Raw genomic sequence first — 220774 nt, 5'->3', positions numbered from 1 at the left:
ATCGGGGTTATAGATCCACACTTCCCACACGTCAACAACCACCGTCGCAAAAACTTCAGAAAATTCGTAAGTGGCTGTATTTGCACGTTTATTAGCCACTGCATTCGATCGAAGGCGGGACATTCGCACGGATGGGAAAGCCCTTCTCCATGGCAGAGGGCCCAGAATGCAGCTGCGAAGCTCGTCATCCGTGTTGATATGTGCGGCGCTTGTCGCCATCCGACCCCACATGCGATAGAAACTTGTACATCCCCATCATCTGCCGCGGATCCTGGTCTTCGCTCTGCGGCTCTCTCTTAGAAAGTCCAGCTATCGTGTCCCTGCTTGCCGATGCCACCATTGCGGAACTGCCCAATCACTATCGCGGCAAGGTGCGCGATAATTATGACCTGCCGGACGGCCGCCGCATCATCATTGCCAGCGACCGGCTGTCGGCCTTCGACCGGATCCTCACCGTCGTGCCCGACAAGGGCCGGGTGCTGACGCAGACGGCGCGCTTCTGGTTCGAGAATACGGCCGACATCTGCCCCAACCATGTTCTCTCCTATCCCGATCCCAATGTGGTGATCGGCAAGCGGCTGGACATTCTGCCGGTCGAGATCGTCGTGCGTGGCTATCTTGCCGGCACCACCGGCACTTCGCTGCTCACGCTCTACAAGAAGGGCGAGCGCCAGCCTTACGGGCTGTCGCTGCCGGATGGACTGAAGGACAACGAGATCCTGCCGCAGCCGGTGATCACGCCGACCAGCAAGGCCTTCGACGGCGGCCATGACGAGCCGCTTTCGGCAGAAGCGATCCTCGACGCCGGTCTGTTGACCGCCGCACAGTGGGAGCAGGTGAGCGCCTATGCGCTGGCACTGTTTGCGCGCGGCCAGACGATGGCGGCCGAGCGCGGTCTCCTGCTTGTCGACACGAAATACGAGTTCGGCGTCGACGTGGACGGCACCATCATTCTTGCCGACGAGATCCACACACCCGACAGCAGCCGCTACTGGATGGCCGACAGCTATGCGGAACGGCTGCAGCGTGGCGAACGTCCCGAAAGCTTCGACAAGGATTTCGTCCGCGCCTGGGTATCCGAGCGCTGCGATCCCTATAAGGATGAGATCCCTGAAATCCCGCAGCAGCTGGTCGAGGCGACGGCAGATGTCTATCGCCAGGCTTTCCGCAGCATCACCGGCCTGCATTTTGCCCCGGTGACACCCGAGACCGACGTGCTGGCACGGGTGCGCGCCAACCTGGCGCCCTATTTCTCCGCAACAGCGGACGGACAGGTGTAAGGAGGATAAGGGTGCGCAGACCGAGGAAGCGGGCGGAAGACACCAAGGCGGAAATCCTGGCGACTGCCGAACGGCTGTTCGGCGAGCGCGGCGTGTCCGGCTGCTCGATTGCCCATATTGCCCAGGCGCTCTCCATGTCTCCCGCCAATGTCTTCAAGCACTTCCATTCCAAAGTGGCGCTCGCCGACGAGATCTGCGAACGCCAGATCGACCGGATGATGCTGCGGCTGGAAGCCTTCGACAGCGACGCTCCGGCGCCCGAACGGCTGCGCATCGTCGTCCGGCGGTTGATGGAATCACACCTCGCCTCGCTGGAAGACAGTCCCTACATGCTGGAAATGATCTTCCTTCTCTCCGGCACCGAGCTGAAGAGCGGCCATCGCTACAAGGAGATGCTCGACCAACTCTTTCTCGATCTCCTCCGCCACGGGATGGCGGCAGGCGTCTACCATTCGGCCGATCCCGAACGTGCCAGCCGGGCGGTGAGCGGCGCCTTCGCCAGCGTGCTGCATCCGGTCTTCCTTGCCAACACGCCCCTGCCGGACCTTCTGCAACGCTCCGATGAGCTTGTCGATCTGGTGAATGCCGCACTGCAAAATCCGCTTGCAAAGTGACGGTTCGTAAATTACGTCACTTTACCCGGACGCAGCCTTGCGCGCCGGCAGACCTTCAATGCTTCGGCAAGGCTTGTGGGTTTGCCGGGCTTCCGCCACTATTCCGCTCGATCTTCGACCGGCATCTGCTTCGACCGGCACTTGCTCTCAATTGGATGTGACGATGACCCCTCACCGTTTTGCTCTCCCGCTCGTTCTGCTGATCGCTCTGACGGGATGCAGCGAACAGTCTAGTTCCAGCGGTGCTGGTGGCGGCGCAGCCGGCGCACCCGGTGCCGCGCCGGCCCGCCCGCCGGCTCCGGTCAGCGTTCTGATCATGAAGCAGGACGACCGTCCGCTGACGCGCCTCCTGCCCGGCCGCGCCGTCGCCTTCCGCACGGCAGAGGTTCGCCCGCGGGTCAACGGCATGATCGAGACCATCGCCTTCAAGGAAGGCAGCGAGGTAAAGGCCGGCGATCTGCTCTACAAGATCGACGACGATACCTATACGGCGGCTTTGGAAGAGGCGAAGGCAGCCCTTGCCAAGGCGGAAGCCAGCATCCCGAGCGCGCAGGCCAATCTCACCCGCTACGAGCGACTGGTCAACAGCGGCGCGACCCAGATCGAATTCGAGAATGCCCGCGTCACGCTGCTCCAGGCGCAGGCGGACGTAGCTCAGGCCAAGGCCTCGCTGCAGGCGGCGCAGATCAATTCCGGCTATACCGAGATCCGCGCTCCCTTCGATGGTGTGACGACGATCTCCAACGTCAGCATCGGCAATATCGTCACCGCCAACCAGACGACGGCGCTGACGACCCTGCGCCAGCTTGACCCGATCTATGTCGACCTGACAGATTCGAGCGCCAATCTACTGGAACTGCGCTCGGCGATCGCCACCGGCCGGCTGAAGGGCAACGCTACCCAGGCCGATATCCGGCTGACGCTGGAAGACGGCACCGAGTATCCGAAGACCGGCAAGCTGGACATGTCGGAAATGGCCGTCAGCGAGACCACCGGCACCTACCAGATCCGTGCCGTCTTCGACAATCCGGACCGGCTGATCCTGCCGGGCGTCTATGTTCGCGCCACCGTCACCGTCGGCTACGAGAACGGTTTCCTCATTCCGCAGCGCGCCGCGACCCGCAATGCCAGCGGCCGGCTGACGGCGAACTTCGTCACCCCGGACAACAAGGTGGAAGTCCGCACTTTCGACAACAGCCAGATCTCGGGCAACAACTGGCTGGTGACCGAGGGGATCAAGGACGGCGACCGGCTGATCGTCGACGGACTGCAGCGGATCGCCGAAGGCGCGCCCGTCGCACCGGTGGAAGCAACGATTGATGAGAAGGGTTTTGTCGTCGAGAAGCCGGCGGATCCCGCAAACGCCCCTGCGGCCAAGCCTTGAGCGGCATGCCGGCAGACAAAACAGGCGCTAAGGGGTAACCAATGGCCAAGTTCTTCATCCACCGACCCATCTTCGCATGGGTGATCGCGATCATCATCATGCTCGGAGGCGGGCTGGCGATCACCACCCTGTCTATTGCCCAGTATCCCGAAATTGCCCCGACCACGGTGCGCATCAGCGCCACCTATACGGGCGCCAGCGCCGAGACGGTCGAGAAATCGGTGACGACGATCATCGAGGACGGGATGACCGGTCTCGACGACCTCACCTACATGACCTCGTCGTCGAGCACCGGCTCAGCCACCGTGACGCTAACCTTCGGCAACTCGATCGACCCCGACATCGCCCAGGTGCAGGTGCAGAACAAACTGCAGCTCGTCCAGTCTCAGCTGCCGGACATCGTCCAGACGACGGGCATCGAAGTGACGCGCTCGACGTCGAGCATCCTGCTCGTTGGCGCGCTGGTATCGACGGATGCCAAGCGCCAGCCTGTAGAGCTCGGCGATATCTTCTCGACGCAGATCGAAGACCAGATCAAGCGCCTTGAAGGCGTCGGCAGCGTGCAGGTATTCGGCACCGGTTATGCCATGCGCATCTGGCTCGATCCGCTGAAGCTCAACAAGTTCCAGCTGACGCCGAACGACATCACTTCGGCAATCCAGGCGCAGAACACCCAGATTTCGGTTGGTGCGCTCGGCGCGCAGCCGGTGGTCGCCGGACAGCAGATCAACGTCACCGTAACGGCGCAGAGCCAGTTGCAGTCGGTATCCGATTTCCGCGCCATCATCCTGAAGACGGAAACCGGCGGCGCCACGGTGCGCCTGGCCGACGTCGCCCGCATCGAGATCGGCCAGGAAAGCTATTCGACCAACACGCGCTCCAACCGCAATCCGGCGACCGGCTTTGCCGTCAACCTGGCAACCGGCGCAAACGCACTGGATACGGCAGAGCGCGTCAAGACGGCGCTCAACAGCGTTGGCCCGACGCTGCCTGAAAACGTCATCATCACCTATCCGTACGACACCTCGCCCTTCGTGCAGCTGTCGATCGAAAAGGTGGTGCACACGCTCATTGAAGCCATCATCCTGGTCTTCGTGGTCCTGCTCGTCTTCCTGCAGAATTTCCGCGCCACCCTGATCCCGATGATCGCCGTCCCGGTCGTCCTGCTCGGGACCTTCGGGATCCTCGCGGTAACCGGATATTCGATCAACACCTTGACCATGTTCGCCATGGTTCTCGCCATCGGCCTTCTGGTCGACGACGCGATCGTCGTCGTCGAGAACGTCGAGCGCATCATGTCCGAAGAGGGGCTGTCGCCGCTTGAGGCGACCGAGAAGTCGATGGGAGAGATCACCGGCGCCATCGTCGGCATCGCCCTCGTGCTCACCGCCGTCTTCATTCCAATGGCCTTCTTCGGCGGCTCCACCGGCATCATCTACCGGCAATTCTCGGTGACCATCGTCTCGGCCATGTTGCTGTCGGCCCTGGTCGCCCTGGTGCTGACGCCGGCCCTTTGCGCGACCATGCTGAAGCCGGTCAAGCACCATGGCGAGCGGCGCGGCATTGCCGGCTGGTTCAACCGCGGCTTCGACAAGACGACGGGCGGCTATGTCTCGTCGATCGGCTATCTCTTGAAGCGGCCGCTGCGCGTGATGCTGATGTTTGCAGTCATTCTCGCCGGCTGCGGCTTCCTGTTCCTGCGCCTGCCGACCTCCTTCCTGCCGCAGGAAGACCAGGGCGTTCTGTTCACCATCGTCCAGCTGCCGAACGGCGCGACCACGGCGCGCACCGAGCAGGTGATCGAGAAGATCGAGAACTACTATCTGGAGAAGGAAAAGGACGCGATCCAGGACGTCTTTGCAGTCTCCGGCTTCTCGTTCACCGGCAGTGGCCAGAACTACGCCATGGTGTTCGCCAAGCTGAAGGATTTCGATCTGCGCACGGATGCCAATCTGTCCGCCTCGGCCGTGGTCGGGCGCGCCATGGGCTATTTCATGAGCCTGCGCGACGCGACGGTCTTCCCGCTGCAGCCGCCGGCAATCCCGGGGCTGGGCAATTCCAGCGGCTTCTCGATGTATCTCGTCGACAGCGGCAAGACCGGCAACGAAGCACTGGCGAAGGCATCGCAGCAGCTCATCCAGACGGGTGGCAGCAATCCCAATGTCAGCTCGCTGCGGTCCAACAACCCGCCTTCTGAGAACCAGCTTAAACTGCTGCTGGACCAGGAGAAGATGGGCGCCATGGGCCTCGATATCGCCACCGTCAACTCGATGCTGTCGACGATCTTTGCCGGCCGCGACGTCAACGACTTCACTCTCAACAACGAGTTGAAGAAGGTCTACGTCCAGGGCGATGCCCCCTACCGCATGCAGGCCGACGCCATCAACACATGGCATGCCCGTAACGCCAACGGCGAGATGGTGCCGTTCTCTGCCTTCACCAAGTCGGAATGGATCAGCGGACCGCCGACCCTCAGCCGCTTCAACGGCGTGAGCGCCATTTCGCTGGATGGCTCGGCGGGGGCCGGCGTCAGCTCGGGCACGGCCATGGACGCGATGGAGCAGATGACGGCCGAAATGCAGGGCGGCTACACGGTCGCGTGGCAGGGCATCTCCTATCAGGAGCGGCTGTCGGGTTCGCAGGCGCCGATGCTCTACGCGCTGTCGATCCTCGTCGTCTTCCTCTGCCTTGCGGCGCTCTATGAAAGCTGGTCGATCCCGTTTTCGGTCATCATGGCCGTGCCGATCGGCGTGCTGGGTGCCGTTGCGGCGGCCCTGCTGCTTGGCCAGTCCAACGACGTCTACTTCAAGGTCGGACTGCTGACGACGATCGGGCTTGCCGCCAAGAACGCCATCCTGATCGTCGAATTCGCCAAGGACAGGCAGTTGGCAGGCATCGGCTTGATGGAAGCGACGCTGGAGGCGGCAAAGCTGCGCCTGCGGCCGATCATCATGACCTCGCTTGCCTTCATTCTCGGCGTCGTCCCGCTGGCGATCGCCACGGGTGCCGGCTCTGCGGCGCAGAACTCGATCGGCATCGGCGTGCTCGGGGGTATGCTTTCTGCAACACTGCTCGGAATTTTCTTCGTACCCTCGTTTTTTGTGGTGGTACGCCGGCTGTCACGCGGTAAAAAACCTGCGAATTAACCTTTCCGACGGCCGAATTTTAACCATTGGATTATGAGGGCCTCTCCGCCGGCCATTGCCGGCGGGGGCTCAAGCGAAGACTTCGATGAAAGAATCATCGCCAAACAGGATGCACTCATGACCTCCATTCGCGCAGCAGCTCCCCTGCTCATGCTCCTGCTTTCGGGCTGCGTGGTCGGTCCCGACCAGAAGGCTCCCGAGATCGCCCTACCGGCAAAATTTGCAGAAGGCGGCGTCAAGAGCAACGGCGACCTGTCCCTGCAGCCCTGGTGGACCGCCTTCAACGACCGCCGGCTCGACGGCTTCATCAGCCAGGGTCTTGGCCAGAACCTCGACATCCTCCAGGCGCTCGAGCGAATCAACCAGGCCCAGGCAAACGTGGTCATTTCTGGCGCCGGCGGCCTGCCGAGCCTGACGCTGTCGGCTGACGCCGGCCGCCGCGGTACGGAAGGCCTGCGCGGAACGCCTGATTCGGTTCCCTCCACCTCCGCCTCGGGAAGCCTTGACGCCTCGTGGTTCCTCGATCTGTTCGGCCGTTACCGCCGCTCGAAGGAAAGCGCGCTGGCCTCGCTCGACGCAGCCTATGCCAATGTCGACACCGCCCGCCTCTCGCTCCTGTCGTCGGTGGCCTCGGCCTATATCGACGTGCGCTACTATCAGGAGCGGATCGCCATTGCCCAGGCGAACCTCAAGTCCCGCCGCGAAACCTTGCAGCTCACCCAGCTGCAGCTCGAAGCCGGCGCGGCTTCGCGCCTCGACGTCGTCCAGTCCGAAGGTCTGGTCAATTCGACAATCGCCGACATTCCGGCCTTCGAGACCCAGTTCCGCCAGGCCGCGCATCGCATCGCGACGCTGCTCGGCATGCCGGCATCGTCACTGGTCAACGATCTGCAGCGCGGCGCACGCCAGCCGGTCGCCCGCTTCAACGCCAAGACCGGCGTACCGGCCGACCTGATTCGCAACCGTCCCGATATCCGGGCTGCGGAGCGCCAGTTCGCTTCGGCCGTTGCCGAGATCGGTGTTGCTGAATCGCAGCTCTATCCGAGCATCAGCCTGGGCGGCTCGATCACGCCGTCGTATAGCCGCCTGAACGGCGGTTCGGACAGCCATCTGCTGTCCTGGTCGTTCGGCCCGGCCCTCAGCCTGCCGATCTTCGACGGCGGCCAGTTGCGCGCCAATGTCAGCGCCAACGAATCGGCCGCACGCGAATCCTACCTCGCCTGGAAGCAGACGGTTCTCAACGCCGTCCAGGAAGTCGAAAATGCCCTGGCTGCCGTGACACGCGATGGCCGCACCGTTGCGGCTCTGCGCAACACGGTAAAGTCCTACCAGGAGTCCCTGCAGCTTGCGACGGCGAGCTACCGTGACGGCGCCTCCTCGCTGCTCGACGTTCTGGATGCGCAGCGCCAGGTCTCGACCGCCCAGGCAAGCCTTGCCCAGGCAATCCAGCAGCAGGCGCAGGACTTTGTCGCGCTGAACGTCGCCATCGGCGGCGGCTATGCATGGGGCAAGGGCCCGACAGTGGTGGCTGCGGCCAGCGCCAACCGCTAAGCAATCGCCCAACGAAAAAGCCCCGGACCTTGCATGGTCCGGGGCTTTTCTTTTGCCTTGATGTCGCTCATCGGATGCGGGCGAACCGGTGGCCGCCGCATCCGGCCGGCGTTTAGTTCTTGGCGCGCTCGACGTAGGAATTGTCTTCGGTCGCGATGACGACGCGGATGCCGGCATCGACATGCGGCGGCACCATGGTGCGGATGCCGTTCGACAGCATGGCCGGCTTGTAGGAGGACGACGCCGTCTGACCCTTGACGACCGGTTCGGTCTCGGTGATTTCCAGCGTGACATGACGCGGCAGCTGCAACGCCAGAGCGATGCCTTCGTGCATCGACAGGATGCAGGTCATGCCTTCCTGCAGATAGGCCTTCTGGTCACCCATGGTTTCGACGTCGACGACCACCTGGTCGTAATTGTCGGGGTTCATGAAGTGGAAGCCTTCGCCGTCCTGGTAGAGGAACTGGTGGTTGACGTCCTCGACGAACGCGCGTTCGACCTGCTCGGTCGTGCGCCAGCGCTCGGAAACCTTCACGCCGTCGACGATGCGGCGCATGTTGACCTGGGTGACGGGCGTGCCCTTGCCGGGATGGAAGTTTTCGGCCGTGAGAACGACGTAGAGCTTGCCATCGACATCGAGCACGTTGCCCTTGCGAACTGAAGAGGCGATTACCTTGACCATGGGATTTCCTTCGAGCCTGCCTTGGCTTGTCAGTGCGGGGATTGCGTCGTAAAGGACCGGCCTTCTGCCGTCCCAGGGAACGCGGAACCTGTCATTCCGGGCGCACCTAGCCTAAATTGGCGCAAAGTGGAAGCCTTTGGACGCAAAGGCCAGGAAGAAACCCCGAAAAGGAGCCGCCCGTGCCGCATGCCGCGCCTGCTTTGCGCCCTGCCTGGTGGCAGCCGGACGTGCATGCCGATCGCCGCCCGTTCCTCATCGGCCGCAACCGGATCCAGGCCGCCTTCCGCGGCTTCTTTGCCCAAGAAAACTTCATGGAGGTCGATCCGGCGACGCTGCAGGTCTCACCCGGCAACGAAGCGCATCTGCATGCGTTTGCGACGCAGGCGCTGACCACCGACGGGACGGCGCACCCGCTCTATCTGCACACCTCGCCTGAATTTGCCTGCAAGAAACTGCTCGCCGCCGGCGAAACCCGCATCGCCAGCTTCTCGCATGTCTATCGCAACCGCGAACGGGGACCGCTGCATCACCCGGAATTCACCATGCTGGAATGGTACCGGGTCGACGAGACCTATGAGCGGCTGATGGCCGACTGCCATGCGCTTCTGGCACTTGCCGCCGAAACCATCGGCACCGCGCGCTTCACCTATGGCGGCCGGACCTGCGATCCGCGGCTTGCGCCCGAACGGCTGAGCGTTGCAGACGCCTTTACGCGGTTCGCCGGCATCGACCTGCTGGCCTCGGTCGGCGGGGACGGCTCAACGGACGCCGATCATCTGCGCCTTCAGCTTGCCGGCGCCGGCATCCGCTCGGCCGCCGACGACACCTGGACGGACCTGTTCAGCCGCGTGCTGGTGGAGAAGATCGAGCCGCAGCTGGGCGACGGCCGGCCGACCATCCTCGACCACTACCCGATCTGCGAGGCAGCGCTCGCCCGTCCTGCCGCCGACGATCGGCGCGTTGCCGAACGCTTCGAGCTCTATGCCTGCGGCGTCGAACTGGCCAATGCCTTCGGCGAGCTGACCGATGCCGGCGAGCAACGGCTGCGCTTCGAGGCCGAGATGGCGGAAAAGCGCCGCGTCTACGGCGAGACCTATCCGCTCGACGAGGATTTCCTCGCGGCACTCGCCATAATGCCCGAGGCAAGCGGCATCGCGCTCGGCTTCGACCGGCTGGTGATGCTGGCAACCGGCGCCACCCGGATAGACCAGGTGATGTGGGCACCGGTGGCGGATGTCGGGTCATGACGCTGCATCGCGCGCTGAAGACGCCGGACGAACTGGCGGAAGCAGGCCTTGTCGATGCGGCGGGGCTCGCGGCGGCACGCCGCGTTGCCGGCCGCTATGCGCTGGCGGTGACGCCCGCCATGGCCCGGCTGATCGATCCCGCCGATCCCGCCGATCCGATCGGACGGCAGTTCCTGCCGGATCTGCGCGAGCTGGCGACCATGCCCGAGGAGCGGGCCGATCCGATCGGCGACGCCGCCCATTCGCCGGTCAAGGGCATCGTCCACCGCTATCCCGACCGGGTGCTGCTGAAGGCGGTGCATGTCTGCCCGGTCTACTGCCGATTCTGCTTCCGCCGCGAGATGGTTGGCCCCTCCGGCGACGGCACGCTGTCTTCGACAGAACTGGATGCAGCATTCGACTACATCCGCGCCCGGCCGCAGATCTGGGAGGTGATCCTGACCGGCGGCGACCCGCTGGTGCTGTCGCCGCGCCGGCTCGCCGAAATCCTGCGCCGGCTGAAGGACATCGACCACGTCAGGATCGTCCGCTTCCATAGCCGCGTGCCGGTGGTCGACCCGCAGGCGATCGATGCCGCGCTGATCGACGCCCTGAAGGAGAGCGGCAAGACCGTCTACGTTGCCCTGCACGCCAATCATCCGCGCGAGATGACGCCGCAGGCAAGAGAGGCCTGCGCGCGGCTTGCGGATGCGGGCATCGCGCTGGTCAGCCAGACGGTGCTGCTGAAGGGCATCAACGACGACGCCGGCGTGCTGGCCGATCTGATGCGCGCCTTCGTCGAATGTCGGGTCAAGCCGTACTACCTGCATCATCCGGATCTCGCGCCCGGCACCAGCCATTTCCGCCTCGAAATCGCCGAGGGCCAGAAGATCGTCGCAGCCTTGCGCGGCCGCGTCTCCGGTCTCTGCCAGCCGACCTATGTGCTCGACATTCCCGGCGGCTACGGCAAGGCGCCGATCGCGGCCGCTACCGTCCGCCAGACCGCCGACGGATGCTATGCGGTGAGCGACTACCGCGGCGACGAGCATGTCTATCCGCCGCCGCAGGATTGATCATCCCACCGCTGTGGCGGGCAGGTGGTGCGGAGCTTGCCCAGAGAACGCCCGTGGGGCTTGCCCGCAGGGCTTCCGCGTCGACTTCCAGCGGGTGCGGGAATGATTGGTGGCAGATGCAGGCTGCTTCGCATGCCCTCCGCCGTCGACCTGGGGACAAGCCTCCCGCTCTGACGCCGTCATCCTCGGGCCTATCCCGAGGATCTACTGCGCTTCGCTGTGTGTACAGACGCCGCGGACTGCCGCTCGTGGCTGACCCAACCGCCCCTGGTCTGCTGTGACGGATCCTCGGGACAGGCCCGAGGATGACGGAGTGTGCGGTTAAGGCTGGTGGCTGGTGGCTGGTGGCTGGTGGCTGAAGGCTGAAGGCTGAAGGCTGAAGGCTGAAGGCTGAAGGCTGAAGGCTGAAGGCTGAAGGCTGAAGGCAGGTAGCGAATTCTTAGGCGTTGCATCAAGCTATCCGGCCACTGGCGTCACACCGCTGACGCTCATGAGCGTCATCACGCCGATGCTGCGCAACGACGCCTAGTCAAGCAGCGGTGGAAGTGCGGACCAGCCGTCGCCCCGGCGGGTGCGGGAACGATTGGTGGCAGATGCAGGCTGCTTCGCATCCCCTCCGCCGTCGACCTCGGGAGAAGCGTCCCGCTCTGACGCCGTCATCCTCGGGCCTGTCCCGAGGATCTAACAGCGGTCGAATGTTTCCCTGAGTGTCAGGCTGACGATGCGCCTCATCGGGCGGGTGATCAATACAATCCGACCGCGCCAGATCTCACGCCGGCAGCACCGATCGCGACCCCTGCACCGCCACCACCGGCTCCCATTCCCGCGCCTGCGCCAGCGCTGGCACCCGCCCCTGCACCCCCACCCAGGTACTGGCGGAACAGCTGCACCATCCGCTGGTCGCGTGCCTTGTCGGTCGGATAACCCATCACCACGCCGACATAGCGCCGGCCGCCCTGACGCACCGAGGTCACGACATTGTAGCCCGAGGCGCTGGTATAGCCGGTCTTCAGCCCATCGACGCCGGGATAGAGGTCGAGCATGTAGTTGTGCCCCTTCAGCGGCTTGCCGCGGAACTGCGCCGTGCGGGTGGAAAACAGCGCGAACTGTCGCGGAAAATGGTGCATCAGCGCCATGCCCAGCACCGCCATGTCGCGGGCGGTGGTGAGCTGTCCGTCGGCGGTAAGCCCCGTCGCATTGCGGAAGGTGGTGTTCGGCATCTGCAGCTGGCGGGCCTTCGCCGTCATCATCTTTGCAAACGCCTCTTCGCTGCCGCCAAGCCGCTCGCCCACGGCGATTGCCGCATCATTGGCCGACAGCACGATCATTCCGGTGATCGCCTCGCGCACGCTGACCGTGCCACCCGGCGCAACGCCGAGCTTGTAGGGCACAGTGCCCGCCGCACGCGCCGAGACCGGGATCTTCTCGTCGAGGCTGAGCCTGCCCTTCGCCAGCGCCTCGAAGGCGAGGTAGAGCGTCATCATCTTCGTGAGCGAGGCTGGCCGGTTGAGGACGTCGGCATGGTCGCCCTGGATGACCGTCCCGGTCGCCGCATCCACGAGGATCGTCGCCTGACGCGCTTCGGCGATGCCGGCACCGGCAATCGACAGGATCGCCACCAGCGTCGCAAGCTTCGGCACACCGATCATCTTCTTCATCCCCGTATAGCTTGAACCAGTACCGGCCAATGCCATGCACATAGGGCGGTTTTTCGGCACGTCGCGAAGTCGAACGGGGCCTTCGCTCAAATTCGAACGAGTCCCGCTAAGACTTCTTCACCACCCTATTTAGCGCTTCCTTATGCTTTCTCGACTAAGAATTGTCCGTCAACACGAATTACAGCGGGAGAGGCCGATGAGCGAAACCATACGCGAGATCCTGAGCAAGGTCGGCGGGCTGCCGGTACCGGTGAGCGACCTGGCGGATGATGCCGATCTCTACGCGGCAGGTCTTTCGTCCTTCGCCTCCGTGCAGGTAATGCTGGCGATCGAGGAGAAGTTCGACATCGAGTTTCCCGACAACCTCCTCAACCGCAAGTCTTTTGCCAGCATTGCCGCGATCGACACGACGGTCGGCCAGATCCTCAAGGCGCAAGAGGCCGCATGATGAGCCTCGTCGCCTTCGCCCCGCAGGCCGAGAGCCTGACACAAAGGGCACAGCGTGTCGCGGCAATCGCCGCACGCTCTGCCGATGATGTGGATCGCGCCGGACGTTTCCCGCGCGAGGCGGTGGAGGCGATGAAGGCAGAGCGGCTGCTCGGCATCCAGGTTCCCGCAAGCCATGGCGGCGAAAGCGCGACCCTGGTAGAGATCGCCGAGGTCTGCACCATCCTCGGACAGGCCTGCGCCGCCTCGGCCATGGTCTTTGCCATGCATCAGATCAAGGCATCGAGCCTCGTCGAGCACGGCGAGGAGAGCGCCTGGCACGGCGCCTTCATGCGCGACGTCGCCGAGCGCCAGCTGCTGCTCGCATCGGCAACCACCGAAGGCGGGATCGGCGGCAACCTGCGCAATTCGATCTGCGCCATAGACATCGACGGCGACACCTGCCGGCTGGAAAAGGACGCCACCGTCATTTCCTATGCGACCGAGGCTGACGCCATCCTCATCACCTCGCGGGCACACGCGAATGCGGCTCCAAGCGACCAGGTGATGACGGTGTTCCTGAAGCACCAGTATACGCTGGAAAAGACCACCGACTGGGACACGATCGGCATGCGCGGCACCTGCTCGGAAGGTTTCCGGTTCCGGGGCGCAGCGCCTGCCGAGCAGATTTTCCAGAAGCCGTTCGCCGAGATTGCCGCCCAGAGCATACTCGCCACCTCGCACCTGTTGTGGAGCGGCGTGTGGTACGGCATCGCCGCCGATGCGGTGGCCCGCGCCCAGAGCTTCGTGCGCGCCGCGGCGCGCAAATCGGCCGGCACCGTTCCGCCGGGTGCCGCCCATCTTGCGGAAGCGGTGAACCTGCTGCAGCTGGTGCGCGCCAATTTGCTCTCCGGCCTGAAGACCTATGCGGATGCCCGCACCAATCCGGATCGGCTGTCATCGATGGCATTTGCGATCGCCATGAACAACGTCAAGATCGCCTCTTCCGAGACCATCCTCGACATCATCAACCGGGCGCTGATGGTGTGCGGCATCATGGGCTACAAGAACGGCACGCCGTTCTCGCTTGGCCGCCACCTGCGCGACGCGCACTCGGCGCGACTGATGATCTCCAACGACCGCATACTCGGCAATACAGCCACGATGCTCCTGGTGCAGAAACCAGAGATCAGCCTTTTGGGGTGACCGCGATGGACATGCAGACCAGCTTTCTCGACCGCCTGTTCGACACGGGCCTTCTGATCGAAACCGGCGTCGACGGTCTTTACGGCCGCAGCGGCGAGTTCGAGGACGTTATCGCCGCCTTCGAGCGGTTGATCGACCGCTTCGGCGGACAAGACGGGGCCGAGGGCATGCGCTTTCCGCCCGGCATGAACCGCGCCTTCTTCGAGACCAGCGGCTACATGAAGAGTTTTCCGCAGCTCGCCGGCACCGTGCATTCTTTCTGCGGCAACGATCTCGACCATATGAGCCTGCTGAAATGCATGGAAGTCGGCGACGACTGGACCAAGGGCCAGGAAGCCACCGATATCGTGCTGACGCCGGCGGCATGCTACCCGCTCTACCCGACGGTTGCGCGGCGGGGCGCCCTGCCGATGGGTGGCAGACTGTTCGACCTGCAGAGCTACTGCTTTCGCCACGAGCCTTCCAAGGATCCGGCCCGCCAGCAGCTGTTCCGCATGCGCGAATATGTCTGCATGGGCACTGAAAGCCACGTCACCGATTTCCGCCAGAGCTGGATGGACCGCGGCGTCGAGATGATGAAGCAGGTCGGCCTCAACGTGACGATCGACGTCGCCAATGATCCGTTCTTCGGTCGCGCCGGCAAGATGATGGCCAACAACCAGCGTGACCAGAACCTGAAGTTCGAGCTGCTGATCCCGATCACCTCGGTCGCCAACCCGACCGCCTGCATGAGCTTCAACTACCACCAGGACGCGTTCGGTACGAAATGGGGCCTGAACCTCGAAGACGGGAGCGTGGCGCATACCGCCTGCGTCGGTTTCGGGCTGGAGCGCATCGCGCTGGCGCTGTTCCACACGCACGGCCTGGACGTGAAGGAATGGCCAGAGGCAGTCCGCAAGGTGCTCTGGGGCTGACCACATGACACGCGTCTTCGACGGCCTTGAGCCGGCTATCCATGTGCCGCACGATCTGCATGCCGGCGATCGCATCTGGCCGGAGACCAACTGCTACGTCGATCTGTGGATCGAGGTTCTGAAGGCACATGGCGTGGAGCCGCTGGCGATGCTGGGTTTCACCCTGACGCAGGCGTTCGAGGGCGACCAGTTCACCTTCTTCAAGGTGCCGCTGGAGGATCTGGAAAGCCTCTACGACATCCGTGTCACCGAACTAGCGATCTTCGACCGGGTCGAGGCGCATGTGGCGACCCAGATCGCCCGCGGCCGCCTGTGCCTGGTGGAGATGGACAGCTTCCACATGCCGGACACCCGCGGCGTCGCCTACGGCATCGAACACGGCAAGACCACCATCGGCATCAACCGTCTTGATCTTGATGCCGAGGAACTCGACTATTTCCACAATGGCGGCTTCTTCCGGCTGTCGGGCGAGGATTTTCGCGGCCTGCTGCAACTCGATGCCGGTGCCGACGCCCTGCCATTCCTGCCCTATGCAGAGTTCGCCAAATTCCCGGCCGAGCGGACGAGCCAGGCGCATCAGCGCCGGATGGCGGAGACCCTGCTAGGGCGGCATTTCGGCCGCCGTCCGGACGAAAATCCGGTTCGCGCCTTCGCCGGGGTGTTTCCCGAGCAGGCGCAGAGACTGGGGGAGCGTGACTTCGCCTTCTTCCACAAATACGCCTTCAACACGCTGCGACAGCTGGGTGCCAATTTCGAGCTTCTGGCGGCGCATCTCGCCTGGCTTGGCGAGGGGAACCGTTTTGCCCTCGCCACAGCCGAGGCCTTGAAGATCGCCGAGACGGCAAAAAGCGTGCAGTTCCAGCTGGCTCGGGCGCTCACCCGCAAGAAGTTCGAGGCACTGGCGACCGCGATGGATCCGGCCATCAACGCCTGGGAGCGGTTGATGACGGAGCTTGAGAGCACATTGCAGGATATGCGGGACGCGGCGTGACCCTGATTGAAGCCATTGGCGCGGACGTTGTGAGGCTCAGTGACGGCTGGACGGTGTCGACCACGCCGCCTGGCCTTCATGCCGCTCCGCCCGATGATGACAGTGTGCGGGACGCGCTGCCGGCAATGGTGCCGGGAACGCTCGCCGGTGCCCTGGAGCGTGTCGGACGGTTCGACCGCACACGACCCGACAGCCTCGAAAATCTGGATGCCTGGTACCGCGTGACGCTGAGTGAACCGCCGGGCGCGGCGATCCTGCGCTTCGAGGGACTGGCGACCATTGCCGAGGTTTTCCTCAACGGCGAACGAATTCTCGAAAGCCAAAGCATGTTCGAGAGCCATGATGTGCCCGTCCTGCTGACCGGCGCGGATCGGCTAGCCATCTGTTTTCGCGCGATCGGACCGCATCTGGAGCGAAAGGGCCCGCGTGCCCGCTGGCGGCCGAAGATGATGCGCAGCCAGGGTCTGCGCATGCTGCGCACCACGGCGCTGGGCTTCATGCCCGGCTGGTGTCCGGATGTTGTAGCGGTCGGACCCTGGCGGCCGGTCTCGCTGATCCGGCTGGCTCCCTTTCGCATCGGTGATCTGGTTCTGCACAGCCGGCTCGACTCTGATGGAACCGGTCGGCTGTCGCTGTCCTTCAGCGCCGACCACACATCCGGCCAGCCGATGCTGCTTGCCTGCGCAGGGCAAACCGCGGAGCTGGAGCGTCATCCGGATGGCCGCTGGACGGCGGAATTGCGCCTGCCGGGCATCGCGCCCTGGTGGCCGCTCAGCCATGGCACCCCGGCGCTGCATGCGGTGACGCTGACGATCGACGGGGCGGTGCACGATCTCGGGCGCACGGGCTTTCGCCGCATCGACATCGACCGCGGCCAAGACGGCCGCGATTTCGCGCTCATCGTCAACGGCGAGCGGATCTTCTGCCGCGGCGCCGTCTGGACGACGGCCGACATCGTCGACCTGCCCGGCACCCGCGCCGCCTACGAACCGCTGCTTCGCCAGGTCGCCGAGGCGGGCATGAACATGATCCGTATCGGCGGGACGATGGCCTACGAGAGCCGGGACTTCTTCGAGCTTTGCGACGAGCTGGGCATCCTAGTCTGGCAGGACCTGATGCTTGCCAATTTTGATTATCCGGTGGCCGACGAGCCGCTGATGATTCACGTGAAAACTGAGCTAAGCCAATTGCTTGCGCGCCACGCCGCGTCGCCGTCGCTGGCGATCCTCTGCGGCGGCAGCGAGATGCACCAGCAGGCCGCCATGCTCGGCCTGCCGGAGCGGACCTGGCGCTCAGAGCTGACCCGTGACCTCCTGCCCGAGCTTTGCGCCGCCATGCTGCCGGGGCTTTCCTATGTCGAAAATTCGCCGAGCGGCGGCGCCCAGCCATTTTTCCCTGGCGAGGGCGTCGCCCACTATTACGGCGTCGGCGCCTATCTGCGACCGCTGGAGGATGCCCGCCGGGCAAACGTACGGTTTGCGGCCGAGTGCCTTGCCTTCTCCAATGTTCGTGACGGCGAAACCCTCGACGCGCATCTGCCGGTACCGGCCGTTCACGATCCGCGCTGGAAGGCGCGGGTGCCGCGCGACCCCGGCGCCAGCTGGGATTTCGAGGATGTGCGCGACCATTACCTGGCGCTGCTTTACGGCGAGGATCCGGCGCGCCTGCGCCGCGAGGACGTCGATCACTACCTTGCGTTTTCTCGAGCGGCGAGCGCCGAGGTGATGGAAGCGACGTTTAGCGAATGGCGGCGGCCGGGCTCGACCGCCAACGGCGCCCTGGTCTGGACACTCAAGGATCTGCTGCCGGGCGCAGGATGGGGCCTGATCGATGCAACGGGCCGGCCGAAATCGGTATGGTATGCGCTGAAGCGGGCATTCCGACCGCTGCAGGTGCTGCTGTCTGACGAAGGCACCAATGGCCTCGAAGTCCATGTGATCAACGAGACGGCAGTACCGAAAAGCCTGGTGCTCGACCTCGCCTGCCTGCGCGACGGGCGCACCAGTGTCGTCTCCGGCCGCCGCGAACTGACGCTTGCACCACGCACCAGCCAGACGCTTGCCGCCACCGACCTGTTCGGCGCTTTCTTCGACACGACCTACGCCTATCGGTTCGGCCCGCCGGCGCATGACGTGACCGTCGCATGGCTGAAGGATGCCGCAACCGGGGCCGTCCTTGCCGAGGCCTTCGACTTTCCCGCTGGCCGTACGGCAGCTTTCCACGATGCAGAGATCGAAGTGACGCTCGAGCGGCTGGACGCGGGATCCTGGGCGCTGGACCTCTTCACCGATCGCCTTGCCCAAAGCATATCCATCGCCTGCAATGGATACCGCAAAAGCGATGACGGCTTTCACTTGGCGCCGGGCATGAAGAAGCGGGTGGTGCTTGAGCCGATAACGCAGGATGGCACCGATCGCCTGCCCGAGGGCAGTGTCGCTAGCATCGGAAGCCGACGGAATATGCGGTTCTGATCGCGAATAGTTCCTGTTCCTCAGCCGAAGCGACGTCAGATTGTGTCGAGACTATGGACGCAGCCGGCTAACGCGCTACTCTCACAGGGAAATTCATGAGCGGGGACTGAAATGGCCGACGTCGACACCGACGAGATGCAAGAGGTAGCCAAGCCGACGGTCTGGCCGGGTGCGGACGTCTTCCTTGCCGATCACTACGGCCTGTCCGGTGATCTGGAGCCATTGGAAACAGATCCGCCGTCCTTCCTGCTGCGCTATGAGGAGGTGACGTGCCGGCTGCAATTCGGTCGTGAACCGGATGAGCTCGAACAGTTCCAGACGCGGACGGAGCTTCTCAGCCATATCCATGCCGAGTTCGGACGGGTGCAGGCACCGCGACCGCTGGAGGCCATCGACGGCTCTTCGATCGTCTTCTATGAGGCGACTGACGACCATGATGCCGGCTTTGCCATCGTCTATGCCCATCCGCCGGGCGAGGCGCCGAACCGTGGCGCCACCCGGGACACAGCAGCCCGCCAGCAGCTCGGCCTGTTTGCGGCGCGGCTCATTCGCGACCTGACGGCGGCGCAGGATGCTGTTGGCCGGGAGAAAGACGAAGAGGACGACGCCAGGGTGGAGCAGCCGCCGCTGATAGCCGCGAGCGATCTGCGGCAGGCAGGCCCGGTCGTCGTCAGGCTGTTGCGCGACGTGTCCGATCCGGCAGTGCGCGATCCGATCGCAAAGGCGATGGTGACTGCGCTGCGCCAGGTCCAGCCGATCGGGGCCGATCTGCGCGTCCAGCTGATCCACCACCACCCGGCCGGCAAGGATCTTGTCGGAGAGGCGCAGGAGGGACCCTGGGTGCCGACCGGTTTCACCGATCCTGCAGCCCTCGGTGATGGCTGGATCGTCGCCTCGCTTGCTGCACTCTGTGCCGATCTGATCGACGAAGACGGTGACGGGGCGCTGGCGATCCTGCCGGCGGTTGCAGCCTTCCATGCCGAGCTGCCGCTGCAGGAGACCGAACTCAAGGCGCTCTGGCCGCTGACAATCGTCCAGATGGGCCTGAACCTGGCGGCGATGGAGCGCTGGGAAGCGATGGCGCCCGGTGAGGCGACAAGGCAAGCCCTGCTGCAGGCCAGACGGCTGTTCGAGGTGGCGCTTGGCGTGCACCCGGCCTTCATGCATGCGGCCATTCTGGACTGCCTCGACTGGCCGCTGGCCGACGAGCCAGCGCTTGAACGGCTGCTGCCGGAGATCGATCCGGACCTCATCCGGCTCGTCGACCTGTCTGCCACCAGCAGCCTGCTGACGGAAGGCAACTGGGAAGATCCGGAGGTCGACTGGCGGCTGCTGGCGCGCATCGCCTGGGACACCAAGATGGGCGCAACGCGCTACGGCGAGTACCGGATGTCGCGCGCCTTTGCCGCCACCGGCCCGGAGGCCGACAATCTCGCTTTGCATGTCGATCTCTGCGTGCCGGCCGGAACCGTGGCAGTGGCGCCGTTCGGCGGCATGGTGCGCCATACCGGCGGCAGGCTGTTGCTGACCGGCAAGGAGGCAAGCCTGCACCTGGAGGGTCTGGACACCATTCTGGCGGACGGAACGGCACTTTTTGCCGGAGACCGGCTGGGCGTGGTGGCGGGTGCCGAGGGCTCCATCGGTGGCCTGCGCATCCGGCTCGGGCGGGAGGCGGAGCTTTTGCCGCCACTGTTTGCAACGCCGGCGACCGGCAGGCTGTGGAAGCGTCTGTCGCTGTCTCCGTCGCTAATCCTCGGGCTTGACGTCGATGCTCCGGAAGCCGGCAGCACCGCCTATGTCCGCGGCTGGCGGGAGCATGTGTTCGACCCGCTCGGTTTCGGATCCATCGATCTGTCGGGTGCCGCCGGGCTTCTGGGCCACGGCCACCCGGCGCTTGCCGAGGCGGCCTACCGGCAATGGCTGATGATCAACGGACTTTCCGGCACGCCGGCGGAAATGGAATTCCAGGCGGCGCTGCTGCAGCGCATGCCGGGCGAGCTGGATACGATCATTGCCCTCACCGACGAGGCGCAGGCGCTGGAGCTGGCGGTGCAGCTGGGCGACAGGCTGTATCCGCAGGACGAGGCGCCGATCATCGCCGACGAGCGGCGCACCGGGTTCGGCCGCACGGGCGACGCGTACTGGGCCTTCGAGCGCGACGGCGTGACGCCGGATATCGTTGTCACTGGCTCTCCTGTCGCCGACGAGCGGCTGGCAGCCGTCATTCTGCGCCGGTCGGTGCTGCCGGAAGATCTGCAGCTGCCGCGGCCGGATGCGAGTGCGGTGGCCTGCCGTATCGGCACGGCGGTGATCGATGCGCTGGAGGAGCCGCAACTGCGGGAGACCGCACGGCAAGCCTCCGCCGAGTTCATGGAGCGGCTGCGAGAGCTTCAGGCGCGGGCATCGGACGCTTTCGTCATCGAGGGCGAGGGATTGTCGCTAGATCTGGTCTTCGAGGCCGGGGATGCCCGTGCCGTGGCAGACGGGTTGGCCGGGCGCCGGGTTCTCGTTCAGTCCATCGCTGGCGATCGATTGCGGCTGACCGGGCCGCTCTGCCTGTCGTTGGCCAGCATAGACCGGGTGGCGACTGCTCTGGCGCAGGTGCTCGGGCTTCCCGAGCCGGAGCCCGAGGAACCGCCCGAGGAACCGGACGCGGCGGACGAGCCGCCGACTGCACCGTCCGACGAAGTGTCTCCCGCCGTGGTCTGACGGCAGAGGCAGAGGCGGACAACAACCGGTGCGTCGGGCGGATCGGCGGGCTCCGGCAGTCAAGCCTGGAGTGCCCGGAGATCGGATCATGTTCCCGGCTCTCCCGCCGCTCGCGATATGTTGAGCCTGGTCGGCCTAGTGAAAATTGCGACCCTTCGGCAGCACCCGGGCATTTTCCGTGAAGCCGGCCGAGCGGCTGGGTGGGCTCTGCGGCCCTGGAGGCGGTGGCGCCTCAGTCGGCGAGAAACTGGTGGGCACCGCACGGCCCTTCTGCCGCTCCTTGCGTTCGCGCGCATCGAACCCGCCTTTCAGAACCTCGTCGGCTCTTTCGCAAAGACCGAAGCGACGCTCGTCCTGCTGCAACAGCCCGAGCATCGGCGTCAGGTCCTCGATGTGATCGACGATGACGTGGATGACCTCGTTCTCGCGTTGCAGAAGGCCGCGGATGCGCACCAGGCGGGCGGCCATTACCACCGGCCGGTAGGCGGCAAACACTTTTGGCTTGACGATGGCGTTGGCAACGCCCGTCTCGTCCTCCAGCGTCATGAAGATCACCTTGGCGGTGCCCGGACGCTGGCGGATCAGCACCAGGCCGGCGATCTCCACCCTGCGGTTCTTCGGCGCCGTGCGCAGCGTTTCCGCCGTCACGATTCGCCGCGCCGCAAGCTCCTGACGCAGAAATGACAGGGGATGCGCCTTCAAGGACAGCGACAGGCTGCGGTAATCCTCGATCACCTGCTCGCCGGGCGGCATGTCCGGCAGGCTGACCGTCGGTTCCTTCTGCAGGTCGTCATGGCCCGCTCGCTCGAACATCGGCAGGCTTTCCGTTGCATTGCGGACATCCAGCGCCCGCACCTCCCAGAGCGCCTGACGCCGGTCGATGCCCATCGACCGGAAAGCATCGGCCTCCGCCAGCCGCTCGATCGCCGCCCGGTTGAGGCCTGACCGCAGCCAGAGCTCGCGGATCGACCGGTAGCCTGAGCCGCGATGGGCGACAAGTTTTTCGCGGATCTCCTTCTCCGGCAGCCCCTTGATCAGCCGGAAGCCGAGCCGCACCGACCGGTTGGAGCGGATGACGTCGCGCATCTGCCGATGCTGCCCGGACAGCGCCCGCGGGTTAAAGCCGCCCCCCGCCTCCAGCAGCGCATCCCAGTCCGACAGATTGACGTCGACCGGGAGCACCTCGACCCCATGCTCGCGCGCATCGCGCACCAGCTGCGACGGGGCATAGAAACCCATCGGCTGGGCGTTCAGGATCGCCGCCAGAAAGACATCCGGATAGAAGGCCTTGAACCAGCAGGAGGCATAGACCAGCAGCGCGAACGAGGCGGCATGGCTCTCCGGAAAGCCGTATTCGCCGAACCCTTCGATCTGGCTGAAGCAGCGTTGCGCGAATTCCGGATCGTAACCCCGTTCGATCATCGTGTTGACCATCTTGTCGCGGAAATGATGGATGGTGCCGGTGCGCCGGAAGGTCGCCATGGCCCGGCGCAGCATGTCGGCCTCGCTCGACGAGAACTTGGCGGCGGTAATGGCGATCTGCATCGCCTGTTCCTGGAACAGCGGCACGCCGAGCGTCCGCTCCAGCACCAGCTTCAGCTCCTCGCTCGGATATTCTATCTTGACGCCGTTGCGCCGCTCCTCGCGCCGCTTGAGATAAGGATGCACCATATCGCCCTGGATCGGCCCGGGACGGACGATCGCCACCTCGATCACCAGGTCGTAGAAGACCCGCGGACGCAGGCGCGGCAACATGCTCATCTGCGCCCGGCTCTCGATCTGGAAGACGCCCACCGTATCGGCCCGACAGATCATGTCGTAGACATCATCCCTATGGTCGGCGAGGATCGACGGCAGGGTCGCCTGCACCCCGTAATGCCGCTCCAGCAGGCGAAACGCCTTGGCAAGGCAGGTCAGCATGCCAAGCGCCAGGATATCCACCTTCAAGAGGCCGATGGTATCCAGATCGTCCTTGTTCCACTCGATCATGAAGCGATCGGGCATGGCCGTCGGCATGATCGGCACGATCTCGTCGAGACGATCGCGGGTGATGACGAAGCCGCCGACATGCTGCGTGAGATGGCGGGGAAAATCCATCAGCTGCTGGGCATAATCCAGCACCCGGCGGGTGAGCGGATCCTGCGTGTCGAGACCGGCCCCCTTTGCCTCACGTTCCGACAGCCCCTCCGTCGACCAGCCCCAGACGGTGCTGGACAGCGCCGATTGCACGTCTTCCGACAGGCCGAAAGCCTTCGCCACCTCGCGGCCCGAGGAGCGGGTGCGGTAGCTGGTAACGGCTGCAGCGAGGCCCGCATGCTCTTTGCCGTAAGTGCGGTAGATGAACTGGATCACCTCCTCGCGCCGCTCGTGCTCGAAATCCACGTCGATATCCGGCGGCTCGTCGCGCTCGGTCGACAGGAAGCGGGCAAACAGCAGCGAGGATTTGCGCGGATCGACATCGGTGATCCGCAGGCAGTAGCAGACGGTGGAATTGGCGGCCGAACCGCGCCCCTGACAGAGAATACCCTGGCTGCGGGCAAACTCCATGATGTTGCGCACCGTCAGGAAGTAGGCTGCGTATTCCTTCTGGCGGATCAGCTGCAGTTCCTCGACGATCTGCAGGCGCAGCTTTTCGGGAATATCATTGCCGAACCGCTCACGGGCACCGGCATAGGCCAGCCGCTCCAGCGTTTCGGATGGCGTCTCGCCGTCGACACGCTCCTCCGGGTAGTTGTGCTTCAGTTCGCGCACCGAAAACGTCAGCTGTTCGAAGAAGCGAACGGAATTTTCCACCGCCTCCGGATAGCGGCGGAAGATGCCGGCCATGCGCGAGGCGGCTTTCAGGTAGCGCTCGGCATTGGCGGCAAACCGGAAACCGGCCTGCGGCACTGTCACGTGCTCGCGGATGGCGGTCACCACATCCGAGAGCGGCCGCCGTTCCGGATGGTGGTAGAGCGGCTGGTTGGTGGCGATCAGCGGCATGCGGCATTGCCGCGCCCATTGGGAGAAACTGGCAAAGGCGAGCGAATCCCGTCCGTCATACTCAGCCGACAGCGCCAGATAGCAGGCTTTTGAAAACCGCGCCCGCAGCCGGGCGAGAAGAGCCGGAAAGGCGTCTGCCGCCGCCTGGTCGTCGAGCAGGGTGCGGCCCGGCAGGACCGCCAGCATTATGTCATCCCCCCATTCCAGCAGGTCGTCGAGGAATAGCAGGCACTGGCCCTTCTCGCTGCGCAGGTTCCCCTGGCTGAGCAGTCGGCAGAGATGCCCCCAGCCCTGGCGGTTGCGGGGATAGGCCAAGACATCGGGCGTGCCGTCGGCAAACACCAGCCGGCAGCCCGGCTGCACCTTGAGATCGGCACCGTCCTCCAGATCGCGCAGCTGCGCATGGGCACGCACCACGCCCGCCACCGTGTTGCGGTCGGCGATGCCGAGGCCCGACAGCTCGCCATGCCGCCGCAGCTCGGCCGCCGCCTGCACCATCTCCTCCGGATGCGAAGCGCCCTCAAGGAAGGAGAAGTTGGTGCGCGCGCCGATTTCGCAGAAGGGCGGCGGGGCCTTCATGCGAAGATGCCGTGCATGAACCAGCGCGGGCTAGCGAGCTGGTCGTAGAGACCCTGCCGGTAGACCCAGAAGCGCTGGCCACTTTCCGATTCCAGCCGGAAATAATCCCGGGTCGGGGCCGTCTCGCCGTCCAGCCACCATTCGGCAGCCAGCCGCTCCGGCCCCTCTGCGCGCAGAACCTTGTGGGTGAGCCGGCGCCAGCGGAAGCGGATCGGCGGCCCTTCCGGCACCTCCACGGCAAAGGTCTCCAGCGGCTCGGGATGCGAGAAGAGCCGCAAGGGACGCTCCTGCACCGCAGGCATTGCAAGCGGGGCCGCCTCCGGCATCCGCCGGCGCTCGGTGACATGATCGAGCGCCGGCATCGCCAGCACCGCCCGCTCGGGAATATGGCTTTCGCGCAGCTGATAGGTCTGCAGACAATCCGGCCCCAGACGGGCCGACACCTGGTCGACGAAATCGCTCAGCGACAGATGCTTTCGGTCGTCGCCGGTAAAATCGCCCTGCAGCGTCTCGAAGGGTTCATCGCGCAGGACGTTGAGCCGCAGGATCTCGAAGCCGAAGCCGGCCTCCAGATCGTCGTGCAGTGCCTTCAGCCGTTCGGCGAACAGGCGGGCGATCCGCCCGGCATCGCGCAACGGTCGCGAGGCACCGGCCCCGATGCGAAAGACCTTCCCGTCGACCCGGAACAACACCAGTTCGAACACCCGCCCGCCGGCGCCGCGCGCCTCAAGGCTCGGCTTCAGGGCCTCCGCCACCTGTTCGGCGAGCCCCAGAATATCCTCTTCCGCCTGGATCGGCTCGGCGAGCTTGCGCTCCGCCGACAGCGCCGCCACCGCCCGGCGCGGCGAGATCGCCTCCTCGTCGGCACCGGTGGCCTGATCGAGCCGCAGCAGCAAATGTGGCCCGAAGCGGCGGGCAAGCGGCGCCCGCGGCGCCTCCAGGAGGTCACCCACCTGCTTCAGCCCGACCTTGCGCAGCGACTGCACGACGCTCTCCTCGATCCTGAGCGCGGCGACCGGCAGCGGCGCCAGCACGCTTTCGCGCGCCTCGTCGTCGATGATGCGGCTGCCGTCGAAACGCGCCACCGCCGAAGACAGGCCGGGCGAGCCGGAGATCACGCCGCGCACCTCAAGACCCATCTGCGTCAGGCGGGCGCGGATTTCCTCCAAAAGCTTCGCCTCGCCGCCGAACAGATGGGCACAGCCGGTGATATCGAGAAACAGCCCGTCGCGGCCTTCCAGCGCCACCAGCGGCGTGAAACGGTCGCACCAGTCGGCAAGCGCCTCGAGGAACCGCCGATCGGCCGCCTGATCCTCTTCCACGACGATGACGTTCGGGCACATCGCCCGTGCCTCCGCCAGCCCCTGCCCGCATTTGAGGCCGATCGCCTCCGCCTCGGCATCCAGCGCCGTCAGGCGCATGGCATTATCGCGGCGCCCGGCGCAGACGAAGGGAGCGTCGTCAGGACGCCCGGTCGAACGCCAGGATAGACCCCATCGCCGCCGCAGGATCCGGTCCGTCGACAGCCGCGGAAAGAACAGCGCCAGGATGCGCTGCCGGCTGCCGCGCAGACTGAGCGTGGTCTGGGCGATCGGCGATGAAAAATTGGCGGTCATGGGAATTCCACTCCAGATGCAGGGAGAGCGGAGCCGGATTGCGGCTCTTCTCCAAAGTCAGACGGAAGACCGAGGAGCCGATGCTGCCGCCGAGCATGGATCCATCGGGAAGACGTCGTTCGGACGAGAGTGCCGGCTCGACGAGGAACCGGAAGAGCGCGCTGGACGCCTCTTCCTCGCCGGCATGTCTCAAAAGCAGAAGCGGCCGCCCCGCCGCCTTTGCCCTTAAGCTGAGCCGCCGGCTTTCCGTCAGGCCGAAAGCCTTCGGATTGCCACGGATTTCAAGAAGGGTGGCGGAAAAGACGCCGCTGGCAAGGGCCGCTTCCGCCAGCCACAGCGCATCCTCCAGCCGGCCCGGCAGCGCATGGTAGAAACGCCGGATATCGAGCCCGAACCCCTTCAGCCCGACCGGATAGGCAAGCCCCGCCTCCAGATGCGCCACCCTGTCGGCGATCCACAGCACCGGAAGTGGCTCGCCCGGCGAAGCCTTATGGATGCGGGCCGCCAGTGCCAGGACGAAGCCGCTGGCCGAGCCGGCATTGCGGAACCCCGGGCTGCGGATCTCGGTGATGCCGTCGAGCGGCAGTCCGCCGTCGAGCGCCGCATCGAGCGGCTCAACCCCCAGCGGCAGCAGGGCCTGCGGATCGCGGTCCTTTGCTTCCAGCGCTTGCGCCTGCGCGGCAGCCAGGGCAGGAAGCGGTTTGCCTTCCAGACGGGCAATCGTTTCGCGCAGGGCAAAAACAGTCTCCTGCGCCAAGGCAGATCGTGCCATGACGTCAGCTCCACTCGATGTTCACTTTATGTTCTTATAGATTCCCGAGCTTCCCGAAAGAGTCAACAGGGGCGGCCACCCGATTCTTGTGAGCGCGCGCCGGAGGCTTGAATCCGCACTCGAAAATTTTTGCCGAAAACCTTATATGGTCAGGAAAAAGGAGCAGACATGGCCCGTGCCGACCAGACCGATGATTGGCGGGATCGCCACGCCCCGACCATCAGCACGTTCGAATCGCTGGCGATCGAGGCCTATGGCTCATTGCCGGAGGAATTCCGTGCACTGACCGGCAATCTCACCATCGAAATCGAGGATTTTCCGGACGACGACATCTTCGAGGACATGGCGCTCGAGACCCCCTTCGACCTTCTCGGCCTGTTCGAAGGCCGCGGTATTTCCGAACGTTTCACGGTGGAAACCGGCGAACTGCCCAACCGCATCCGGCTCTACCGCCGGCCGATCCTCGATTACTGGGCCGAGAACGACGAAACGCTGGGCGACATCATTACCCATGTGCTGATCCACGAGATCGGCCACCATTTCGGCCTCAGCGACGACGACATGGAGCGCATCGAGGAAAGCGCTGAAGAGGCCACCGACCGCACCGGAGACTGACCCCACAGCCAGTCAATGCGCGCCGGTGGTCAAGCCGGCATTCAAGGCGTGGCGTTGATGAGCACGCGGAAGCGTTCGGCTTCGGCATCGGTTGCCGGATTGTAGACGATCATTCCGAGATCCGGACGGCCATCGATGGCGAAGCTCGAATATTCCAGTTCGATCGGCCCCAGGACCGAATGACGGATGCGCTTGGTGCCTTCTCCATAGCTGTTGACCGTGTTGTCGTTCCACAGTGCCGCGAAATCCGGGCTCCGGCTGCAGAGTTCATCCACCAGCTGCCGAACTTCCGACGAGGCACCGGCACGCGCCGCATCGGCCCTGAATGCACCAACGACGAAGCTTGCCACGCCATCCCAGTCGAGCTGTTTATCGCGGATGGACGGGTTGCAGAAAACCTGCCGCAGAATATTGCGCTCGCCGGGCGGCAGCTTGCCGTAATCCGTCAGGATGACGGCGGCGGCGCGGTTCCAGGCCAGCACGTCCCAGGTTGCCGTCTTCACCAGCGCCGGGCTCACCTCCAGCGCATCGATCAGCCGCTGAAGACGGGGCGTCACGCCGGTCGGTGCCTTGTATTTGACCTGCGGCGGATGGCCGAGGCTCAGCATGAACAGATGCTCGCGCTCCGGCTCGGTCAGCATCAGCCCCCGGGCGATGCGGTTCAGAACGTCGGCGGACGGCGCCCCGCCGCGCCCCTGTTCCAGCCAGGTGTACCAGGTGGCGCTGATATTGGCACGCTGTGCCACTTCCTCGCGCCGCAGACCCGGCGTGCGCCGGCGACTGGATGAAAACCCGAAACTCGCCGGATCAAGACGGCCGCGCAGGTCGCGCAGGTACCGGCCGAGCGGATTGTCTGCTTCTTTCAACATCACGGATCCTGTTAGCTGTTATACCAGGATAAGCTCACTACTTTAACAGGATAGAGCCTAGGCCTAGAAACGCCGCGAAGCAACTAGGAGAAGATCATGCGTGTGTTTCTAACCGGCGCGACCGGGTTCATCGGCTCCCACATCATCCCGGAACTTCTCGGTGCCGGCCATCAGGTTCTCGGCATGACGCGCTCTGAACGGGGAGCAGCCGCACTGGAGGCCGCCGGCGCCGAGCCTCATTACGGCGATATCGACGATCTCGACAGCCTGCATCGCGGCGCCGCCGCCTGTGACGGCATCATCCATACCGCCTTCGACCACGATTTTTCCAACTATGCGGCAAACTGCGCCCGCGACCGGTTGGCGATCGAGACGCTTGGCTCGGCGATCGAGGGATCGAACCGACCGCTGGTCATCACGTCGGTGACGGGTGCGGGAACTGTGACGGCCGGAGAACCGGCCCTGGAGGATCATCTCGATGTGAACCATCCCAATCCGCGCATCGTCTCGGAACTGACGGTTCAGGCCCTGTCGGAGCGCGGCGTGAACGTTTCGAGCGTCCGCCTTTCGCAGATCCACGACACGGTGCGGCAGGGGCTCGTGACGGAAATGATCGCGCTTGCCCGCCGGACCGGCGTTTCCGCCTATATCGGCGAAGGGCTGAACACATGGTCGGCGGCTCACGTGTCCGACACCGTGCGGCTGTACCGGCTGGCGTTGGAAACGCCGAGCTCCGGAGCGCGCTATCACGCGACGGCAGAAAGCCGCATCACGCTGCGCGACATCGCTGCGTCCGTCGGCAAACGGCTCGACCTGCCGACTGTCTCCATTCCCCAAGGCGAGGCGCCGGCGCATTTCGGCTGGCTGTCGGCTTTTGTCGCAAGAGACATGTCCGCATCGAGCGCCCTGACCCAGCAAAGGCTGGGATGGACGCCGGTCGGCCCGGGTCTGCTGGAAGACATCGAAGCGCTCGAGAGCGAGGCCGCTTGACGGAGGCGGAGGCTTCGGACGGCCGGTCGGCGGATATCCGAAGCCTTGGTTGTCATCCACCCCGAACGAAGTGTCGCGCGGGGTGGACATCGACGATTACTGTTCGCCGAGCTTCATGCTCGGATCGTAATCCTTGCCCTCGACGGTCTTCACCACCGCCTGGCCGCAATACATCTTGTTTTCGGCCGCGTTGAAGCTGTGGCTCGGCGAGCCGTGCAGGTCCCAGCCCTTGTTCAGGGCATCGGTGACGCGGTGGCAGAACGCCGAATCATCGGGTCCTGTGAGGAAACGGTAGACTTTCATGGGTTGGCCTTTCTTTCTGCGATGCGGCGCGCCTGGGCGACCAGCGCTTCAGCCTGCACGAGGTGAAGACGCTCGACCATGCGGCCATGGAGGTTGATGACGTTGAGGGAGGCCGCTTCCGGCGCCGCGAAGGCGGCGATTACCGCCTCGGCTTCGGCGAGCGCTTCGGGCTCCGGACCGAAATGGCGGTTGGCCGCGTCGATCTGCGCCGGATGGATCAGCATCTTTCCGTCGAAGCCCATGTCGCGGCCTTGGGCGCACTCGGCCTCGAACCCTTCCGCGTCGCGGAAATCGTTGAACACGCTGTCGATGACGCCGAGCCCGTAGGCGCGCGCCGCAAGCACCACCGGCATCAACAGCGGCACCAGTGTCTGGCGCCCGGCGCGCGGCGGGATACCGGTCTCCTTGCGCAGGTCGTTGAGGCCGACGACGAAGGCATCGAGGCGCGGCGCAGCACCTGCCCGGGCCGCAGCCACGGATCCTGCACTGAGCACGCCGAGGGCGCTTTCCATCATCGCCCAGATGCGCAGATCAGAGGCGGCGCCGGCTCTATCCAGAAGACCCTGGACAGCCTCCACATCGGCTGCGGTATCGACCTTGGGCAGCGCCACCGCATTCGGCGAAAGCTCCAGCACCAGGTCCAGATCCGCGCGACCGAACGCGCTGTCCAGCGGGTTGATGCGGATCACCGCCTCCCTCTCGCGCAGCGGATTGTCGCGAAACAGCGCGCGCAGATTGTCCCGCGCCCGCTGCTTGTCATCGAGCGAAACGGAGTCTTCGAGGTCGAAGATCACACCGTCGCAATCCAGCGCGTGGATCTTGTCGAGGGCCCGCTGATTGATGGAGGGAACACTGAGCAGCGAACGCCGCAGGGGCGTGACGGTCGGCAAGGGGATGGTCATCGCGACTTTGTGACAAGCTTTATGATGAGGCGCAATAGCGCAGCAAGGCAAAGCCTCTTGCAACATTCAAGAGAAAGGACCACATTTCCCACAGAAGAAAGGCACTCACATCATGCAAAACATTCGCGCGCTCTTCCTCGGCCTCATCGGCATCGCCGCAATCTCCGCCCTGGTGGTGCTGACAGCTTCGCTGACGCTGGCCTTTGCCGGCATGCTGGCTGTGTTTACCGTGGTGAAGGCGCTGACGCCGCGCCTCAAGCCGGTGCCGGTTCGTGCCAGGGCCAAGTGCGCCGGACATGGCGCCAAGCAGCAGGACATGCGCGTCTGGAACGACGGACGCGGCACGATCATCGATCTCTGAAGGTCTGACCTCCCTTTGCCAGGCGCCGGCGCGACCGCCGGCGTACCGTTTGACGGCAATGTGGACTTCAATTTTCCGAGGATCTGGTCTATTGCAGCTTCCGCAACACGTCTCGCGGAGGCAGATCATGGATAAATTCGTCAAGCTCACCGGCGTTGCCGCGCCGCTTCCGGTCGTCAACATCGACACCGACATGATCATTCCGAAGGATTACCTGAAGACGATCAAGCGCACCGGTCTCGGAAAGGGCCTGTTCGCCGAAGCCCGCTACCTCGAAGACGGCACGCCCAATCCCGATTTCGTCCTCAACAAGCCCGCCTACCAGGGCGCCAAGATCCTGGTTGCCGGCGACAATTTCGGCTGCGGCTCGTCGCGAGAGCACGCACCCTGGGCGCTTCTCGACTTCGGCATCCGCTGCGTCATCTCCACCTCGTTCGCCGACATCTTCTACAACAACTGCTTCAAGAACGGCATCCTGCCGATCGTCGTGTCCAAGGACGACCTCGACAAGCTGATGGACGACGCCTCGCGCGGCGCCAATGCCGTTCTGTCGATCGACCTGGAAGCCCAGGAGATCAGCGGTCCGGACGGCGGAACGATCACCTTCGACATCGATCCGAACCGCAAGCACATCATGCTGGAAGGCCTCGACGACATCGCAACGACGATGAAGAGCGACAGCGCGATCGCCACCTTCGAAAACAAGATGCAGACCGAGCGGCCCTGGCTCTGAGCCACGCTGCCGGAGCGCCTGACGAGATCAGGCGCGCCACCGGTCCCGACCACACCCGTCGCCGCCTCGTCCGCCGCAGGCGCGGACGTCAGGGTCTGGAGGACGCAAAGCCGCGACACGCGGTGCATGACGGCAAGCCTGCCGACGCTCAAGGATATCCAAGCACATGTCTCATTCGCTCTTCCTTCTTCCTGGTGACGGTATCGGCCCGGAAGCGATGGCCGAAGTCGTCAAGATCATCGACTACATGAACAGCGTCATGAATACCGGCTTCGTCACAGAACAGGGCCTGGTCGGCGGATGCGCCTATGACGCGCACGGCGAGGCGATCTCCGAAGACGACATGGCCAAGGCGATGAAGGCCGATGCGGTGCTGTTCGGCGCCGTCGGCGGCCCGAAATGGGATGCCGTGCCCTACGAGGTACGCCCCGAAGCCGGCCTCCTGCGCCTGCGCAAGGACCTGGAACTGTTCGCCAACCTGCGCCCGGCGATCTGCTATCCGGCGCTGGCCGACGCATCGTCGCTGAAGCCGGAACTGGTGGAAGGCCTCGACATCCTGATCGTTCGCGAACTGACCGGCGGCGTCTATTTCGGCGAACCGAAGACGATCACCGATCTCGGCAACGGCCAGAAGCGCGCCGTCGATACGCAGGTCTACGACACCTACGAGATCGAGCGCATCTCGGGCGTTGCCTTCGAACTGGCGCGCACCCGCAAGAACGCCGTCTGCTCGATGGAAAAGCGCAACGTCATGAAGTCGGGCGTGCTGTGGAACCAGGTGGTGACCGAAACGCACAAGGCGAAATATGCCGACGTGAAGCTGGAGCACATGCTGGCCGATGCCGGCGGTATGCAGCTGGTTCGTGCGCCGAAGCAGTTCGACGTCATCGTCACCGATAACCTGTTCGGCGACATGCTCTCGGACGTGGCGGCGATGCTGACCGGTTCGCTCGGCATGCTGCCGTCGGCCTCACTCGGCGCTCCCGACGGCAAGACCGGCAAGCGCAAGGCACTCTACGAGCCGGTGCACGGTTCGGCGCCCGACATCGCCGGCCAGGGCATCGCCAATCCGATCGCGATGATCGCTTCTTTCGCCATGTGCCTTCGCTACTCGTTCAACATGGTGAGCGAGGCCGACCGCCTGGAGAAGGCGATCTCCGACGTTCTGGACAAGGGCCTGCGCACCGCCGACATCATGAGCGACGGCAAGACCCGGGTCGGCACGACCGAGATGGGCGATGCGATCCTTGCGCAATTCCAGGCGCTCTCCGCCTGAACGATCCGACGCACGCAGCACGATGCCAGCGCGCCCCGCACTACGGGGCGTTTTGCTGTGTGAATGACTTGAGAGAATATCCACGGTCGGCTTGCCGGGAGCCACAGGCAATCAGGTCTCGCCCTGTTCCGCCTGCGACCCCATGCCGATGAAGCCGAACAGCACGTTGCGTGCCGCCTGCTCGTCCGCCGCCGACACCGCATCCCGCAGATCCTTGCAGGCATCGACGATGTTGTGATGGGCGATCGCGGTCGAATCGGCGCGCAGGATTTTTGGATGCTGGGTCTGCAACGCGTTTGCCATGTCGTAGAAGAGTTCCTCGAACATCTTCTCGCCCGGGCGGCTGCCGGTGACCTGGATCTCGATGCCGCCCGTCGGGTTTTCGGCATCACGCACGGTGAAGCCGGCAAGCCGGATCATGTTCTCGGCCAGATCGCCGATGCGCACCGGTTCGCCCATCTCGAGCAGGAAGATGTCGCCGCCATTCGACAGTGCGCTCGACTGGACGATCAGCTCGGCCGCTTCCTGGATCGACATGAAATAGCGGCGCATCTCGGGATTGGTGACGGTGACCGGACCGCCCTGGGCGATCTGCTGCTTGAACAGCGGCACGACCGAGCCGTTGGAGCCGAGCACATTGCCGAAGCGGACGGCGCAGAAATGCTGGCTGCGGCCGAGCCGCTGCGCCTCCAGGGCCATCTGCCGGACGATCAGCTCCGCCCAGCGCTTGGTGGCGCCCATGACGTTGGTCGGCCGCACCGCCTTGTCGGAGGAGATCAGCACGAAGTCCGAGACATTCTCCTCGAACGCCACCTTGGCAACGGTCATGGTGCCGAAGATGTTGTTCTCGATGCCTTCCAGCGCATTGGCTTCCACCAGCGGCACATGCTTGTGGGCGGCCGCATGGTAGACGACCTGCACGCCCTGCCCGCGGATCGCCTCGCGCACCCGCGCCTCGTGGGTGATCGAACCCAGAACCGGCACGATCTCGCAGCGCGCCCCCTGCAGTTCGCGGTCGATCTTGTAGAGGGCGAACTCGTTTGCCTCAAACAGCACGAGCCGCTTCGGCTTCCACTGGACGATCAGCCGGCAGAGTTCCGAGCCGATCGAACCGCCGGCACCGGTAACCATGATGACGCGGTCTTCAAGAATGCCGCCAAGCAGTTTCGGATCCGGCGGCACGAAGGAGCGGCCGAGCAGCTCGTCGATCTCGATCTCGCGGATCTGGTTGGCGAGGTACCGACCATCGACGAGGTCGCTGATATCCGGGACGGTGCGGATCTTGACGCCAAGGCCGCTGATGCTGCCGATGACACTCTGCCGGCGGTCGGCGGAAATCGAAGACAGCGACAGGATGATTTCCTGCACGCCGTATTGCTCGATCAGCCGCGGCAGGTTGGCAGGATTGTAGACGCGGTAGCCACCGACATCGCGCCCGTGGTGATCGGAATCCTCGTCGATCAGGCCAACGACAAAACGGTTACCCGTTCCCCTAAGCGCCGTCGCCAGCTGCACGGACGATGTGCTCGCACCGTAGATGAACACCGGCTGCTCGTCGCGACGCATGCCCGTGCCGTGGCTGAGAACCACCTTGGCGGCGAACCGCGAGCCGCCGATCAGCGCCGTGCCGATGGCGAAGTAGAAGAACGGCACCGACCGCGGAACGACGCCGCGCCCCGACATCTCCATCAGGAAGACGACGATGATCCAGATCATCGTGGCGATACCCATGGCCCGCAGGATGGTCCAGATGGCGGTATCGGGCAGGTAGCGGATGACCGCGCGGTAGAGGCCGAGCCGGATGAAGATCGGAATGGCGATGACCGGCGCGATCAGCGACAGAACGACGCGCTCCTCGGTGATGACCGGCATCCAAACGGCATAGCGCAGCGCGTAGCTTGCCCAGATGGCGACGATCAGCGCCAGCGCATCGAAGGCGACAAGGATGACGCGCTTCCAGAACCGTGGCAGGGTCTCGATCGTACAGCGGAGCAGGTTGATCATGTCCTGCCGGACCTAAGCCATGTGCATGGGGCCGCCGGGGCTTTCCGCCACGGGCGCGCGTCTGGTGCGAATATACCCCGATCAACCAAGCAGGCGTTCCCCATCGACGGTCCGGCGCAGTCCCGCCTCGACCGAAATCGGCGGCGTCCAGCCCAGCAGTGCGTTGTTCTTGGCTATATCCACCTGCAGATTGCTAAGCAAGCGCTGGCTATGGGACTGCCGTCCGACGAGCGCCGCAAACCGGTGCATCAGGACGGGCGGGATCGGCAGGCCGTAACCCTTTCGACCTTGCAGCCGCGCCAGCCTTGAAAACAGCGCCTGCGTCGACAGGTCTTCGCCGTCGCTGGCGAGAAAGGTCTCGCCGGCTGCCTGCGGATGGCGAGCTGCGACGATCAGCAGCTCGGCAAGGTTGTCGACGAAGACCAACGAGCGGCGGTTGTCGCAGGCACCGAACGGCGACGGCACGCCGCTGCCGGCCCAGCGCATCAGCAGCCGGAAATTGGCACCCACGCCCGGTCCATAGACGAGCGGCGGGCGAATGACGACGATCTCGAGCCCGGTCTCGCGGCCGAGCACCCGCAGGGCCGCTTCGGCTTCGGCCTTGGAGATACCATAGGCATCCTGAGGATCTGGGGCATCGTCGGGTCCAAATGCCTGCCCCGGCTCCGTCATCTCGCCGTTGACCTTCACGGAACTGACGAAGACGAAGCGCCGCACGCCGGCACGTGCTGCCTGCCGGGCAAGGTTCAGCGTCGCCTCGACATTCATCTGCCGGAAGGCGGACATCGGATCGGTGGCGCTTTCGTGCATGACATGCACCCGGGCGGCCAGATGGATGACGCAGTCGACGCCCGACAGGGCCCCCGACCAATCGGTTTGCTGCGAGATCGCGCCGATCGCGACATGGTCGGGACGTTGATCACGGCTGACGGGCCGGCACGGCAGGCCGCGGTCCTGAAGCATCCGGACCAGATGCCGCCCGACGAAGCCCGTCGATCCCGTGACCAGTATCATGCCTGCCTCGCCTAGTTTCTGCTGCGCGACAACAGCCGCCGATAGGTATTGAACGAGGCTGGCTGCTGGTCCGGCAGGCCGGCTCCGCAGGCCAGCGCCGCGCCGATGACGCAGACATAGACGACGACCACCACGAGCCAGGCCCAGACTTCCTGCGGCAGGATGAAGGCGATCGGCAGGAGCACCAGCAGGTTGACCACCGCAAATCCGCTGCTGACCGGCCGCGCCCCGTTGAAGCGCCGCGACAGCCGTTGATAGGCATGCGAGCGGTGCGCCTGCGCGACATTCTCGCCCCGCAGCAGGCGAACCAGCAGCGTTACCGTCGCATCGCCGGCGAACAGCGCTGCCAGAACCAGCCATTGTGGCAGGCTGAGCCAGCCGGCGACCAGCGACAGCATTGCCGAGGCGAACAGGGTGAAGCCGAGAAAGGTGCTGCCGGCATCGCCCATGAAGATCCGTGCCGGCGGCCAGTTGAACACGAGGAAGCCGAAGGTCGCGGCAGCCGTCGCCGCCATCATCCACCAGGTCCAGCCGCCGGTGACGCCGGGTACGGTGCCGAATGCGATCAGCATCGCCGACAGCAGCATCAGGATCGCCTGCTGCCCGGCAATGCCGTCTATGCCGTCCATAAAGTTGAAGAGGTTGATCCACCAGAGGCCGCCGACGAGCAGCAGCGCAGCAGCGCCCAGGTGAAAGGCGGCAGGAAGGCCGCCAGCGAGAGCACCGGCTGCCCCGGTGGACCAGAGGAGCGCCGCAACGACCAGGGCCTGCACCGGCAGGCGCACCCGGGCCGGCAGCGGCCGGCGGTCGTCGATCAGGCCGACGAGAGCGATCACGAGGCCAAGTGCCAGGATCAGCAAGGAGACACCGTCCGCGCCCGGTAGCGACAGTCCCGCGACCAGCGCGCCGGCGACGATGCCGATCCCGCCGCCGGTCGGCGTCGGGCGCACATGCGACGAGCGCGCCTCCGGCGCCTGGACGAGGCCAAGCTGCGCCGCCCGGCGGATGAGGACGAAGACGCAGGCGCAACTGAGCACGGCGGCCGCAGCGATGATCACCAAGTTACCGGTCATGGGCGACGAAAGATCCTGTCTTTGCCAAGCTCGTAGTGTCTCCACAGGAGCTTGTCCAGCCGCTTAACCCCAGCCTTTGGACCGGTCATTGCGCCGCTGCCGCTTGACAGTGCCACGAAATCTTCTAAGGAGTTGCGGCGAAGGGAAGCAAGAATGTATCGCCGCGAACTCAACATCGCTGCTTCATTGGGATCGGCATCGAATGCCGGCCTCCGCCTCCTCGTGCGCGTGTCTTCCAAAACCAAGGCCAAAACGACGACGAAAACCGTCTGACGTCTCTGGCCTACCGCTCTCTCCCCGGTTCGGCTGGGGACAAGGAACGACGCGGGTTCGTCCGCTGTTCCCCCTCCACACCCGAGGAGAGAAGAGAAAGAGAGCAGTGAAATGGGTTTCAAGATTGCAGTCGTCGGCGCCACCGGTAACGTCGGCCGGGAAATGCTGAACATCCTCTCCGAACGCGGGTTCCCGGCAGATGAAGTCGTGGCCCTTGCATCCGCCCGTTCGCAGGGCACCGAAGTCTCGTTCGGCGACAAGGTCCTGAAGGTTTCGAACCTCGAGCATTACGACTTTTCAGACACCGACATCTGCCTGATGTCGGCCGGTGGCACCATCTCGCAGAAGTGGTCCCCGAAGATCGGCGCCCAGGGCTGCGTCGTCATCGACAACTCCTCGGCCTGGCGCTACGACCAGGAAGTTCCGCTGATCGTTCCGGAAGTCAATGCCGACGCCATTACCGGCTTCGCCAAGAAGAACATCATCGCCAATCCGAATTGCTCGACCGCCCAGCTGGTCGTCGCCCTGAAGCCGCTGCACGATTTCGCCAAGATCAAGCGCGTCGTCGTGTCGACCTACCAGTCGGTGTCCGGCGCCGGCAAGGAAGGCATGGACGAACTGTTCACCCAGACGCGCGCCGTCTTCGTCGCCGATCCGGTGGAAGCCAAGAAGTTCACCAAGCGCATCGCCTTCAACGTCATCCCGCACATCGATAGCTTCATGGAAGACGGCTATACGAAGGAAGAGTGGAAGGTTCTGGCCGAGACCAAGAAGATGCTCGACCCGAAGATCCGCGTCACCTGCACCGCGGTTCGCGTGCCGGTATTCATCGGCCACTCGGAATCGGTCAACATCGAGTTCGAGAACGAGATCACTGCCGACCAGGCACGCGACATCCTGCGCGAAGCCCCGGGTTGCCTCGTCATCGACAAGCACGAGAACGGTGGCTACATCACCCCGATCGAATGTGCCGGTGAAGATGCCACCTACATCTCGCGTATTCGCGAGGACGCAACCGTCGAGAACGGCCTCAACATCTGGGTGGTTTCCGACAACCTGCGCAAGGGTGCAGCCCTGAACGCGATCCAGATCGCCGAGTTGCTGGTCAACCGCGGCCTCATCAAGCCGCGCAAGCAGGCCGCCTGATATCCGGCCGTCCGATACGATTTGGTAAGCATGATCGCGTAAAGCTCCGCCTGAGGGCGGGGCTTTCCGGGCCGCGGTTCACGATCATTTCATGAACGGCAAGGTTGTCGGCACCGGGATCGCCCGCCATAACCAGAACAGAAGCTGAGCCCGCCCTTTTGGAGCGGTCCGACACACATGCATGGGGTCCAAGGAATGTTGAAGAAGATCTTCGGCGGCGTCGTTACTGCCGTCATGATGTTGAGCGTCCAGCAGGCCCATGCCGCCGCCTGCGGCAATGACGGATCCGGCTTTGCCGCCTGGGTCGACGACTTCAAGCGTCAGGCACCCGCCAACGGCATCTCGCCCGCAGTGCTGCAGTCGGCCTTCGCCAACGTCCAGTACAACCGCCCGACCATCCGCGCCGACCGCGGCCAGAAGAGCTTCAAGCTTTCCTTCAGCGAATTCATGAAGAAGCGCGGCGGTCAGGCCATCATTTCCCGCGGCAAGAGCATGAAGGCGTCGAACGCCCAGCTGTTCTCCGCAATCGAGCGCCGCTATGGCGTTCCGGCCGGCCCGCTTCTGGCGATCTGGGGCATGGAGACCGGTTTCGGCAGCTTCATGGGCGACCAGCACACGCTGTCTGCCGTTGCCACCCTCTCCTACGACTGCCGCCGCTCGGCCTACTTCACCGAACAGCTGTATGCCGCCCTGAAGCTCGTCGGCCGCGGCGATCTTTCGACCTCCGCCAAGGGTGCCGCTCATGGCGAGATCGGCCAGACGCAGTTCCTGCCGTTGAACGTCATCCGCTACGGCGCCGACGGTGACGGCGACGGCCACATCGACCTCGTCCGTTCGCGCGCCGATGCACTGGCGTCGACCGCCAACTTCCTGGTCGGCCACGGCTGGCAGCGCGGCGCCGGCTACCAGCAGGGCCAGCCGAACTTTACGGCGATCCAGGGATGGAATGCCGCCAGCGTCTACCAGCAGGCGATCGCCTATATCGGCGGCGAGATCGACGGCAAGTAAGCCGTCACGGCCGCCGGAGCGGCGGCGAGAACGTCAGGCGGACGGGCGGATGAAATCGCCCGTCTTGCCATCCATGATCCACAGCTCGCCGGTCGAGATGTCGAACCAGCATCCGTGCAGGCGCATGCGCCCCTTCTCTTCGAGGATCCGCACGCAAGGGAAGGTTCGCAGGTTGGCGAGCGAACCGCGGATCGAGACGCGCTCCAGCGCCGTCTGGCGTTCCGCCTGGGTCAGCACGTCGATGCTGGGGATCTGCTCGGCGATCGGGCGCAGCATGCCCATCCACTTGCCGATGAAATCGCCGGGCGACAGCGGCTCGTCCATCGGATCGAGCGCCGCCTGGATGCCGCCGCAGCGCCCGTGGCCCATCACCACGATGTCGCGTACCTTCAGCACCTGAACGGCATATTCGAGCGCTGCCGACGTCGCGTGATACTGGCCGTCCGGCTCGTAGGGCGGCACCAGATTGGCGACATTGCGCATGACGAAAAGCTCGCCGGGGCCCGCATCGAAGATGGTTTCTGGCGCCGCGCGGCTGTCGCAGCAGGCAATGACCAGCGTATGCGGCTTCTGGCCGGTCTCGGCCAGCGTGCGGTAGCGTTCCCGCTCGCCGGTATAGCGGCCGCTCATGAAGTTGTCGTAGCCGGTAAGGAGAGAAGACGGAAATTCAGTCATGTTCTCTGATTAGCCTCGTGCTTGATGAAGATCAACTGCGGGAGTTCGGCCGGGTCCGGTCAGCGGCGACCGGACCTCAGCGGATGCATGAGGTGGCGCATCTGCACCATCGCCATGGGCGTCGAAAGGCTCGAAGCATCGGTCTCAAGGGTCAGTTCGTCGCCGCCCCGGCGTGCCGTGCGGGCAAGCACCTCGAAGACGCTGGCGGTCGCCAGTTGCAGCGCCTTCTCCTCGTCCATGCCCGACAGAAGCCGGGCGAGGAAGACGGCCGCCAGCAGGTCGCCCAGGCCGTTCGGCGGATTGTCGATCAGCCGGTGTTCGGCCAGCAGCGCGTGACGTCCGGTGAGGTAGAGATTGCCGGTGCCGCCGGCCATCATCGGCAAGGCCGAGGTGACCAGCATTTTTGGCGGCCCGAGCGCGATCGCCGCCTCCATCACCGCCGCATTGCTGTCGAGATCGGCGCCCGACAGCCAGGCGAGCTCGAAGCGGTTCGGCGTGGCAAGTGTTGCAAGCGGCAGAAGCTCGGTGCGGATGGCCTCGGCCGTCGCCTCCGGCACATAAAGGCCGGCCTGATCGCCCATCACCGGATCGCAGGCATAGAAGAGTTCCGGATCCCGCGCCCGCAGCGCCGAGATCAGCCGGCCTGCAGCGCGCGGCTGCGACGGGTGGCCGAAATAGCCGGTCAGCACCGCCTTCACCTCTCCGATCCAAGGCGCCCGGATGAGATCGTCGATCACCTGGTCGAACTGCTCCTCGGCAATCACCACGCGCGTCGACGGTCCATGGCCGGGATGCCAGGGGAGGATGACGGTGGGCAATGCCCAGACGGGATAGCCCATCGTCTCGAGGGCGAACACCGCCGCGCGATTGCCGACGGAGCCACGCACGACATGGCTGGAAATGACGATGACGGCGCTGCCTTCGGACATCGAGCGGATCCTGGTTTTGCGGCCTGTGATCGATTCTTCACACGCGTCTGTCAACAAATGGAGTGAAAAAGCATGAGAAATTGGTCGAGCAAGAGCCATATTGCCGCCAAACCCATGCTAAAGATCAGAAAACCAATGCCGGGAGGAAAGAATGGCTGCCAAGCGGAATCCGAAGCGCGAGAAGCAGATCGAACTGGCGCAGGCCGCTCTTGCAGGAGATCAGGGCGCCACGCTCGATCCGCAGATCCTGTTCGGCAGGGCCAGTAATGACGATCTGGCGGCCTATACGCCGGAGATGCTGGCCGCCTCGACCCGCCACGCGAGCGGCGAGCTGGAGGCCTGGACCGGCGAGACCGCGCGCATCTCGGTGGCTGCCGTCGACGGCGTTGCGCCGAATGGCGCAGCCGTCTCGATCCTCACCGTCATCGACCGCGACATGCCGTTCCTCTTCGATTCCGTGATGGGCGAAATCACCAGCACCTACCGCGACATCTCGCTGGCTGTGCATCCGATCCTCGACGTGCAGCCGGGCGCGCGCCCGACCCTCTATTCCTACGAGCGCAGTCAGGCCGCCGGGCGGCATGTCAGCCTGATCCAGGTGCATCTGTCGCCTCTCTCGGAAGACCAGGTGGCCGATCTCGTCGACAGGCTGCGCCAGGTGCTCGACAAGGTGCATTCGGCCATCAGCGACTGGAAGCCGATGCTGGAGCTTCTGGATGCGGCAATCGGCGAATTGCCGGCCGGCGGCGGCCGCCGCAAGACCGATCGCGACGAGGCGCTCGGCTTCCTCAGCTGGCTGCGCGACGGCAACTTCATCTTCCTTGGCATGCGCGAATACGTCTATTCCGGCGAGGGCGAGGCTGCGACCATCGAGCGCGGTCAGGGACGCGGCCTCGGCATCCTGTCCGATCCCGACGTGCGGGTGCTGCGCCAGGGCAAGGACGCCGTGACCACCACGCCGGAAATCCTGCAGTTTCTGCAGGGACCGGATTTCCTGATCGTCACCAAGGCCAATTTCAAATCCGTCGTCCACCGCCGCGCCTATATGGACTATGTCGGCGTCAAGCGCTTCGACAGCGCCGGCAGGGTGACCGGCGAACTGCGCATCGTCGGTCTTTTCACCGCCAGCGCCTATACGCATACAGTGAGCGACATTCCGTTGCTGCGCGCCAAGGCCGCCCGCGTCGAGGATCACTTCGGCTTCGATCCGCTCAGCCATTCCGGACGCATGCTGCGCAACACGCTGGAATCCTACCCGCGCGACGATCTCTTCCAGATCGATCCGGAGCTGCTGGTCCGCTACTGCGAGCAGATCATGGAGCTTGCCGAGCGGCCGCGGGTGCGTGCCCTTGCCCGCATCGACCACTTCGACCGCTTCGTCTCCGTGCTCGTCTACGTGCCGCGCGAAAACTACAATTCCATCGTCCGCGAAAAGATCGGTGCCTACCTTGCCGCGACGTTCGAGGGCCATGTCTCTGCCTATTACCCGGCATTCCCCGAGGGCGGAAACGCCCGCGTCCACTTCATCATCGGACGGCGGGTCGGCAAGACGCCGCGTATCCCGCAGCAGCGGCTGGAGGATGCCATCCGCAGCATCGCCACCCCGTGGCAGGACCGGTTCTCGGCGCTTGCCGGCCCCGACAGCCCGGCGATCGAGACCACCTTCGCCTTCCAGGAGGCGTTTTCGCCGGAAGAGACCGCAGCCGACCTGCCCGATATCCTCGCCTGCGCGGCCGGTGAGCCTATCCGTATCTCGCTCTACGAGCGTCAGGTCGAGCAGCGCTCCATCCTGTCGCTGAAGATCTTCCACGCCGACGATCACCTGGCCCTGTCGCGCCGCGTGCCGCTTCTTGAAAACCTCGGCTTCCAGGTGGTCAGCGAGCGGACCTTCGACATGGTGCTGACCGGCAGTGGCAAGCGTATCGTGCTGCACGACATGGAACTCGAGCTGCCGGATCATCGCCTCATCGACATGGAGCGCGAGGCGCCGCTGGTCGAGGAAGCCTTCCTCGGCGCGTTTGCCGGCACCGTCGACAACGACGGCTTCAACCGCCTCGTGCTGCTGACAGGGCTGTCGGTACGCGAAACGACGGTGCTGCGCGCCTATGCGCGCTATCTCCGCCAGACCGGAATCGTCTACTCGCAGTCGCACATTGCCGAGACGCTGGCCCGCTACCCGCAGATCAGCCGGCGGATCTTCGCCCTCTTCCGCGACGGGTTCGACCCGAAGCTCGGCGAGCGGCAGCGCGAACGCAAGCTGACCGAGCACCACCTGGCGATCGAGGAAGCGCTGGCGGCGGTTCCCAACCTCGACGATGACCGCACCTTCCGACGCTTCGTCAATGCAATCGATTCGACGCTTCGGACGAACTACTTCCAGACCGGCGAAGATGGCAGGCCGAAGCCGATGCTGGCCTTCAAGCTCGACCCGAAGCTTCTCGACGAATTGCCGCAGCCGCGGCCGTTCCGCGAGATCTTCGTTTATGGCACCGAGGTGGAAGGCGTCCACCTGCGCTTCGGCAAGGTGGCGCGCGGCGGCCTGCGCTGGTCCGACCGCGGTGAGGACTATCGCACCGAGGTTCTCGGCCTCGTCAAGGCGCAGCAGGTGAAGAACGCCGTCATCGTACCAGTCGGCGCCAAGGGCGGTTTCTTCCCCAAGCGGCTGCCGTCGCCCGCCCAGCGCGACGCCTTCTTCCAGGCCGGCCGCGACGCCTACATCACCTTCATCCGCACGCTGCTGTCGATTACCGACAACATCGTCGGCGGTGAGATCATCGGTCCGGCCGACACGCTGCGGCTGGACGGCGACGATCCCTACTTCGTCGTTGCCGCCGACAAGGGCACGGCGACCTTCTCCGACACCGCCAATGGCCTGGCCCAGGAAGCCGGCTTCTGGCTGGACGACGCATTTGCCTCCGGCGGATCAGCCGGTTACGACCACAAGAAGATGGGCATCACCGCGCGCGGTGCCTGGGAAGCCGTCAAGCGGCACTTCCGTGAGATGAACGTCGACATCCAGACGACGCCGTTCTCGGTCGCCGGCGTCGGCGACATGTCGGGCGACGTGTTCGGCAACGGCATGCTGCTGTCGCGTCATATCCGGCTGATCGCCGCCTTCGACCACCGCGACATCATCATCGACCCGAACCCCGATACCAAGAAGAGCTTTGCCGAGCGCAGCAGGATGTTCAAGCTGCCGCGCTCCAGCTGGCAGGACTATGACCGCGCGACGCTCTCGGATGGCGGCATGATCATCTCGCGGGCAGAAAAGTCCGTGAAGCTGACGCCGCAGGCCAAGGCGGCGATCGACATCGACAAGGATGTCGCAACCCCGTTCGAGATCATGACGGCAATCCTCAAGAGCCCGGTCGACCTTCTGTGGTTCGGCGGCATCGGCACCTATATCAAGGCGCTGTCGGAAGCCGACGCAGAGGTCGGTGACCGTGCCAACGATCCGATCCGCATCACCGCACGCGAGGTGCGTGCCAAGGTGATCGGCGAGGGCGCCAACCTCGGCGTCACCCAGAAGGGCCGCATTGCCTTTGCCCTCAACGGCGGCCGGCTGAATTCCGATGCCATCGACAACTCGGCCGGCGTCAATTCGTCCGACGTCGAGGTCAACATCAAGATCGCGCTGAGCCCGGCGATGCAGGACGGCCGCCTGCCGCGCGACAAGCGCGACAAGCTGCTCGCCTCGATGACCGACGAGGTGGCGGCGCTGGTGCTGCGAAACAATTACCTGCAGTCGCTGGCGATTTCGCTGACCACAAGGCGCGGACTGCGCAACCGCGAGGAGCTGTCGCGGTTGATGACGGCGCTCGAAGTGCGCGGCGAACTGAACCGCAAGGTTGAGACGCTACCGGACGACGCCGAGATTGCCGAGCGCTACGCAGCCGGTCGGCCGCTGACCCGGCCGGAGGTCGGCGTGCTCTTGTCCTATGCCAAGATCGTCCTCTTCGATGCGATCGTCGCAAGCGACCTGCCCGACGATCCATACTTCGACCAGTTCCTGTCGGCTTACTTCCCCAAGCAGATGCAGAAGGCCTACGCGACCGACATTGCCCAGCACCGGCTGCACCGGGAGATCGTCGCCACCATTCTCGCCAACGAGGCAATCAATCGCGGCGGCCCGGGCTTTACCCAGATGATGAGCGACATCAGCGGCCGCAGCCAGGTCGATGTGGTCAAGGCCGCCTTCATCGCCCGCGATGCCTACGACCTGCCGCGGCTGTGGGCAGCGGTCGATGCGCTCGACGGCCAGATGGACGGCGAGACACAGAACGGTCTCTACGAGCAGATCGGCGAGATCTTCATGGGCGCCACGATCTTCATCCTCCAGACGGGCATGACCGCCGTGCCGGTGGCCGATGCCGTGTCGCGTATCCGCGCCAGCATCAAGAACCTGCGCGGCGCGATCACGCCAAGGACGATTGCCGAGGACGACCTGCCGGACGGCGTGCCGGCCTCGCTGGCGGCGGAGCTGGAGATCCTCCCCAACCTGGTCCTGGTACCGGAAATCATGCTGATCTCGGAGCGCAGCGGTGCGCCCCTCGCCCGCGCGACCGAGGTCTATTTCCACGCAACGGAGACGTTCCGCGTCAATCGCTTCCTGGCGGCCGGGGAGCGCTTCAACGCCGCCGACCATTATGAGAACCTGGCGATCATCCGCGCCCTGCAGCAGATCGCAGCGGCGCGGCGCGACATGGTCACTACGGCGCTTGCGAAGCACGGCAAGGACAGGAAGCCGCTGGAAGCCTGGCTTGCCAGCGACCGCGTGCGGCTGAACCGGATCAGCAGCGAACTGCTGGGGCTCGGTGAGGCCGGCGACACGACGCTGGCCCGGATGATGGTGGCGGCGAGCCTGTTTACCGACCTTGCCCAGGGTAGCGTTCGGTGATCCACTAGCGCGTCAACCGGAGGCGCGGCGTGTCGCAAGCAGGAGAGCAGGCGGGGCCCAGACCTCGACAGCGCGGAATCTGGGGCTGGATGCTGTTCGACTGGGCAGCCCAGCCCTTCTTCACCGTGGTCACCACCTTCGTCTTCGGACCGTATTTCGTCGCCCGGCTGACCGAGGATCCGGTCTCCGCACAGGCGATGTGGAGCAACATGGCGACGATCTCGTCGATCGTCATCGCCGTGATGTCGCCGGTGCTCGGTTCGATCGCCGACCAGTCCGGACCGCGCAAGCCGTGGATCGCGGTGTTCGCCGCCATCAAGATCGGCGCGCTGTTCATGCTGTGGTTTGCGGCTCCCGGCTCCCCCATCCTGTGGCCGGTCATCTTCATGATCCTTGCCTCGATCGCTGCCGAATTTTCGATCGTCTTCAACGATTCGATGATGCCGCGGCTGGTATCGGCCGCCGATGTCGGGCGGGTTTCGAACACCGCCTGGGGCCTCGGCTATCTCGGCGGGATGATCGTGCTGATCCTCGTCGTCGGCTTCCTCGCCTCCGATCCGCAAACCGGTGTGACGCTTTTCGGCCTGCCGCCGCTGTTCGGGCTGGATCCGGCACTCGGCGAGGACGCCCGCATCACTGGTCCGCTGGCCGCGCTCTGGTACCTCCTCTTCATCCTGCCGATGTTCCTGTTCACGCCCGATGCGGCACCCGGCGCGCCCCTGCGCCCGGCCGTGTCAGCCGGCCTGCGCGAGCTGCGCAAGACGCTTTCGGAACTTTTGCATAGCCGGCGATCGATCCTTCGCTTCCTGGTCGCGCGGATGCTCTATCAAGACGGCGTCAATGGCCTGCTGATCCTCGGCGGAACCTTTGCGGCCGGCATGTTCGGCTGGGTGACGCTGGAGATCGGCCTGTTCGGCATCCTGCTGAACGTGGTGGCGATCTTCGGCTGCCTCGTCGCCGGTCGCTTCGACCGGATCGCTGGCTCCAAGACAGTGATCATCATCAGCCTGGTGCTGCTGCTCGTGGCGACGCTCGGCATCGTCTCGACCGGGCCGGGCTATGTCTTCTTCGGGCTGCTGCCGCTGTCGGAGCTGGATGCCGGCGGGCTGTTCGGCACGGCGGCGGAGAAAGCCTACCTCGCCTTCGGCCTGCTGATCGGCCTGGCCTTCGGCCCGGTGCAGGCGTCGTCGCGATCGTTCCTGGCGCGCAGCGTCGCGATCGACGAGGCGGGCCGGTTCTTCGGCATCTACGCGCTGTCAGGCCGCGCCACCAGCTTCATGGCGACGCTATCCTTCTCAGCGGTCACCTATGCGACGGGGTCGGCGCGGCTCGGCATGGCGACGCTGATCGTGTTCCTCGTCGCCGGCTTCCTGCTGCTTCTGCGGACGCCCTATCCGGCGGGCGGGGCAGAGCAGTAGGCCTATGACTGCCTACTGCCTCTTGCCATTCAGTGGCGGAAGTGGCGCATGCCGGTAAACACCATGGCCACGCCGTGCTCGTCGGCAGCGGCGATGACTTCCTCGTCACGCATCGACCCGCCCGGCTGGATAACGGCGGTGGCGCCGGCGGCGATCATCGACAACAGCCCGTCGGCAAACGGCAGGAACGCTTCCGAGGCGACTGCCGAACCGCGCGTCATCGGCTCCGCCCAGCCCATGGCGCGTGCCGCTTCCTCGGCCTTCAGGCCGGCGATGCGGGCCGAATCGACGCGGCTCATCTGGCCGGCACCGATGCCGGCAGTCTGGCCGTTCTTGGCGTAAACGACGGCGTTGGACTTGACGTGCTTGCCGACCTTGAAAGCGAACTTCATGTCGATCAGCTCCTGATCGGTCGGCGCACGCTTGGTCACGACGCGCAGATCGAGATCCTCGACCATGCCGTTATCGCGCGTCTGCACCAGCAATCCGCCCGACACCGTCTTCGCGGTGAGGCCGCGCGAGCGGGGATCCGGCAGGCCGCCGGCCACCAGCAGGCGCAGGTTCTTCTTCGACGCGATGATGGCCTTGGCCTCGTCCGAGGCATCCGGCGCGATGATGACTTCAGTGAACAGCTTGACGATCTCTTCCGCCGTCGCTGCATCAAGCGTCTGGTTGAGCGCGATGATGCCGCCGAAGGCCGAGGTGCTGTCGCAGGCAAGGGCTCGTTTGTAAGCCTCGACCAACGAGCCGCCGATGGCCACGCCGCAGGGGTTGGCGTGCTTGATGATGGCGCAGGCCGGCCCGGCTTCGGTCGGGAATTCCGCCACAAGCTCATAGGCCGCGTCGGTGTCATTGATGTTGTTGTAGGAGAGCTGCTTGCCCTGGATCAGCGTGGCCGTCGAGACGCCCGGCCGCTTGTCACCGGTCAGGTAGAAGCCGGCCGACTGGTGCGGGTTCTCGCCGTAGCGCATCTCCTGCGACAGCATTCCGCCGATCGTCCGGTAGCGCGGCATCTCGATGTCGAGCGCTTCGGCAAACCAGTTGGAGATCATCGTGTCGTAGGCTGCCGTACGGGCATAGGCCTTTGCCGCAAGCTTCTGGCGGAAGGCATAGGCGGTCTGGCCGTCGTCCGAGCGCAGCGCCTCGATCAGCTGCGGATAGTCCTGGGCATCGGTGACGACGGTGACATAGGCATGGTTCTTGGCCGCCGCGCGGATCATCGCCGGGCCGCCGATGTCGATGTTTTCGACGGTCGTCGGGTAGTCGCCGCCCGCCGCGCGGACTTCCTCGAACGGATAGAGGTTGATGACCGCAAGATCGATGGCGCCAATGCCGTGTTCCTGCATCGCCGCCTGGTGATCGGCGTCGTCACGGATGGCGAGCAGGCCGCCGTGGACGTTCGGATGCAGGGTCTTGACGCGCCCGTCCATGATTTCCGGAAAGCCGGTGACGTCGGAAACGTCGGTCACCTGAAGGCCGGCCGCTGCGAGCGACTTGAAGGTGCCGCCGGTCGACAGAAGCCGCACGCCATGCTCGGCAAGCGCGCTCGCAAGCTCCACGATGCCGGTCTTGTCGGACACCGACAGAAGCGCGGTGCGGATCTTTACCTTGTCGGGAGCGGGGATCATTTTCGAGACGACGGCCATCGGGAACTCCGTGCTGGGAATGCGCCCCTGTTGGCGGGCGCCGGATGCGGGCCGCGTTAGCACAGCTTGGCGCCGGAGGAAATCGCTAAGGCCGCTACACCTGCTGCTTCAGCATCCAGCGCAGGTCGGTCGTCTCCGGAAGCGAGATCTCGATCAGCAGCTGTTCGCTCGGCCGCATGCCGGAGACGTCGGCGAAAAACACGTCTTCGCCGATCTGCACGTGCTGGCCCGGCGCCGAGAAGAGCCAGGTCTCGCCATCCGGCGCCTCGAGAGAAACGCTGTCGACATCGACCCGCGTCAGGGTGACGGACGGGTGGATATGAAAGCGCGCGGTTGCCGTCACCCGCTGTCCCTGGGGTCCACCGGCTTCTGCGTCCGGCACGAAGAAATGATCGTAGCCCTTGATCTTGTTGCCCTTCGCCGCAAGCCCGATCTCCCGCTGGTGGACATAGCCGAAGGGCCGCACGTATCCATCATGGGCGGCGCGCAGCCAGTCGTTGCCATAGGCGTCCTCCCAGCGTTCGGAGACCAGCACGTCGACCGCCTCCAGCATCAGCGGCCCGATCAGCGCCGATGGCGTGACGCGTGCCGAGGACGTCTCGCCGAGCGTGACGGTGGAATGGGCGGCGGTTGCCCGCGACAGCTGGCGATAGGTGCGTCCGGCAAAAGTCGGCGCCCCGGCATTGACGATGAAGCGGCTGCGCCCGGCGGAAAACTCGAAGGACAGGCAGCCGGCATGGGCGCTACGCGACAGTTCGGCCGACAGTGGCTGTCCCGTATCGACGAGCAGCGTCGTGTCGCCGGCGGTCAGGCGATGGTAGTGGCTGTGCGGCAGGGCCTTGAACGGCTTTCCGCCGGTCTCGTCGTAGCGCAGCACCGACATCAGCTCGGTGGCCGGCGTTGCGCTGGCACCGTTGAACAGGGCGAGATCGCCGTCCTGGTGGCGGAAGAAGCGCAGCGCTGGGAAAATCCGGTCGATCGTCGGGATCAGCTTGGCCGGCACGTCATGGCCGAGATTGACGTAGGTCTGGCGCAGCGGCAGCAGATCGAGCAACAGGTCAAGCGCCGCCCGCGGATTGCGCGACACGTGCCCGCCATCGGCGAGGATCTGCGCCTCGAGTTCGCGGTCCAGCCGCTGGCCCTCGCGCCGCACGAGCTTTTCCGGCGACGGCATGGCAAGCGACGCCATGGCCAGCGCGATGCGGATCCGCAGCCGTGCCTCGCCCATCGGCAGGCAGTCGATCGCCCGGCGCAGGTAGCGCCGCTGGAAGGCCAGGCAGCGCATGAAGCGACGGTAGAAGCCGGCCTCGGCGCCATGCAGCACGACGGGAGAGTGCGACAGCCAGGCGATCATCCGTTCGGCGGCCACATGCGGCTCCCAGCCGTGACCCGACAGCCGGCGGCCGTGCACCTGCATCCACGATGCCATCAGCGTTCTCGCCTGGGCGCGCGCCTCGTTGGTGCGCAGCGCCCGCATATGCCGTAGCCAGGCGAAGGAATGTAGACGCTCGGCAAAGGCCCGCGACGGCAGCTGCTGCAGGAATGGGGATTCATCGCCGGCATCGAAGAGCCGGCCGGCAAGCCGGAAACGTCCGGACATGATCTCTTCCGCGACGAAGCTGTCGACAGCCCTGAGGTCAGTCGGAGCGACGACCAGCCGGTCAGGCGCCTGAAGACCGATCTTGCCGGCGAGCATGCGCACCGGCATCAGCCGACGGCAGAGGCGCCTGCGCGTCTCCGTCAGTCCCAGAGCAACAAATCGACGGCGCTCGGCCAGCTGCATGTTCGATACCGGAAATCTGGATGGACGCCTCCCGCGCCCAGCCATCCGGCTTGGCGCGCTGTCCATGACAAGATCCGAATTTGCGCTGTTATGGTGAATAAAGTCTTAGCGACGACGCAGCACGCAGGCGAAGAAGCCGTCCATGCCGCCGGCATAGCCGCCGCCCGGTGGCAGCATCGCCGGCGTCGTGCGGAACTCGCCGGCTGCGTTGATCGCCTGTTCCAGCCCCGGCCAGTCCGCTGGCGGGATCGCCACGCGCTCCACCGAAGGATCTTCCGCCACGAGCCTGGCCACCAGCTCCTCGCCTTCCAGGGGATCGAGCGAGCAGTTGGAAAACACGATCAGGCCACCCGGCTTCACCAGCGTCACGGCATGGCGCAGCATGCGCGCCTGAAGGCCGGCGAGCTTTTCAATGTCAGAGATGCCCTTGGTCCACAGCACGTCCGGATGGCGGCGGGTGGTGCCGGTGGACGAGCAAGGCGCATCGAGCAGGACGCCGTCCAGGAGTTCTTCCGGCCGGTAGTCGAAAAGGTCCGTCTCGAGGATCTCGACATCGAGATCGAGCCGGGCGAGGTTTTCCCGAAGCCGCACCGTACGGTTGGCGGATTGTTCGATGGCGACGACCTTAGCGCCCATCGCCGCGAGCTGCGCCGTCTTGCCGCCCGGTGCGGCGCAGAGATCGGCGATTCGCTTTCCGGCAATGTCGCCGAACAGCTGCGCGGGAATGGCGGCGGCGGCATCCTGGACCCACCAGGCGCCCTCGTCGAAGCCGTCGAGCGACGGGATCTTGCCGTCGAAGGCGGCAAGCCTGAGGCTGCCGGTCGGCAGGATCTTTGCCTTCAGCCGCTCCGCCCAGACCTCGCGATCCGCCTTTACCGTCAGATCGATGGGAGCCGGCGTCAGCTGCGCCTCGGCGATCTTGAACGCGTCCTCCGTGCCGTAGGCCTTGTCCAGCCGCTTGCGGTACCAGTCCGGAACCGGCGAGATCTTCGACGACTGTTCGAGGATGACGTCGCGCTCGCGCTCCAGACGTCGCAGGATGGCGTTGACCAGCTTGGCGAAGCGACGGTTGCGCGGATCGCGATTGGCCTGCTCGACGGCAAGATCGACGGCCGCATGCGCCGGAATGTCGAGATAGAGGATCTGCGCGGCGCCGATCAGCAGCACGTGCTGCAGCGCCCGCGCCCCGGCAGGCAGCGGTGTATCGAGAAGCGAGGCGATGGCGGCCTCTATGCGCGGCATGTGCCGCAGCGTGGCGTTCAGGATCGCCCGGGTCAGCGCCCGGTCGGCATCGCTGAGCACCTTGTAGGCGGGATTGCCGTGGCCGGCATCCAGCATTCCGTCGAGCGGCGTACGCTTGTCGACGACGGCGGCGAGGATCTTTGCGGCTGCAAGCCGTACGTCGAGACCAGGCTTTTCGGCGAAAGGCGAGGTTCCCGGAGCCGATTGCGGGTGATCCGCCTGCCGCGATGGTTTCGGACGGTTGTTGTTGTTCTTCTTGTCGTCAGCCTTCAAGACCAGGGACCCTTGCGCGGTTCGTCGTTCGAACGCTCCGACCCGGTGGTAGGCACGGAGCGCGATCTGCGGCTGGGTCTAGCAGCCGAAAAGCTGGCCGTCGAGGCTGTGCCAGAATGCGATGCCATGGAATGCAGGGCGGCAATCCGGTTTTCGGTGTTCGGGTGGGTGGAGAACAGATTGTCCATCCGCTCGCCCGACAGCGGATTGATGATGAACATGTGCGCGGTCGCTGGATTGCGCTCGGCATCCGGATTGTGGATCACCTGCGCCGCGCCGGCGATCTTGCCGAGCGCCGAGGCGAGCCACAGCGGATTGCCACAGATCTCGGCGCCGCGCCGGTCGGCCGAGTATTCGCGCGTCCGGCTGATCGCCATCTGCACCAGCATTGCGGCAAGCGGCGCGACGATCATCGCCACCAGCACGCCGATGAAGCCGAGCGGATTGTTGTTCTCGCGGTTGCCGCCGACGAAGAAGGCAAAGTTGCCCAGCATCGAGATCGCACCGGCAAGCGTGGCGGTGATCGTCATGGTCAGCGTGTCGCGGTTCTGGATATGCGCAAGCTCGTGGGCCATGACACCGGCGACCTCCTCCGGCGTCAACCGCTCGAGCAAACCGGTGGACGCGGCGACCGCGGCGTTCTGCGGATTGCGGCCGGTGGCGAAGGCATTCGGCTGCGGGCTTTCATATACATAGACGCGCGGCATCGGCAGGCCGGCATTGGCCGACAGGTCGCGGATCATGTGGAAGAATTCCGGCGCATTTCGCCCGTCCACCTCTTGCGCCCGGTAGGCCGACAGCACCATCTTGTCGGAATTCCAGTAGGAAAACAGGTTCATGCCGGCGGCGATGAGGAAGGCGATCATCATGCCGCCGCGGCCACCGATGAGGAAGCCGACGCCCATGAACAGGGCGGTCATGAAGGCCAGGAGCATGGCGGTGCGGATCATGTTCATCGTCATTTCTCCTAAAAATGCAGCAGCGGCGCTGGTCCCGACACTGCGATATGCCTAGGATGTGGTCAATTCACGGGCTCTTTTCAATATGACCGACAAGCAGGACGAGCAGGCCATGCAGAAGCCGGACAACGACAATCACGAGACGGCAGCGACGGTTGACGCACCGGTCGAACCCGTGGCGAAGGTTCTGACGCCGGCCGCACAGCGGGCGCTTCGGGAAGCCGAGGAGCGTCGCGCGAGCGAGAGAGGGCCGGAACTGCCAGCAGAGCTTGGCGGCCGCGGCGGCGCCGACCCGGCGCGCTTCGGCGACTGGGAGATCAACGGCAGGGCGATCGACTTCTAGAGGTGTTCGGGAGCTTCGGCTTCCGGCGGCTCTGAGCGGACCGACTCGGCTTCGTTCTGCGCGATCCATGTCTGGAGTGCGGCAATGACCGAAAGCCGCAGGCTTGCGCCACGCGCCAGTGCCCGCGTCAGCGATGCGTGGCCGCGCTCGAATCCCATCTCGAGCATGACCTCGGCAGGCGTGATCCGCCGCGCGATGATGATCCGCTCGATGCGCTGGACGGTCTGCGGCAGCAGGTAGCGGCCGTTGGCGATCGGTGGCACGTGGCCCACCCCCACATCCGGCTGCCCTTCCGCTGTCACCTGCCGCAGGAATTCCGAACGCTCGGCGGCAGTCGCCCGCGCCCAATGCTTGAGGAGCTTGTCGAGAGGAGTGCGGTCGCGCTGCTTGGCCATCCGGGATCCGATTCTGTCTAGCCCGCATGTAGCCGATCGACGCCATTACCGCGACGGAAATTCGACAGCCGGGCGGATGGCGGCGTGCTGCGGCAGATTGAAGGGTCGGATGAGGCAAACTTCCGGAAAGGCTCTATTCGTCCGGCTCGTCGGGCAGTGGCTTCAGCATCTGCTTCAGCTGGTCCGGGTGTTTGACGCCGAAAAGGTACCAGTCCACCAGTGAACGGGCGACCAGCGCCGCCTCCGGTGTTTCCACCCCGATGCCGCGTTCGACGCAGACCTCCTCAAGAACCTGCCGCAGGAATGCCAGATCGTTGGCGTCCAGTGTGTCGTAGGATGAGAATGCCATCATCCCTTTTTCCCCGTGCCCTCACGCAGGAAAGCCTAGGTGGTATATTAGGAACCGTCAAAGCAAAGCTGGATGGCGTTTCGTCTCTTTTCCAAGGTGTGATGAGACTGCAACGCAGGCGGCATCCGGGCCAGTGTCCGATTATGAATCGCCCGCCTTCGACGTTTTAGCGCTTTCTTAATGTATGCGCCCCTATTCTGGCAGAGAACGTGTCCGGCCAGGCGCGCATAGACGAGGCATCCATGCTTGCCACGCATGCGGACGCCAGTGCCGAAATGATATCGGATCAGGGATGCCCTTAATTGTTATACTCGACGATCAGGAGACCAACCGTCGCATTTTCGAGAGGTTAGCATCCTCGGTCGAAGATGGGATCGCGATCAGGATCTTCGGTGATCCGACCGTGGCCCTGCGGGCGTTCGAAGAGGGCGTCGTCCCCGACCTCATCGTTACCGACTACAAGATGCCCGTCATGGACGGCGAGGGTTTTATCCGCGCCCTGCGGGCACTGCCCGGTTTTTCGGAAATCCCGGTGATGGTCATTACCGTCTACGAGGAGCGCAGCTTCCGCATGCGCGCGCTGGAGGCCGGCGCGACCGATTTCCTGCAAAGCCCTGTCGATCACCAGGAATTCATCGTCCGCGCCCGCAATCTCCTGAAGATGCGCAAGCAGCAGCAACTGCTGGAGAACCGCGCCGAGGATCTCGCCAAGGAACTGGCGACCAGCGAACAGTCACGCGAGGCGGCCCTTCGCGATTCCAGCGAGCGCCTGGCGCAGGTCATCGATACGGTGCCGGCCATGGTCAGCGCCAGCGACTGCAACAACCGCATCCTGTTTGCCAATGCCTTCGTCGGCACCTTCTTCGGCTGCGATCCTGCCGAGCTGGTCGGCAAGACCAGCGACCTGCTGGTCGATGCGGAGCAGGCCGGCCCGAACCGGACGCTGGACCGCAAGGTGATCCGCGGCGGCGAGGCTCTGAAGAGCTTCGAGAGGACGCTGACCGATGCCAAGGGCGAGAAGCGCGTCCTGCTGACCACCAAGAGCCCCCTGCGCGACGGCAACGAGGCGATCGTCGGCGTGCTGACCAGCGCGCTGGACATCACCGAACGAAAGCGCGCCGAAGAGCACCTGCTGCACGCCGCGCGCCACGACGAACTGACCGACCTGCCCAACCGCAATTATCTCTACGACCGGCTGCGCCGCGAAGTGGCCCGCGCCCGCCGTGGTGACCGGTCGTTCGCGCTGCATTTCATCGACGTCGACGAATTCAAGAGCATCAACGACCTGCTGGGCCACGATGCGGGCGACGCCTTCCTCAGGGAAGCGGCGCGCCGGCTGTCGGCCATCGTCGGGCCGGGCGATATGCTGGCGCGGCTTGGTGCCGACGAATTCGCCATCCTGCAGATCCTCAACCAGCCGGGCGACGCAGCCGGCGACCTCGCCCAGCGCATCATCGATGAGCTTGGGGTGCCCTTCAGTCATCTGGACCGCCAGGCATCGTGCGGCGCGAGCGTCGGCGTCACCTTCTACCCGATCGACGGCACCGACGTGACGCAACTGGTGAAGAATGCAGATCTCGCCGTTCAGCAGGCAAAGAACGGCGGCGGCAACCAGTTCCGCCTCTACGACGCCAACATGACCGACCGCATCCGCAACAATGCCTTCCTCGACGGCGAGCTGCGCACGGCGATCGACCAGCAGCAGTTTATCCTGCACTACCAGCCGCAGATCTCCGCAACCACCGGCGAGATGGTCGGTGCCGAAGCGCTGCTGCGCTGGATGCATCCCGAGCGTGGCATGGTCGCGCCCGGCGAATTCCTGCTGAGGGCCGAAGAAAACGGACTGATCGTGCCGATCAACGAGTGGGTGCTGCACGAGGCCTGCCGCGAAGCGAAAACCTGGCAGCGGCTCGGGCTGGGCCATCTGCGGATCGGCGTCAATCTTTCGCCGGTGCAGTTCCGCCGGGTGAACGTCGCGGCCTTAGTTGTCCGCGCCCTCGATGCGTCCGGCCTTGATCCGCATTGCCTCGACATCGAGATCACCGAAAACATCGTCATGGAAGACACCGACGCGGTGGTCTCGTCGCTCAAACACATCGCCGAACTCGGCGTCGGCATTTCGGTAGATGATTTCGGCACCGGCTATTCGTCTCTAAACTACATCAAGCAGTTCCCGATCGACCGCATCAAGATCGATCAGTGCTTCATCCGCAACATGGTGGCGGATCCGAGCGACCATACGATCGTCCGAACCGTCGCGCATCTCGGCCACAGTCTCGGCCTGACGGTTGTCGCGGAAGGCGTCGAGACGGAAGAGCAGGCGAACCTGCTGAAGGCCGACGGATGCGACGTGATGCAGGGCTACCTGTACGGCCGCCCGATGCCGGCCAGCGACCTGATCGCACTTGCCCTGCCCGGCGGCAGGCTCGAGCGCATCGCATGACAAAATCGCGAGCCTTCCCCTTCGACAGGCTGTTCAAGCGGCCGTTCTCGGCGTCGCTGAAGGACATGCGCGCGCTGCTGCGCGACCGCCCGGACACGGAACACGAGCTGACGGCCAACCGGCTGATCCTGTCTTCGGCGATCCTCATCTATCTGGTGGTTGCCCGCGCCGCCGGCTCGGAGGCTGCCGCCGCGGCCCTCAGCGTCGCGACCATTCCCGTGCTGCTGTTCGAGATGTTCGCGGCCGGCCTGTTCATCCATATCCTCTGCTATCCCGGCGTCTCGCCGATCCGGCGGGTCGCCGGCATCATCGCCGACGTCAGCATGTTCTCTTACGGACTGCATGCCAGCGGCGAAGCCGGCGCGGCGCTGTTCCTCGTCTACTTCTGGGCCGTGCTCGGCAACGGTTTCCGGTTCGGCGTCGTCTACCTGGCAATCTCCGCCTTTGCCGCGGTCGGCGGCTTCTTCCTCGTCTACCGGACGACAGACTTCTGGCAGGAGCAGCCAACCGTGGCGCTTGGTCTCGTCGGGGCGCTGATCGTCATTCCGGCGTATTCAGCCAAGCTCATCCGCAAGCTGTCGCAGGCCAAGCGCGAGGCCGAAGAGGCAAGCCAGGCAAAAAGCCTGTTCCTCGCCAGCATGAGCCACGAGTTGCGCACCCCGCTGAATGCCATCATCGGTCTCAGCGACATGCTGACGCAGATGAAGCTGCATCCGGAACATCGCGACATGGTGCGCACCATCGGCCGCTCCGGCCGCTCCCTGCTGTCGCTGATCGAGGCGGTCCTCGACCTCTCCCGCATCGAAGCCGGACAGACGACGGTTCGGACCGAAAAGGTCGACCTGCCGCTGCTTCTGGGTGATGTGCGGTCGATGATCGGCGTCAATGCCGAGCGCAAGCAGTTGCGCATCACTCTGCACATGGAAAGCGGTACGCCACGCTTCGTGATGACGGATCGCCGGCACCTGGAAGAGATCCTGCTCAACCTCGCCAGCAATGCGGTCAAGTTCACCGAAACCGGACATGTTCGCATAGAGCTATCCTACGACCGGACGGAGACGGGCGACATGCTGCGTGTCGAAGTCGCCGATACCGGCATCGGTATCGACGCGTCCGCGCATGCCCGGATTTTCGATCGCTTCACTCAGGCGGACGGCACGATCCTCGATCGCTTCGGCGGAACCGGCCTTGGTCTGGCAATCGTCAGGCAGCTGGTGCGCGCCATGGGCGGCGACATCGGCGTCAACAGCGCGCCGGGCGAAGGCAGCACCTTCTACTTCCACCTGCCGACGGAAGCCGTCGACGAAGATCTGGTTCCCGACGTCAGACTGCCGCCATTCGTGTTCATCGGCGAGACCGCCGGCCTGCCGGAGAGCCTGCGCCGGATCGCGCTTCCTGCAGCGACGGCTGACGACGCCGTCGGAGCGGTGAGAACACTGCATGCGGAAACCGGGCAGCGGCCGCTCGTCTTCATCGACGCTCAGACGCCAGGTCTGTCACCGGCCAAGGCCGCCAGGACGCTTCTCGAGTCGCTGGATAGATGCGGCGAGCCGGTGCTCGTGCTGTTCAACCGCGACGAGGAGGACATCCGCCTGCTGCCGGCCATGCGCGACCTGTTCTTCTGCGTCATCGGCAGCGATGACCCTTCACGCCTCGCCAACATTGCCGCACTCCTGTCGCGTGGCGAGGGAGAGGCCGAAGGTGCTGCCATTCCGGCCGATCCCGCACAATCCTGGCGGATCCTCATCGCCGACGACAACAAGACGAACCAGATGGTGCTCGGCAAGGTGCTGGAGATGGCCGGGCATCGCCACGAGATTGTCGAGGACGGCGAGGCTGCCGTCGAGCGGATGCTGAAGGGCGATCTCGACCTGGTGCTGATGGACGTCAACATGCCCGTGATGAACGGCATCGAGGCGACGAAATTCTATCGCTTCGCATCGCTGGGAAGCCGGCAGATCCCGGTGATCGCAGTAACGGCCGACGCAACCGAGGAGGCTGCCCGCCGCTGCCTGGAAGCCGGCATGGCGGCCTGCGTTACCAAGCCGGTCGAGCCGCGCTATCTCCTGGAGGTGATCGCTTCGATCCTTGCGGATATGGTACCGGAACAGGCGGACGAGATCCCGGCTGCAGACGACGACGCGCCGAAGGACCATCCGGTCATCGATCCCGCCACCTGCGACGCGCTGGAAAAGCTCGGCGGCTCTGAGTTCGTTGATGCGCTGCTCATCCAGTTCGCCGAGGATTCCGTCACCGCCTTGAAGGCGCTTGCCGACGCGGTTGCCGAGGAGAATGTTCAGGAATTCCGCAATTCGGCGCATGCGCTGCGAAGTGCGGCGGCCAATGTTGGCGCCATGCGCATCTACCAGATGTGCCTGGACTGGCGGGAGATCAATGATCCCCAGCTTGCCAACGAGGGCGAGCGCCACGTGCATCACCTGCGCGACGAATTCCAGAAATTCCGCTCGGTGATCTCCGAACGCCGCGCATCCTGATCAGCTGCCGCGCCTCACCGGGCGCCGGCAACCCTTCCCGCTTCCAGCCGCTTCGTCTGCGCGAGGCGCAGGCGGTCGATCTTGCGCAGGTCGGCATCTTCCAGCTGCATGGCTGCTTCCACCCAGAGGTCGACGACGTCGATCAGCTCCTGGTGGGTCAGCGGATTGACGCGCCGCTTCACCTCGCGCAGCGTCCGGTAGATCATATGCTTGCGCGAATGGCGGGTGATGAATTCCCGCACCGCCGCCTCGCCCTGCCCGTCCTCGACCACGAGATCCACCAGGCCCATCTCGAAGAGATCGTCGGCGCTGTAGATCTGCCCGCCCATGATCATCTTCGTGGCGCGCGTCGGATCGAGTCGGCGCGACAGGAAGCTGTAGGCGCCCATGCCGGGAAACAGGTTGAACAGGATTTCCGGCAGGCCGAACTTGGTGCTCTTCTCGGCGATGATGAGATCCGACGCCATGGCCGCCTCGAAGCCGCCGCCGAGCGCATCGCCCTGTACCAGCGAGATCAGCACGATCGGCAGGTCGAGGCTCATCGACGAGGAATAGACGAGATCGACGCAATCAAGCGCATAGCGGCGCAGGCCCTCGCGGTCGCGGCTGCGGATGTGCTGGGCAAAGTAGCCGAGGTCGCCGCCGAGGTTGAAGATCTTCGGCATCTTCGAGCCGTTTACCAGGTAGAGGAGCGGCAGCCCGTCGTCGGCACGGTCGAACAGCGACTGGATCTGGCCACGCAGGCGGCTGAGATCGGCCAGCAGGCCGGGCGTGTAGCTCGGTGCCTCGACCGGATTCATGAAGTACCAGAGAGTGCGCAGCGCGGGATCGACCCGCACCTCGAGATTGTCGTAGTGCGTTGCGGCAAAACGCAGCTCGATCGGCAGCGTGATATCGACCGATGCCTCTGCCCGTTGCGCATCCTGCGCGACGCCGGCCGGAGGCGGCGTCCCCCGGTGTGCGAGATGCGTATACTCGGATGCGTCCGCCATGAGCGACCCCTTGATTGGATGAGGCATCCTAGCAGACAAGCCGCGCCTGCGAAGCATCACGGTTAACAAATCCTTAAACTTGCTTAACGGCGATGGTTAACCCGCCCCTCCCCCCGAGACGCAGCAGAGAAGGAACTCTGCAGATCGTCGGTGGTTAGTCAGCCCGAGCCAACAGGAGGACAACATGGCAGACGCACGCAGCATCTTCGTCACCGGACTGAAAAATGCCCACGCTATGGAGAACCAGGCACTCTCGATCATGAAGCCGCAGGTCTCGCGAATCGAGAACTACCCGGAAGTGGCAACCCGGCTGGAGCAGCACATTCGCGAGACGGAAGGCCAGATCGCCCGCCTCGAGCAGATCCTGACGTCGATCTCGGAAAGCCCTTCGGCGATGAAGGACATGGCGCTGTCGATGGGCGGTTCGATGGCGGCGATCGGCCACAGCGTCGCGGGCGACGAGATCATCAAGAACTCGATCGCCAACTTCGCCTTCGAGAATTACGAGATCGCCGCCTACAAGTCGCTGCTGACGGTGGCCGAACTGGGTGGCTTTGCCAGCGCGACCTCGGCGCTCCAGGCCAATCTCGACGAGGAGATCGCCATGGCCCGCTGGATCGACGACAACCTGCGCAGCGTCACCATGAAGTTCGCCTCGCTGAAGGAAGCCGGCGCCACCGCCAAGATCTGACGCAGGGGCGTCCGGTACTGACGGACGCCCGGGAACGAGTGAGGACTTGAACCGATGGTAAACCAGATCCCGCTGCACCAGGCCGATCTTGCACCTGTCCAGGAGGCCGCCGACGGCACCCGCAAGATCCTGCCCGATCTCAGCTACAGGCGCCTGGCGCTGGTCAACGTCGTCTTCGTCGGCTCGCCGTCCGGCGCCGGCGACTGGGTGCTCATCGACGCGGGCCTGCCGACCTCGGCGGAGACGATCGCCACCTGTGCCGAGAAACGCTTCGGCCGGCGGCCGGCCGCCATCGTCATGACGCATGCGCATTTCGATCATGCCGGGTCCGTCAAGACACTGGCGCAGCAGTGGGACGTGCCGGTCTACGCCCATCCGCTGGAAGTGCCGTATCTTAACGGCACCTCCTACTACCCGCCGGCCGATCCGACCGTCGGCGGCGGGGTGATGTCGCTCCTGTCGCCGCTCTTCCCGCGTTCCCCCGTTGATCTGGGGCCGCGCGTCAGGCCGCTGCCGTTCGACGGTTCGATCCCGCACATGCCCGGCTGGCGGTGGATCCATACGCCGGGCCATGCGCCGGGACACGTGTCGTTCTGGCGCGAGAGCGACCGGACGCTGATCGTCGGCGACGCCTTCGTCACCACCGGTCAGGAATCGGCCTACGAGGTGGCGATGCAGACGCCGGAGATGCATGGGCCCCCACGCTACCTGACACCGGACTGGGACGAGGCTGAAAAATCCGTCGCGGCGCTTGCGGCACTGGAGCCGGAACTGGTGATCACCGGCCATGGCCGACCCGCCAAGGGTGCCGGGATGCGCGCCGCGCTCCACCGCCTGGCGCAGGATTTTGTCGAGATCGCCGTGCCGAAGCATGGGCGCTATGTCGATGATCCGGCGCAGCCCGCCCGGCCCGACAACGACGCCTATCGCTGAGAGCACCCATACAGGCATGCAAAAGAAGAGGCGGGCGGATGAAGATCCGCCCGCCTCCTGTCGTCGAGCTTCGAGCCTTTACTCGGCTGCCTGCTCGGTCATCGTATGGGTCGGCAGGCGGCCATTCAGCACGTCTTCGGCGCGCGCCTTGTGGTTCTTCACCGAGCTCGTCCACTGGCCCCAGACCGTTGGATCGATGGTGTCGCCATTGCTGCCAAGGTTTTGCAGGCGCCGCTGCTCGTCGTCCGTCAGCACCTGCTTGGGCAGCGGGCCGAGACCCTTCACGTCGGCTGCCGTGATGCCAAGCGTCTCGCCCACCCGGCGACCGTACTCGTCATGCACCAGGAAGAAGTGCCAGACCATCCGCTCCTGGACATCGCGCTGACACTGGCCCAGCAGATCGCCCATGTTGAAGATCAGGTCGTCACGCTCCCAGTCCATCATCGTGCAGAAGCGACCGCGTGCCTGAACGTAGTCGTTGCGCCGCTCCAGCACGGCACGGGTCAGCGGACCTCGGATCTCCGGCGGGTTGTTCGGCTGCTCGCGCGGGCTTTCCTTCAGCCCGTCATGGATCGACGGCTCGTAGTTCACGTGCGGGTTCTGGCCGGGCGCCAGATCGCGCTGGAAGCTCATCTGGCCGCCGGACAGGTTGGTCGAGACCGTCGCGCTCTTCGGCTGGTTGACCGGCAGTTGCAGGTAGTTGGTGCCAACCCGGTAGCGCTGCGTATCCGAGTAGGAGAAGGTGCGGCCGACCAGCATCTTGTCGTCCGAGAAATCCAGGCCGTCGACCAGGACGCCGGTCCCCATGGCGATCTGTTCGTTCTCGTTGAAGAAGTCCTGGACATTGCGGTTGAGCGTCATGACGCCGACGTGGCGCAGCGGGAAGTCCTTTTCCGGCCAGATCTTGGTATCATCCAGCGGATCCCAGTCGAGCTCCGGATGGTCGTGATCCTCCATGAGCTGCACGTACATGTCCCACTGGGGATAGTCGCCCTTCTCGATCGAGGTGAAGAGATCCTTCGATGCCGAGCCGAAATCCTGGCCCTGCACCTTGGCGGCCTCTTCGGCGGTCAGGCTGGCGAGGCCGGCACGCGGGTGGAAGTGATACTTGACGAGGACCGTCTCGCCCTTGTCATTGACCATCTTGTAGGTGTTGACGCCGAACCCTTCCATGTGGCGATAGCTCGCGGGGATGCCGCGCGGCGAAAACAGATGCGTCAGCATGTGCATCGATTCAGGCGTCTGGCTCATGAAGTCGAAGATCCGGTTCGGCTCCTGGCGGAAAGTGACCGGATCAGGCTTCAGCGAATGAATGACGTCGGGAAACTTGATCGCATCGCGGATGAAGAACACGGCGAGATTGTTGCCGACGAGGTCCCAGTTGCCGTCCTCGGTATAGAACTTGACGGCAAAGCCACGCGGATCGCGGGCGACTTCCGAGGAATCGCGGCCACCGATGACTGTCGAGAAGCGGATGGCGAGCGGTGTCTTCTTGCCGGGCTGCTGGAACAGCTTGGCGCGGGTGTATTTGGAGGCCGGCTCGTCGCCGATCTTGCCCGTCGCTTCGAAATCGCCGTAGCAGACGAAGCCGCGCGCATGCACCACCCGTTCCGGGATGCGCTCGCGATCGAAATGGGTGATTTTCTCGAGGAACTGATAGTTCTCGAGCGTTGCCGGGCCGCGGCTGCCGACCGTTCGGGTCGACTGATTGTTGCTGATCGCATGGCCCTGTCGGTTGGTCAGTACGCGATCTTCGGTGCCGGGGCGCATGGTCCCGTCGGACTTCTTGATATCGTCCATATCCATCTCTTCCTTATTCCTGGATGGGGCCGCACCAGGAGCGCGCGCGACCGCCTTACGGCTAACCATGCAGACTGCCACTTGTTCCGGATGGGAGGCATCGAATTCGCACCGTTTCCCGTCAGGGTGGAACCCAGATAAGCTCCGCGCGTTCCGGCTCGATCACAGGAGGGAGGGGTTCATGCAGGAAGATCATATGGCTCGGAACTTGGGCCAGCAGCCGGAACTGAAACGGGTCATGGGACCGGGGCTGCTTCTGCTGTTCATCGTCGGCGATATTCTCGGCACCGGCATCTATGCGCTCACCGGCGAGGTGGCGGCAGAAGTGGGTGGCGTCGTCTGGCTACCCTTCCTGGTCGCTTTCGTCGTCGCTCTGCTGACCGCGTTCAGCTATCTCGAGCTGGTGACGAAGTATCCGCAGGCGGCAGGCGCAGCACTCTATACGCACAAGGCCTTCGGCATCCATTTCATAACCTTCCTGGTCGCTTTCGCGGTCATGTCTTCCGGCATCACCTCGGCATCCACTGCGTCGCGCGCGTTCGCCGCCAACTTCACGGCCTCCACCGGCTTGGAAGGTGGCGACTGGCTGGTGACCCTGGTCGCGATCGCCTTCGTGGCGCTGGTCGGGCTCGTCAACTTCCGCGGCGTCGGAGAGAGCGTCAAGCTCAACGTCGTGCTGACCATCGTCGAACTCAGCGGTCTGCTGCTGATCATCGGCATCGGCTTCTGGGCGATTGCCGGCGGACAGGGCGATGTCTCGCGCGTCTGGACCTTCGAGACCACCGGTGACCGCAGCGTCATCTGGTCGGTGGTTGCGGCAACGACGCTCGCCTTCTTCGCCATGGTCGGCTTCGAGGATTCGGTGAACATGGCCGAGGAATGCAAGGATCCGAGCCGCATCTTCCCCAAGGTGCTGCTCGGCGGCCTGGTGCTGACCGGCGTCATCTACGTGCTGGTATCCATTTCGGCGATTACCCTGGTGCCGGCAGCCGAACTCGGCGAGGGCGAGACGCCGCTTCTGAAGGTGGTTCAGGCGGGCGCTCCCGGCTTCCCGATCGGCGTCTTCGGCCTGATCACCATGTTTGCCGTCGCCAATTCGGCGCTGATCAACATGATGATGGCAAGCCGGCTGATCTACGGCATGGCGCGCGAGAAGGTACTGCCGGCGATCCTCGGCAAGGTGCACAGCGAGCGACGCACGCCCTTCATCGCCATCGTCTTCACCACCTTGATCGCAGCGGCGCTGATCACCTTTGCCGGCGGTGTTCCGGCGCTCGGCGGCACGACGGCGCTGCTGCTGCTCTGCGTCTTCACCATCGTCAACATCGCCGTGCTGGTGCTGCGCAAGGACAAGGTGGAGCACAAGCACTTTCGCACGCCGACAGTCGTGCCGGTGCTGGGGGCTCTCACCTGCGCATTTCTCGCCGGTCCGTGGACCGGTCGTGATCCGCAGCAGTACGTGATTGCCGGCATACTGCTCGCGCTCGGCGTCTTCCTGTGGTTCGTCACCGTTCGAGTGATGAAGGCGGCAGCACAGCCCGCTTGAGATGGATCAGGCCTGGCGATCGCGCCAGGCCGCTTGCGCCCCCTCGACCGGCAGCGACGTCGCCTCGAAGATGCCGCGCGCCACGGCCCGCGCGAAGCTCAGCGTCGCCAGATGGCAAAGCTCCATGAACTCGACCGGCTCGCCTAACGGTCGCGCACCGGTTGCCGCGGCAAACACCGTATCGCCGTCGGCCGGCAGATGGGCCGGCAGGATCGCCCGCGCCAGCCCGTCATGCGCCATGATCGACAGCCGATGTGCCTGCGCCTTGGTGAGAATGGCATCGGTGACGACGATGCCGATGGTCGTTGCCTTGAGGTTCACCCCCTTCAGCCGCAGAGCGACGTCGGCGGCGGTGAATTCAGACGGGAAGCCGAGCCCGCCGAATTCTGCGCCCTTTTCGAAGGGTGCGGCCCAGAAGTGCCGGCTGTCGCCTACCGTGGCGGAGCCCAGCGCGTTGACGGCAACCAGCGCCGCCACCGTGTGACCCGCCGACGAGACGGCGCTGGCGGAACCGAGGCCGCCCTTGAAGGTGGCAGTCGTCGCCCCTGTGCCGGCACCGACGGTGCCGAGTGAGAAGTTCTCCCTGCGCGCCGCCTGAAACGCCGCATAGCCCATGTCGCGATAGGGAGAATGCAGGCCCCAATTCTTGTCGCCGCCGTTCAGCAGGTCCATCAGGATCGCCTGCGGGACGATCGGCACCCGCGTCGAGCCCACATGCAGGCCGCGGCCGATCTCGCGCAGGCCGGCCTGTACGCCGCCCGCCGCATCCAGCCCGAAGGCCGAGCCGCCGGAAAGCACCAGCGCATCGACCCTCTCCACCGTCATTGCCGGGTCGAGAAGCGCCGTATCGCGGCCGCCCGGCGCGCCGCCAAGCACGATGCCCGACGCCATTGCCGGTTCGTCGAACACCACGACGGTGACACCCGATCCGAGCTGCAGGTCGGTGGCGTGACCAACGCTCAGGCCGGCGATATCGGTCAGCAAATTGAGGCGGGCAGTCATTGCGGATCCTCGGTCAGGCGATTCGAGGAGAGAGTAACGTCTCTCTCCTCCCCTGTCCCGCCGGACAGATCCGTGATCGAGGTTCAACCGATGTCGAACTTTACGCCCTGTGCCAGCGGCAGGGTGCGGCCGTAGTTCAGCGTGTTGGTAGCCCGGCGCATGTAGGCCTTCCAGGAATCCGAGCCGGACTCGCGACCGCCGCCGGTTTCCTTCTCGCCGCCGAAGGCACCGCCGATTTCGGCGCCCGAGGGGCCGATGTTGACGTTGGCAATCCCGCAGTCCGAGCCGATGGCCGAGATGAAGGCCTCGGCCTCCCGCATGTCGTTGGTGAAGATCGACGACGACAGGCCCTGCGGCACGCCGTTGTGCATCTCGATTGCCGTGTCGAACTCGGAATAGCGGATCACATAGAGGATTGGCGCGAAGGTTTCTTCGACGACCGGGCCGCACTGCGTCGGCATCTCGACGATCGCCGGGCGTACATAATAGGCATTGGAAGCCTCGTCCGACAGCACCCGCTCGCCGCCGGTGACCGAGCCGCCCTCGGCCTTGGCGGCATCCAGCGCCTTCTGCATGCCCTCGAAGGACGGCTGATCGATCAGCGGGCCGACGAGGTTGCCGTCAACCATCGGATTGCCGATGGTGACCGACTGGTAGGCGCTCTTCAGGCGCGGAACGAGCGTATCGTAGATGCTGTCATGGACGAACAGGCGGCGCAGCGACGTGCAGCGCTGGCCGGCGGTTCCCATCGCCGAGAAGGCGACGCCGCGCAGCGTGAGGTCGAGATCGGCAGTCGGCGTGACGATCGCGGCATTGTTGCCGCCAAGCTCGAGGATCGAGCGGGCGAAGCGCTTGGCAAGCCGCGGGCCGACGGCCCGGCCCATGGCTGTGGAGCCGGTGGCCGAAACCAGCGGCACCTTCGCGTGATCGACCAGGACCTCACCGATCTCGCGGCCGCCGATGATCACCGTCGACAGGTTCTCGGGTGCCACGCCGCCTTCCGCGACGAAGCGCTTGACGGCCTTCTCGAAGACCGCCTGTGTGGCGAGCGCCGTGAGCGGTGTCTTTTCCGACGGCTTCCAGACGGTGGAATTGCCGCAGACCAGGGCCAGGGCGGCATTCCACGACCAGACGGCAACCGGGAAGTTGAAGGCCGAGATGATGCCGGTGACGCCCAGCGGATGCCAGGTTTCCATCATCCGGTGGTCGGCGCGTTCGGTGGCGATGGTGAGGCCGTAGAGCTGGCGCGACAGACCGACGGCAAAATCGCAGATGTCGATCATTTCCTGGACTTCGCCGAGACCTTCCGAGGTGATCTTGCCGACTTCGATGGAAACGAGACGGCCAAGGTCAGCCTTTGCCGCGCGCAGTTCCTCGCCGAGCAGGCGGATCAGCTCGCCGCGCTTCGGTGCCGGCACCTTCCGCCATTCGAGGAATGCCTGGTGGGCGGCATCGATGGCCGAGGCCGCACCCTCCGCCGAGATCTCCGGCAGCTTGCCGATCTCGGTGCCGGTGATTGGCGAGCGGACGGCGAGCGTGCCGCCGGTGAACTGGCTTTCGGCAACGCCGAGCTTGGAAAGGATGCTGTTGACCTCGGTGGCGAGGTCGAGAGTGGCGAGGGTCATGGTGGTCCTTCTCGTCTTTTTCGGAACCCGGTCGCGGCGCGCGGTCAGAACCGGTTGCCGGCCAGGTGGGCGATCTGAGCGCCCGCTTCGTAATAGGTTTCCTTCAGCGCCCGGAAGGCCGGTGTCTTCGGGTCGGTCAGCGGCAGCGGCAGGTCCTCTTCGGCAAGCTGCCCCAGGACATGCTGCGCCAGAACCTTGCCGAACACCGTGCCAGGCGCAATTCCGCGACCGTTATAGCCGGAAAAACCGACGACGCGATCGGCGAACTTGTGGAAGCGCGGCAGGGCGTTGTCGGTCATGCCGATCTGCCCGTACCACTCGGCTTCGAACTCCACGTCGCCAAGTTGCGGAAAGAGCTTTTTCAGCGCCCGCCGTGCCCAGCCCTTGTGGATGGCGGTGCCGGTGCCGCGCAGCGCGCCGACCGAGCCGAACACCAGGCGGCCCTGGCGATCCATGCGGAACGACGACAGGATTTCCCTTGTATCCCAGCAGCCCTCGCGCTCCGGCAGGATGGAGCGGCGCAGGTTGTCGGAAAGCGGCACGGTCGCGAGGTTGAAGTAGGGCAGGTAGACCTGCTCGTTGCGCACGGCAGCGAACGGACCTGTCGTATAGGCGTCGGTTGCGACGATGACCCAGTCGGCGGTCACGCTGCCGGCGCCCGTCGACACCACATGGCGGCCGCCGTCAGTTCGCCAGCCCGTCACCGGGCTTCCCGTGTAGATGAGCACGCCGGCCTTCAGGGCCGCCTGCGCCAAACCCCGCGCGTAGGCGAGCGGCTGCAGTGTTCCCGCCCGGCGATCAAGAAGCGCGCCGCGATAGCCGCGTGCGCCGACCCGGCGTGCGGTTTCCGCAGCATCCAGCACCTCGACAGGTGCTCCGCGCTTGCCCCACTGGCGGCCGCGTTCCTCGATTTCCTTGAGACCGTCATCGCCGACGGCGCAGTGCAGCGTGCCGGTGCGGGTCAGCTCGCAATCGATCGCGTGCCGGTCGATGAGCGCCATCACCGCCTGCGGGCCGTTGCCGAGAATATCCAGCAGGCGCTCGCCGTGCACGGCACCAAGTTCGCCCGGCAGATCGTCCGGCATCACCCACATGCCGGCATTGATGAGCCCGACATTGCGCCCGGCTCCACCGAAGCCGATGTCCTTGGCCTCCAGCAGAACCACCGAACGACCGGCTTCCGCCAGATGCAGGGCTGCCGAGAGGCCGGTATAGCCACCGCCAATCACCACGACGTCGGCGGTCTGGCTGCCGCTCAGCGGGACCGTCGCAGGCGACGGCGGCGCGGTCTTTTCCCACAGGCCGTGGGAGCGAGGATCGTTGTACATGATGGATGTCCGGATGCGGCCGATATCCGATCTTTACAGCCGCGGCCGATCAGTGAATATCGAATTCTTCTCAACAGTTCATTCTCCGGAGGAATGACGTGATCCTGCCGCCCCGGCGCTTCCTGCCCTCCTTCTCGCTCCTGTCCGCCTTCGAGGCTGCGGCGCGCACCGGCAGCGTGACCGCCGCCGCCAGCGAACTCGGCCTCACCCAGAGCGCCGTCAGCCGGCAGATCGCCGCATTGGAGAAACAGATCGGCGTGGTGCTTTTCCTGCGCGAACGCCAGACCATCCGCCTGACCATCGCCGGCGACAGCTATGCGCGCGAGGTCCGCGAGGCGCTGCGACGGATTTCCAATGCATCGCTCAACCTGCGCGCCAATCCCTCCGGCGGCACGCTGAACCTTGCCATCCTGCCGTTCTTCGGCAGCCGCTGGCTGATACCGCGCATGCCGCGCTTGCTGGACCAGCATCCGGGAATGGTGGTGAACCTGATCACCCGGCTGGAGCCGTTTGACTTCCGCTTCGACACGCTGGATGCGGCCCTGCACTTCGGTGCAGCGCGCTGGCCGGGCGCGGTCCTGACACCGCTGATGGACGAGGATGTGATCCCGGCCTGCAGCCCCGACTTTAGCGCGCGTCACGATCTTCGCACCGCGCAGGACCTGCTGAAGGCGCCGCTGCTTCACCTCAACACCCGCCCCGACGCCTGGGAGAACTGGTTCCGCAGCCAGGAAACCGAGTTCGAGGCCCTGCACGGCATGCTGTTCGACCAGTTCGTCACCATGCTGGAGGCAGCGTCTGCCGGTCTTGGGATCGCGCTCCTGCCGCGCTTCCTGATTGCCCGGGAGCTCGACGAGGGGAGGCTCGTGGCAGCCGTTGCGGCAGCGCCGCTGCCGACCGGACGCTACTTTCTCGCCTGTCCGCCGGAGCGCGCCTCCTATCCGCCGCTTGCCGCCTTCCGCGCCTGGATGCTGGCGGAGATCGCCGATGAACGACTTGCGCCAGCCGACGGCATCGGCCAATAGTCGCTCAGGTTCATCGCGACCGCCGGAGCGTGGTCGGAGCAACGGGAACACACGCCATGAAGCCGATTTTCGTCCAGCTGCGCTGCGCGCCGGGCAAGACCTATGAGGTGGCGGACGCCATCTACAAGACGGAACTGGTCTCCGAACTCTATTCCACCAGCGGCGACTGGGACCTTCTCCTGAAGATCTACCTGCCGGAAGGCAGCGAGATCGGCCACTTCGTCAACGAGAAGATCGCCGCCATCCCGGGCATCGAGCGTTCACTGACGACCCTGACCTTCACCGCCTTCTAAACCTGATGCTGGACCATAAAAAACCGCCCGCGCCGGAAGGCGGGGCGGTTGTGACGTTCAAGCAATTCTTGCAAATTCAGGCGGCAGCGCCGCGCAAGGCGGCATCGCTCTGCGCCCGGACGTGATTGCGGATGGCGAGACGCACTTCGTCAGCCGACGAAAAACGCTGCTCATCCAGCTCGATGACGTGGAATTTGACGGCGATGAACTTCAGCCGATCCTGATCGGGGACGACGATGCCGACGGGCTCGCCGCCGTATTCGATAACCTGCTTTTGCATGGTCATACTCCTGATGTGGCTGCCATCGGCAGCTATGACGAGTGAGACTGTTCAGATCCTGGAAAAGGTGAATGTCACATTCGACAGCACGGGGCGGAAATGGGGCCCGTGCGTTTCACATCATGCGCCACCCGAGAAAGGGTAGTGCGGAACAGATAAGCCATGTCACTCTCCCTCAATGGTGATTGCGCTTCTGGACGAAGCAGCTCGGCTGGCCCGTCCATGGTTGCAGAACATAGTCGAGTCGCACGGCCTGATCAATCAGGAAAACCGTATAGCTAGAATTTTTTTCTGTTTGATGACAGGATTGAGGCTTATGCGTGAAATCCTGTTCGCATCAGCGACAATCATAGGGCGATCAACGGCGCTGCCATCTTTCGGAGCGAGGCCCCGCGGGCGGACGAGTGTGAAGGCGTTCAGCGCCCCTGCTCCACTTCCTGCGGAAATTTCTTGACATCCCGCATCCATTTTTTCAAAAAGAAGATACTGAACGTCATGTTTGATGGCTAATACGCATGCTAGTTTGCAGTTGCAATTACATCACCGACAGGGAAATCAGGGATGTCATCAATGGCCTCCTGGACGAAGACTGTTGGCAGCTGATCGTACCGTCGAAGGTCTACCATGCCATGCAGAAGCGTGGCCGGTGCTGCGGCTGCTTCCCGAACGTCGTCGACCTGATTATCCGCACGACTGAAGAGTATCATGCCTCGCGCCACTCGACTGAGGCCGAGGTCGTCGATTATATGTCCCGCCTGAGACACTTCCACGAAGAACGCAGGAGAGCGGACATTGAAAGGCGACACAAGAGTCATCGAGCGGCTTAACGAGGCCCTTTTCCTCGAATTGGGCGCGGTGAACCAGTACTGGCTGCATTATCGCCTGCTGGAAGACTGGGGCTACACCAAGCTGGCCAAGAAGGAACGGGCCGAATCGATCGAGGAAATGCAGCACGCCGACAAGCTCGTCGCGCGCATCATCTTCCTCGAAGGTCATCCGAACCTGCAGACGCTCGCGCCGCTGCGCATCGGCCAGACGGTCCGCGAAGTGCTGGAAGCAGACCTGGCCGGTGAATACGACGCGCGCACCGCCTACAAGGCCTCGCGCGACATCTGTCACGAGGCGGGCGACTACGTATCGATGAAGCTGTTTGAACAGCTACTGATGGACGAGGAAGGCCATATCGACTTCCTCGAAACCCAGATCGAGCTGCTGGGCAAACTGGGCGACGAAAAGTACGGCCTGCTGAACGCAGAATCCGCCGACAGCGCCGAGTAATCTGTCAGCCAAACGAAAGCCCCCTCGACGCATCCGCATCGAGGGGTCTTTCTTGTTCAAAGATCGGTGAGCTGGAACCTCAGGAACCACTTTCCGTCGGCGCAAGGTACCGGAAAGCCTGGACCACCTCTTCATAGGCCGGCCGCTTGAAGGCGACGATCAGCGACGGAAGCTCGGCCATCGGCTTCCAGTCCCAGGCGTCAAATTCCTGGTGCTGGCCGCTTGGCGGGTTTTCGATATTGATCTCGCTCTCGTCTCCCTCGAATCGGAAGGCGAACCAGCGCTGCGTCTGGCCGCGGTACCTGCCCTTGAGGCCGATGCCGATCATGTGCTGCGGAAGATCGTAATTGATCCAGTCCGGCGCTTCCGCCAAAAGCGAGACCGACCGCATGCCGGTCTCCTCGAACAGTTCGCGATAGGCCGCCGCGCGCGGATCCTCGCCCTTGTCGATCCCGCCCTGCGGCATCTGCCAGAGCTGCGGAGAACCGTCCGACTCGCTGTTGCCGGTGGAGAGCCGCCGCCCGACCCACACCAGGCCCTCGCGGTTGAGGACCATGATGCCGACGCAGGGGCGATAGGGCAGATCGCCCGCACTGATGTTGGCCTTGTTGCTCAAACCTCTGCCCCTTACTGTTGCGCTTCGGCGGAAGCGAGCGCCGAGACGCCGACAATCTCGACACCGCGACCTTCCGCCTTTTCAATCCATTCTGCGACCGCCTCAACCGTCTCGTCGAAGGCGGAACCGACGCCGATCGCCATGCCCTTGCGCTGTGCGATCCGCTCCAGATCGTCGAGCTTGCGCAGGATGGCCTGGCCATCCACCTGAGCGTCGATCGCCACATCGCCGAAGGCGCGCGGTAGATCGACTGCCTTGCCCACCTGCTCGGTCAGCGAGCGCGCCGACGAGCCGTCATCGAGGAACAGCAGGCCGCGATCCGAAATATCCCGAAGCACCGGCTCAAGCGCGTCGGCATCCGTCAGATAGCGACCGCCGAGATAGTTGACGATGCCTGTGTAGTTGGTGATCCGGCCCATCGCCTCGTGCAGACGCTTCAGGTTCTCCGCCTCCCCGCGGCTGGTGGTCAGCGTCAGCGGCCCCGGATCGTTGTCCGGATAGTCGAACGGCTCCATCGGCACCTGCATCAGCAGTTCATGGCCGGCGCGCCGCGCCTCCTGCATCCAGCGCTGCAGGCTGTTGCCGCTGGCGGCAAAGGCAAGCGTGACGCTGCCGGGAAGTTTCTCGATGGCTGTCTGGGTTCCGGTCTGGCTAAGGCCAAGCCCGCCGATGACGATAGCGATGCGGCTGCCGCGCGCACCGGACCACGGCCGGCCATACTGGTCCATCGGTCGCAGACCGTCCGGCGCCCTAACCGGCAATCTGCCGAACGGCGTCTCTTCCAGGAGGTCCTCGTTCGGCATCGCCGCCATGCGCGGATCCTGGCCGTTGCGCTGCGCATCGATGATCAGCGGACCCTGGCCGTCGCGCGGCTTCGGAGAGAACTTGGTGACGACGGAGCCGTCGTCGAGCACCGTGCGGTCGACATTGGCGCCGCTCTGCGACGTCGCCCGCATCGCGTCTTTCGGGGCAGCCGGAGCGGGCTTGGCAGGTGCTGGCGCTGTCTGGGGCAAGGCTGCGGGCGGAACGGCGAGCGTCACCTCGACGGGCGGCGCCGTCTCCAGTCCGCCGGACCGCATGGCATAGAAGGAAAGCCCAAGCACCCCGCCGGCTGCCACAAGGCCCGCCAGAACGGCAAAAGAAGGCCGGCGCGAGCGCCGGTCCTTCGGTTTCCTGTTCTGTCCGAGCGGAGCGTGAAGATCAGTCCCCAATGGATCCGTCCGCCTGTCTTTCAGAAGTGGTCTGGGCATCCGCCGGCGCCTCGAGAGCGGACGGATGCCGATATCCGATCAGGGCTTGGCGGCGGCAGCAGCCTTGTCGGGCTGCGGCGGGAAGGACGCGTCGGTCTTCGTGCCGTGCAGCAGATCCATGGCGTAGGTGAGCTGGAGGTCATCCTTGGCTTCCGGCGGGACATAAGCGCTGGAACCCGAACCTTCGTCCGTCTCGCTCTGGCCCTGGATGTGGCCCGGCAGGCTGGATTCGCCTTCCGCCCGGACCTTGCCCTGCAGTTCTTCCGGCAGCGGCTGTTCGACCTTGACGTCCGGCGTGATGCCGGTGCCCTGGATCGACTTGCCCGACGGCGTGTAATAGAGCGCCGTCGTCAGGCGCAGCGCGCCTGCTTCGCCGAGCGGGATGATCGTCTGCACCGAACCCTTGCCGAACGAGCGCGTACCGACGACCGTGGCGCGCTTCAGGTCCTGCAGCGCACCGGCGACGATCTCCGAAGCCGAGGCCGAACCGCCATTGACGAGCACGATGACCGGCTTGCCATCCGTCAGATCGCCGGGACCGGCATTGAAGCGGCGGGTTTCTTCCGGGTTGCGGCCGCGGGTGGAGACCACCTCGCCACGATCGAGGAAGGCATCCGACACGTTGATCGCTTGGTCGAGGAGGCCGCCCGGGTTGAGCCGCAGGTCGAGCACGTAGCCCTTCAGCTTGTCGGCCGGAACATCGGCCTTGATCTTCTTGATTGCCTTTTCGAGGTCGTCATAGGTCTTCTCGGTGAACGAGATGACACGCAGGTAACCCACGTCACCACCTTCGACACGCGACTTCACGGCACGCACCGCGATGATGTCGCGGGTGACAGTGATATCGATCGGCTTGTCGGCGCCCTTGCGCAGGATGGTAAGCTTGATCGGCGTGTTGACGGCGCCGCGCATCCGCTCGACAGCATCTTCTAGCTTGAGGCCGCGGACCGGCTTGCCGTCGATGTCGGAGATGAAGTCACCGGCGAGAACGCCGGCGCGCGAGGCGGGCGTGTCGTCGATCGGCGTGATGACCTTGACCAGCTCGTTTTCCATCGTCACTTCGATCCCAAGACCGCCGAACTCACCCTTGGTCTGGGTGCGCATGTCGGCTGCGTCCTTGGAATTCATGTAGCTCGAATGCGGGTCGAGCGAGCTCAGCATGCCGTTGATGGCATTCTCGACGAGCTTCTGCTCGTCCGGCGGCGTCACGTACTGGGCGCGTACCCGCTCGAACACGTCGCCGAAGATGGAAAGTTCGCGATAGGTCGAGGATCCGGCTGCCTGGGCAGGCACGCCGGCGGAATACACGACGCTCATGGCCGTGGCCCCGAGCAGTGCACCAACGATGACAAGAGAAGCCCTACGAATCATTTCGTGCCCTTCCAGTTTCTTTTGCGGTCCACCACGGCTTCGAATCGATCGGGGTGCCGTCCTTTCGGAATTCAATGTAAAGCGTCGGGCGATCCGTTTCCAGCGCCAAGGCCGTTGCGCTCGCCACTCTTTTCTCACCCATGGCAGCGATCGGTTCACCTGAGAAGACGAACTTTCCCTGCCGGACATTCACCCTGTCCATCCCCGTCAGAACGACGTGGTAGCCGTCGCCGACGTTGAGGATCACCATCTGGCCATAGCTGCGAAAGGCACCGGCGAAAACGACCAGTCCGTCCGCGGGCGCGGTCACGACAGCATCGGCGCCGGTGGCAAGCGTGATGCCCCGCGCCGTATGGCCTGTACCGTCCGCGTCACCGTAGCTGCGCAAGAGTTCGCCTTCCGCAGGATAGGTCAGTTTCTGCCTCAGGCTTGAAAACGCGTATGCGGGCGCAATGCGGTTTTTGTCGGGCACCCCGCTCTCCGCAAGCTGCCTCGCCTTCTCCCGTTCTTCGGCGGTAAGTTGTTGACGTCGTTCCTCTTCGGCGCGGGCCCGTTGCATCGCCTCACGCACCGAGGAGATCTCACTTTCCAGTGACTGGATGAGGCCTTCGAGGTTCGTGGCGCGGCCCGCCAGCTCCTCCGAACGACGCCGCTCGGCCACCAGGTCGCCGGCATTGGCAAGGTTCTGCTTGTCGTTCTCGACGAGTAGCAGATCCATCCGCCGATCCTCTTCGAGGCTGGCGGTCATGGCGTTGGAGGCTTTCTCCCGCTCAGCCGCGACATCCTTCTGCAGATCGCCGAGCGCGTGGAGGTCGGAGAGCAGCCTGTCGGCTTCGGCGCGCATGCCGGGCACGACGGCACCCAGCACGATGGCGCTGCGCACCGACCCGAGCGCGTCCTCCGGCGTTACCAGCAAAGCCGGCGGCGGATTGCGGCCCATGCGCTGCAGCGCCGCCAGCACTTCGGCAAGCACGCCGCGACGCTCGTGCAGCGAAGCGCGGATCTTGTCTTCCTTCAGCCCGAGCTCCGCCAGCCGCGTTTCGCTCGTCCGGACCTGCGCTTCCAGCTGCTTGCGGCGTGCCGCAGATTCGATCAGCGCCTGGCGAAGGGACGCGTTGCTCTTGTCGAGTTCGGCAATCGCCTGCTCGATGGCCCTGGCCTTGTCTCCGGAAACGGTGAGGGTTTTCGACAGCTGTTCGAGCTCGCCGCGCGTCTGGTCGCGCTTGCGTTCCAGCTCGTCGACCGGGTTGGGAGCGGAGGACACGGCATCGGCCGGGAGAGGCTGCTCGCCTGCCGCAGCGGACACTTGCGCGAGGGCTGTAATCGGCGAAAAGGCGCGCGGCAGCGGCACGATGCCGCCAAGCATCGCCAGCAGCAGAGATCCGCCCGCTATGCGTCTAATCCGCGCTCGCATGGAATTTCAAACCCGTCCTAATGCGGCAAGTCTAAGCTGATTTGCCGGGGGATGCCAGAAACACATGCCAGAAACATCCGAGTGTCGCTGACCTCGGCTTTTAGACCCGGTGATAGGGATGTCCGGAGAGGATGGTGACCGCCCTGTAGAGCTGCTCGGCGATGAGGATGCGCACCAGCTGGTGCGGCCAGGTCATCGCTCCGAGGTTGACCACTGCATCGGCCCGCTCATACAGCGCCGGATCAAGCCCGTCCGCACCGCCGATGGCGATCGTCAACTCGCGCTTGCCCTGGTCGCGGTACCGTCCGAGGAGATTTGCGAAGGCGGGACTGTCGAGCGCCTTGCCCCGCTCGTCGAGCAGGATCAGGATCGCTCCTTCTCCAAGGCTTTTCTCCAGCATCGCCGCCTCCTCGCGCTTGCGCGTGTCGGCAGCCGACGCCCGGCTTTCGGCGACCTCCGTGACCCGCGCAAGTTCCAGGCTCACCGCAGGGCCGGCTTTGGCGAAGCGGTCGAGATAACGGGAGGCGAGCTCTTTCTCAGGTCCGGTTTTCAGCCGTCCCACGGCGAAAAGGCCAATCCGCATGATCCATCACCGCCTGACTGGAAGCCGCAACCCAGGTATCGCGGCTGGGGCATGCCCAGCCGCTCCAAGCGGCCATCGGCACTGCGGCATCAGGATCGCCTGACGGAGCCGCTAGTGCAGTGTTCCTTCCTCGTCGGGAGCTGCCCACATCTTTTCGATGTTGTAGAACTCCCGGATTTCCGGGCGGAACACATGGATGATGATGTCACCACTGTCAATCAGCACCCAATCACCTGTGTCGAGGCCTTCGACGCGGGCGCTGCCATGGCCCTCGTCCTTGAGGTCCGACAGGAGGTGTTCGGAGATTGCCGACACATGCCTGCTCGATCGCCCGGACACTACGACCATGTAGTCTCCCAGCGCCGATTTTCCGGCAATGTCGATGGTGACGATGTCTTCGGCTTTTGAGTCCTCGAGGCTCGCGAGGACCAGTTCAAGAGTGCGGGCAGCAGCATCGGCGCCGCGTTCCAGGCTCTTCGGGAGGAGGTATGACGCCCTCCCCTTGGCGTGAACTGTTGTCAGGGTTGTTCCTTTCTTCCAAGAACAGAACAGGCACGAAACGAATCTGCCGTAGCGGCGATCCGCACCAGTTAAGGTGGCATCGAATGGTTAATCTTTCAAGGGAAACCGCTGCTGGTCCGAGCTGGTTTTCGCCGTGTCCGAATGCGGCTCCCGGGACTGGCTGCGCAGTGCCGTCGAACTGAATGAGGAGCGGGGCCCGTGGATGAAGGTCCACACCGGCGGCCGGCGCATCGCCAGCGATCGTGCGGCATTCTCATCGACGCGGGCGAACCACAGGGCCCTGGCGGCCGGCGACGACAGGAAGGATAGCGTGGCGCCCGGCCGGTCAATGACGACGATCGGCACCAGATCGGCGATCTCTCGCCATTTCTGCCACTGATGAAATGTCTTCAGGCTGTCGGCGCCCATGATCCAGACGAACCGTACGCCGCGATTGCGCGCCACCACATGCGCCAGCGTATGTGCCGTGTAGCTCGTCTGCAGGCGCTCCTCAAAGGCTGTCACCTTGATGCGCGGATCGCGCGCCAGATCTTCGCTGAGCGCGATCCGCTCGGCGAGCGGCAGCAGCACCGAGCGGCTTTTCAGCGGGTTGCCGGGCGTGACCATCCACCAGAGCTGGTCAAGCCCCAGCCGCTTGAGGGCGATCTCTGCCACCAGCAGGTGGCCGGGATGCGGCGGATTGAAGGAACCGCCGAACAGGCCGACGACCATGCCCTGTTCGACATGCGGCATGGCAACGTAACGGTTCAGCTCCCTCCCGACCGTCACGCGTCAGGGCCGCGTCTGGCCGGTGCCGTGCACCCGGTACTTGAAGGAGGTGAGCTGCTCGACGCCGACCGGCCCACGGGCATGCATCTTGCCGGTGGAAATGCCGATCTCGCCTCCCATGCCGAACTCGCCGCCATCGGCGAACTGGGTCGAGGCGTTGTGGAGGAGGATGGCGGAATCGATCTCGTTGAAGAAGCGGGCCACCACGGCGGGATCCTCGGCGATGACCGCCTCCGTATGGCTGGAGGAATAGGTGCTGATATGGTCGATCGCACCGGCGATCCCGTCGACCAGCGTCACCGAAATGATGGCTTCGAGATACTCGGTGCGCCAGTCGTCCTCGGTCGCGGGAAGAAGCCCGGAAACCTGCGCGCGAACCTCGTCCGAGGCGCGGATCTCGCAGCCGGCCGCCGAAAGCGCCGCAAGCATCGGCTGCAGGTGCGTTGCCGCCGCCTGCCGGTCGACCAGCAGCGTTTCGGCAGCCCCGCAGATCCCGGTGCGCCGCATCTTGGCGTTGACGACAATCTGTACTGCCATATCGAGATCGGCCGAGGCATCCACGTAGATGTGGCAGAGCCCTTCGAGATGGGCAAATACCGGCACCCTCGCCTCAGACTGCACGCGCGCGACAAGGCTCTTGCCGCCGCGCGGCACGATGACGTCGATCGCCCCATCGAGACCGGAGAGCATGGCACCGACGGCGGCGCGGTCTGCGACCGGAACCATCTGGATCGCCTCTTCCGGCAGACCCGCCTTTGCGAGACCGGCACACAGGCAGCGATGGATCGCCTGCGATGAGAACAGCGAGTCCGACCCGCCGCGCAGGATCACCGCATTGCCCGCCTTCAGGCAGAGCGCTCCGGCATCGGCCGTAACATTCGGCCGGCTCTCGTAGATGACGCCGATGACGCCGAGCGGCGTGCGCACCCGCTCGATCTTCAGCCCGTTGGGACGTTCCCACGCTGCAATGACGTCGCCGACCGGATCCGGCAGCCGGGCGATTGCCCGCAGGCCCTCGGCCATGTCGTCAATGCGCTGACTGGTCAGCGTCAATCGGTCGATGAAGGACGGTTGAAGCCCCTTACCCTCGACATTGAGGAGATCGCGCGCGTTGGCAGCAAGGATCTCTTCTTTGCCGGCAATGATGGCGTCGGCAGCCGCATGCAGGGCGGCATCTTTCACGGTGGCCGGCTGCATGGCCAGAACCCGCGCCGCCTTCTTTGCATTGCGACCCACGTCCAGCATCAGTTGCTGGATGTCAGCCGGAGTGTGGGTGTCGGCTTCGCGCTTGAGCATCGGCTCAGACATGGGCGGCGCCCTCCTCGATCTCTTCCTGCTTCATCCGTTGGGAGGGGATGGCGCCGGTGATCACCAGGTCGTCACGGTGCACCATTGCAGCCCGCCCCGCATATCCCAGGACGTCGGCGATCTCCGCCGACTTGCGTCCGGCGATGGCCTTGGCCTCGTCGACATCGTAGCTCGCCAGGCCACGGGCAATTTCGCGGCCCTGCGAACCGACGATCACCACCGTGTCGCCGCGACTGAATTGACCTCCGACCGAACGGACACCCGCCGGCAGCAGACTTTTGCCGATTGCCAGCGCCTGCTCTGCACCGGCATCGACGACCAGCTCCCCGGCCGCCTGCAACTGGCCGGCGATCCATGTCTTGCGGGCGGTGACCGGCGTACCGGACGGCGCAAACCAAGACGACCGTGCGCCGGCGTCAATGGCCGTCAGCGGATGCTGCGTCTTGCCCGAGGCGATGATCATCGCGCAGCCGGCACCGGTGGCGATCTTGCCGGCGTCGATCTTTGTTCGCATGCCGCCACGCGACAGTTCCGACGCCGCACCGCCGGCCATCGCCTCAATATCGGGCGTGATGCTGTCGATCGTCTCGAGGAACTGGGCCTCAGGATCGAGATGCGGCGGCGCCGTGTAGAGCCCGTCGATATCCGAAAGCAGCACCAAAAGATCTGCACCGGTCATGGTCGCGACACGCGCCGCGAGCCGGTCGTTATCGCCATAGCGGATTTCCGAGGTGGCGACCGTGTCGTTCTCGTTGATGATCGGCACCGCGCCGAGCTTCAGCAACTGGCTGATGGTCGCGCGTGCATTGAGGTAGCGGCGCCGCTCTTCCGTATCGCCGAGCGTCAGCAGGATCTGTCCGGCAACGATGGCGTCGCGCGACAGGCTCTGCGACCAGGCGCGGGCAAGCGCGATCTGGCCGACGGCGGCCGCCGCCTGGCTTTCCTCAAGCTTCAGCGCCCCACCCGGCAGGCCGAGCACCGTGCGACCCAGCGCAATCGCACCCGAGGAGACCACCAGCACGTCGATCTTTTCGGCACGCAGAGCCGCGATATCGGCACAGACCGAATTCAGCCAGTCCGTCTTCAGGCCCGTCTTGCGGTCCACCAGCAGCGCCGAGCCGATCTTGATGACGATCCGCCGGTGCTGCATCAGAGACTTGCGCGACAGGCCCATGTCAGTCCTCGCTTCTATCTTCGTCGACCCGGCTGCTGCGATCGGGAAGCGCGGTCTCAGAATTCGCCGCGACAATGATGTCCCGCAGGGCTCGCTGCACTTCCAGCATGCCCTTGTTGATGGCGGCGGAAATCAGCATCGGCGGACGGCCGCAGGCCTTCTGCAGCTCCTTCGCCTTCTTCTTCAGCGTCTCTTCATCGAGCACGTCGATCTGCGACAGCGCGACGATCTCCGGCTTGTCCTTCAGCCCGCCGCCATAGGCCTCGAGCTCGCGCTTGACCGTGGTGTAGGCCTTGCCGACATGCTCTTCCTGGGCAGAAACCAGATGCAGGAGAACGCGCGTGCGCTCCACATGGCCAAGGAACCGGTCGCCGATGCCGACACCCTCATGTGCACCTTCGATGAGACCCGGAATGTCGGCAAGCACGAACTCCCGCCCGTCGATGGTGGCAACGCCGAGGTTCGGATGCAGCGTCGTGAATGGATAGTTGGCGATCTTCGGCCGCGCCCGGGTAACGGTCGCGAGGAAAGTCGATTTTCCGGCGTTCGGCAGACCGACGAGGCCCGCATCGGCAATCAGCTTCAGCCGCAGCCAGAGTGTCTTTTCCTCGCCTTCGAGGCCGGGATTGGCCCAGTCTGGCGCCTGGTTGGTCGAGGATTTGAAATGCGTGTTGCCGAAGCCGCCATTGCCGCCTGCTGCAAGCCGGAAGCGCTGGCCTTCCTTGGTGATGTCGACGATCAGCGTCTCGTTGTCTTCCTCGAAGATCTGCGTACCGACCGGCACTTTCAGCGTGACGGAGGCGCCATTGGCGCCGGTGCGGTTGCGGCCCATGCCGTGCACCCCGGTGGCCGCCTTGAAATGCTGCTGGAACCGGAAATCGATGAGCGTGTTCAGCCCGTTGACGGCCTCGACCCAGACGTCGCCGCCACGCCCTCCGTCGCCGCCGTCCGGTCCGCCGAACTCGATGAACTTTTCACGGCGGAAGGATACCGCGCCGGCACCACCGTCGCCGGAGCGGATATAGACTTTTGCCTCGTCGAGAAACTTCATGGGTTCTGCCGTCTTTGGTGCGGTTGATCTTGCCGCGGAAGCGATTGCTGCCGAGGCTTTTGGTATCGTCGCTTCGCCCGAAGGTCAAAGCTTATCATGACTTTTTGCCGGCTCCGCAGCTGTGAGATGGAAGCCGTGGAAGACCGGGGCCGGCCGGCGGCCCCGGTCGACAGCATGTCACGGCAGGCGCAAGGCGGATGCCTCAACCTGGGTCTCGATATGCGCCACCATGGCATTGCGGGCCATGCTGTAGATGTCGGTGCAGCCGAGAACCGTGAAGCCGAGCTTTTCCTGGATGCGCAGCGACGCCGGATTATCGGCAAAGACACCCGAGTGAAGCACCGCCCCCGGCAGCCGGCCGAAGAACGACGCCAGTGCTGCCGCGACCGCCTCGCTCATCAGCCCCCGGCCCCAGTGGGAGCGACCGAGCCAATAGCCGAGATGCCATTGCCCGTGCCGAAGCTCAAGATTGACGGTGCCGACATGCTCGCCGCCATCGGTAATCGCCAGCGGCCAGCGCGGCCCCTTCGACGCCTGCAGGCTTTTCAGCCAGTCGGTCGCATCGTCGAGACCATAAGGCACCGGCACCCGGCCAAGCATGCGCGTCACCTGCCAGTCGCCGAGCGACGCGGCGATCGCGGCCGCGTCGCGCGCCTGGTGCGGTCGAAGAACAAGCCGACGGGTCTCGATGACCGGGCAAGGACCGGGATCGTCTACAGACCGGAGCGGGCGGGCGAGGAGATCGGCGCTCATCGCATGTCTCCCCAGCTCTTCAGCGACATCCAGGTCTTGCGGTCGAGCCGGAACCATTCGACAGGCACCATGCCGCCAAGCGCCAGGCAGCCGATCATCCCCGAGCCCTGGAACTGGAAACCGCACTTCTGGATGACCCGCCTGGAGGCAACGTTGGTGACCCGGCAGCGGGCATCGATCTGGTCGATGTCGCGGGTCCGGAACGCCATGTCGATCAGCGCATGCGCCGCTTCCGTCGCATAGCCCTTGTTCCAGTGCGGCTCGCCGAGCCAGTAGCCGATCTCCAGCGTCGTATCGTCCTCGGGGTGCGGCTCAAGCCCGCAGCAGCCGAGGAAGGCGCCGTTGTCGCCACGGGTAATGGCATAGACGCACTTGCCGATCTCGCCGGTTTTCGTACGTCGTACGAAGTCCGCCGCATCTTTCGCCGTATAGGGATGCGGCATGCGCGATACCATGGTGGCGATATTGGCGTTGTTGGCGAGATGGGAAAGGGCGTCGATGTCTTCTTCGTGGGGCGCGCGCAGAACCAGTCTCTGCGACAACAGGACGGGGCAATCGCTGCGTAAGAGCTGCGGCCTCAACCGCTCTTCGGGCGACCGGCTCTGGTCACTCCGTAATAATTCGCCGTACATGTTCAGTCTCCTTCGCGAGGGTAAAGAAAAAGGGGAGGTGGGTGGCGCCCCATCTCCCCTTTTCTTTGACTGAACCTTTGAACGTTCAACCGGGTCGATGAGACGCCGGTTGCATAACGCTTGCCGGCTTTATTCTGCGGCTTCCGCTTTCGGCATCACGGACACGTAGACGCGGCCGTTAGCCTTCGTACGGTAGTTCACGTTGCCTGCGGTCAGCGCGAAAATCGTGTGGTCCTTGCCGAGGCCGACATTGGCGCCCGGATGCCACTGCGTACCGCGCTGACGCACGATAATGTTGCCCGGAATGACGACTTCGCCACCGAACTTCTTCACGCCGAGGCGCTTGGAATTGGAATCGCGACCGTTACGCGACGAACCGCCAGCTTTTTTATGTGCCATGGGAGTTCTCCTTTAAACCTTCGAAACCCGAGTTAAGCCAAGATGTCGGTTATGCGGACAACCGTGTGGTGCTGGCGATGACCGCGAATCCGCTTGGAATTCTGGCGGCGACGCTTCTTGAAGGACAGGACCTTCTTGCCACGGTTATGCTCGACGACTTCGGCCTTGACGATCGCGCCGGCTACGAAGGGTGCACCGAACTTGGCATCGGCGCCAACGCCGACGACCAGGATCTCGTTGAATTCGACAACTGCGCCAGCTTCGGCTTCCAGCTTTTCGATGGTCAGCACGTCGTTGGCGGCCACGCGGTACTGCTTACCGCCGGTCTTGATGACTGCGAACATTATTTGTCCTTTCATGTTCGTTCCGGCTCTTCCCGACCCAAGGGGCAGGCGGCCGTCTTTTTATCAGTCGATGTTGAGCAGGAAGGCGGGACGGATGGCCCTGCCGGTCTGCCGGTGAAACGCGGCGCCTAGGCACCTGCCGTCATCCGTGCACGGAGTGACCCATGCCGGAACGCGTGGGGGATAAGCCAGCCCCTCCAGGCTGTCAAGGAAAAAGACTTGGATCTCCTTGATTTCGCTCTTGCCACCCACCCCTTTCATCGCTATGAGACAGCCCGCGCCGACAAAGCGCCGACCAGCGAAGCGGAGAGGTGGCTGAGTGGTCGAAAGCACCGCACTCGAAATGCGGCATACGGGCAACCGTATCGTGGGTTCGAATCCCACCCTCTCCGCCATAGTTCGCGAACAGACACGATAGCTCGACCAGTTAGACCAGTACGGTCAATCGCTTTGCCGACCTCTATTCAACGCAATTCGTTCTTACGCCGCCTCCGGGTCCGTTAGGCGCGCACGAGCCTCAGTTCGATACCCGACGGGTCTTGCAACACATGCGCGGCACCGAGAGATCTTGCCGAAGGGTTCGCATTGACGGCAGCATTCAGCCTCTCCATCGTCTCGAAACGCAGTTCGAAATGACGCATCCTCGCCATGCCCTGCGGGTGAACGGGCGCGCCGATGCCTTGCCAGGTGTTGATGGCTATGCGGTGCTTGAAGGCGCCGCCGGCACCGAAGTCGGCAACCTGCATCGGCGGCCACCATCTTGCCAGTTCGAAGCCAAGCCCCGTGTAGAAGTCGCGTGACCGTTCGAGGTCCGCGACATAGAGGTGGATGTGGCCGACCTTGGTTGCCGGGTGGGCCGCCTCCAGTTCCGAGCCGGGCTCGTAGGATTGATGTATTTCTTGGAGGTCGAGAGGGTAGGAGCCTGGGCGTTCAGTGCCGTCGGTGCCGATAAAAGCCAGCCGGCTTCCCACAGGCCTGAAGGCGCGGAAGCGTTCGGGTGTTTCCAAAGTGACCTCGATGTTGATGCCGTCTGGGTCGTCCAGATAGATCGCCCTGGAGAAGGTGTGGTCGGTCGGTGAGCACGGATAGCGAAGGTCGGAGAAACGCTTCAGCAGACGGGCGAAATCACGCTGGTCAGGCGTATGGATTGCTAGATGGTAGAGGCCGCTGTGCCCCTGTCTGACCGGCTCGGTCGCCCCGCCATGCAGGACGATCAAGGTTTCTTTCTCGGTGCCCAGCTCAATGCTGTCACCAAAGGTTCGACGGGTAAAGCCGAAGAGGCTTTCCCAGAAGCGTGCCGTCGTCTCGACATTCCTGACCTCCAGGTGAATGGAGCCGAATGCAATCAGATCATGATCAACCACGTTGCCTCCTGCGGGACTTGAAGCGGGCAAGCGCGCCGCGCTGGAGAACGATCAGCAGAGCGATGAGCGCGGCGATGACAACGGTATGAACCCAGTCGATATGAAGGACTGTGAGCTGCGCCAGGAGCGCTCCCAGGTCGACGACCAGCATGAGAATGGCGCCGAAGACGGAGACGCCGGGGATCAGAACCGCGATGCCTGCGATCAGTTCAAGCGCGGCCGTGAAATATCGGAACCACTGGCCAAGGCCGACCGCATCGAACTCGGCGACCATTGCCTCGCGCCCGCTCAGCTTCATGAGCGCGAAGAGAATGAAGGCAAGCCCCAGAACGATGCGGAGAGCCCAAGTCAGGTAGAAGACGGGCCGGCTCGGACGGCCGGCGAGCAATGCTGTTTCCATAGAAGCGTTCTTTCTTGCAAGAGAGCTGGTTCAGGCGGTCAGTCTGTCAATCGCGCTGCGCGCTCCAGCCACGGCTTCGGCCCGCGCCTGCGGCGGCGCATTCAGGCCTTCCGCCACCACGAGTTCAGGCGCGATGCCGATAAAGCCGAACATGGTCCGAAGCAGGGTTTCGGCATGCTCCGCGGAGGCGGCGGCAGTCTCTGGCGCATAGACGCCACCTCGGGAAAGAGCGATGACGACGCGTTTGCCCTTCGCCAGGCCTTCAACGCCGCCGGCGGAGGGCCTGAATGTGGTACCGGGTATGATGATGCGGTCGAGCCATGCCTTGAGCTGCGTGGAGACCGTGAAATTGTACATCGGTGCGCCAATGACGACGACGTCGGCTTCCATGAATTCCTGGAGCATGCGGTCGCTATCGTCGCGGATCGTCTGGGCAATGCTGTCCAAAGGACCCGCCATCTTCGACGCCGGGTGCGCGGTCGGAAGCGTCGCGACCGTCAGATGCGGAATGGTCGCTACCGCCAGATCGCGGTAAGTGACATGCGTATCCTGAACTGCCGTAAGCCGCTCGACGATGAGAGCAGAAAGCTCCCTCGAAACCGAGCGCGCTCCGAGAATGCTGGCATCGATGTGGAGAAGTTTCATTCGGTAACCCTAGTTCTCTTGTGTAACTAGGCATTATGTTAGATGGGCTGTAAACCTGCGCAAGAATGCACGTTTTTGATACCGAGGTTACATGGCTGTGCCCGATCCCACCTTAAACCTGTCGCCTGCGTGTCTGAAGGTCTCGCAGGTTATCGCCCGTGTCGGAGACAAGTGGAGCGTCCTCACGGTCATGACGCTCAAGCGGCGCTCCTATCGCTTCAACGAGCTGAGACGCGAAATCGAAGGCATATCGCAACGAATGCTCACCCTGACGCTGCGCAATCTCGAACGGGACGGCCTGGTGAAGCGCACGGTCACACCGTCGATACCGCCTCGGGTCGATTATGAACTGACCGAGCTGGGCAACTCCCTATCCGGCGCCGTACAGGCTCTCGGAACATGGGCGGCGGAAAACGCGAAACAGATCGATGAGGCCCGGTCGAAGTGGGATTCAATTAGCTGACCTGAGGCACTTTGGAAGAGACGGACCTCGCGTCCATCTCGTGGCCTGCCGAAGCTCGTCGTTCTCCCATACAAGAGCCGACATCCTCTCAGCCACATTGCTCGGCAGACCTGCAGAAGTGGGAGCCTCCGGCAACTCCGGGGCGGTTCGGCCGCTGCCTGAGCGTCTTGAGGCAGATGAGGAGCCGGCGGTAGCCCGCCGACCCTTCGAGATCAGTATTTCACCTCAGCCGTTGACGCCCTTCAGCACCAGGTTGAGGTAGACGCGACCATCCGGACGGGCTTCGTAATCCAGACGCTTGGAGACGCCGTAGAAGGTCGGCTCGGTGAACATCCAAACGACCGGTGCCTGCTCGGCCACGTAGGCCTGCGCCGCATCGCACATGGCCTTCCACTTCGACGGGTCGAATTCCTGGTTGAATGCCTTGAACATCTGCTCGAACTTGTCGTCCGCCCAGCTCATGCGGTTTGAACCCGAATCCTTCTGCACCAGCAGGAGATCGCCCTGGCAGGTGTAATCGGGACCCGACGAGCTGTTCATCAGATCACGGTAACCGGCGCCCTGCTTTGCGCGCATCTGCGAGCTGACGGAGTTGTCGATGACGCGCAGGTCCGCAATTTCAATTCCCACTTCCTTCCAGGAATCGGCCATGACCTGGGCGATTTCCTTGTCCATCAGATAGGAGCCGTTGGTGGTGTCGAAATTCAACGAGAGCTTCACGCCGTCCTTGGCACGTACGCCATCCGGGCCGGGCACCCAACCTGCAGCGGTAAGGAGTTCCTTCGCCTTGGCCGGATCGTAGGCGTAGGGCTTCAGTGCGGTATTCTGGTGAGGTGAATTCACGAGGTCGATCGAGCATTTGGCCATGCCGCCAAGAAGCACGGTTGCGATCTCTTCGCAGTTGACCGCATGGTTCATGGCCTGGCGGACGCGCACGTCGGCGAGCGCCGGGTTGCGACCCTGCTTGATCGCGACGAACACGCGGCGATAGCTCGGAGCGACGATCACCTTGGCGCCGGCGCTTTCGAGATCCGCCCTGAGGTCTGCCGGTACGCCGACCATGAGATCGGCGGAACCTGCCTTGATCTCGCTGATGCGGGTCGCAACTTCTGGCACGGCCTTGACGATCACGTCATCGACAGGAGGCTTGCCGGCGCGGTATTTGTCGAAGGCCTTGAGGATCAATCCCTCGCCCGCCTTGTAGGAGACGAACGTGTATCCGCCGGCGCCGACCGGCGCGAATGCGACCTTTTCGGGCGAATTCTCGGTGTAGTATTTCGGCGGCAGCAGCGACAGCTCGGGGTTGACCATGTGCGAGGTGATGATCGGATCCGGCACCGTCATGACCAGCTTGACGGTCAGGTCGTCGATCTTTTCGATGTGATCGTATTTCAGGGCACCCAGCGCAAAGCTCAGGTCGCCCTTGCCGGCCGCAAATAGCTTCTTGGCGCGGTCGAAGGTGAAAACTGCCGCATCCGCATTGATCGGCTCGCCGTTCTGGAACACCAGGCCGGGGCGAATCTTGATCTCCCAGTTCAGGGGATCGATCATCTTGATTGACTGCGCGAGCGCTGCCTGGACCTCACCCTTGTTGTCGAGGCGGAAAAGCGTCTCATGGATCGACAGGATGACGTTGGCGTCAGCCTGCGTGAACATCGGATCAAGGCTGACCGGCTCGGCATTGTTCAGGAAGACGACCGGCTTGCCTGCCGCGAGTGCGGGCGATGCGCTGGTGGCACCGACAGCCAGTCCGATTGCCAGCATCGAAGTTCGAAAGAGATGCGTCGATTTCATTGTCTGTTCTCCTACTGGATTTTTTTATGCAGTCTTCGGCATTTGCTGCTCTTGTGATTGGATTTTCGGCACTCAGAAACGAGCGCTTACAGAAGGTTTTTCAACCTCGGATCGAGATAGTCTCTCAGCCAGTCACCGAGGATATTGATGGACAGCACGGTCAGCGAGATCGCGATCCCGGCAGGAACCGTCAGCCAGTCAGCAACGCCTATATACTGGCGTCCGTCGGCAAGCATGGTCCCCCAGCTCGGCACGCTCGGCGGCACCCCGACGCCGAGAAAGCTCAGCGACGCTTCCGCGACGATGTTGCTGGCGACCGTGAAGCTTGCGATGATAATCACCGGGCTCCAGATATTCGGCAGGATATGCTGAAAGATGATGCGCCATTGGCGCTCGCCTGTGGCGCGTGCCGCCAGCACGAACTCGTCGTTCTTCAGCGAGAGGACCTGACTTCGGACGATACGCCCGTACTGGACCCATCCGGTCAGTCCGAGCACGAGGATCAGCTTGTCGAGGCCGCTGCCCAGCACCGCCATGATGGTGAGCGCCAGCAGGATGGTTGGGAAGGACAGCTGGATATCGCAGATCCGCATGAAGATATCGTCGACCAGGCCGCCGAAATAGCCGGACAGCAGGCCTACGAGCAGACCGATTGCCCCTGATATGACGACGGCCGAAAGGCCGACGACCAGTGAGACGCGGGCGCCGAAAATCAGGCGGCTGAGCACGTCGCGGCCGAGCGCATCGGTACCGAGCCAGAAGGTCGTGCCGGCGCCGTTGGTATAGCCCGGCGGTTTCAGCCGCTGGATGATCTTGATGGCCGACGGATCACTCGGCGAAATCCATTGAGCTGCAAGTGCGGCAATCACGACGAGGAGAAGGAGAACGGCGCTGATCGTCGCCGCCTTGCTGCGGAAAAGGCGCGAGGAAAACGTGTTGCGCCGGGAACGCTGCGCTTTGCCTTCTTCGTCCGAAGCAACTTGCATTTCCGGTGTGGAGCCGATGTCGGTCATGAGCCGTACCTGATGCGAGGGTCGATCAAGGAATAGGTGAGGTCGATCAGGAGATTGACGCCCGCGAAGATGAGCGCCAGCATGATCACGCCCGCCTGGACGACATAGAAATCCTTGGAGCCGATCGCTGCGACGATCTCGCGGCCGACGCCCGGCCAGCCGAAGATCGTCTCCGTGATCACGGAGCCCCCGAGAAGAAAACCGAGCTCGAGGCCGATTGACGTAACGATCGGCAACAGCGAATTGCGCAGCACGTGCGCGTAAACGACACGGCTTTCGGAAATGCCCTTCGCACGCGCAGTGCGGACGAAATCACGCTGCATGAAATCCAGCATCGAGGATCGCGTCAGCCGCATGTTGCGGGCAATCGGAAAGGCAGCGAGCGTGATCCCCGGCATGATGATGTGCTGCCACGTGCCACTGCCGGAGATCGGCAGCCATTTGAGATAGACGCCGAAGAACATGATCAGCAGGATCCCGAGCCAGAAACTCGGGATGGACTGTCCCGCGAGCGCCAGAATCGTGGCGATCTTGTCGAGCGGCTTATGCGGCCTGATCGCCGACAGCACGCCCAGTGGTATCGAGATGAGCAGCGACAGCACGAATGCGAAGGAGGCGAGCTTGATCGTCGCGGGCAGCTTGTCGGTGATCACCTCGTAGGCCGGCTGGTGGCGGATGAAGGAATAGCCGAAATCCCCCTGCAGAGCATTCCCGACAAAGCTCGCATACTGGACATACCAGGGCCGGTCGAAGCCCATCTTGACGCGAAACTCCTCGATCTGCGTTACCGTCATGCGGTCCGTCGCATCACCGAGGATGACCTCCGTTGGATCGCCGGTCATGAACAGCATGCCGAAAGCGACGATGCTGACACCGAAGACCACGATCAGCGACTGCAGGACACGGCGGATAAGATAGCGCATGCGGCTCAGCTACTCCCTCTGGGACGCTTGGATTTCAAACGAGATGACATGCGACCCAATGTCCTGTCTTGGCCTCTCGGAATTCCGGCTCCACCATGCGGCACTGATCGACGGCCATCGGACAGCGCGTGCTAAACCGGCAGCCCTTTGGCGGATTGGCTGGGCTCGGCGGATCACCGGCAAGGATCGTGCGCTGCCGGCGCCGCTCCAGGGGCGGATCGGGGATCGGGATCGCCGAGAGCAGCGCCCTGGTGTAGGGATGCAACGGGTCATCGTAGAGGTCTTTGCTGGAGGTCAGCTCCATCATCTTGCCCAGATACATCACGCCGACGCGGGTCGAGAGATACCGCACCATGCTCAGGTCGTGGGCAATGAAGAGATAGGTGAGCCCCAGATCCTCGCGCAACTGCTCCAGCAGGTTGATGATCTGGGCCTGAATCGAGACATCGAGCGCCGAGATCGGCTCGTCGCAGACGATGAAATCCGGAGAGGTCGCAAGGGCCCGCGCGATGCCGATGCGCTGGCGCTGTCCGCCGGAGAATTCGTGCGGGAAGCGGTCGCGCAGGTTCACGTTGAGCCCGACCTTCTGCATAATCTCGGCGACGAGCTCCTTTTCCTCCTTCGCCGTCTTGACCAGTCGGTGAACCCGCAGTGGCCTGGCGATGATCTCGCCGACCCGCATCTGCGGATTGAGCGAGGCATAGGGGTCCTGGAAGATCATCTGCATGTGGCGCCGCGTGCGACGCACCTCATCCGCTCCCCGGCTGGCCAGGTCGATGCCCCGGAACGTCACTTCTCCCGAGGTCGGCTCGTACAGGCGCAGGATCGTCCGGCCGGTGGTCGTCTTGCCGCAACCGCTTTCGCCGACGAGACCCAGGGTCTCGCCCTTCATGATATCGAAACTGACGCCATCGACCGCCTTCACTGCGCCGATCGTCCGGCCCAGAAATCCTGCACGAATGGGAAAGTGCATCTTCAGGTCTTTGACGCGGACGAGGATGTTGTCGCTCATGTTTCGGTCCTCACGACATCAACTGGCTGTGCCAGCATGCAACGGCATGACCTGGCACGACCTCGGCGATCGGCGGATTTTGCTGCCGACAGATATCCGTCGCGAAACCGCAGCGCGGTGCGAAAGGACAGCCTGTGAGCGTACCCAGAAGGTTGGGCGGCAGGCCGCCGATCGCCTGCAGCTTGGTCTTGACGCGTGCGTCGAGCCGCGGCAGCGAATTCAGCAATCCGATCGTGTAGGGATGTGCCGGCCGGGCATACAGCTCGTCGACGGGCGCCTTTTCGACGATATGGCCGGCATACATGACGGCGACCGTATCGGCGAGACGGGCGACGACACCGAGATCGTGGGAAATCCAGATCACAGCGGTGCCCAGCTCATCCTGCAGTCGTTTGATCAGTTCGACGATCTGCGCCTGGATCGTGACATCGAGCGCCGTCGTCGGTTCATCGGCAATGATCAGCTGCGGCGAGCAGGACAGCGCCATGGCAATCATCACCCGCTGCCGCATGCCGCCGGAAAACTGATGCGGATAGTCGTCAAGCCGCTTGTCCGGCGTCGGGATGCCGACCATGCCCAGGAGATCCGACGCCTTTGCCCTTGCCTGGCGGTGCGACAGGTTCTCGTGCGCGTGGATGTTCTCGGTGATTTGCGCACCGACCCGCATCACCGGATTGAGCGATGTCATGGGATCCTGGAAGATCACCGAAATGGCTTCGCCACGAACCTTCCGGAGGCTCCGATCGTCGAGCTTCAACAGATCTTCGCCCTTGAACAGGATCTCGCCGCCGACGATGCGGCCCGGCGGAGACTGGATAAGCCGCAGGATCGACAGAACGCCGACCGTCTTGCCGCTGCCGCTTTCCCCCACGATCGCCAGACATTCGCCCTTGTCCACCGTATAGGAAATGCCGTTCAGCGCATTGACGACGCCATCGGCCGTGTAGAACTTGGTTTGGAGGTTCCGGACTTCGAGGAGCTTTGTCCCTTTTTCCAAGACCGGCCCATGATCACCCGCGTCCGATACGGTTGCCGAACGTCCCTTCACATCCGCAACCAGATTGGATGAAATGCTCGCCGTCATGCGATCGCCGTTTGGCGGTTCACGAGGGCCGGAGCGAGGCTATCATGTGTCGTTCGGTCTTCGAAAAATCGACCACTTTTGTTCACAAGCGCCCCATCGCACTGCGTCTGGTGTTCGGTGATGGTAGGATCGAATAAAACGAACAAAGGCCACCTTCCTGCTTGTTGAAGTACCACGGAACCTGCCTTCCAAGCTCGCGTCTCAGTTCTAGGGCGACTTCCAAAACCCATCAGAGACGCTGGCTCAGTAGCCGCTCTCCCGATCATAGAGGTTGCGCAGCGGCTGACCGGCCGCGAAGCGCCCGAGATTGTCGAGGAAGATATCGACGATACGTGTGTTTTCGAGGCCAACCGTGCTGGCCGAATGGGGAGAGATCAGCACGTTTGGCAGATCCCAAAGCTGGCTGTCTTTCGGGAGTGGCTCGACTTCGAACACGTCGAGCGCAGCGCCCTTGATATGGCCGGAGCAGAGCGCCTTTATCATCGCGGCCTCGTCGATCACCTGGCCACGTGAGATGTTGACGATGACGGAACCCGGCTTCAACGCCGCGATCTCGTCAACGCCGATCAGCCCGCGGGTTTCCTCGGTGAGTGGGCAGCAGAGGATCACCGCATCGACCTCCGGCAACACGCTCTTGATATCGCGCTGGTCGATCATGCGGCTGACGCCTTCCGGCGCCTCGACGCCGGAGCGGCGACGCGTACCCCAGACCTCTACCCCGAAACGCGCGCAGTCCAGCGCGATGGTCGCACCCAGTGAACCAAGGCCGACGATGAGCACGCGCGCGCCCTCGAGCCCTTGCGCTGTGTAACGCTCATAGCGGTGCGCCTGCTTCTCGGCATTGAGATAAGGCACGTCCCGGAAGAAATACAGCAGACCGAGCATGGCGAATTCCGCCAGGGGGCGGGCATGGACGCCCGATGCCGTCGTGAAGGCGATATCGCTCTTGTCGAGGCCGGTGCGACGAAGAAACTCGCCGATCCCGGAACTGGTCGCCTGTACCCAACGCAGGTTCGGCGCATTGGTCGGCATGCCTGCCGCATCCAGACGGTCGAAGTCGAAGAAGATATCGGCACGCTTCAGGCAGTTCGCCCACCGGGCTTTTTGGCCCTCATCGAAATTCCGGGGCTCGCCACCATGATCGGCAACGTATCGAGGCTTGGCCAGCAGTTCCGGCTCGTGGATCACATCGAAGCGGTCCGGATCGAAAGCCCTGATACGCGCGACATGCTCGTCCTCCAGGGGAGAAGCAATCAGGATGGTCAGTTTACCGGCAGGATCACGTGCAGCTGTCATCTATCTCTCGCCTATTGCTTACAAAACGCCGAGCGGTCTCGTAGTCGACCAACAAGAATGGCTGGAACGACCACGGTATTGGTGTCCCGCCACGCGCGGTCTCCCTTGAAAAGAGCCCGCTGCCGCCGCCGTGCGAGAGCCGGGTTACGACGTCTCGGCATGCAAACCTCCACCACCAGCACCCGCGAAACGCTCATGGACGTTGCGCGACGGCGGTGAAGGCGTAGCCGATTTCACGAGAGTTCACGGCAAGTCCGATCTGCCTGTCTGGAATGATCGCTCAATGGTCGAACAAGCCGTCGGGATTCTTGAAGGATTTGAACTCGAGCGCATTGCCGGCGGGATCCTTCAGAAAGAACGTGCCCTGTTCGCCGGGCTCGCCCTCGAAGCGCAGCTTTGGTTCGAGAATGAAGGGCCAGTTCACTGCGCGCAAGCGCGCGATCATGCCGTTCCAGACTTCCCATGGTAAAACAGCGCCGAAGTGATGGAGCGGCACAAGATCGCTTCCAACCTTCGAAGTCGCCGGAGATTTAGGGTCGCTGTTTAGATGTGCAGAGATCTGGTGTCCGAAAAAATCGAAATCGATCCAGTTTTCGGCCTCGCGACCGACCTTGCAGCCGATTACCTCGCCATAGAAATGGCGAGCAGTCTCCTTGTCGTCGATTGCGAAAGCCATGTGAAAGGGGATCATGCACTTCTTTCCGAAATTGTGACGGTTACCGTCTGCGACCTTGGGAGGGTTGCAGACTATCGGCTTGGCAAAACTCCTCAAGGTGCATAAAGATCTGCGATTGATGAGTTGAAGGAATGCAAATCTTTGAGCCGCCGCCTATTGCCTTCCCTCAATGCATTGCGGACATTCGAAGCCGTTGCTCGTCACAGCAGTTTCACACGTGCGGCGGAAGAGCTGAATGTGACGCAGAGCGCGGCCAGTCGCCTCGTGCGAAGCCTTGAAGAATATCTGCAGATCCCGCTTTTCACACGGCAGAGCCGCCGAATCGAGCTGACGGACGAAGGGCGTTTCTACAGCCGCCTAGTGCATGAGGCTCTCGATCTCGTGGAGGCCGGCACGGTCGAACTTATTTCCTCAAGCAAAGGAAAGGGAACCCTATCGATTGGCATGCTGCCTACGTTCGGTACGCGCTGGCTGTTGCCGCGCCTGCCGTCCTTTCAGGAAAAACATCCCGAGATCGCGCTCAATATCATCTCAAGCGATGGTGAACTGGACTTCACAAAGGAGCGGATCGATGTTGCCATCCGTTTCGGCCATGGAAACTGGCAGGATGCGATCGTTGACCCTCTGATGTCAGAGGAGATAATCCTGGTCTGCAATCCGAACGTCATGCAGGGGCCCAACCCGCTCGCCAGCTATAGGTCGCTTCGTCATCACCCGCTCATCCGACACTCGACACGGCCGAACAGCTGGGACCACTGGTTCCGCTCTGTTGGCGTGCAGCATGACAACATGCGCTGGGGGCCGAGCTTCGAACATTTCTTCATGATCATTCAGGCTGTCATCGCCGGCCTTGGGGTTGCACTGCTACCGACTTTCCTGGTCGAGGACGAGATCAGGAACGGAACGCTGGTTGCTCCGTTCACGGCTCGCATCGCCGGTCCCGGGGCCTACTATCTCGTCACATCGGCCGCGAAGGCTGAGCTCAACCGCGTCAAGCTGTTCAGGACTTGGATGCTGACCCAACTGCCAGCCGCAGGGTCTTGATATCTGCTGCCGCATGCGGCGGCACTAAAAGTAATAGTCCGGCCTCATTTCAACAGTGTACTGGGACCACGAGCAAGCTACTCACGCGCGTCCGTTCATGCGGTTCATGCCGCAAGGCTAAAATGGTGGGAACCTGAGCTTCACTTGTGCGGGAAGAGCCCTGCCAAGCCAGTTGCCGGGCAGGGCCGACCGATTAGCCGCCGACGATGGCCGACGTCATCGTCTTCACGTTGTAGCGAAACATATCGATATAGGTGGACGCCGGACCGTCGGGACCCGACAACGCATCGGAATACAGCGTGCCGCCGACCGTAAGGCCGGTCTCCGCTGCGATCTGCTCCACAAGCCGCGGGTTGGTGATGTTCTCCAGGAAGATCGCCGATGCCTTGTCTTCCTTCACCTGATCCACGAGCTTGGCGACATCTGCCGCCGACGCTTCCGCTTCCGTCGAAATGCCTTCCGGGGCGATGAACTTGATGGCGTAGTCGCGCTCGAAATAGCCGAATGCGTCGTGCGAGGTGATGATCGTCCGCTTTTCCGCAGGGATGGCGTCGATGGCCGACTTCACCTCTGCCTCCAGTGCCGCAAGCTTCGTCAGAAAGGCTTGCGAGTTCGCAGTGTAGGTGACGCAGCCCGCCTTGTCGGCCTGGCAAAAAGCGTCGGCGATGTTCTTCACGTAGATCTCGGCGTTGTGGATCGACTGCCAGGCATGGGGATCGAATGCGCCATGGTGGTGATGGCCTTCGTGACCGTGGTCATCGTGCCCCGCTTCCGCATGGTCTTCCCCTGCATGATCATGCGCGGCTTCCGCCTTCTCCCCAGCCTCGTGCTGCTCATTCTCCTCCTCGGTATTCTTCAGGGGCTCGATGCCTTTGCTGACTTCGACAACCTCAGCCTTGGTGCCGCTGGTCTCGATCAAGCGGGACATGAAGCCCTCAAACTGCAGGCCGTTGACCAGAACGACATCGGCACCCTCGAGCGCCGCAGCATCGGCCGGACGTGGCTGATACACATGCGCGTCTCCATCGGGACCAACGAAGGTGGAGATGGCGACCCGTTCGCCGCCAACATTCCTGGCAAGGTCGGCGATGATCGAGAAGCTGGCAACGACCTTGAGTTCTGCCGCGGATGCGTTGGATGCGATGCCGCCGAGCACCAGGAGGCTCGTAAAGGTGGTCAGGCGTAACGTCTTGAACATGGGAAACTCCTTTGTTGTCAGGCTGTCTTGTGGCGACCGGAGGTGAACAGGCTCGCGAGCACTCCCCTGCGGCCGACGAGTGCGGAAAAGAGATAGAAGGCGCCGGCGATGAAGATGATCGCGGGGCCAGAGGGCATGGACGCGTGATAGGAGAGCAGCAGGCCGCAGACCGACGACAGCATGGCGATGCCGACTGCAATGAGACACAGGCTGCGCACATCGTTCGACCAGAAGCGGGCACCGACGGCCGGCAGCATCATCAATCCAACCGACAGAAGCGTGCCGAGAGCCTGGAAGCCGCCCACGAGGTTGAGGACCACCAGCACGAGAAACAGCAGGTGAACCGGCCCGCCGATGCGGCTCACGGACCGCAGGAAGAGCGGGTCGAGGCATTCCGCAACCAGCCCTCTCCAGAAGACGATGAGGATGGCGTAGGTGAACACGGCAATCCCGACGATCAGCCCGAGTGCCTCGTTGTTGAGCGCCAGGACCGAACCGAACAGGACATGCATCAGGTCAACGCTCGACCCGCGCCACGACACGATCAGCACGCCGACGGCGAGCGAAATCAGGTAGAAGGCTGCCATGGAGGCGTCCTCCTTCTGCACCGTCAAGCGGGAGACGAGCCCCGAGCCGAGTGCGACCAGAAGGCCGATTGCGACACCGCCGATCGTCATCGGTATGATCTCGAGACCGAAGAACAGGAAGCCGAGTGCGGCGCCCGGCAGAATGGCGTGCGACATGGCATCGCCTGTCAGGCTCATCCGCCGCAGCATCAGAAATACACCGACCGGCGCGCAGGAGACGGACAGGATCAGCGACCCGAAGAGCGCCCGCTGCATGAAACCGTAGTGCAGGAACGGGCCGAACAGATAATCAGCCAAGGCGCGCCACCGTCTTCTGTACCCGTTCCCCCGCCAGATGCCCGTCTTCGTGGCCCGCTTCAGGCCGCCGCTCCTCGCACCAGCCGGCATTCTCGTCCCACGCTTCCTGGAACCCCCTCGCCCGCACCAGATTGGCGGGCGTCATGACGTCTGCGGTCCTGCCCCATCCCACCAGGGTCCGCGCCAGCAGCATCGTGTCCGGGAAGTGCTCATGCACAAGGGAATGATCGTGCAGCACGCACAACACGGTGCGACCCTCGGCGACCCAGGCTTTGATGAGCGTGATGAGGTCGGTGATGGTTCGGTCATCGACGGCATTGAAAGGCTCGTCGAGGAGGATCAGGTCGGTATCCTGCAGCATGGCGCGGGCAAACAGCGTTCGCTGCATCTGGCCGCCCGAAAGGCTGTCGATCGGACGCGTTTCGAACCCGGAGAGACCGACGGCGCGCAGACACCGGGCCAGCTCGGCCTGATCGCTGCTGCTGACACGCCCGAGCAGCCCGCGGCGTTGCCAGAAGCCGAGTGACACGAGATCCACCACCCTTGCCGGAAAACTGCGGTCCAGCTCCGACTGCTGTGGCAGATAGGCAAGGCGTCCGAAGTGCGGCCTGCAAAGGCCGCTCATCGGCCTCAGTATCCCTGCAATGCCCTTCAGAAGCGTCGACTTTCCGGATCCATTGGCACCGACGATCGCCGTCAGAGATCCACGTTCAACGCCGCCGGTGAGATGATGGACGGCAGCATGGCCCTGGTAACCCAGTGTGAAATTCTCGAACTCAAGACAAATATTGCTCATCGCATCCTCGGGGATTGACAAGCCCTGCTTAGGTAACGTTATTACGTTCGTCAATCGGAAACGTAACGGTATAACGTATTAGATGGTGCCGGGAACGGTGCCCATCTGGAGGCGATCACGTCACAGCAGAAGAGCGACCCAACACTGGTGACCGTCCTGACCGGCTATCTCGGCGACCACCAGCGCGCCTGAAAGAAGAATGAGGCCCGTGTCACGCGGCTCGCCTTCATCGGACGCAATCTGCCCCGGGACATCATCCGCGACGGCTTCCGGAAATGCCGCGCTGTTCGACAGGCGGCAGAATAGGTCCACTCGCCACACTCAGATCTCAACATGAAGAAAGGTATTCCATGAGACTGTCTCTCGCCCGAAACCGTCTGCTCGCCGCAGTCGCCGTCAGCATGGTTCTGGCCGCAGCTGGCGCGTCCGCCGAGGACGATTACGAGAGCAAGGAGGCATGGCGCCTCTTTGTCGCCGACCACACAAACCCCGTGGTCCGCGCCATCGATTTTGAAACGGGCAAGGAGCTGGGTCGGTACGACGTGAAGGGCGCGGCGGCGCTGACCGCCAGTGCCTCCGGCCAGACCGTGTTTGCCACGCAGTCGGACCACGACATCGTCCACATCCTCAAGACCGGCATCAACGTCTCCGACCACGGTGATCACCGCGATCTCGATGTGTCGGATGTCGGGCTGTTGCCGGTGACGTTCGAAGGCAAGCGGCCGTTCCACGTCGTCCCGCACGACGACCATGCCATCCTCTTCTACGATCGCGGCGGCAAGGCCGACATCATCGATGAAGCGGCATTGCTCGAAGGCAAGGCCGAAGTGAGGACGATCGACACGACGAAGCCGCATCATGGCGTCGCCGTGACGATGGGCCGCCATGTGCTGGTTTCCGTTCCGAACACCGAAATTGAGACCAAGCCGGACGAGTTGCCGCCACGCGTCGGATTGCGGGTGATTGACGAGAAGGGCGAACAGGTTGGTGAGATGGCGACATGCACCGATCTTCACGGCGAAGCCACCTCGGCGCGGCTTGTCGCCTTCGGCTGCAAGGAGGGCGTTCTGATTGCCCGTCCCGGCGGAACCGACGGGCCAAAGCTGGAGATGCTCGCCTATCCCGCCGACCTGCCGAAGGCCTCTACGGGAACGTTGCTCGGCGGCAAGGCCATGCAGTTCTTCCTTGGCAACTACGGCGAGGACAAGGTTGTGCTGATCGACCCGGACAGCGACGAACACTTCAAGCTCATCCAGCTGCCGACGCGCCGCGTCGATTTTCAGCTCGACCCGGCGAACCCGCGCAATGCCTACATCCTGACCGAGGATGGCGACCTGCACGTGCTTGACGTCATCAACGGCAAGACCGTCCGCAAGGCCAGGGTTACGGAGCCGTACAGCAAGGACGGCCACTGGCGCGATCCGCGCCCGCGTCTGGCCGTTGCCGATGGTCGCATCGCCATCACCGACCCGCGTCATTCGCTGGTTCGGGTCTTCGATGCCGACACTCTGGCAGAGGTCCGCACCATCGCTGTCGAAGGACAGCCTTTCTCGATCGTCGCCGTCGGCGGCTCCGGCGCCTCGCATTGACGTAAACGCGGGTCCGGAACTGCTGCGGCGTGTCCGGACCCGCAATCGCGCCTGCCGGGAGACGGTGATGCAGCACACAGCCCACGCGGACGACCCGAAGCTGACGAGGAACCAGAAGCTGGTGCTGTCCGTGCTGCAGTCGTGCGACCAGCCGCTGATGCCTATGCGATCCTCGGTCGGCTGCGGACGATGGGCTCAAGGCACCGCTCCAGGTCTACCGCGCTCTGGAGAAGCTTCGTCAAGCAGGTCTCATCCACCGGCTGGAGAGCATGAACGCCTTCGTCGTCTGCTGTCATTCCAGGCATGGCCAGATCCACCCGGGGATGACGGCGTTCGGGGCCTGCGAGGCCTGCGAGGCCTGCGAGGCCTGCGGCGAGGTCAGCGAGCTTCATGACGGCAAGGTCGAAGAGGCCCTACCCGACATGCCAGAGGCAGCGACTTCAAGATCCGCGCCACCACCATCGAAGTCCACGGTCTCTGCGGCGCTTGCCGTTAGGCACCTGATCGCCAGACCAGGCGTTCTCGGCGTCCCGCTTGTTCGTGTGCCGGCCTGCTGGAAAGCTCATGCAACGGCCACCCGGTGGCGCGTATTGCGCACCTCGAACAGTGCCGCGACGAAAGCCCGCACCAGCCTCGCCTTCTGCATGTCAGGCCGGAACAGAAGGTAGCTCTTGAAGTAGACCGCCGGCTCGAAGGGCCGAAAAACCAGGCCGCGCTCTGAAAATCCATCGATCGACAGCGGGTTGACGATCCCGACGCCGACACCTTCGAGCGACAATGCGCAGGCGGTGATGGCGAAAGGCGTCTCGATGACGAGATTGGGCCTGGCCCCGACCTCACGGCAGAGCGCGTCGAATTTCAGCCGCGCTCGATCCTCGGGAGACAGCGCCACATAATCCACTCCATCGAAATCGGCGGGGCCGATGATCTTCTTCGCCGCAAGCGGGTGGCCGGGCGGAATGGCGCAGAGCGCTGGGAAGCTGCCAAACACCTGATGCTCGACGCCGGAAAGATCGACCTCATCGGCGGCCAGTCCCAAGTCGTATTCTCCGTCAACGACATGGTTGCGCACGGAGGCCGATGTCATGATGCTGAGCGTTATGATCGCCGACGGGAAGCTCTCCTTGAAGCGGCGTACGGCGCGCGGGACGATTGTCGAGCCTGCGGCGGCAAGGCTTGCGACGCGGATGTGCCCGGAGCCGAAGTCGCGGATACGCGCGGCCGACGAACGCAACCTGTCGAGACCGCGGAAGCTCGTCTCCACGTCGCGGTAGAAGATATCGGCTTCGGGCGTCGGAACGAGCCTGCCCTTCACGCGATCGAAAAGCGGAAAACCGACAGCCGCTTCCAGCTCTCCGATGAGCCGGCTGACAGCGGGCTGCGTGACACCCATCAGTTCCGCTGCCCTTGACGCCGTTCCCGAGATGATGACGGCCCTGAAGGCTTCGATCTGTCGGAAGTTCAATGCCATGTCCTATCAGGTTTACGCATGGACCTAGACGTTCTGGTCAATTGTCCTTCTACCATGCCCATGACAGGTTTTCTCTCGAAATCGAATGAGGGAATACCATGCGCGACCGGACGCTCTGCGTTAAACGACCTGAAGTCTCCCATGCAGGCTTCGCCAGCCTCGCCACCGCCACCTATCGGGCCTCCACCATCGTCTTCGACAGTGCGGAAGCCTATGCTAATCGTTCCAAGCGCGGCCCGGACGGCTACACCTACGGACTTCACGGCACGCCGACGTCCCGCACGCTCGAGGCCTCGATTACCGCTTTGGAACAGGGACTTCGAACGGTCCTGGTGCCATCCGGCCAGGCCGCCATCACGGTTGTCTTTCTGTCGGTGCTGATGCCCGGCGACACGGTTCTCATCCCCGACAGCGCCTACCCGCCGGTCGCCGGCTTCTGCGAAAACTACCTGAAGCCGCGCGGCATCTCCTACCGCATCTATGACCCGATGATCGGCTCGGGCATCGCCAGCCTCATCGACGAGACCGTCAAGCTGATCTGGACGGAATCGCCCGGCTCCACGACCATGGAGATCCAGGATATCCCCGCCATCGTCACGGCTGCAAAAGCGCGCGGCGTCCTGACCGGCTGCGACAACACCTGGGCAACACCGCTCTATTTCAAGCCGCTGGCCAACGACATGGACTTCTCGTCGATGGCGCTGACGAAATATGTCGGCGGCCATTCCGACCTGCTGATGGGTTCAATCGCGGTCAAGGACATCGCGCTCCACAAGAAGCTGAAGGACACCATGCGGATGATCGGCATGGGGGTTTCGCCGGACGACTGCGCGCTGGCGCTTCGCGGTATGGAAACCATGGGCGTCCGCATGGCCCATTCCGGTCGGGTCGCCTTGGACTTCGCTAGGAAGATCGCGGATCGCGTTGCACCGGAACTGGTGCTGCACCCCGCCCTCCCCGGAGCCGCCGGCCACGCATTCTTCCAGCGCGACTTTGCCGGTGCGAGCGGCGTCTTCAGCCTGGTCATCCCCCCACACGCCGAGGCCGCCCTCCCCGACCTTCTGACGGCGGCGCGGACCTTCTCGATCGGCGCCTCCTGGGGCGGCACCCACAGCCTGCTTGCGCCCATGACCATCACCCGCGTGACCGACCCTGATGCCCATGCCGGCACGATCCTGAGGATCAATGTCGGACTGGAGGATGAAGACGATCTCTGGGCCGACCTCAAGCCGATCGTCGAAGCGATCGCGACAGCGCCCGCCGTGGCGAAGACTGCCTGAACGACACCACCAAACAATCAATAACAAAGGGAACGACAACATGAAGAACTGGAAACTCGGCCTTGCGGCACTGGCCGCCGCGCTGGCCGCCACTGCGGCACATGCAGGACCAACGCTCGACAAGGTGAAGGAGAGAGGTCGCATCGTCTGCGGCGCAAGTCAGGGTACTGTTGGCTTCGGTTCGCCAGACGACAAGGGCCATTGGACCGGCCTCGATGTCGAAACCTGCCGTGCCGTTGCGGTGGCCGTCTTTGGCGACAAGGACAAGGTGGAGTTCGTCCCCTTGAGCGGTCAGCAGCGCATTCCGGCTCTACAGACCGGCGAAATCGACATCCTGCCGCGCACCCTCACATGGACACTGCAGCGCGACGCGAACGGCATCGATTTCACCACGCCGACCTATTACGAGTTCACCGGGTTTATGGTCGCCAAGGCCTCCGGCGTCACCAAGGTTGAGGAGATGACGGGCGCGTCCGTCTGCGTTCAGACAGGCTCCACCACCGAGGTCGTCGTCAACGACGTCTCAAGCAAGCTTAACCTGAAGCTCAATCCCGTTGTGTTCGACAACGTCGCCGCAACCCGCCAGGCCTTCTTCTCCGGTCGCTGCGACGCCCTCATCACCGATGCAGCGGCCCTTGCTTCCGTTCGCGCGACGCAGTCGGACAAGCCTGCAGACTACATCATTTTCCCGGCGACTAAGTATATGGATGCCCTGACGCCGGCCGTGCGCCACGGCGACGACAACTGGATGGACATCGTCAACTGGTCGATCCAGGCGCTGCTCAATGCGGAGCTCTACGGCATTACGCAGGCCAACATCGACGGGATGATGACCTCGGACGACCCGCGGGTGAAGCGCTTCCTCGGCGTCGAACCCGGCAACGGCAAGGCACTGGGGCTCGACGACAAGTTTGCCTACAACATCGTCAAGCAGCTTGGTAACTACGGCGAGATGTTCGACCGCAACCTGGGTGCCGGCAGTGCGCTCAAGATCGAGCGTGGTCCCAACAGGCTGTTTTCCGATGGCGGGCTGATGTTCCCGATGGCCTTCCAATAGGTCTGGAGCCGATCATGATCTCCGCTGTTCTCGACAACAGACGGTTCAGAAGCTGGGGTGGGCAGATCCTTCTGCTGGGCGGCTTTGCCGCCCTCCTCACCTGGCTTGTGAGCAACACCGTCACGAACCTCGATGCCCGCGGGATCAAGGTCGGTTTCGACTTCCTCTGGCGGCGTGCCAATTTTCCGATCTCCGAAAGCGTCCTGCCCTACGACCCTTCCGATACTTTCCTGTGGGCCTATGTGACGGGCGTCGGCAACACGCTGGTCATATCGATCCTTGCAATTATTCTGTCGACGGCGCTCGGCCTGCTCGTCGGGCTGGCGCGACGGTCGAAGCATCCGCTGACCGCGGGCGTCGCCGGCGTCTTCGTCACCACCATGCGCAACATGCCGCTGATCGTCCACCTGCTGTTCTGGTACGCGCTTGCGACCACGGCGCTGCCGGCACCGCGTGAAGCTTACAACCCGCTGCCCGGCGTCTTCCTGTCACTGCGAGGCTTCTACATTCCCGCGGTCGAACTGGACACCTTTGACTGGTCCGTCGTCGGCCTCGTTATCGCGGCGGCCTGGGGCGCCTGGCGCCTGCGACACCGCATCATCGGCACCGGCCACTGGCCTGACCGCCATCCCGTCCTGGCGCTTTCGGCGCTGGCGGCTGCCGTTGCCCTCGGCGCGGTGCTCTTTCTCCAGCCAGGTGCCGCCGTCAGCTTTCCCGAAATGCGCGGCTTCAACTTCACGGGCGGGCTGCGCCTTTCGCCGGAATTTGCGGCCCTCATGCTCGGCCTGGTGATCTACACCTCCGCCTTCATTGGCGAGATCATCCGCGGCGGCATCGACGCGGTCTCGATCGGACAATGGGAGGCCGGCCGCGCGATCGGACTGTCGGAGCGGCAGACGCTCACCACGATCATCATCCCGCAGGCGCTGCGGATCATCATTCCCCCGATGACGTCGCAGTATCTCTCGACCGTCAAGAACACCACGCTCGCGCTTGCCGTCGGATATCCGGAGCTCGGCCTCGTCGTCGGCACGGTGATCAACCAGACCGGCCAGGCGATCGAGAGCATCGCGCTGCTGCTCGGCATCTTCCTGACCATCAGCATTGCCGTGTCGCTGTTCATGAACTGGTACAATGCGCATGTCGCATTGGTGGAGGCACGATGACCGTGATCGACATCGCCCCGACGGTTGCCCACATCGCACCGTCCGCTCCGCCAAGGCCACCGCGCAAACCGATCCTGCAGCTCTTCTTCGGTGATCTGGTGGCATCGGTTCTCACCGTCACCACAGGGGTCCTGCTGATCCTGCTGATCCCGGCTCTGAACTGGGCCGTCCTGGATGCGGTATGGTCGACCGACGATCCTTCAACCTGCCGCAACGGTGGCGCCTGCTGGGCCTTCATCGCGGCAAAATTCCGCTTCATCATCTTCGGCGTTTATCCGCCGGACGAGCAATGGCGGCCGCTTCTGGTCATGGGCCTGATCCTGGTGATGATCCTCGCCTCCCTGTCCCCGAAGCTCTGGGGCCCGAGACTGATCCTGGCCTGGATCGCATCCGTCGCCGTCATGCTCACCCTGATGTGGGGCGGCGTCCTCGGGATGACCTCCGTACCCACCTCAAGCTGGGGCGGACTGCCGGTGACGCTGCTGCTCGCCTTGCTGTCGCTCGGCCTCGGCTTCCCGTTCGCGGTCTTTCTGGCGCTCGGAAGACGCTCCTCGCTGCCGATCCCGCGCCTGCTGTCCCTGATGACGATCGAGCTGGTGCGCGGCCTGCCGCTGGTGGGGCTGCTGTTCGTGGCCTCCATCCTGCTGCCGCTGCTTCTGCCGGCCGGCTGGTCAATCGACAAGCTGGGCCGTACCCTGGCGGCGCTGACGGTATTTGCCGCCGCCTATCTTGCCGAGGTGATCCGCGGCGGGCTGCAGGGTGTTCCAGCCGGCCAGATCGAGGCCGCCAAGGCCCTGGGCATCCCCGGCTGGAAGGCGGTATGGCACATCGTCCTCCCGCAGGCGCTCCAGAAGGTCATTCCGCCTCTGACCAACACGGCGATCGTGATGGTCAAGAACACCAGCCTCGTCCTGATCGTCGGCGTCTTCGACATGCTGAGCGCCGCGCGCGTGGCCGCCACCGATCCGCTATGGCCTGCGCCCTATGTGGAAAGCTACGTTTTCGTCGCCTTGATCTACTTCCTGATCTGCTTCGGCATATCCAACTACAGCCGCTGGCTCGAAATCCGCGTGCAATCCCGGAGCTACCGATGACCGCCCATGACCTGAATGCCATTGAAGTCGCAGCCCTCGACAAATGGTACGGCAGCTTTCACGTGCTGAGGAACATCGACCTCACGGTCGCGACAGGAGAGCGCATCGTCGTCTGCGGCCCCTCGGGCTCGGGCAAGTCGACCCTCATCCGCTGCATCAACCGGCTGGAGGAACACCAGCGGGGCAGCATTTCCGTCAACGGCATCAAGCTCGGCGACAGCGTCAAGAACCTCGACGCGATCCGCCGTGAGGTCGGCATGGTGTTCCAGCACTTCAACCTCTTCCCGCACCTGACCGTCAAGGAGAATTGCGCCCTGCCGCAGATCCTGGCGCGCGGCAAGCGGCGGCGGGACGCCGAGGAGATGGCCATGCATTTCCTCGGAAAAGTGTGCATCCCGGAACAGGCCGACAAGTATCCCGGCCAGTTGTCCGGAGGGCAGCAGCAGCGCGTGGCGATTGCCAGGGCCCTTTGCATGACGCCGAAGATCATGCTGTTCGACGAGCCCACTTCGGCGCTCGATCCTGAGATGGTGAAAGAGGTGCTCGACACCATGGTGACGCTCGCCGACGAGGGCATGACGATGATCGTCGTCACCCATGAAATGGGCTTTGCCCGCCGGGTCGCCGATCGCGTCGTCTTCATGGAGGCGGGTCAGGTCATCGAGATCAACGAGCCGACGGCATTCTTCGATGCTCCCGAGCAGGAGAGCACGAGACGCTTTCTGACGAACATCATGCACTGAGGGCCGCTTATGCGAGGCGGGCGTTCGATCTGACAAAGGGGCAGCGATTGGGGGCGATCATCGCGCCATCCAGAGCCTTCTGATGAAGCTGCGATGCCGGGCCTCACCCGGCCATTCGCCATAGTTCCTACTCCGCCGCGATCAGGTTGGTGCGCGCTAGGTTCTTTCCCTGCTCAGACCAGATTGGCTGGAGCTTCATCACCTGCTCCGGCAATTGCGCCACGATGCCTTCCGCCGCCGCCTGCAGGGTGTCGATCGAGGGCATCTCCTTCGGCGGCAGGACGCCGTCGAGATCGACGAGGAATTCGCCGAAGAGGTTGCGCGACAGGGTGATGATCCGCTGCATCAGGGGGCCGAACTCGTTCGGCTGCGTGACGATCCTCAAGCCCTGATGGTCAAAGACCGCAGCCGCGGCCGACCCGTCGAGCGAGGCATTGAGCGCTTCGATGAACAGCCGGTACCCCATGAAGTCCTTGAGGAGGAGGAAGTCCAGCGCGGCGGGGTTTCGTGCAGCGACCGGGTCGGCGACGAGGATGCACGGACGCAAACGGCCGCGAAGGTCGAGACGGTCCACCAGCGAATTGAGGGATTGTCCGGTGCCGACCATGTCGACGAGAAGATTGCGCTCGCCCATGTTCGATCGAAGATAGGCCTCGAATTCCTCCCTGCCGTCGTGGCAGAGCGTCCGCGATATCTTCAGGTAGCGGGCATGCGGCATGCCGGTGCGGGCAAAATGGCTGGACACCAGCATTTCATGCCAGAGGTTGCAGTCCCTGGCGCAGGTGAGGATCCGGTCGGCCTCGAAGGTTGCAGCAAGCTGCCTGATCCACAATGATCCCAGGATCATCAGCGGGATGTTGATCGAGGCCTGCGCCTTCAAGGCGTTGGCGATCTGCGGCTCCCGGTGATGGATGCCGAGCCTCAGGCGCCGCACGGCGTGCGCATAGGCCGACAACCCCGCCTGGTGCAGAATAGTCTCGGTCGCGCTCCACTTCGAGATGCTCACATACATCGGCTGGATGCCGACTTCCGAGGCGCCGACGACGTCCGCATGCAGGTTGTCGCCGTAGTGGCAGCGGATGGCATGCTTGGCCATCACATCCGGCCAGATCTTGCGCTGGTGCTTCCCGTAATTGCTGAGGTAGAGCTCGTTCTCCAGCCCGCACTTCTCCTTGAGGATCCGCTGGACGAACTCATAGGGCAGGTACATGTCGGAAATGATGATGTCGCCCGGGTTGACGAAGGCAACCACCTCCTGGATCGGGAAGAGCGTGTCCCACTCCTCTTCCAGTTCCATCATGCACAACATGCCGGCGGTCGCCTCGGTCACCAAACCTTCGGCGACCAATGATGCGTAGATGTCGTCGAGGCCGTAGTCCTGCCGCCCGAAGATCGACATCTCGACCAGGTGACGGCGCTCGGCAAAGCCCGCGACCCCCGACTTCACCTCCACCGCCCGAAAAACCTCCAGCGGATCGTAGCATCGCCGTGCGACCAGCGTATCGAACAGGTCGAAACTCTGGATCTTGCCATGGTCGTCCGAAGCGTTTTCGCGCAGGACATGGGTGGACCGCGGATCCCCCTCGTTCGGCAGCGGACCGCAATAGGTTCCGGCAAGCTGCAGCCTGCCTCCCTCGGCGAGGCGCGTCTTCATCACGCAGGTCGGCCGGCCGTTGTGATCGAGGATACGAACGGTCTCGCCGTCAATATCCCAGAACCGTTCGTTCGGATGCGAGTAACCTGCGACCGAACCGCTCGCATGAAACAGGAACGTCCGGGAAACCGTGATGTCGTGCGGTTCGATGACGAAGTCGAAGGTTCTCGAAGTAAGCCACTCGCGCGTCGGCGCTGGAGGGCTGATTGCGACAACGGCGTTCATTGGACGTTCCCCAGATTGATGGCAAGAATGCTAGCCGGTTAAACTTGCGTCGGCCTGTATCGCCGGCGCCAGTACGTGCGCGCTGCATAGCTTCGCACCAGTTTCGACGCCTATCTTCTTCGTCATTGCACGGCGAAAACTTGACCGTGCGCACCGGAGCGCAAACAACGATGACGATCGCCCAGAGAGCAGGCTTCCCCAATCCTTTCATCACACTGGAATGCCAGTCGCATGGGATCGACGCCGCGCCCATTCCGACGCATGTGTACGAGACGTTCGCGCAATGCAATGAGGACCTGATCGTCGAGGCCGTGCTGCGTGCCAACCTTTCGCGCGCCGGCCGGTCGATGGACACCGTCCGCTATATCGAGATCGGCGCCAACCATCCGTTCCAGACGAATTCGACCTACCTGCTCTACAAGATCTACGGCGCACAGGGTGTTCTCGTCGAGCCGATCCCGGCGCTGGCGCAGGTTCTGCAGGCGAAGAGGCCGCGCGACACGGTGGTCAACTGCGCAGTGAGCACCTCGACAGTCGCCACCGTCGACCTGCATGTTCATGAGAAGAACGAACTGTCGTCGGTGTCTGCCGATCACATCTCGCGCTTCAAGAACCTCGGCGGTTCGGACGGCATCCTCGAGACGATCACCTGCACCAACATGCACGTCAACGATTTCATGCGCGCCTATTACGGCCCGTACTGCGACTATCTGTCGGTCGACGTCGAAGGCCTGGATGCGGCACTGCTCACCGAGATGGACAGGGTTTTCCAGCCGACGATCATCCAGTGCGAGCACGAGGGCCGCGTCGAAGAGTTCGACAAGATCCTGCGGCCGCGCGGCTATGGTCTGCTGGCCCAGACCGACGTCAACGTCATCTTCCTGAAGTCGACGGTTCTCTGACACGAACAAAGGGTCTCGCCGTTCGATCTCGAGCCGGACGCGGTCGAGGTCGGCGGCGAAGCGCTAGAGGAGCGCTCGCATTGAAGATCGGCTACGACAGCAGAATTCTACCCATCGATGGCGGTCGCCCCGAGTTCGCGTTGATCTTCGTGCATGGAAGTCATGCCGAGGACCTGACGCCCAGGAAACTGGCGGAGCGATGGGGTCCGCATATGGCGACCACGCTGTTTGCCATGCCGGTGTTCAACGGCATCGGCGGGCCGCCTGAGGGCGCGTCGCTTGAGAGCCCTCCCGGAGCATGGCCGGCCGGCAGTCTCGAACCCGCCTGCGCCGCGCTCGGCCGGTACGTGGACCAGATCTGCGAGGAATATGGTCTCTCGCCCGACCGCGTGACGATCGCCGGCCTGATGGAAGGCGCCACGCTTGCATTTCGCTACGGTCTGGAGACGGAGAACGGTCCTGGATCCATCGTCGGCTTCGGCGGCAACCTCACCGGACTTGCGATCACGAAGGAGACGGTGAAAAGCCGTCCCGCCGTTCTCCTCGTCCACGGGGAAACGGATGGCGTCGTTCTTCCGGCCGCCTTTCTGCAAGGCTACACGATGCTCGCCGAGGCCGGGATCCCCGTCACCACCTGCTTCCGGCCGCAGGTGGGCAGGGTCGTCGACGGCGTGGGTGCCGACGCGACGATGTTCTTCCTGAGGGGTATGCAATCGACGAAGCCGCCTGTCATCATCCCCCGGGACGCGGCACCGAATGTCGAAAAATCCGTCAAGCTGGTGATCTGGGATCTCGACGACACCTTGTGGAGCGGGACACTCGATGACGAGGATGCGCTGGTTCTCTACGATAGACGGGTCGAAGCGCTCCGACGGCTCAACCGATCGGGCGTGGTGTCGGCCATCTGCTCGAAGAACGACTTTGTGACGGCGCGCCGGAAGCTGGAGGAGTTGGGGCTGTGGGACGAGTTCGTGTTTCCGCGGATAGGTTTCGTTCCGAAGGGGCCGGCACTGCGGTCCTTGATCACGGACATGCAGCTGAAGGCAAAGAACTGCGTCTTCATCGATGACAACGACGTCAACATTGCCGAGGCGAAAGCCGCCCTTCCCGACCTGTTCGTGGTCGACGCGAAGTCTCCCGACTGCGACGCGTTCCTGGAACGGCTGGTCGACGCGCATGCTCATGTTCAAAAGTCACGGGTCGAGGAATATCGAAGCCTCGAAAGCCGGGTGACGGAGAGCCGCAGCTTCGACGGCGACCGGGAGAACTTCCTCAAAGGCTGCGACATCCATGTGGCGATCGCCAGCAGCGCCGATCTTGTCGATTTCGCACCGCGCATCGAGGAGCTCATCAACCGCACCAATCAGCTCAACTACCTGAAGACCCGGGTTCAACCGGGCTCTATGGTCGACTTCGTCTCGGAGCCGTCCCTGCGAGAGGGCTTTGCTCTCTTCGCCTGGGACAAGTTCGGCTACCACGGTCTGGTGGGCTTCATCGCCGGCGATGTCCGGACCGGGACCCTGCTCCACATGGCGTTCTCGTGCCGCATCATGCACATGGGCATCGAGAACGTTCTGCTGCACCGCGCCTTCCAGCGGTTTCCCAGTCTGCAGGTGCCGGCGAGCGTGCCCGTCGTGCCAGAGATACCCGACTGGATCACCGTCGATCACTTCGCACACCCTGACGTGCGGGCGCGCATACTTGCCGAGGAGAAGAGCCTCGGCCCGGACACGCGCGACGTCCGGATCCGTTTCATGGCCAACTGCCAGTCGGGCGTGTTCAGCCATTTCTCCGGGCTTCGCGACGTCGCGGAGGTGGACAGCCATCCGAGGATCTTCGTGATGTCGCTGGTGCTGGACAAGTCGTACCGACAGCAGAATTTCCCGCCGGCCGTCGTCCACTATATCGGCTCCGACTTCTACGACATCATGTGGCCGGCGGAGCTGCGGCACAGGCTGGACAGCGAAGTCTACGAGCAGTGCGTCACGGAATTCTGCGACTATCTGAAAGCGATGGGGCGACGGCTGCTGGTGATCGGAAACCCGCGCGGTACCGAGGTCAACCATGACCACGTCATCCGAGGCGTTACACGCGAACGGATGAACGCCTTCAACGACATCTGGAGACGCATGGCCGCCCACCGGACTGAGGTCGATTACCTCGACGTCGACGGCTTCGTCGGTCCAGACAGGATGGCCGATTGCGTACACTTCAGGGTGGATGCAAGCCGCGACATCGCCGAGCGTATCCGCCAGTGGCATGACGATCTGCCGGAGAGCGTCTTCATGACCGGCCCGCTCCTCGAAACGGCCTGAAAGGCGAACCGGACCGACCAGGGTCGAACCGCCCATTTTCGTCCCGAAGCGCGCCGCGGCATGCGGCGTTCTTCCTGTCAGAACGAGCGGTTCGCCACCAGCGAAGATCGCTCGCGGGACAGGTAGGTCCCGCCGGCTTCGTGCGCCGCGACTGCGGCTTTGCCGACTATCGTCGTTCCGCGCAGCAGCACACGGACCGGCCAACCCTGAACCTCAAGCCCCTCATAGGGCGTGTAGTCAGCGCCGTGCTGCAGCAGGTCGTTGGTCAGCGTCACCCGGCTGTTGGGATCCCACAGCGCCAGGTCGGCATCGGCGCCGATAGCGATCGTTCCCTTGCGCGGATAGAGCCCGTAGAGCCTGGCATGGTTGGTCGATGTCATCGCGACGAACTGGTTTACGGTAATCCGGCCCTTCATCACGCCTTCGGAAAACAGGATAGGCAGGCGGGTCGCAACACCCGGTATGCCGTTCGGGATCCAGCGGAAGTTTCGCTTGCCCTTGTCGTTCAGCTTGCCCTGTGGATCATCGAAGCGGAAGGGGCAGTGGTCGGACGAAAACAGGTCGAAGACCCCCTGCTCCAGCCCTTCCCAGCAGGCCTCCTGGCTCTCCTTGTCGCGCGGCGGCGGCGAGCAGACATATTTGGCGCCTTCCATCGCCTCCTGGTCGAGATCGTCGGCGGTCAGCATCAGGTATTGCGGACATGTCTCGCCGGCGATCTTCTGGCCGCGCTGGCGCGCCCGGCGGATCTCCTCCATCGCCTCGCGGTTGGACACGTGCACGATGACGATCGGCACATCGACGATCTCGGCCAGCGACAGTGCCCGGTGCGTGGCCTCACGCTCGGCGGCGATGGGACGCGTCGTGGCATGCGCTTTTGGCGAGAGCTTGCCCTCCTCCTCGTGCCGGCCGATGAGATAGCGGATGGCGTCCTCGTTCTCGCAGTGGACCATCACCAGGGCGCCGGTGCGCCGTGCGGCATCAAGCGTCGCCAGGATCTCGTCGTCGCGCAGCCGTAAGCCGTCATAGGTCATGAACACCTTCAGCGACGTGTAGCCGTCCTCCACCAGCGCCGGCAGTTCCTGGCCGAGAACGTCGGGCGTCGGATCGGTGACCACCAGGTGGAAGGCGACGTCCACATGGCATTTGCCGTCGGCCTTGGCGTGATAGACCTTGAGCGCCTCGCGCAGCGTCTGGCCCTTTTCCTGCATGCAGAACGCCAGAACGGTGGTGTTGCCACCGACCGCCGCCGAGCGGGTGCCGCTGTCGAAATCATCGGCCATGACGATGCCGTTGCCGGACGGCTGATCGAGATGCACATGGCTGTCGATACCGCCGGGCAGCACGAGAAGACCCGTCGCGTCGATCACCTCGTCGGCATCGGTGAGCTCGGCCGCCAATGCCGCGATCTGGCCGTCCTTGATGCCGATATCACTGACGAAGGTGTCGCTTGCCGTTACCACCGTGCCGTTGCGGATGACCGTGTCGAAGCGCATCGTCTCTTCCTTTGTCCAGGTTGCCGGTTAGCTGGCCTTGGCGAGACCGGTCTCGCCCGAGAGGATGGTGTCGAGGGCGGCGGTGAAGCGATCCACCTCCTCCACCGTGTTATAGTGCACCATCGATACCCGCAGCATGCCGCCATCGTCGGTCACGCCGAGATATTCGGCGAGCCGCCGCGAATGGAAGTCGCCGAACCGCATGGCGATCTTCTGCGCATCCATCGCCACGCAAAGATCGCCCGCCTGACGGCCGTCGAAGCGGAAGGCAATGGTCGGAACGCGGCTGCCGTCGCGATTGTAAGCCTGGCCGACGATCTGGCAGTCGTTGCGCGACCGTAGGTACCCGAGCAACCGTTCGGTCAGCAGGTTTTCCTGAGCCGTGATGGCGGTGAATGCCGCCTCGATCTTTTGGCGGATCGATCCGGTCTCGCCGGCCTGTTCGCCAAGCGTCGCCAGGTAGTCGACGATCCCGCAGGTGGAGTAGGCAAGCTCATAGTTCGGATTGCCCGGCTCCAGCTTGCCCGGCACTTTGTCCTTGCCGTAAAAGTAATGGTAGAGCGTGTCGAGTTCGAGCAGCAGGTCGTACTTGCCATACATAAGCGCGTAGTGGGGGCCGTAGGTCTTGTAGAGGCTGAAGACATAGTAGTCGGCATCAAAGGCCTGCACGTCGACCGCCCGGTGCGGCGCATAGGCCACCGCGTCGACGCAGATCTTGGCGCCGCGGGCATGGACGAAATCGGCGATCTCGCGGATCGGGTTGATCGAGCCGAGGATGTTGGAGACGTGCGTGACGCAGACCAGCTTCGTGCGCTCGCTCATCAGCGGGACGAGATCGTCAAGCTCCAGCGTCAGGCTGTCCTTGTTGAGCGGCCAGATCTTCAGGACGACGCCGCGCTCCTGCAACCTGTCCCAGGGACCGATATTGGATTCGTGATCGGCAACCGTGACGATGATCTCGTCGCCCGGCGACAGCTGGCTCTGCATGGCGCGCGCGAGGTTCTGCAGCAGGGCCGTGGTCGAGTTGCCGAAGACGATCTCTTCCGGGCGGCTGGCGTTGACCAGATGCATGGCGGCGGTGCGCGCTTCGTAGAGTGCAGCGGCTGCCGCCTGCGACACCGCATAGGAGCCGCCGATCTGCACGTTCTTCTCGATCAGGAAGGTATTGATACGCTCCACCGCACCCTTGAGGATCTGCGAGCCGCCGGCATTGTCGAAAAAGGTCCAGCCGCGGGAAAGCCCGGGAAACTGGCTGCGCACGTAGTCCAGGTTGAGCGGCGCCGTGTTGGTCATGCTAATCGTCCTTCGAATTCTAAAGTATTCAGTGATCGAGAACGGCGCGCAGGAAGCCCCGCGTCCGATCTTCCTTGGGCGCATCGAACACCTCTGTAGGCGTACCCGCTTCCACCAGCCGTCCGCCATCCATGAAGATGACCCGGTCAGCGACCTGGCGGGCAAAGCCCATCTCGTGTGTCACGACCACCATGGTCACGCCGGTGCCGGCGAGTTTGCGCATGACGTCGAGGACTTCGCCGACCATTTCCGGATCGAGCGAGGAGGTCGGCTCGTCAAAGAGCAGCACTTTCGGCTCCATCCCGAGCGTCCGGGCGATCGCCACCCTTTGCTGCTGACCGCCGGACAGTTGCTCCGGATACTTTTCCGCCTGCTCGGCGATGCCGACGCGTGCCAGCAGTTCGCGCGACTTGCGCTCGGCCTCGGCCGGCGTCGTGCCGCGCACCCGCATGGGAGCGAGCATGACGTTCTTCAGCACGGTCATGTGGGGGAAGAGGTTGAACGACTGGAAGACCATGCCGACCTCGGCACGCACCCTGGCAAGTGCCGGGCCGGGTTCCACGCGGATGCCGTCGACGATGATGCGGCTCTCCGGTGTCGCCGCTTCGAGATGGTTGATGCAGCGGATCAGTGTCGACTTTCCCGACCCCGACGGTCCGATGACGCACACAACTTCGCCCTCGGCGATATCCAGATCGATGCCGTGCAGCACGGTGAAGGTGCCATAGGCCTTGGTCAGGCCGCGGATGGAGATGAGCGGTTGAGGCCTGTCCATCAGCGTCTCCCCCGGCTGAAGTGTTTTTCAAGCCGCTGCACTACCGCAACCATCGGCCAGAGCAGGATGACGTAGATGAGCGCGGCGCCGATCAGCGGCGTCGGGTTGGCGGATAACGCCTGCGCCTGCGTCGCCTGCTTCAACAGGTCCGGCATGGCGACGACCGAGGCGAGCGCCGTATCCTTCAACACGTTGATGCAGTTGTTGGTGAGCGGTGGAATGACGATGCGTATCGCCTGCGGCAGGATCACATCGACCATCGTGTGCCTGCTGGACAGGCCAAGCGCCGCCGAGGCCTCGAACTGGCCATGCGGGATCGCCTCGATGCCGGCGCGGAAGATTTCGGCCGTGTAGGCAGCCGAGACAAGCGACAGCGCGGTTACCGCCGACAAGAAGGGAGACAGCCGGATGCCGACGAAGGGCAGGGCGTAATAGACGACGATCAGCAGCACCAGCAGCGGAATGGAGCGGAACACATCGATGTAGATGCGGATGAGAGCCTGGGCGAATCTGGTCGCATACATGCGCGCCACGGCGAGAAACAGACCGCCGACAAGTCCGCAGACGATACTGACGGCACCGATCTGCAGCGTCACCACGAGGCCGCGCAGCAATTGCGGGAGACTTTCGAGAAACACGTCGAGATTGAAGAAGGTATTGATCAGGTTCATGCCGGTGAGGCTCCCTTTGGCAGGCCGGCGGGAAGGGGCCACCGCCCCGCCGGCTGCGAGACAGCCTTACTTGGCTTTCGGCATGTCCATGACCATGACGGTCGAGGTCGTGGCTTCAGCCTTCGCACCGAACCAGGTCTCGTGAAGCTTGGCGAGGTAGCCTGATCACGTCATTCACCTGGGCTGCCAGCGGATCACCCTTGTTGAACATGATCGAGTATTTCTCACCGGTCGGGATGCGCTCGACCACCTTCAACTCGGGCTTGTCCTTGACGTAGTAGAGGAGGGCCGGGATGTCGGAAATGTAGCCGTCGATGCGGCCGGCGACCAGATCGAGCATGGCCGGCTGCAGGCCCTCGAACTTGCGGATCTCGCCAAGCTTGTAGTCGCCCTTATGGGCTTCGGCCCACATGTCTCCCGTCGAGCCGGTATCGACGCCGACAACCTTGCCGCTCATCGCCTTCAGCCCGTCGATGCCGGATTTCGCCGTTGCCGTCAGCGACTGGTCGCTGTCATAGTAGGGCTGGGCGAAGCTGACGGAGGCAAGGCGCTTTTCGGTGATGGTGATCGACGAGACGGCCATGTTGATGCGGCCGGATTGCACGGCGGGGAAGAGGCCGGCGAACGGCGTGTTGACGAATTCGACCGTCTTGCCGAGGCGCTTGGCGACTTCATTGACGAGGTCGACCTCGAAGCCGACGGTCTTGCCGCTGGCATCCTGGAACTCCCAGGGCACGTTGCCGATGTTGGCGCCGACGGTCAGGTCGGCCGATTGCGCGGCGGCGGCACCCAGCAGCGCCATCAGGCCGGACAGGAGTGTTGTCTTGAAGGTGTTGGAGCGTGTCATGAGAGTTCCCCTTGTTATTTGAACATGACTCAATCTACAGTGGCCTGACTGGTCAGACCAGTCAGGCCAAACAAGCATGTGGCTTCCATCTTGGCAATGGGCGTGGAAAAAATAGATCGGCCGCTGCGGTCCCGCAGCCTGATTGGAAATCTCGATGTTAAGCAAGACGCTCGTACCGCAATCGGTGGCCCGCGAAATCCAGACGATGATCCGCAGCGGCGTGCTGAAGGCCGGTGAAAAGATCCCCTCGCAGCGGGAGTTCTCGCAGACCCTCGGCGTCAGTCGGGCGTCGCTGCGGGAGGCGCTGCTGACCCTCGAAACGCTCGGCCTGCTGAAGACCGAGATGGGACGGGGCACCTTTGTCGCAACGCCTGCCGAGGGCGAAAGCCAGAGCGGCGCGCACATGGCGCCGTGGCGCTATTCCGACAGCTACTCAGTCTTCGACGTCTTCCAGACCCGCATCCTGCTCGAGGGCGAGATCGCCCGGCTTTCCGCGGGTCGGCTGACCCAGCTGCAGCTCGAGAAGATGGAGAAGGCGACGCAGACCATGGAGGAATGCTGGGCCGGCCAGGATCTTCTCGACAATGTCGAGGCCGACCTGGAATTTCACGGCATCATCGTCTCGGCATGCTCCAATGCGATGCTCAGGGCGCTCTACCAGAACGTCCGTGACCAGGTGACGGAAACGCAGCGCCAGCCGATACCCATCACCGATCCGCAGCGGATGCGCGATTCCATTGCCGAGCATCGGCGGATCATCGCGGCGCTGAGCGAAAACGACGCCGCGCTCGCCCGTCGGGAGATGGAAGGCCACATCCGCAATACCGCCCGTTGCGCCGGACTGCAGCCCTGATCGCATCCGATCGGACGTGCCGGCGATAGCCGCCCATATTGCGGCGATTCTTCATACCGTTTGCTCGCTTGGCACCGCCGCTGGCTTTGGTTTCGCTAGGGGAAGGCCCGCGGCCGCCCATGTGGCTCGGATTGCACGCCATCCAGGTCCTGCTGCACCCCTCCAGGAAACGCCCGAATGACAAAATGTACACGTGTGCATTTTGTCATTCGGCTGTTGTGAAGCGGCTCTAGGGTCCGCCCTGTTCAGGATCAACTCGTTGCTTTTCGGACCGGGCGTGCTGCTCTCACCAAGGTCGACGAAATGCAGGATCGCTCTTCGGGGGACCACACCATGACCGTACTTCCGCGCCTCAAATCCGTCGTGCTGGCATCAATGCTGCTGGCATCCACCGCCGTCCTTGCCGAGGCGAGAGACGTCACCATCTCAGTCTGGGCCGGCGGCACCGGACCGACCAACAACTACCGCATCGAAGCCATCAAGATGGCTGCCGACCTCGTCGAGCGCGAAGCCGCCATTCGCGGCGAAGATCTCAAGATTACCGTGGATGGACAGGCCTGGAACGGCTGGGACGATTTCAAGCAGGCCGTAACGCTGGCGGCCGAATCCAAGAAGGCGCCGAACATCATCGTCACCGGCCACGAGGACATCGGCCCATGGTCGCAGTCGGGCCTGTTGCGCCCGATCCAGGATTACGTCGATTTCGGCGCATGGCCGCTCAACCAGCTCTATCCGAACCTCATCGCTGTCTCATCCTACGACGGCCGCATCTGGGGCATCCCGCAGGATGCCGAGGCGCGCGCATTCTACTTCTCGCGCAGCCACCTCAAGGCGATCGGCTATTCGGAAACCGATATCGATGCGCTTCCGGGCAAGGTCGAGCGCGGCGAATACACGCTCTACTCGATGCTCGACGACGCCAAGAAGATGCAGGACGCCAAGGTGGTCGAGCCGGGCAAGGGCTTCATGCCGCGGCCCAACAACGGCACCGACTACTGGCAGTTCTACCAGAGCTTCGGCGGCGAACTGGCGGACGCCGAATCCGGCAAGCTGGTGCTCGACCGAACGGCGCTGACCGGCATGTACCAGTTCTTTGCCGATGCCGTCGCCAAGGGCGTCGTGCCGGCCACCTATCTCGGCATGACCTGGGACACCTGGCACCAGGCCGTCGCCGGCGACAAGGCCGGCATCACCCATGGCGGCACTTGGCACAAGGCCGAATGGGAAGCCAAGTGGGGCATGAAGGACTTCTTCGGCCAGATGCAGTACAGCCTCGTGCCGGCCGGCAACGACAAAGGCCGCGCCAACACGATCACCCATCCGCTCGTCTACCTGCTGTCCACCGGCGGCACCGACGAGGATGCGACGCTTGCAGCCGAACTGATCACCATCGCATCGGAGCCGCACATCAACGCGCTGCACGCGGTGAAATCGGGCCACCTGGCGATCGGCTCGGCCGAGGCCGGCATTCCACTCTATGCCAATGACCGCTGGACGACGATCGCCACCGAAAGCCTGCTGCCGCACGCCAACGCGATCCCCAACAACAGCGATTTCGGCGTCTACTGGAAGGCGATGTACAAGGGGCTCGAAGCCTCCTGGACGAAGACCTCTTCCGTCGCCGACGCCGTCAAGGCGGTCGAAGCGGAAGTGCGTGCCGCACTTGGCGACAAGATCATCATCCGCTGATCATCCCTCGACCGGGCGGAGCTTCTCCGCCCGGTCTCTCCTGCCATATCCGGTGTCCCATGCGCATCTTCAGCTCTCTCAGGGCAAACCTGCTCGGCCTTGCCTTCATGGCGCCGGCGCTCGTGCTGCTGTTCGGCTTCTTCTTCCTGCCGGCGATCCTCACCAGCGTCTTTGCCTTCACCAATATGAGCACCGCGACCGGCATCACCGGCGGCTCCTACGTCGTCACCGGCAACCTGTTGCGCGCCCTGGGCGAAGAAGGCCTCGATCGCAGAACCCTGGACAGGCTCGGCCAGTCGATCTACCGGATCGACGGTGCCGGCCTCGACAGGGCGCGCGTGGCCAAGGTCGATCCCAAGCTGATCTTGGAGATCGACGAGCGGTTGAACGGTCGATCCTTCTCCAGCGCGACCGACTTCGAGAAGGAATTGAAAGCCCTGCCGTCGCGTCCGAGCAGGATCCGCGACCTCAAGATCGCCGCAGCGTCGTTCGAGCAGTCGGTCCTCAACCAGCGCTACGCGGGCCGCGCCGACATGAATGCCGCCCTGTCGACGATGCTGCCTGACGCGCCTGCGGCCACAGTCGCAAGAATCGCCGATGCCAGCTATACGGGCTGGACCTGGACGAGCGAGAACTTCACCCATCTGGCATCGACGCCGGACACCTGGAGGATCGTCGCCAACACCGTCTTCTACGTGGCGGTGACCCTCGCCTTCAACGTGCTGGTCGGCCTGTTCCTGGCGATCACCACCTTCTATCTGCCGCCCACGGGCGCCGGATTTTTCAGCGTGCTGTGGCTTCTGCCGCGCATCACGCCAGTGGTTCTCTACACCGTGCTGTGGAAGTGGATGACCTGGGAAGACGGCTTCCTCTTCAACGTCGCCAGCCATCTGGGCCTGCCCGCCTTCAACTACATGAAGGGGTCGGTGGAGAGCGCCTGGACCGTGGTCATCCTGGTCAACGGCTTCGTCGGCGCCTCGTTCGGCATGATCCTGTTTTCCGGCGCCTTGAAGGCCATCCCAAGCCAGCAGCTGTGGGCGAGCGAGGTCGATGGCGCCAGTCGATGGCAGCAGATCCGCTACATCATCCTGCCGCAGATGCGCTGGCCGATCCTGTTCGTCACCAGCTACCAGACGCTGTCGCTTCTGTCCTCCTACCAGGAGATCTGGCTGACCACCAATGGCGGGCCCGGCAGCACGACGACGGTCTGGGCACTGGAAGCCTTCAAGACCGCGCTCAACAACTATACCGGCAATCTGCAATACGGACTGGGTGCCGCCATGGCGCTGGTGCTCGTCGCCGTCGGGCTGCTGCTCTCCGTCGTCTACCTGCGTCTGTTCCGCTTCGACGACATGATGTCGAAGCCCAAGATCGAATTCTGAGGAACGGCCATGACACGCAACTTCGCAGCCTGGCCGGTTATCCTGCTGCTCACCATGCTGAGCCTGCCGCTGGCAATCATGTACCTGTTCCTGGTCGTCGACACGTTCAGCAACACGGCCCCAGGATCGATCCTGCCCAACGCCCTCACCCTTGAGCACTGGCGGTTCCTGATCGACCCGACGATCACCGGCGATGTCTGGAAGCCGACGCTGACCACCTTTCTGTTTGCCGTCAGCATGGCGGTGATCGTCGTCAGCGTCTCGGCGACAGCCGGTTATGCGCTCTCGCGTCTGGCCCTGCCGTTCCGCCGCTTCGTACTTTCCGGCATCATGGTCATGCATGCCTTCCCTTCCGTCACCCTCATCATCGGCGTCTTCCTCGTGCTGCAGTTCGCCGGCCTCTACAACTCGCTGATCGGCGTCATCCTGGTAAAGTCGAGCCTGATGCTGCCGTTCGGGATCTGGATCATGAAGGGCTTCTACGATGCCGTGCCGTGGGAGATCGAAATGGCCGGCGTACAGGATGGGGCATCCCGTTTCACCGTCTGGCGGCGACTGATCCTGCCGCAGGTCAAACCGGGCCTCCTGTCGCTGGCCATCTTCGCCTTTATCGACGGCTGGAGCGAGTACATGCTGCCGCGGATCCTTGCGCCATCGGCGGATTTCGAAGTCCTGTCGATGTATCTCAACACCGTCTCCGATCCCAATTCCAGCACCTACAACTTCAACATCTTCAAGTCGGTCGGGCTGTTCTATACGCTCCCGGTTCTGGCGCTCTTCGTGCTGTTCCAGAACCGGCTGATGAACATCTTCGGCGGAGGCACCAAGGGCTAATGCAGATCTCCATCCGCAATTTCACCAAGACGTTCGACGACACACCGGTCATCGACAACATGAACCTGACGATCGAAGACGGCGAAATGCTGGCGCTTCTGGGGCCGTCCGGCTGTGGCAAATCAACGACGCTGTTCACGATCTGCGGCATCCACCGCATGAATGGCGGCCGCATCCTGTTCGGCGATCGCGACGTCAGCCATCTGCCGAGCCAGAAACGCAATGTCGGTGTGGTGTTTCAGAACTATGCCCTCTACCCGCATCTGAGCATATTCGAGAACATCGCCTTCCCGCTGACCGTCCGTCGCGACAGCAGGGCGGACATCGACCGCGCCGTGCGGGCGATCGCCGAGCTGACGCATATTTCCGAGCTGCTGGAGCGTCGCCCGGGCCAGCTGTCTGGCGGCCAGCAGCAGCGTGTCGCCTTGGCACGCGCCCTGGTGCGCAGGCCGGACGTGCTGTTGCTCGACGAGCCGCTTGCTAACCTCGACGCCAAGCTTCGGCTGGAGATGCGCTCCGAGATCCGTCGCATCCAGCGGGAAACCGGCATTACCGCCGTGCTCGTCACCCACGATCAGGTCGAGGCAATGTCGATGTGCGACCGCATCGCCATCATGAAGAAGGGCGAGATCGTCCAGATCGCTACGCCGTCGGACATGTATCGGAACCCGCGCACCGCCTTCGTTGCCGGCTTCCTCGGCAACCCGCCGATCTCCTTCCTCAAGGGCGTCGCAAACGAGGGTGCATTTACGATGACACCACTTGGCCTGCGTATTCCGCTGGTGGCCCTGGACGGGATCGCCGACGGCACCGCTCTGACGCTCGGCGTTCGGCCGGAGGATTTTGGCCCCCAGGGCAACGTGGCGATCGAGGGAACGGTGACGTTTGCCGAGACGCAAGGGCGTGAAAACCTCTATGACGTGACATTGGCGGACGGCTCGGTGCTGCGTTCGATCCAGCCCTCCGGGCGAACTGTGGCAGTCGGCGACAGCGTTCGCTGGCATATCGACAGCAAGGCCGTGTTCGTGTTTGCCGAGGATGGCGAGAGGCTTTGACCAGGGCGAGCGAAATGGCCGGAACGCAACGTGATCTTTCAGCCTTCTTCAGCCGTTTCGGCTGGCCGGAGAACCGCCGCCTGCCGTTCTGCATTGCCCATCGCGGCGCGAGCGGTCACGCGGTGGAGAACACGCTCATTGCCTTCCGGCGCGCTGCCGAACTGGGCGCCGAGATGTGGGAGATCGACACGCAGCTGACCGCCGACGGTGTGGTCGTCGTCTCGCATGACGATCACCTTGAGCGCGCGTTCGGTGCCGATCTGCATATCTCGCAGCTGAGCTTTGAGCAGCTGCGAGAGGCGGTGCCCGAGGTGCCGAGCTTTGACGAGGTAGCAACGCTCGCCCTCCAGACCAGCTGCGGCCTCTATGTGGAGTTGAAGCGCGCCGGAACCGGTCCGCTGTGCTGGCGCCACCTTCAGGCGATGGGACAGCGGTTTGCCTGTTTCGGCTCGTTCGACGTGAAGCAGGTGCGAGAACTGCGCGACCTGGGCTGTGATTATCCCCTGTCGGTGCTGGTTCGGGTCGGTGCCGATCCGCATGGACTGGGCGATGAAGCGGGCGCCGATATCCTGCATCTGTGCTGGGAACGCGCCGGTGACACGCCACAGCAACTGGTGACCGACGACCTGCTGAAGCAGGTCTTCTCGCAGGGCCGGGAGGTCGTTCTCTGGCATGAGGAGCGGCCCGACGTTCTGGCGCAGATCATGGTGCTGCCGGTCCTCGGCATCTGCACCAATCTGCCGGATTTGATGCAACCCAGGCAAACCGGTTCCCTTGAGCGTCCGGCGAGGCGGGTTACCTCGCACGATGTCGCGCGTGCTGCCGGCGTGTCGCGTGCCGCGGTGTCGCGCACCTTCACCCCCGATGCCAGCGTCTCCGAAAAGACCCGCGAGAAGGTTCATCAGGCGGCGAGGGATCTCGGCTACCGGGTGAATTACCTCGCCCGCGGCCTCACCAACAAGCGGTCCGATTTCGTCGGACTTGTCGCCGCCGGGCTCGATAACCCGTTCCGCACCCAGCAGCTCGAGCATCTGGCCCGGGCGCTGATCGCCCGCAACTACCGGCCCATCCTGCTGCCGACCTCGAAGGAAGCCGACAGCGCCACGGTCATCGGGCAGCTGCTGCACTATGCGGTCTCGGGGGTCATCGTGACTTCCGACGCGCCGCCATCGCACATCTGCGAGGAATGCGCCGCCGAGGGCGTGCCGATCGTGCTCATCAACAAGGGCGAGGACTATCCCTTCGTCGATCGCGTCGTCTGCGACGACCGCAATTCGGGCTACCTCGCAGCCGATCACCTCGTGCAGGCGGGCGCTCGGAGGCTGGCGGTGGTCGCTGGCACGGCAATATCCTATTCGTCGCGCCGTCGTGCCGAGGCGTTCCGGGCACGCTGTGCGGCAAGCGGCATCGATGGAGCGCTCGTGCCGGTGGCACAGAACGACTACCGCTGCGGGCGCGAGGTCGTGCCGACCCTGCTCGACCTCGGCATCGACGGCATCTTTTCCGTCAACGACTACATGGCCTGCGGCGTTCTGGATGGCCTCAGCGATGCCGGCCGGCGCGACGGCTCGGTCCGGGTGATCGGCCACGATGACATCCCCCAGGCGGCCTGGGGTGCCTACGACCTGACCACTTTCCTGCAGCCCTGCGATATCCAGGCCGAGCAGGTCATCGATCTCCTGACAACCCGAATTTCCGATCCGGAGGCCGTCGCCCGTGTGGAATTCACACCGACAACCTTTATCAACAGAAGAAGTGCCTGATGACATTCGCATTCGATACTGCCGCACTGCGTCAGCGTGCCCAACTTGCAATCGCCGTGGCCCGAAGGGTCGGACGGGACGCCGCCGCCTTCAGAGCCGATGCCGGCAGCGAGGAGCTGGCTGTCGAAAACAAGGGCCTGCAGGATTTCGTCACCGTCGCCGACAAGCGTGCCGAACAGACGATCCGCGCTGCGCTTCAGGAAAGCTTCCCAGACGATGCCTTCATGGGCGAGGAGGGCGGCAGCGCCCGCCCTCAGACGGCGCGGACCGATACCCCTCCCGGTACCTGGGTCGTCGATCCGATCGACGGCACCACCAATTTCATCCGCGGCTTCCGCCACTGGGGCGTGTCTATCGCATTCGTTTCCGGCAAGGACATCCTGGTCGGCGTGATCTATGACGCGACGCGTGATGTGGTGTTCAGCGCGATAAGCGGCGAGGGGGCCCTGCGCGACGGCAAGCCGATCAGAGCCGCGAGGACCACGGACCCGGCCCGCGGCATCGCCATTCTCGGTCACTCGCGGCGGACCGATTTCGAGGATTACCTCGCGGTATCCCGCCGCCTCTTTGACACCGGGATGGACTATCGCCGCATGGGTGCCGCGGCCATCGGCCTTGTCCGGGTCGCGGAAGGCGTGGCGGATCTCTACTACGAACGCCATCTGTCACCCTGGGACGTGCTGGCCGGGGCGGTCATCGCCCGCGAGGCTGGCGCTCAAGTCGCCATTCCACCGGTCGAAAGGCTTCTCGCCGAGGGTGGGCCAGTCTTTGCCTGCGCGCCGGGGCTGGCGCAGGCACTGTCATTCCTGGTCGAGACGGAAAGAGAGGCGTTCGAGCCGGCCTAGATTACGGGCGCGGCCGAGCCGCTGCGCTGCAGCCAGGCGCGCTCCATGGCGGGCGCTCCGTCGGTGGTGATCTGGTCTGGTCGCAACGCCATCAGCGCTGAGAATTCCGCCCACTCCGGATCGGTGAAGCCCGCCTCCGGAGCTTGCAGATTGTAGGTCCACGCGTCGACGACCTTTCCGTGCCGATGGCAGAGCCCGATCAGGTCGAGACCGTTTTTGGCTGCGTGGAGCAGCAATTGCCACGACAGATAGATGGTTTCGGGCTCGGTCGGACCTCCAACATCGGCCACGAGCTCGCACTCGACAGCGGCCCATCCATCCTGGCGCTGGATCTCGACCAGCTTGTCTGTAGGATCGATACCGCGCTTCAGATCGGGCATGCATTGCCTGAGCGCGATAATTAGCGGAAGGTCGGAGCCACTGACGATAAGCCGGCTAAGGGATCCACTGAAGTAGTCTCTGAGGTGATCGATGCCGCGTTCGCCGATGCGGTCGAGACCGTCCTTCATGTCGAACTGCAGCAGGGCGTCCGGATGCGCGTCGGCGATCAGCCCGGCAAGCTCCTCGCTCAGCATGGCAGGGTTTGCGCCGTCGAGCATCATCAAGCCATCGAAGTCTCCGGCGACCGTCTCCCGAACCGGGCCGCGACCGGTAGTCTCGCCCTCGAGCACCTCGTCATGCAGGACCGCGAATCCGCCGTCGGCACGCACCCGCAGATCGATTTCCATCGATGCCCCGAGCTTGAAACCGTCAGCCATGACGGCCGGCGAGAACAGCGGATCGCCCGGGTGGCGGCGAAGGCGATGCCACTTGAGGCGGGTTTGAAAATCCTGGTGTCGGATGAAAAGGCCGGAGTTTGAAGGCGTCATGATATCTGCACTGTCCGATCGGAGGGAATCAGCCGACGGTCCTATCCGCCTTACTTGTCAGCAGGATAACAGAAGCTGCCGCCGATCTCTTCCCCCACTCAACCGAGCGCCAGGTCGAACACGTGATGGTGGATGTGACCGTCGAACATCTCGAGCAGGCCTTTGGTGACTTCACGGCTCTCGTAGCGGATCGGTGAATCCAGCGCGACGGCCAGCGCCTCGCGGCTGTCATACATGGTCGACAGCACCATCGGGTAGCTTGGAGCGCCTTCGTCCCGCTCGATGTGGTAGAGCACCCGCACTTCGCGGATCCCTGGGAAGGCGAGCCACATCGGCATCAGTCTGTTGCGGACATAGGCTTTGAAAGCCTCCTCCTGTCCCTCACGGATAGTGCCTTCGAAAAAGGCCTGGCGAATGATCATTCGAATGTCCTGTCAGTTGACGGTGGTCGCCGGCGTCTCGCCGCCGAAATGCGCGGCCAGGTTGGCGAGCACCATCTCGCCCATGGCAAGCCGCGTTTCGATCGTCGCGCTCCCCTGGTGCGGCATCAGCACCGTGTTCGGCGCGGTGAAGAATTCCTCGCGGATGTTCGGCTCATTGACGAACACGTCTAGGCCGGCGCCGGCAATGGATCCGTCGTTCAGCGCCGCAAGAAGCGCATCCTCGTCGATGACCGTGCCCCGGGCGATGTTGACGACGAAACCCTTTGAGCCAAGCGCCCGCAGAACCTCCGAGTCGACCACTTTACTGGTCGCAGCACTTGCGGCGATCGCAACGCAAAGCACGTCACTGTCTGCCGCCAGTTCGACCGGCGATGCGCAGGACTTCCACGGCGTATCCGCCACCGGTGACCGGTTCCAGTAGCGAACCTGCATGCCGAAGGCCTCCGCACGACGGGCAAAAGCCTTGCCGATCTGCCCGAGCCCGAGAATGCCGACGCGCTTGCCCGTCGGGCTTGTACCGAGCGGAAACGGCTCGTTACCCCACTGGCCGCCACGAACATAGGCGTCGCCGCACGGTACGTGCCGGAGCACAGCCAGCATCAGCGCGATGCCAATATCTGCGACGTCATCGGTAAGGACGCCGGCGGTGATGGCGACATCGATGCCGCGGCTGCGGGCGAATGGGAGATCGACCTTGTCGGTTCCCACACCGTTGACGGAGACGACGCCGAGAGCCGGCAGCTTCTCGATCCACTCGTTGGAGATCCCGGTGCCGCCGCCGGTCACCACGCCGCGGATATTCGGCAGCGCCGTTTCAATTGATGACACCTGCGCCGGATCGTACAGCCGGTGCACCGTGTAGAGAGCTTCCAGCCGTTCCTCGAACGGCGCCATCATCGGTTCAAGCAGCAGGACTTCGGGTTTCATGTCTGCATCCACTGTGAGGATTGTTACGGATCAGGAAATCTGGCCAAGGAAGGTTTTCAGCCGCTCGTTCTTCGGATCTCCGAAGAACGCCTCGGGCGTGCCGGTTTCGAGGATCTCGCCACGGTCCATGAAGATCACCCTGTCGGCCACCTGGCGCGCAAAGCCCATCTCGTGGGTGACGCACAGCATGGTCATTCCCTCGCTGGCGAGGTCGATCATCGTGTCGAGCACCTCCTTGACCATTTCCGGATCGAGTGCCGAGGTCGGCTCGTCGAACAGCATGATCTTCGGGTTCATGCAGAGCGCCCGGGCAATCGCGACGCGCTGCTGCTGTCCACCCGACAGCTGGGCAGGGTACTTGTCGGCCTGTTCGGGGATCCGGACCCGCTCCAGGTACCGGCGAGCGATCTGTTCGGCCTCGACCCTGGAGGTGCCCCGCACCTTCATCGGCGCAAGGGTGCAGTTCTCCAGCACGGTCATGTGCGGGAAGAGGTTGAACTGCTGGAACACCATGCCGGTTTCCTGCCGGACGATGTCGACGTTCTTGCCGCCTGCCGTCAGGTCATGGCCGTCGACGACAATCCTGCCCTTCTGGATCGTTTCCAGCTGGTTGATGCAGCGTATCAGCGTCGACTTGCCCGACCCGGAGGGGCCGCAGATGACGATCCGCTCGCCGCGCTGGACGGAGAGATCGATGTCCTTCAGGGCGTGGAAGGCGCCATACCATTTGTTGACGCCTTCCATCCGCACCACGAGGTCGGAAGCTCCTCGCACATCCGTCGCTGCGTTCGTTCCAACTTCACTCATGCGAGGACCTCCTTTCGATGATCGGGTGCTTACTTCTTGGTGGCTACGAAGTCAGGCAGCGGCGCACCGAGCCACTTTTCGTGGATCTTGTTGAGTTCGCCGCTTGCCTTCGCCTTGTCGATGAAGCCGTTGACGGCCGTCAGCAGTTCGGTGGATCCTTTGCGCACGGCAATCCCCTGAACCTGCTGGCTAAGCTGCAGCTTCTGATCGAAACGACCCGGCGCGGCCTTCTCGATCTGTGCGGCGACGACGTTGGAGACGCCGATCAGTTCGACCTGACCGGACAGCAGGGCCTGTACGGCACTGGCATCATCATCGAAACGCTGGATCTTTGCATCCTTCGGCGCCACCTTGGTGACGGCGGTATCCTGCGTCGAGGCACGCGCCACGCCGACGGTCTTGCCGGAAAGATCCTCCGCCTTCGAGACGCTCGTGCCGGTGGCGCCGAACACGCCGATCGAGATGCCGGCGTAGGGCTGCGAGAAATCGACGCTCTTGGCACGCTCCTCGGTGATGCCGAGCGAGGCGACGAGAAGATCAACCTGGTTGCTCTGCAGGTAGGGAATGCGGTTTGGCCCGGTGACCGGCACGATCTGAACCGTCACGCCCCATTCCTGGCCGAGCAGCTTGGCAACGTCGGCGTCATAGCCGTCAGGCTGGTTGGAGGTATTCATGATGCCGAACGGCGGGAAATCGACGAGCATGCCGACCTTCAGCGTGCCGGCGGACTTGATGCTTTCGACCGTCTGCGCCGAAGCCGTGGAAGCGGCAGCGCCGACCACCAAACCCGCGCCGATTGCGGCCATCACCATGCGTCTGGAGAAATTCATGTTCCTACCCTTTGCTGTTGTGCCGGCGTCCTCCCCCGGCGTTTGATCCCGTCAACGTGTGGTCGCGCGGGAGAATCGTACTTCCATCCGCCGCGCCAGCACCGACAGCGGCCAGCACAGAACGAAGTAGACGGCCGCCACAGTGCCGAACACCATGAACGGACTGAAAGTGGCATTGTTGATGATCTGCCCCTGACGGGTAAGCTCGGTAAAACCGATGATTGCCGCCAGGGATGTGCCCTTGATGAGCTGCACCAGGAAACCGACGGTCGGCGCGACGGCGATCTTCGATGCCTGCGGCAGGATGATGTAGCGCATGCGATTGAAGTAGCGCAGCCCGAGAGCGGTCGCGGCCTCCCGCTGGCCAGGCGGCACCGCGTCGATGCAGCCCCGCCAGATTTCGCCGAGGAAGGCGCTGGCGTGCAGCGTCAGGGCGACGGTTGCAGCAAGCCAGGGATTGATCGCGAAGCCCATGATGTTCATGCCGAAGAACACCAGGAAGAGCTGCATCAGCAGCGGCGTGCCCTGGAAGACGCGGATGAAAGCGGTGGCGATCAGGCGTGGCCATCGCGCATCCGAAACCCGCATCAGGGCGACGAACAACCCGCCGATGCCGCCGCCCGCAAAGGCGATCGCCGACAGTGCGATCGTCCACTGTGCGGCATAGACGATGATCCAGAATTCATTGATGCCGAAAGGTCTGATCAAAGGCATGTCAGGCTCCTAGCGGCTCAGGGGATATTTGAAAGCGGCCTTCTCGATAACCGAGAAGATCAACGAAAAGCCGATCGACATGACCAGGTACATCGCCGTGATGACGATATAGACCTCGAAGCTGGCAAACGTTTGCGACTGAAGATTATTGCCGGCAGCTGCCAGATCGTCGGCGGAGATGGCCGAAACGACGCTTGAGGTCAGCATCAGGTAGATGAACTGGCTGGTCAGCGACGGGTAGACGGTTCTGAGCGCCGGCTTCATGACGATGTAACGAAACACCTGAAGCTTGGAGAGGCCGAGCGCGGTCCCGGCTTCGACCTGGCCCTTCTGAATCGATTCGATGCCGGCGCGAATGATCTCCGTGCCGTAGGCGCCGAAATTGATGACCAGCGCCAGAAGTGCCGCGCCATCCGGCGACAGACGAAGGCCGAGCGATGGCAGGCCGAAGAAGATGAAGAAGATCTGCACCAGGAACGGCGTGTTGCGGATGATCTCGATATAGGCGTTGATGACCCAACGCAGCGGCGCCACGCCGGATGTCTTGCCGGCCGCGCAGATAACCGAAACGATCAATCCGAGGATCATCGATGCGACGGACAGCTGAATGGTCAGCCAGGCTCCGAGCAACAACTGGTCGAACCCCGCAAACACGGGCTCAAAGTTAAACACGTACAACTTGGGACCTCCCCCGCGGTTGTCGAAAGGGAAGCGCTCCTCGGCACCTCCTCTTCGTTTAGATCGATCTAAAAGCTTTCGAGGCCGGTCGTCAACACCTCTCCTTGCCTATTGTAGGGCGGAGACGGCGATCAGCCCACATGTCTGTCGGATGTGCAGGACACTTCGCGTCACGAGCCTGCGAGCCTCACGCCGCGGATCCGACAGCCGGTCGAGCAGCAACTGCGCCGCCGTCTGGCCGATCGTCACCGGTGCCGTCGAAACCGAGGTCAGGCGCGGGCGCATGGTTTCGGCGTCGCTGACGTCGTCGAAACCGATCAGAGAAATATCTTCGCCGATCCGCAGTCCGCGATCGTGCAGCCCGGCGGAAAGACCCAGTGCGACGACATCGTTGAAGCAGATGACGGCCGTCGGATGCTGATGGCCGTCAAACAGCAGCGATGCTGCTCCGGCGATCTCCCCGACGGGGTTCGGCACCCGGATGATCCGTAGCGGATCGAGGCCACGCGACAACATGGCGTCGCGGAAGCCATCGACCCTTTCGTTGTAGGCAGAGTGGACCGGACCGTGCACGGCAAACGCGATCCTGCGATGACCGAGCGCCGCAAGATGATCGACCGCCTGGGCGATGCCGCCGGCGTAATCGGCGCCCGCATAGTCAAACTCGTCTGAGACGTGACGAAGAGCCTGCACCAGCGGCAGGCCCGACTGGGCAAACTGCCGCATGAATTCGGGTCCGGTGTCGGCTGCCGGGCAGATGATGACGCCGTCGACGCTGTGTTCGCGCATCCGACGCATCATCATGTCCTGACGTTCGGCGCTATCACCGCTATTGCCGAGGATCACGACCATCCCCGCCGCATCGATGACGGCCTCGATGCCCGACAGCAGTTCGGCAAAGAAGGGATTGGTGAGATTGGGCACGATCACGCCGGCGGTATAGCTGCGCTCCGCCCGCAGTCTGGCAGCGCCCATGTTGTAGACATAGCCGAGGTCTCGCATCGCCTTTTCGACTCGCATCCGCGTTTCGGCACCGACCAGCGGGCTCTTGCGGATGACGAGCGAAGCGGTCGCACGCGACACGTTGGCGTGCTGCGCAACGTCGATCAGCGTGATGCGGGGCTTTTTTCGCTCTTCGAACGGCATCCTCATCTCTTAGCAGAGATCCGGCGATCTCGAACAGGTCTCACGTCACCACGTGCAGCAGCCGTCAGCCGAGCGACGTGTGACCGTTGATCAGCAGCGGCTTCGGCGTGTCCATGCAGCGTCCCTGCGGCGGCTGTCGCAGCCAGCGCCGCATCCAAGGTCCGTGGTTCCTGGCAGGCGCTGATGTAATTCCGACGACGACCTCGCCCTCAGCCTGCCTCGCGTCAGTCAGTGCCGCGACGCGGCTATGTTTGAGCGGTGTGGGAGCCATGACGTCAACCTCGTTGTGTTGAAGCCATCATAGCCAGATCGACAGAGGCGCCCGTTCGATTGCGTTTCGATGTGTTGCAGGTGACGACCGGACGTGTCGAACAACGTCCGGTCTTTAGCCGTCAGGCCTTGTCGACATGCTCCACCCGGCCCGAAAACCAGTTGGCCAGCAGCGCGCCGGAGATGTTGTGCCAGACGCTGAAGATGGCGCTCGGCACGGCGGCGAGCGGCGAGAAGTAGGCGGTGGCCAGTGCCGCGCCGAGGCCGGAATTCTGCATGCCGACCTCGATGGCGATCGCCTTGCGCTTGGCAAGCGACAGGCCGGACGCTCTGGCCGCGAAGAAACCGAGCAGGTAGCCAAGGCCGTTGTGCAGGACGACGACCGCAAAAATCATCAGGCCGGACTGGACGATGGCGCCCTTCGAGGCACCGACGACGGCCGAAACGATGAGGACGATGCCGATGACGCTGACGAGGGGCAGGGCAGGGACCGCCGCCTTGACGAGGTTCGGCAAAAGCTTCTGCAGCGCCGCGCCGAGCGCCAGCGGCACCAGCACCACCTTGACGATGCTGAGGAACATCGCCCAGCCGTCGACCGGCAGATACTGGCTGGCAAACATCCAGACCAGGAACGGCGTCACGATCGGCGCCGCGAGCGTCGTCACCGAGGTGCAGGCGACCGACAGCGCCACGTCGCCCTTCGACAGGTAGGTCATGACGTTGGACGAGGTGCCGCCGGGGCAGCAGCCGACGAGGATGACGCCTGCGGCGACTTCCGGCGGCATCGGGATGATCCAGGTCAGCAGCACGGCGAGCAGCGGCATGATGATGAACTGGCCTAGCACGCCGATCGACACGTCAAAGGGCCGCCGCAGCACTTCTCGGAAGTCGTCGACGGATAGGGTGAGACCCATGCCGAACATGATGATCGACAGCAGCGTGACGATCCATGGCGCGATCTGCTTGAACGTATCGGGGAAGAAGAAACCCAGAACTGCAAACAGGATGACCCAGGCCGCAAAGGTTCGACCGACGAAAAATGAGATGGATGCCAGAAGCTTCACAGGCGCACTCCGAAATAAAACAGATGGCGAGGTCTATGCAGCAAGATAGGCAAGTCAAGGCCACGCGAAGCTCGACCCGGCCTGTCGCTGCGTTTCCCGCACCCGCCGCGCCCGAAATGCCCTGTTTGTCAGCAGCCAGCTGGCAAAGACCAATCCGACTATTCGGCATCCGCTCTCGAAATGTGGTATCCGACATCGAGTCTGACCAATGCCTTGGAGGAAGCAGCGGTGCACCTACGCCACCAGATCGTCGCCCTTGCCATCGTTCCGCTCGTCGTCGCGATCCTGACGATCACCGCCTTCATCACCTGGCAATCGACGCGACTGGCCCAGAGCAGCATCGAGACCTTCGAGCGCAACATGCTGAAGGCGAAGGAGACCGAGCTCCTCAATCTCACCAACCTGGCGCTTTCCGCCATACGCGATGTCTACGAGGATGCCGGCGCGGACGATCAACAGGCCAAGGACCGCGTAAGGTCCATCCTCACCGCGCTCGACTATGGCAAGGACGGCTATTTCTTCGTCTACGACTATGACGGCAACAATATTGTTCATCCCCGCCAGGCCTTCCGCGCCGGACACAACTGGTTCGACCTTGTCGATCCGGACGGCGACCAGGTGATTGCCAACCTGATCGGCAAGGCGATCGAAGGCGGCGGCCTGCACCAGTACAAATGGGAAAAACCGTCCAGCGGCGAGATGGCCGACAAGCTGTCGTTTGCGGCGGGGCTGAACAAGTGGCGCTGGATGGTCGGCACCGGCGTCTATCTCGACGACGTCTACGCCCAGACCACTGCCGCCAAGGCCGACATGCGGCAGAACATCCGTCGGACGTTCACCATCGTCGCCATGATTGCCGTGCCGGCCGTGCTCGTGGTGTTCGCCACCTGCATCTGGATCACCCTTCACGAGCGCCGGCTTGCGGACGAAAAGCTGAGGGCGCTGACGCAGCGCGTCATCGATACGCAGGAAGAGGAGCGCGCAAGGCTTGCCCGCGAACTGCACGACGGGATCTCGCAGAGCCTGGTGGGCGTGCGCTATGCCATCGATCTTGCAAGCCGTAAGACAAGCAGCCAGGCGGACGATGCCGCAGCGGCTATCGGTCGGGGCGCCGATGCATTGAACGGAGCGATCAAGGAGGTGCGGCGGCTGTCGCACGAGCTGAGGCCGCGTGTGCTCGACGATCTGGGTCTGACGCCGGCGCTGAAATCGCTGACGGAGAACTTTGCCGAGCGAACCGGGATCGCCGTCGCCATCGAAGCGGAGACGCCCGACCGGCTGAAGCCGGAGGCCAGCACCGCGCTTTACCGCATCGCCCAGGAGGCGCTGACCAATGTCGAGCGGCATTCCGGCGCCACCCGCGTCGAGATCCGCCTGTGGAGCGAGCGGGGACGGATGCGGATGACGATCGCCGACAACGGCAAGGGGTTCGGCGGTGCGGGCGGCGGCGACCAGCCGATGTCGCGAGGCCTCGGCCTGCGCAACATGAAGGAACGCATAGGGCATTTCGGCGGCATCTTCCTGGTCCGCTCCTCGGATACCGGAACGACACTGACCGCCATGCTGCCGAAATCCGCCGGTCAACCTGCCGCGCCATTGCAGGAGGCAAGCTGATGGCATCCCGCCGCATCACGGTGCTGCTGGTCGACAACCATCCCCTGGTTCTCGAGGGGCTGAAGGCGCTTCTGGATACCTATGGCCATATTGAGGTGGTGGGCACGGCGGTTCATGCGATCGCAGGGTTGGAGGAGGCTAGACACACTCTGCCGCAGGTGGTGCTGATGGACATCAACATGCCCAAGATGAACGGCATCGATGCCATCGAGCTGTTCAAGTCGGCAGTCCCCGACACCCGTATCCTGATGCTCTCCATGCACGACAACCGCGAATATATTTCGGCATCGGTAATGCGGGGCGCCTCCGGCTACATCCTGAAGGACGTCCCAACGGAAGAGATCGTTGCGGCGATCGAAACGGTCGCAGCCGGCGGCACCTACTTCTCGTCGGGAGTTTCAGACGCATTGCTTGCGGGCAGGCGACAAGAGAGCGACGACAGGCTGACGTCTCGAGAGCGCGACGTGCTGATCAGGCTTGCGGCCGGGAGCAGCAATCGCGACATTGCCGATGCGTTGTCGATATCGCCGGCAACGGCGGAGACGCATCGCAAGAACATCAAGAAGAAGCTCGGCATCGCAACGACCGCAGGCCTGACCCGCTACGTCCTGGAAAATGGATTGTCGGCAACCGGCACGCGACCGGATCTACCCATTTCTGGGTAGCAGGCCTCACTTGCCGCCAACCTCAGCTTGTTCTGCTAAAACACGGGACGTACCAGTGCATCCATGGCTCTTCCGACAGGGCTTTGGGAGGATACTGATATGTCTGGGCTGCTGGCGCTGTCGCGTTTCATCGACGCGGCGAACACGTTTATCGGCAAGGCGGTTTCCTGGCTGATCCTGCTGGCGATCGTCATCAGCGCGGTCAACGCCACGACCCGCAAGCTTTTCAACATGAGCTCCAACGCCTGGCTCGAAGCGCAGTGGTACCTGTTTTCGGCGGGTTTCCTGGTGGCGGCCGGCTACACGCTGCTGAACAACGAGCACGTCAAGGTCGACCTCGTCTATGGCCGCCTGTCGCGCCGGACGCAGCTGTGGATCGAGATCCTCGGCACGCTGTTCTTCCTCTTCCCGTTCTGCCTCATCACGATCTATCTGTCCTGGCCGCGCGTGACCTCCAAGTTCATCAGCGGCGAAATCTCCAACAACACCGGCGGACTCTTGCTTTGGCCCGTCTGGGCGCTGATCCCGCTGGGCTTCGGGCTGCTGGCTCTCCAGGGTCTGTCCGAACTCATCAAGCGGATCGCCATCCTGCGCGGCGACATGCCGGACGCCATCGCGCTGGCCGACGCCGAAGCATTGACCCTCTAAGGCAGGATCACCTCCATGTTCGCATTCTTCGCAGAGAACCTCGCGCCGATCATGTTCCTGTCGCTGATCGTCGTGCTGCTGCTCGGCTATCCGGTTGCCTTCGCGCTCGCCTTCGTCGGCTTTGTTTTCGGCTTCATCGGCATCGAGATGGGTCTGCTGCCGGTCAATCTGTTCGGCGCCATCCCCGATCGCATCTTTGGCCAGATGTCCAACGAGACGCTCCTCGCCATTCCCTTCTTCACCTTCATGGGACTGATCCTCGAGCGAAGCGGCATGGCCGAGGACCTGCTCGACACGATCGGCCAGCTTTTCGGTCCGGTGCGCGGCGGCCTTGCCTTTGCCGTCATCTTCGTCGGTGCCATCCTTGCCGCCACCACCGGCGTGGTCGCCGCCTCGGTGATCTCCATGGGCCTGATCTCGCTGCCGATCATGCTTCGCTACGGCTATGATCGGCGCGTGGCCGCAGGCACGATCGCGGCATCTGGAACGCTGGCGCAGATCATTCCGCCGAGCCTCGTGCTGATCATCCTTGCCGACCAGCTCGGCCGCTCGGTCGGCGACATGTACAAGGGCGCGCTGATCCCGGGCCTGCTGCTGGTCGCCGCCTATGCCGGCTACATCATCCTGATGTCGTTCATCCGCCCGGCGAGCGTCCCGGCGCTTCCCCCCGAAGCGCGTTCGCTGCGCGGCTGGAAGCTGTTCCAGAAAGTCATCATTTCGCTCGTTCCGCCGCTGGTGCTGATCTTCCTGGTCCTCGGCACGATCTTCATCGGGCTTGCCACCCCGACGGAAGGCGGCGCGATGGGTGCCGTCGGCGCGCTTGCACTTGCAGCGCTCAACCGCCGCCTGAACCTCGACATGATCAAGTCGGCGCTCTACGCGACCGTCAAGCTGTCGTCCTTCGTCATCTTCATCCTGCTCGGCGCCCGCGTCTTCTCGCTGACCTTCTACGGCGTCAACGGCCATGTCTGGGTCGAGCACCTGATGACGTCGGTGCCGGGCGGCGAGGTCGGCTTCCTGATCGTCGCCAACCTGCTGGTGTTTTTCCTGGCCTTCTTCCTCGATTATTTCGAGCTGGCCTTCATCATCGTGCCGCTCCTGGCGCCGGTGGCCGACGCCCTGGGGATCGACCTCATCTGGTTCGGCGTCATGCTGGCGATCAACATGCAGACCTCGTTCATGCATCCGCCTTTCGGCTTCTCGCTGTTCTACCTGCGCTCCGTGGCGCCCACCCGGGCCTACAAGGACAGGATCACCGGAGCAACGATCCAGCCGGTGACCTCCGGGCAGATCTACATGGGCGCCCTGCCGTATCTCGCCATCCAGCTGGTCATGGTCATCATCGTCATCTCGTTCCCGGGCCTCGTGACGCACTACAAGTCCGGCGCCGTGGCGGTTGATCCGTCGACGATCCAGCTGAACGTTCCGATGCCCGGCAGTGACGGCTCCAACCCGTTCGGCACGCCAACGCAGCCGTTCGGAGCACCCGATCCGTCGACCGATACCCCGGCGGCGCCGACGTTCGGTGCCCCGCCCCCAAGCTTCGGAGCTCCTGCACAGTCCACTGAACCGGCACCGCCCAGCTTCGGGTCGCCAACCCCCAGCTTCGGCGCACCGCCGCCGCCAAGTGGGACCAACCCCTGACGAAATTCCGACGCAACGCGCGTCGGCGTGAATGACCACGGCCGGATCTGCCGGCCATGGATACCCAAACGGAGGAGGATGAAATGACGAAGGACGTAAACCGTCGTGGCTTTCTGACCAAGGGAGCGATTGCCGGAGCCGCGACAGCGGCTGGCTCTGCGCTTGCCGCACCCGCCGTTGCGCAGGAGATGCCATCGATCCGCTGGCGCCTGACATCGGGCTTTCCGAACAACCTCGACACCATCTATGGCGGCGCTGTCGTCATGGCCGAGGCGCTGTCGAAGATGACCAACGGCAAGTTCCAGATCCAGGTGTTCCAGGCCGGGGAAATCGTGCCGGGTGCCCAGGCCATCGATGCGGTGAAGGAGAACACCGTCGAGCTGGCGCATACCTGCGGCTACTATTTCACCGGCAAGGATCCGACATTCGCCATCGGCTCGACCATTCCGTTCGGCCTCAACGGCCGCCAGCAGAATGCCTGGCTCTATCACGGCGGCGGCAACGAGGCCTATAACGAGTTTCTCTCCAACTACGGCGTGGTGGGCATTCCCGGCGGCGCGACCGGCGCCCAGATGGGCGGCTGGTTCCGCAAGGAGATCAAGAGCGTCGCTGACCTCAAGGGCATCAAGATGCGTATCGCGGGCGTTGCCGGCGAGGTGATGTCGCGGCTCGGCGTCGTTCCGCAGCAGCTTCCCGGCGGCGACATCTATCCGGCACTCGAACGCGGGACGATCGATGCTGCCGAATGGATTGGTCCGTATGACGACGAGCGGCTCGGCTTCTACCAGATCGCCAAGAACTACTATTATCCAGCCTATTGGGAAGGCGGGCTGACGATCCACTTCTTCATCAACCAGGCACAGTATGCCGGCCTGCCGGACGCCTACAAGGCCGCTCTCGACACCGCCTGCAAGGCGGCGAACATCAACATGCAGGCACTCTACGACGTCAAGAACACCTCGGCCATCCGGTCGCTGGTCGGCAAGGGCGTCCAGCTTCGTCCGCTGCCGCGCGACGTGATGGATGCCGCCTACAAGGCGTCGTTCGACCTCTATGCGGAGTACAGCCAGAAGCACCCGGCCTGGGCGAAGATCTATCCGGGCTGGAAGAAGTTCCGCGACGAGAGCTTCGAATGGTTCCGGGTCGCCGAGTACAGCTACGACAGCTACATGTACGCGGCGCAGGCATCCGGTCGATAAGTCGGGGCGCCGAACCAAATCCCGGCCCAACGTAACAGCTCCGCGACGACAAGCTGCCGTCGCGGAGCTTTCAACATGACTGGCTTATGCCGCCGCCGCGATACCCTCAAGTTCGCGCATCACGTCTTCCGACAGTGTCACGTCCGCCGCCGCGCAGTTTTCCCGCAGATGTCCACGCGAGGATGTACCAGGGATCAGCAGGATATTCGGCGAGCGCTTGAGCAGCCAGGCCAGAGCCACCTGCATCGGCGTTTTGCCAAGCCGCATCGCGACATCGCTCAGCGTCGAGGACTGCAGCGGCGAGAAGCCGCCGAGCGGGAAGAACGGAACGTAGGCCGTGCCTTCGCGTGCAAGCTGGTCGATCAGGGCATCATCCTCCCGGTGCGCCAGATTGTACTGGTTCTGCACGCAGACAATCTCCGTGATCCTGCGGCCGTCTGCGACCTGCTTTGCGGTGACGTTCGAGAGGCCGATATGGCGAATGAGGCCCTGCTGCTGCATCTCGGCAAGAACTGTCAGCGGCTCTTCCAGCGACCCTTCCGCCGGCCCATGGATGTCGAACATGGCGCGCAGGTTGACCACCGCAATCGAGTCGAGCCCGAGGTTCGTCAGGTTGTCGTGGATGGCTTTCGTCAGCGCCTCCTTCGAGAAGGCTGGGTCCCAGGACCCTTCCGGACCCCGCGTCGCACCAACCTTGGTGACGATCATCAGATCGTCCTTGTAGGGGTGCAGTGCCTCGCGGATGATCTGGTTGGTGACGTGCGGGCCGTAAAAGTCGCTGGTATCGATGTGGTTGATGCCGCTTCCCACCGCCTCGCGCAGGACCGCGATGGCTTCCGCCCGATCTCGCGGCGGACCGAAAACGCCCTTTCCGGCAAGCTGCATGGCGCCATATCCGAGGCGGCGAACGGTGAAGCTGCCGAGATTGAAGGTGCCTGAGGATTGGATGCTGCTGGTCATGCTCGACCTCCTGTTGCTGATGAGCGCAAGGTAAGGCACCCGCTGCTGGATGATAATCGGCTACAATCCGCACGGCTTGTCCGGCCTGGCGCACAATGGCAACAAACTGATCCACCGGTCACCGCTGCTGCTGGCGCTGCTGCCACGCTCCGGTTTTTTCAGCCGCAGGACGGCGACAGACGGTGGCCCCCCGTGCCATAAGGCGCGCTGACAGACAGACCGGGCCGACAAAGACATGATCCGCATCGAGAATATCAGCAAGTCCAACAGCCATCGCATCCTCTACATCGAGGCCTCCGCCGCTCTCAATCGCGGCGAAAAGATCGGTCTCGTCGGCCCGAACGGCGCAGGCAAGACGACGCTGTTCCGGATGATCACCGGCGAGGAGATGCCCGACGAGGGGCAGGTGGCGGTCGAGAAGAACGTCTCCATCGGCTACTTCAACCAGGACGTCGGCGAGATGTCCGGGCATTCGGCGGCAGCCGAGGTGATGAACGGTGCGGGACCTGTGAGCGAGATCGCCGCGGAGCTTCGTGACCTCGAGGCGGCGATGGTCGATCCGGACAGGCTGGATGAGATGGACCAGATCATCGAGCGCTACGGCGAGGTTCAGGCTCGTTACGAGGAACTGGACGGCTACGGACTCGAAGGCCGGGCACGCGAAGTTCTGGCCGGCCTCAGTTTCACCCAGGAGATGATGGACGGCGACGTCGGCAAGCTGTCGGGCGGCTGGAAGATGCGCGTTGCGCTCGCCCGCATCCTGCTGATGCGCCCAGACGTGATGCTGCTCGACGAGCCGAGCAACCACCTCGACCTGGAAAGCCTGATCTGGCTGGAGGATTTCCTCAAAGGCTACGACGGCGCGCTGCTGATGACGTCGCACGACCGCGAGTTCATGAACCGCATCGTCACCAAGATCATCGAGATCGATGCCGGTGCGCTCAACACCTATTCCGGCGACTATGGCTTCTATGAGCAGCAGCGGGCGCTGAACGAGAAACACCAGCAGGCACAGTTCGAACGGCAGCAGGCCATGCTCGCCAAGGAGCTGAAATTCATCGAGCGCTTCAAGGCGCGCGCTTCGCACGCCTCCCAGGTGCAGAGCCGGGTGAAGAAGCTCGACAAGATCGAACGCGTCGAGCCGCCGCGTCGCCGGCAGACCGTGGCCTTCGACTTCCTGCCGGCACCGCGATCCGGCGATGACGTCGTCAGCCTCAAGAAGGTGCACAAGCGCTACGGCAGCCGGGTGATCTACGAAGGCCTCGACTTCATGATCAAGCGGCGCGAGCGCTGGTGCATCATGGGCGTCAACGGCGCCGGCAAATCGACGCTGCTGAAACTGGTGACCGGCTTTACCGATCCGGAAGAGGGCAGCGTCAACGTCGGAGCGAGCGTCAAGACCGGCTACTTTGCCCAGCATGCGATGGATGTTCTGGACGGCGACAGTACCATCCTGCAATGGCTGGAGGAGCGTTTTCCCAAGGCGGGCCAGGCGCCGCTGCGCGCGCTCTCGGGCTGCTTCGGGTTCTCCGGCGACGACATCGACAAGCGGTGCCGGGTGCTGTCGGGTGGCGAGAAGGCGCGGCTGGTGATGGCCGCCATGCTTTTCGATCCTCCGAACTTCCTGGTGCTCGACGAGCCGACCAACCACCTCGACCTCGACACCAAGGCGATGCTGATCAAGGCGCTGTCGTCCTATGAAGGCACCATGCTATTCGTCAGCCACGACCGGCATTTTCTCAGCGCGCTCTCGAACCGGGTGCTGGAGTTGACGCCGGACGGCATCCACCAATATGGCGGCGGCTACACCGAATACGTCGAACGCACGGGCTACGAGGCTCCGGGAATTCTGCGCTGACAGATCGATTATAGGCGCGTATTCCTATTGACGTCGGCAGCTATTAAGGAATATTTTCCTCTCATGCTGTTACGCCCTCACCAAGTCCTGGTTTTTCTCCCGGCGCTGATCCTGGCGCCGGTGTCGGTGCACGCCGAAAACATTATCGACGGGCCGGTGATCGCTGAAATCCTGCGGGTGATCGACGGCGATACGATGCTGGTGACGGCGCGGCCATGGCCGCAGCAATCCATCGAAGTCTATGTTCGGCTGCGTGGCATCGATACACCCGAACTGCGATCATCCTGCACGGCGGGGCGTGACGCTGCTGCGGCCGCCAAGCAGCGGCTGGAAAGCCTGGCAGCCGCCTCGCCGCGCGTGAAGCTGACGCGGATCGCCGCCGACAAGTATTTCGGCCGCATCATTGCCGACGTGGTGATGGCGGATGGGCGTGATCCCGCCAGGGACATGCTGCAGGCGGGGCTAGCCGCCGGCTACTCCGGCAGCGGCCGCAAACACGACCTGTGCGACGGCTGATCCTTTACGCGGCGACGACCGGGTAAGGCCGCCGCCGCTTGAAGAATTAAGGGGTCAAGCCGCCGGTGCAGCCGCCTTGTTCTGGCGGTTCTCGATCAGGTCGTCGACAACCGCCGGATCGGCGAGCGTCGAGGTATCGCCAAGCGCTCCGAAATCGTCCTCGGCAATCTTGCGCAGGATCCGCCTCATGATCTTGCCCGAGCGGGTTTTCGGCAGGCCGGGCGCGAACTGGATCTTGTCCGGCGTGGCGATCGGGCCGATTTCCGAGCGCACATGCTTGACGAGATCCTGGCGCAGCGCCTCGTCTCCCTCGTGGCCAGCCATCAGCGTGACATAGCAGTAGATGCCCTGGCCCTTGACCGCGTGCGGATAGCCGACCACGGCCGCCTCGGAAACCAGTGCATGCGATACGAGCGCCGATTCCACCTCCGCCGTGCCCAGCCGGTGACCGGAAACGTTCAACACGTCATCGACGCGGCCGGTAATCCAGTAGTAGCCATCTTCGTCACGTCGGCACCCGTCACCGGTGAAGTACTTGCCCTTGTAGGTGGAGAAATAGGTCTGCACGAAACGCTCGTGATCGCCGTAGACACTGCGCATCTGGCCGGGCCAGCTGTCGGCGATGCACAGATTGCCGTCCGCCGCGCCCTCAAGGACATTGCCTTCGTTGTCGACGAGTTCCGGCTTGACGCCGAAGAAGGGCAGGGTGGCCGATCCCGGCTTCAGGGCGGTTGCCCCCGGCAGCGGCGTGATCATGTGGCCGCCGGTCTCGGTCTGCCACCAGGTGTCAATGACCGGGCAACGCTTGTCGCCGACGACGTTGTAGTACCATTCCCAGGCTTCCGGGTTGATCGGCTCGCCGACCGTGCCGAGCAGCCTGAGGCTTGAGCGCGAGGAACGGGTGACGAAGTCGTCGCCTGCACCCATCAGCGATCGGATCGCCGTCGGCGCCGTGTAGAAGATGTTAACCTGGTGCTTGTCGATGATCTCCCAGAACCGTCCCTGGTCGGGGAAATTCGGCACCCCTTCGAACATCAGCGTCGTGGCGCAGTTGGCGAGCGGCCCGTAGACGATGTAGGAATGTCCGGTCACCCAGCCGACGTCGGCCGTGCACCAGTAGATGTCCCCGTCATGGTAGTCGAAGACGTATTCGTGAGTCATCGCCGCGTAGACGAGGTAGCCGCCAGTGGTGTGCAGGACACCCTTTGGCTTGCCCGTCGATCCGGAGGTGTAGAGGATGAACAGCGGATCTTCCGCCTTCATCTTCACCGGCTCGCAGTGGCCCTTCACGGCCGCGATTTCCTGATGGTACCAGAGGTCGCGGCCGGGCGCCCAGTTGGTCTTGCCGCCCGTGCGGCGAACGACCAGCACGTTGTTGACGGTCACGTACTGGCGCGCGGCGATGTGGATCGCCTTGTCGGCATTTTCCTTGAGCGGCACCGGCTTGCCGCCGCGCACGCCCTCGTCGCAGGTGATGAGGAAGGTCGACTGGCAGTCGACGATACGGCCCGCCAGCGCTTCCGGCGAGAAGCCGCCGAAGACCACCGAATGCACGGCACCGATGCGCGCGCAGGCAAGCATCGCATAGGTCGCTTCAGGTATCATCGGCATGTAGATGGTGACCCGGTCGCCCTTCTTCACGCCACGCTTCTTCAGCACGTTGGCAAGCCGGCAGACCTGATCGTACAGCTGGTTGTAGGTAATCTTCTTGTCGATGTAGGGGTTGTCGCCTTCCCAGATGATCGCGGTGCGCTCACCATGCGTCTTCAGGTGCCGGTCGATGCAGTTATAGGAAACGTTGGTGAGGCCGTCTTCGTACCACTTGATTGGTACCTTGCCCCTGAAGGACGTGTTCTTGACCTTGGTATAGGGCTTGAACCAATCGATCCGCTTGCCGTGCTTGCCCCAGAACTTATCCGGATTCTCGATGCTTTCCTCGTACCATTTCAGATAGGTATCGCGATCGATCAGCGCCTGGGACTTGACCTGCTTCTGTACGGGATAGAGCTTCTCGGACATCCATTCCTCCTCATGCAATCCACCGCCCGTCGCAACGAAAACGGCTCCCTCGGTTACTTCATATCAGGTGGGGCGATGGCGACAATTAGACAAACGGTCATTGCGCCGGAAGAATTGCAATTTCATCTTAATGCAGTTATAGAGCCCCATAATTCCCGGAAATTTGTGGTTACAGCCCACGGCCCGCGACACCGGCGCGGACGATAGAAGGATCATATCCATGGCTCAACAATTGCTCATGCCGAAAGCAACGGCGGTCTGGCTCGTCGATAACACGGCGCTGTCCTTCGATCAGATCGCCCAGTTCTGCAAGCTGCACCCCCTGGAAGTGAAAGCGATTGCCGACGGCGAAGCTGCACAGGGCATCAAGGGGCTGGATCCCATCGCTACCGGCCAGTTGTCGCGCGATGAAATCGGCCGCGCCGAACAGGACGTCAATTACCGTCTGAAGCTGTCCGACCCGAAGGTTCGCGTTCCCGAATCGAAGCGCCGTGGGCCTCGCTACACGCCGGTTTCCAAGCGCCAGGATCGTCCGAACGCCATTCTCTGGCTGGTTCGCAACCATCCGGAACTGAAGGACATGCAGATTTCGCGGCTGGTCGGCACGACCAAGTCGACGATCGAGCAGATCCGCGATCGCAGCCACTGGAATTCGGCGAACCTGACGCCGATGGACCCGGTGACGCTCGGCCTCTGCAGCCAGATCGATCTCGATCTTGAAGTCGAACGCGCTTCGAAGAACCGTCCGTTGCCGACCGCGGCCGAACTGGGCGCAACCCTCCAGGCTGCCGCCGAGACCGAGAACCTCGGCTATCGCTATGAGCGCCCGGAAGAGAAGGAAATCGACGCGGATGCCGTGTTCGCCAAGCTCTCGTCGCTGAAGTCGACGACCCGCGACACGGACGAAGACGAAAACTTCTGATCCGTTCTGTCAGCCACGCCTCTGAAAGCCGGCCATGTGCCGGCTTTTTGCTGCTCAGCCCGTCGGTGCTGGAGCATGCATATAGCCGTTCCTTTCCAGGATCTCGGCAATCTCATCGAGCACTGCTGGATCCTCAAGCGTTGCCGGCATCTTCCACGGCAGCCCGTCGGCCATCTTCTGCATCGTGCCGCGCAGGATCTTCCCGGACCGGGTTTTCGGCAACCGCTTGACGATCATCACCGTCTTGAACGCTGCCACAGGACCGATCTGCAGCCGGACAAGATCCACCACCTCCACAGCGATCGTTGGCGGATCGCGCGCCACCCTGTTCTTCAGCACCAGGAAGCCGCAGGGGATCTGTCCCTTCAACGGGTCCGACACACCGATGACGGCGCACTCGGCAACATCCGGATGCATGGCGCACACTTCCTCCATCGCGCCGGTGGAGAGACGGTGGCCGGCGCAGTTGATGATGTCGTCGGTGCGCGCCATGACAAAGACATAGCCGTCCTCATCGATTATTCCTGCATCGGCCGTCTTGTAGTAGCCGGGAAACTCCGCCAGGCACGCTGCCCGGAACCGCTCGTCGGCGTTCCAGAAGCTGACGAGGCAACCCGGCGGCAGCGGCAACCTGATGACGAGGTTGCCGAGCGTGCCGGCCGGCTGCGAATGACCGGCATCGTCGACGACCTCGACGGAATGGCCCGGCATCGGAAGGGTCGGTGATCCGTACTTGAAAGGCAATGCCCCAAGGCCGATAGGATTGGCGGCGATTGCCCAGCCGGTTTCCGTTTGCCACCAGTGATCGACCACCGGCACCTTCAACATCCGCTCGGCCCATTTCAGTGTTTCCGAATCGGCCCGCTCGCCCGCGAGGAACAAGGCCTTGAGGCCGGAGAGATCGTGAAGGCCGACGAGATCGCCGTCCGGATCGTCGCGGCGGATGGCGCGGAACGCGGTCGGCGCCGTGAACAGCACCTTCACGTCATGTTCGGCGATCACCCGCCAGAATGCGCCGGCATCCGGGGTACCGACCGGCTTGCCTTCGAAGACGACTGTCGGATTGCCGGAGAGCAACGGCCCGTAGACGATGTAGGAGTGTCCGACCACCCAGCCGATGTCCGAGGCTGCCCAAAACGCCTCGCCAGGCTTCACACCATAGATGTTACGCATCGACCAGTGGAGCGCCACCATGTGCCCGCCATTGTCGCGCACCACGCCCTTCGGCCGGCCGGTCGTTCCCGATGTGCAAAGGATATAAAGCGGGTCCGTCGCGGCCAGAGGTTCGCAGGCTATCTGCGTGCCGGCCATCTTCTCGGCCCTGATCGCCTGCCCCAGATCCAGATCGCCGCGGTCCGGCCAAAGCTCTGCCGGCAGCTGTTCGCGCTGAAGGATCAGGCAGTGGTCCGGCTTTGAACCCGCCAGATCCACCGCGCGGTCAAGCAGCGGCTTGTAGGCGATGACGCGCCCCGGCTCCAGGCCGCAGCTGGCGCTGATCGCTACCTTGGCCTGCAGATCGTCCAGTCGCGTCGCCAGTTCGTGAGCGGCGAAACCTCCGAACACCACCGAATGCACCGCGCCGATGCGGGCGCAGGCAAGCATCGAGAAGATCGCCTCCGGCACCATCGGCATGTAGATGACGACACGGTCTCCCTTGGCAACGCCGAGGTTCTTGAGAACCGCCGCAATCGCCTGCACCTCTTCCAGCATCGCATCGTAGCTGAAGATCTTCTTCTCGCCCGTCAGCGCGCTATCGAAGATCAGGGCCCGCTCGGAGCCGCGCCCGGCGGCTATATGCCTGTCGAGGCAATTATAGCAGGTGTTGGTCTCACCGCCGACGAACCACCGTCCATACACGCCGAGATCCGGGTCGAAGATACGGTCCGGCGGCTTGAACCATATCAGTTCCGTCGCAGCCTCGGCCCAGAATCCTTCCGGGTCGTTCTGCCAGTGCTGATAGACCGCTTGATATCGGCTTTCCATCTGCTCCTCCCAAAGCTTTGCGCCAACTTAGGAGGATGCCTGGGAGTGTTGAAGCCCGACCAAGGGTGCAGGCGAAATCTATCAGCGGTGCCCGAAGATGGCGGACCCTACCCGCACGCTGGTGGCACCCATTCCGATAGCAATCTCGAAGTCACCGGACATGCCCATCGACAACTTCTGCAGGCCGCATTCATCGGCAAGCTTGGCGAGCAGCGCAAAATACGGTCCGGGATTGCCCTCCGCCGGCGGGATGCACATCAGCCCCTCGATCTCAAGCTCAAGCTCCCGCCGGCAGAAATCGACGAAAGCCACCGTCTGCTTCGGCTCGATGCCGGCCTTTTGTGGCTCCATGCCGATGTTGACCTGGACGTAGAGCTTCGGATGACGCGCCTGTCTGGTCATCTCCTCTGCCAGGGCCCTGGCGATCTTTTCCCGATCGACAGTCTCGATCACGTCGAACAGGGCGACGGCGTCAGCCGCCTTGTTCGACTGCAGCGGCCCGATGAGATGCAACTGGATGCCGGGTGTCTCGGCCTTCAGCTCCGGCCACTTGGCCTGGCTCTCCTGCACGCGGTTCTCGCCAAAGATCCGCTGCCCCGCTGCGATGACGGGGCGGATCGCATCAGCATCGAAGGTTTTCGACACAGCAACAAGCGTGGTGGAACCGGGTGTGCGTCCGGCTTCGCGCTCAGCCGCTTCGATCCTGTGGCGTACCTCTACCAGGCGCTCCTCGACCGTCATGCTTTTCATCCTCGCCATTGCTCTTGTCACGCGATTACCGGCACATCACATGAAAGCCAAGCGCCGATCGGTGAACTTGCACCGGAGTGGCCTCAAAACTTGACGCTTCCTGCCATTCGTGGTGAAGGTCAACCATCTTATTCAGACCCGGAATTTCATTGAAATGGCGAGCGAACGTTACAATCCGCGGGATGCCGAACCCCGTTGGCAGCAGACCTGGTCGGAGGGCAAGACCTTCGAGACCGACAACAGCGATCCCCGCGACAAGTACTACGTGCTCGAGATGTTCCCCTACCCGTCGGGGCGCATCCACATGGGCCACGTGCGCAACTATGCGATGGGCGATGTGGTTGCCCGCTACAAGCGCGCACGCGGTTTCAACGTTCTCCACCCGATGGGATGGGATGCATTCGGCATGCCGGCCGAGAACGCCGCCATGCAGAACAAGGTTCACCCGAAGGACTGGACCTACCAGAACATCGCCACCATGCGGACCCAGCTGAAATCGTTGGGTCTGTCCCTCGACTGGTCGCGCGAATTCGCCACCTGCGACGTCGAATATTATCACCGCCAGCAGTACCTGTTCCTCGACATGATGGAAAAGGGCTTGGTCTACCGTAAGCAGTCGAAGGTAAACTGGGATCCGGTCGACCAGACGGTATTGGCCAACGAGCAGGTGATCGACGGCCGGGGCTGGCGCTCCGGCGCGCTCGTCGAGCAGCGCGAACTGACCCAGTGGTTCTTCAAGATCACCGATTTTGCCGAGGATCTTCTGGAAGCGCTGGACGGTCTCGACCAGTGGCCGGAAAAAGTCCGGCTGATGCAGAAGAACTGGATCGGCCGCTCCGAAGGCCTGACCATTCGCTGGGAGCTCGGCGATGAAAGCCGGGCGAAGGCCGAATGCAACGAGATCGAGGTTTACACCACCCGGCCTGACACCTTGTTCGGCGCCTCATTCCTCGCCATTTCGGCCGATCACCCGGTTGCCAAGGCGCTCTCCGTCGACAACCCACAGATCGCGGAGTTCTGCGAAGAGTGCCGCCGTCAGGGCACGTCGCTGGCAGCTCTCGAAACCGCCGAGAAGAAGGGCCTGGCGACGGGTCTGACGGTCAAGCATCCTCTGGATCCTGCGTGGGAACTGCCGGTCTACATCGCAAACTTCGTGCTGATGGACTACGGCACGGGGGCGATTTTCGGCTGCCCGTCCGGCGACCAACGCGACCTGGATTTTGCCCGCAAGTACGACCTGCCGGTCGTGCCTGTCGTGATGCCGGCTGACGGCGACGCGACGAGCTTCACCGTTGGTGACGATGCCTATGTCGGCGACGGCGTGATGATCAACTCGCGCTTCCTCGACGGGCTGTCAACGGACGATGCATTCGATCAGGTCGCCACCCTGCTGTCCGATCAGCAACTCGGCAACGCACCGCAGGCCAGCCGCAAGGTGAACTTCCGCCTGCGCGACTGGGGCATTTCCCGCCAGCGCTACTGGGGTTGCCCGATCCCCGTCATTCACTGCGAAGTGTGTGGCGTGGTGCCGGTGCCGAAGAAGGACCTGCCGGTCAGGTTGCCGGACGATGTGACCTTTGACGTGCCGGGCAATCCGCTCGACCGTCACGCCACTTGGCGTCACGTGTCCTGCCCGCAGTGCGGAAGCGACGCGCGGCGCGAGACGGACACGATGGATACGTTCGTCGATTCCAGCTGGTACTATGCGCGCTTCACCGCGCCGTGGGAGGATGCACCGACCAATCCGGCCATCGCCAATCACTGGCTGCCGGTGGACCAGTATATCGGTGGCATCGAACACGCGATCCTGCATCTGCTGTATTCGCGCTTCTTCACCCGAGCCATGCGCGAGACCGGCCATGTGGGCGTAAGCGAACCGTTCAAAGGACTGTTCACCCAGGGCATGGTGGTCCATGAGACCTACCGGCAGGGAAGCGGCCAGACCGGCCAGTGGGTCGCTCCGGCCGAGATCCGCGTCGAGGACGTCGATGGCGGCCGCAAGGCCTACCTCCTGTCGACCGGCGAGGAGGTGGCGATCGGCTCCATCGAGAAGATGTCGAAGTCGAAGAAGAACGTCGTCGATCCGGACGATATCATCGCGTCCTATGGTGCCGACACGGCGCGTTTCTTCGTGCTGTCGGATTCTCCGCCGGATCGCGACGTGATCTGGTCGGAAGCCGGCGTCGAGGGTGCCCATCGCTTCGTCCAGCGTGTCTGGCGTCTGGTATCGGAAGCCGTGCCGGCATTGCGGGCCGTGTCGGCAAAACCCGCCACGCAGGGACCGGCGCTGGCAATCTCGCAGGCCACCCACAAGACGCTCCAGGCCGTGCAGGGCGACTACGACAAGCTGGCCTTCAACAAGGCCGTTGCCCGGATCTACGAACTGGTTAACACGCTGGCCTCGCCGCTCACGCAGGCCGCCAGTGGCGAGGCCGACGAGACCCAGCTGAAGGCGCTGCGCAATGCCGTGGAGATCCTCATCCAGCTGGTGGCTCCCATGACGCCGCACCTGGCCGAAGAGTGCTGGATGGCGCTCGGCAATCCGGGTATCGTCGCCGAAGCCGCATGGCCGGTGTTCGATGCGGCGCTGGTCGCCGACAATGAGGTCACGCTGCCGGTGCAGATCAACGGCAAGAAGCGCGCCGAATTGACAATCGCCCGCGACGCGGATCAGAATGCCGTACAGCAGGCCGTTTTGCAGCTTGAGGCGGTTCAGTCGGCACTGGCCGGGGGCCAGCCGAAGAAGATCATCATCGTCCCACAGAGGATCATCAACATTGTCGTTTGAGATCTCGCGCGTCATCCGGCGTGTCAGCCGCGTCTTCCTGGTTGCAGCTGCCGTCACTTCCTTGGCGGGCTGCCAGGTTCGTCCGCTCTATTCTTCCGTGGACGGAGCAGGCCCGAAGCTGGCCGCCGTGAAGATATCGCAGCCCCGCGATCGCGTGGAGCAGCTGGTTCGCAACCACCTTGTCTTCCTCACCAACGGTGGGGCAGGGGAGCCGGCGCATGCCGACTACCAGCTGCAGCTGTATGTCACCTCGGTGCGCGCGGACGTTCTGGACGAGCAGGTGGCACGCAACACACCGACCCGAGTTACCGTTTCGGCCACCTTCAGCCTCACCCGGGTCAGCGACGGCAAGGTGCTGAAGACCGGGGCGCGCTCGATCACATCGTTGGCCGACGTGGGGCTCCAGGAATTTGCCAAGCTTCGCGCCTACCGCGATGCAGAAGATCGGGCCAGCCGTGAACTGGCTGAGTTCCTGCGCGGCGAGATGGCGACCGTTCTTGCTCGCAACGGCTGATGGCGGAGATAAAGGCACATGAATTCGACCGCTTTCTGCCGAAGGCGGTCGACCTCTACCGGATTTTCCTGATCTACGGTCCGGACCGCGGCCTGGTGTCCGAGCGGGCGGCGGAAATCGCTGCAAAGGCCGGCGCCAAACTGGACGACCACTTCTCCTATACGCGGCTCGATGTCAGCGATCTCCAGGGTGATCCCGGCCGGCTGGTGGACGAGGTCAACTCGCTCGGCCTGTTCGGTGGCTCGGGCCTGATTTGGGTCAAGGGCAGCGGACCGGAGAAGGTGATGGCCGACGGCCTGCAGGTGTTGACCAGCGGGCCAGCGCCGGAGAACCGGCTGATCATCGAAGGCGGAGACCTGAAGAAAAGCAGCCTGCTGCGCAAGCTCTGCGAGCAGGCGAAATTCGCGGTCGCCATTCCCTGCTACGCCGACGACGTCAGGGCGCTGAACGGGCTTGTCGATCAGGAGCTGGCGGCCGAAGGTCTGCGCATCTCGTCGGCCGGCCGCGAACGGCTGCTCGAAGCGCTTGGCGGTGACCGGGTAGCGTCTCGCAACGAGATCCGTAAGCTCGCGCTCTATTGTCGGGGCGGCAGTGTGGTCGAGGAGGAGCATGTCCTCGACATCATCGGCGATGCAAGCGCGATCTCGACCGACGATGCCGTAGATTGTGTCCTGAAGGGCGACGTCGCGGGTCTGCACCGGGCGATCAACAAGATCGTCACGTCCAGGACGCCGATCTTCCTGGTACTGCAGTCCTGCCTCAAGCAGTTTCAGCTGCTGGATTTGATGCGTGCCGAGATGGATGAGAAGCGCGCCGCCGTTCCGCAGGTCATGCAGACCATGGGACGGCACATCCATTTTCGTCGCAAGCCCTTGTTTGAAAAGGCGCTTTCCAGCTGGCGGGCTGACGGACTGGCGCGTGAGACAAGCCGTTTGCAGGGCGCCATCCTGCAGTCACGGCAGAAACCGGCGCTTGAAGATACGGTCGCCTTCCAGACCCTGCTCGCGACGGCACTTCAATCGGCGCGCGCCAACGGGCGATAGTCACTAGATATGATGGTCTTTCGTCAGAAGAGCAGTCGATCCTAACGACGCTCCAGCAGCCGGCAGATATCGTCGAGCTGATCCAGCGATCGGTAACTGATGCGGATCTGGCCGCCGGTACCCTTGTAGCTGATCTTGACCTCGAGACCCAAAGCATCCGACAGCGTCCGCTCCAGAGCAAGCGTATCGGAATCCTTCTCCTGTGCACGCAGGGCCGACTGCGGCTCGTTCTGGGCCTTGATGTCGTTCTGCGCCAGTCGTTCCGCATCGCGCACCGACATACCCTTGGAGACGATCGTCTTGGCCAACATTGCCGGGTCGGACGTGGAAACGAGTGCACGTGCATGGCCTGCCGACAGATCCCCGACCGACAGCATGTCGCGAACCGGTTCGGGAAGCTTCAAGAGCCGAAGGCTGTTCGCCACATGGCTGCGGCTCTTGCCGATGATCTCGCCCAAATCGTTCTGCGTGTAGCCGTGCTCGGCAATGAGCTGCTCGTAGCCCAACGCTTCTTCAAGCGGATTGAGATCCGAGCGCTGGACGTTTTCGACGATCGCAATCTCAAGTGCCGTACGATCGTCCACATCGCGAACGATGACCGGGATCTCGACGAGGCCCGCCAGCTGGGCGGCGCGCCAACGCCGCTCGCCCGCAATGATTTCGAAGTCGGATCCGCGCGGACGGACAACAACCGGCTGAACAATGCCGTGCTGCCGCAGCGAGCTGGCGAGATCCTGCAGCTCCTCTTCCTTGAACATCCGGCGCGGGTTTCGCGGATTGCGCAGGACATGCTCGATTGGCACCATCCGATCGGCGCTCACGGCCTTGGACGGCAGATCACCAACCGGCGCTGTCTGGTCCATCTCTCCAATGAGAGCCGCGAGCCCGCGCCCCAGCCGTCGCTTGGAACTATCTTCGCTCATGTTCTTCAACCCTTAGAAAATCAGGCAGCCTTGCGGCGCCGCTCGCGTTGGATCACTTCCGACGCCAACTGCAGGTAGGCCTGGCTTCCGGCGCATTTCAGATCATAAAGGATAGCCGGCTTACCATATGACGGCGCTTCCGAGACCCGGACATTCCGCGGGATCAGCGTATGATACACCTTGTCGCCCAGATAGGACCGGACGTCGTTCACAACCTGCTGGGCGAGGTTGTTGCGCGCGTCGAACATCGTCAGGACAACTCCCTGGATATCGAGGCGCGGATTGACCGTCTGCTTTACCTGGTTGACCGTATCGAGCAACTGGCTCAGCCCTTCGAGCGCAAAGAACTCACACTGCAACGGAACCAGAACGGAATGGGCAGCGGCCATCGCGTTGACAGTCAGAAGATTGAACGAGGGCGGGCAATCCAGCAGGATGTAGCTGAACCGGCGGGCTTGCGCCGTCTCTAATGCGCGGCGAAGTTTGAATGCGCGGTCGGCATCACGTCCGATTTCCATCTCCAAGCCCAATAGATCCATCGTCGAGGGAACGATGAACAGGTTCGGCACGGCCGTCGGAACAGCGGCCTGCTGAATATCACTCGTTCCCATCATCACGTCGAAGGATGAAAGCTTCCGATCGCGCCGATCGATGCCGAGCCCGGTGCTCGCATTGCCCTGCGGATCCAGATCAACGATGAGGACGTTCTCGCCGATCGCGGCAAGCGCCGTCGCCAGATTGATGGCGGTGGTCGTCTTACCGACTCCGCCCTTTTGATTGGCGATGGTTATGATGCGATTGGTCTCGTACATTGAGCACCTGCTTGGGAAGGTCAAACCTTGCGGTGCAGCTTCGAGATTTCGAGAATGACGGAATCATCTTCAACCGCACTGGCATGTTGTAACAGATCGAATTCCCAGCGACTATTCGCTTTAACGATCTCAGTCTGATAATCCCGGCCTTTGTGAAGGTAAGCGACGGTATCCGGGCGGTCTCTCATCCACGGACTGCAGTAGTCCAGGAGTTGCGGCAACTCCGCCAATGCTCGCGCGGAGATGCGATCACATTCAGAAATCGTCTGAGCTGCAGATTCGATTCGGACAGGGTGGACCGAGCCGCGTCCGCCGGTCTCCATCAGCGCAGTTCGGAGAAACGATGCCTTCTTCTGGTTGCTCTCGACAAGATGCACCCAGCCATTTCCGAGTTCGGCAAGGAAGATCGAGGTGATGATGCCGGGAAACCCGCCTCCAGATCCGAGATCGACCCAGGTTAGGGGCTTTGGCGAGAGCTGGAAGATCTGCGCACTGTCGGCAATATGGCGCTGCCACAGATCATCCTTGGTTGAAGGGGCAACCAAATTGATTGAACGCGCCCATTTTGCGAAGAGAGCTGAAAAGACTTCAAGCCTTTCCGTTGTTTCACGTGAAACACTTATTCCGTTCAGTTTCATGCGAGGACTCGCGACAGGCGATCTTGCGCGTCCGCCTTCTTGACTAGAGACAGGATCAGAGCAAGTGCGGCCGGCGTCATCCCGTCGATCTTTGCAGCTTGCGCGATGTTTGAAGGCGCCGCATTTGTCAGCTTAGCCCTCAGCTCGTTCGACAGCCCCGACAGACGGTTGAAGTCGAACCCAACTGGTATCGCTCTGTTCTCGTCTTTCTGCACGCCCGCTATGTCGATGCTTTGTCGCTCCAGGTAGACAGAATAGCTTGCTTCGATTTCCAGCGCCTCCGCGACAGCAGGCCTTAATGAGCCGAGTTCAGGCCAGACCCTGCGCAATACAGCCAAATCAATCCCGGCGTGGGAGAGAAGGGTATAACCGCTTCGGCGCTGGCCATCCTGATTGAGATGGATGCCGTGAACCTGTGCCTGGTTCGGTGTCATGCTGAGATCCGCCAGCAATGCGCGCGCCGTTCTCAGCTCGCTCTCATACTGTTCGAAACGCGTGCGGCGCGCATCCTGGACTAACCCAAGCTTAGTCCCGACGGGAGTAAGCCGAACGTCGGCATTGTCGGCCCGCAACGACAGACGATATTCTGCCCGTGATGTGAACATCCGGTACGGCTCGCTGACGCCGCGCGACGTCAGGTCATCGATCATCACGCCGATATAGGATTCAGTCCGGCTGAAGACGTGTGGTGACTGGTCACCCGCGCGTCGCGCGGCATTGAGCCCGGCAACGAGACCCTGAGCGGCTGCCTCTTCATAGCCGGTCGTGCCGTTGATCTGCCCCGCGAGATAAAGGCCCGGCAGCCGCCGGAGCTGCAGGTCCTGCGTCAGCTCTCGTGGATCGACATGATCATATTCGATGGCATAGCCGGGCTGCAGGATTTCCACCTGCTCGAGGCCCGGGATCGTACGAATGAAGGCTTCCTGAACCTCGACCGGCAGCGAGGTGGAGATGCCGTTCGGGTAAACCGTGTGGTCCGAAAGACCTTCAGGTTCGAGGAAAATCTGGTGACCATCCCGCTCCCCGAAGCGGACGATTTTGTCCTCGATCGAGGGGCAATAGCGTGGACCGACCCCGGTGATCTGTCCCGAATACATCGCCGAGCGCGTGATATTGTCGGCAATGATCTTATGTGTGGCTTCGGTTGTGCGGGTAACACCGCAGGCGATCTGCCGGTTGGTGATCCGGTCAGTCATGAACGAGAAGGGAACCGGGTCCTCGTCAGCTTCCTGCTGACCGATACGGTCCCAGCCAATGGTGCGGCCATCTAGACGAGCAGGAGTGCCTGTCTTCAGACGTCCCAGCGCTACACCCGCCCGTTCCAGGGTTCCAGACAATCCGAAGGATGGCGCTTCGCCAACGCGCCCGGCCGAAGTCGTCTCGTTGCCGATATGAATAACGCCGCGCAAGAAAGTCCCGGTGGTCAGCACCACGGATCGGCAGGTGAAGGTGCGGCCATCTTTCATGATGACGCCGGACACTACACCTTCCGACTGCTCCAGATCAAAGGCATCGCCTTCGATGACGGTGAGATTGGGACATGCGGCTATCTCAGCCTGCATCGTCTCACGGTAGATCTTTCGATCGGCTTGAGTCCGCGGACCCCGAACTGCCGGGCCCTTCTTGCGGTTTAGTAGACGGAATTGGATGCCGGCGGCGTCTGCCACCCGTCCCATCAGGCCGTCGAGAGCGTCAACCTCACGAACCAAATGGCCTTTGCCAAGGCCGCCAATCGCTGGATTACAGGACATCACTCCGATTGTCGCGCGGTTGTGCGTAACCAATGCGGTCTTCGCACCCAGCCGCGCCGCTGCGCTTGCAGCTTCGCAACCCGCATGCCCGCCACCTATCACGGCTACATCGAAATCGTTCATCGTCATCACCAACTGCTTCAGCAGTGTTTCACGTGAGTCATTTACCGATACAGAACTCGGAGAAGATCACATCCAGGAGATCTTCAACATCAACGCGTCCGGTAATTCGGCCAAGCGCCATCGCAGCCAACCGAAGGCTTTCCGCGCGGATATCAAGTTCGGCACCAGATAACGCTTCTGCAAGGAAATTGGAAGCCCGCGTCAGGTGTTCGACATGGCGCATGCGTCCGGCACCCAGTGAAGCAATGGAGTTCCAAGCCAATTCGACGCGGGCCAGGATTTCCTTCCTTACATCGTCCAGACCGACGCCCGTGGAGGTCGACACTACGAAATCAAAAGCGTCTCGGCTCCAGGGATGCAGATCACTCTTCGTACCGATACGAAGAGTGGGAATATTGAGTTCATGCCCCACCGACCATTTCGTGTCCGAATCGATCTCGGTGAGCGCCAGTAGAAGATCAGCTTTCTGAGCGGTACCAAGGGCGCGCCTCACACCTTCTCGCTCGACCACATCTGTGGTTTCGCGCAGGCCGGCTGTATCCGACAACCGGACGAGAAAGCCCTGAAGATCAAGCTCAACCTCGAGGACGTCGCGCGTTGTGCCGGCGATCTCGGTCACAATCGCCACATCCCGTTTCGCGAAGGCGTTCATGAAGCTGGATTTGCCGGCGTTGGGAGGCCCGATGATGACAACCTTGAAGGCATCACGCACGGCATCTGCCTTTTGGGTCGCGTCGATCTGCAGAGCTATCTCGCGCTGCACCTGAGCAACGTCCGCCCAGACTTGCTCGGAGACGGAGCCTGGGACGTCGTCTTCGTCGGCGAAATCGAGCTCCGCCTCGATCAGGGCCCGGGCCTTTGTAAGACGATTGGCCCAGGCTGCATAGCGGGTTGAGAGACCTCCAGCGCTCTGCTCGATGGCAAGCCGCCGTTGCATCTCGGTATCGGCCGCGATCAGATCACCCAGCCCTTCCACCTCGACAAGATCCATCTTTCCATTATCGAAGGCCCGATGCGTAAATTCTCCAGCCTCCGCTAGCCGCAGACCGAGGTGGGACAGTTCAGCAGACACGGCAGCCACCACGGCACGTCCGCCGTGCAGTTGCAGTTCGACACAGTCCTCTCCCGTGAAAGATCGTGGACCCGGGAAGGAAAGCACCAGACCTTTGTCGATCAAGTCTCCGTCCCGGTTTCGAACGGCTCGGAGCAAGGTTGCTCTCCGTTTGGGAAGGTCTCCAGCCAGTCGGCCGACAGCGTCGAAAGCAGCAGGTCCACTAATGCGAACGACCGCCACCCCGGAAGGTGGCGGTCCGCTGGAAAGCGCGAATATGGTGTCTGAGCTCATCATCCGATGGACGATCCTGAATCCGGCTAATCAGTAGCTTCGAGCCAAAGGTGACTCCGGCTATCGATCAGGTATTCATGGAGTCGAAGAAGTCGCCGTTATTCTTCGTCTGCTTCAGCTTGTCGATCAGGAACTCGATTGCATCGGTTGTGCCCATCGGCGCGAGAATGCGGCGCAGGACAAAGATCTTCTGCAGATCCTGGCGCGGCACGAGCAGGTCTTCCTTACGTGTACCGGACTTGAGGATATCCATCGACGGGAAGATGCGCTTATCGGCAACCTTGCGATCAAGGACGATTTCCGAGTTGCCGGTGCCCTTGAATTCTTCGAAGATCACTTCGTCCATGCGGCTGCCGGTGTCGATCAGGGCCGTGGCGATGATTGTCAGCGAGCCGCCTTCTTCGATGTTACGGGCCGCACCGAAGAAGCGCTTGGGACGCTGCAACGCGTTTGCGTCCACACCGCCGGTCAGCACCTTGCCCGACGACGGAACGACCGTGTTGTAGGCGCGACCGAGACGAGTGATCGAATCCAGCAGGATGACGACATCGCGACCGTGCTCGACGAGACGCTTGGCCTTCTCGATCACCATTTCGGCGACCTGGACGTGACGGACGGCCGGTTCGTCGAAGGTCGAGGATACTACCTCACCCTTTACCGAACGCTGCATGTCGGTGACTTCCTCGGGCCGCTCGTCGATGAGCAACACGATGAGGTAGCATTCCGGATGGTTGGCAGTGATGGAGTGAGCAATGTTCTGCAGCAGAACGGTCTTACCCGTGCGCGGCGGAGCGACGATCAGACCGCGCTGGCCCTTGCCGAGTGGCGCCACCAAATCGATGACACGCGCCGACAGATCCTTGGACGTCGGAATGTCGAGCTCCATGCGGAAGCGATCATTCGGATAGAGCGGCGTCAGGTTGTCGAAGTGGACCTTGTGGCGGATCTTTTCCGGATCATCGAAATTGATCGTGTTGACCTTGAGAAGAGCGAAATAGCGCTCGCCTTCCTTGGGTCCGCGGATCGGGCCTTCAACCGTATCGCCGGTCTTCAGCGAGAAACGGCGGATCTGCGAGGGGGAGATGTAGATATCGTCCGGACCCGGCAGGTAATTGGCATTGGCGGAACGCAGGAAGCCAAATCCATCCTGGAGCAGTTCGACCACGCCCTCGCCGATGATCTCGACATCCTGGCTGGCCAGAACCTTGAGGATCGCGAACATCAGTTCCTGCTTGCGCATGGTGCTCGCGTTCTCAACCTCCAGCGACTCGGCGAAGGTCAGCAAATCAGTCGGGGACTTGCTCTTGAGTTCTTGAAGCTTCATTTCAGCCATGAAGGGGGACCGTCTTGGAATTGTGAGGGAAATTGGCGTGTCTGTGGAACTGGCTTCCGCGGAAAGCACGGAGGTCTTTGAATTACACACGAGCCACGAGAGAAGAGGTGGCGCTGAAAATAGCGAGTTCATCGCAAGGCCGCAAGGGGGCAGCCGACAAATCGTCGCCGTCAGAACGGCTTGACGACGACCAGGATGACGATCAGCATCATCAGAACGGTCGGCACCTCGTTCATCATCCGCCAGTAGCGCGCCGGCTTGCGCGGGCCATCGGCAGCAAACTGCCGGACCGCCCGGCTCTGATGCACATGTGCCATCGTCAGCAGAACGACGAGCGCGATCTTGGCATGCAGCCAGCCGCCCTGAAAGCCGTAGACCGACCAGGCGAGGTAGAGGCCGAGCACCCAGGTGATCATCATCGCCGGGTTCATGATCACCTTCAGCAGGCGGTATTCCATCACCTTGAAGGTTTCGGACTGGGTGGAGCCAGGCTCTGCATCGGTGTGGTAGATGAACAGGCGCGGCAGGTAGAACAGTCCAGCCAGCCAGGCGATAACCGCGATCACGTGAAACGCCTTGATCCACAGGAAGAAGTCGTCCGGCCGCAGCACCGCGATCGCCGCCAGCATTGCTGCAAAACCGCACAGCGCAATGCCGGCCCGTAGTGCTGCGCGGCGCCCAGGTCGACGATCGGTCTGCTTCTCCGCAGTCATCGATGCATTCCGCGAACGCGATCGACCAACTGGGTGACGTGATCGGGATCGGCTGCCGGCGTGATGCCATGGCCGAGGTTGAAGACGAGTGGCCCCTGACCGAGCGCCTCGAGGATGGCATCGATACCCTCGTCGAGAGCTTTTCCGCCGGAGACCACGCGCATCGGATCAAGGTTTCCCTGGACCGGTCCGTCCTTCTGCAAATCCTTTGCGAAGCTGAGCGGCACCGACCAGTCGAGGCCGATCATGTCGGCACCCGTCTTCTGCCGGTAGGTCGCAAGTTGGAGGCCTGCGCCCTTGGCAAAGGCGATCACCTTGGCCTGGGGCCGCCTGGCTTTGACGGAGCGAATGATCCGCGCCACCGGCGCGACGGCATAGGCCTCGAACTCGGCTTCGCCCAGCACGCCGGCCCAGGAATCAAAGATCTGCACCGCATCCGCGCCGGCATCGATCTGTGCCACGAGGTAATCGGCCGACAGATCCGCAAGCACCGCAAGCAGATGCGCGAATGCCTTCGGGTGCCGGTAGCCGAACAGTCTGGCGGGAGCCTGATCCGGTGTGCCGTGGCCGGCGATCATGTAGGTGGCAACCGTCCAGGGCGCACCACAGAAGCCGAGGAGGGTGGTTTCGGCGGGCAGCTCCGCGCGGATCTGGCGGACGGCCTGCATCACTGGCGCGAGATGACCTAGAACCCCTTCCGGAGCCAGGGCCATGATCGCATCCTCGTCGATCGGATCCATCCGAGGTCCGGAGCCTTCAACAAAGTGCACGTTCCGCTTCAGCCCGTCCGGGATCACCAGGATGTCTGAAAACAGGATCGCGGCATCGAAGGCATAACGCCGGATCGGCTGGAGGGTTACCTCGGTTGCCAGATCCGGCGAATAACAGAGATCGAGGAAGCTGCCGGCTGCTGCGCGGGTCCTCCGGTATTCCGGAAGATATCTGCCTGCCTGTCTCATGAGCCAGATCGGTGGTGGTGATACGGTCGATCCCTCAAGGACCTCCATCACTTTGCGGCGTACTGCAGCCAAGAGGACGTCCCCCTAAATAAAACAAATGAGATTCTTAGGTTTTTGATTCTTAGAGTCTGTGACTATCAAGGATCCTCGGCTTTGCACAGTCAGAGCGGCATCGGTGCGACATCAGGTCAACGGAGGGCCAGATTCCCGACCGAGCAGCCGGGATCTGTGGATAGCCGGAATCGATGTGCAGGATCAGCGGGTTGGAAAAACTGTGCCGATAGCGGTCTTGTGGATAACACGTGGGGCGGATCGGGATATCCGAAGCTCATCCCCGTTTTCAACAAGCTGGTAAAAAGGCTCGCCATCCGACGGCCGATGTGGATAAATCGCGACTTATCCTGCATCGGGTTCGAGCGACCGGCACCGGTCGATGTTCGTCCCGCATTATCAACAGAGGAGGAAGTTTAGCGTGGAGAACCGCAAAAGCTTCTTTCATCTGCACCTGATTTCTGACTCTACGGGCGAGACGCTTATTTCAGCGGGCAGGGCAGCATCGGCGCAGTTCAACTCGGCATTGCCCATCGAGCATGTGTATCCGCTGATCCGTAATCGCCGCCAGTTGATGCCGGTGTTGGAATCGATCGACGAAAAGCCCGGTATCGTCCTTTATACGGTGGTCGACCAGGAACTTGCCGATTACATCGATGAACGCTGCAAGGCGATCGGAGTTCCGAGCGTCAACGTTCTGGAGCCGGTTCTTGCGACGTTTCAGACCTACCTCGGGACGCGGTCGCGACGCCGCGTCGGTGCGCAGCACGCATTGACGGCGGAGTACTTCCAACGGATCGAGGCGCTGAACTTCGCCATGGATCACGATGACGGTCAGATGGCGGAAAGCTATGACGAGGCCGATGTCGTTCTGATCGGCATCAGCCGGACCTCGAAGACGCCGACCAGCATCTATCTCGCCAATCGTGGCATCAAGGCCGCGAACATTCCGATCGTAGCGCATGTGCCGTTGCCGGAAAGCCTGCTGAAGGCGACGAAGCCGTTGATCGTCGGCCTGATTGCGACGACCGACCGGATCTCGCAGGTTCGCGAGAACAGAGAGCTTGGAACGGTCCTCGGCTTTGATCGCAGCCATTATACTGATCGTGCCAACATCAACGAAGAACTCAAATATGCGCGGGCGCTCTGCGCGCGGCATCAATGGCCGCTGATCGACGTCACGCGGCGGTCCATCGAAGAAACCGCCGCGGCTATCGTTGCCCTGCGCCCGAAGTTACGGTAATCGCCGCAGCGATCCCCGTGCACATGACTGGAAGGCTGTCTTGACCCAACCACTCGTGCTGGCCTCGTCCAGTCCCTTTCGCCGGATGCTGATGGAAAATGCCGGTCTTGTCTTCCAGACACGTGCCGCATCCATTGATGAGCGAGCGATAGACCAGAAGCTTGAAGCGGCGGGTGCGACGCCGCAAGAGGTGGCGCTGGCGCTTGCGCGCGCAAAGGCTCTCGATGTCTGCCATCATTATCCGGGAGCATTCGTCATCGGCTCTGACCAGACGATGTCGCTGGGCGAACGAGTCTATCACAAGCCATCGTCGCGTGCCGAAGCGCGAGAAGCGATCCTGTCGCTGTCGGGCAAAACGCACCACCTCAACAGCGGCGTGGCGATTGCGCGCGACGGCGAGGTGCTGTGGGAAACGGTATCACGAGCGGCACTGACGGTACGGCCGCTGACTGAAGCTTTCGTCGATCGCTACCTGGACACGGCCGGCGACGCTGTTCTGGGGAGTGTCGGCGGCTATCAGCTGGAAGGGCATGGGATCCAGTTGTTCTCGGCGATCGATGGTGACTATTTCACGATCCTTGGTCTGCCCATGTTGCCTGTTCTCAATGCCCTGCGGGAGCTTAGAGCTATCGATGGCTGATTCACGTGAAACAGCGCACGCCTTCGTTGTCGGATCGCCGATCCGGCATTCACGCTCGCCGATCATTCATGGACATTGGCTGAAACACCTCGGGATCGATGGCAGCTACACGGCGATCGACGTTCCCGAGGGACAGTTCGTCGGGTTCATCGAGGAGCTGAAGCGTGGGCGACAGTTCCGTGGCGGCAATGTCACCATTCCTCACAAGGAACACGCCTATCGGCTGGCAGACCAGCCGGATGATCTGGCGCATGAACTTGGCGCCGCCAATACGCTCTGGTTGGAAGAGGGGCTGTTGAAGGCGACCAACACCGATGGCTTCGGCTTCACTGCCAATCTCGACGAGCGATCGCCCGGCTGGGACAAAGCCGCACGCGCCGTCATCCTCGGTGCCGGCGGTGCCAGCCGCGCGATCATTCAGGCGGTGCGCAACAGGGGGATTGCGGAAATCCACGTCGTCAACCGGACCCTGTCCAGAGCCCAGGAGCTCGCCGACCGGTTCGGCGATAGGATCCATGCACATCCCATGGAAGCGCTCGATGAAGTTATCCAAGGCGCTAGCCTGTTCATCAATACGACGTCGCTTGGCATGGACGGCGAAACCGCGATGGACATCGACTTTCGCGGCTTGGCGAGGGATGCGGTGGTGACGGACATTGTCTATGTGCCGCTGGAAACCCCGATTCTAGCGCAGGCCCGTGCTCAGGGTTTGAAAACCGTCGACGGTTTAGGGATGCTTCTTCACCAGGCTTCACCGGGTTTCGAAAGATGGTTCGGCCAGCGGCCTGCCGTTGACGAAGAGCTCCGGGACCTGGTCATCCGCGACATGGAGCGCCACGGATGATCAAGATCGGCCTCACTGGATCGATCGGCATGGGGAAATCCACGACGGCCGGGCTTTTTGCAGCAGAGGGTACCCCGGTCAACGACGCCGACGCGGTGGTGCACGATCTTTATCGAAGCGACGCGGTTGCCCCGGTCGAGGCGGCGTTCCCTGGAGTGGCATCAACCGGTGTCGTGGATCGTGCCGAACTTGCCAGGCGCCTGTCAGACGATCCTGCAGGTTTCAAGAAGCTCGAAGCCATCGTCCATCCGCTGGTGCGAATGAGAGAAGAGCAGTTTCTTGACCAACAGGCGAGACTGGGCGCGGATATCGTCCTCCTCGATATCCCGCTCCTCTTTGAAGCAGGCGCCGCGCATCGGGTGGATACGGTGGTGGTCGTCACCTGTGATCCACAGGTCCAACGCCAGCGGGTGCTTGCGCGCCCGGGCATGACGGAGGAGAAGTTCGAGATGATCCTGTCGCGTCAGATCCCTGATTCGCAGAAGCGCCGGCAGGCGGATTTCATCATCGATACCGGCCACGGGATCGATGCGGCGACACAGCGGGTTCGGCAGATCCTCAAAGCCGTGCGCGCCGGGACCTTGAGCGAGAAGAACCATGCGTGAAATCATCTTCGATACGGAAACCACAGGTCTCGAAAACCGGCTCGATCGGGTGATCGAAATTGGTGGCGTGGAACTCTTCAATCACTTCCCCACCGGCCGCACGTTTCACGTCTACATCAATCCCGGCGATCGCAAGGTTCATCCGGATGCGCTGGCGGTACACGGCATCACCGACGATTTCCTGAAGGACAAGCCGCCATTCTCCGCCGTCGTTCAGGAACTTCTGGAGTTCTTCGACGGCGCTAAATGGATTGCCCATAACGCGACGTTCGACATGGGCTTCATCAATGCCGAGCTTGATCGGCTCGGCCTGCCGCCGGTGCCGAACGATCACGTTGTCGATACGCTGTCGCTGGCGCGGCGCAAGCATCCGATGGGCCCGAATTCGCTCGATGCACTCTGCCGGCGCTACGGCATCGACAACTCCCACCGCACCAAGCACGGCGCACTGCTCGACTCCGAACTTCTGGCAGAAGTCTACATCGAGATGATCGGCGGCCGTCAGGCAGCACTCGGTCTCGTCGGCGCCGAACAGGTCACGACGGTTATCGAAGTCGAAGACGTCGACGTCATCACGCTGCAACGACCGCGGCCGCTTCCGCCGCGGATGACCGAAGCGGAAATCGCGGCGCATGCGGCGCTGGTCAATTCGCTTGGCGAGAAGGCACTCTGGGCTCGCTACCAGTAGAACATAAAAAACCCGGCGTGAGCCGGGTTCTTGTGGTGGGCGATCTTTGGAAGATCAGCTGTTCAGCGGCTGAACCTGGGCGCGGGTCTGTTCTTCGGCGACGCGCTGCGCAAACATCTGACCGAAATCGATCGGATCGATCATCAGCGGCGGGAAGCCACCGTTGCGTGTTACGTCGGAGATGATCTGACGGGCGAACGGGAAGAGCAGGCGCGGGCACTCGATGAACAGGACCGGCAGCATGTGCTCCTGCGGGAAGCCGGTGATCTGGAAGACGCCGCCATAGACGAGCTCGGCCGCGAACACGACCTTGTCGCCGTCCTTGGCTTCAGCGTTCAGCGACAGCACAACGTCGAAATCCGTGTCGGAAAGCGGGTTGGCATTGACGTTGACGTTGATGTTGATCGACGGAGCCTTGTCGCGAGCCTGAAGCGAACGCGGAGCGCCCGGATTTTCGAAGGACAGGTCCTTCGTGTACTGGGCGAGAATGGTAAGCGACGGAGATTGGGTTTCGGTGTCCATTGGCTGTTCCTCGGCTTCGATCTTTTGCGCCGTCTATCACTTCGATGTGAGGCTTACAACCCTGACGCCCATGACGTTGGGGCAGGTTCGGGTGTGGGTTGGCCCCGTTCCGGGTGCATCATTGATCATCCGCCGGCCGGTCGGACCAGGGAGACGAGGGGCCAGATTTTCGCTGGTAATCGGTGCTGTCGAGATCGATGGTCTGCGGGCTGGCAGCGGGAGGCTGGTTTGCGCTCGTCGAAGGGTTCGGGTTGGGCGAAGAACCGGGATAGCCAGCGGGTGTGCGGCTCGTTCGGACGATCACGCGCTGGCCGATCTGCTGCCAGATCAGCCGGCGCACGCCGGGGATGAACAGCAGGAGGCCGATGATGTCTGTCAGAAAGCCGGGCAGGATCAGCAGGATTGACCCAACGACGATCATCGCGCCACTGACGATTGCTTCCCCAGGGACGCGGCCCTGTTGGCCTTCCGTGTTGATCTGCCGCAGAACGCTCAGGCCTTGGCTGCGCAGGAGAAGGATGCCGATCACGCTCGACAGGATGACCAGCGCCAGCGTCGACCATAGACCCAGCCACCGCCCGACGATCACGAAGCCGGCAATTTCCGCCAGAGGCAGACCGAACAGAACTAGCGGGACGAGGAGGAGGCGCATGGTGTCTTTCGATAAGGGTGTTTCGTTGAAAAGCGAACCATCCTTCCGCTATTTGAATGATGGCCGGATCAGACTATATGAGATGGAACCTTTCAATTCCAACGATACCACGGGTGAAAATGGGCGCGAACGACTTCATAACTCTGTTTTTCCTCGTGGCTGCCGTCCTGATATTCCTGCAACTGCGCAGCGTTCTCGGCCGGCGAACAGGAAATGAGAAACCTCCCGTCGATCCGTTCGGTGCTCGCGATGCGTCCCGTGGTCCTGGCGTCGATGATGGGAAGGTCGTGACCCTGCCGCGTCGGGACCAGGTAGACGACGAGCAGCGGTTTTCGGATATCGATGCGGTGGCCAAGCCCGGCACCGAACTGAATGGCGGCCTGCGCGAACTGGTGAAGGCCGATCCCTCCTTCCAACCGAAGGAATTTCTTGCCGGTGCCAAGATGGCCTACGAGATGATCGTCATGGCCTTCGCTGACGGCGACCGCAAGGCGCTCAAGGACCTTCTGTCGAAGGAAGTCTACGATGGCTTCAACGCGGCGATCACCGACCGCGAAGCGCGGGGCGAAACCGTCAAGTCGAGCTTCGTCGGCATCGACAAGGCAGACCTCACCCATGCCGGGGTGAAGGACAATGACGAGCAGATCACCGTCCGTATCGTCAGCCAGTTGATCTCCGCCACCTATGACAAGAGCGGTACGTTGATCGATGGCGATGCCGAAGCGGTGTCCGAAGTGATCGACATCTGGACCTTTGCCCGTGACATTCGCTCGCGCGATCCGAACTGGAAGCTCGTGGCGACCGAATCCGAGCAATGACCGTGTCGGACGGATTTCAGCTTCGGGAAGTGGACTACTCGGATTTGAGGGGGTGGGGGTCGGACGATCCCCGCCCCCTCTTTTCCGTGATGCGGGAGTGTCTGGAGTATCTCGATCAGGGAAAGCCCTACCGCGCTGGAGCCGTGGGTCTGACTGCGGACGATCTGCGGCCGTTGCTGGCTGATGCCGCGTCGATCCAGCCAGCCGATCCTGCAGCGGCGCGGCTGTTCTTCGAGCAGCGTTGCATCCCTTTCCGCATTGAACGGGGAGACCAGGGCGCGGGCTTCGTCACCGCTTTCTATGAGCCGGAAGTCGAGGTCTCGGATAAGCTGGAATCCGGCTACCGTTATCCGTTCTACCGTCGCCCGCCCGACCTCGTCGACTTGGATGAAACCAGCCGGCCGCCGGATCTGGACGCGTCCTACGCCTTTGGGCGGCTGGACGATGGGGCGATCGAAGCCTATCCGGACCGGCAGGCGATCGATCAGGGATGTCTAGAGGGACGCGGCTTGGAGATCGCCTGGGCGAAGTCCAAAATAGACGTCTTTTTCGCGCATGTGCAAGGCGCGGCACGGCTCCGTTACCCTGATGGCAGGTTGGGCAGGATCACCTATGCGGCCAAGGCGGGGCATCCCTTTTCACCGATCGGCAAGCTTCTGATCGACCGGAGAGAGATCGAGCGCGAGCAGATCTCCATGCAGTCGATCCGTCGCTGGCTGGCAGAGAATCCGGCTAAGGTCGATGAAGTGCTGTGGCACAATCGATCCTATATCTTCTTCCGGGAGGCTGAAGTCACGGATCTCGACCGCGGTCCGATCGCGGCGGCCAAGGTGCCGCTGTTGACGGGGCGGTCGCTCGCGGTGGACAGGTCGATCCATACCTTCGGCTTCCCGTTTTTCATCCATTCGCAGACCCTCAGCCATCTTTCGGACGGGCAGCCATTTTCGAGACTGATGCTGGCGCTCGACACCGGGACCGCGATCGTCGGTCCTGCGCGCGGCGATATCTTCACCGGCAGCGGAGACGAGGCGGGCGAACTTGCAGGCACCGTGCGCAATGACGCAGACTTCTACATCCTGATTCCGATAGCGGCTGCGCAGAGGTTCCGGTGATGAAAAGCGGGCGGAAACTCAATTCGGATGAACGCATCCTCTGGGGCAAGGTGGCGAAGACCACCAAGCCGATGCCCGGCCGGCTGGAGGACCTGCTCAAGTTTGATGAAGAGGATATTGCCGCCAACATGCCAGTGACTGGCGCACCCTCGGCTCAGACGGTCGGCAAGGTTTCCTTCGAAGACAGGGCAGGGGTATCCAAGCAGCAGCCGAAGGGCCAGCACCACGCGCTGGAGCGGCCGGTGAAGCGTAAGCTGGCGCGCGGTCGTCTGCCGCTGGAGGCGCGGATCGACCTCCATGGGCTGATCCAGAGCCAGGCGCATGGTGTGCTGCTCGACTTCCTGCTGCGTGCGCACGACCGAGGTCTGCGGCACGTGCTCGTCATCACCGGCAAGGGAAGTTCTCTCGGCAGTGAGGGTGCTTTGAAGCGCTCGGTTCCGCTGTGGTTCTCAAAACCGGAATTCCGCTTCCTGATCTCTTCGTACGAGCCGGCGGCACGCCAGCATGGTGGGGAGGGGGCCCTATATGTGCGCCTCAGTCGCCGGGGAGACGCCCCGTGACACCGTTCGGCGAGGCGCTGCGGGCCCTTCGCAAGGAAAAGGGCGTCACGCAGCAGGAGATGGCAGCAGCGATAGGCGTTTCCTCGGCCTACCTGTCGGCTTTGGAACATGGTCGGCGGGGCCGGCCGAGCTTTGATTTCCTGCAGCGGGTCGCCGGATATTTCAACGTCATCTGGGACGAGGCGGATGAGTTGTTCAGCCTGGCGGCCGGATCCAACCCGCGCGTCGTCGTCGACACGAGTGGCCTTTCACCGGAATACACAACGCTTGCCAATTTGCTGGCCCGGCAGATTCGCAACTTGCAGCCCGACGTGGTAGATGAACTGGTGAAGCTGCTGGAAAAAGCCCCAAATCGGGGCTAGAGCCGACGTCGTCCCCTGTTTTTCAGGCTGAGATCCTTTAAAAACGGGGTTGTAACTCCCTATAGTCCTGCCAAAGGACGACGGTGATTCGCCGCTCACCGTCCGCAGCAAGAAACTAGAAAGTTGATTGATGAGCGATACACCCGTCAGCGATAGCGCGAGTGCCGAATACGGAGCCGATTCCATCAAGGTCCTGAAGGGCCTCGATGCGGTTCGCAAGCGCCCCGGCATGTACATTGGCGATACCGACGATGGCTCCGGCCTTCATCACATGGTCTACGAAGTGGTGGACAATGCGATCGACGAAGCTTTGGCCGGCCACGCCGACATCGTGACCGTGACTCTGAATGCCGACGGATCTGTGACGGTGACCGATAACGGCCGCGGCATCCCGACCGACATCCACACGGGCGAGGGCGTATCTGCGGCAGAAGTCATCATGACCCAGCTGCACGCCGGCGGGAAGTTCGACCAGAACTCCTATAAGGTGTCCGGCGGTCTCCATGGCGTCGGCGTCTCCGTTGTCAACGCGCTCTCCGTCAAGCTCAGCCTGAAGATCCGTCGCAGCGGCAAGGTTCACGAGATGAGCTTTACCCACGGCGTGCCGGACGGACCTTTGAAGGTGATCGGCGATTATGAAGGCCGGTCGGGAACGGAGGTCACCTTCCTGCCGAGCACTGATACGTTCACCAAGGTGGATTTCGACTACGGGACGCTGGAGCATCGCCTGCGCGAGCTTGCATTCCTGAACTCCGGTGTCCGCATCCTCCTGACCGACAAGCGCAAGTCCGACATCCGCCAGGAAGAAATGCTGTATGACGGAGGCCTCGAAGCCTTCGTCCGCTACCTGGACCGTTCCAAGAAGCCGTTGGTCAATACGCCAGTCGCCATCCGCGGCGAGAAGGATGGGATCACCGTCGAAGTGGCGATGTGGTGGAACGACAGCTACCACGAGAATGTGCTGTGCTTCACCAACAACATTCCCCAGCGCGATGGCGGCACGCATATGGCCGGCTTCCGTGGTGCGTTGACGCGCCAGATCACCTCCTATGCAGACACGTCCGGCATCACCAAGAAGGAAAAGGTGACGCTGCAGGGTGAGGACTGCCGAGAAGGTCTGACGGCGGTACTGTCTGTGAAGGTACCGGACCCGAAGTTCTCGTCGCAGACGAAGGACAAGCTGGTTTCCTCCGAGGTTCGCCCCGTGGTCGAAAACCTCGTCAACGAGGCCCTCAGCACCTGGTTCGAAGAGCACCCGACCGAAGCCAAGATCCTTGTCGGCAAGGTCGTTGAAGCGGCCGTTGCACGCGAAGCCGCTCGCAAGGCCCGGGAACTGACGCGCCGCAAGGGCGCTCTCGACATCGCCTCGCTTCCCGGCAAGCTTGCTGACTGCTCCGAGCGCGATCCGGCAAAATCTGAACTGTTCCTGGTTGAAGGCGATTCTGCCGGTGGCTCCGCCAAGCAGGGTCGCTCGCGTGAAAACCAGGCGATCCTGCCGCTGCGTGGCAAGATCCTCAACGTCGAGCGTGCCCGCTTCGACAAGATGCTGGGCAGCCAGGAAATCGGTACGCTTATCACCGCGCTTGGTACGTCCATCGGCAAGGACGAGTTCAACCCCGACAAGCTGCGCTATCACAAGATCATCATCATGACGGACGCCGACGTCGACGGCGCCCACATCCGTACGCTGCTGCTGACCTTCTTCTTCCGCCAGATGCCTGAGTTGATCGAGCGCGGCCACCTCTATATTGCCCAGCCGCCGCTCTACAAGGTGACCCGCGGCAAGTCGGTCCAGTATCTGAAGGACGAGAAGGCACTGGAGGACTATCTGATCGGCCAGGGCCTCGACGATGCGACCCTGACGCTCGGCTCCGGCGAAGTGCGGGCCGGTGCAGATCTTCGCGAAATGATCCAGGATGCTCTGCGGATGCGCTCGCTGCTGGATGGCCTCCACTCGCGCTACAGCCGGGCGATCGTCGAGCAGGCTGCGATTGCCGGCGCGCTCAATCCGGAACTGACGGACAACCCGGAGAAGGCGCAGGAAACGGCGACTGAAGTTGCCCGCCGTCTCGATGTGATCGCCGAGGAAACCGAGCGCGGCTGGTCCGGTCATGTGACCAAGGAAGGCGGCCTGCGTTTCGAGCGGATGGTGCGCGGCGTCAAGGAGGCCGCCGCCCTCGACGTGGCACTGATCGGTTCTGCCGACGCCCGCCACATCGACCAGATGACGGCCCGTCTCAACGACATCTACGGCACGCCGCCGCGGCTGACACGAAAGGAAGGGACGACGGAAATTGCCGGTCCACGCGCGCTTCTTGATGCAATCTTCGCCTCTGGTCGCAAGGGCCTGTCGATGCAGCGCTACAAGGGGCTGGGCGAAATGAACGCCGAGCAGCTTTGGGAAACGACGCTGGATCCGAACGTGCGCTCGCTGCTGCAGGTCAAGGTCAACGACGCAACCGATGCGGACGGGCTGTTTGCACGTCTGATGGGTGATGAAGTTGAGCCCCGACGCGAGTTCATCCAGGAAAACGCGCTGAACGTCGCAAATCTCGACATCTGACGCATTCGGTTTCACGTGAATCTTCCTGTGGACTGATTCACGTGAAACACCTTCTGTTAGCTTTTCCGCGATCATTGCCGCCGCCCGCTGTCGAAAAGACAGCACCGTAATGGAACCAACCGCCTGTCGAGTTCTTGCCTTGGTACGTTAGCGCGCAAATGACTTTGTTGCGCCGCACAAGCGACGGGTCTAATCTCCCGGCGCAGTCGCCACCGGCCTCTTGCCGGTGGAACCCTGGAAAGCAGGAACTCGCATGTTTTACCAGCTTTATGAGTTGAACCACGCGGCCATGGCACCCTTGCGCGCCTCGACCGAAGCGTTGCGGCTTTTCTACAGCAACCCGATGAATCCTTGGGCGCAGACCTCCTACGGGCGGACCGTTTCGGCGGGGCTGGAAGTCTTCGAGCGGGCGACGCGCCGTTACGCCAAGCCGGAGTTCGGGCTGCCGACGACGGTTGTCGATGGGCGGACGGTAGAGGTTGTCGAGGAGGTGGTCTGGTCTCGTCCTTTCTGCAAGCTGGTCCACTTCCAGCGCGCTCTTCAAGCTGATCAGACGGTAGGACCGAAAATTCTCATCGTTGCGCCGATGTCGGGTCACTATGCGACCTTGCTCCGCGGCACCGTGGAAGCGCTGATGAAAGGCGCCGACGTTTACATCACGGATTGGCAGGACGCGCGCATCGTGCCGATGACGGATGGCCAGTTCGATCTCGACGATTACATCGACTACGTCATCGACATGCTGCACCACCTTGGCCCCAACACCCACGTGGTGGCGGTCTGCCAGCCGTCGGTTCCGGTGCTTGCCGCCGTGGCCCTGATGGAGGAAGCCGCCGATCCGTGTGCGCCGGCATCGATGACCTTGATGGGCGGGCCGATCGACACGCGCATCAACCCGACAGCCGTCAACAAGCTGGCGCAGGATCGGCCGCTGGAATGGTTTCAGGACAACGTCGTGATGACGGTGCCGTGGCCGCAGCCGGGTTTCATGCGCCCGGTCTATCCCGGGTTCCTACAGCTTTCCGGCTTCATGTCGATGAACCTCGACAAGCACGTGGTCGCCCACAACGAGTTCTTCGAGCACCTGGTGAGGAATGACGGGGAACCGGCCGATAAGCACCGGGAGTTCTATGACGAGTATCTGGCAGTCATGGATTTGACGGCAGAATTCTACCTGCAGACCGTCGATACGGTGTTCATCAAGCACGCGCTGCCGAAGGGCGAGATGACCCATCGTGGCGAAAAGGTCGACACCACCGCGATCCGCAACGTCGCGCTGCTGACCATTGAGGGCGAGAACGACGACATCTCCGGCATCGGCCAGACGAAGGCTGCCCAGACGATCTGCACAAACATTCCTGATGACAAGCGGATGCACTACGTGCAGCCGGACGTCGGCCATTACGGCGTCTTCAATGGCTCGCGCTTCCGCCGCGAGATTGCGCCGCGGATCCTTGCCTTTGCCACCGAGCATTCGATCGCACCGAAGAAGAAGGTGGCACCGCGCGTGATCAAAGGCGGCAAAAGCGGCTGACTGTCGGCCTCTTAGCGAATTCCAGGAGCTTAATCAGCATCTTCGCGGATTGCAGAACAGCCTGTCTTGAAGGCGGATCGGCCGCATCCCACATCGAGTTTCAGCCGCAGGCATGAGGCCTGCGCGTTGAGAACGAGGTAGTGCAACCGATGAACCAGTCTGCATTGATACGCCCGGATTGGACTCCGGCGACCATCGCCCTCATGGTCCTCGGCTTCGTGGTCTTCTGGCCACTGGGTCTTGCCATGCTCGCCTACATCATCTTCGGTGAACGGCTGCGCGACTTCAAGCGCAACGCCAACGACAGAGCGGACGGCTTCTTCAACGGCTTCCGTCGCTCCACCCGCCGGTATGGCCCAACCGCCACCGGCAACATGGCCTTCGACGACTGGCGCAGAGCCGAGACGGATCGCATCGAGGAACAGCGCCGCAAGCTTGAAGAGATGCGCGAAGAATTCGATTCGTACCTTCGCGAGCTTCGTCGCGCCAAGGATCAGGAAGAATTCGACCGCTTCATGCGCGAGCGTGGCGGCCGGGGTCCGGAAGGCAATCAGTATCCTGCCGTCTGATCGCAGTTCAGCTTTGAAGACAACGGACCGGCACCTCGCGTGCCGGTCTTTTTCGTGGCTTAAGCTCCGCCGAATCGGCTAGATATCCTCGATGTTCTCCCGTCTCACAAGCACCAGGCGCCCGGCAAAACCGCTGCAGAAAAGCGAGCGGACATTGCAGGTTGGCGACCGGCTGCTGCCTTTGACGGTTCGCGAGCATGCCCAGGCGACGCGCATCACGCTGCGCATCGAGCCGGGTGGCCGTGCTCTGCGCCTGACCATCCCGCGCGGCCTGAAGATGCGGGAAGTGGATGCTTTCCTTGCCCGCCACGACGAGTGGCTGCGCATGAAGCTCTCGAAGTTTCAGCCGGCCGCCGGGCTGCGGCCGGGTGCTGCGATCGATCTGCGCGGCGCCGCCCACCGGATCGTCCATACCGGCTCACTGCGGGGGCTGACCGAAGCGTCGGTGGAGAACGGTACCCCAGTCATCCGGGTGAGCGGGCTGGAGGATCATCTCGGGCGACGGCTGGAAGCCTTCCTGAAAAAGCAGGCGCGGATCGATCTGGAGGCGCGCGTTTCAGTGCATGCCGCGGCGGTCGGCAAGCCTGTGCGCTCCATCAGCATGAAGGACACCCGGAGCCGCTGGGGCTCCTGTTCCTCCGACGGCAATCTGAGCTTCTCCTGGAGGATCGTCATGGCGCCGCCCGTGGTCATCGACTATCTTGCGGCACACGAGGTGGCGCATCTGAAGGAGATGAACCACGGCCCCCGGTTCTGGGCGCTGTGTCTCTCTCTCTGCCCGCGCATGGAAGAGGCACGGCGGTGGCTGAAACTCCACGGATCACAGCTTCACGCCATCGACTTTGGCTGAACCGGCCACCGTCTTCACCCGCAATTTGCCTCGACTTGAGGCGCGATTCGTGCAAGTTCGCCTTTCATGACACCCGATATCAAAATCTGCGGATTGACGACGCCGGAGGCGATCGACCTGGCAGTGGCGCGCGGCGCGACACATGTCGGATTCATCTTCTTCGAGAAGAGCCCACGTCACATCGACCCGCTGACAGCCGGATCGCTTGCCGATCGGGTCCGGGGGCAGGCAAAGATCGTCGCCGTCACGGTGGATGCCGATAACGAGCAGCTGGAAGAGATTATCGCGTTCCTCAAGCCGGACATTCTTCAGTTGCATGGCCGCGAGACGGCGCAGCGCGTCCTCGACGTCAAGGCGATGTTCGGGCTGCCGGTGATGAAGGCCTTCTCCATTCGCACGGCCGAGGATCTTCGGCAGATCGAAAGCTACGATGGCCTGGCCGACCGCATGCTCTTCGATGCCAAGGCGCCGGCCGGATCGGATCTTCCGGGCGGCAACGGCGTTGCCTTTGATTGGACGATCATGGCCGCGCTTGACGACGGCGTTGAATACATGCTTTCCGGTGGCCTCACCAAGGACAACGTGGCGCAGGCCCTGTCGATGACACGGGCGCCGGGTATCGATATATCGTCAGGCGTGGAAAGCACGCCGGGGGTCAAGGACAGCGCGAAGATGAATGCCTTCTTCGATGCAGTCGATGAATGGCGCCGCAGCAGAGCACAGGAGTGACACCGTGAACCAGCCTCTGAAGCCGAATTCGTTCCGGGCCGGTCCCGATGAGGAAGGCCGCTTCGGCATCTATGGCGGCCGTTTCGTCGCCGAGACGCTGATGCCGCTGATCCTCGACCTGCAGGCCGAGTGGAACAAGGCGAAGACAGATCCGGAGTTCCAGGCGGAGCTGGCCTATCTGAACACGCATTATATCGGCCGGCCGAGCCCGATGTATTTCGCCGAGCGGCTGACTGCGGAGCTTGGCGGCGCCAAGATCTACTTCAAGCGCGACGAACTGAACCATACCGGCAGTCACAAGATCAACAACTGCATCGGCCAGATTCTGCTCGCCAAGCGAATGGGCAAGAAGCGCATCATTGCCGAAACCGGCGCCGGCCAGCACGGCGTTGCCTCGGCAACCGTCGCCGCGCGCTTCGGTCTGCCATGCGTCGTCTATATGGGCGCGACCGATGTCGAGCGTCAGGCGCCGAACGTCTTCCGCATGAAGCTGCTCGGTGCGGAGGTGAGGCCTGTAACGTCCGGTCACGGGACCCTGAAGGACGCGATGAACGAGGCCCTGCGCGACTGGGTCACGAATGTTGACGACACCTATTACATCATCGGAACGGCGGCCGGTCCGCACCCGTATCCGGAGATGGTCCGCGAATTCCAGTCGGTAATCGGAAAGGAAGCCCGCGAGCAGATGATGGCCGCCGAAGGCCGCCTGCCGGATATGCTGGTTGCAGCGGTTGGCGGCGGCTCCAACGCAATTGGGCTTTTCCATCCCTTCCTGGACGATGAGAGCGTGGCGATCGTCGGCGTCGAAGCCGGCGGCAAGGGCCTCGAAGGCGAGGAGCATTGCGCATCGCTGACGGCTGGTCGGCCAGGCGTCCTGCACGGCAACCGCACCTACCTTCTGCAGGACGGCGACGGGCAGATCAAGGAAGGCCACTCGATCTCGGCTGGCCTCGACTATCCGGGCATCGGGCCCGAACACTCATGGCTGAAGGATAGCGGCCGGGTCGAATACGTGCCGATCAAGGACGATGAGGCGCTCGCCGCCTTCCAGCTTCTGACCCGCACGGAGGGCATCATCCCGGCGCTCGAGCCCAGCCACGCGCTGGCGGAAGTCATGAAGCGGGCGCCGAAGATGGACAAGGACCAGATCATCCTGATGAACCTCTGTGGCCGTGGCGACAAGGACATCTTCACCGTCGGCAAGATTCTCGGAATGGACCTCTGATCATGACCGCACGCATGGACGCACGTTTCGCCGCCTTGAAGGCAGAGGGCCGCCCGGCTCTCATCACCTACATGATGGGCGGCGATCCGGACTACCAGACCTCGCTCGGCATCATGAAGGCATTGCCGGAAGCCGGCGCCGATGTGATCGAGCTTGGAATGCCGTTCTCCGATCCCATGGCAGACGGCCCGGCGATCCAGATGGCAGGGCAGCGCGCGCTTGCCGCCGGCCAGACGCTGATCCGGACGCTCGATATCGCCCGGGAATTCCGTCAGACCGATCAGGACACGCCGATCGTGCTGATGGGCTACTACAATCCGATCTACAACATGGGCGTCGAGACCTTCCTCGATGCAGCCCTGGAAGCCGGTATCGACGGTCTGATCGTCGTCGACCTGCCGCCGGAGATGGACGACGAACTGTGCATCCCGGCGCTGGCAAAAGGCGTCAACTTCATTCGCCTGGCCACGCCGACGACCGACGAGAAGCGCCTGCCGACGGTTCTGCGCAACACGTCCGGCTTCGTCTATTACGTCTCGATGAACGGCATTACCGGTTCGGCGCTGCCGGATCCCTCGCGGGTCGGTGCTGCCGTCCAGCGCATCAAATCGCATACGGATCTGCCGGTCTGCGTCGGCTTCGGCGTCAAGACCGCCGACCATGCCAAGGCAATCGGCGCTGCGGCGGATGGCGTTGTCGTCGGGTCGGCTATCGTTGCCCAGGTGGCCGGCAGCCTGAGCGCTGACGGCAAGGCCACCGACCATACGGTCTCTGCAGTTGCGACGCTGGTGCGCGGTCTCGCCTCCGGCGTTCGCTCGGCACGCCTTGTTGCTGCCGAATAAAGTCATCACATTGACGCGCGTCAATCAGGAGTTCTGCCAGTGAACTGGATCACCAACTATGTGCGCCCTCGCATCAATTCCATGCTGGGCCGCCGGGAAGTGCCGGAAAACCTCTGGATCAAGTGCCCGGAAACGGGAGAGATGGTCTTCCACAAGGACCTCGAGGAAAACAAGTGGGTGATCCCCGCCTCGGGCTTCCACATGAAGATGCCGGCGAAGGCGCGGCTCGCCGACCTTTTTGACGGTGGCGTCTTCGAGAGCCTGCCGCAGCCCAAGGTGGCGCAGGATCCGTTGAAGTTCCGCGATTCGAAGAAATACAGCGACCGTCTCAAGGACAGCCGCCTGAAGACGGAACAGGAGGACACCATCCTCGCCGGTCTCGGCAATGTCCAGGGCATCAAGCTGGTCGCCGTGGTTCATGAATTCAACTTCATCGGCGGGTCTCTCGGCCTGGCAGCCGGCGAGGCAATCGTCAAGGCTGCCGAGCGGGCGCTTGCCGAGCGCTGTGCACTGGTGATCTTCCCGGCATCCGGCGGCGCTCGCATGCAGGAGGGTATCCTGTCGCTGATGCAGCTGCCGCGCACGACCGTTGCCATCGACATGCTGAAGGAAGCCGGTTTTCCCTACATCGTCGTGCTGACTAACCCGACCACCGGCGGCGTCACCGCCTCCTACGCGATGCTTGGCGATGTGCATATCGCCGAGCCGGGTGCCGAGATTGGCTTTGCCGGTAAGCGCGTCATCGAGCAGACGCTGCGCGAGAAGCTGCCGGAAGGTTTCCAGACCGCCGAATATCTGCTGGAGCACGGCATGGTCGACATGGTGGTGAAGCGCCATGATCTGGCTCGCACGCTTGCGACGCTCCTGAAGATCATGATGAAGCAGCCTGCCCAGTCCAGCCAGCCGCTTGCGCTGTCGGCTTGATCCCCATCATGGCTGAGCCTTGGGATTTGCCTGCCGCAGGATCGGCATTCTGGCCGGGAGACTGGAATGAACGACGTGGTGCATAGCGAGGCGGAACAGGTCATCGACGAGCTGATGCAGCTCCACCCCAAGGGCTATGACATGACCCTGGGGCGAATGCGGCGTCTCCTTGACGTGCTGGGCAATCCGCAATTGCGCCTGCCGCCGATGATCCACGTTGCCGGAACGAACGGCAAGGGCTCGGTTTCTGCCTTCAGCCGTGCGCTACTGGAGGCGGCAGGGCTCGCTGTCCACGTGCACACATCCCCGCATCTGGTGAACTGGCACGAGCGCTATCGCATCGGTCGCAAGGGCGAACCGGGCCGGCTCGTCGAGGATGCGGTGCTGGCGCAAGCGCTGCGCCGCGTCGCCAAGGCCAATGACGGGAAGGCAATCACGGTTTTCGAGATCCTGACGGCTGCCAGCTTCCTGCTGTTCTCGGAAATCCCTGCCGACGTGGTTATCATCGAGGTCGGCATGGGTGGCCGGCTCGACTGCACCAATGTCGTCGATACTCCCGCGGTCTCGGTAATCATGCCGATTTCGTTCGATCACCAGGCCTATCTCGGAGACAAGGTCGAGCTGATCGCCGCGGAGAAGGCCGGGATCATGAAGCCCGGCTGTCCGGTGGTCATTGGTCACCAGGAATTCGATGCCGCCGAAGAGACGCTGGTGGCGACCGCCGAACGTCTCGGTTGCCCGGTTTCGGTCTATGGGCAGGACTATTGGGCGCACGAGGAATTCGGACGACTGGTGTACCAGGACGAGTTCGGGCTTGCAGACCTGCCGCTGCCGCGGCTTCCGGGGCGCCACCAGTTCGCCAATGCGGCCGCCGCCATCCGGGCCGTCAAGGCCGCCGGTTTCGCGGTGACCGAAGCGATGATGGAAAAGGCCATGGGCAGCGTCGAATGGCCGGGTCGGCTGCAGAAGCTGACCACCGGCCTGTTGGTGCAGGCCGGCCCAAGCGGTGCTGAAATCTGGGTCGACGGCGGTCATAATCCGGGCGCCGGGGAAGTCATTGCCGAAGCCATGGCGGCTTTCGAGGAGCAGCAGCCTCGGCCGCTTTACCTCGTCACCGGCATGCTGAACACCAAGGATCCCGTCGGCTATTTCCGCGCCTTTGCCGATATCGCCGAAAACGTCTTCACGGTACCGATCCGCGGCAGCGATGCCGGGCTGGATCCCGTGGTGCTGGCAAATGCTGCCTACGACGCAGGCCTGGTGGCTGAACCGCAATCTTCCGTGGAAGAGGCATTACGCGAAATCGCGGCGCGGCAACTGCCCGACATGGCGCCGCCGCGGATTCTCATCGGCGGATCGCTTTATCTTGCCGGCAATGTCCTGGCGGACAACGGCACGCCTCCCACCTGATGTGGTGGAAATTTCAGGCCCAAAAAAACCGGCTGTTCGCACAGCCGGTTTTTTAATTGAACTCAGTCGAAGCTGCGAAGTTACGCGGCGCCGGCGATCCAGGCGGAAAGGGCGGTCTTTGGCGCAGCGCCAACCTTGATGTCGGCAACTTCGCCGCCCTTGAACATGGCGAGCGTCGGGATCGAGCGCACGCCGAACTTGGCAGCCAATTCCGGGTTCTCGTCGATGTTCAGCTTGGCAACCTTGACCTTGCCGGCAAGCTCGGTCGAGATTTCTTCAAGGCTCGGCGCGATCATCTTGCACGGGCCGCACCATTCGGCCCAGAAATCGACGATGACGGGCTCGGCGGAATCCAGGACTTCGGCCTGGAAGTTGGACGTGTCGACTTTCACGGTAGCCATGGGGCTCTCCTTCGATGATGGTGTTGGCATCAATGTGATGCGCTGCAGCGGCAAATTCAATGCCTGCCTATCTCACTTTGTCACGAGTTCTTCAAGCGAGGCGGAGAGTGCCGCATCGGGAATCTCCAAGACGGTCGCGGTCTCCGTATAGACGAGGATGCAGCCGACGGAGTGTCCTGGATAGAGCGGCTTGAGGATCTCGCGATAGATCGCCAGCTGCGCGCGGTGCGCCAGCGGCACCTGGTCCACCGTCCTCGGCGCGAACCTGTTGGTCTTGTAGTCGACGATGAGAACGCGCTTGTCCGGCGTCACCGCCAGTCGGTCGATGCGTCCTGACACCGCATGCTGACGCCCGCCAAGCGAGATCGTCCCCATGATCGACACTTCCGCCTGCGCATGGCCAGAAAACAGCGCCTGGAGGTCCGGGCGGCGGAGCACCGCCATGATCGAGGCCGCCAGCGACCGGCGTTCCGCCTCTGCCCAGAAGGCGGCGGTGCGCGACAGGTATCGCTCCGCTGCCGGTTCCTGCTCCTCTGGTGCAAGGCCGGGAAGCACCTGCAGCATGCGGTGTGTCAGCCGGCCCTTCTGCAGGCCGCGGCCGGCCTTCGGCGTCTCCCCGAACAGAGGCGAGATGAAAGCGGCATCTCCGTCTTCCTCTTCCACCATGGCGCCGGCGCCGGATGGGCTCAACGGTCGCGGCAGCGGGCGGGAAGGGGGCAGAGGCTGCGACAGAGCCTGCGGAAGCTGCACTGCAGCTTGGTCGCTGTCGCTCCTGTCGTCACCAACAGCGACCGGCCGTCCGGCACTAGCGGGAAGACGCCACCGGTGACCGCTCCATTCGCCATCCGGCCCTGTGAAGCTCGCCAGTTCGCAACGTTCGGTATCGGCACACAGCGCGCGCGTGATCATCGCCTGCCAGCTTTCGTCATTCTCCAGCTTGCCGCGATAGCCGCAGACGATCAGCCGGTCGGCGGCCCGGGTCATCCCGACATAGAGGAGGCGTCTGTATTCTTCCTCTGCGGACGTCTTCAGCCTGTCCTCGTCGGTCGAAATAAGTTCGTTGGAAAGCGTCTTTCCCGGCACCCAGGCCGGTACGTCCACCGCGCCGATCTTGAGGAAGCGGAACTTCGGCACATGCGAATGGATAAAGGCTTTCGACCCGCTGTCGACCAGAAACACCACCGGTGCCTCCAGGCCCTTGGAGGCGTGAACGGTCATGATCCGCACTTCATCGCGGCCGCTATCCTGCTCTCGCTTGATTTCCGGCGTTTCCAGCTCCAGCGCCGAGATGAAGCTCTGCAGCCCGGGCAGTGCCTTGCCCTCATGGTCGAGCGCTAGGCTGAGGAACTCGTCGAGGATATCGCCGGCCTCGCTTCCGAGCCGGGCGAGAAACCGCTTGCGTCCGCCCTCTGCCCCCAGCACGCGGGCAAAGAAGTCGTGGACGCTGTAGCGGTCGGCCATCTCCGCAAGCCGCAGGATCAGGTTGCGGGGGCCGATTAGTTGTTCATCACCGTCATCGGCCAGCGCGCAAAGCCGGCTCCATGCGCTCCTCGCATCCGGACGAAGGCCGGCGATCCGGAAGATGTCGTCCTCGGTGAGATCGAAGAGCGGGCTCTTCAGAACCGCCGCCAGCGACAGATCGTCCTGCCGCTGCAACAGGAACTTGGCGAGCGCCATCAGGTCCTGCACGGCGATATGGCTGGTGAGCCTCAGGCGATCGGCACCCGCAACGGGAATTTCGCCGCGCCGCTTCAGTGCCCGCGTCAGCGCGTTGACGAAGGCGTCGCGCTTGCGCACCAGGACCAGGATATCTCCGGGGCGGATCTTCCGCTCTATTCCCTTTTCGATGACCGTCTCGCGTCCGACGAGTTCGCCAATCCGGTGCGCGATACGGGCAGCGAGGATCGCGGACGGAGCACGATCCGGCGTCGCATCGAAGGGTGCCGTCCAGTCGTCTTCCATGTCCGCAACGTCCGGCACGACGGTGTCCCAGAGATCGACGGCGCCGGGATGTCCGATACGGTTCGACCGGTGGATCACCGGTTCGCCGAGCGCGCTGAGGCCGCGGGCGTTGTCTTCAAGCGAGAACACCTGGTCGACGGCACTGAGGATGTCGGCGGTGGAGCGGAAAGACAGCGGCAATCGAACCGGATGAAAGCGCTGGCCGCCGAGGCCGACGCGCTTCTGCGTGGCAGCGCGTTCTTCGGCGAACCGCTCCGGTCGGGCCCCCTGGAACGAGTAGATCGACTGCTTCTCGTCGCCGACTGCGAAGATCGTCCGGCGTGTCTCGCGGGCGCTGCGCCCGGAAAAGAAGTCTTCCGCCAGCGACTGGATGACGCTCCACTGGACCGGACTGGTGTCCTGCGCCTCGTCCACCAGGATATGGTCGATCCCCTGGTCGAGCTTGTAGTGTACCCAGGCGCCGACGCCGTCACGGGTCAGCAGATGCTCGGTCCGGGCGATCAGGTCTTCGAAGTCGAGCAGGCTGCGTTGTCGCTTCAGGGCCTCGTAATCCTTCTCCAGCCGGGTGGCGAGGGTAAGCGCCGCCCGCGTCGCCGAGAACATCCGCATCACGCGAAGTTTTTCGCGGGTGGCGACCACATGCTCCCGGGCCGCAGCAACGGCGTCGCCGAGTTCAGGCGCTTCCGCAAGCATGGCCTTGGCCACCAGCGACGAATCCGCCTTCGGCTTGCCTGCCTGGGTCAGAAACACCTGATCGAGAAGCTGGGTGCGCAGAAAGACGTCCTCCTGCGCGATCGCCTGTCTCAACGCATAGGCGGCATCACCCGCCTTGGCGCCGCCCTTGCGGTCCGCAAGATCGAGATAGGTCGACAGAAGCCGACCCACGAGCCCCGGCAACGGCCAGTAGGAGGCAGCAACGGACTGCGCATGGTCTCCCGCCGCGATGCCGAGTGTCCGCCGCAGGACGTCATCCACCCCACTGCTCGCCTCGGCTTCCGCCATGAACCGACGGATGGCGGTGCGGTTGGCGACGATGTCGGAAAGCAGCGCCTCAAGCCCCGTCTCGTCGCCGAGCTCCAGAACTTCGGCGAAGGCATCGGCCAGATCCGCTTCGTCCAATGCCGCCGTGGCGGAAAGCAGCGACCGGCGGGCTTCGCCCAGAAGAGCTTTGGCCGCCGCATCGTCGAGAACCGAAAAAAGTCCGGCGACATTTGCCTCAAGCGGAAACTGGTGAAGCAGCGCCTCGCAAAAGGCGTGGATGGTCTGGATCTTCAGGCCGCCCGGCGTTTCCAGCGCTCGGGCGAACAGGCGTCGCGCATCGGCGAGCTTGAGGGAATCCGGCTCAAGACCTTCGATGCCGGCTATCCGGCTGGCGAGATCCCGGTCCGGCAGCACGGCCCATTCGGCCAGCCGCTGGAACACCCGGTTCGACATTTCCGATGCCGCGGCCTTGGTATAGGTGAGGCAGAGGATCGCCGATGGCCGGCAGCCGGACAGCAGAAGCCGGATAACCCGTTGGGTCAGGACGTGGGTCTTGCCGGAGCCGGCATTCGCCGACACCCAGGCGGAACTCTCCGGATCGGAGGCAAGCGCCTGCTGCTGCGCCGTCCAGTCCAGCCAGTGATGCGGATCATCGCCAAGCGTGTCGAGATCTGTCTCACTCATCGGGCTCGCCTTCCTCGGCATCGGCCGTAGCCCATTCCGCCACGCGCGCAAGGTGATCATACTCTCCGCCGAAATCGCTTTGCATCGCAGGGATGAGCCGCGAGGCAAAGCCGACCTGGCCGTTTCGCAGGCGGGTGACGAAGGTCGCCAACTGCGTCAAAGCCTCCTCGCCAAGCTGCTGTGAGGATTTGGGCTGGCTTCTCGCCGTCGTCCGGCCGCCTTCGTTGTTGACCTTGTCGCACGTGAAACGCTCGCCGGGCCGAAGCCGCACGTAAAGCAGATCCTCCGGTCGTGTCGATCCCAGGTCGCGGAAGGCACCTGCCTGCAGCGCTGCAGCTTCAAGCGCCAGCTGCGGGTCGAGGAGCGCGCGTGCCTGCGAGACGGAGGGGTTGAGGCCGGTCTTGTAGTCGATGATGTCGGCGCCGCCCGAACCCTTGATGTCGATCCGGTCGGCAATGCCCGTCAGCCGGATGCCGGCTTCAGGGATGTCGAAACCGGCCGGCAACTCCGTATAGGTGCGGCGGACGTCCTGCATGCGACCCGCCTCCCACCGCAGGAAGGCACGGCCGACCTCGACGAAGCGTGGACGCCAGACCTGTTCGATATGCAGCGGCAGGTCGGCGGCCTCGAACTCCTCGTCGATCAGCCGCAGCATCACGGTCCACGCTTCTTCGGTGCCGGCGACGGGAGAGATGCGCGTGTAGCGCTCGACGATCCGGTGATAGAGCGTTCCGCGCTCGGCAGCACCTGGATCGCGGTTGAACGGATCCAGCGGATCGAGCCTCAGGATGCGCCGCGCATAGATGGAATAAGGGTCGCGCCGCAGCCGGCCCACCTCGCTGAACGAGTATTTCACCGGCTGCAGTTCGGCTGGCGCCGTCGGGGACGGCCGTCTTGCAAGCGCCTGTCTCTCGTCCTGGCCGGCCTCATCGATCTGGCGCGCCCATTGCCGGTATTGCGCACCGCGTGCCCGCAGATCCCCTGCCAGCGTCTCGCCGCCGAGAGCCAGCAGCCGCTGCAGCCAGCGCGATGCGACCGTCGGCGCACCGCCCTTGCGAAGCGATCGCGTATAGATCAGGTGACGTGTGCCGTTTGCCATCTCGAAGTCATGAGCCAGCTGGCCGATCCGCCGCTCGGGCGGTTCCAGGCCGATATCGGTCTTCATGCTGCGCGACAGGAAAGGGTTGTTCACCGACAGTCCGGGCCACGACCCCTCGTTCAAACCGCCGAGGATCAGCGTGTCGACGTGCTGCAGCCGCGCCTCGAGCGTGCCGAAGATGAAGACTCGAGGATGGCTGAGCGCCCGCGGCTTCACCGCCTCGCTGGTCAGCAGGGCAGCGACGATATCGATCCACTGCGGTCCGTCGGCCTCCATCTGCCCGTCGGTCTCGATGATCTCGCCGAGCAAGGCTGCGAGACGTTCGCCGGCTTCCCCCGTCCACAGAGGCCGCAGATCGCCCGCCGCATTGGCGGCGACCGCTTCGAGCACCCGTCCGGTGCGCTCGGCCCAGTCCGACAGCGGAAGCCTTGTTGACAGGCGCCGGCCATCGGCGCGCGTGATGCCGAGGGTCGAGGTCAGCGGGCCCGCGGCAGCGGCCATCCTGTCCGCCAGACCATGCGCGTTCCGGGCTGCGTCCTCGTCCAGCGACAGCCGCCACTGCGGCGGATGCCGATCGGCCTGCTGCTCGGCAAGCCGCGTCGCCAGCAACTCGGGCAGGGCGTCGATATCCGGTTCGCCGGTGCCGCCACGCAGCGCCAGAAGCTCCAGCGCTTCGCCGGCCAGCCTGCGCGTCTCGGCCTCCGAGCCGAAACAGGCGAGCGGGTGTTTCATCAGGGCTGTGATGGCGGTCGGATTGCCCGGCCGCAACATCGCCTCCAGGCAGAGCGTTAGCAGCGTCCCCTGCGGTGTCGCCGACAGCGGCGTGCCGGCGGTGTCGTCGGCGAGAATGCCGAAGCGCGCCAGTTCTGCCGTTACCCTGCGCGCCAGTGCGCGATCGGGCGTGATGAGCGCGGCCTGCGATTCGCCGTTGTCTCCCGGCCTCTCAAGGGCAAGGCGCAGCGCGATGGCGATTGCTGCTGCCTCTTCGCGCTCATTGCCGGTCTCTACAAGCGCAACATCGGCGAATGCAGCGCTAATGGTGTCGGCCGCGGTCGTCCCGCGCCACTCGTTCCAGCGATCAGTCGCCTCGGCGGGAACCATAGCCTGCGACAGAAGCGCTGCCCGATCCCTCAGATCCTGCGGGACGGATCCCAAGACTTCGACCTCGTCCCGCCGTACCTGCAGCCGCTGAAGCAGGCGATACAGTCCGTATTGCGGATGGCTTCGGCTGGCGGGCTCGCCGGCGATCTCGGATGCACCGCGACCGAGCATCGCCCACTGGTCGTCGGGCATGGACAGATCGAGGCCCGGCAGCACGACGGCGCCATCGGGCAGATCGGCAATAGCGGCGATCAGGTTGGCGGCTGCCGGCACGGAGCCCGTCGAACCGGCGACGATGACCGGCCCGTCATGGGAGCGTTCGGCAATGCGTTTGGATTCGCCGTTCAGGACCGCTGCCTGGTGGCGGGCAGGGGAGGAGCGTCGCAACTCCTCCAGCCGGCTCGGCCAGAAAACGCTAGCGATCTTCAGGAACTCCGCCGTCAGCTGCCACCAGAGCGAATGGTCGGCCACGTCCAGCCGCTCCAGGTCCGACCAGTCGCGCTCCTCCGTCTCGATCGCGTCGATGAGTTCGGCAAGCGCGCGTGCCAGCCAGATGGCATCGGCAGGGCTGGCGGGTGCGACCAGCGGGGACGTCGAATGGACTGCGGTGATGGCGTCCGGCAGGGCGTTGCGCCATGCCAGGATCAGCTGTCCCAGTTCCAGCAGGCGGGCCGTGCCGCCGATCGGCATGGCGAGGTCCATCTCCTCCGGTGCCACGAGATCGAAGAAGCCGCTGTCGTCATCCGTCTCGCCCAGAGGCCGGATGATCGGCAGGATCGCCGAGCGGCCGCCGAACAGGTCGAGGAACTCCGAGCGCAGCACGCGCGCCGCGCGCCGCGTCGGCACATAGATCGTCACTTTGGAGAGTGACAGGGGGTCCTGCGGATCATGCCTGAAAGACGGAAGAAGCGTGCCGTCACAGAGTGCTTCGGCAACCGTGCGCAGGAAGGCGGCCGCCGGGGGAATGGTCAGAACGCGTTTGGATCGCCTGCTGTCCATGCCGTTATGCCGGCCGGGGCGGCTGCAGCGGGCGGCTGGATAGAAACGCCTCCGCCTCGTGCAGCCCCTCGGGCGAGCCGACGGTAATCCAGTGACCGGAAAGGCCGATGCCGTAAAGGCGCTGCCGCTCGATCGCCTTGTCGAAATAGAGGTTGAGGTTGAAGGCATCGTCCGGAGCGTCGGCAAAGAACTCTGTCGTCGTGACGAAGGCGCCGGCATAGACGACGGATGGAGCATCGCCACCACGATGGCGGGTCAGGCGGCCTGCGGGAGAGATATCGAAGTCTTTCGTGCCGTTGTGGCCGATCGACTGCTCCAGCCCGACGCACAGCATCGCCATATCCATCGCGCCTTCGTCGAAGAAGTCGATGAGACGTCGCAGGTTGGAGGGCTGGCCCGCAGGCTCGCCGACCCAGAAGAGATCGGCATTCATTACCAGCACAGGTCCCGGGGGCAGCAGCTTCAGGCCTCTCGCCAGACCTCCACCGTTGTTCATCAGCCGGTCGCGTTCGTCGGAAATCAGGATTTCGAGATCGGTGCGCGCCGACAGGTAGGCATCCATCTGCTCGGCATGATGATGAACGTTGACGGCAACGGTCCGGATGCCGGCTTCCGCGATGAGATCCAGCACGTAGTCCATCATTGGCCGGCCGCCGACCGGCACCAGCGGCTTCGGCATCCGGTCGGTGATCGGTCGAAGACGCGTGCCGAGCCCCGCGGCCAGCACCATGGCGTTCTGGATGGTCATGCGCGATGCCTGCCTATGATTCGCTGAAGTCTATTCCAGCCTCTGCCATCCATTCGCGCAAGGGTGCAAGCGCCGGATGCGCAAGAGCGGTGGCAAGGTAGGTCATGGTACGCGGCATGTGCTTCAGATAGCCAGGTTTTCCATCGCGTTGCTTGAGGCGTACCCATAGCCCGGCAAGCTTGCAGTTGCGTTGTGCGGACATGATGGCGAACGCCGTCCGGAAGGCGTCTTCGTCGAAGCCCGTCTGCTGCGCGTGGCGAAGCGTGAGATAGCGGTTCAGCAGATCCTCGCCCAGGGCCGGCGGAATGGTCACCCGGGCGTCCTGCACCAGAGACGCGACGTCATAGGCGGTCGGCCCGATCATCGCATCCTGGAAATCGATCAGGCCGACCCGGGAGAGGTCCTGATCCGCCTGGCGCCAGATGAGATTGGGGGAATGGTAATCGCGCAGCAGCAGGTGGCGCTCGCTGGAACGCAGCCTGTCGATCAGGCCGTCCCAGATCTCCGAATACCGCTGCCGCTCAAGGTCGGTGGCTGACCTCCCGCCGCGTTTCCAGGGGAGGTACCAGTCGAGGATCAGTCGTGTCTCGATCTTCATCGCCACCGGATCGAAATCGGGGACGGTGTGGAGATGCTCGGCGGTTACCGGAATTTCCCGGACCACCGGCGCACCGTGCAGATGCGCCAGGCATTCGACTGCCGCCTGATAGCGCTCCGCGATCGGCTGTCCCCGCTCATCGAGCACGCCGGCTTCGCCCAGGTGCTCAAGCACCAGAAGCCCGTTCTCGTAATCGGCAGCCAGCACGCCGGGCGCGCGAAGTCCGCAATCTTGCAGATACCGCGCGATGGCGACGAACGGCAGCACCTCTTCGGCCAGATGCGCCACCTTGGGGTAGGGCTTGCCGTCCAGCACCGGCGGTCCCTCCGGATGGCGGGGCCAGTCCATCAGCACGAACTGCGTGCCGTCGGAACGCATCAGGGTCTCGTAGGCACGCAGAGATGCGTCGCCTGTCAGGTAGCGGCGCCGGTCGGCTCCATGGCCGTTCTCGGTCAGGAACCGGCGAATGGTGAGGCTCCGGCCGATCCGCTCAAGATCCGCTTCGGGTCCGGCAATCTCTGCACGTCGTCCCTCTCCGTCATGCACGAGCTGAAGCCGGATCCGGTTGCCGGGCAGTGCCGCGTCCGCCAGCTCCGGCCATTCGACCAGACAGATTCCGTCGGCCAGAGCCTCGTCGAAGCCGAGTTCCTCCAGTTCGGATGCGTCACCCAAGCGGTAGAGATCGAAATGCGCGACCGGAATGCGCAGCTCGTAGGACTGGACGAGGGTGAAGGTAGGGCTCGGGACCTCAAGGTCCGGATCGTCCGCCATTGCCCGCAGGAAGGCCCGCGCAAGCGTCGACTTGCCGGCACCCAGGTCGCCAGAAAGCGCCAGGCAGTCGCCCGGCTTCAGCGCCAGCGCGAGGTCCTCGCCGAGCTGAATCGTCGCCGCCTCGTCGGCAAGCGTCAGGACGATTGAGTCGATCACCATCATTCGGCGGCGACGGACCGGGCGGTGACTGCGCTCGGAATGCGGCAGACGACGGTCGTACCCTCGCCCGGTCGGCTGTCGATCTTAACGTCGCCCTTGTGCAGGTGAACGAAGCTTTCAACGATGGACAGGCCGAGGCCGGCGCCGCTGCGTTTGCCGCCCTTGCCGCTGGAGAAGCGGTCGAACACCGTCTTCAGCACGTCTTCGGCGATACCCGGCCCCTGGTCGGTTACCGAGAAGAAGAAGTTCACGCCGTTGCGCCAGCTGCTGAGGGTGATCGTCGAGCCTTCCGGTGCGAAATTGGCGGCATTGGTGATCAGCTTGATGAGGATCTGCTTCAGGCGCTGTTGATCCGCGACGATGGTCCCCATGCCCCGTGCAGCGACGATTTCCAACATCACCGCATTTTCCTGCAGCCGGTCGGCGATCTGCATGGCGACGTCGTCGAGCAGGTCGTCGATGTCCATTTCGGCGTAGTTGAGTTCCATGATGCCGGCATCGACGGTCGCCAGATCCAGGATGTCGTTGACGATCGTCAAAAGAACGGAGGACGAGGTCGAGATGTGGTCGACATATTCGGTTTGACGCTCGTTGAGCGGCCCGATGCCCGGCGTCTTCAGAAGGTCGGTGAAGCCGATGATGTTGGTCAGCGGTGAGCGCAGCTCATAGGAGACGTGCTGGACGAAATCGTTCTTCAGCTCGTCGGCCTTGCGCAGCGCCTCGTTCTTTTCCTTCAAGGCGCGCTCTGCACGCGCGCTGTCCGTCATGTTGACGAATGTCAGCATGGTCTGAGCGTTGGGAAGCGGAATGACGGCGTAATCCAGCACGATGCCGGAAAACAGCTCGAACGTGCCCTGCAGCGACGGCCGCTCGTCATCGAAATTGGTCAGCATCTGGCCGAACAGCCGCCAGCCGTCTGCCTTGTCGTATTCCATCATGCAGGCGGCTTCGATCGCCTTGATGTGCATGCCGGGCTTGGTCTGGTCTTCGGTCAGGCCCCAAAGTGCCCGGAAGGCAGGGTTGGAGAGCCGGATCCGCCCGTCGGGACCGAACACGGCAACGCCTTCCGCCAGATGGTCGATGGTTTCGCCCTGGACCTTGACCAGTGTGTTGTAGCGGGTCTCGAGGTCGACCTGCTCGGTCAGGTTCTCGAACACCCAGGTGACGCCACCCTGCGGGTGAGCGGTCGCGATGACCTGCAGCGTCTGGGCGTTCGGCAGATGCCAGCGGTTGGTCTGCGTATCGAGCGACCGGTAGACCGACAGCACCGACTCCTTCCAGTTGCGCCAGTTCAGCTGCTCGGGAAGCTTGTTCTGGCTGCGCAGCCTGTCGAGAAGTTCGTTGTGGTCGGGCCGACTTTCCAGGAATCCGAGCTCGAGATCCCAGAGCCGCACGAAGGCTTGGTTGTAGAACTGCAGCCGCTGCTCGCGGTCGAAGATCGCCACCGGCGTCGCCAGGTGGTCGAGCGTCTCGGCATGGCTCTTCAGCGTCCGGTCGAGCTCGGCGCGAATGGTTTCGGCTTCCGAAACGTCGATCGCCATGCCGGCGGAACCGGTCTTGCCGATGACGTCGACCACCTCGAAGACGGATCGATTGCCGCGCACGACGGTCGATACGCGATCATGGAACGGCGCGTTGATGGTCGCGGTCGCACGGATCTTTTCCCGCGCGATGGTGCCGAGGAATTCACGAGCCTCGTTGACGGCGTGTGCCGCATTGCTCGCCTCGACAGCCTCCCCGTAGGCATGGTTGACCCAGGCGAGCTTTCCGTCGAGATCGCGCTGCCAGACCGGCTGCTCCAGTGCGTCGAGAAGCGACTGGAACATCCCGATCGAGGTGACCAGCCGTTCCCGCTCGATCTTCAGCTCCGCCAGTTCGGCGCGCAGGTTGTTGAGGGCGATGAAGCGGATAAATGCCTTGCCGCCCGACACCCGTCCCTGAACCTCGAGGATTTCGTCGCGATTGGTTTCGACGACCATATCGAAGCTGCGGGCCTGACCGCGCAGGCCTTCGATCGCATGTTCCAGTTCGGTCGCCGAATGCGGCCGCATCCATCGGCCGAAGGCGAGGAAATCCCGGTCTTCGGCAGGCGCTCCGGTCTCCGGCGGCAACTGGCCAAGAAATTCAGGACGCGAGGGCCCGGCTTCCCAGATGACGATCCTGCGGTTCTTGTCGGCAATCAGCGCCTCGTACTTGGAGATCCGCTGCTGCGCGTCAGACAGCGCGCCACGCATCTCCTGGCTCTCGGCTTCCAGATTGCCGCGCTGCCGGACGAGCCACACGGTCGACAGCAGTGCAGCTGCGATCGCGCCAACCGTGACCGATGAAAAGATGACCTCGAACGAACTGAACATCCGCGCCGCGGGAAGCGTCCGCTCCTGCGCTTGCGCCAGCGCGATGCCGGCAACGCCGGACAGGGCCGTGCCCGCCAGCGCGGCTCGCGCACTGTAGAACAGCCGGCCCAGGCCTGAGATCCGCTTCTTTGCCACGCGTCCCGCCGTCCGTTGTGAAATTGATGACGGTGCCTCGTCGCAACCGTCGCCCCTGCAGCGCCCCGACAGGGGAGCCGTGTGTTTTACCGCCATTCCGGTCTGTCCCCGTCCATGTGCCGCATCGCCGACAAGACATTCCAGTTCGCCAAGGCCGCCGCCGGCCTCATGCGAATCAAGTCTTGAAACAATAACTGCTTCGCAAATCGCGGCAAAGGCCGGCGCGCAAAAAAGAAGCCGCGGACTTGTCAAGTCCGCGGCTTCTATATCTTGTGGATTAGTCGGCTCAGATTAGTACCGGTAGTGTTCCGACTTGAACGGACCCTGCTGGGACACGCCGATATAGGCGGCCTGCTCGGTCGACAGCTCGGTCAGCTTGACGCCGAGCTTGGCCAGATGCAGGCGGGCGACCTTCTCGTCGAGGTGCTTCGGCAGGATGTAGACGCCAGGCTTGTAGTCGTTGGGCTTGGTGAACAGCTCGATCTGGCCGAGCACCTGGTTGGTGAACGACGCCGACATCACGAAGGACGGATGACCGGTGGCGTTGCCGAGGTTCAGCAGGCGACCTTCCGAAAGCAGGATCATGCGGTTGCCCTTGGGGAACTCGATCATGTCGACCTGCGGCTTGACGTTGGTCCACTTGAGGTTCTTGAGGGCAGCGACCTGGATCTCGTTGTCGAAGTGGCCGATGTTGCCGACGATCGCCATGTCCTTCATCTCGCGCATGTGCTCGATGCGGATGACGTCCTTGTTGCCGGTCGTCGTGATGAAGATGTCGGCGCTCGATACCACGTCTTCGAGCTGAACCACTTCGAAGCCGTCCATGGCGGCCTGCAGCGCGCAGATCGGATCGACTTCCGTGACCTTGACGCGTGCGCCAGCACCCTGCAGCGAAGCGGCGGAACCCTTGCCGACGTCGCCATAGCCGCAGACGACGGCGACCTTGCCGGCCATCATCACGTCAGTGCCGCGGCGGATGCCGTCGACCAGCGATTCCTTGCAGCCGTACTTGTTGTCGAACTTCGATTTGGTGACCGAGTCGTTGACGTTGATCGCCGGGAAGGGCAGGAGGCCCTTCTTGGCCAGTTCGTACAGGCGATGAACGCCGGTGGTGGTTTCTTCGGTGACGCCCTTGAGGGCATCGCGCTGCTTGGTGAACCAGCCGGGAGAAGCCTGCAGGCGCTTCTTGATCTGCGCGATGAGGATTTCTTCCTCTTCCGAGGTCGGGTTGGAAAGCACGTCCTCACCGGCTTCGGCGCGGGCGCCGAGCAGGATGTACATGGTGGCGTCGCCGCCATCGTCGAGGATCATGTTGGACAGGCCGCCGTCGGCCCACTGGAAGATCTTGTCGGTGTATTCCCAGTATTCCGTCAGCGATTCGCCCTTCACGGCGAACACCGGAATGCCGGCAGCGGCAATCGCGGCAGCGGCATGATCCTGGGTCGAGAAGATGTTGCAGGAGGCCCAGCGTACGTCGGCGCCGAGTTCCGTGAGCGTCTCGATCAGCACGCCCGTCTGGATCGTCATGTGCAGCGAGCCGGAAATGCGGGCGCCCTTCAGCGGCTTGCTGTCGCCGAATTCCTCGCGGCAGGACATCAGCCCCGGCATTTCGGTTTCAGCGATGTTCAGCTCCTTGCGACCGAAATCGGCAAGCGCGATATCCGCGACGATGTAGTCTTTGTCGATGCTCATGGTTGTTCTCCAATCCGCAGGTCAAGCGCCTTCGGCGCACAGCTTTTGACAGCCGTCACGACAGGCGACAGCGCTGCCAGCCGTTTAGCAGGCTTACCGGCAACTGGCAATAAGGATATAAAGAAGTCTTTATATGATTGTCACATCTCTTCGCCGAAGCGATTGGCGACAAGCTGCGCGAGAGCCTCGAGAGCCGCTTCAGCCTGAGTGCCGGAGGCACTGACCTCGATCGTGCAGCCGGGACTTGCGGCAAGCATCATGAGGCCCATGATCGACGTGCCGCCGACGGTCATGCCGTCCTTGGAGACATTGATGTCGGCGTCGAACGTGTCGACCATCTGGACGAATTTGGCCGACGCCCGGGCGTGCAGGCCGCGCTTGTTGACAATGAGAAGTTCGCGGGAAAGGGCTGCCATGGAAGGTTTCATTTGCCGCTCAGGACACGGCTGGCGACGTTGATGTATTTGCGGCCGGCCTCGGCGGCTTCGACCAGTGCTTTCTGCATGTCGTTCTCGGCCCTGATGCCGGCGAGTTTGATCAGCATCGGCAGATTGACGCCGGCGATCACCTCGATCTTGCCGCTGTTCATCACGGAGATGGAGAGGTTGGAGGGGGTGCCGCCGAACATGTCGGTCAGGATCACCACGCCGTGCCCGTCATCTGCCCGTTCCACGGCATTGACGATATCCTGGCGCCTCTGATCCATGTCGTCTTCCGGACCGATGCAGACGGTTTCGATATTCTTCTGAGGCCCCACCACATGCTCCAGCGCATGGCGGAACTCGTCAGCCAGCTTGCCATGAGTGACAAGCACAAGTCCGATCATAGTGAAATCACCCCCCAGTACATCGATACGCTCGGCCCCATTTCGCACTGCAACAGGCCTGATGGCGGTGGGAAGCCATCTTGTCCATGTAGACCTGAAGTGCAAGTTAAAAATGGTCGCGAGGATGTCATGAAAATGGCCGCTCCTGATGAAATTCCGGTCGCAGCGCCGTGATCATCGCCAGTGGTTGGCGCGCCCGGCCATGCAGCCGGATCAGGGGCAGAGAAACCCCTTCGACGACGCTGAAGCGTTCGTCTTCCGGCGGCAGACGCTCTGCATCGCCGTCGCCGATCACTTCTATGGCAAGGTCGAGACGAGCCTTGTCAATGCTGGCGACTGTCGCGATGCCGCTCCCGCGAATCTCGATCAGTCCCCGAATGGAGGCGGGACATTCGGCAACGACCATCGAGCCGTGCCGGCGGACGAAGACCTGGTCGTCAGCAACGAGTGCGGCGAAGGCGCCGCGTGCGCGTGCCGCCGCAATGCAGGCAAAGGCAAGGGCAGATTTGCCGCTTCCGGAGGCTCCGGTAAACAGCAAGCCGCGGGTTCCGGCAACGATCACTGTGGCGTGGAGATTGGCGCCCGGCGTCATGCCGTTTCCCCGGTCGGCAGCGACAGCGTGAACCGCGCGCCGCTGACGTCGCCCTTGGCGTCCGTCAGGTTTTCGGCTTTCAGCGAACCGCCATGTGCCTCGGCGATCTGTCGGCTGATCGACAGACCGAGCCCGGAATTCTGGCCGAAACTCTCGCCGTCAGGCCTGTCGGTGTAGAAGCGTTCGAAAATCCGGTCGATGTCTTCGGCGCGAATGCCCGGTCCATTGTCGTCGACCTGGATGACGCAGTTGCCGCGGCTCTTGTAAAGACGGATGGCGATGCGCCCGCCCTTTTCCGGCACGAAGGAGCGGGCGTTCTCGATCAGGTTGGTGATGATCTGGCCGAGCCGCAGGTCATGACCGTGGACGAGGTAGTTCGATTTGGTCCCGGCCTTGTGCTCGACGCTGAGATCGATCTCCACCGGCTTGCGGCCGGTCCGGATCTGCCGCGAGATGTCGATGAGGTTGCCGACGAGGATCTCCATGTTGACCGGTGCAGCATCGGAGCGGGCGAGTTCCGCATCGAGACGCGAGGCATCGGAAATATCGGTGATCAGGCGGTCGAGGCGTCGCACGTCGTGAAGAATGATGTTGGTCAGCCGCTGCTTGGAATCCTCGCTCCTGGCGACAGGAAGTGTTTCCACGGCGCTGCGCAGCGAGGTCAGCGGGTTCTTCAACTCGTGGCTGACATCGGCGGCAAAGCTTTCGATCGCATCGATCCGGTCGTAGAGCGCGTTGGTCATGTCGCGCAGCGCGATCGACAGGTTGCCGATCTCGTCCTGCCTGGCGGAGAAGTCGGGGATCTCCTCGCGCTGCTTCACGCCGCGTCGAACGCGGATGGCCGCTGCCGACAGGCGACGCAGCGGATTGGCGATCGTCGAGGACAAGAGAAGCGACAGGAGAATGTTGACCAACGTCGCGACACCGAACACGCGCATGATGGCGAGCCGCTCCGCATGCACGATATTATCGATGTCGCCGGCCTGGGTCGACAGCAGCAGAACGCCGAGCACGGCGCGGAAACGCTGCACCGGCACGGCAACCGAGACAATCAGTTCGCCCTTGTCGGTGACGCGGACCACGGCGCCGCGCACGCCGGTCAGCGCGTTCATCACCTCCGGGTAGATAGAACCGTCGCCGCCGGGCGCTTCCTTGTAGGCCGGCAGGTTTCCGGGCTGCAGCATCCGGTTGATGAGGCTGGCGAACCAGTCGTTCCAGGTGCCAGACTCGCCTTCAACCGGCGGCAGGTCGTAGCGCAAAACCTGTCCGCGCGAATAGAGGTGGCGCGAATCAAGCAGCAGGTTGGCATCGGCATCAAACAGCCTGGCGCGGGTGCGGGTCGGGGAAATCAGCCGGCGCAGGACCGGCGCCACCCGTTCCGAATCGATCGGGAAGTCGAGGTCTTCATCGTTCGGCACCGGCGTGATGCTTTGGCCGGCCTGCAGTTCCAGCAGCTTTTCCGGATCGATGGTGATGGAGTTCGTGTCGACCGATGCCGATGCGGAGATCGCTCCGGCAATGATCTCGCCCTGCGTCAGAAGGCTTTCCACCCGCGCGTCGATCAACCCCTCGCGGAACTGGTTGAGGTAGAGAATGCCCGCGACCAGAACCACCGTCGCTGCGATGTTGAAGAACAGGATGCGGCGGGTAAGGCTGGAGAAGACCGCATTGCCGAAGATGCGGCGGATCAGCGTGAACGGATGCGACCATAGCCGGCGGCTGACGCGGCGAGGTTCTTCCTGCGCGTCAACCCTGTGTGACTGGATCGTCTGATCGGACAAGCCTCTCCCTTTCACCCGCAACGCCGGCCGTCACTGCGGTCAGAGCACGACGCGCCAATCCGGCGCGCGCAGGGTTGCGGCGAGCATTTGAGCTATAGCGTCACGCCGCTTCGCGGAAACGGTAGCCTACGCCGTAGAGCGTTTCGATCATATCGAAATCGCCGTCAACCATTTTGAACTTCTTACGCAGCCGCTTGATGTGGCTGTCGATGGTCCGGTCGTCGACATAGACCTGCTCGTCATAGGCGGCGTCCATCAATGCATCGCGGCTTTTCACCACGCCGGGGCGCTGGGCCAGCGAGTGGAGGATGAGGAACTCGGTCACGGTCAGCGTCACCGGCTCGCCCTTCCAGGTGCAGGTGTGGCGCTCCTGGTCCATCGCCAACTGCCCGCGTTCGAGCGTCCGCGCCTGCTGGTCGGCGGACGGCTTGACGCCGGGACCCGGAAGGACGTCGCTCTTGTTTGACCGCCGCAGGATCGCCTTGACCCGCTCCACCAGCAGTCGCTGGGAAAACGGCTTGGTGATGAAATCGTCAGCGCCCATCTTCAGCCCGAACAGTTCGTCGATCTCCTCGTCCTTCGACGTCAGGAAGATCACCGGGATGTCCGACTTCTGCCGGAGTCGTCTCAGCAACTCCATTCCATCCATGCGCGGCATCTTGATATCGAAGATCGCCATTTGCGGCGGCCGGGCCAAGAGACCATCCAGGGCAGAAGCACCATCCGTATAGGTTTCGACCCGATAGCCTTCCGCTTCCAGTGCGATAGACACCGAAGTGAGGATATTGCGATCGTCGTCAACCAACGCGATTGTCTGCATTCTATCTGTCTCCGCCATTCTGCACGCAGCTCCTGGATTGTGGCCCAGCCGGGCGGCTGCCCGGGTTTGCGTGTCTTGAGGATAAAGGTGGAACAAATTGTGGCAAAGATAAAGGGGGCGCCGTTCAACCCCGTTCACTTGCGCGAGCAGCGCCGCTTGTCGGGCACAAATCTACGGCTCTCAAACCGATTTAAACCCTGCGAAAATTCTTTAAATCGATTAAATATCTGATTTTATTGAGGTAATCCGGATTACCGCTTGTTCTTTCCGTGCGCAGTGGATAGCCTAAAGTTACCAACAACGTCGGCTGAAGGATAGCGCGATATGGAGCAGTACGGAAATTACAATCCGTCCAACGGCTTGGCAGCCATCGGCCTGGTTGATGCAGCACGGGCCGATTACAACCTGAGTGAGAGCGAACTCTATGAGTCGGCGCTGCGCAACGGGGAAGCGGAACTGACCATCGATGGCGCGTTGCGAGCCGTCACCGGCCAGCATACCGGGCGTTCGCCGAAGGACAAGTTCGTCGTTCGCGACGAGGTGACTGACCCCAAGGTCTGGTGGGACAACAACAAGCCGATGTCTCCGGAGCACTTCGATCTGCTGCGTCAGGACATGCTGGCGCATGCCGCCGGCAAGCAGCTTTATGTTCAGGACCTGATCGGCGGGGCCGATCGTGATTACGCGCTGCCGACCCGCGTCGTTACCGAACTTGCCTGGCATGCCCTGTTCATCCGCAACCTGCTGATCCGCCCGGACCGTTCGACGCTTGGCGAATTCCAGCAGAAGCTGACGATCATCAACCTGCCTAGCTTCCGCGCCGATCCGGCCCGGCACGGCTGCCGTTCCGAAACCGTCATCGCCTGCGACCTCGCCAATGGCCTGGTGCTGATCGGCGGCACATCCTATGCCGGCGAGAACAAGAAGTCGGTGTTCACCGTCCTCAACTACCTGCTGCCTGAAAAGGGCGTCATGCCCATGCACTGCTCGGCCAATGTTGGCTCGGAAGGCGATGCGGCGGTCTTCTTCGGCCTCTCCGGCACCGGCAAGACGACCCTATCGGCCGACCCGAACCGTACGCTGATCGGCGATGACGAGCATGGCTGGGGCGAAAACGGCATCTTCAATTTCGAAGGCGGCTGCTATGCCAAGGCCATTCGCCTGTCGGCTGAGGCCGAGCCGGAAATCTATGCCGCCACCCGCCGGTTCGGCACGGTCCTCGAGAATGTCGTTCTCGACGAAAACCGCGTGCCGGACTTCGATGACGCGTCGCTGACCGAAAATACCCGCAGCGCCTATCCGCTGCACTTCATCCCGAACGCCTCGGCGACGGGCCTTGCGCCGCATCCGAAGACGATCATCATGCTGACGGCCGACGCTTTCGGCGTCATGCCGCCGATCGCCCGGCTGACGCCCGAGCAGGCCATGTACCACTTCCTGTCCGGCTACACCGCCAAGGTGGCAGGCACGGAAAAGGGTGTGACGGAGCCGGAAGCGACGTTTTCGACCTGCTTCGGTGCGCCCTTCATGCCGCGTCACCCGACGGAATACGGCAACCTGCTGCGCGACCTGATCGCCCGCCACGGCGTTGATTGCTGGTTGGTCAACACCGGCTGGACGGGCGGCGCCTACGGCACCGGTCGACGCATGCCGATCAAGGCGACCCGCGCGCTTCTGACGGCCGCTCTGACCGGCGAACTCAACAAGGCGGAATTCCGCACCGACGCAAACTTCGGCTTCGCCGTTCCGGTCGCGGTGCCGGAAGTCGACACCAGCATCCTCGACCCGCGCTCGACCTGGAGCGATGCCGCAGCCTATGACGCGCAGGCCGCCAAGCTGGTCGGCATGTTCATCAGCAACTTCACCAAGTTCGAAAGCCATGTCGACAGCAAGGTGCTTGACGCGGCACCGGGCCTGCTCGCTGCTGCCGAGTAAGGATTCACGTGGAACACCGACAACCGCCGGTCCTCTGGGCCGGCGGTTTTCTTTTGTCCCTGTTTGTGGAATAGAGGGCGCCGGAGACAGACAATGGCCAGCGATCCTCTCGTTATCAACAGTCGAATAACCATTGCGGGCTGGGAACTGACCGAGCAATTCGTGCTGGCGGGTGGGCCCGGTGGGCAGAACGTCAACAAGGTTTCCACCGCCGTCCAGCTGTTCTTCGATTTGATGAATTCTCCCTCGGTGCCGGATCGCGTCAAGCAGAACGCGGCCGGTCTGGCCGGTCGGCGCCTCACCAAGGACGGCGTGCTGATCATCGAGGCGAACCGTTTTCGCAGCCAGGACCGCAACCGTGAGGATGCCCGCGACCGGCTGAAGGAACTGTTGCTGGAGGCGGCAAAGCCGCCACCACCGCCGCGCAAGAAGACGAAGCCGACCAAAGGCTCGATCGAGCGCCGGCTGAAGGAAAAGTCGGGCCGGTCGGAAGTCAAGAAGATGCGCGGCCGCCCCGCCGGCGACTGATCGGAGGCAGACGATGGCGACACTCCTCGGCGGCATCCGCCATATCCCGGACCAGCTGGACCGCCCGGCCCAGGAACAGCTTGTCGAGCAGATCCGTGCCGTCGTCGCGGAGGCGCCGCTCTACGTGCCGGAGCTGCCCGGAACGGGCAAGCCGATGTCGGTGCGGATGACCAATTGCGGCTCGCTTGGCTGGGTAACCGACAGGCAGCATGGCTATCGCTATCAGCCTCACCACCCTGTAACCGGCAAGCCTTGGCCGCCGATACCGCCCGAACTCCTCGATCTCTGGGAGCGGTTCGCGGCCTATCCGAAGCCGCCGGAAGCCTGTCTCGTCAACTTCTACGCGGATGACGCGCGCATGAGCCTGCATCAGGACCGCGATGAACTGGACCTTGATGCTCCGGTCCTCTCCATTTCGCTCGGCAACACCTGCCTGTTCCGCGTCGGCGGCCTGAAGCGCAACGATCCGACCGGATCCTTTAGGCTGTCGAGCGGCGACATCGTCGTCATCGGCGGGGAGGGACGCCTGGCGTTTCACGGCGTCGACCGGATCTATCCGGCCACATCGACGCTGCTGAAGAATGGTGGCCGCATCAATCTGACGCTGAGGCGGGTCAATCCCTGAACCGGATGGGCGTCAGAGTTTGCGCAGCGCCACCGTCTCGATGAAGTGGTTGCTGCCCTTGCGCAGGATGAGGTCGGCGCGCGGCCGCGTCGGCAGGATATTCTGGCGCAGGTTCTTCAGGTTGATGTTCTGCCAGAGCCCCTCGGCGATCGCCAGCGCCGCCGGCTCGTCGATCGAAGCGTAGCGGTTGAAGAACGAGCTCGGATCACGAAACGCGGTCTGCCTGAGGCGCATGAAGCGTTCCACGTACCAGTTGTGGATCTGCGCCTCGTCGGCGTCGATGTAGATCGAGAAGTCGAAGAAATCGGAGACCATCGGCACGATTGTCCCGTCGATAGGCAGCGTCCGCGACTGCAGCACGTTGATGCCTTCAAAGATCAGGATATCCGGCCGGTCGATGATCGAGAACTCGTCGGGCAACACGTCGTAGGTCAGGTGAGAATAGCGCGGCGCCTTGACGTTCGGCTTGCCGGCCTTGATCGCCGAGAGGAAGCGCAGCAGCGACCCGATGTCGTAGCTTTCCGGAAAACCCTTGCGCTCCATGAGATTTTCCCGCCGCAGATAGGCGTTGGGAAACAGGAAGCCGTCGGTGGTCACCAGATCGACTTTCGGGCTTGAAGGCCAGCGAGCCAGCAATTCCTTTAGGATACGCGCGGTGGTCGATTTCCCCACCGCAACCGAGCCGGCAATGCCGATGACAAACGGCGTCTTCACCTCGCCCGACAGGCTGAGGAACCTGTTGCGCTGCTGGAACAGCAGCTGCGATGCCTCGACATGCGCCGACAGCAGTCGCGAGAGGGAAAGGTAGATCCGCCGCACCTCATCGAGATCGATCGGATCGTCGAGCGACCGCAGCCGCGACACCTCGTCGGCCGTGAGCGTCATCGGCGTGTCGGCGCGAAACTTCGACCACTCCTCGGAGGTGAAGAGGAAGAATGGCGAATAGTTGCTGACCGGGGAGGGCGCGGGAGGAATGTCGGGTTCGACGCTCTGGCTGGCGATTGTCATGAGCTTTGTCGGCCTGCCTTTTCCGCAAGCCCCGATTGGGCCGTCCGGCGTTGAAGTTCGTCCAGCACATTCTGCAGCGGAACGCCGGCGATCTTCAATACGACCAACAGGTGATAAAGGAGATCGGCGCTTTCTGCCGTCAGTTCGTCGCGATCGGCGCGGATGGCGGCAATCACCGTTTCAACGGCCTCTTCGCCCAGTTTCTTTGCCGCCTTCTCCTGGCCGGCATGAACGAGCTTTGCGGTCCATGATTCCGAGGGCGCGGCAAGCGCACGGTCGGCAATGATCGTCTCGAGGTCCGTCAGGGTGAATGCGCTCATCGATCGGTCCTTCAGTCGAGCCGCATGGCAATGCCGTGCTCGGCCATATAGCGCTTGGCTTCGCCAATCGAATAGGTGCCGAAGTGGAAAATGGAGGCAGCCAGGACCGCTGTCGCGTGGCCTTCGCTGACGCCTGCCACCAGGTCGTCGAGCGTTCCAACGCCGCCCGAGGCGATGACCGGCACGCGAACCGCGTCGGCAATCGTTCGCGTCAGTGAGAGATCGTAGCCGCTCTTCGTGCCGTCACGATCCATGGAGGTGACGAGCAGTTCGCCCGCGCCGCGCTCGACCATGTGCACCGCGAAATCCACCGCATCGATGCCGGTAGGCTGGCGACCGCCATGGGTGAAGATCTCCCAGCGCGGCGTCTCGTTCTCACCCGAGACGCGCTTGGCGTCGATCGAGACGACGATGCACTGGTTGCCGAACTTGTCGGCCGCCTCGGCCACGAAATCCGGGTTGTTCACGGCGGCGGAATTGATCGACACCTTGTCGGCGCCGGCCAGCAGAAGCTTGCGGATGTCGGCGGTTGCCCGCACGCCGCCGCCGACGGTGAGTGGCATGAAGCAATGTTCGGCCGTCTGTGCCACCACCTCGAAGATCGTGTCGCGATTGTCCGACGAGGCGGTGATGTCGAGGAAGCAGAGTTCGTCGGCACCGGCCGCATCATAGGCCTTGGCCGCCTCGACCGGATCGCCGGCATCGATCAGGTCGACGAAGTTGACGCCCTTGACGACGCGGCCGTCCTTGACGTCGAGACAGGGGATGACGCGCGCCTTGAGGGTCATGCGTTCGCTCCCTTGGCGGATCGGATCAGTGCCAATGCCTCGGCCGGATCGATGCGGCCGTCATAGAGTGCGCGGCCGGAGATCGCCCCTTCCAGGCGCGCGGCATCCGGTTCAAGCATCCGCCCGATGTCGTCCATCGAGGCAAGTCCACCCGAGGCGATGACAGGAATGGAAACGCTGTCGGCGAGCTCCAGCGTCGACGTCCAGTTGATGCCAGCCAGGATGCCGTCGCGGTCGATGTCTGTGTAGATGATGGCGGCCACGCCGGCGCCTTCGAATTTCCTTGCCAGTTCGATGATGCCAAGCTCGGAGGCTTCCGCCCAGCCCTCGACTGCCACCTTGCCACCCTTGGCGTCGATGCCGACGGCGATCTGACCGGGAAACTTCCTGCAGGCTTCCATGACAAGAGCCGGGTCGCGCACCGCAACGGTGCCGAGGATGACGCGGGCAAGGCCGCGCGACAGCCATGCATCGATATGCTCGAGCGTCCGGATGCCGCCGCCGAGCTGCACCGGGTTCCTGGTCGCCTTTAGGATCGCATCGATCGCAAAGCCGTTGCGGCTTTCGCCGGCGAAGGCGCCGTCGAGATCCACCACATGCAGCCACTCGAAACCCTGGTCCTCGAAGGCTTTGGCCTGCGCCGCGGGATCGGGATTGTAGACCGTGGCCTGGTCCATATCGCCGAGCTTCAGACGAACGCACTGACCGTCTTTGAGATCGATCGCGGGAAAGAGGATCATGTCAGGGCTTCCAGCGCAGGAAGTTGGAGATGAGGGCGAGGCCGAGCGTCTGGCTCTTTTCCGGGTGGAACTGTGCGCCGGCGGTGTTGCCACGCGCCACGAAAGCCGTCATCGGCCCGCCGTAATCGGTCGTCGCCAGCACGTCGTCGGCCTGTTCTGCGGCAAGATGATACGAATGTACGAAATAGGCGTGCAGCCCATCTGGACCGGTCGGGATGCCGTCGAATAGCGGGTGGGCGTGGTTCAGCGTCAGTGTATTCCAGCCGATCTGCGGGATCTTCAGGGTCGGATCGGACGGCGTCATCTCCTTCACGTCGCCGGGGATCCAGCCAAAGCCTTCGGTGATTTCCTTCTCCAGCCCGCGCGATGCCATCAACTGCATGCCGACGCAGATGCCGAAGAACGGCCGACCCTTGTTCTCGACGACGTCCAGCAGCGCATCCTCCATGCCGGCGACCGCGGCAAGCCCGCGGCGGCAGTCGGCGTAGGCACCGACACCTGGCAGCACGACGCGATCGGCGGCAGCCACCACGTCGGGGCTGTCCGTCAGGTCGATCTGCGCATCCAGCCCCGCCTCGCGCGCGGCCCGCTCGAAGGCTTTTGTGGCCGAGCGAAGATTGCCTGATCCGTAGTCGATGATTGCAACGCGCATCAGCGCCCTCCAGCGATGTCGAACAACCCGAGCGCCGGGCCGCCGCGAGCAGGCGCGCCCGCGGGTGCGGAAAATCTCGACCAATCCGTCGTCGGCACGGTCGCGGGAGCAACGTCGCCGGCGGCACTCGAGAAATAAAAGGCTTCGGCCGTCGCCAGATCCGGTGCGGTGACGACGTCTGACAGCATCCAGCCGCGGCGGATCAGCGTCGAGATGTAGATGTGACGGCCCTCAAGGCCAATCAAGAGGCCGATCGCCAGTTGCGCCAGGGTGCCAGCCCAGAACAGGCCCGACAGATTGGTCAGCCAGCCGGCGCCGACCTGGGCAATGAGGGTCGCGACGCCGATCAACCAGCAGCGATGGAAGAGCAGCCACAGACCCGGGAAGACGAACGCCAGCCATGCGAAACGATCGGCGACGAAACGGGTCGTCCGGTGATCGCGATCCGGTCCGCCCGGCGGCGTCAGAATGAGATAGCTGATCAAAAGGTCTCCTGACTGGCGTCAGACCAATGTGCCTTTGGTGGAAGGAACACGTCCCGCCTGGCGCGGATCGATCTCCGTTGCCGTGCGCAGGACCCGCGCCACGGCCTTGAAGCAGGTCTCGGCGATATGATGATTGTTGGCGCCGTAATGGTTCTGCACATGCAGCGTGATGCCGGCGTTCTGGGCCAGCGCCTGGAAGAATTCCCGCACCAGTTCGGTGTCGAACGTGCCGACCTTGGGCGCGCTGAACACGACGTTCCAGACCAGGAAAGGCCGGCCGGAAAGATCGACGGCAGCCTTCGTCATGGTTTCGTCCATGGCAAGATCGAGCGACGCGTAGCGGGTGATGCCGCGTCGCTCTCCGAGCGCCTTGGCGATCGCCTGGCCGACGGCGATACCGGTATCCTCGACCGAATGGTGATCATCGATGTGCAGGTCGCCCTGGCAGTCGATCTCCATGTCGATCAGCGAATGCCGGGACAGTTGCTCGAGCATGTGGTCGAAGAAGCCGATGCCGGTCGAGATCTTCGAGGTTCCGGTCCCGTCGAGATCGACGGTGACGGAGATCGACGTCTCGTTCGTCTTGCGCGAGATGGAGGCGCGGCGTTCGGTCATCTTACCCACCGGGTTTACGGGTTCTTCCTGTCAATCAGCGCTGCTTATCAGCCACGTTACGATGGTGCAAACGATTCCGGCCGCGGCGAGGTTCGGTTTTCGTGGCCGTTTGCAATCGGGAAAGCACCACTTACATGAGGCGCAACAGCCGGAATGGGCCGGCGTCTAGAGGGTCCGTCCTGCGGGCCACAGGATGTGAAGCATGACGACAATCATTACCGTACGGAAAGGCGGCAAGGTCATCATGGCCGGAGACGGCCAGGTAAGCCTGGGTCAGACCGTGATGAAGGGCAATGCGCGCAAGGTGCGCCGCATCGGCAAGGGCGAGGTGATCGCGGGCTTCGCCGGTGCGACAGCGGATGCCTTCACGCTGCTCGACCGCCTTGAAAAGAAACTCGAACAGTATCCGGGCCAGCTGATGCGCGCTGCCGTCGAGCTCGCCAAGGACTGGCGGACCGACAAGTACCTGCGCAATCTGGAGGCCATGATGTTGGTCGCCGACAAGAGCATTACCCTTGCGGTCACCGGCAACGGGGATGTTCTTGAGCCCGAGCATGGCACGATCGCCATCGGCTCCGGCGGAAACTATGCCTATGCGGCCGCCCGTGCTCTGATGGATACCGACAAGTCGGCCGAAGAGATCGCCCGCCAGGCCCTCGATATCGCAGCTGAGATCTGCGTCTACACGAACCACAATCTCGTCGTCGAGACGCTGGATTCAGAGTAACCTCACGAACGGAATAGGGCCCTGTGGCCGGGCTTTCAGCCGGCCGGGCAGGGACGCCTGAAAGGAAGTCATGACAACGTTTTCCCCCCGCGAGATCGTGTCCGAGCTGGACCGGCACATCATCGGCCAGAATGACGCGAAACGCGCCGTGGCGATCGCCCTGCGCAACCGCTGGCGCCGCCAGCAGCTCGACGACAGCCTGCGCGACGAGGTGATGCCGAAGAACATCCTGATGATCGGCCCGACCGGCGTCGGCAAGACGGAAATCTCCCGCCGTCTGGCCAAGCTTGCCGGTGCGCCATTCATCAAGGTCGAGGCGACCAAGTTCACCGAAGTCGGCTATGTCGGCCGCGACGTGGAACAGATCATCCGCGATCTGGTCGAGATCGGCATCGGCCTGGTGCGCGACAAGAAGCGCGCAGAGGTACAAGCGAAGGCGCACCAGAGCGCCGAGGAACGCGTGCTGGATGCGCTTGTCGGTTCGACCGCATCGCCGGCCACGCGCGAAACATTCCGCAAGAAGCTGCGCAACGGCGAGATGGACGACAAGGAGATCGACATCGAGGTTGCCGACAGCGGCTCCGGCATGCCCGGCTTCGAGATCCCCGGAATGCCGGGCGCCAACATCGGCGTCTTGAACCTGTCGGAGATGTTCGGCAAGGCCATGGGCGGTCGAACCAAGAAGGTGAAGACGACCGTCTCCAAGTCCTACGGCGAACTGATCCGCGACGAGAGCGACAAGCTGATCGACAACGAGGTCATCCAGCGCGAAGCCGTGCGTTCCGTCGAGAACGACGGCATCGTCTTCCTCGACGAGATCGACAAGATCGCCGCGCGAGACGGCGGGATGGGGGCAGGCGTTTCCCGAGAAGGCGTGCAGCGCGACCTGCTGCCGCTTGTCGAAGGCACGACGGTCTCGACCAAGTACGGTCCGGTGAAGACGGATCATATCCTGTTCATCGCATCCGGCGCGTTCCATGTGTCGAAGCCGTCGGATCTGCTGCCCGAACTGCAGGGCCGCTTGCCGATCCGCGTCGAGCTGAAGCCGCTGTCGAAGGAGGACTTCCGCAGGATCCTCACAGAGACCGAGGCCAGCCTCATCCGCCAGTACAAGGCGCTGATGGAAACCGAGCAACTGACGCTCGACTTCACCGAGGATGCGATCGATGCGCTGGCCGATGTCGCGGTGCACCTGAACTCGTCGGTCGAGAATATCGGCGCGCGGCGGCTGCAGACGGTGATGGAGCGGGTGCTCGACGAGATCTCGTTCCATGCGCCGGACCGGCCGGGGTCAGCGGTCACCATCGATTCGGAATACGTGCGCAAGCATGTGGGGGATATCGCTGCAGACACCGATCTGTCGCGCTATATCCTCTGAGTTGCGGTCCGATCGTGGCGGCAGAGCAACTGCCGCCACCCACGGAGCAGCGTGTGACGGGAAAGTGAAAGGCGCGGACTCGACTCCGCGCCATCTCTCTCAGTAATGGAGCCCAACAACGTGCGCGCGATACCGTGCGGTGATTCGCCGGCGCATCGCGTAGGCCTGAACGGGCTCAACTAATCTTTCCTGGGATGCGGGATTTGCGACGGTTCATTCTGGCAGTGCTGATGATTGTTGCCTGGAGCGCGCCGGCGGCGCTCGCCGGTGGCCTGTCCGTCGTCCCGCCGGGCAACCGCAATGCCGAGCAGCCAAAGGTACCGGGCGCTTCGGTTCGCCGTACGAAGGCTGGCCGCACCACCTTCGACGACAAATACGAGAAAATCCGCGATCTCCTGGCCAGCGACAAGACGCTGATCGGCAAGATCAAGCAGACGGCACGCCAGTACGATATCGACCCCATCCACATGATCGGGGCCATCGTCGGCGAACACACCTACAATGTCGATGCCTACGACCGACTGCAGTCCTATTACGTCAAGGCCGCGGCCTATGCCGGGGACAACTTCCGCTTCGGCTACAAGAACGAGAACATCGGCGACTTCGTCGCACGTCCGGAGTTCTCGAAGTGCTCGGGCTTCAACGACAGCTACCGACTGTGGACGTGCCGCGAAGGGGTGTGGGACCGCGTCTTCCGCGGCAATACGGTGGGTGGCGTTGGCTATCCGGACAACCGGTTCAGTGCCGTGTTCTTCCAGCCTTTCTTCGCCGGCCAGACGTTTGGTCTCGGTCAGATCAATCCGCTGACGGCTCTCATGCAATCGGACATGGTGGCGCGCCGATCCGGCTACCCCAAGCTTGATCCCTCCGATGCGTCGGACGTCTATAAGGCGATCATGGATCCCGACAAGTCGCTGGCCTATATAGCGGCCGTGATCCGCCGGTCGATCGACGACTATGCGGAGATCGCCGGAATGGATATCTCGCGCAACCCCGGCATCACCGCCACGCTTTACAACATCGGCAATTCGGCGCAGCGGGCGTCGACGCTGGCCTCGAGCGGTCGCTCCTGGCCGGAAGAGAATTATTACGGCTGGCTGATCAACGATAAGTTGAACGAATTGAAATCGCTGCTCTGAAGACCGATATGCGGTGCTTGTGATCCGTTCCCAAGGAGAACAGGCCATGGACATGCGACCTGAACCGTTCGAGCCGCCGGCACCCATTCCGCGGACGCACATCCCGAGCCGTCTCGAGATCATCCGAACGGTTCTGCGCAATCCGTTGGAGCTTTGGGGCGAGCCTTCCTACACGCTGCCGTGGATCGAGACGAAGTTCTTCTCCGAACGCACGATCATCATCAATCACCCCGGTCTCATCCGCCATGTCCTGGTCGACAACGCGTCAAACTACAAGATGGCGGAGGTTCGCCAGCTGATCCTGCGGCCGATCCTGCGGGATGGACTGCTGACCGCCGAAGGGCCGGTGTGGAAGCGCTCGCGCAAGGCGATGGCGCCGGTCTTCACGCCGCGGCACGCCAAGGGTTTCGCCGGCAAGATGCTGGAGAAGGCGACCGAATACACCGAGAAATATGCAGACATCGGCCCGCATGGGCGGGTGGAGGACATCTCCGTCGACATGACCGAGATCGCCTTCGCCATCCTGTCGGAAACCCTGTTCTCCGGCGACGTGGTCACCACGAGCGACAACTTTTCCGACGATGTGGATGCACTGCTGCACCGGATGGGCAGGGTCGACCCGATGGACATGCTGCGGGCGCCGTCCTGGGTGCCGCGCTTGCGACGGATCGGCGGTTCCAAGGTGATGAGCCAGTTCCGCGGCGTCGTGCGCCAGACCATCGAGAAACGCCGGGCGAGGATGAAGGACGATCGGGCCGGCACGCCGGAAGATTTCCTCACCCTGCTGCTGGAGCTCGAAGGGCCGGACGGGCTCACCCTCGATGAAATTGAGGACAACATCCTCACCTTCATCGGTGCCGGCCACGAGACGACGGCGAGGGCGCTCGCCTGGACGCTCTACTGCGTTGCGAATTCCCCGCACATCAGAGACGCGATGGAGCGCGAGATCGATGCAGTGCTGGGCTCCGGTGCCGAACCGGTCGATTGGCTTGAGCGGATGCCGTTCGTTCGAGCGGCTTTCGAGGAGGGCATGCGGCTCTACCCGCCGGCGCCATCCATCAACCGCGAAGCGATCGGCGACGACAGCTGGACGAGCCCCGAGGGAAAGACGGTACGGATTGCTGCCGGGACAACCGCCCTGGTGATGCCGTGGACGCTGCATCGGCACCAGCTGTACTGGGAGAAACCGAGGGCCTTCATGCCGGAGCGATTTTTGCCTGAAAACCGCGGCAAGATCGATCGCTTCCAGTACCTGCCATTCGGCGCCGGACCGCGCATCTGTATCGGCGCCACCTTTGCTATGCAGGAAGCGGTGATTGCGCTTGGGGTTCTGATGTCCCGCTACCGCTTCGATGCTCTGCCTGGCAGCAAGCCTTGGCCGGTGCAGCGGCTGACGACCCAGCCGCGAGACGGTCTGCCGATGCGCGTGACGCCGCGCCATTGAAACGGCCGGCTCTCTCCCTTCATCATCGATGCTGCATTGACTAAGGCCTCGCAGCGCGCAAAAACCGCTGTCTGACAAGACAGGGAGAAACCGGATGAGCCGCATCGAACGAAATGGCTTGGCGATCGACGAGGCGCTGCACAGCTTTCTGGTGGACGAGGCGCTGCCCGGCAGCGGCATAGAGCCGGATCATTTTTTTGCGCAGTTTTCCTCCCTCCTTCACGATCTGGCGCCCAAGAACCGCGCGCTCCTCGCCGTCCGCGACCAGATGCAGGGACAGCTGGACGACTGGTATCGGAAGAACGGCGCCCCAAGCGACATGGCTGAATACGAGGCCTTCCTGCGCGGGATCGGCTATCTGCTTCCCGAAGGGCCGGATTTCCAGGTAGCAACGGAAAACGTCGATCCGGAGATTTCCGAGCTGGCCGGACCGCAGCTGGTGGTGCCGGTGATGAACGCCCGCTATGCGCTGAATGCGGCAAACGCGCGCTGGGGCTCGCTCTACGATGCACTCTACGGAACCGACGCCATCGCCGAGAGCGACGGAGCGGAAAAGGGCAGCGGCTACAATCCCGTCCGTGGGGCCAGGGTCATCGCCTGGGTGCGCGGCTTTCTCGACGAATCGGCGCCTCTGGCCGAGGCGGGCTGGCAGGCGGTGACGAAGCTTGCCGTCGTGGATGGCGCACTTGTCGTGTTCATCGGCGAAAAGCCGACGGCGCTTGCCGACCCGGCACAGTTTGCCGGCTACCGCGGCGAGGCCGACGCGCCGACCCATGTTCTGCTTCGCCGCAACGGCCTGCACGTCGAGATCCGCATCGATGGCTCGACCGCGATCGGCAGCAGCGACCCGGCGGATATCTCGGACGTTTGGCTTGAATCGGCGATCACTACGATCATGGACTGCGAGGATTCTGTCGCGGCAGTGGATGCCGAGGACAAGGTCGTGGTTTACCGCAACTGGCTCGGCCTGATGCGCGGCGACCTTCAGGAGGAGGTTGCCAAGGGCGGCAAGACCTTCACCCGTACCCTCAATCCGGACATGGCCTATACGGCGCCGGACGGTTCGCCGCTTGAAGTGCACGCCCGCTCGCTGATGCTGGTGCGCAACGTCGGGCATCTGATGACCAATCCGGCCATCCTCGATCGCGACGGCCGCGAGGCGCCGGAAGGCATCATGGACGCCATGATCACGGCGCTGATCGCGCTGCGCGATATCGGCCCGGACGGGCGCCGCCAGAATTCGCGTCTCGGGTCCATGTACGTGGTGAAGCCGAAGATGCACGGCCCCGAGGAGGTCGCCTTCGCCTGCGAGATCTTCTCCCGCGTCGAGGAAGCGCTTGGCCTGCCTGCCAATGCCATCAAGATGGGCATTATGGACGAGGAACGACGCACCACCATCAATCTCAAGGAGTGCATCCGGGCTGCTCGCGAGCGCGTCGTCTTCATCAACACGGGCTTCCTCGATCGAACCGGCGACGAGATCCACACGTCGATGGAAGCCGGTCCGATGATCCGCAAGGGCGACATGAAGCAGGCGCCCTGGATTTCTGCCTACGAGAACTGGAACGTCGATATCGGTCTTGCCTGCGGCCTCAGCGGCCATGCCCAGATCGGCAAGGGCATGTGGGCTATGCCGGATCTGATGGCGGCCATGCTGGAGCAGAAGATCGCCCATCCGAAAGCCGGCGCCAACACCGCCTGGGTGCCGTCGCCGACCGCTGCCACGCTGCATGCCACGCATTATCACAAGGTCAACGTTGCCGAGGTTCAGGACAGCCTGAAGAGCCGCGGCCGGGCAAAGCTGTCGGACATCCTGTCGGTGCCCGTTGCATCGCGGCCGAACTGGACGGCCGACGAGGTGCAGCGCGAGCTCGACAACAATGCCCAGGGCATTCTCGGCTATGTCGTCCGCTGGATCGACCAGGGGGTCGGCTGCTCGAAGGTACCGGACATCAACAATATCGGCTTGATGGAGGATCGGGCGACGCTGCGGATTTCCGCCCAGCACATGGCCAACTGGCTCCACCATGGCCTCGTCACCGAAGCTCAGGTGGTGGATACCATGAAGCGGATGGCGGCGATCGTCGACGGCCAGAACGCCGCCGACCCGCTTTATCAACCGATGGCCGGGCGCTTCGACCAGTCGGTCGCGTTCCAGGCCGCACTCGATCTGGTGTTGAAGGGGCGCGAACAGCCGAATGGCTATACCGAGCCGGTCCTGCATCGTCGGCGGATCGAGGCAAAGGCGAAAACCGCCGCTGCTTGAGCGGCGGTCGTCGCGTCAGAAGGCCGCGCGCTTGTCCTTCAGCGCCAGCCGCGCCAGCAGGTAGTCTACCTCGGCGCGGGCCGTTGCCGTCAAGGCACTCGCCGGCTTTCGCTGCGCGTCGCAGGCAATCACGCCGCGGCGCATCAAGACGTGCTTGCGCACCGCAAGCCCGACGCCCAACTGCTGCTCGTAGCGGATCAGCGGCAGATGCGCGTCGAAGAGGTCGTGCGCCTCGTCGCGCCGCCCGGCCGCATGCAGCCCCACCAGTTCGACCAGCATGTCGGGAAAACCGTAGCCGGTCATCGCGCCGTCGGCGCCGCGTTCCGGCTCGAAGTCGAGGAACATGCCGCCATTGCCGCAAAGGATCGAAACCGGGCGCAGCTCACCCTTTGCCTGCATGGCACGCAGCTTGGAAATCTTTTCAAGCCCCGGCCAATCTTCGTGCTTCAGCATCAGGCAGGACGGGTGGTCGTTGATGATTTGGGCGATCACGCGGGCCGACATCACCACCGAGAGCGTCAGCGGATAGTCCTGCAGCACGAACGGGACATCGGTGCCCACCGCTTCGACGGCCTGGGCAAAATAGCCGATGATCTGTTCGTCGGTGCGCAGCGCCGGCGTTGGCGCGATCATCACGCCGGCAGCGCCCATGTCCATGGCATCGCGTGCCAGCGAGCGCATCGCAGCAAAGCCGGGCGCGGAGACGCCGACGATGACCGGTACGGTCGCCCGCTCGACGACCTGGCGGATGATCGCCCGCGATTCGGAGGGCTCGAGCTTGGGGGCCTCGCCCATGATGCCGAGGATGGTGATGCCGGTGCAGCCACTCTCCTGGTAGAAGTCGGTCAGCCTGTCGATCGAGGGGTGATCGAGGCTGCCGTTCTCCTGGAACGGCGTCGTGGCAATGGCGTAGACGCCCTTGCTGTCGGTTGCGAATGTCATGTCTGCCTCCTGCTGTCTTCGTCGAGCGCATACGAAAACGGCGCGTCAAGCGCGCCGTTTCGATTGCTCAAGTGACCGATCCTATTGGATGACGACGACCTTTGTCGACCGGCCCGGGCGCACCCGGCTGTAGAGGTCGATGACGTCCTGGTTCATCAGGCGGATGCAGCCTGAGGATGCCGCGGTTCCGATCGAAGCCCATTCCGGCGTACCGTGCAGGCGGAAGAGCGTGTCCTGGCCCTTCTCGTTGAACAGATACATGGCGCGGGCGCCGAGCGGATTGCTGACACCGGGGCCCATGCCTTCCTCGACGTAGCGCGCGACGTCCGGACGGCGTGCTGCCATTTCCTTCGGCGGGTGCCAGGTCGGCCATTCCTGCTTCCAGGCCACATAGGCTTCGCCGGCCCAGGCAAAGCCCTGCTTGCCGACGCCGATGCCGTAGCGCACTGCCTTGCCGTTCGGCAGGATGTAATAGAGGAAGCGCTCGCGCGTGTTGACGATGACCGTGCCCGGCCGTTCCTTGGTGTCGAAGTCGACGATCTGACGGTGGAACTTCTTGTCCACGCGGTTGATCGGGATCGCCGGCAGGGCATAGCCGGAGTCGGTGACGGCACCGTAGGAATCGCTGAAGATGGCGTTCGTCTCGGTCCGGACGAAGGCGATCTTCGGCTCAGGCGTCGTGGAGCAGCCGGCCAGGGCGAACATCGCCATCAGGCCGGACGCGATCATGCTGTTGCGGATGCGCATGGATTTCTCTTGGGACAGGGGTGAAAGCAGGGATGGGTCGACCCATCTCTCTTGAAAGGGTTATTTTCGATTAGGTGACCCTTGGCAAGGCATGCCGTGCCGCCAAGCCTTCGCGCCCGCACAATTGAAAACGCCATTGCCTTTTTGCAACATTCCCGAGCTTGAAGAAGACTTTCCATGACCCTGCTCAACATGAACGCGAACAACCCGTTGATCGACGGACGCCAATCGGCGAGGGCGATGATGGTGCGTCGCGGCGTCCAGATCCTGTTCAACGACCTGCGCCACGCATTGCTGCCGGAGCTGACGCTCGCCAATGGCCGGCGGGCCGATCTCGTCAGCGTCACGGCGAAGGGCGAGATCTGGATCGTCGAGATCAAGACATCGATCGAGGATTTCCGGGTAGACCGCAAATGGACGGATTACCGGACCTATTGCGACCGGCTGTTTTTCGCTACCCACAAGGACGTGCCGCTGGAGATCTTTCCGCAGGACTGCGGGCTGCTTCTGGCTGATGGTTATGGCGCGCATGTCGTGCGCGAGGCGCCGGAGCATCGGCTCACGCCGGCCGCCCGCAAGGCCATGACGCTGTCATTCGCCCGCGTCGCGGCACAGCGGCTGCTGGCCGCCGAATGGGCGACCGGCAAGACGTTCGAATAGGCTAACGGCTGCGAGGCCGGTCGTCTTCCTATTTCGGCGCGCGCTTGGCGAGTATCCGCTGCAGCGTCCGGCGGTGCATGTTGAGGCGGCGGGCGGTTTCCGAGACATTGCGTTCGCACATCTCGTAGACGCGCTGGATATGCTCCCATCGGACCCGATCCGCCGACATCGGGTTCTCCGGCACATCCGCCTTCTCGCCTGGCCTCTGCGTCAGCGCCGCGTAGACGTCGTCGGCATCCGCCGGCTTCGACAGGTAGTCGACGGCGCCCAGTTTTACCGCGGTGACGGCGGTGGCGATGTTGCCGTAGCCGGTCAGCACGATGACCCGGGTGTCTTCGCGTCCCTTGCGGATCGCCTCGATGACGTCGAGGCCGTTGCCGTCGCCCAGCCGCAGGTCGACCACGGCATATTTCGGGGGACGGGCCTTCGACTTGGCGATGCCTTCCGCCACCGATTCGGCGATCTCGACGGCAAAGCCCCGGCTTTCCATGGCCCGGGCCAGTCGCCGGAGGAACGGCAGGTCGTCATCGACGATCAGCAGCGACGGATCAGGACCGACAAGCGCCTGGTCTTCGCCGGATGCGTTCGGCTCGATCTTCTCTGTCACCATCAACTCTCTCCACCAATGCCGTTCGCGTGATCGTGGCACGACCCGCTCCGGGCGGATCTGCCGCTAGTCCCTCAGTTCCATCAGGGCACGCGGCCAGACGACCCGCACCCGGGCTCCGGCCTGCCCGTTGTCGAAACTCAGGCTGGCGCCGGATCGCTCCAGAAGCGTCTTGGCGATAAATAGCCCAAGCCCCAGCCCGCCGGCATTCTCGTTCTCACGGCTCCTCGTCGATATATAGGGTTCTCCGATATGGGATAAAACATCCGGTGCAAAGCCGTCGCCGTCGTCCTCGACGGTGATCGCCACCCGGTCGGCATCGTGTTCGACAGTCAGCCGGACCTGCGTCCGGGCGAAATCGACCGCGTTCTCGACGAGGTTTCCGAGGCCGTAGAGGATTGCCGCATTGCGGCTTCCGACCGGCTCAGCAGCCTTTTCGCCCTTTTCCACTAGGAGAATGTCGATGCCGAACTGCCGGTGCGGCGCGGTCACTTCTTCGATCATCGAGGACAGCGGCAGGCGGCGCATATGCGCTTCGTTGTCCGCCGACAGCGACGTCAGCCGCCTCAATATGTCGCGGCACCGTTCGCTTTGGCTGCGCAACAAAGCGACGTCTTCCCGGAACCGCTCGTCACCGCCGAGCTCACGCTCCATCTCCTTGGCGACGACACTGATCGTCGCAAGCGGCGTGCCCAGTTCATGCGCTGCCGCTGCCGCCAGTCCATCCAGCTGTGACAGATGTTTCTCGCGCTCGAGCACCAGTTCGGTCGCCGCCAGCGCATCGGCAAGCAGCGTCGCCTCCATCGAGACGCGATAGGCATAGAAGGCGGCAAACATCATCATCGAGACGATGGCGCACCAGATGCCGAGCTGCATGATCGGGTAGATGATCGGGATCTGGTCCGCATGCCAGGGAACCGGATAGGAGGAGAGGGTGAGGCTCGTCGTGCAGGCGATCGAGAAGGCCAGCAGGCACAGCGAGTGGCGAAGCGGCAGCGAGGCGAAGGAAATGATCACCGGCACGCAAAGCAGCGGCGCAAACGGATTGGCAAGCCCGCCGGTGATGAACAGCAGGCCGCTCATCTGCAACAGGTCGAAGGCGAGCAGGCTGAGCGCCGCCGCCGGCTGCAACCGGTGGGTCGGCGGAAACTTCAGCGACAGGCCGAGATTGACGAGCGCCAGGGCGAGGATCAGGAATCCCGTCTCGGCCAGCGGCAACTCGAAACGCAGCACCAGCGCGACGACCAGGACGGTGATCGTCTGGCCGGCAACCGCCAGCCAGCGCAGTCGCACCAGGGTCTGCAGGCGCATGCTGCGGCTGAACCGGCCGAACTGCGCATGCCGGATCGGAGCGGTCTCGGCGGTCGTGTCCTTCATCTAGGTACCTCGCGGCTTTGCCCGATGCGTGGGCAGCGCATTGGCCGGATCCTCCGGCCACGGATGTTTGGGGTAGCGGCCGCGCATGTCGGCTCGCACGTCTTTCCACGATCCAGCCCAGAAACCGGGCAGGTCACGCGTCGTCTGGATCGGTCGGTGCGCCGGCGAGGTCAGCTCCAGCAGCAGCGGCAGCCGTCCGCCGGCGACGGCCGGATGCGTCTTCAACCCGAACAGTTCCTGCACCCGGATCTGGATGGTCGGTTCCTCGCCATCGTAGAGGATAGGGTGGCGTTGGCCGGTCGGCGCTTCGAAATGCGTCGGCGCCAGCCGATGGATGTCCTGCCGCAGCTGATGTGGAACGAGCGACGCGAGTCCGTCGCTGAGACTGCCGGCGTCGATCATGTCGAAGCTGGTGCGGCCGGACTGGAAGGGAATGAACCAGACGTCGAGCTGATCGATCAGAGCCGCGTCGGACATGTCCGGCCACGGTTCGCCGATCGTCCGCTGCAGAAAGCCGATGCGCTCGCGCAGCTGCCTTGCCTCGCGTGAAAAGGGCAGGGCGGAAACGCCGAGCTGGCGTACGCCGTCCGCCAGTCCCTCGGCTGCCGCTGCACCCGCCGGGCGCGGGAGCGGCGTCTCCTCGAGGATCAGCGCACCGAGGCGCACGACGCGGCGCGCGCGCACCTGCCGGCTCTGGCGGTCGAAATAGCTCTCCGCTCCATCGGTCATTGCATGCGCAAGTTCGGCCTCCACGGTTGCCCGGTCGGTCTCGGCGGCGGCGAGGATGCGCGCCTGCGCCGCGCGACCGGTCAGATCGGCGATCACCAGCATGCGCGCACCCGAAAGCCGTTCGGTCTCGTGCAATTCGGCGCCCCGTCCGTTGGCCATCACGAAACGCCCGCGAGCACCCCGTTGAAGCGCAACGCGATCTGGATAGGCGTGCAGCAACATGTCGGCGCAACTGAGCCGTCCAGAACCGGAAGCGCCCTTCGGCAGCGATTGCGCCAGTCGCGCCGCCAGTTTGCGTGCCTTCTCCGCCCGCTCTCCGCGCGCCTGGCGAAAGCTGCGCAGCCGCTGGTCGAGGTCGATATCCGTACCCCCGAGCCCCTGTTCGGTCATCATTACCGCCAGTTCGCAGGCGGTACGCGCTTCGCCGCGAAGCGCGCCGGCAAGCGCCATCGCGGCAAGCCGCGGCGGAAGCGCCAGATCGCGCATCACCCGTCCGTTGCCGGTCAGCCGGTCGTCATCGCCGAGCGCCCCCATCATTCGCAGCAGCACACGGGCTTCGGTCAGTGCCGGTCCGGGCGGCGGATCGAGAAATGCAAGGTCGGCAGGATCGTGCACCCCCCAGTGGGCGAGGTCGAGCGCCAGGCTGGAAAGATCGGTGGCGAGGATCTGCGGCGGGGTGAACGGCGCAAGCGCGGCTGTCTGTCCGGCATGCCACAGGCGGATAGCGATTCCCGGCTCGGTTCGCCCGGCGCGTCCGGCCCGCTGGTCGGCCGAGGCCCGCGACACGCGCACCGTCTCCAGCCGCGTGATTCCGGTTGACGGCTCGAATACCGGCAGCCGCTGCAGTCCGCTATCGATGACGATCCGAACGCCGTCGATGGTGATCGACGTTTCGGCGATCGAGGTCGCCAGCACCACCTTGCGGGTACCTTTCGGCGCCGGCCGGATCGCCAGATCCTGGTCGGCCTGCGACAGTGTTCCGTAAAGAGGCGCGATGGCTGTGTCCGGCGGCAGCCGCCCCTGCAGGCGCTCGACGGTGCGCAGGATCTCCGCCTGCCCGGGCAGGAAGGCGAGGATCGATCCGTCCTCCGCCGCATGCGCCTTGAGAATCGCAGCCGTCACGGCATCCTCGATCCGATCGCCGGCGGTGCGCTCGCTGTAGCGGATATCGATTGGATGGCTGCGTCCGGCGCTCTCGATTACCGGCGCATCCCCCAGAAGCACGGCCACCCGCTCGACGTCCAGGGTTGCCGACATCACCACCAGGCGCAGGTCTTCGCGCAGTGCGCCCTGGGCATCGAGGGCCAGTGCGAGCCCGAAGTCGGCATCGAGCGAGCGCTCGTGAAACTCGTCGAACAGCACCGCGGAGATACCGCCAAGCTCGGGATCCTCGAGGATCATCCGGGCAAAAACCCCCTCGGTCACCACCTCGATGCGCGTCGCCTTGGAAATCCTGTTGTCGAGCCGCATCCGGTAACCGACCGTCTCGCCGACCGCCTCATTCACCAGCGACGCCATCCGCGCCGCCGCTGCCCGGGCAGCCAGCCGCCGCGGCTCAAGGAGAATGATCCGCCCGCTGCACCAGGCTTGCCGAAGAAGATAGAGCGGTACCAGGGTCGTCTTGCCGGCGCCGGGCGGCGCCGAAAGCACCGCGCGGTTGCCGCTGACAAGCGCTGCGCCGAGCGCCGGCAGCACCGCCCGGATGGGCAGGTCGGGAAGCTCCTGCAAGCTTTGAGATGCGGCGCTCATCAGGTTGCGTGGCCGTTGACGGTCTCGAAGGCGAGAATGGCGCCGGCAAGATCCTCCAGCGCCGCTCCCACCGACTTGAACAACGTGATCTCCTGCGGGCTCGAGCGGCCGGGATGGCGGCCGGTCACCAGATCGGCAAGGTCGGCGAGGATATCGTCCGGCTTCAGAACGCCTGAGGCGAGCGGCTGAACGATGTCGCCACCTTCCGTGCGAGCCCCCGCATGCGTGTCGACGAAGACGCTGGCGCGGCGCACGGCCTCGTCGTCACTCTCGCGCATGCTCGGCTTGAAGGCGCCAACCAGATCGACATGGGCGCCGGGCTTCAGCCATTCGCCCTTGATCAGCGGTTCGCTGGACAGCGTCGCGCAGGAGATGAGGTCGGCGGTCTCGGCGGCCGCCTTCAGATCCGTCACTTGTGTCGCGTTGAAGCCTGCCGCCTGCGCTTCGGCGGCGATTGCCTTTGCCTTATCGGGATCGCGGCCCCAGATGAAGAACCGCTCGAGCGGGCGGGTCACCGCATGTGCTTCGATCAGATTGAGCGACAGCCGACCTGTGCCGACCATCAGCATCGTGTGCGCATCGGCGCGCGCAAGCTTGTCGGCGGCAAGCGCCGATGTGCCGGCGGTTCGCCGCGCGGTCAGTTCGCCGCCGTCGATCAGTGCCAGCATTTCGCCGGTCTTTGCAGAGGACAGGAGATACTGGCCGAAGATTGTCGGCAACTGGCGCTGGTGATTGTCCGGAAAGAGGTTGAGAAGTTTCACTCCGCTATAGGCGCCCGGGACCCAGGCCGGCATCAGCAGCAAGGTGGCGGCCGCCTCGCCGGGCACCTCCATCGTATGGTGATGACGCACGGGCGTCACGCAGGAGCCGCGGAACATCGCGTCCAGCGCGAGAATGAGGGCAGGGAAGGCAAGCGCTTCTCGGGTTTCTTCGGCGGACAGCAGCAGCATCGGGAACTCCTGGACAACAGAGGCCGGACCATAGCGGCTGGAGCCGCGGGGAAGAAAGCCCAGCGAGAAAAATGACAGTTTTTTAAAATCGACTGTTGACCTCACGATCGGCTGGATCTATAACCCCGATCACTGACGAGGGCGGCGGCGCTGCAAGCGACGAAGTCTTTCGTTCTGGAGAAAACCTGA

192 protein-coding genes, 1 tRNA gene and 5 pseudogenes are annotated in these 220774 nt (G+C 63.4%); 91 read left to right on the top strand and 107 right to left on the bottom strand.

Annotated features, from left to right (window positions below; translation table 11 throughout):
- Positions 1–314: 314 nt before the first annotated feature.
- The 5 genes from AAIH46_RS20660 (at position 315) to AAIH46_RS20640 (ending at position 7975) form a co-directional block, all read left to right on the top strand.
- Positions 315–1280 carry a phosphoribosylaminoimidazolesuccinocarboxamide synthase gene (locus tag AAIH46_RS20660; protein ID WP_430307943.1) on the top strand — a complete coding sequence of 322 codons (966 nt, stop codon included), beginning with the start codon at positions 315–317 and terminating at the stop codon, positions 1278–1280.
- An 11-nt stretch (positions 1281–1291) separates the two neighbouring features.
- A complete protein-coding gene (locus tag AAIH46_RS20655; RefSeq protein ID WP_430307942.1) occupies positions 1292–1894 on the top strand; it encodes a TetR family transcriptional regulator in 603 nt (200 codons plus the stop codon).
- A 163-nt stretch (positions 1895–2057) separates the two neighbouring features.
- The gene (locus tag AAIH46_RS20650; RefSeq protein WP_430307941.1) at positions 2058–3278 is read left to right on the top strand and encodes an efflux RND transporter periplasmic adaptor subunit; all 1221 of its coding nucleotides are present in this window, start codon (positions 2058–2060) and stop codon (positions 3276–3278) included.
- 41 nt (positions 3279–3319) lie between these two features.
- Positions 3320–6424: an efflux RND transporter permease subunit gene (locus AAIH46_RS20645; RefSeq protein WP_430307940.1), complete on the top strand. Its 3105-nt coding sequence runs from the start codon at positions 3320–3322 to the stop codon at positions 6422–6424.
- A gap of 117 nt (positions 6425–6541) precedes the next feature.
- Positions 6542–7975: an efflux transporter outer membrane subunit gene (locus AAIH46_RS20640; RefSeq protein WP_430307939.1), complete on the top strand. Its 1434-nt coding sequence runs from the start codon at positions 6542–6544 to the stop codon at positions 7973–7975.
- Positions 7976–8087: 112 nt separating this feature from the next.
- Here AAIH46_RS20640 and efp read toward each other — a convergent pair whose 3' ends face one another.
- Complete coding sequence (efp, locus tag AAIH46_RS20635) at positions 8088–8657, bottom strand: elongation factor P (protein WP_430307938.1); 570 nt, start codon at positions 8655–8657, stop codon at positions 8088–8090.
- A 179-nt stretch (positions 8658–8836) separates the two neighbouring features.
- Here efp and epmA point away from each other — a divergent pair, with 179 nt between their 5' ends.
- Together epmA and AAIH46_RS20625 are read left to right on the top strand one after the other, a co-directional pair.
- Positions 8837–9904: an EF-P lysine aminoacylase EpmA gene (epmA, locus tag AAIH46_RS20630; protein WP_430307937.1), complete on the top strand. Its 1068-nt coding sequence runs from the start codon at positions 8837–8839 to the stop codon at positions 9902–9904.
- Positions 9901–10956 carry a lysine-2,3-aminomutase-like protein gene (locus AAIH46_RS20625; RefSeq protein WP_430307936.1) on the top strand — a complete coding sequence of 352 codons (1056 nt, stop codon included), beginning with the start codon at positions 9901–9903 and terminating at the stop codon, positions 10954–10956. Before epmA ends, AAIH46_RS20625 begins: the two co-directional genes overlap by 4 nt.
- A gap of 743 nt (positions 10957–11699) precedes the next feature.
- Here AAIH46_RS20625 and AAIH46_RS20620 read toward each other — a convergent pair.
- Positions 11700–12614 (bottom strand): D-alanyl-D-alanine carboxypeptidase family protein, encoded by a 915-nt coding sequence (locus AAIH46_RS20620; protein WP_430307935.1) that lies wholly within the window; start codon positions 12612–12614, stop codon positions 11700–11702.
- A 196-nt stretch (positions 12615–12810) separates the two neighbouring features.
- On the opposite strand from AAIH46_RS20620, the gene AAIH46_RS20615 reads away from it, so the two are divergent.
- The 6 genes from AAIH46_RS20615 (at position 12811) to AAIH46_RS20590 (ending at position 21331) form a co-directional block, all read left to right on the top strand.
- On the top strand, positions 12811–13062 hold the full coding sequence (locus tag AAIH46_RS20615; RefSeq protein WP_430307934.1) for an acyl carrier protein: 252 nt from the start codon (positions 12811–12813) through the stop codon (positions 13060–13062).
- The gene (locus AAIH46_RS20610) at positions 13062–14246 is read left to right on the top strand and encodes an acyl-CoA dehydrogenase family protein (RefSeq protein ID WP_430307957.1); all 1185 of its coding nucleotides are present in this window, start codon (positions 13062–13064) and stop codon (positions 14244–14246) included. The genes AAIH46_RS20615 and AAIH46_RS20610 overlap by 1 nt, the downstream gene beginning before the upstream one ends.
- Positions 14247–14251: 5 nt before the next feature.
- The gene (locus AAIH46_RS20605) at positions 14252–15160 is read left to right on the top strand and encodes an amino acid--[acyl-carrier-protein] ligase (protein ID WP_430307933.1); all 909 of its coding nucleotides are present in this window, start codon (positions 14252–14254) and stop codon (positions 15158–15160) included.
- Positions 15161–15164: 4 nt separating this feature from the next.
- The gene (locus tag AAIH46_RS20600; protein WP_430307932.1) at positions 15165–16151 is read left to right on the top strand and encodes a DUF1839 family protein; all 987 of its coding nucleotides are present in this window, start codon (positions 15165–15167) and stop codon (positions 16149–16151) included.
- A 2-nt stretch (positions 16152–16153) separates the two neighbouring features.
- Positions 16154–18622, top strand: a complete 2469-nt coding sequence (locus tag AAIH46_RS20595; protein ID WP_430307956.1) for a glycoside hydrolase family 2 protein — start codon at positions 16154–16156, stop codon at positions 18620–18622.
- A gap of 111 nt (positions 18623–18733) precedes the next feature.
- Positions 18734–21331: an aminotransferase class III-fold pyridoxal phosphate-dependent enzyme gene (locus AAIH46_RS20590; protein ID WP_430307931.1), complete on the top strand. Its 2598-nt coding sequence runs from the start codon at positions 18734–18736 to the stop codon at positions 21329–21331.
- Between the two features lie 135 nt (positions 21332–21466).
- Here the strand turns inward: AAIH46_RS20590 and AAIH46_RS20585 are convergent, their stop codons facing one another.
- The 3 genes from AAIH46_RS20585 to AAIH46_RS20575 are packed head-to-tail and all read right to left on the bottom strand — an operon-like array spanning position 21467 to position 27280.
- Positions 21467–24892, bottom strand: coding sequence for an error-prone DNA polymerase (locus AAIH46_RS20585; RefSeq protein ID WP_430307930.1), 3426 nt, complete (start codon positions 24890–24892; stop codon positions 21467–21469).
- Positions 24889–26400, bottom strand: coding sequence for a Y-family DNA polymerase (locus AAIH46_RS20580; RefSeq protein ID WP_430307955.1), 1512 nt, complete (start codon positions 26398–26400; stop codon positions 24889–24891). The genes AAIH46_RS20585 and AAIH46_RS20580 overlap by 4 nt, the downstream gene beginning before the upstream one ends.
- The gene (locus AAIH46_RS20575) at positions 26354–27280 is read right to left on the bottom strand and encodes an ImuA family protein (RefSeq protein ID WP_430307929.1); all 927 of its coding nucleotides are present in this window, start codon (positions 27278–27280) and stop codon (positions 26354–26356) included. The genes AAIH46_RS20580 and AAIH46_RS20575 overlap by 47 nt, the downstream gene beginning before the upstream one ends.
- A gap of 168 nt (positions 27281–27448) precedes the next feature.
- Here AAIH46_RS20575 and AAIH46_RS20570 point away from each other — a divergent pair, with 168 nt between their 5' ends.
- Positions 27449–27895 (top strand): metallopeptidase family protein, encoded by a 447-nt coding sequence (locus AAIH46_RS20570; RefSeq protein ID WP_430307928.1) that lies wholly within the window; start codon positions 27449–27451, stop codon positions 27893–27895.
- Between the two features lie 41 nt (positions 27896–27936).
- Here the strand turns inward: AAIH46_RS20570 and AAIH46_RS20565 are convergent, their stop codons facing one another.
- Positions 27937–28764 (bottom strand): helix-turn-helix transcriptional regulator, encoded by an 828-nt coding sequence (locus AAIH46_RS20565; RefSeq protein ID WP_430307927.1) that lies wholly within the window; start codon positions 28762–28764, stop codon positions 27937–27939.
- A gap of 96 nt (positions 28765–28860) precedes the next feature.
- Here AAIH46_RS20565 and AAIH46_RS20560 point away from each other — a divergent pair, with 96 nt between their 5' ends.
- Positions 28861–29754: an SDR family oxidoreductase gene (locus AAIH46_RS20560; RefSeq protein ID WP_430307926.1), complete on the top strand. Its 894-nt coding sequence runs from the start codon at positions 28861–28863 to the stop codon at positions 29752–29754.
- Between the two features lie 96 nt (positions 29755–29850).
- Here the strand turns inward: AAIH46_RS20560 and AAIH46_RS20555 are convergent, their stop codons facing one another.
- Both AAIH46_RS20555 and AAIH46_RS20550 read right to left on the bottom strand, forming a co-directional pair.
- A complete protein-coding gene (locus AAIH46_RS20555; protein WP_430307925.1) occupies positions 29851–30057 on the bottom strand; it encodes a DUF1737 domain-containing protein in 207 nt (68 codons plus the stop codon).
- Positions 30054–30959: an HpcH/HpaI aldolase/citrate lyase family protein gene (locus tag AAIH46_RS20550; RefSeq protein WP_430307924.1), complete on the bottom strand. Its 906-nt coding sequence runs from the start codon at positions 30957–30959 to the stop codon at positions 30054–30056. Before AAIH46_RS20550 ends, AAIH46_RS20555 begins: the two co-directional genes overlap by 4 nt.
- Positions 30960–31071: 112 nt before the next feature.
- On the opposite strand from AAIH46_RS20550, the gene AAIH46_RS20545 reads away from it, so the two are divergent.
- The 3 genes from AAIH46_RS20545 to leuB all read left to right on the top strand — a co-directional run bounded on the left by AAIH46_RS20545 (position 31072) and on the right by leuB (position 33329).
- Complete coding sequence (locus AAIH46_RS20545) at positions 31072–31320, top strand: hypothetical protein (protein WP_430307923.1); 249 nt, start codon at positions 31072–31074, stop codon at positions 31318–31320.
- Positions 31321–31447: 127 nt separating this feature from the next.
- Positions 31448–32053: a 3-isopropylmalate dehydratase small subunit gene (gene leuD / locus AAIH46_RS20540; RefSeq protein ID WP_430307922.1), complete on the top strand. Its 606-nt coding sequence runs from the start codon at positions 31448–31450 to the stop codon at positions 32051–32053.
- 166 nt (positions 32054–32219) lie between these two features.
- Complete coding sequence (leuB, locus tag AAIH46_RS20535; protein ID WP_430307921.1) at positions 32220–33329, top strand: 3-isopropylmalate dehydrogenase; 1110 nt, start codon at positions 32220–32222, stop codon at positions 33327–33329.
- 111 nt (positions 33330–33440) lie between these two features.
- Here the strand turns inward: leuB and AAIH46_RS20530 are convergent, their stop codons facing one another.
- The 3 genes from AAIH46_RS20530 to AAIH46_RS20520 all read right to left on the bottom strand — a co-directional run bounded on the left by AAIH46_RS20530 (position 33441) and on the right by AAIH46_RS20520 (position 37420).
- Positions 33441–35333 (bottom strand): polysaccharide biosynthesis protein, encoded by a 1893-nt coding sequence (locus tag AAIH46_RS20530; protein WP_430307920.1) that lies wholly within the window; start codon positions 35331–35333, stop codon positions 33441–33443.
- An 81-nt stretch (positions 35334–35414) separates the two neighbouring features.
- Positions 35415–36347, bottom strand: a complete 933-nt coding sequence (locus AAIH46_RS20525) for a UDP-glucose 4-epimerase family protein (protein WP_430307919.1) — start codon at positions 36345–36347, stop codon at positions 35415–35417.
- Positions 36348–36358: 11 nt separating this feature from the next.
- Positions 36359–37420, bottom strand: a complete 1062-nt coding sequence (locus AAIH46_RS20520; RefSeq protein WP_430307918.1) for a glycosyl transferase — start codon at positions 37418–37420, stop codon at positions 36359–36361.
- Positions 37421–37804: 384 nt separating this feature from the next.
- Between AAIH46_RS20520 and AAIH46_RS20515 the strand changes: the two genes are divergently transcribed.
- Entirely contained in the window at positions 37805–38839 is a 1035-nt protein-coding gene (locus AAIH46_RS20515; RefSeq protein ID WP_430307917.1) for an aspartate-semialdehyde dehydrogenase, read from the top strand.
- A 195-nt stretch (positions 38840–39034) separates the two neighbouring features.
- Positions 39035–39847: a lytic murein transglycosylase gene (locus AAIH46_RS20510; protein ID WP_430307916.1), complete on the top strand. Its 813-nt coding sequence runs from the start codon at positions 39035–39037 to the stop codon at positions 39845–39847.
- Between the two features lie 33 nt (positions 39848–39880).
- Here AAIH46_RS20510 and AAIH46_RS20505 read toward each other — a convergent pair whose 3' ends face one another.
- The gene (locus AAIH46_RS20505; protein ID WP_430307915.1) at positions 39881–40522 is read right to left on the bottom strand and encodes a carbonic anhydrase; all 642 of its coding nucleotides are present in this window, start codon (positions 40520–40522) and stop codon (positions 39881–39883) included.
- Positions 40523–40581: 59 nt separating this feature from the next.
- Positions 40582–41451: a pyridoxal kinase PdxY gene (pdxY, locus tag AAIH46_RS20500; RefSeq protein WP_430307914.1), complete on the bottom strand. Its 870-nt coding sequence runs from the start codon at positions 41449–41451 to the stop codon at positions 40582–40584.
- 151 nt (positions 41452–41602) lie between these two features.
- On the opposite strand from pdxY, the gene AAIH46_RS20495 reads away from it, so the two are divergent.
- Together AAIH46_RS20495 and AAIH46_RS20490 are read left to right on the top strand one after the other, a co-directional pair.
- On the top strand, positions 41603–46348 hold the full coding sequence (locus tag AAIH46_RS20495) for an NAD-glutamate dehydrogenase (RefSeq protein WP_430307913.1): 4746 nt from the start codon (positions 41603–41605) through the stop codon (positions 46346–46348).
- Positions 46349–46377: 29 nt separating this feature from the next.
- Positions 46378–47766, top strand: a complete 1389-nt coding sequence (locus AAIH46_RS20490) for an MFS transporter (RefSeq protein WP_430307912.1) — start codon at positions 46378–46380, stop codon at positions 47764–47766.
- Positions 47767–47795: 29 nt separating this feature from the next.
- Here the strand turns inward: AAIH46_RS20490 and purH are convergent, their stop codons facing one another.
- The 4 genes from purH to htpX all read right to left on the bottom strand — a co-directional run bounded on the left by purH (position 47796) and on the right by htpX (position 53666).
- Positions 47796–49412 carry a bifunctional phosphoribosylaminoimidazolecarboxamide formyltransferase/IMP cyclohydrolase gene (gene purH, locus AAIH46_RS20485; protein ID WP_430307911.1) on the bottom strand — a complete coding sequence of 539 codons (1617 nt, stop codon included), beginning with the start codon at positions 49410–49412 and terminating at the stop codon, positions 47796–47798.
- Positions 49413–49506: 94 nt separating this feature from the next.
- A complete protein-coding gene (locus tag AAIH46_RS20480) occupies positions 49507–51195 on the bottom strand; it encodes a heparinase II/III family protein (RefSeq protein WP_430307910.1) in 1689 nt (562 codons plus the stop codon).
- A gap of 105 nt (positions 51196–51300) precedes the next feature.
- Complete coding sequence (locus AAIH46_RS20475; RefSeq protein WP_430307954.1) at positions 51301–52716, bottom strand: RsmB/NOP family class I SAM-dependent RNA methyltransferase; 1416 nt, start codon at positions 52714–52716, stop codon at positions 51301–51303.
- On the bottom strand, positions 52707–53666 hold the full coding sequence (htpX, locus tag AAIH46_RS20470; RefSeq protein WP_430307909.1) for a zinc metalloprotease HtpX: 960 nt from the start codon (positions 53664–53666) through the stop codon (positions 52707–52709). The genes AAIH46_RS20475 and htpX overlap by 10 nt, the downstream gene beginning before the upstream one ends.
- Positions 53667–53781: 115 nt before the next feature.
- Here htpX and AAIH46_RS20465 point away from each other — a divergent pair, with 115 nt between their 5' ends.
- Entirely contained in the window at positions 53782–54012 is a 231-nt protein-coding gene (locus AAIH46_RS20465; RefSeq protein WP_430307953.1) for a DUF1674 domain-containing protein, read from the top strand.
- Here the strand turns inward: AAIH46_RS20465 and AAIH46_RS20460 are convergent.
- Positions 54009–54407 carry a hypothetical protein gene (locus AAIH46_RS20460; RefSeq protein ID WP_430307908.1) on the bottom strand — a complete coding sequence of 133 codons (399 nt, stop codon included), beginning with the start codon at positions 54405–54407 and terminating at the stop codon, positions 54009–54011. The two genes, AAIH46_RS20465 and AAIH46_RS20460, sit on opposite strands and share 4 nt — an antisense overlap.
- A 133-nt stretch (positions 54408–54540) precedes the next feature.
- Complete coding sequence (locus AAIH46_RS20455) at positions 54541–54759, bottom strand: hypothetical protein (RefSeq protein WP_430307907.1); 219 nt, start codon at positions 54757–54759, stop codon at positions 54541–54543.
- Between the two features lie 289 nt (positions 54760–55048).
- Here AAIH46_RS20455 and AAIH46_RS20450 point away from each other — a divergent pair, with 289 nt between their 5' ends.
- Together AAIH46_RS20450 and AAIH46_RS20445 are read left to right on the top strand one after the other, a co-directional pair.
- Positions 55049–57199, top strand: a complete 2151-nt coding sequence (locus tag AAIH46_RS20450) for an EAL domain-containing response regulator (RefSeq protein WP_430307906.1) — start codon at positions 55049–55051, stop codon at positions 57197–57199.
- A complete protein-coding gene (locus AAIH46_RS20445) occupies positions 57196–59694 on the top strand; it encodes an ATP-binding protein (protein WP_430307905.1) in 2499 nt (832 codons plus the stop codon). Before AAIH46_RS20450 ends, AAIH46_RS20445 begins: the two co-directional genes overlap by 4 nt.
- Positions 59695–59708: 14 nt before the next feature.
- On the opposite strand, the gene AAIH46_RS20440 is transcribed toward AAIH46_RS20445, so the two are convergent.
- Positions 59709–60686: a crotonase/enoyl-CoA hydratase family protein gene (locus AAIH46_RS20440; RefSeq protein ID WP_430307904.1), complete on the bottom strand. Its 978-nt coding sequence runs from the start codon at positions 60684–60686 to the stop codon at positions 59709–59711.
- 184 nt (positions 60687–60870) lie between these two features.
- Between AAIH46_RS20440 and AAIH46_RS20435 the strand changes: the two genes are divergently transcribed.
- The gene (locus tag AAIH46_RS20435; RefSeq protein ID WP_430307903.1) at positions 60871–61377 is read left to right on the top strand and encodes a ferritin-like domain-containing protein; all 507 of its coding nucleotides are present in this window, start codon (positions 60871–60873) and stop codon (positions 61375–61377) included.
- Positions 61378–61431: 54 nt separating this feature from the next.
- The gene (locus AAIH46_RS20430) at positions 61432–62310 is read left to right on the top strand and encodes an MBL fold metallo-hydrolase (RefSeq protein ID WP_430307902.1); all 879 of its coding nucleotides are present in this window, start codon (positions 61432–61434) and stop codon (positions 62308–62310) included.
- A 78-nt stretch (positions 62311–62388) separates the two neighbouring features.
- Here the strand turns inward: AAIH46_RS20430 and AAIH46_RS20425 are convergent, their stop codons facing one another.
- On the bottom strand, positions 62389–64110 hold the full coding sequence (locus AAIH46_RS20425; RefSeq protein ID WP_430307901.1) for a catalase: 1722 nt from the start codon (positions 64108–64110) through the stop codon (positions 62389–62391).
- A 196-nt stretch (positions 64111–64306) separates the two neighbouring features.
- On the opposite strand from AAIH46_RS20425, the gene AAIH46_RS20420 reads away from it, so the two are divergent.
- The gene (locus AAIH46_RS20420; RefSeq protein ID WP_430307900.1) at positions 64307–65656 is read left to right on the top strand and encodes an APC family permease; all 1350 of its coding nucleotides are present in this window, start codon (positions 64307–64309) and stop codon (positions 65654–65656) included.
- A gap of 6 nt (positions 65657–65662) precedes the next feature.
- On the opposite strand, the gene AAIH46_RS20415 is transcribed toward AAIH46_RS20420, so the two are convergent.
- From AAIH46_RS20415 to AAIH46_RS20405, 3 genes are all read right to left on the bottom strand, one after another.
- On the bottom strand, positions 65663–66658 hold the full coding sequence (locus AAIH46_RS20415) for a P1 family peptidase (RefSeq protein ID WP_430307899.1): 996 nt from the start codon (positions 66656–66658) through the stop codon (positions 65663–65665).
- Positions 66659–66741: 83 nt separating this feature from the next.
- Positions 66742–68283 carry an L-piperidine-6-carboxylate dehydrogenase gene (gene amaB, locus AAIH46_RS20410; RefSeq protein ID WP_430307898.1) on the bottom strand — a complete coding sequence of 514 codons (1542 nt, stop codon included), beginning with the start codon at positions 68281–68283 and terminating at the stop codon, positions 66742–66744.
- Positions 68284–68327: 44 nt separating this feature from the next.
- Complete coding sequence (locus AAIH46_RS20405) at positions 68328–69611, bottom strand: NAD(P)/FAD-dependent oxidoreductase (protein WP_430307897.1); 1284 nt, start codon at positions 69609–69611, stop codon at positions 68328–68330.
- 101 nt (positions 69612–69712) lie between these two features.
- Here AAIH46_RS20405 and AAIH46_RS20400 point away from each other — a divergent pair, with 101 nt between their 5' ends.
- Both AAIH46_RS20400 and AAIH46_RS20395 read left to right on the top strand, forming a co-directional pair.
- Positions 69713–70636, top strand: coding sequence for a LysR family transcriptional regulator (locus AAIH46_RS20400; RefSeq protein WP_430307952.1), 924 nt, complete (start codon positions 69713–69715; stop codon positions 70634–70636).
- 56 nt (positions 70637–70692) lie between these two features.
- A complete protein-coding gene (locus tag AAIH46_RS20395) occupies positions 70693–70929 on the top strand; it encodes an Lrp/AsnC ligand binding domain-containing protein (RefSeq protein ID WP_430307896.1) in 237 nt (78 codons plus the stop codon).
- Between the two features lie 76 nt (positions 70930–71005).
- Here the strand turns inward: AAIH46_RS20395 and AAIH46_RS20390 are convergent, their stop codons facing one another.
- The gene (locus AAIH46_RS20390; protein ID WP_430307895.1) at positions 71006–71209 is read right to left on the bottom strand and encodes a hypothetical protein; all 204 of its coding nucleotides are present in this window, start codon (positions 71207–71209) and stop codon (positions 71006–71008) included.
- A gap of 515 nt (positions 71210–71724) precedes the next feature.
- Between AAIH46_RS20390 and AAIH46_RS20385 the strand changes: the two genes are divergently transcribed.
- Entirely contained in the window at positions 71725–72036 is a 312-nt protein-coding gene (locus AAIH46_RS20385; protein WP_430307894.1) for a (2Fe-2S)-binding protein, read from the top strand.
- Positions 72002–72487, top strand: coding sequence for a bacterioferritin (gene bfr, locus AAIH46_RS20380; protein WP_430307893.1), 486 nt, complete (start codon positions 72002–72004; stop codon positions 72485–72487). The genes AAIH46_RS20385 and bfr overlap by 35 nt, the downstream gene beginning before the upstream one ends.
- 79 nt (positions 72488–72566) lie before the next feature.
- Here bfr and AAIH46_RS20375 read toward each other — a convergent pair whose 3' ends face one another.
- From AAIH46_RS20375 to rplU, 14 genes and pseudogenes are all read right to left on the bottom strand, one after another.
- On the bottom strand, positions 72567–73103 hold the full coding sequence (locus tag AAIH46_RS20375) for an RNA pyrophosphohydrolase (RefSeq protein WP_430307892.1): 537 nt from the start codon (positions 73101–73103) through the stop codon (positions 72567–72569).
- A gap of 11 nt (positions 73104–73114) precedes the next feature.
- Entirely contained in the window at positions 73115–74314 is a 1200-nt protein-coding gene (locus AAIH46_RS20370; RefSeq protein ID WP_430307891.1) for a divergent polysaccharide deacetylase family protein, read from the bottom strand.
- Positions 74315–74392: 78 nt separating this feature from the next.
- Positions 74393–75724 (bottom strand): S41 family peptidase, encoded by a 1332-nt coding sequence (locus AAIH46_RS20365; protein WP_430307890.1) that lies wholly within the window; start codon positions 75722–75724, stop codon positions 74393–74395.
- Positions 75714–77138, bottom strand: coding sequence for a murein hydrolase activator EnvC family protein (locus AAIH46_RS20360; RefSeq protein ID WP_430307889.1), 1425 nt, complete (start codon positions 77136–77138; stop codon positions 75714–75716). The genes AAIH46_RS20365 and AAIH46_RS20360 overlap by 11 nt, the downstream gene beginning before the upstream one ends.
- Before the next feature lie 100 nt (positions 77139–77238).
- The gene (gene rlmH, locus AAIH46_RS20355) at positions 77239–77721 is read right to left on the bottom strand and encodes a 23S rRNA (pseudouridine(1915)-N(3))-methyltransferase RlmH (RefSeq protein ID WP_430307888.1); all 483 of its coding nucleotides are present in this window, start codon (positions 77719–77721) and stop codon (positions 77239–77241) included.
- Positions 77722–77832: 111 nt separating this feature from the next.
- A complete protein-coding gene (gene rsfS / locus AAIH46_RS20350; RefSeq protein ID WP_430307951.1) occupies positions 77833–78273 on the bottom strand; it encodes a ribosome silencing factor in 441 nt (146 codons plus the stop codon).
- Between the two features lie 57 nt (positions 78274–78330).
- Positions 78331–79094, bottom strand: a pseudogene (locus AAIH46_RS20345) (nicotinate-nucleotide adenylyltransferase).
- Positions 79015–80307, bottom strand: coding sequence for a glutamate-5-semialdehyde dehydrogenase (locus AAIH46_RS20340; protein ID WP_430307950.1), 1293 nt, complete (start codon positions 80305–80307; stop codon positions 79015–79017). The pseudogene AAIH46_RS20345 and the gene AAIH46_RS20340 overlap by 80 nt, the downstream one beginning before the upstream one ends.
- Positions 80308–80311: 4 nt before the next feature.
- Positions 80312–81493 (bottom strand): glutamate 5-kinase, encoded by a 1182-nt coding sequence (gene proB, locus AAIH46_RS20335; RefSeq protein WP_430307887.1) that lies wholly within the window; start codon positions 81491–81493, stop codon positions 80312–80314.
- Between the two features lies 1 nt (position 81494).
- Positions 81495–82544: a GTPase ObgE gene (gene obgE, locus AAIH46_RS20330; protein ID WP_430307886.1), complete on the bottom strand. Its 1050-nt coding sequence runs from the start codon at positions 82542–82544 to the stop codon at positions 81495–81497.
- 177 nt (positions 82545–82721) lie between these two features.
- Entirely contained in the window at positions 82722–83297 is a 576-nt protein-coding gene (locus tag AAIH46_RS20325) for a GNAT family N-acetyltransferase (RefSeq protein ID WP_430307885.1), read from the bottom strand.
- A complete protein-coding gene (locus AAIH46_RS20320) occupies positions 83294–83929 on the bottom strand; it encodes a GNAT family N-acetyltransferase (RefSeq protein WP_430307884.1) in 636 nt (211 codons plus the stop codon). The genes AAIH46_RS20325 and AAIH46_RS20320 overlap by 4 nt, the downstream gene beginning before the upstream one ends.
- A 129-nt stretch (positions 83930–84058) precedes the next feature.
- Complete coding sequence (gene rpmA / locus AAIH46_RS20315; RefSeq protein WP_133318160.1) at positions 84059–84328, bottom strand: 50S ribosomal protein L27; 270 nt, start codon at positions 84326–84328, stop codon at positions 84059–84061.
- Positions 84329–84360: 32 nt separating this feature from the next.
- Positions 84361–84672 carry a 50S ribosomal protein L21 gene (gene rplU, locus AAIH46_RS20310; RefSeq protein WP_430307883.1) on the bottom strand — a complete coding sequence of 104 codons (312 nt, stop codon included), beginning with the start codon at positions 84670–84672 and terminating at the stop codon, positions 84361–84363.
- A 305-nt stretch (positions 84673–84977) separates the two neighbouring features.
- On the opposite strand from rplU, the gene AAIH46_RS20305 reads away from it, so the two are divergent.
- Positions 84978–85067 (top strand) — tRNA-Ser (locus tag AAIH46_RS20305).
- Between the two features lie 105 nt (positions 85068–85172).
- On the opposite strand, the gene AAIH46_RS20300 is transcribed toward AAIH46_RS20305, so the two are convergent.
- Genes AAIH46_RS20300 through AAIH46_RS20290 form a run of 3 tightly spaced genes read right to left on the bottom strand, consistent with a single transcriptional unit; the run spans position 85173 to position 87081 of the window.
- On the bottom strand, positions 85173–86036 hold the full coding sequence (locus tag AAIH46_RS20300) for a VOC family protein (RefSeq protein WP_430307882.1): 864 nt from the start codon (positions 86034–86036) through the stop codon (positions 85173–85175).
- Positions 86029–86436: a DoxX family protein gene (locus AAIH46_RS20295; RefSeq protein ID WP_430307881.1), complete on the bottom strand. Its 408-nt coding sequence runs from the start codon at positions 86434–86436 to the stop codon at positions 86029–86031. The genes AAIH46_RS20300 and AAIH46_RS20295 overlap by 8 nt, the downstream gene beginning before the upstream one ends.
- Before the next feature lie 30 nt (positions 86437–86466).
- Positions 86467–87081, bottom strand: a complete 615-nt coding sequence (locus tag AAIH46_RS20290) for an FMN-dependent NADH-azoreductase (RefSeq protein ID WP_430307880.1) — start codon at positions 87079–87081, stop codon at positions 86467–86469.
- Positions 87082–87172: 91 nt separating this feature from the next.
- On the opposite strand from AAIH46_RS20290, the gene AAIH46_RS20285 reads away from it, so the two are divergent.
- The gene (locus tag AAIH46_RS20285; protein WP_430307879.1) at positions 87173–87544 is read left to right on the top strand and encodes a winged helix-turn-helix transcriptional regulator; all 372 of its coding nucleotides are present in this window, start codon (positions 87173–87175) and stop codon (positions 87542–87544) included.
- Between the two features lie 225 nt (positions 87545–87769).
- Here AAIH46_RS20285 and AAIH46_RS20280 read toward each other — a convergent pair whose 3' ends face one another.
- From AAIH46_RS20280 to AAIH46_RS20250, 7 genes are all read right to left on the bottom strand, one after another.
- Entirely contained in the window at positions 87770–89338 is a 1569-nt protein-coding gene (locus tag AAIH46_RS20280; RefSeq protein ID WP_430307878.1) for an ABC transporter substrate-binding protein, read from the bottom strand.
- Between the two features lie 86 nt (positions 89339–89424).
- Positions 89425–90351: an ABC transporter permease gene (locus tag AAIH46_RS20275; protein WP_430307877.1), complete on the bottom strand. Its 927-nt coding sequence runs from the start codon at positions 90349–90351 to the stop codon at positions 89425–89427.
- Positions 90348–91274 carry an ABC transporter permease gene (locus AAIH46_RS20270; RefSeq protein ID WP_430307876.1) on the bottom strand — a complete coding sequence of 309 codons (927 nt, stop codon included), beginning with the start codon at positions 91272–91274 and terminating at the stop codon, positions 90348–90350. The genes AAIH46_RS20275 and AAIH46_RS20270 overlap by 4 nt, the downstream gene beginning before the upstream one ends.
- Before the next feature lie 34 nt (positions 91275–91308).
- Entirely contained in the window at positions 91309–92286 is a 978-nt protein-coding gene (locus AAIH46_RS20265) for an ABC transporter ATP-binding protein (protein ID WP_430307875.1), read from the bottom strand.
- 10 nt (positions 92287–92296) lie between these two features.
- Positions 92297–93370 (bottom strand): ABC transporter ATP-binding protein, encoded by a 1074-nt coding sequence (locus tag AAIH46_RS20260; RefSeq protein WP_430307874.1) that lies wholly within the window; start codon positions 93368–93370, stop codon positions 92297–92299.
- Between the two features lie 243 nt (positions 93371–93613).
- The gene (locus AAIH46_RS20255) at positions 93614–94666 is read right to left on the bottom strand and encodes a D-2-hydroxyacid dehydrogenase (RefSeq protein WP_430307873.1); all 1053 of its coding nucleotides are present in this window, start codon (positions 94664–94666) and stop codon (positions 93614–93616) included.
- 280 nt (positions 94667–94946) lie between these two features.
- Positions 94947–95438, bottom strand: a complete 492-nt coding sequence (locus AAIH46_RS20250; protein ID WP_430307872.1) for a VOC family protein — start codon at positions 95436–95438, stop codon at positions 94947–94949.
- 45 nt (positions 95439–95483) lie between these two features.
- Between AAIH46_RS20250 and gcvA the strand changes: the two genes are divergently transcribed.
- Entirely contained in the window at positions 95484–96386 is a 903-nt protein-coding gene (gene gcvA / locus AAIH46_RS20245) for a transcriptional regulator GcvA (protein WP_430307871.1), read from the top strand.
- Positions 96387–96579: 193 nt separating this feature from the next.
- Here gcvA and aztC read toward each other — a convergent pair whose 3' ends face one another.
- Genes aztC through aztA form a run of 3 tightly spaced genes read right to left on the bottom strand, consistent with a single transcriptional unit; the run spans position 96580 to position 99264 of the window.
- Entirely contained in the window at positions 96580–97584 is a 1005-nt protein-coding gene (gene aztC, locus AAIH46_RS20240) for a zinc ABC transporter substrate-binding protein AztC (RefSeq protein ID WP_430307870.1), read from the bottom strand.
- A 17-nt stretch (positions 97585–97601) separates the two neighbouring features.
- On the bottom strand, positions 97602–98468 hold the full coding sequence (gene aztB / locus AAIH46_RS20235) for a zinc ABC transporter permease AztB (RefSeq protein WP_430307869.1): 867 nt from the start codon (positions 98466–98468) through the stop codon (positions 97602–97604).
- Positions 98461–99264 (bottom strand): zinc ABC transporter ATP-binding protein AztA, encoded by an 804-nt coding sequence (aztA, locus tag AAIH46_RS20230; RefSeq protein ID WP_430307868.1) that lies wholly within the window; start codon positions 99262–99264, stop codon positions 98461–98463. The genes aztB and aztA overlap by 8 nt, the downstream gene beginning before the upstream one ends.
- A gap of 171 nt (positions 99265–99435) precedes the next feature.
- Here aztA and AAIH46_RS20225 point away from each other — a divergent pair.
- The 3 genes and pseudogenes from AAIH46_RS20225 to AAIH46_RS20215 form a co-directional block, all read left to right on the top strand.
- Positions 99436–99570: pseudogene (locus AAIH46_RS20225) on the top strand (GTP-binding protein); the annotation flags it as partial.
- A gap of 44 nt (positions 99571–99614) precedes the next feature.
- Positions 99615–100853, top strand: a complete 1239-nt coding sequence (gene aztD / locus AAIH46_RS20220; RefSeq protein WP_430307867.1) for a zinc metallochaperone AztD — start codon at positions 99615–99617, stop codon at positions 100851–100853.
- 67 nt (positions 100854–100920) lie between these two features.
- Positions 100921–101349: pseudogene (locus AAIH46_RS20215) on the top strand (Fur family transcriptional regulator).
- A 66-nt stretch (positions 101350–101415) separates the two neighbouring features.
- Here the strand turns inward: AAIH46_RS20215 and AAIH46_RS20210 are convergent.
- Positions 101416–102324 carry a LysR substrate-binding domain-containing protein gene (locus tag AAIH46_RS20210; RefSeq protein ID WP_430307866.1) on the bottom strand — a complete coding sequence of 303 codons (909 nt, stop codon included), beginning with the start codon at positions 102322–102324 and terminating at the stop codon, positions 101416–101418.
- Positions 102325–102422: 98 nt separating this feature from the next.
- Between AAIH46_RS20210 and AAIH46_RS20205 the strand changes: the two genes are divergently transcribed.
- The 5 genes from AAIH46_RS20205 to AAIH46_RS20185 are packed head-to-tail and all read left to right on the top strand — an operon-like array spanning position 102423 to position 107664.
- Positions 102423–103604: a trans-sulfuration enzyme family protein gene (locus tag AAIH46_RS20205; RefSeq protein WP_430307865.1), complete on the top strand. Its 1182-nt coding sequence runs from the start codon at positions 102423–102425 to the stop codon at positions 103602–103604.
- 40 nt (positions 103605–103644) lie between these two features.
- On the top strand, positions 103645–104661 hold the full coding sequence (locus AAIH46_RS20200) for an amino acid ABC transporter substrate-binding protein (RefSeq protein ID WP_430307864.1): 1017 nt from the start codon (positions 103645–103647) through the stop codon (positions 104659–104661).
- Between the two features lie 14 nt (positions 104662–104675).
- On the top strand, positions 104676–105827 hold the full coding sequence (locus AAIH46_RS20195; protein ID WP_430307863.1) for an amino acid ABC transporter permease: 1152 nt from the start codon (positions 104676–104678) through the stop codon (positions 105825–105827).
- Positions 105824–106921, top strand: a complete 1098-nt coding sequence (locus AAIH46_RS20190; protein ID WP_430307862.1) for an amino acid ABC transporter permease — start codon at positions 105824–105826, stop codon at positions 106919–106921. The genes AAIH46_RS20195 and AAIH46_RS20190 overlap by 4 nt, the downstream gene beginning before the upstream one ends.
- Complete coding sequence (locus tag AAIH46_RS20185; RefSeq protein WP_430307861.1) at positions 106918–107664, top strand: amino acid ABC transporter ATP-binding protein; 747 nt, start codon at positions 106918–106920, stop codon at positions 107662–107664. Before AAIH46_RS20190 ends, AAIH46_RS20185 begins: the two co-directional genes overlap by 4 nt.
- 127 nt (positions 107665–107791) lie before the next feature.
- On the opposite strand, the gene AAIH46_RS20180 is transcribed toward AAIH46_RS20185, so the two are convergent.
- Positions 107792–109543, bottom strand: a complete 1752-nt coding sequence (locus AAIH46_RS20180; protein ID WP_430307860.1) for a hypothetical protein — start codon at positions 109541–109543, stop codon at positions 107792–107794.
- Between the two features lie 170 nt (positions 109544–109713).
- Here AAIH46_RS20180 and AAIH46_RS20175 point away from each other — a divergent pair, with 170 nt between their 5' ends.
- Both AAIH46_RS20175 and AAIH46_RS20170 read left to right on the top strand, forming a co-directional pair.
- The gene (locus AAIH46_RS20175; protein ID WP_430307859.1) at positions 109714–110445 is read left to right on the top strand and encodes an FkbM family methyltransferase; all 732 of its coding nucleotides are present in this window, start codon (positions 109714–109716) and stop codon (positions 110443–110445) included.
- Positions 110446–110525: 80 nt separating this feature from the next.
- Entirely contained in the window at positions 110526–112760 is a 2235-nt protein-coding gene (locus tag AAIH46_RS20170) for an HAD-IIIC family phosphatase (protein ID WP_430307858.1), read from the top strand.
- A 77-nt stretch (positions 112761–112837) separates the two neighbouring features.
- On the opposite strand, the gene hydA is transcribed toward AAIH46_RS20170, so the two are convergent.
- From hydA to AAIH46_RS20145, 5 genes and pseudogenes are all read right to left on the bottom strand, one after another.
- Entirely contained in the window at positions 112838–114253 is a 1416-nt protein-coding gene (gene hydA, locus AAIH46_RS20165) for a dihydropyrimidinase (RefSeq protein ID WP_430307857.1), read from the bottom strand.
- 27 nt (positions 114254–114280) lie between these two features.
- Entirely contained in the window at positions 114281–115546 is a 1266-nt protein-coding gene (locus AAIH46_RS20160) for a cysteine desulfurase-like protein (protein WP_430307856.1), read from the bottom strand.
- Positions 115547–115574: 28 nt separating this feature from the next.
- The gene (locus AAIH46_RS20155; RefSeq protein WP_430307855.1) at positions 115575–116321 is read right to left on the bottom strand and encodes an amino acid ABC transporter ATP-binding protein; all 747 of its coding nucleotides are present in this window, start codon (positions 116319–116321) and stop codon (positions 115575–115577) included.
- A complete protein-coding gene (locus AAIH46_RS20150) occupies positions 116321–116992 on the bottom strand; it encodes an amino acid ABC transporter permease (protein WP_430307854.1) in 672 nt (223 codons plus the stop codon). The genes AAIH46_RS20155 and AAIH46_RS20150 overlap by 1 nt, the downstream gene beginning before the upstream one ends.
- Positions 116993–117058: 66 nt before the next feature.
- Positions 117059–117839 (bottom strand): annotated as a pseudogene (locus AAIH46_RS20145) (ABC transporter substrate-binding protein).
- Between the two features lie 154 nt (positions 117840–117993).
- Here AAIH46_RS20145 and AAIH46_RS20140 point away from each other — a divergent pair.
- The 8 genes and pseudogenes from AAIH46_RS20140 to AAIH46_RS20105 all read left to right on the top strand — a co-directional run bounded on the left by AAIH46_RS20140 (position 117994) and on the right by AAIH46_RS20105 (position 126260).
- On the top strand, positions 117994–118692 hold the full coding sequence (locus AAIH46_RS20140) for a FadR/GntR family transcriptional regulator (protein WP_430307853.1): 699 nt from the start codon (positions 117994–117996) through the stop codon (positions 118690–118692).
- A 333-nt stretch (positions 118693–119025) separates the two neighbouring features.
- Positions 119026–120381, top strand: coding sequence for an ABC transporter substrate-binding protein (locus AAIH46_RS20135; protein WP_430307852.1), 1356 nt, complete (start codon positions 119026–119028; stop codon positions 120379–120381).
- A gap of 59 nt (positions 120382–120440) precedes the next feature.
- The gene (locus tag AAIH46_RS20130; RefSeq protein ID WP_430307851.1) at positions 120441–121763 is read left to right on the top strand and encodes a carbohydrate ABC transporter permease; all 1323 of its coding nucleotides are present in this window, start codon (positions 120441–120443) and stop codon (positions 121761–121763) included.
- A 9-nt stretch (positions 121764–121772) separates the two neighbouring features.
- Entirely contained in the window at positions 121773–122597 is an 825-nt protein-coding gene (locus AAIH46_RS20125; protein ID WP_430307850.1) for a carbohydrate ABC transporter permease, read from the top strand.
- A complete protein-coding gene (locus tag AAIH46_RS20120; RefSeq protein WP_430307849.1) occupies positions 122597–123652 on the top strand; it encodes an ABC transporter ATP-binding protein in 1056 nt (351 codons plus the stop codon). The genes AAIH46_RS20125 and AAIH46_RS20120 overlap by 1 nt, the downstream gene beginning before the upstream one ends.
- 14 nt (positions 123653–123666) lie before the next feature.
- Positions 123667–124410: pseudogene (locus AAIH46_RS20115) on the top strand (glycerophosphodiester phosphodiesterase); the annotation flags it as partial.
- Positions 124402–125415, top strand: coding sequence for a LacI family DNA-binding transcriptional regulator (locus tag AAIH46_RS20110; RefSeq protein WP_430307949.1), 1014 nt, complete (start codon positions 124402–124404; stop codon positions 125413–125415). The pseudogene AAIH46_RS20115 and the gene AAIH46_RS20110, both read left to right, overlap by 9 nt.
- Positions 125415–126260: an inositol monophosphatase family protein gene (locus AAIH46_RS20105; RefSeq protein ID WP_430307848.1), complete on the top strand. Its 846-nt coding sequence runs from the start codon at positions 125415–125417 to the stop codon at positions 126258–126260. Before AAIH46_RS20110 ends, AAIH46_RS20105 begins: the two co-directional genes overlap by 1 nt.
- Here the strand turns inward: AAIH46_RS20105 and AAIH46_RS20100 are convergent.
- The 9 genes from AAIH46_RS20100 to AAIH46_RS20060 all read right to left on the bottom strand — a co-directional run bounded on the left by AAIH46_RS20100 (position 126257) and on the right by AAIH46_RS20060 (position 134008).
- Entirely contained in the window at positions 126257–127129 is an 873-nt protein-coding gene (locus AAIH46_RS20100) for a glycerophosphodiester phosphodiesterase (RefSeq protein ID WP_430307847.1), read from the bottom strand. The two genes, AAIH46_RS20105 and AAIH46_RS20100, sit on opposite strands and share 4 nt — an antisense overlap.
- Before the next feature lie 98 nt (positions 127130–127227).
- Positions 127228–127551: a hypothetical protein gene (locus AAIH46_RS20095; protein WP_430307846.1), complete on the bottom strand. Its 324-nt coding sequence runs from the start codon at positions 127549–127551 to the stop codon at positions 127228–127230.
- Positions 127552–127563: 12 nt separating this feature from the next.
- Positions 127564–128499, bottom strand: a complete 936-nt coding sequence (locus AAIH46_RS20090; RefSeq protein ID WP_430307845.1) for a 2-hydroxyacid dehydrogenase — start codon at positions 128497–128499, stop codon at positions 127564–127566.
- Positions 128500–128529: 30 nt separating this feature from the next.
- Entirely contained in the window at positions 128530–129243 is a 714-nt protein-coding gene (locus AAIH46_RS20085) for an amino acid ABC transporter ATP-binding protein (RefSeq protein ID WP_430307948.1), read from the bottom strand.
- 92 nt (positions 129244–129335) lie between these two features.
- Entirely contained in the window at positions 129336–130136 is an 801-nt protein-coding gene (locus AAIH46_RS20080) for a transporter substrate-binding domain-containing protein (RefSeq protein WP_430307844.1), read from the bottom strand.
- 51 nt (positions 130137–130187) lie between these two features.
- Positions 130188–130844 carry an amino acid ABC transporter permease gene (locus AAIH46_RS20075; RefSeq protein WP_430307947.1) on the bottom strand — a complete coding sequence of 219 codons (657 nt, stop codon included), beginning with the start codon at positions 130842–130844 and terminating at the stop codon, positions 130188–130190.
- 15 nt (positions 130845–130859) lie between these two features.
- Entirely contained in the window at positions 130860–131528 is a 669-nt protein-coding gene (locus tag AAIH46_RS20070; protein ID WP_430307843.1) for an amino acid ABC transporter permease, read from the bottom strand.
- Positions 131529–131636: 108 nt separating this feature from the next.
- A complete protein-coding gene (locus AAIH46_RS20065) occupies positions 131637–132674 on the bottom strand; it encodes a LacI family DNA-binding transcriptional regulator (protein ID WP_430307842.1) in 1038 nt (345 codons plus the stop codon).
- 392 nt (positions 132675–133066) lie between these two features.
- On the bottom strand, positions 133067–134008 hold the full coding sequence (locus tag AAIH46_RS20060; protein ID WP_430307841.1) for a bile acid:sodium symporter family protein: 942 nt from the start codon (positions 134006–134008) through the stop codon (positions 133067–133069).
- Positions 134009–134236: 228 nt separating this feature from the next.
- Between AAIH46_RS20060 and AAIH46_RS20055 the strand changes: the two genes are divergently transcribed.
- From AAIH46_RS20055 to AAIH46_RS20035, 5 genes are all read left to right on the top strand, one after another.
- The gene (locus tag AAIH46_RS20055; RefSeq protein WP_430307840.1) at positions 134237–135622 is read left to right on the top strand and encodes a cache domain-containing protein; all 1386 of its coding nucleotides are present in this window, start codon (positions 134237–134239) and stop codon (positions 135620–135622) included.
- On the top strand, positions 135622–136287 hold the full coding sequence (locus tag AAIH46_RS20050) for a response regulator (protein ID WP_430307839.1): 666 nt from the start codon (positions 135622–135624) through the stop codon (positions 136285–136287). The genes AAIH46_RS20055 and AAIH46_RS20050 overlap by 1 nt, the downstream gene beginning before the upstream one ends.
- Positions 136288–136386: 99 nt before the next feature.
- Complete coding sequence (locus AAIH46_RS20045; RefSeq protein WP_430307838.1) at positions 136387–136935, top strand: TRAP transporter small permease subunit; 549 nt, start codon at positions 136387–136389, stop codon at positions 136933–136935.
- Positions 136936–136950: 15 nt separating this feature from the next.
- Positions 136951–138579: a TRAP transporter large permease subunit gene (locus tag AAIH46_RS20040; RefSeq protein ID WP_430307837.1), complete on the top strand. Its 1629-nt coding sequence runs from the start codon at positions 136951–136953 to the stop codon at positions 138577–138579.
- Positions 138580–138662: 83 nt separating this feature from the next.
- Positions 138663–139778 carry a TRAP transporter substrate-binding protein gene (locus AAIH46_RS20035; RefSeq protein ID WP_430307836.1) on the top strand — a complete coding sequence of 372 codons (1116 nt, stop codon included), beginning with the start codon at positions 138663–138665 and terminating at the stop codon, positions 139776–139778.
- 84 nt (positions 139779–139862) lie between these two features.
- Here the strand turns inward: AAIH46_RS20035 and AAIH46_RS20030 are convergent, their stop codons facing one another.
- Positions 139863–140738 carry an aldo/keto reductase family oxidoreductase gene (locus AAIH46_RS20030; RefSeq protein WP_430307835.1) on the bottom strand — a complete coding sequence of 292 codons (876 nt, stop codon included), beginning with the start codon at positions 140736–140738 and terminating at the stop codon, positions 139863–139865.
- A gap of 235 nt (positions 140739–140973) precedes the next feature.
- Here AAIH46_RS20030 and AAIH46_RS20025 point away from each other — a divergent pair, with 235 nt between their 5' ends.
- Both AAIH46_RS20025 and AAIH46_RS20020 read left to right on the top strand, forming a co-directional pair.
- Positions 140974–142596, top strand: a complete 1623-nt coding sequence (locus AAIH46_RS20025; RefSeq protein WP_430307834.1) for an ABC-F family ATP-binding cassette domain-containing protein — start codon at positions 140974–140976, stop codon at positions 142594–142596.
- Positions 142597–142659: 63 nt separating this feature from the next.
- Positions 142660–143112: a thermonuclease family protein gene (locus AAIH46_RS20020; protein WP_430307833.1), complete on the top strand. Its 453-nt coding sequence runs from the start codon at positions 142660–142662 to the stop codon at positions 143110–143112.
- Between the two features lie 54 nt (positions 143113–143166).
- On the opposite strand, the gene acs is transcribed toward AAIH46_RS20020, so the two are convergent.
- Positions 143167–145131 (bottom strand): acetate--CoA ligase, encoded by a 1965-nt coding sequence (gene acs, locus AAIH46_RS20015; RefSeq protein WP_430307832.1) that lies wholly within the window; start codon positions 145129–145131, stop codon positions 143167–143169.
- 220 nt (positions 145132–145351) lie between these two features.
- On the opposite strand from acs, the gene AAIH46_RS20010 reads away from it, so the two are divergent.
- Positions 145352–146053 carry a DUF1013 domain-containing protein gene (locus AAIH46_RS20010; protein WP_430307831.1) on the top strand — a complete coding sequence of 234 codons (702 nt, stop codon included), beginning with the start codon at positions 145352–145354 and terminating at the stop codon, positions 146051–146053.
- 54 nt (positions 146054–146107) lie between these two features.
- On the opposite strand, the gene AAIH46_RS20005 is transcribed toward AAIH46_RS20010, so the two are convergent.
- On the bottom strand, positions 146108–148036 hold the full coding sequence (locus AAIH46_RS20005) for an AMP-binding protein (protein ID WP_430307830.1): 1929 nt from the start codon (positions 148034–148036) through the stop codon (positions 146108–146110).
- 81 nt (positions 148037–148117) lie between these two features.
- Positions 148118–148777: a YggS family pyridoxal phosphate-dependent enzyme gene (locus AAIH46_RS20000; protein WP_430307829.1), complete on the bottom strand. Its 660-nt coding sequence runs from the start codon at positions 148775–148777 to the stop codon at positions 148118–148120.
- A gap of 163 nt (positions 148778–148940) precedes the next feature.
- Between AAIH46_RS20000 and leuS the strand changes: the two genes are divergently transcribed.
- Genes leuS through holA form a run of 3 tightly spaced genes read left to right on the top strand, consistent with a single transcriptional unit; the run spans position 148941 to position 153131 of the window.
- Entirely contained in the window at positions 148941–151574 is a 2634-nt protein-coding gene (gene leuS, locus AAIH46_RS19995) for a leucine--tRNA ligase (protein ID WP_430307828.1), read from the top strand.
- Positions 151564–152088, top strand: coding sequence for an LPS assembly lipoprotein LptE (gene lptE / locus AAIH46_RS19990; protein WP_430307827.1), 525 nt, complete (start codon positions 151564–151566; stop codon positions 152086–152088). Before leuS ends, lptE begins: the two co-directional genes overlap by 11 nt.
- Complete coding sequence (holA, locus tag AAIH46_RS19985; RefSeq protein ID WP_430307826.1) at positions 152088–153131, top strand: DNA polymerase III subunit delta; 1044 nt, start codon at positions 152088–152090, stop codon at positions 153129–153131. The genes lptE and holA overlap by 1 nt, the downstream gene beginning before the upstream one ends.
- A 41-nt stretch (positions 153132–153172) precedes the next feature.
- Here holA and AAIH46_RS19980 read toward each other — a convergent pair whose 3' ends face one another.
- The 8 genes from AAIH46_RS19980 to hemE form a co-directional block, all read right to left on the bottom strand.
- The gene (locus AAIH46_RS19980; protein ID WP_430307825.1) at positions 153173–154054 is read right to left on the bottom strand and encodes a ParB/RepB/Spo0J family partition protein; all 882 of its coding nucleotides are present in this window, start codon (positions 154052–154054) and stop codon (positions 153173–153175) included.
- A gap of 20 nt (positions 154055–154074) precedes the next feature.
- Positions 154075–154866 carry a ParA family protein gene (locus AAIH46_RS19975; protein ID WP_430307824.1) on the bottom strand — a complete coding sequence of 264 codons (792 nt, stop codon included), beginning with the start codon at positions 154864–154866 and terminating at the stop codon, positions 154075–154077.
- 20 nt (positions 154867–154886) lie between these two features.
- On the bottom strand, positions 154887–155504 hold the full coding sequence (gene rsmG / locus AAIH46_RS19970; RefSeq protein ID WP_430307823.1) for a 16S rRNA (guanine(527)-N(7))-methyltransferase RsmG: 618 nt from the start codon (positions 155502–155504) through the stop codon (positions 154887–154889).
- Positions 155501–157378, bottom strand: a complete 1878-nt coding sequence (mnmG, locus tag AAIH46_RS19965; protein ID WP_430307822.1) for a tRNA uridine-5-carboxymethylaminomethyl(34) synthesis enzyme MnmG — start codon at positions 157376–157378, stop codon at positions 155501–155503. Before mnmG ends, rsmG begins: the two co-directional genes overlap by 4 nt.
- A gap of 37 nt (positions 157379–157415) precedes the next feature.
- On the bottom strand, positions 157416–158726 hold the full coding sequence (gene mnmE, locus AAIH46_RS19960; RefSeq protein WP_430307821.1) for a tRNA uridine-5-carboxymethylaminomethyl(34) synthesis GTPase MnmE: 1311 nt from the start codon (positions 158724–158726) through the stop codon (positions 157416–157418).
- A 64-nt stretch (positions 158727–158790) separates the two neighbouring features.
- Positions 158791–160056 (bottom strand): transcription termination factor Rho, encoded by a 1266-nt coding sequence (gene rho / locus AAIH46_RS19955; protein WP_430307820.1) that lies wholly within the window; start codon positions 160054–160056, stop codon positions 158791–158793.
- A 170-nt stretch (positions 160057–160226) separates the two neighbouring features.
- On the bottom strand, positions 160227–160769 hold the full coding sequence (gene hemJ / locus AAIH46_RS19950) for a protoporphyrinogen oxidase HemJ (RefSeq protein ID WP_430307819.1): 543 nt from the start codon (positions 160767–160769) through the stop codon (positions 160227–160229).
- Positions 160766–161800: a uroporphyrinogen decarboxylase gene (gene hemE, locus AAIH46_RS19945; protein ID WP_430307818.1), complete on the bottom strand. Its 1035-nt coding sequence runs from the start codon at positions 161798–161800 to the stop codon at positions 160766–160768. Before hemE ends, hemJ begins: the two co-directional genes overlap by 4 nt.
- Positions 161801–162200: 400 nt before the next feature.
- Here hemE and AAIH46_RS19940 point away from each other — a divergent pair, with 400 nt between their 5' ends.
- Genes AAIH46_RS19940 through dnaQ form a run of 5 tightly spaced genes read left to right on the top strand, consistent with a single transcriptional unit; the run spans position 162201 to position 165799 of the window.
- Positions 162201–163022, top strand: coding sequence for a pyruvate, water dikinase regulatory protein (locus AAIH46_RS19940; RefSeq protein ID WP_430307817.1), 822 nt, complete (start codon positions 162201–162203; stop codon positions 163020–163022).
- Positions 163023–163062: 40 nt separating this feature from the next.
- Entirely contained in the window at positions 163063–163662 is a 600-nt protein-coding gene (locus AAIH46_RS19935) for a Maf-like protein (protein ID WP_430307816.1), read from the top strand.
- Positions 163655–164506 (top strand): shikimate dehydrogenase, encoded by an 852-nt coding sequence (locus AAIH46_RS19930; protein ID WP_430307946.1) that lies wholly within the window; start codon positions 163655–163657, stop codon positions 164504–164506. Before AAIH46_RS19935 ends, AAIH46_RS19930 begins: the two co-directional genes overlap by 8 nt.
- Positions 164503–165111 carry a dephospho-CoA kinase gene (gene coaE, locus AAIH46_RS19925; RefSeq protein ID WP_430307815.1) on the top strand — a complete coding sequence of 203 codons (609 nt, stop codon included), beginning with the start codon at positions 164503–164505 and terminating at the stop codon, positions 165109–165111. The genes AAIH46_RS19930 and coaE overlap by 4 nt, the downstream gene beginning before the upstream one ends.
- Positions 165104–165799: a DNA polymerase III subunit epsilon gene (gene dnaQ / locus AAIH46_RS19920; protein WP_430307814.1), complete on the top strand. Its 696-nt coding sequence runs from the start codon at positions 165104–165106 to the stop codon at positions 165797–165799. Before coaE ends, dnaQ begins: the two co-directional genes overlap by 8 nt.
- Positions 165800–165853: 54 nt before the next feature.
- Here the strand turns inward: dnaQ and secB are convergent, their stop codons facing one another.
- Both secB and AAIH46_RS19910 read right to left on the bottom strand, forming a co-directional pair.
- Entirely contained in the window at positions 165854–166321 is a 468-nt protein-coding gene (gene secB, locus AAIH46_RS19915) for a protein-export chaperone SecB (RefSeq protein ID WP_430307813.1), read from the bottom strand.
- A gap of 118 nt (positions 166322–166439) precedes the next feature.
- Positions 166440–166973 carry an FxsA family protein gene (locus tag AAIH46_RS19910; RefSeq protein WP_430307812.1) on the bottom strand — a complete coding sequence of 178 codons (534 nt, stop codon included), beginning with the start codon at positions 166971–166973 and terminating at the stop codon, positions 166440–166442.
- A gap of 119 nt (positions 166974–167092) precedes the next feature.
- On the opposite strand from AAIH46_RS19910, the gene AAIH46_RS19905 reads away from it, so the two are divergent.
- The 13 genes from AAIH46_RS19905 to AAIH46_RS19845 all read left to right on the top strand — a co-directional run bounded on the left by AAIH46_RS19905 (position 167093) and on the right by AAIH46_RS19845 (position 180471).
- Positions 167093–167791 carry a Tim44/TimA family putative adaptor protein gene (locus AAIH46_RS19905; RefSeq protein ID WP_430307945.1) on the top strand — a complete coding sequence of 233 codons (699 nt, stop codon included), beginning with the start codon at positions 167093–167095 and terminating at the stop codon, positions 167789–167791.
- The gene (mltA, locus tag AAIH46_RS19900; RefSeq protein ID WP_430307811.1) at positions 167788–168903 is read left to right on the top strand and encodes a murein transglycosylase A; all 1116 of its coding nucleotides are present in this window, start codon (positions 167788–167790) and stop codon (positions 168901–168903) included. The genes AAIH46_RS19905 and mltA overlap by 4 nt, the downstream gene beginning before the upstream one ends.
- Positions 168903–169463: a Smr/MutS family protein gene (locus tag AAIH46_RS19895; protein WP_430307810.1), complete on the top strand. Its 561-nt coding sequence runs from the start codon at positions 168903–168905 to the stop codon at positions 169461–169463. The genes mltA and AAIH46_RS19895 overlap by 1 nt, the downstream gene beginning before the upstream one ends.
- Positions 169460–169825, top strand: coding sequence for a helix-turn-helix domain-containing protein (locus AAIH46_RS19890; protein WP_430307809.1), 366 nt, complete (start codon positions 169460–169462; stop codon positions 169823–169825). The genes AAIH46_RS19895 and AAIH46_RS19890 overlap by 4 nt, the downstream gene beginning before the upstream one ends.
- Before the next feature lie 130 nt (positions 169826–169955).
- Positions 169956–172388, top strand: coding sequence for a DNA topoisomerase (ATP-hydrolyzing) subunit B (gene gyrB, locus AAIH46_RS19885; RefSeq protein WP_430307808.1), 2433 nt, complete (start codon positions 169956–169958; stop codon positions 172386–172388).
- 253 nt (positions 172389–172641) lie between these two features.
- A complete protein-coding gene (locus AAIH46_RS19880) occupies positions 172642–173922 on the top strand; it encodes a polyhydroxyalkanoate depolymerase (protein ID WP_430307807.1) in 1281 nt (426 codons plus the stop codon).
- 149 nt (positions 173923–174071) lie between these two features.
- Positions 174072–174491, top strand: a complete 420-nt coding sequence (locus AAIH46_RS19875; RefSeq protein WP_430307806.1) for a DUF2852 domain-containing protein — start codon at positions 174072–174074, stop codon at positions 174489–174491.
- A gap of 91 nt (positions 174492–174582) precedes the next feature.
- Positions 174583–175341: a M48 family metallopeptidase gene (locus AAIH46_RS19870; protein WP_430307805.1), complete on the top strand. Its 759-nt coding sequence runs from the start codon at positions 174583–174585 to the stop codon at positions 175339–175341.
- Between the two features lie 66 nt (positions 175342–175407).
- Complete coding sequence (locus tag AAIH46_RS19865; protein ID WP_430307804.1) at positions 175408–176070, top strand: phosphoribosylanthranilate isomerase; 663 nt, start codon at positions 175408–175410, stop codon at positions 176068–176070.
- Positions 176071–176074: 4 nt separating this feature from the next.
- Entirely contained in the window at positions 176075–177295 is a 1221-nt protein-coding gene (gene trpB / locus AAIH46_RS19860) for a tryptophan synthase subunit beta (RefSeq protein WP_430307803.1), read from the top strand.
- Positions 177296–177297: 2 nt separating this feature from the next.
- Positions 177298–178137, top strand: a complete 840-nt coding sequence (gene trpA / locus AAIH46_RS19855; RefSeq protein WP_430307802.1) for a tryptophan synthase subunit alpha — start codon at positions 177298–177300, stop codon at positions 178135–178137.
- 39 nt (positions 178138–178176) lie between these two features.
- Complete coding sequence (gene accD / locus AAIH46_RS19850) at positions 178177–179061, top strand: acetyl-CoA carboxylase, carboxyltransferase subunit beta (RefSeq protein ID WP_430307801.1); 885 nt, start codon at positions 178177–178179, stop codon at positions 179059–179061.
- Between the two features lie 66 nt (positions 179062–179127).
- On the top strand, positions 179128–180471 hold the full coding sequence (locus AAIH46_RS19845) for a bifunctional folylpolyglutamate synthase/dihydrofolate synthase (protein ID WP_430307800.1): 1344 nt from the start codon (positions 179128–179130) through the stop codon (positions 180469–180471).
- A gap of 80 nt (positions 180472–180551) precedes the next feature.
- On the opposite strand, the gene trxA is transcribed toward AAIH46_RS19845, so the two are convergent.
- The 12 genes from trxA to AAIH46_RS19785 form a co-directional block, all read right to left on the bottom strand.
- Complete coding sequence (gene trxA, locus AAIH46_RS19840) at positions 180552–180872, bottom strand: thioredoxin (RefSeq protein WP_430307799.1); 321 nt, start codon at positions 180870–180872, stop codon at positions 180552–180554.
- A 72-nt stretch (positions 180873–180944) separates the two neighbouring features.
- Positions 180945–184499: a double-strand break repair helicase AddA gene (gene addA, locus AAIH46_RS19835; protein WP_430307798.1), complete on the bottom strand. Its 3555-nt coding sequence runs from the start codon at positions 184497–184499 to the stop codon at positions 180945–180947.
- Complete coding sequence (addB, locus tag AAIH46_RS19830; RefSeq protein WP_430307797.1) at positions 184492–187698, bottom strand: double-strand break repair protein AddB; 3207 nt, start codon at positions 187696–187698, stop codon at positions 184492–184494. Before addB ends, addA begins: the two co-directional genes overlap by 8 nt.
- A gap of 4 nt (positions 187699–187702) precedes the next feature.
- Positions 187703–188446, bottom strand: coding sequence for a nucleotidyltransferase family protein (locus tag AAIH46_RS19825; protein ID WP_430307796.1), 744 nt, complete (start codon positions 188444–188446; stop codon positions 187703–187705).
- Positions 188447–188459: 13 nt separating this feature from the next.
- Positions 188460–189974, bottom strand: a complete 1515-nt coding sequence (gene tsaE, locus AAIH46_RS19820; protein WP_430307944.1) for a tRNA (adenosine(37)-N6)-threonylcarbamoyltransferase complex ATPase subunit type 1 TsaE — start codon at positions 189972–189974, stop codon at positions 188460–188462.
- Positions 189974–192559: an ATP-binding protein gene (locus tag AAIH46_RS19815; protein WP_430307795.1), complete on the bottom strand. Its 2586-nt coding sequence runs from the start codon at positions 192557–192559 to the stop codon at positions 189974–189976. The genes tsaE and AAIH46_RS19815 overlap by 1 nt, the downstream gene beginning before the upstream one ends.
- 195 nt (positions 192560–192754) lie before the next feature.
- A complete protein-coding gene (ahcY, locus tag AAIH46_RS19810) occupies positions 192755–194155 on the bottom strand; it encodes an adenosylhomocysteinase (protein WP_430307794.1) in 1401 nt (466 codons plus the stop codon).
- A 140-nt stretch (positions 194156–194295) separates the two neighbouring features.
- Positions 194296–194571: an HPr family phosphocarrier protein gene (locus AAIH46_RS19805; RefSeq protein WP_430307793.1), complete on the bottom strand. Its 276-nt coding sequence runs from the start codon at positions 194569–194571 to the stop codon at positions 194296–194298.
- A gap of 8 nt (positions 194572–194579) precedes the next feature.
- A complete protein-coding gene (locus tag AAIH46_RS19800; protein WP_430307792.1) occupies positions 194580–194981 on the bottom strand; it encodes a PTS sugar transporter subunit IIA in 402 nt (133 codons plus the stop codon).
- A 127-nt stretch (positions 194982–195108) separates the two neighbouring features.
- The gene (locus tag AAIH46_RS19795; protein ID WP_430307791.1) at positions 195109–195573 is read right to left on the bottom strand and encodes an HPr kinase/phosphorylase; all 465 of its coding nucleotides are present in this window, start codon (positions 195571–195573) and stop codon (positions 195109–195111) included.
- A complete protein-coding gene (locus tag AAIH46_RS19790; protein WP_430307790.1) occupies positions 195570–197354 on the bottom strand; it encodes a stimulus-sensing domain-containing protein in 1785 nt (594 codons plus the stop codon). The genes AAIH46_RS19795 and AAIH46_RS19790 overlap by 4 nt, the downstream gene beginning before the upstream one ends.
- Before the next feature lie 100 nt (positions 197355–197454).
- Positions 197455–198174 (bottom strand): response regulator transcription factor, encoded by a 720-nt coding sequence (locus AAIH46_RS19785; protein WP_430307789.1) that lies wholly within the window; start codon positions 198172–198174, stop codon positions 197455–197457.
- A 324-nt stretch (positions 198175–198498) separates the two neighbouring features.
- On the opposite strand from AAIH46_RS19785, the gene AAIH46_RS19780 reads away from it, so the two are divergent.
- The 3 genes from AAIH46_RS19780 (at position 198499) to AAIH46_RS19770 (ending at position 201262) form a co-directional block, all read left to right on the top strand.
- Entirely contained in the window at positions 198499–200109 is a 1611-nt protein-coding gene (locus AAIH46_RS19780) for a phosphoenolpyruvate carboxykinase (protein WP_430307788.1), read from the top strand.
- Between the two features lie 93 nt (positions 200110–200202).
- Positions 200203–200637: an alternative ribosome rescue aminoacyl-tRNA hydrolase ArfB gene (gene arfB / locus AAIH46_RS19775; protein ID WP_430307787.1), complete on the top strand. Its 435-nt coding sequence runs from the start codon at positions 200203–200205 to the stop codon at positions 200635–200637.
- Between the two features lie 13 nt (positions 200638–200650).
- Positions 200651–201262 (top strand): alpha-ketoglutarate-dependent dioxygenase AlkB, encoded by a 612-nt coding sequence (locus AAIH46_RS19770; protein WP_430307786.1) that lies wholly within the window; start codon positions 200651–200653, stop codon positions 201260–201262.
- 12 nt (positions 201263–201274) lie between these two features.
- Here AAIH46_RS19770 and coaA read toward each other — a convergent pair whose 3' ends face one another.
- From coaA to hisB, 7 genes are read right to left on the bottom strand one after another with little or no spacing between them, the layout of a single operon-like run.
- Positions 201275–202270 carry a type I pantothenate kinase gene (gene coaA, locus AAIH46_RS19765; protein WP_430307785.1) on the bottom strand — a complete coding sequence of 332 codons (996 nt, stop codon included), beginning with the start codon at positions 202268–202270 and terminating at the stop codon, positions 201275–201277.
- Positions 202267–202590 (bottom strand): phosphoribosyl-ATP diphosphatase, encoded by a 324-nt coding sequence (locus AAIH46_RS19760; protein WP_430307784.1) that lies wholly within the window; start codon positions 202588–202590, stop codon positions 202267–202269. The genes coaA and AAIH46_RS19760 overlap by 4 nt, the downstream gene beginning before the upstream one ends.
- 11 nt (positions 202591–202601) lie before the next feature.
- Positions 202602–203378, bottom strand: a complete 777-nt coding sequence (gene hisF, locus AAIH46_RS19755) for an imidazole glycerol phosphate synthase subunit HisF (RefSeq protein ID WP_430307783.1) — start codon at positions 203376–203378, stop codon at positions 202602–202604.
- Positions 203375–204118 carry a 1-(5-phosphoribosyl)-5-[(5-phosphoribosylamino)methylideneamino]imidazole-4-carboxamide isomerase gene (gene hisA, locus AAIH46_RS19750; protein ID WP_430307782.1) on the bottom strand — a complete coding sequence of 248 codons (744 nt, stop codon included), beginning with the start codon at positions 204116–204118 and terminating at the stop codon, positions 203375–203377. The genes hisF and hisA overlap by 4 nt, the downstream gene beginning before the upstream one ends.
- 1 nt (position 204119) lies before the next feature.
- The gene (hisH, locus tag AAIH46_RS19745; RefSeq protein WP_430307781.1) at positions 204120–204770 is read right to left on the bottom strand and encodes an imidazole glycerol phosphate synthase subunit HisH; all 651 of its coding nucleotides are present in this window, start codon (positions 204768–204770) and stop codon (positions 204120–204122) included.
- On the bottom strand, positions 204770–205255 hold the full coding sequence (locus AAIH46_RS19740; protein ID WP_430307780.1) for a DUF2628 domain-containing protein: 486 nt from the start codon (positions 205253–205255) through the stop codon (positions 204770–204772). Before AAIH46_RS19740 ends, hisH begins: the two co-directional genes overlap by 1 nt.
- Before the next feature lie 18 nt (positions 205256–205273).
- Complete coding sequence (gene hisB, locus AAIH46_RS19735) at positions 205274–205870, bottom strand: imidazoleglycerol-phosphate dehydratase HisB (protein ID WP_430307779.1); 597 nt, start codon at positions 205868–205870, stop codon at positions 205274–205276.
- Between the two features lie 202 nt (positions 205871–206072).
- Here hisB and hslV point away from each other — a divergent pair, with 202 nt between their 5' ends.
- The 5 genes from hslV (at position 206073) to AAIH46_RS19710 (ending at position 212824) form a co-directional block, all read left to right on the top strand.
- The gene (hslV, locus tag AAIH46_RS19730) at positions 206073–206597 is read left to right on the top strand and encodes an ATP-dependent protease subunit HslV (protein ID WP_430307778.1); all 525 of its coding nucleotides are present in this window, start codon (positions 206073–206075) and stop codon (positions 206595–206597) included.
- Between the two features lie 70 nt (positions 206598–206667).
- Entirely contained in the window at positions 206668–207975 is a 1308-nt protein-coding gene (hslU, locus tag AAIH46_RS19725; protein ID WP_430307777.1) for an ATP-dependent protease ATPase subunit HslU, read from the top strand.
- A 203-nt stretch (positions 207976–208178) separates the two neighbouring features.
- Positions 208179–209114: a DUF1402 family protein gene (locus AAIH46_RS19720; RefSeq protein ID WP_430307776.1), complete on the top strand. Its 936-nt coding sequence runs from the start codon at positions 208179–208181 to the stop codon at positions 209112–209114.
- A gap of 46 nt (positions 209115–209160) precedes the next feature.
- Positions 209161–210558 carry a cytochrome P450 gene (locus AAIH46_RS19715; RefSeq protein ID WP_430307775.1) on the top strand — a complete coding sequence of 466 codons (1398 nt, stop codon included), beginning with the start codon at positions 209161–209163 and terminating at the stop codon, positions 210556–210558.
- A 94-nt stretch (positions 210559–210652) separates the two neighbouring features.
- Complete coding sequence (locus AAIH46_RS19710) at positions 210653–212824, top strand: malate synthase G (RefSeq protein WP_430307774.1); 2172 nt, start codon at positions 210653–210655, stop codon at positions 212822–212824.
- Between the two features lie 15 nt (positions 212825–212839).
- Here AAIH46_RS19710 and AAIH46_RS19705 read toward each other — a convergent pair whose 3' ends face one another.
- Positions 212840–213766: a dihydrodipicolinate synthase family protein gene (locus AAIH46_RS19705; RefSeq protein WP_430307773.1), complete on the bottom strand. Its 927-nt coding sequence runs from the start codon at positions 213764–213766 to the stop codon at positions 212840–212842.
- 81 nt (positions 213767–213847) lie between these two features.
- Positions 213848–214513 carry a L,D-transpeptidase gene (locus tag AAIH46_RS19700; protein ID WP_430307772.1) on the bottom strand — a complete coding sequence of 222 codons (666 nt, stop codon included), beginning with the start codon at positions 214511–214513 and terminating at the stop codon, positions 213848–213850.
- Between the two features lie 177 nt (positions 214514–214690).
- Between AAIH46_RS19700 and AAIH46_RS19695 the strand changes: the two genes are divergently transcribed.
- Entirely contained in the window at positions 214691–215173 is a 483-nt protein-coding gene (locus AAIH46_RS19695) for an MmcB family DNA repair protein (RefSeq protein ID WP_430307771.1), read from the top strand.
- A gap of 28 nt (positions 215174–215201) precedes the next feature.
- Here the strand turns inward: AAIH46_RS19695 and AAIH46_RS19690 are convergent, their stop codons facing one another.
- The 4 genes from AAIH46_RS19690 to AAIH46_RS19675 all read right to left on the bottom strand — a co-directional run bounded on the left by AAIH46_RS19690 (position 215202) and on the right by AAIH46_RS19675 (position 220585).
- Complete coding sequence (locus AAIH46_RS19690; protein WP_430307770.1) at positions 215202–215783, bottom strand: ActR/PrrA/RegA family redox response regulator transcription factor; 582 nt, start codon at positions 215781–215783, stop codon at positions 215202–215204.
- Positions 215784–215846: 63 nt separating this feature from the next.
- Entirely contained in the window at positions 215847–217157 is a 1311-nt protein-coding gene (locus AAIH46_RS19685) for an ActS/PrrB/RegB family redox-sensitive histidine kinase (RefSeq protein WP_430307769.1), read from the bottom strand.
- The gene (hrpB, locus tag AAIH46_RS19680; RefSeq protein WP_430307768.1) at positions 217158–219635 is read right to left on the bottom strand and encodes an ATP-dependent helicase HrpB; all 2478 of its coding nucleotides are present in this window, start codon (positions 219633–219635) and stop codon (positions 217158–217160) included.
- A complete protein-coding gene (locus tag AAIH46_RS19675) occupies positions 219635–220585 on the bottom strand; it encodes an ornithine cyclodeaminase family protein (RefSeq protein ID WP_430307767.1) in 951 nt (316 codons plus the stop codon). Before AAIH46_RS19675 ends, hrpB begins: the two co-directional genes overlap by 1 nt.
- Positions 220586–220774: the final 189 nt, after the last annotated feature.

The sequence above is a fragment of the Rhizobium sp. 0TCS1.26 genome (genome assembly GCF_050455525.1).
Classification (GTDB): Bacteria; Pseudomonadota; Alphaproteobacteria; order Rhizobiales; family Rhizobiaceae; genus Neorhizobium.
The sequence above is the reverse complement of the archived record's forward strand: the minus strand, read 5'-3'. Positions and strand labels throughout refer to the sequence as shown.

Bases quoted from the DNA above. Each gene is read 5' to 3' on its own strand.
- AAIH46_RS20650 (WP_430307941.1), top strand. From the start codon at position 2,058: ATGACCCCTCACCGTTTTGCTCTCCCGCTCGTTCTGCTGATCGCTCTG.
- AAIH46_RS20645 (WP_430307940.1), top strand. From the start codon at position 3,320: ATGGCCAAGTTCTTCATCCACCGACCCATCTTCGCATGGGTGATCGCG.
- AAIH46_RS20640 (WP_430307939.1), top strand. From the start codon at position 6,542: ATGACCTCCATTCGCGCAGCAGCTCCCCTGCTCATGCTCCTGCTTTCG.
- efp (WP_430307938.1), bottom strand. From the start codon at position 8,657: ATGGTCAAGGTAATCGCCTCTTCAGTTCGCAAGGGCAACGTGCTCGAT.
- AAIH46_RS20625 (WP_430307936.1), top strand. From the start codon at position 9,901: ATGACGCTGCATCGCGCGCTGAAGACGCCGGACGAACTGGCGGAAGCA.
- AAIH46_RS20620 (WP_430307935.1), bottom strand. From the start codon at position 12,614: ATGAAGAAGATGATCGGTGTGCCGAAGCTTGCGACGCTGGTGGCGATC.
- AAIH46_RS20615 (WP_430307934.1), top strand. From the start codon at position 12,811: ATGAGCGAAACCATACGCGAGATCCTGAGCAAGGTCGGCGGGCTGCCG.
- AAIH46_RS20610 (WP_430307957.1), top strand. From the start codon at position 13,062: ATGAGCCTCGTCGCCTTCGCCCCGCAGGCCGAGAGCCTGACACAAAGG.
- AAIH46_RS20605 (WP_430307933.1), top strand. From the start codon at position 14,252: ATGGACATGCAGACCAGCTTTCTCGACCGCCTGTTCGACACGGGCCTT.
- AAIH46_RS20600 (WP_430307932.1), top strand. From the start codon at position 15,165: ATGACACGCGTCTTCGACGGCCTTGAGCCGGCTATCCATGTGCCGCAC.
- AAIH46_RS20590 (WP_430307931.1), top strand. From the start codon at position 18,734: ATGGCCGACGTCGACACCGACGAGATGCAAGAGGTAGCCAAGCCGACG.
- AAIH46_RS20585 (WP_430307930.1), bottom strand. From the start codon at position 24,892: ATGAAGGCCCCGCCGCCCTTCTGCGAAATCGGCGCGCGCACCAACTTC.
- AAIH46_RS20575 (WP_430307929.1), bottom strand. From the start codon at position 27,280: ATGGCACGATCTGCCTTGGCGCAGGAGACTGTTTTTGCCCTGCGCGAA.
- AAIH46_RS20570 (WP_430307928.1), top strand. From the start codon at position 27,449: ATGGCCCGTGCCGACCAGACCGATGATTGGCGGGATCGCCACGCCCCG.
- AAIH46_RS20565 (WP_430307927.1), bottom strand. From the start codon at position 28,764: ATGTTGAAAGAAGCAGACAATCCGCTCGGCCGGTACCTGCGCGACCTG.
- AAIH46_RS20560 (WP_430307926.1), top strand. From the start codon at position 28,861: ATGCGTGTGTTTCTAACCGGCGCGACCGGGTTCATCGGCTCCCACATC.
- AAIH46_RS20555 (WP_430307925.1), bottom strand. From the start codon at position 30,057: ATGAAAGTCTACCGTTTCCTCACAGGACCCGATGATTCGGCGTTCTGC.
- AAIH46_RS20550 (WP_430307924.1), bottom strand. From the start codon at position 30,959: ATGACCATCCCCTTGCCGACCGTCACGCCCCTGCGGCGTTCGCTGCTC.
- AAIH46_RS20545 (WP_430307923.1), top strand. From the start codon at position 31,072: ATGCAAAACATTCGCGCGCTCTTCCTCGGCCTCATCGGCATCGCCGCA.
- leuD (WP_430307922.1), top strand. From the start codon at position 31,448: ATGGATAAATTCGTCAAGCTCACCGGCGTTGCCGCGCCGCTTCCGGTC.
- leuB (WP_430307921.1), top strand. From the start codon at position 32,220: ATGTCTCATTCGCTCTTCCTTCTTCCTGGTGACGGTATCGGCCCGGAA.
- AAIH46_RS20530 (WP_430307920.1), bottom strand. From the start codon at position 35,333: ATGATCAACCTGCTCCGCTGTACGATCGAGACCCTGCCACGGTTCTGG.
- AAIH46_RS20525 (WP_430307919.1), bottom strand. From the start codon at position 36,347: ATGATACTGGTCACGGGATCGACGGGCTTCGTCGGGCGGCATCTGGTC.
- AAIH46_RS20520 (WP_430307918.1), bottom strand. From the start codon at position 37,420: ATGACCGGTAACTTGGTGATCATCGCTGCGGCCGCCGTGCTCAGTTGC.
- AAIH46_RS20515 (WP_430307917.1), top strand. From the start codon at position 37,805: ATGGGTTTCAAGATTGCAGTCGTCGGCGCCACCGGTAACGTCGGCCGG.
- AAIH46_RS20510 (WP_430307916.1), top strand. From the start codon at position 39,035: ATGTTGAAGAAGATCTTCGGCGGCGTCGTTACTGCCGTCATGATGTTG.
- AAIH46_RS20505 (WP_430307915.1), bottom strand. From the start codon at position 40,522: ATGACTGAATTTCCGTCTTCTCTCCTTACCGGCTACGACAACTTCATG.
- pdxY (WP_430307914.1), bottom strand. From the start codon at position 41,451: ATGTCCGAAGGCAGCGCCGTCATCGTCATTTCCAGCCATGTCGTGCGT.
- AAIH46_RS20495 (WP_430307913.1), top strand. From the start codon at position 41,603: ATGGCTGCCAAGCGGAATCCGAAGCGCGAGAAGCAGATCGAACTGGCG.
- purH (WP_430307911.1), bottom strand. From the start codon at position 49,412: ATGGCCGTCGTCTCGAAAATGATCCCCGCTCCCGACAAGGTAAAGATC.
- AAIH46_RS20480 (WP_430307910.1), bottom strand. From the start codon at position 51,195: ATGCAGCTGGCCGAGCGCCGTCGATTTGTTGCTCTGGGACTGACGGAG.
- htpX (WP_430307909.1), bottom strand. From the start codon at position 53,666: ATGAACATGATCCGCACCGCCATGCTCCTGGCCTTCATGACCGCCCTG.
- AAIH46_RS20465 (WP_430307953.1), top strand. From the start codon at position 53,782: ATGCAGAAGCCGGACAACGACAATCACGAGACGGCAGCGACGGTTGAC.
- AAIH46_RS20460 (WP_430307908.1), bottom strand. From the start codon at position 54,407: ATGGCCAAGCAGCGCGACCGCACTCCTCTCGACAAGCTCCTCAAGCAT.
- AAIH46_RS20455 (WP_430307907.1), bottom strand. From the start codon at position 54,759: ATGATGGCATTCTCATCCTACGACACACTGGACGCCAACGATCTGGCA.
- AAIH46_RS20450 (WP_430307906.1), top strand. From the start codon at position 55,049: ATGCCCTTAATTGTTATACTCGACGATCAGGAGACCAACCGTCGCATT.
- AAIH46_RS20445 (WP_430307905.1), top strand. From the start codon at position 57,196: ATGACAAAATCGCGAGCCTTCCCCTTCGACAGGCTGTTCAAGCGGCCG.
- AAIH46_RS20440 (WP_430307904.1), bottom strand. From the start codon at position 60,686: ATGGCGGACGCATCCGAGTATACGCATCTCGCACACCGGGGGACGCCG.
- AAIH46_RS20435 (WP_430307903.1), top strand. From the start codon at position 60,871: ATGGCAGACGCACGCAGCATCTTCGTCACCGGACTGAAAAATGCCCAC.
- AAIH46_RS20430 (WP_430307902.1), top strand. From the start codon at position 61,432: ATGGTAAACCAGATCCCGCTGCACCAGGCCGATCTTGCACCTGTCCAG.
- AAIH46_RS20425 (WP_430307901.1), bottom strand. From the start codon at position 64,110: ATGGACGATATCAAGAAGTCCGACGGGACCATGCGCCCCGGCACCGAA.
- AAIH46_RS20420 (WP_430307900.1), top strand. From the start codon at position 64,307: ATGGCTCGGAACTTGGGCCAGCAGCCGGAACTGAAACGGGTCATGGGA.
- AAIH46_RS20415 (WP_430307899.1), bottom strand. From the start codon at position 66,658: ATGACTGCCCGCCTCAATTTGCTGACCGATATCGCCGGCCTGAGCGTT.
- amaB (WP_430307898.1), bottom strand. From the start codon at position 68,283: ATGACCCTCGCCACTCTCGACCTCGCCACCGAGGTCAACAGCATCCTT.
- AAIH46_RS20405 (WP_430307897.1), bottom strand. From the start codon at position 69,611: ATGTACAACGATCCTCGCTCCCACGGCCTGTGGGAAAAGACCGCGCCG.
- AAIH46_RS20395 (WP_430307896.1), top strand. From the start codon at position 70,693: ATGAAGCCGATTTTCGTCCAGCTGCGCTGCGCGCCGGGCAAGACCTAT.
- AAIH46_RS20390 (WP_430307895.1), bottom strand. From the start codon at position 71,209: ATGCAAAAGCAGGTTATCGAATACGGCGGCGAGCCCGTCGGCATCGTC.
- AAIH46_RS20385 (WP_430307894.1), top strand. From the start codon at position 71,725: ATGCTAGTTTGCAGTTGCAATTACATCACCGACAGGGAAATCAGGGAT.
- AAIH46_RS20365 (WP_430307890.1), bottom strand. From the start codon at position 75,724: ATGATTCGTAGGGCTTCTCTTGTCATCGTTGGTGCACTGCTCGGGGCC.
- AAIH46_RS20360 (WP_430307889.1), bottom strand. From the start codon at position 77,138: ATGCGAGCGCGGATTAGACGCATAGCGGGCGGATCTCTGCTGCTGGCG.
- rlmH (WP_430307888.1), bottom strand. From the start codon at position 77,721: ATGCGGATTGGCCTTTTCGCCGTGGGACGGCTGAAAACCGGACCTGAG.
- AAIH46_RS20340 (WP_430307950.1), bottom strand. From the start codon at position 80,307: ATGCTCAAGCGCGAAGCCGACACCCACACTCCGGCTGACATCCAGCAA.
- proB (WP_430307887.1), bottom strand. From the start codon at position 81,493: ATGGGCCTGTCGCGCAAGTCTCTGATGCAGCACCGGCGGATCGTCATC.
- obgE (WP_430307886.1), bottom strand. From the start codon at position 82,544: ATGAAGTTTCTCGACGAGGCAAAAGTCTATATCCGCTCCGGCGACGGT.
- AAIH46_RS20325 (WP_430307885.1), bottom strand. From the start codon at position 83,297: ATGAGCGCCGATCTCCTCGCCCGCCCGCTCCGGTCTGTAGACGATCCC.
- AAIH46_RS20320 (WP_430307884.1), bottom strand. From the start codon at position 83,929: ATGTACGGCGAATTATTACGGAGTGACCAGAGCCGGTCGCCCGAAGAG.
- rpmA (WP_133318160.1), bottom strand. From the start codon at position 84,328: ATGGCACATAAAAAAGCTGGCGGTTCGTCGCGTAACGGTCGCGATTCC.
- rplU (WP_430307883.1), bottom strand. From the start codon at position 84,672: ATGTTCGCAGTCATCAAGACCGGCGGTAAGCAGTACCGCGTGGCCGCC.
- AAIH46_RS20295 (WP_430307881.1), bottom strand. From the start codon at position 86,436: ATGGAAACAGCATTGCTCGCCGGCCGTCCGAGCCGGCCCGTCTTCTAC.
- AAIH46_RS20290 (WP_430307880.1), bottom strand. From the start codon at position 87,081: ATGAAACTTCTCCACATCGATGCCAGCATTCTCGGAGCGCGCTCGGTT.
- AAIH46_RS20285 (WP_430307879.1), top strand. From the start codon at position 87,173: ATGGCTGTGCCCGATCCCACCTTAAACCTGTCGCCTGCGTGTCTGAAG.
- AAIH46_RS20280 (WP_430307878.1), bottom strand. From the start codon at position 89,338: ATGAAATCGACGCATCTCTTTCGAACTTCGATGCTGGCAATCGGACTG.
- AAIH46_RS20275 (WP_430307877.1), bottom strand. From the start codon at position 90,351: ATGACCGACATCGGCTCCACACCGGAAATGCAAGTTGCTTCGGACGAA.
- AAIH46_RS20270 (WP_430307876.1), bottom strand. From the start codon at position 91,274: ATGCGCTATCTTATCCGCCGTGTCCTGCAGTCGCTGATCGTGGTCTTC.
- AAIH46_RS20265 (WP_430307875.1), bottom strand. From the start codon at position 92,286: ATGAGCGACAACATCCTCGTCCGCGTCAAAGACCTGAAGATGCACTTT.
- AAIH46_RS20260 (WP_430307874.1), bottom strand. From the start codon at position 93,370: ATGACGGCGAGCATTTCATCCAATCTGGTTGCGGATGTGAAGGGACGT.
- AAIH46_RS20255 (WP_430307873.1), bottom strand. From the start codon at position 94,666: ATGACAGCTGCACGTGATCCTGCCGGTAAACTGACCATCCTGATTGCT.
- aztC (WP_430307870.1), bottom strand. From the start codon at position 97,584: ATGTTCAAGACGTTACGCCTGACCACCTTTACGAGCCTCCTGGTGCTC.
- aztA (WP_430307868.1), bottom strand. From the start codon at position 99,264: ATGAGCAATATTTGTCTTGAGTTCGAGAATTTCACACTGGGTTACCAG.
- aztD (WP_430307867.1), top strand. From the start codon at position 99,615: ATGAGACTGTCTCTCGCCCGAAACCGTCTGCTCGCCGCAGTCGCCGTC.
- AAIH46_RS20210 (WP_430307866.1), bottom strand. From the start codon at position 102,324: ATGGCATTGAACTTCCGACAGATCGAAGCCTTCAGGGCCGTCATCATC.
- AAIH46_RS20205 (WP_430307865.1), top strand. From the start codon at position 102,423: ATGCGCGACCGGACGCTCTGCGTTAAACGACCTGAAGTCTCCCATGCA.
- AAIH46_RS20200 (WP_430307864.1), top strand. From the start codon at position 103,645: ATGAAGAACTGGAAACTCGGCCTTGCGGCACTGGCCGCCGCGCTGGCC.
- AAIH46_RS20195 (WP_430307863.1), top strand. From the start codon at position 104,676: ATGATCTCCGCTGTTCTCGACAACAGACGGTTCAGAAGCTGGGGTGGG.
- AAIH46_RS20190 (WP_430307862.1), top strand. From the start codon at position 105,824: ATGACCGTGATCGACATCGCCCCGACGGTTGCCCACATCGCACCGTCC.
- AAIH46_RS20185 (WP_430307861.1), top strand. From the start codon at position 106,918: ATGACCGCCCATGACCTGAATGCCATTGAAGTCGCAGCCCTCGACAAA.
- AAIH46_RS20180 (WP_430307860.1), bottom strand. From the start codon at position 109,543: ATGAACGCCGTTGTCGCAATCAGCCCTCCAGCGCCGACGCGCGAGTGG.
- AAIH46_RS20175 (WP_430307859.1), top strand. From the start codon at position 109,714: ATGACGATCGCCCAGAGAGCAGGCTTCCCCAATCCTTTCATCACACTG.
- hydA (WP_430307857.1), bottom strand. From the start codon at position 114,253: ATGCGCTTCGACACGGTCATCCGCAACGGCACGGTGGTAACGGCAAGC.
- AAIH46_RS20160 (WP_430307856.1), bottom strand. From the start codon at position 115,546: ATGACCAACACGGCGCCGCTCAACCTGGACTACGTGCGCAGCCAGTTT.
- AAIH46_RS20155 (WP_430307855.1), bottom strand. From the start codon at position 116,321: ATGGACAGGCCTCAACCGCTCATCTCCATCCGCGGCCTGACCAAGGCC.
- AAIH46_RS20150 (WP_430307854.1), bottom strand. From the start codon at position 116,992: ATGAACCTGATCAATACCTTCTTCAATCTCGACGTGTTTCTCGAAAGT.
- AAIH46_RS20140 (WP_430307853.1), top strand. From the start codon at position 117,994: ATGTTAAGCAAGACGCTCGTACCGCAATCGGTGGCCCGCGAAATCCAG.
- AAIH46_RS20135 (WP_430307852.1), top strand. From the start codon at position 119,026: ATGACCGTACTTCCGCGCCTCAAATCCGTCGTGCTGGCATCAATGCTG.
- AAIH46_RS20130 (WP_430307851.1), top strand. From the start codon at position 120,441: ATGCGCATCTTCAGCTCTCTCAGGGCAAACCTGCTCGGCCTTGCCTTC.
- AAIH46_RS20125 (WP_430307850.1), top strand. From the start codon at position 121,773: ATGACACGCAACTTCGCAGCCTGGCCGGTTATCCTGCTGCTCACCATG.
- AAIH46_RS20120 (WP_430307849.1), top strand. From the start codon at position 122,597: ATGCAGATCTCCATCCGCAATTTCACCAAGACGTTCGACGACACACCG.
- AAIH46_RS20110 (WP_430307949.1), top strand. From the start codon at position 124,402: ATGCAACCCAGGCAAACCGGTTCCCTTGAGCGTCCGGCGAGGCGGGTT.
- AAIH46_RS20105 (WP_430307848.1), top strand. From the start codon at position 125,415: ATGACATTCGCATTCGATACTGCCGCACTGCGTCAGCGTGCCCAACTT.
- AAIH46_RS20100 (WP_430307847.1), bottom strand. From the start codon at position 127,129: ATGACGCCTTCAAACTCCGGCCTTTTCATCCGACACCAGGATTTTCAA.
- AAIH46_RS20095 (WP_430307846.1), bottom strand. From the start codon at position 127,551: ATGATCATTCGCCAGGCCTTTTTCGAAGGCACTATCCGTGAGGGACAG.
- AAIH46_RS20090 (WP_430307845.1), bottom strand. From the start codon at position 128,499: ATGAAACCCGAAGTCCTGCTGCTTGAACCGATGATGGCGCCGTTCGAG.
- AAIH46_RS20085 (WP_430307948.1), bottom strand. From the start codon at position 129,243: ATGGAAGGCGTCAACAAATGGTATGGCGCCTTCCACGCCCTGAAGGAC.
- AAIH46_RS20080 (WP_430307844.1), bottom strand. From the start codon at position 130,136: ATGAATTTCTCCAGACGCATGGTGATGGCCGCAATCGGCGCGGGTTTG.
- AAIH46_RS20065 (WP_430307842.1), bottom strand. From the start codon at position 132,674: ATGCCGTTCGAAGAGCGAAAAAAGCCCCGCATCACGCTGATCGACGTT.
- AAIH46_RS20050 (WP_430307839.1), top strand. From the start codon at position 135,622: ATGGCATCCCGCCGCATCACGGTGCTGCTGGTCGACAACCATCCCCTG.
- AAIH46_RS20045 (WP_430307838.1), top strand. From the start codon at position 136,387: ATGTCTGGGCTGCTGGCGCTGTCGCGTTTCATCGACGCGGCGAACACG.
- AAIH46_RS20040 (WP_430307837.1), top strand. From the start codon at position 136,951: ATGTTCGCATTCTTCGCAGAGAACCTCGCGCCGATCATGTTCCTGTCG.
- AAIH46_RS20035 (WP_430307836.1), top strand. From the start codon at position 138,663: ATGACGAAGGACGTAAACCGTCGTGGCTTTCTGACCAAGGGAGCGATT.
- AAIH46_RS20030 (WP_430307835.1), bottom strand. From the start codon at position 140,738: ATGACCAGCAGCATCCAATCCTCAGGCACCTTCAATCTCGGCAGCTTC.
- AAIH46_RS20025 (WP_430307834.1), top strand. From the start codon at position 140,974: ATGATCCGCATCGAGAATATCAGCAAGTCCAACAGCCATCGCATCCTC.
- AAIH46_RS20020 (WP_430307833.1), top strand. From the start codon at position 142,660: ATGCTGTTACGCCCTCACCAAGTCCTGGTTTTTCTCCCGGCGCTGATC.
- acs (WP_430307832.1), bottom strand. From the start codon at position 145,131: ATGTCCGAGAAGCTCTATCCCGTACAGAAGCAGGTCAAGTCCCAGGCG.
- AAIH46_RS20010 (WP_430307831.1), top strand. From the start codon at position 145,352: ATGGCTCAACAATTGCTCATGCCGAAAGCAACGGCGGTCTGGCTCGTC.
- AAIH46_RS20005 (WP_430307830.1), bottom strand. From the start codon at position 148,036: ATGGAAAGCCGATATCAAGCGGTCTATCAGCACTGGCAGAACGACCCG.
- AAIH46_RS20000 (WP_430307829.1), bottom strand. From the start codon at position 148,777: ATGACGGTCGAGGAGCGCCTGGTAGAGGTACGCCACAGGATCGAAGCG.
- leuS (WP_430307828.1), top strand. From the start codon at position 148,941: ATGGCGAGCGAACGTTACAATCCGCGGGATGCCGAACCCCGTTGGCAG.
- holA (WP_430307826.1), top strand. From the start codon at position 152,088: ATGGCGGAGATAAAGGCACATGAATTCGACCGCTTTCTGCCGAAGGCG.
- AAIH46_RS19980 (WP_430307825.1), bottom strand. From the start codon at position 154,054: ATGAGCGAAGATAGTTCCAAGCGACGGCTGGGGCGCGGGCTCGCGGCT.
- AAIH46_RS19975 (WP_430307824.1), bottom strand. From the start codon at position 154,866: ATGTACGAGACCAATCGCATCATAACCATCGCCAATCAAAAGGGCGGA.
- rsmG (WP_430307823.1), bottom strand. From the start codon at position 155,504: ATGAAACTGAACGGAATAAGTGTTTCACGTGAAACAACGGAAAGGCTT.
- mnmG (WP_430307822.1), bottom strand. From the start codon at position 157,378: ATGAACGATTTCGATGTAGCCGTGATAGGTGGCGGGCATGCGGGTTGC.
- mnmE (WP_430307821.1), bottom strand. From the start codon at position 158,726: ATGATGAGCTCAGACACCATATTCGCGCTTTCCAGCGGACCGCCACCT.
- rho (WP_430307820.1), bottom strand. From the start codon at position 160,056: ATGGCTGAAATGAAGCTTCAAGAACTCAAGAGCAAGTCCCCGACTGAT.
- hemJ (WP_430307819.1), bottom strand. From the start codon at position 160,769: ATGACTGCGGAGAAGCAGACCGATCGTCGACCTGGGCGCCGCGCAGCA.
- AAIH46_RS19930 (WP_430307946.1), top strand. From the start codon at position 163,655: ATGGCTGATTCACGTGAAACAGCGCACGCCTTCGTTGTCGGATCGCCG.
- coaE (WP_430307815.1), top strand. From the start codon at position 164,503: ATGATCAAGATCGGCCTCACTGGATCGATCGGCATGGGGAAATCCACG.
- dnaQ (WP_430307814.1), top strand. From the start codon at position 165,104: ATGCGTGAAATCATCTTCGATACGGAAACCACAGGTCTCGAAAACCGG.
- secB (WP_430307813.1), bottom strand. From the start codon at position 166,321: ATGGACACCGAAACCCAATCTCCGTCGCTTACCATTCTCGCCCAGTAC.
- AAIH46_RS19910 (WP_430307812.1), bottom strand. From the start codon at position 166,973: ATGCGCCTCCTCCTCGTCCCGCTAGTTCTGTTCGGTCTGCCTCTGGCG.
- AAIH46_RS19905 (WP_430307945.1), top strand. From the start codon at position 167,093: ATGGGCGCGAACGACTTCATAACTCTGTTTTTCCTCGTGGCTGCCGTC.
- mltA (WP_430307811.1), top strand. From the start codon at position 167,788: ATGACCGTGTCGGACGGATTTCAGCTTCGGGAAGTGGACTACTCGGAT.
- AAIH46_RS19895 (WP_430307810.1), top strand. From the start codon at position 168,903: ATGAAAAGCGGGCGGAAACTCAATTCGGATGAACGCATCCTCTGGGGC.
- gyrB (WP_430307808.1), top strand. From the start codon at position 169,956: ATGAGCGATACACCCGTCAGCGATAGCGCGAGTGCCGAATACGGAGCC.
- AAIH46_RS19880 (WP_430307807.1), top strand. From the start codon at position 172,642: ATGTTTTACCAGCTTTATGAGTTGAACCACGCGGCCATGGCACCCTTG.
- AAIH46_RS19875 (WP_430307806.1), top strand. From the start codon at position 174,072: ATGAACCAGTCTGCATTGATACGCCCGGATTGGACTCCGGCGACCATC.
- AAIH46_RS19870 (WP_430307805.1), top strand. From the start codon at position 174,583: ATGTTCTCCCGTCTCACAAGCACCAGGCGCCCGGCAAAACCGCTGCAG.
- AAIH46_RS19865 (WP_430307804.1), top strand. From the start codon at position 175,408: ATGACACCCGATATCAAAATCTGCGGATTGACGACGCCGGAGGCGATC.
- trpA (WP_430307802.1), top strand. From the start codon at position 177,298: ATGACCGCACGCATGGACGCACGTTTCGCCGCCTTGAAGGCAGAGGGC.
- AAIH46_RS19845 (WP_430307800.1), top strand. From the start codon at position 179,128: ATGAACGACGTGGTGCATAGCGAGGCGGAACAGGTCATCGACGAGCTG.
- trxA (WP_430307799.1), bottom strand. From the start codon at position 180,872: ATGGCTACCGTGAAAGTCGACACGTCCAACTTCCAGGCCGAAGTCCTG.
- addA (WP_430307798.1), bottom strand. From the start codon at position 184,499: ATGAGTGAGACAGATCTCGACACGCTTGGCGATGATCCGCATCACTGG.
- addB (WP_430307797.1), bottom strand. From the start codon at position 187,698: ATGGACAGCAGGCGATCCAAACGCGTTCTGACCATTCCCCCGGCGGCC.
- AAIH46_RS19825 (WP_430307796.1), bottom strand. From the start codon at position 188,446: ATGACCATCCAGAACGCCATGGTGCTGGCCGCGGGGCTCGGCACGCGT.
- tsaE (WP_430307944.1), bottom strand. From the start codon at position 189,974: ATGGTGATCGACTCAATCGTCCTGACGCTTGCCGACGAGGCGGCGACG.
- AAIH46_RS19815 (WP_430307795.1), bottom strand. From the start codon at position 192,559: ATGGCGGTAAAACACACGGCTCCCCTGTCGGGGCGCTGCAGGGGCGAC.
- ahcY (WP_430307794.1), bottom strand. From the start codon at position 194,155: ATGAGCATCGACAAAGACTACATCGTCGCGGATATCGCGCTTGCCGAT.
- AAIH46_RS19805 (WP_430307793.1), bottom strand. From the start codon at position 194,571: ATGGCAGCCCTTTCCCGCGAACTTCTCATTGTCAACAAGCGCGGCCTG.
- AAIH46_RS19800 (WP_430307792.1), bottom strand. From the start codon at position 194,981: ATGATCGGACTTGTGCTTGTCACTCATGGCAAGCTGGCTGACGAGTTC.
- AAIH46_RS19795 (WP_430307791.1), bottom strand. From the start codon at position 195,573: ATGACGCCGGGCGCCAATCTCCACGCCACAGTGATCGTTGCCGGAACC.
- AAIH46_RS19785 (WP_430307789.1), bottom strand. From the start codon at position 198,174: ATGCAGACAATCGCGTTGGTTGACGACGATCGCAATATCCTCACTTCG.
- AAIH46_RS19780 (WP_430307788.1), top strand. From the start codon at position 198,499: ATGGAGCAGTACGGAAATTACAATCCGTCCAACGGCTTGGCAGCCATC.
- arfB (WP_430307787.1), top strand. From the start codon at position 200,203: ATGGCCAGCGATCCTCTCGTTATCAACAGTCGAATAACCATTGCGGGC.
- AAIH46_RS19770 (WP_430307786.1), top strand. From the start codon at position 200,651: ATGGCGACACTCCTCGGCGGCATCCGCCATATCCCGGACCAGCTGGAC.
- coaA (WP_430307785.1), bottom strand. From the start codon at position 202,270: ATGACAATCGCCAGCCAGAGCGTCGAACCCGACATTCCTCCCGCGCCC.
- AAIH46_RS19760 (WP_430307784.1), bottom strand. From the start codon at position 202,590: ATGAGCGCATTCACCCTGACGGACCTCGAGACGATCATTGCCGACCGT.
- hisF (WP_430307783.1), bottom strand. From the start codon at position 203,378: ATGACCCTCAAGGCGCGCGTCATCCCCTGTCTCGACGTCAAGGACGGC.
- hisA (WP_430307782.1), bottom strand. From the start codon at position 204,118: ATGATCCTCTTTCCCGCGATCGATCTCAAAGACGGTCAGTGCGTTCGT.
- hisH (WP_430307781.1), bottom strand. From the start codon at position 204,770: ATGCGCGTTGCAATCATCGACTACGGATCAGGCAATCTTCGCTCGGCC.
- hisB (WP_430307779.1), bottom strand. From the start codon at position 205,870: ATGACCGAACGCCGCGCCTCCATCTCGCGCAAGACGAACGAGACGTCG.
- hslV (WP_430307778.1), top strand. From the start codon at position 206,073: ATGACGACAATCATTACCGTACGGAAAGGCGGCAAGGTCATCATGGCC.
- hslU (WP_430307777.1), top strand. From the start codon at position 206,668: ATGACAACGTTTTCCCCCCGCGAGATCGTGTCCGAGCTGGACCGGCAC.
- AAIH46_RS19715 (WP_430307775.1), top strand. From the start codon at position 209,161: ATGGACATGCGACCTGAACCGTTCGAGCCGCCGGCACCCATTCCGCGG.
- AAIH46_RS19710 (WP_430307774.1), top strand. From the start codon at position 210,653: ATGAGCCGCATCGAACGAAATGGCTTGGCGATCGACGAGGCGCTGCAC.
- AAIH46_RS19705 (WP_430307773.1), bottom strand. From the start codon at position 213,766: ATGACATTCGCAACCGACAGCAAGGGCGTCTACGCCATTGCCACGACG.
- AAIH46_RS19700 (WP_430307772.1), bottom strand. From the start codon at position 214,513: ATGCGCATCCGCAACAGCATGATCGCGTCCGGCCTGATGGCGATGTTC.
- AAIH46_RS19695 (WP_430307771.1), top strand. From the start codon at position 214,691: ATGACCCTGCTCAACATGAACGCGAACAACCCGTTGATCGACGGACGC.
- AAIH46_RS19690 (WP_430307770.1), bottom strand. From the start codon at position 215,783: ATGGTGACAGAGAAGATCGAGCCGAACGCATCCGGCGAAGACCAGGCG.
- AAIH46_RS19685 (WP_430307769.1), bottom strand. From the start codon at position 217,157: ATGAAGGACACGACCGCCGAGACCGCTCCGATCCGGCATGCGCAGTTC.
- hrpB (WP_430307768.1), bottom strand. From the start codon at position 219,635: ATGAGCGCCGCATCTCAAAGCTTGCAGGAGCTTCCCGACCTGCCCATC.
- AAIH46_RS19675 (WP_430307767.1), bottom strand. From the start codon at position 220,585: ATGCTGCTGCTGTCCGCCGAAGAAACCCGAGAAGCGCTTGCCTTCCCT.